Here is a 230,686-nt window from a genome sequence, read left to right as displayed (position 1 = left end):
AGCAGGGCCACGAGCGCGTTCAGATTCGAGGGCGCGTTCAGATCCAGCGGGCGATCGGTGAACAGCAGCGGGACGAAGGCCCGAGCGGCCGCGTCGCCGGATTGCGCCAGCGGCGCCAGCCAGGCGAGCGAATGCGCGACCTCGCCCAGTGCGCCGACCACCCCGATGGTCGCCACGATCGAGTTCACCGCGTCCGTGACCTGCTGTACCGCGGGCGCGGTCAGCAATTCCGCGAGATCGTCCGAGTTCTCGCCCACCGCCGCCGAGACCGCGGTGAGCCCGTCGAGGAAGACCGTCACCTGATCCAGATTGTTCGCCACGTCGACCGCGTTCGCGCCGAGCACACCCGCGATGCGGGCGGTCTCGCGCGGATCCGCGGGCAGCACCGCGTTCAGCTGGTTCACGATGTCCTGGAACCGGGTGATGGCCCCGCCCTGCACGAAGGTGGCCATCGCGGCCATGGCGTCCTCCATCTGCATCGGCGGGCGGGTCTGCCCGAGCGGGATCGTGCCGTCCGCGGGGAGCAGCTCGCCGAATCCGTCCGGGGGCGTGGTCAGCGCGAGGTGGATATCGCCGAGCAGCGTGTTCTGACGCAGTTCGGCCGTCGTCCGCGCCGGCAGGCGCACCGATTCGGCGATCTCGGCCTCCACCACCACGTAGCCGCCGCGGACCGCCGGATCTGCCGAATCCACCACCCGCACACCGGTAACCGTTCCGACCCGCGCGCCATTGGCGACGACCTGTGCCCGCGCGGGAAGATTCAGGGCATTGCCGAATTCGATGCGAACCCGATAGGTCGGTTCCGAAATCCCCGTTCCCGGCACCGGAATTCGCGCCGGATCGAAAGCACAGCCGCCGAGCGGCAGGAGAGCCGCTACGGCCAGGGCGCACAGCGAGTGCCACCGATGCGGTCTCATCGCGCACCCGCCAGCCCGAGCACCAGGGAAACCAGGGGCACACCGGTCAAGCCGTCCGGGGTCCTGCTGCACTGCCCGGGCGCGAGCGCGTCCACCGCGGCGCAGAGGCGATCCACCGCGTCTGGCGGCAATGCGACCCGCGGAGAGGCGTAGGTCAGGCCCGGTGCACCGGTATTCGGATCCAGGACACCGGTGAACGCGGAGGCGATGGCCGGGGTCATGGAAACCAGCTCGCGCAGGCTCCCGACGTTCGCGGCGGCGAAACGCGCCAGCGGCACGATCGCGTCCAGGGCGGCGAAAATCGGATCCCCGAACAGCGTGGTGATGTCGTTGAGCATCGGCAGCACTCGCTGGAAGCCGTCGATGATCTCGATGGTCGTCGAGAACAATCCGTTGTTCACCTCATCGAGCACCGAAGCCAGGCGCAGCAGCATCGATTTGATATCGCCCCAGTGCCCGGACACACCGCGCGCCAGCGAGGACAGCGCGTCGATCACACCCGCCAGATGACCGATCGCGGCATCGGGTGAGTTGAGTGCCGCGCCCAGGGTGGTGATGATCTCGTTGATCTGCGGTCCCGTGCCCGCGGTGGCGGCGTCGAGCGCCGTCAGGCCGCGTTGCAGCGCGTCGGCGTGCGCGGGATCGGGGCCCAGCGTCTCGTTTGCCAGATCCGCGAGCGCGGTGAGGGTTTCGGTCAGGCTCTTGGGCGTGAGGGTCTTGGTGACGCAGCGCGAGTGATCCCAATCGGTAGTCGCCGCGCCGCTGTCGAGCAGGGCCAGCTGCCGGTCCGCGACAATGGTGTCCGAGACCGTGGTGGCCGAAACATCTTCTGCCAGTGGATAGTCGGCATCGACGGTGAAGTCGACCCGCACCGTGCCGCCCTGCGGGGTGATCGCCGTGACGGCCCCGACCGGCATACCCCGGACGGTCACGTGATTACCGGTGTAGAGGCCCACCGTGTCCGGCATCAGCGCGCAGTAGGACTCGACCTTGCGCAGTGGATCGAAGGCGACCAGATAGGCGGCGCCGGTCAGCAGCACCAGCGCCACGGCCCCGGCGAGCGACATGAACACCCGGGCGGACAGCACACGGATCAGCATCAGCAGACCTGCCCGAACACCGGGACGCACACCGGCGCGAGCGCGGCGGGATCGAGGGGCACCGTCTGGCGCGACCCGTCCACGGCGACGCCCCCGTCGGGCGTGAGCAACGCCGTCAGCGAGCTCGCCAGGCCGTGCACCGAGTCCAGCAGCGAATCCAGCTGGGAACCCAGTGCTTCCAGCTCCGGCACCACGGCCACGAGCCGCTGCGCCATCGGCTCGAGTGTGCTCTCCCACGCCGGTTGCAGCGCGGCCAGCCGGGCGATCACCCGGTTCAGGGTGAGCAGCGCGGTCCGCGTTTCCGAGCGCTTGGCCGACAGGACCGTTTCGAGCACATTGATCTTGTCGATCAGGCGGCGCAGTTCGCCCTTGGCGGTGTCCACGCCCGAGAGGTACTCCTCGGCGATCGAGATCGCCTTCGAGACCTCGGTGCGCTGCCGCAGCAGCAGGTCGAGGAATCGATCAACCCCGTCCAGGGTGTCGCGCAGCGCCCCCGGACCGGCCTCGAGCGCATCGGCCAGACCACTCAGATTGCGCCGCACCAGATCTCCGTCCACCGCTGCCACCGGCGCGGCCGCGTCCTGGAAGGACCGGGCCAGACTGTAGGGCAGCCGCACCCGATCTGCCGGAATGACCCCGCGGCCCAGCGGCCGATCACCGGCGGGGAACACCGCGATGTAGTGACCGCCAACCACGGTCAGCATCCGCACGTCCATCGTGGTTTGGTCGCCCAGGAAGACCGAACTGTCGACGGTGAAAGTCATGGTTACTCGATCTCGTTGCAGAGTAAGCGATTTCACCGATCCCACCGGGACCCCGGCCACGCGCACATCGTCGCCGACGCGCACGGACTGCGCCTCGCTCAGGTCCGCGGTGTAGGTCGACCTGCCGAACGGCACCACGTACAACACACCGACCGCCGCCAACACCGCCACCACCAGGACCGCCCCGGCCACGCCCAGCCGCAGTTCCCGCCGGCGCAGCGAGGCGGCGTCGGGCCGAGAGCGACGCGGACGCGCGGCGAACCCTCTCATCCTTTGCATACCGTCACCTGCTGTCCGGCGACGAGAATGCGCAGCGCCGTGGGCAATTCGGCCGAGCCTCGGCTGCACGGAGCAGGCGGAGCGCTACCCGCCGCCGGCACCGCGGCTCGCAGCGCCGCCAGCAGAGCGGGAGCCTTCCCCAGCATGTCGATCACCTCTTGCGGATTCGGGAACAAGGTGCGAATGACGTTGTCCAGATCGGGATTCACGTTCTCGGACAATCCGAGCGTGGCCAGCAGGTCGTCGATCGGGTCGAGCACCGGCGGTGCGGTGAGCGCGAAGTCGATCAACCCGTCGATCCGGGTCTGCAGGGTCTGGAAGACATCGGCGAGTTTGCCCAGCAGGGTGACCAATTGCGGTGAGCGGCCTCCGATCCGATCCGAGATCTCGGCCATGTTCCGGATCAGCGCGGAGATCACCAGTTGCCGATCGCCCACGTATTCGCTGAGCCGGCCGATCGCCTCCAGCGCCGGGCCGACGCCGGCACCGTCCCCTTCGATCACCGCGATCATGCTCTCGCTGAACCTGTTGATCGCATCGGGGGACATCGTCGCCAGTACCGGTTTCAAACCGTTGAACAGGCCCGTCACATCGAACGACGGGGTGGTGCGCTCAACGCCGATGGTGGCGCCAGACGCGATACGCGCGCCCGCCACCGGATCGCGCTGGATATCCAGATACCTTTGGCCCGTGAGGTTCTGGTAGCGAATAGCCAGCCGGGTGTTGTCGTGGATCGCGGAATCGCGCTGCACGGTGAACCGCACGACCGCCCGACCCTGTTCCAGCGCAATGGATTCCACCTTGCCGACCCGAACCCCGTACAAGCGGACGTCGTCACCCGAATGCAGACCGTTGGCATCGGCGAAGATCGCGCGGTAGTCCTCGGTCGGCCCTGCGACCGGCTGCCGGATGACGACCACCACCAGCGCCAGCACCCCCAGCATCGCCACCGTGAAAGCCGTCAGACGCCAGGCCGGCGCGAGCACGCCCGTCATCGCGCACCTCCGGGCGCAACATCCGGAATACCCAGCACCGGAACGAGACTCAGGTCCACATCGACCTCGAGCACCGGCCCGTCCGGGGTATCGGGCATGGTCGAGCGCAGGTTCTCGATCAGGGTCGCCAGCTCGGCGCCGGAGCGCTCCGGGGCCGGCACGGTGCTCGCGGCGGCGGCCAGCATCGGCGCGAGCATGCCCGCGTATTCGGAGAATTCACCTCGGGCCCCGTAGAGGGTATTGCGCAGAGCCGGGAACAACCGATCCACCACCATGGCGATGGTGGCGTCGAAACGGCCGCGATCGGTGCGCAGCACGTCGATGTGATAGACCGAGTTCATCACCTCGAAGAGCGCGTCGGCGAAACGCGCGCCCCCGGTGAGCGCGGATCCGTAACCGCCCAGCAGCTCGGACGGCGCGACGGTCGTGGTGTCGGCGACCGTGCGCCCCAGCACCACCAGGGCCTGCGCCAGCGGGGTGAAAGCCCCTATATCGGAAGCCAATCGAGCCAAGGTGCTCGCCAGTTCCGGGGTGAGCACCTCGGTGGTGACCTGGGTGAGGGTGCGCATCAGATTGCTCATGGTGGCGTCCTGCACGAGGGCCGAACGCGCTCCGGTGAGATCGACCACGACGTCCGGTGACAGCGGCGAACCCCCTGCGCCCCGGCGCAATTCGAGCGCGGAGATGCCGAAGAGGTTCGAGGGCGCGTAGTCCACCTGGAAGCTGTCGTCCACTCCGCCCAGCTGCGAGCGGTCCAGGGCCAGCGAGATGCGCTGGGTGCCCCGCTCGTCCGGCGCGATGCCAACGACCTCGCCGACCGTCACGCCGTCCAGCAGCACCTCGGTGCCGAGCACCACACCGTCGCCGATGTGCTCGGTCCGCAGGGCGATACGCAGTCCGTCCGCCGCGTTCGGGTCCGGGCGCAGCGCCCAGCCTCCGGCCAGCACCGCCAGCGTCACCAGGACCGCGCCGGTTCTGCGCGCTGCCCCGCGACTCACCCGTACGCCGGGCATTCCGTATTCGGGCACGCCGCTACCCCGGGAAACTGATGGCGGAATTGAAGCCCCACAACACGATCGAGAGCACCATATCGATGGCGATGATCGCGACGAAGCTGGCGCGAACCGCACGCCCCGAGGCGATGCCGACGCCCTCGGGGCCTCCCGCGGCGAAGAATCCGTAATAGCTGTGCACGAGAATCACCACTGTCCCGAACACCGCCACCTTGATCACGGCGGCGATGACGTCGAAGCCGGAAACGAACTGAAAGAAGTAGTGGTCGTAGACGCCGCCGGACTGCCCGTGCACCAGCGTGATCAGCCCACGACAGGCCAGGTAGCTCAGGATCAGCGCGATCAGGAACGTCGGCACGATAGCCACCGCGCCCGCGATCACCCGGGTGGTCACCACGAAGGGCACCGAACGCAGACCCAGCGATTCGATCGCGTCGATCTCCTCCGAGATCCGCATGGAACCGATCTCGGCGGTCATCCGGCATCCCGCCTGCGCGGCGAAACCGATGGCCGCGGCGATGGGCGCGAGCTCGCGGGTAGTCGCGAAGGCCGAGACCAGACCGGTCACCGGACCCATACCCAGCATGTTCAAGGTGGCGAAGGCTTCCACCCCGACCGAACCGCCCATGGCCAGCCCGAGCACGATCATCATCGGCACGGTGCCGCCACCGACGATCACCGAACCCCGGCCCCAGGTCATATCGCTGACGATGCGCATGGTCTCCGCGCGGTAGTGCCGCAGCGTGAACGGGACCGCCGCCAGCACCTGCCAGACGAATGCGGCCACGAAGCCCAGCACCTCGACGGGCCGCGGCAGCTGTGCCCGGCGTAGGCGCGCCATCCAGCCGAATCCCCTGGGCGCGTATGGCGTTGCGGTCATCATGCGATCCGCATCGGCAGGAACAGCGTGGTGACCTGGGTGAGCGCGAGATTCACCACGACGATCGACACCACCGACAGCACCACCGCCGCGTTCACCGCGTCGGCGACACCGCGCGGGCCGCCCTTGGCCTCGAGGCCGCGCTGACAGGCGATCACCACCACGATGAAGCCGAAGATGACGGCCTTGAGCAGCGATACCGCCACATCGGCCACCGAGGTGAACGCGCCGAAGGTGGCCCAGTAGCTGCCCGGCGTCACACCCTGACCGCCGATGGCCACCGCGTATCCGGCCAGCACACCGACAAAGATGATCAGCACGTTCAGCAGCGGCGCGACCACCAGCATGGCGATCATGCGCGGAATCACCAGCCGGTTGATCGGCGAAATGCCCATGACGTGCAGGGCGTCGATCTCCTCGCGAATGGTCCGGGCGCCCAGATCCGCGGCGATCGCCGAGGCCGCGGCGCCGCCGAGCAGAAAGCCGGTGGCCATGGGCGCACCCTGTTTGATGACGCCCATGCCGCCGGTCGCACCGAGCAGGGAATCGGCCCCGAGGGTGTGAATGAGATTGCCGACCTGCACCGAGACGATGACGCCGAACGGCACCGCCATCAGGATGGCCGGCAGCGCGGTCACGGTGACCATGCGCCAGGCCTGGTGCACCGCCTCGCGCCATTGCAGGCGGGCGGCGATGAGATCACGGGCGGCGCCGCCTGTCGCGGCGCCCGCCATATCGACCGCGCGGCCGAAGGTGCGCAGCGCGGAGAGCACGGTGTCGGCGAAATTGCCGCGCACCGCCTGCGCGGCGGCCATCAAGCTCGAAGTTCCGGCCGTGGAGCCCCTCGGCACCGGATCGTCCTGAAAAGCCGCCGACAATGCGTTACCCCTGCCCCTGCATTCGGATTGTGACTCGGGCCATATGCCGAGCCGGTGTCCGAATCTATGGCGACCGCATACCTCATGTCACTGCACGGACGAGAAAAGTTGGTACGTCAGTTTTGTCTCGCGAAACAACTTGGCGAAGCCATCACCGCATCCGGACCTATCGCCGGGGTGCCACCGCACTACGGGAGGCGCAGCACCGGCCGCTCGCGAGCGGCGGCCAGCCGGGAGCCGCGACAGGAAACTTGCCGCAAATATTGGCGGCGGTGACAATCAGGCTATGTCCGAGCCCCTGCCCGCCCTCGCGCCCGAAGCCCCGATCCTGCGGCGGCTGATGCAGCGGCTCCCCATGGTCATCGACGAGATGTTCCACGCGTCGCTGGATATGGTGCCCGCGACCGCGACGCTGCCCACCGGGCATTTCGAAGAGATCGTGGTGCCGAATGTCTATGCCGGCGGGCTGGGCTTCCTGCGCGCGCTCGACGAACAACGCAGGTACCGGGTCGACGAGGTACGGGATTTCATCACCCCGATCGTGGAAACGCTGGCCGAGGAGCGACTGCCGCTGGAAGCGATCCTCACCGGCCTGCACGGCGCGGTCCGGCGGGTGTGGAACGAAACCCTCGCGCTCACCGAACCCGAGGATCTGGCCGATCTGGCCGCCTTCTCCAATCACCTGCTCGAACTGCTCATGAACATCACGACGCTGGTCACCTCGACCTATACCGCCATGGAGGAATCGGTCTACGGGCTCGAGCGAGATGCGAGGCGGGGACTGGCCGTCGCGCTGCTGCGGGGCGCGCCCGCGGGTGAGCTCGCGGCGCGCGCGGACCATACGCTCGCCGAGCACTACGACGTGCTCGCCGTCACCGTCGCCGGTAGCTCGGTTCCCGGCTCGGCGGCGCTGGCCGAGAACGCCGTGGCCCGCCGCCGGGCGCGGATCGTCCAGCAGGTGCTCGATGAGATCGCGGGCACGACCGCGCTCAACACCTTCGACGGAACCAGCGGTATCGCACTGCTCCCGCGGACACTGGGAACGGGACCGCGCGCCGAATACGCCCGGGCGATAGGCAAACTCAGTGGGTGCCTGGGCGCTGCGATCCACATCGGCGAGTGCTCGGCGGTCCCGCGCGCGGCGATACCCGAGAAGGCCACTCAGGCAACCGAACTCGCACAGCTGGCCGAGGGGCTCGGACGGCCGCCGGGGGTGTACCGGCTCGACGATCTACTGCTCGAGTATCAGCTGACCCGGCCCGGCGAGGCACGAGATCGGCTGGCGCAGCGCATCATTCCCATTCTGGATCAGCCGCATCTACTCGAGGCGGTGAAGGTGCACATCACGCACGGCGCGGATCGCAAGGCGGCCGCCGCCCTATTGCACGTGCATCCGAACACCCTCAGCTACCGGCTGCGCCGGGTCACCGAGATCACCGGCATCGATCCCAGCGATCCACACGGCTCGCGGCTGATAGCGGCGGCGCTGATGGTGCAGCGGCTCTATCCGGTCACCGCCGACAGCCCGGGTGACGCGCGCACCTGATCGCCACCGTTTGGCTCCGGAGACAAATCGGTTCCTGCCAATTCTCCGGTTGATGCAGTGACTTTCACCGTCTCGGACACCAATACTTGTGATCCGATCACATGTTAGGCATTCAAAGCAGCCTTCGTCCCACCCCGCGACGCAGCGGTGGGCAGCTTTGGCGTGCGCTGTGACCGGTCGCCATGGGTATTCGAGAGAGGCCGACAATGCAGTCACCAGTCAATGCCGCGAGCCATTTCGTCCGGACCGAGTTTCCGGGCGGCAGTTTCCGATCGCGGCTACTCGATCTGGCCATCCGGGGCACCGTGCGCCCCGTCATCGCGGCGTGGATCCGCTTCCCCGAACTGTCGTGGCCCTACCATGTCGTCGATCACGTCGGCCGGGTGCTGACCGTCCCGCGCGGGGTGCGCAGGCGGGCCGCGCCGCTGGAGCGGTGTGCCGCGCATCTGGTCACACCCGCCCGGGCTCGTACGGATCGGTTCATCGTCTACCTGCACGGCGGGGGTTTCCTGGTCGGCGGAAATCACCTGCACAAGCAGATGATCGGTCGCTTCGCCGACCGCCTGAGTACCACCGTTCTCGCCGTCGACTATCGCCAACTGCCCCGGCACGGCATCACCGATTCGATCGAGGACAGTGTCGACGCGTATCGGCACGCCCTCGAATCGGGGTACCGCCCGGATCAGATCGTGATCATGGGCGATTCGGCCGGCGCCTATCTGACGCTGATGGCCGGGATCGAGATCAAACGCCGGGGGCTGCCCAATCCGGCCGCACTGGTTGCGATTTCGCCGCTGACCGATTGGAATCCGGCCTCGAAGCTCGCCGCACCCACGACGGACAGCTGTGCGCTGTTCCCCCGCAGCACCCTCGAGCGACTCGGCGAGCTGGCCGCGCGGGGCACAGGGACCCCGCCCTCACCGGTCGACTTCGACCTCGCCGGCCTCCCACCCGTGCTCTTGCAGGCGAGTTCGTCCGAAAGCCTCTGTCCCGATGCCGAATTGATGGCCCAGCGGCTGGCCGCGCACGGCATTCGCTGCGAACTCCAGCTGTGGCCCGGACAGGTGCACGTGTTCCAGGCCGCAGCGAGCATCGTCCCGGAGGCGGCGGCCGCGGTCGAGGCGGCGGCCGTATTCATAGAGCGAGCCTGGCAGCAACACGCTCAACAGCGCAGTGCCTGAAGCCAATTCACATATCCCCACCTAGAGACAGAGGACCCCCCGATGACCGATGCGAAGCAACAGTTGCTCGCGGAACTGCGCGAGCCGCGCGAGGTGCTGACACGGCTCACCGACGAGCAGGCCGCCGAACTGCTGAGGCTGCTGCATCGCCGCACCGCCACCGAGCGCGCGGCCCTGGACGCCGCGATCACCGCGGCGCTCGGCGCGCTGCCCCGCCTGGTCCGCATCCCCGCCCGTGCCATCCTCTTCGGATAGGAGCCCAACCGTGACGAACCTTTTGGCCCAGAGCCAGATTCAGGCACTCGCTCGCACGATCGGGGCCGATCCGACCGAGCTGAAGGCCCTGGGGACCCTCTCCGCGGACGAGCTGCGCGCACTGTACGAGCGGGTCTCGGACTTCCTCTGCGACGACCAGGCCGACACCTTCGCGCGGGTGAGCAGACTGGCCACCCTGGTTCCGGACGCCTTGGCCGCCAAGGTGGCGCTGAACGCCATCCCCGCCGAGGTCGCCGGTCGCGCGGGCGGCCCCCTCGGCACGGATCATCCGCAGCGGGTGGCGGGTGTGCTGCGGGGACTGCCGCCGAGCTATCTGGCCGATGCCGCACCGTTTCTCGACCGGCGCACGACGGCCACGCTGACCGGGCTGCTACCGGTGTCGATCCTCGTGCCGGCCGCCCAGGAGTTGCTGCGGCGGCGCGATCACCTGACCGCAGCGCTGTTCGTCGAGCATTCCACCGATGAGCAGATCGCGGGCTACGAGGCGGGCATCGACGACGACGCCGGACTGATGCTGACCATCGCGCTGATCTGGCCGCCGGACCGGCTCGACCACACGGTCCGGCAGTTGTCGCCGGCTCGGGCGCACCGCATTGTCGGCGCCGCCGCCGACGGCGCGCCCGAGGTGGTGGCGGCCACGCTCTCGCTGCTGTCCCGGCTGGCGGAGGATCAGGCGAATCTATTGGGCAACAGCCTGTTCGGCGCGCTGACCCTCGATCAGTTCGAGCGGTTCGTCGCGGTCGTCACCGACCGCGCCGCGTGGCGCGAGCTGCTCTACGTGCTCACCGCGCTCAATGACTCGGTACTGGCACGGCTCACGACCCATCCGGTGCTGACCGCAGCGCCGGCGCTGTCCGAACTGGCCGCCGCGGCGGACTCCGCGCGCACGCGCAGCACGGTGGCGATCCTGCGCGCCGCGGCATCGGATCGCCCCGAGTCCGTGGGGCTGTCCCCGAAATCCTGACCCGCCCGAATCGACCGGCGCCCCCGGCAGTTCCGCGCACCCGGAACGTCACCGGCCGGACCACCATGATCCGACCGGCACCGGGGCCCCGGCACGAACTTGCAGAGAAGATGTCAATGAAACTGTCTCCCAAAGTCATTAGCGAACACCTGGCGCGGGCGTCCGACGAGCTGAAGTCCGTCGCCGTGATGCACCGGGCCGGTGTCATCGACCTGACCCGCCCGCACCGGATCCTGCGGGTATCCCGCGAGACACGGCGTTACGGCCCGCATTCGGCGATGATCATGCGGGCCGCCCGGGAAACCCCGCACGCCCCGGCACTGACCGACGCGCGCGGCACCCTGACCTACCAGGAACTCGACCGGCAATCGAACGCCCTGGCCAATGCGCTGCGTGCGGACGGTCTGACGCCGGGGTCGGTGGTCGGGGTACTCGCTCGTGATCACCGCGGGCTGGTGCTGGCGATCAGCGCCGCCGGCCGCGCGGGGCTGCGCCTGGCCATGATGAACACCGGATTCGCCAAGCCGCAGTTCGCCGAGGTCGCTCGGCGCGAACAGGTCCGAGCCATGTTGCACGACAGCGAATTCGGCGACCTGCTCGACGCACTGCCGCCCGCACTGCCGCGCTATCTGACCTGGGTGGAGCCCGGACATCGGGTGCCCGCAGGATCGCACGACCTCGACGCGGTCATCGCAGCGGGCGATACCCGCACCCCGCCGCCGCCCCCGCGGCCGGGCGGATTCATCATTCTGACCAGCGGCACCACCGGATTGCCCAAGGGGGCGCCGCGCACCCGGGTCAGTCCGCTGGTGAGCGCGCTGTTCCTGGACCGCATTCCGGTTCCGCACCGGCGCACGGTGGTGATCGTGTCGCCGCTGTTCCACGGCACCGGTTTCGCGCTGTGGGGTGTGGCGACCGCGCTGGCGAATCACACCGTCGTGCTGCGGCGGTTCGACGCCGAGGCGACCCTGCGCGCGCTGAGCGAACATCGCGCCGAGATGCTGGTCGCCGTGCCGACCATGCTGCACCGCCTGATCGCGCTGGGACCGGAGGTGATCGGCAAGTACGACCTGTCCGCGCTGCGGGTGATCGTGGTGGCCGGATCGGCGCTCGCGCCCGAGCTGGCCGTGCGCGCCCAGGACACCTTCGGCGATGTCCTCTACAACTTCTACGGCTCGACCGAGGTGAACATCGCCGCGGTGGCCCAACCGCACGAATTGCGCGCGGCCCCGGGCACGGTCGGCCGCGCGCCGGTGGCGACCCGGATCGCGCTGTTCGACGACGCGGACCGCCGCATCCGCGATCTCGGCGCCCGCGGTCGCGTATTCGTCCGGGGCGCGGCCCCGTTCGAGGGCTATACCGACGGCCGCGGCAAGCAGATCCTCGACGGCTACATGTCCACCGGCGACATGGGCCATTTCGATGTCACCGGACTGCTGTTCATCGATGGCCGCGATGACGACATGGTGGTCTCCGGCGGGGAGAACGTCTACCCGCTGGAGGTGGAGAACCTGCTCGCCGCCCTGCCCGGCGTGGACGAGGTCGCCGTCATCGGGGTCGACGACGAGGAGTTCGGAAAGCGCTTGCGCGCCATCGTTGTTCGCACGCCCGGAGCCGACCTCGACGCGCAGGCGGTCAAGGACCACGTGCGCGCGAACCTCGCGCGATTCAAGGTCCCGCGCGAGGTGGTCTTCACCGCGGCGCTCCCCCGCAATGCCACCGGCAAGGTGCTGCGCCGCGAGCTGCCCGGCCCGAACTGAGGACCGCACCCCGTACGCGCTCGTGCGTACACCACCGACACAGAAGGGCTCCGATCGTGTCCACCACCCCCAGACCTACCGGATCCGGTTCCGAAATGCTCATCGACCACCGGTTCGGCGCCCTCGCCGCACGGTTCTTCCGCGCCTTCCGGAACCGCCCACGCGGCGGCGGCGCACTCACCGTTCACCTGCACGGGCAACTGGTGGTCGACATCTGGACAGGCTGGGCCGATGCCGGGCGGCCCTGGGAACGCGACACCCTGGCGCTGTCGTATTCGACGGGCAAAGGCGTGGCGGCCACGGTGGCAAACCGGCTCGTGGAACGCGGGGTCCTCGACCTCGGCGAGCCGGTCGCGACGTACTGGCCGGAGTTCGCGGCCCACGGCAAGCAGGACATCACGGTGTCGGACGTGCTGCGCCACCGCGCCGGTCTGCAACGGCTACGCGGGCTGTCCGCGAATCACGATGAACTGCTCGACCACGATTACCTCGCCGCGCGGCTCGCCGACCAGGCGCCGGACCCGTGGCGGCTGCGGGCCAGCGGCTACCACGGCCTGACCTTCGGCACCCTGGTGGCCGAGCTCGCCCAGCGGGCCAGCGGCCTGCTCTTCGACGAGCTGCTCGCCGGCGAACTGCGACAGCCCCTCGGCGACAAGGACTTCTGGTTCGGGGTGCCACACTCGGAGCGGCATCGGATCGCACGCCTCGGCCAGCGCCTGGGCATCGCCCGAATTCCCTTCGACCGACTCCTGGCACCCATCGGCGCGCTGCCGAGTTCACTCCTGCGCTCGGCGACCTCCGCCGCGTATCCCGGGTGGGCCGACCTGAGTCAGGGCGAGCGCGCCTACGACGCCGTAATGCCGAGCTGGAACGGCGTTTTCACCGCCCGCGCCCTATCCCGGATGTACGGCGCGATAGCCAACGAAGGCATCGTCGAAGGCCGTCGCCTGTTCCGACCCGAAACCACCCGCGCACTAGCGCAAATGCCGTCCAACAGCGCCTTCGACTACGTCCTGGGTGTACCGGCCCACTTCGCTCGCGGCTACCATCGCACCCCGGTCGGGACAAGAATCAATCGAAATGCTTTCGGGCATTACGGTATCGGTGGTTCCGGAGGTCTAGCCGTTCCCGACCTCGGCCTATCCATCGGCTTCATCACCAATCACCTGGGAAATCAAGCCAATTCGATCGGCGACGGTCGACTCGCCCACTTCGCCCATCTGGCCTGCCGTGCAGTCCGCACCTCCGTGTATCCGGCAGCGGCCCCGATCACTCGCGCCGCCGGCTGAAACACCTCGAGCTTCGAGCATCCCGCGATGAGCCGACTTCAGCAGAACAACCGTGACTGCCGAGGAGCAAGCGTCGGACCGCGCGGGATGACCCGCCGGGCCGAACCGCTGGAACACTGTACGGCGCAGCTGGTTACCCAGCCCAACCCCCGAGACGACCGATTAATCGTGTACCTGCACGTCAGCGGCATCACGATCCCACCGGTTGGAAATGGGCTGCGCTCGATATCCCATCGACAGTGTTCGAATCAACCGTCGCCGGATGTATGCCAGCTGTACCCTCACTGTCCACCGTCTCGCCGACCCGATCGGTGCTGAAGTGCCAAGATCGAGGGTCAGTTCGGCTGGTAGACGTCGTGCGGCGGTTCAGGCAGATACATCTCCTCAATCTGCGCCGCGTACTTGTCCGCGATCACCTTGCGTTTGAGTTTCATGGTGAGGGTGATCTCCTCGCCGCCTGCCTCCCAGAAGACGGGCAGAATCCGAAAGCGCTTGATTTGCTCGACTCGGGAAAGTCGTTCGTTCCCAGCCGCAATGCCTGCCGAAATCGCTTCGATCACTTCGGGATTCGCCGCGAGGTTGGCCGCTTCGGCATCGGGCAGCCGATGCCGGGCGGCGTACATCGGAGCGCTCTCGGCATCGAGCACGATGAGCGCGGAGATGTACGGACGGGCATCTCCGATGACCGCCATGGCACCAATCAACGGGGTGGCAGCCTTGACCGCTTTCTCGATCGCGGCGGGTGCGATGTTCTTGCCCGCCGAGTTGATGATGATCTCCTTCTTGCGATCGACGATCGTCAGGAATCCCTCGGCGTCGACGGTGACGATGTCACCGGTGTGCAGCCAGCCATCGGAATCCACCGCATCCCTCGTCTTCTCGGGCTCGTTGCGATAGCCCTTCATCACCAGCGGTCCGCGCACGAGCAGCTCACCGTCCTCGGCCGAGCGCGCCTGCATCCCATCGAGAAGTTTCCCGACGGTGCCCAGCTTCGCCTCGTCAGGGTGACTGACGCTGCAGATGCACGACAGCTCCGACATTCCCCAGATCTCGGAGATCGGAACACCCAGCCCGGCAAAGAATCCCAGCGTCTGCGCGGGAATCGGGGCCGCACCGGAAAGTGCCCAGCGCAATCGGTCGAACCCGAGCCGAGCGCGCAGTTGCGACAGCACCATCACGTCGGCCCGGGCCCACTCTTCCGCCAGTTCGGCCGGTACCGGTTGCCCGGCGATTTGGTAGCTACTGCGTTCGGCGGCCACCCCCAACGCCCACAGCAGCCCTTGTCGCCTTTGCTCGTCCGGTTCATTGGCGACCGCGAATTCGACGGCGGCCTTGAGCTTCTCCCATACGCGCGGCACCGCACCCCAGACTGTGGGTCGCAGTTCCGTCAGCGCGGCGGCGATCTGCTTGGCATCGGTGACCGCAGTCACCTGAGTGCCGAAGACCTCCTGGAAGTAGAGCGAGGTCAGCCGGTCGGCGATATGCGCGGTCGGCAGATACGACGTGATGGTGTCGCCGAATCCTATGCCAAGCACATCACCGACACCGTATGCCTGGAACAGCAGGTTGGCGTGAGTGGTCTCGACTCCCTTGGATTCGCCGGTTGTGCCCGAGGTGTAGATCAGGGTCGCGACGTCCTCGGGGCGCACCGCGCGCCACGCCGCGTCGAAGTCGAAGGCGGGATCGCCACCGGCGAGCATATCCGCCACCGACAGTGTCCCCGCGACGGCGTCGAGACACACGATGTGGTCCAGCGCCAGTCCGCAGGTGCGGATCCGGTCCACGTAGGCAGGCTCGCAGATCACGACGCGGGCACCGGCATTGCCGAGTACGAACTCAATCTGTTCCGAGGCGAGGGTGTTGTAGAGCGAGAACGATGTCGCACCGAGGTGCTGGGCTCCGACATCGAGCGGGAAGAAGTCGATCCGGTTGGACATCATGAACGCGACTGTGTCGCCGCGCCCGACACCGAGAGCCGCCAAGCCGGCCGCGGCGGCACGAACCCCAGCCGAGTACTGCGCCCAGGTAAGCGTGGCGGTGTCTCCGGGCGTCCGCAGCGCGATCGCACCGGGGTCGACCGATGCCGTGTATTGGAAAGCTGCGCAGAGTGTTTCGAATCGTGGCAAAGACATTACGTGAGCCCTCATATTGTGGAAGAAATCCGATGTCGGTAGCAGGTCAGGCCGAGGTCTCGCGCACGGTCACCGCGAGAGTGGAGTCGATGAAACGAATCACCTCGCCGACTGCTCGCGCGGCCTCCGGGACGATCGACCATGCCGCCTGGAACACGTGGACCTGACCGTGCCACACCTGAAGCTGGTGGGGGACGCCGGCTTCGGCCAGCGAGTTCGCGAACATCTTCGCGTCCGCGTACAAGAGCTCGGCGGAACTGATCTGGATGAGGGTCGGAGGGAAGCCGCTGAGGTCCGCATCGATCGGTTCGCGGCGAGTCTCGGGGTCGGGGCAGTGCCGGGAGATGAACCGCTGGAACGACCGCGCGAAACGTCTCGAGAAGAGCGCGTCTGTCGCGTCCCCCAGTGCCGCGATCTTCGCCTCCCAGTCAAGCGCCACACCCGGCGCCATCGAGACGATCGCTCCCGGCATCGGCAGGCCCTGCTCCCTCGCGACGACAGCAGCCATCAACACCATGTACGCGCCGGCTGAATCGCCGACGAAGGCCACCTTCTCGGGAGCTATGCCCTGCGACAGGGCATAGCGATACGCATCGACGCAGTCGCTGACTCCGTCCCCTATCGTATGTTTGGGCAGCGTGCGGTAGTCGACCTCGAGGATCTCCGTCGACAGTGCTGAGGCGAGTTCCGCAATGAGATTTCGATGCAGGTACCGCCCCCCGACCATGAAAGCCCCGCCGGGCATGTAGACGATGTAGCGATCGCCGCGGACAGATCCCGGGCGGGCAATCTCAGCCGCGCAATTCGGCAGTGCGATCGAGCGGTGCGTCGTACCGGCCGCCACCGGCAGCAAGCGACCGACGTGGTCCACAATTCGGTACGGCCATCGGAGTTCGGGCGCTACCGCCCACAGCGAAAGCATCGGCTTGATCGCACTCCGGATCGCCGCGGCGAGAATACGCGACTGCGCACTACCCCCCTCGAACTCGATGCACTGAGCGATAGGCCGGACAGGCCCTCCACGATCCCCGAAATGGTCAAGCACGCGTTTGTCCTCACTGACCGAGCCGACCTCGTCCCGAGGCCGTGACAGCCTCGATGCTGTCGTCGGTTCCCATGCTCGTGCACTGCGGTGCCGAACGTCCATGCACGGCGGGAAGAGTTCGAAGGACGAAACTTGTTTCAGATCACAAGTCTGCCCCGACGCATCGCGCCACAACTCACACCCGCTCCCACCCGCAAGTGCACGAAACGATTCATGCCTTGGCCGTCAGCGATGTTCGATCGACCAATACCCTTGCGGGCTTTGCGGCCTGGTGTGGCATCCGCAGCCGAACCATGGGTTCATGAACGATCACGGTGCCCCGGTCCTGTATGCCCTCGTAACCGGATCGCCGGCTGTGCGCGACATCGGCAAGCTCGTCGACACCGCGCAGGCCGACGGCTGGGACGTGTGCGTCATCGCCTCACCCTCGGAAACTGGTTATCGATCCTATTGTGCGATACCAACATTCAGCGGAATCCCGCTCACCCAACGCGCTGTAACCCACCCAGGTCGCAATACTTTTCGGTCGATTCTTAAAAGAAAACAACATCAAGAAAAGATACGTTTTCGAGCACACCTCTTGCACTATTGTGGATTTCGGGCCCCCGCCCCTTTCTAACTTGATCATGTGCGCGCACACTCGAAGTGTGTTGACCATCAAAGCGGTCCACGCCGGAGATGGATTCCTGTATCTCGCCAACACCGTTGCCAACGGTGATCGCAAGCGCGAGAAGGGACAGAGCCTCACCGACTACTACACCGCCACCGGCACTCCCCCGGGCCAATGGTTCGGCCGCGGGGCGCAATTGCTGGGCGTGGACGGGGAGGTCACCGAAGCGCAGATGCGCGCGCTGTTCGGCGAGGGAATCCATCCCGAGGCCGACCGGATCATCCTCGACGCGATCAACGACGGCAAGACCGTGCCCGAGGCACTTCGGGCCGCAGCGTTGGGGACCGGGCACAATGCGATCGGGTCCGGGCCGACCGCGATCAGCGTCATCTACAACCAGGACAAAGCCACGTTCCTGGCCACGCATCAACGCTCACCGAACCGGCAGGAATGGCTCGATCTGCGCATCGGGGCGGCGCGCAAACACCTCCTGGCCGAGACCGGACAGACGCCGACACCTGACCAGATCAACGCCGCGCTGGCGGGTGAGAAACAGCGCAGCCGTTCGTGTGTCGCGTTCTACGACATGACCGCGACGTGGACCAAATCCGAGTCGATCCAGTGGGGGCTGCTCGGCGAATCCGATCGCCAGCGGATGTGGGATTGCCATCTTCGGGCCCTGCACGCCACGCTCGAAACCGCGCAGGAACGCTACGCGTTCGCGCGGCGCGGCGCTGGGGGTAAGCGGGTGATCGACGCCGAAGGATTGACCTTCGCGATCTTCCATCACTGGGACAACCGAGCCGGGGATCCGAATCCGCACAGCCACGTCATGGTCTCCTCGCGCGTGCTCGGCTCGGACGGAAAATGGTCCGCCCTCGACGCCCGCGCGCTCTACCAAGCCACCGTCTCGCTCAGCTGCGAATACAACGCCCGCAAGACCGCAGAGCTCAAGCGCGAGTTCGGATACCGGTACGAAGAGCGCTACCGGAACGGGACCGGCAAGGCCCCCGTCCTAGAGATCGCTGACGTGCCCGAGGCGATGATCCGGCGCTTCTCCCGGCGGCCAACAATTCTCGTCGAGGTCGAGAAGCTCGTCGCCGACTACCGGGCCAAGCATGGCCGCAATCCGTCGAAGAAGACGCAGATCGACCTCGCCCAGCAAGCAACCCTGGCCACCCGCCAGGGCAAACCGGTGCCGAAATCGCTCGCCGAAATGGTCGCTGAATGGGCGCGAGAGGCCGAAGAGTTCCTGGGCGACGGACGCACCGGCGAGCAGTTCGCCAACGACATAATCCGCCTCAGCAACGACCCCAACGCGCCGCGGATCTACGACCCGCACCGCACCGCGCTGGCCATCGGTGTGCGGCTCGGCGGCAGTGTTGGGCTCGCTGAACTCACGCGAAATCAGGTCCGCGCGGACATCACAGCAGCCCTGGAGAACTACCTCTTCGCGGACGAATCCGCCCGCGCTCAGGCCGCCTCCGACGTGTTCGATCTGCTCGATCCCGAGCACGAGAACAACCTCCTGGACCAAGTCGAGATGGCCGCGAATGCCGCGCGGCGCACCGCCTACGACCCCGAAACGCTGGCATCGGACGTCCTGCGAACGGTCTCCCGGCGCCGCGCGACCTGGACCGAAACACACATCCGCGCCGCGGCCGAAGACAGAGTCAGCGTCTGCGACTTCGCCACAGAACACGACCACCGCGAGGCCGTCGAACAGCTCGTCGCCGCGGTCCTGCACCGCAGCATCGCCCTCACCATCGACCCGGATCCGGTCCCCGCCGCTCTGGCGCGCCGCAACGGTGAGCACATCTTCAGCCGGTGCGCGGCAACCACCGAACGCTTCACCAGCCAAGAAATCCTCGATGCGGAGAACGCGTTGCGCGCGGCGGCGACGGACCCGACGACGCTGTTCCTCAGCACCGCTGCGATCGACACCGCGATCACACAGACCGAGGATCTCGATCACGAACTCAACGCCGGACAACGCGAAATCGTGCGGCATCTGTGCGCATCCGGCACCCGACTGGCCGTCGCGATCGGGCCCGCGGGCACCGGCAAAACGACCGCGATGAAGGCCGTCGCCCGAGCATGGAACAACGCCGGACATGACGTGATCGCGTTGGCTGCGCAGAAGTCCGCCGCCCGCGCTCTCGGTGCAGAGATGGGGACTCCGGCCCGCACCATCGCATCGCTCCTGACTCTGGCCGAACACGGCGGAGACATCAACATCGCACCTGGAACCATGCTCCTGGTCGACGAAGCCGGTATGGCTTGCACACACGATCTGGCCGCGTTGCAGACGATCGCGGCCGAGTGCGGGGCGATCGTCCGATGGATCGGCGACCCCCACCAACTCGCCGCGATCGGCGCCGGCGGCGCGCTCCGGCTACTCGCCAAGGACACCCACGCTCCGCACCTGGCGGCAGTCGTCCGGTTCACCGATTCGCGTGAAGCCGCAGCTTCTCTGGAACTACGCGACGGTGACCCCGACAAGGCCTGGGAGTTCTACAAATCCTCCGGACGAGTCGTGTCCGGCATGGCAGACGAACTACGCGCGAAGATCCTCGACGCGCACCTGAACGACCTCGAACACGGAGCCACCTCCCTCATGATGGCGGCCACCCTCACCGACGTTCACCTGCTCAACGGAGCCGCCCAAGCGGCCCGCGCGTTGAACGGGAACATCGACACAACAAGCGCTGGAACCGCACTCGCCGACGGCCACACCGCATACATCGGCGACCTGATCACCACCCGCAAGAACACCAACCGGCTACGCATCACCGGCGGCTGCCGAGCCGGGGATCCGATCGACAATGGCGAGCAATGGACAGTGCGAACCGTGCACGCCGACGGGTCTCTCACCGTGGCAGGAGTCGGCCACCGCGGCTTTGTTCGCCTGCCCGCACGGTACGTCGCGGACAACACCGAACTCGGGTACGCGTGCACCGTCCACCGAGCACAAGGAATGACCGTCCAACGGTCCTACCTGCTCATGGGAACCGCGCTGGGACGCTCGCTCGCCTACGTCGGACTGACCCGTGGCAGCGACTACAACGGCCTGTTCCTGACCACCGACACCCTGCCCGACGTCGACCTGCACCACCCACCCGACGCCGAACTCACCGACCACCAGGTGTGGCAGCGTGGAATCGCCCGTGAAGACGACAACCTCACCGCAACCGAAGTCCTGCGTACAGAATTCGCCACAATCGACGATCCGGAGCGGCTCCGCGAAATCTACGACCACGCACGCGAACTCCTGGCCCACGCACGCCTGGAAGACCTCCTCGACCGCACGTTGCCCGCTGCCCTGTTCGAGAGAATCCAGCAGTCCGAGCACTACTCAACCTTGCTCGACACACTCGACCGCGCCGACCAACACGGCCTCGACTCGGTAACCCTCGTCGGATTGATCGCCACCGATCGCTGGCGCATCGATGATGAAAGGCTTTCCGACACAGACGATCCGGCCGCAGTGTTGCGGTGGCGCGCGGACAGCCACATCGGCCGCCGACTCGGCCGCACCTACGAAGATCGATTCCTCACGGTGCGCGATCTGCCCGCCCCCGAACTAGCACCAGTTCCCGCCCGCCACCCTGGAACAGATACCGAGCTCGCCGACTACGCCGCAGATCTGCGTACGCGCCTCGCCGGCGGCGAACATGCGCCAAACGATACCGAGAACGCCCCCGCTGCTCAGAGCCTTGAACCCAGTGTGGCACTGCACGATCGAGTCAACCGCCTCCGAAGGGAATACACGCGCTCGACTCGTGTCCTCGGACGCGACTGGGCTCGCCACGAACTCGCGCACATCCTGCCGACCGGGCTGTACAACCAAATCCAGGCCGGGCGACGACATGACTATCTACGCCTTCTCGACACAGTCGCGACCGTGCGAAGCGCCGGCCTCGATACCACCGCACTCCTCCGCGAAATCACAACCACAGGTCAAACCCATTCCCCGGTCAACAGCCGCGCCGCGGCCACAGTCCTGGCTGATCTCGCAGAGGCGGTCATCGAGCGCCACCGAGCTGAAACCGGTGAACCCCTTGCCGCGGAATCCGACTCGGCGCTCGTGCCACCCCAGCACCCGGGCCACGATCGTCCGCTCACCGAGCATGCCACCGATCTCCTACGCCAGATCAGAGCCGTCGAGGACCTCCAACGGATACGAGCCCTGCCGAGCGATCCGCTGTGGGCACTCGATGGCCCTGAGCTGAACCGCGAGATCAACCGACTGCGACGCACACTCACCACCCCGAACCCAATGGCATTCCAGGCACAAACGCGTGACCTGGAACCGGACACCCGACAAGCCCTCGACCGCCACACCACACGGCTCACCGCGACCTCAGCCCGCCTGGACAGGGCACTCGCCGAGAAGGCGCGCCGACGCGGCCTCAGCCCATCAGAGTCCAGGGCCGAGCAGTCCCTGCGGGCCCAGCATCGATCAACCGAAGCCCAAACAAGCGAGTACGACGCCCCGCACGCGCAGGCGCCTCAGCAGACCGAACAGAGCCTCGACACCGGCATGGGATTGTAGCCAGGCTCCCTTGTCCAGGCATGGAAGCGCTTCCCGCACATACAAACCCACGCATTTCGGGCGCATGGGTTTCGAATGGCCAGAGAATAGTGCATAGATGCGCATATAGACCTAACAGCACCTAGGTCCGATCGCCTGTCGTTGTGCGATCCAGACTTGACGGTCTACTCTTGACGAGACTCGATAAATGGCCATCTAGCAGCGCAAACCGGCCATCTCCGAGCTTCCGGGGACTGTAGTGGCAGCCCTGTAGATGCAACTGGGACCGTGCACCACGGCTTCGTCACCGACCGCTTCCAGCACGCATTTCCTTCATCCGATCCCCGACCGTGGCCTTGGTGCGTGCCGGGATCCCCTGCCACCCAGCGAAGAGGCCCACAATGCCCGCACCCCAGAACCGCCGCACCACCAACATCGACAGCCACAGCCAGGTCCACTCCCCGCGCGAGGCCCAACCCAACGGCGAACGCTCACACTTCTACCTGTCGGTTCAGGAAGCAGCCGATCGCGCCAGCGTCAGTACCGACACTGTGCGGCGCATGATCTCGAGCGGACAACTCAAGGCGTACCGCTTCCGCGGGCAGATCCGGATCGCGATCGAGGACTTCCACGCCGCAATGAGACCGATCCGCTGAGTTCGCACCCTCGGATGCCGGGTACCGATTTGCCGGATTCGAGTTGCTGAAGCTCCCCTGCCGCCGCGCTTCGACGTCGACCACGACCTCGTCTAGCCGGCGGCACATTCACGGGAGCATCCCTCGGATGAGATCCGGCGGACACACAAGAACGCGGGTCGCTATTGCACGTATATTGCACGAAAAAGGCTGGCCATCCACGGAAACCGTGTCTGACCAGCCTTTTTATATGTGGTCCCAGCTGGGATCGAACCAGCGACCCCTCGCGTGTGAGGCGAGTGCTCTCCCGCTGAGCTATGAGACCGTGCGGGTGCCTTGCGGCGGGTGTCCGGGGCCGGTGTTTGTGCCGGTCCGAACGAGAAAGAACATTAACACGCACCCCCGGCGTCACACCAAATCGCGTGCACAACGGCGTAAAACCGACCTCCTACCGGGGAGACACCCGGGCAGGGCGGCATGTCCGGAGTGTCCGCCCCGAAGCCTCCCCTCCAGCGGGCAGCCCGACACAGGGATAGCCGGGCCCGATCCAGCCGCCCACGGCAGCAGCAAACTGTGGCGACAGAGCCGTGGCGGCGAACCGCCTCGACGGCGGCTGCGAGTTTGCCGGCGCCGGCCGTGCCGCAACCCGCGCCTACGCCCGCGCGGGCAGGACAACCCGCAGCCGCCGACCACCCCCGCAGATTCCCGGCGGCCACAACCCCACCCCCACACGTCACTAACTACACCCCTGTAGTTCACATTTACCCCCTTTCACCAGGCGATTTGTTGTCCGCAACCATCGTCGGCTAATGTTCTTTCTCGTCAGCCGGACAGCCGAGAGGCGCCGGGGACAGAATGCGGATGTAGCGCAGTGGTAGCGCATCACCTTGCCAAGGTGAGGGTCGCGGGTTCGAATCCCGTCATCCGCTCGAAGGCCAACCGGCCTGGGTTGGCGGTGTGGCCGAGTGGTGAGGCAACGGCCTGCAAAGCCGTGCACACGGGTTCGATTCCCGTCGCCGCCTCTTAGTAAGAGGCACCAAGCAAGCGCGATTAGCTCAGCGGGAGAGCGCTTCCCTGACACGGAAGAGGTCACTGGTTCAATCCCAGTATCGCGCACCAGAACAGCGAGAAGGACCCGGTTCACACCGGGTCTTTTTTGTATTCCGGGCTCGCACCAGGACAGGAACCCCCGACCGTGGCCAAGCCGAATCGCAAGCATCGGGCCGCCAAGCTGGCCGCCCGGCAGGGCGGGACGGAATTCTGGGCGATCTTGAACGGGGGCGAGGACCGGCCGCCCACCGCGCCCGAGCTCGCCAACGCGCTCGTCGAGGTCGCGTTGCAGGTGGTTCGGCTCGGGAACTCGGGGGCGGTGTTCGCGCGGACTTTCGGAGCGCAGCTGGCCGGCGAGGAGCAGCTCGCGACCGATGTGGCGCACGCGGTCGGGCTGGCGGGGCAGCGCGTCATCACCCTGGTCTTCGAGAACGGCTGGTTGCCGGCGGACGTGTGGCAGGCCGCCCGGCGGCGGGTCGACGAGTTCGCGTGCGGGCTCCTGCGGGACTTCATCGCCGTGTACAGCGAGCCGTTCGCGCGCGAGACCGTCGACGAGACCTGGCTCGCGCAGCTCGAGGAGATCGACGCGCGCATCCGGTGGTCGCGGACGGACACGCATTTCGAGCAGTGGACGGCCGAGCAGATGCTCACGCGCGAGGAGGCGCTGACCACCGTCGTCGAGGCGCTCGCGCTGCTGGTGTCGCTGCCGAGGATGGAACGTATTCGGGCACTGCCGGGTTCGGCGCGGCCGCGGACCGAGACGCCGCACCACATCGACGAGAAGGCCCTGAGCCGGGTGCGGGGGCTGCTCGCCAAGGCCGAGTCGACGTCGTTTCCCGAAGAGGCCGAAGCACTCTCGGCCAAGGCGCAGGAGCTGATGACCAAGTACGCCCTGGACCGGGTGCTGGTCGACGCCGACGCCGCGGCGCCGGATCTGCCGGGCGCGCGGCGCATCTGGCTCGATACGCCCTACGTCGACGCCAAGGCGCTGCTCATCGACGTCGTCGCCACGGCGAACCGGTGCCGTGCGATCTTCGCCTCGGACTGGGGATTCGTCACCATCGTCGGTGACGATGCCGACCTGGACGCGGTGGAACTGCTGTCCACCTCGCTGCTGGTGCAGGCCACCCGAGCCATGATCGCCAGTGGGAACACCGATTCCCGCAGCGATCAGGCGCGCAGCCGGGCCTTCCGCAAGGCGTTCCTCGTGTCGTACGCCACCCGGATCGGCGAGCGGCTCGCCGCCGCCACCGCGGCGACCATCGCGGAATCGGCCGAGTCCGAACGACTCCTGCCGGTGCTGGCCTCGCACGAGGTCGCGGTGAACGCCGCGTTCGAGGCGTTGTTCCCGCGCAGTCGCAGCCGGGGCATCGCGATTCGCAGCGCGGAGGGCTGGGACGCCGGTCGCGCGGCGGCCGACCGCGCCCGGCTCGACTCGCGGCGGCCGATAGAGGGCTAGACGGTATTTCCCCTTGACCATTCGCGCTGATCGGGATCGAGGTTCGCTGTTGTGCAGACTGCTCGGTAGGCTTGCGCACCGTCATGCCATGGTGAAGTCTGCCGGGGCGACGAGCGGTAGGAGGTTCGCGTGCCGTTGCTGCGCGGAGATGTAGTGGCCGGGTACACCGTCGAGCGCCGGCTCGGGGTGGGCGGCTCGGGGTCGGTGTATCTGGCCCGCGATGCCGGCGACCGGCTGGTGGCGCTGAAGGTGTTCGACGACGTGTGCGCGGCGCGGGTCGCGGCATCCGTTGCCGGCGCGCGTGCGTGGGCGAGCTACGCGCGGACGGCGACGCGGCTCGACCACCCGAATATCGCGCGGGTGCTCGCCACCGGAACGCCAGTCGATGAACCGCTGTGGATCGCAAGCGAACTCGTCGAGGGTGTCGGCGCCGGGCAGCTGCTCACGCGCGGGGTCGTCGATCCGGCCCGTGCGGTCGCGTTGATCGCCGCGGCGGCGCAGGCGGTGTGGTACGCCCGGTCGGCGGGTGTTCCGCACGGGGACATCCGGCCGTCGAATCTGCTTGTCGGCCGCGATGATCGGGTGACGATGACGGGGTTCGGGCTCGCCGCGGCCTTCGGCGACGCCGCCCGGGACGTCTCGGGCTCCTTCGCCTACGCGGCGCCCGAGCGGTTCTCCGGCGGTGTGCCGGACGAACGGTCCGAGGTGTACTCGCTGGCCTGCGTGCTCTACGAATTACTCACCGGCAGCACGCCGTTCCCGCGCGCCGATCCGGCCGCGGTCATGGCCGCCCACCTGGGCACGGATCCCGCTCCGCCGAGCACGCTGCGGGGCGTGCCCGCCGCGCTGGACGCGGTGATCGCGACGGCGCTGGACAAGGATCCGGGCAAGCGCTTCGCGACCTGCCGGGCATTCGCCGAGGCCGCGTCCGCGACGTTGACGCCTGCCGCGCCGATGTGGCAGCCGGCCGCGGTGGCCATCGCCGATTCCGGAGCGGCTGCGGCGGATTCCGCGATCGAGGCCCCCGCCGAACCGGTGGCCGGCAGCGACGCACCCGTCGTACCGGTTGTCTCCCCGGCAGCCGCCAACACCCCGCCGCAGCCCGCGAGGCAACCGATCCCCGCCCCGCCCAAGCGTTCCCGCACCACCCGGATCCTGACGGCCGCCGGCAGCGCGGTCCTGCTCGTCGGCACACTCGTGCTGATCGCCATCGAGATGGATCCGGGGCGGGATCAGGCCGTCGCCCAGCCCGTGAGCACGTCCGCGACTCCCACGAGCAGCTCGAGCACCGCGCCCGCGGTGGTCGAGCCGACGACCGCTCCCCCGGTGTCGGCCGCGTACGCGGCGAAGGCGGTGCCGTCGGTCGTGGAATCCGCGCTGCCGCCTGTGCCTCTCACCGAGACGACCTCGCCGCCGGTGACCGAGGTTCCGGTAAGCGCCGAGCCGGTGCCGACCGTCGCGCCCACTTCCGAGCCCACGACGCCCGCCACCACCGATGTTCCGGTCGCTCAGAACATCGATTCGATGGCTCGTGCCCAGTGCCCCGGCTATATCACCCTGGTTCGTGAGCACGGGACCGATGGGGCGCTCGCGGTCCTGGAGAGTCAGCCGGACTGGACCTTGGCGCCGGGGCAGGGCAGAGCCGTGCTGCAGGAGGCCATTCGGCTCTCCGACGCCGGGCAGTGCGGGTAGCGATCACAGATCGGGGATCGCCGCCCACGATTCGGTGAGCGCGGCGCGGAAGAGTTCGCGGCAGTTCGCGTCGCCGAGCCGCTCGAACCTGGTGAAGGGCGCCGCGCCGATCACCCGATCGACCGAGAGCGCGGCCCCGGAACGCTTCAGGTCGTACAGCTTGTCGAAGCGGCGACTGCCGAAGGTGACATCGTGACGTAGCGCCGAAAAGCGGGTGGCCACCCGGCCTTCGCGGCGATGGTCGTATTCGCCCAGCGCCAGGTAGCGGTCGTCGACGATCAACATGCCGGTCGCGCCGCGGGCGTGCTCGCCCTTGATGATGAGGTTCTCCACGCCGGCGCGGGTGAGTCGCCAGAGCATGTCCTCGTAGGGCCACAGTTCCTCGATGGCGTCCAGGACGTAGATCCGGCGCAGGTCGACCCGGGCGGCGCCACTGCGGGAGGCGATCTCGACCATGGCCGCGTGGTAGGCGTCGCCTACCTCGCCCCCGATCGACCGCAGGCCCGCCACGTGGACGGCGTGTACCGATCGGGTCGCCTGCTGGAGAATCGTGAGCCAGTCGCTGGCGGTGTTCCATTCCCAGATGGTGGCGCTGCTCGAGGGCACCTGCGCCAGCGCCTCTTCCGCGCGGTGCAGCTGCCGGACGGCGATGGCGTGCAGGGGTGCGGGGGCCTGCTCGGCCTCGATCAAACTCTGCGCGATGTCGAGTGCCCGCGTGGCGGCAGCCGGGTCTCGCCCGAGCAGCACGTTGAATCGCATTCGGAGAGCGTCCAATCCGGCGTCCACGGCGTCCGGCGGATGGCTGACGCGGCCGGTGGCGGGCAGGCTCACCCCCAGGACCAGGCTCAGCCGCTCTCGCAGGGACAATTGGGGAATCCGGGCGCCGCTCTCGATCTGCTGAATGAGACTGCGGGAGCACTGGACTCGGTCGGCCAGTGTCTGCTGCGTCAGGCCGCGCTCCCTGCGGAGTCTGCGAATCAGTTCCCCGATCGGCTCGCCGACCGAACCAGCGCGTGCCATCCCCGGCCCCTTACCGATGCCCACGGTGTGTCATTCGAGCGTAGTTCGTGGCAGGAGATGCCACCAGGGTTCGGATGATTCGGGACAGCGCCTGGCAATAGGCAGATTGCCCCGGCAATTGCCCCACGATGGCAGGCAATTCGGTGGATGCCACCGATTCGCGCTCCTAGATTTGCGGGTGTACCGAGCGAGCAACGACGAGGTGAAACACTATGGCGCTCAAGATAACCGAGTGGTTGATCACCAGTGACACCACACCCGAAACCGCGCATTACATTCCGACCGCGGCGGGCGGGAAATGGGTTTTGAGCTGGCTGCCGGATCGGGCTCTGGATCGCGAGCAGGCCATCAGCGGAATGGTGCTGGACGAATTCCTGAGCGATCCCGCTCCCGCCGGGGACGGCTTCGCTCTGGAGATGGCCCGAATCCGGGCCGCGCAGTTGGGCATCGGGCTCGAGGACGCCGTGCTGCGCCTGTGCGCGCGGATGCTCGAGCGGGCGGCGCGGTCCGAGCCGACCGAGAGGACGGACGAGAATTGCTTTCTTCGCGAACTCACCGCGCCGCACGGGGTTCGGTTCGCGGCGGTGTCGGGCGCGGCGGTACTGGCAACCACGCTCTATGCCGTCGCCACCCTGCCCTCCCTGTGCTTCGTGGGAGCGGCGCTGATCGTCTCCCGGCTCACCGACAGCGGCTCGGCCGTCGTGCTGATCATGCTCGCGGCGGTGGCGCTCGCCGGCGTCTCGGCCATCGTTCCGATCGTGTGAAACCTCGTGCGCGTACGGATCTCGAGGGCCCGGCGAGCGCCGGGCCCTGCCCTGTTCCGGCCTGGATCAGCGCGCGGAAGCGCTGGCGGACAGGCTGCCGAGCACCCCGTCCCAGTACCCGTTGCCGAAGGCACTGCCCAGCTGCGCCGCGGTGCTGCCGGTGCTCACCGAGCCCGCGCCGATCGCGTTGCCCAGATCCTCCGCCGAACCGGTGGTCACGGGCACGTCGGCGGGGGCCGCGTCGACCTCGGAGGCGGTGAGTGGAACCCCCTCCGCCCCAGCCGTGCCCGTGAGACCTCCGAAGAGGGCGCAGGCGGCTACACCGACGAGAATGGTTCGTTTCATGAAGTTGTCCTCTTAACTTTCGAGCCGAGGCTTCGCGGTGCTTTCCCCGCTCCGCCGGACAGAGCATATGAAAGAGCATCGATTCAGATCGCGTTTTCGGAAGACCCCAATTTTCGGGACGCCAGTTTGTGAGCTATCGGGTGTTTGTCGCGACACGCCAGGACGACACGAGGGCGAGCGCCGACCACCGAGCAGGAAGGCCCTAGCCGATGTCCGGGGCGCTGGGTAGGATTCCGCACCGTTACGCCTGGGGTTTGCATTTCCGCTGCCCGGGATGGTAGGAGGTGCGCGTGCCGCTGCTGCGCGGAGATGTGTTGTCCGGCTACACCATTGATCGACTGATCGGTGAGGGTGAGCTGGGGGCGGTGTACGCCGCCCGGGATTCGAACACCGGGCGGCTGCTGGCGCTGCGGGTCATCGATGACGACTTCGCAGGCCGGGACGGCGCCCGGGCGCGTTTCCGGCGCGAGGCAGCGCTGCTGGTCGGTGTCGATCACCCCAACATCGCCTCGGTCGACGACTACGGCGCGGCCGGGGAGGAACAGCTCTGGATCGCCGGGCAGTTCATCGACGGCGTCGACGGGGCGCAGTTGCTGGAGAATGGCCCGATCGCGCCCGGGCGAGCGGTCACGCTGATCGCGGCGGCCGCGCCGGGGCTCGACCACGCGCACCGCGAGGGGATTCTGCACGGGAGCATCAAGCCCGGGAATCTCATCGTGCGCCAGGACGGCGGCGAACTCCGGGTACTGGTCACCGATTTCGGCATCGCGCGGGCGCTGGACGACCTGGGCACCGCCAGTTACGCGTACACCGCCCCGGAGCGGTTCGCGCCCGATCTCCCGGTCGACCACCGGGCCGACGTGTACTCCCTCGGCTGTGTGCTCTACGAGTTCCTCACCGGGAGAACGCCTTTCCCGCGCACCGATCCGGAGGCCGTGCAGATCGCGCACCGGCGGGTGGCGCCGGTCGCGCCGAGTCTGGTGCGGCCGGATCTGACCACGGCGTTCGACGAGGTGCTCGCCACCGCGCTGGCCAAGGATCCCGAGCAGCGGTATCAGAGCTGCGGGGCGCTGGCGGACGCGGCGCTGGCCGCGTTGACCGAAGCCTCGCTCGGGGCGTCGGGGCTGAGCGGGATCACCCGGCAGCACGAACCGGTGCCGGTGGTCGCGCCCGTGCCGTCGAGACCGGCGGTCAGTGCACAGGAGCGCAACGCTTTTCGCGGGAGCGGGGTGATGCTGAGCGCGGCCGCGGCGGTGCTGGTCGTCGGCATCGTCTCGGTGATCGCGGTCGAGATGAATCGCGATACCGATCGGCCGGGAGTCGCCATTCCGGCGGCCACGTCCGTGGTCGCGTCGAGCACCGAGATCATCGCGCCGCCCGCGGTGACCGATCCGCCATCCGCCGAGCTGCCGCCCGGGGAGCTGGCGCTTCCGGCGGAGCCGCTGCCCGAGGGCGTGCTGCCGGAACCGGGGGTCGTCGCCGAGCCGCTGCCGGAAACGGTGGTCACCGAGCCACCGGTCGCGATCGAGCCGCTGCCGGACGCGGGCCTGCCCGTGCCGCCGGTCGAGCCCGCGCCGGAGACGACCGTCCCCGAGACCACGATTCCCGAGACGACCGCGGCCGAGCCGGTGCCGCAGGAGACCATCCCCGCGCCGGTGACCACCGAGCCGCTCACCGAAACCGCTCTGCCGGAACCGTTGCCGCCGAGTTCGGACATCACCGCTATCGCGCAGGCGCAGTGCCACGGGTACGTGGATCTCGTGCGCCAGCACGGCGAGGCCGGGGCGCTGGCGATCGTGGAGAACCAGGCGGCCCAGTATCTCGAGCCGGTGCAGGATCCCGCGGTGGTGCGCGAGGCCGTTCGGCTGGTCGCCGCCGGCCAGTGCGTGGGCGGGTGATCTCGGAGCCTCGAATACCCCCGTATACAGGCGATTTGCTATTTGACCCTGTTTGTCCCTAAAGTTCTGTCCCGCAAGCCGATCGGGTCACGAGCCCGGGCGAGCAAGCGGATGTAGCGCAGCTGGTAGCGCATCACCTTGCCAAGGTGAGGGTCGCGAGTTCGAATCTCGTCATCCGCTCAACGGGGGAACACGCGCGATTAGCTCAGCGGGAGAGCGCTTCCCTGACACGGAAGAGGTCACTGGTTCAATCCCAGTATCGCGCACCAGCATTGGCGGAAGGGCCCGGTTCACGCCGGGCCCTTCCGCTGTTCTCGGGAGGGGATACTCGAGGGATGAGCCGAGAGGATCTGCCCGCGCCGGATGCGCAGCCGGAGTTGGGGATACGGCCGCGGTGGTTGCGGACGGGGTCGGTGCACTTCCCGGCGGCCGCGCTGGTGGACGGGCACGAATGGGTGTTGCGGCTCAACAGTTTTCCCGATCACCCGATGTGGACGCTGTTCGTGGACGGGGTACGGCGGTTCGACGTCGAGGATGCACCGGCGTGCTGGGGGAAGCCACTCGGCCTCCGCAGCTGGGCGCGGGGTCCGGCGGCGGCGCGGCGGCTGCTCGACGCGGTGCGGGGGTTCGCGGTGTACGGCAGCGAGGTCGGGGATCCCTGCACGGATCCATTCTGCTGCGGATGGTGAGTGAGCGGTGGGCGGGGCGCGGCCGGCTGCGCCCGGCTTGCTGGTGGTCGAGGGGGTCGTGGGGCTTGCGCGGCCGCATTCGCATCACACGGTGCAGGTGATCAGCGCGGCGGAGAGAATCGAGATGGGGGATGGCGCCGGTGCATCGGATGGCAGTTCATCGCCCGGTTGTCCCTCGCCACCAGGGAGCTGCCAGCGGAGCCCCTCCCCGGCCTGATGTGCCGCCGATGACTCGGTTCCGGCCAGGATCGCCGTCAGGTTGGGCGGAACCGGCATCGGGGTCCTTGCTGTTGTTGTTGGTTCAAGCAAATGTCGGTGGGTACCGGTAGAACTGTCATCGTGTCCAGGTCTGCGGAGCACGACTTCGTTACCAGCGTCTTCATTCAGTGTGCTGCCGAACTGTCCCGTTCGGAGGTTTTCGGATACGAGGAAGCCGACCGCGGCCAGTTCGACTTCGCATGCACGCTGACCCGTGATCACTCTCGGAATCTGATCGGTCAGACACTGACCCACCATGCAGCGGGGATCGACAAGGACCTCGCCTCTCTGCTGCACGACACCGACTCCCATCTGCCGGTGTACCTCTACTCCGACGAGGCCCGCCACGTCGGCCGTATTCAGGAGTTTCTCAGCAATGCACGGCACCGGCTGGCCGATCGGGTCGAGGTGTTGCGCCTGCTCAGCTACCCGTCCTTCAACGTCGACAACGAGACCGAACGCGAAGTCGCCAGAGCGGCGATCAAGAATCAGGTCGTCGACGATCTGCTGCTGAACGTGACATTCGGCCGTCTGTCCTCGGTCGACATCGACATGCTGCTGAAAGATGTCGGCATCCCCGGGCTCCTGCTGGGATTGCTGGACCGAATTGCCACCGCCGGCTTCATGAACTACCCCGAGCTCGCACGAACGTTCGGCCACTCCTCGAACACTCTGGAGCGACGGGTGCGTACGCTCTTCGCCGCCGGAATGCTGGAGCAGGGCGTTGATTCCACCCTCGTCCGGACAACCACGCGAGCCCGGGTCCTGCTCCGCATCGCCCACCTGTTGATGCGGGAAGACAAGGCCGGGCCCGAACTCGTCTACCTCCTGAACCGGCTGGGCCTGGGCTCTCATGCGGAAATCAGCGACACGGACCCGACGAACCTGCTGAGCCTCCCCTTCGACGCCACGGCAAAACGGATACGCCTGGTTACCGAACTGCAGCAGGCACGGACCCGCTACGGCGCAGGCCTGACCGGCGGCGGCTTTCTACTGGATGTGCGACCCGGCCTGCCGGTTCCGCCCGGATTGATGTGGATCGGACGATAAGTGAGCCTTCAGGACCTATCCGAGGCCGCGGTGCTCGCGGCACTGACCGAGTTCGATGCCGTCGGCAGAGACGAGTTCCTGGCCAAGTACAAATTCGGACGGGCGCGGTCTTACTTCATCGTCTTCGAGGGCAGGCGGTACGACTCCAAGGCGATCGCCGGGGCCGCGCACGGCTACCTTCCCGGCCGCGATGCTCTCCTGCCCGCAGACTTCAGTGGCGGCGAAGCCACCGTGGCAACCACGCTTCGCGGTCTCGGTTTCGAAATGCATACCGGCAGAGTGGAACACCCCTCTGACGAAATCGGAGGTCTCCGGTCCGCCGACAGTTCCCCGGCATCCCCTCGCCTACCACCCTGGGCCTGGCACGAACTGGTGCTCGCCTGTGATCTCACCGCCAGGCACGGCTGGCACGAGCTGGATGTCAACCACAAGGAAGTCGTCGCGCTCTCGAACATCCTGCGCCGGCTCGACATCCACCCCGGAGCGGCCGACAACGCGCGGTTTCGCAGCCGCGGTTCCGTCCGGCGGAAGATGATGAACATCGCACACTGCCATCCGAATTCGACCCGTAAGGACAGCAATCACGGCGCGTTGGACCTGGAGGTTGTCAACGCCTTCATCAGCGACCCGGACCGGATGCACGCCTTCGCGCGGCAGCTACGCCACGATCTTCTTTCTGCACCGGATTCCGAACCTGATCACGACACCGATATCGGCGACAACTCAGCGCCCACCCCGGACATCGATCTCCCGCAGTTCAGGCCGAGCAGCGAAGACGTACTGATCTCCGCGATCAGAGCGCACTTCCGTGTCACTTCACGAGATCAGAGACGACTGGCGACCGACTTCGGTGCGGCCGCCACCGCCCGCCGGCTGCGCCCGGAAAAGGACTCTGCAACAGGCGATCTGGTGCTGAGCCGGGGATCACGACGGTGGATCGTGGCAACCAGGGTAGTCGCGAACGGCAATGCAACCGCCGCCGTACAAGCCGCGATCGGCTCCCTGACCTACACCCGGCACTTCCTCTATCGCGACGAAAACATAGACGTCGTAGCCCTTTTCACCGAACCGATCGGCGCGGTCTACGTCGACTTCCTCGAAACGCTCGGCATTCGGTCGATCTGGCGTGCAGGCGACGGCTGGGACGGGTCCGTGAGCGCGGTGCGGGATCAGCTGGTCGGGCCGGGAACCCACGGCTCATCTGCCTACTGACGCCAGGATCAGGGGTTCGGTTTGCGGCGGATGGGGGCGAAGGTCTCGACCGGGGGGTTGGTCAGGAAGTCGAGCAGGATCGCGTGGCAGAGGGCGGGCTTCTCGGACAGGAGGCCGTGGGAGGTGCCGGGGACCACCGCCAGTTCGGCGTCGGGGAGGCTTTCGTAGAGGGACTGGGCGTGGGACGGGAGGACCTCGTCGTCGTCGCCCAGGAGGATCAGGGTCCGGGTCGGGAGAGTTGAGAGGTCGGCGGGGGTCAGGGACGGTTCGGTCGCGTGTTCGGTGGCCAACTTGCGCAGGATCGTGTCGTAGTGGGCGCGGGGGTGGGGAGAGATTTCGGCGTAGGCGTCGCGCATGAAATCCGGTGGGGTCAGGTCGTTGTCGAGAACGCCGGGGGCCCAGCCGGTTCGGTGGTAGACCCCGGCCACCAGGATCAGGTGGGTGATCAGGTCGGGGCGGCGCAGGGCCGTCAGCAGGGCCACCGTCGCGCCGTCGCTGTAGCCGAGCAGGGCCGTGGGGGCCGCGATCACCTGTTCCAGGAAGTCGACGGTGTCGCGGGCCATCAGGTCGAAGGTCAGGGGGCCGTCGACGTCGGGGGTGTGGCCGTGGCCGCGGCGGTCGGGGGTGTACACGCGGAAGTGTTCGGACAGGGCGGGCACATTGGGGGTGAAGGCGCGGGAATCGACGGCCGCGGGGTGCAGGAGCAGCAGCGGATCACCCGCGCCGTACTCGCGGTACCACAGGGGTGTTGTGCTCGACTGCGTCATTCGCCGACCTCTCTCCGTGCCGCATGCCCGCCGGGTGCGGCGGAATCACTCCGGGAAGCGGACGCACCCGGGCCACCACAGTAGGCCGGGCCGACCGCGATTCCCGGGAGTCCCACCGGCTGTCAGCGATGCGGGATCGTTCTTCGATCACAGATGAGACGGCACGAGCGCCGGAGATTCATCGGTGATCGGGCGGCGATCGCCATTACCGGCCGCGGTGATCGCGTGGGCGTTCTCGACTCCGGGCATGAGTGGCCGGAATCGGATAGTGCCGGGCGCAGGCCGGACACCGTGTCACGTGCCGAGGTCGAACCGGATCCCCGAGCGCAGCGTCGCCGTGGCCGAGATGCCGAACATGGCGTGGAACGTCTCGCTGAAATGCGACGGGGTCGCGAAGCCCGCGTCGGTGGCGGCGCGGGTCAGATCGTGGCCGGCGCCCACGGCACGCATCGTCCGCAGGATGCGCGACCAGCGCTGGTAGCCGCGGAACGTCGTCCCGCACTGCTGGGCGAAGACCCGCAGGAAGTGCGTGGTGGACAGGCCGAGGGACGCGGCGACCGGCTCGGCGCGGTAGGTCCGGTCCGGGTTGTCGCGGATGGCGGCCGCGACCCGCTCGATGCGCGGGTCCGGGGCGGGCGTCGAGCCCGAAACAGCCCGGGCCACAATGCGATCCGGATCCGGGTCGGGTGAGCCGCACAGCTCGATCAGCTCGCGCTCGTGGCGATGCCCGAGCCCGTACGGGTCGTCGAACGCCGTCATCGCCCCCGCGATGGCCGAGGCCCGGGTGCTCGCGGGATCCACGAACAGCAGCAGGATCCAGCCGCCGGGCACGGTGACGCGATGCGGGGTGTGCGCGGGGGCGAAGCAACTGCGGGTGGTGATCGGCGCGTGGGTCGCGGTGTCCAGTTCGAACGGCGCGTCGAGTCCCACGCTGAGCACCGCGACGGCGGGGGCGTGCAGATCGACACCGAGTTCGGGGCCGATGTAGCCCGCGTGGCCCGGCCGAATCCACACCCGGGGGAATCTGGTCGAACCGCAGGTTTCCGAAAGCGCGCCGACCCTCACCCCTGCGAGCCTACCGGTGGGCCCGTCGGCAGGACGGGCCCGGCGGAGCGCGGGCTCGCAGGCGCACTCCCCCCAGGACAACTCGAATCGGCGCACACGCGGAACCCCTCCGCCGGTTCGCGAGAAGAGCGGCGGCGCGATGACCATCACCGAACAGGCCGGGCCCGGAACCCGATCCACTCCCCCCGACCAGCCCCCGCGCACTCGGGGGCTGTTCGCGCCGTATCGCGCGCGCTTCGCCGCGGTGCTGGTCCTGCAGGTGATCGGGGCGATCGCCGGTCTCGCACCGCTGCTCGCGGTCGCCGAACTCGGCCGGACGCTGCTGTCCGCCGATCCGATCGACCACGGGCACGTCCGGCTCGTCGTGCTGGCCGGCGTGGGCGGGCTGCTCGTCCGGCTGATCTTCACCGCCGCGTCCGCCGGCCTCGGGCACCTGCTGGACGCCGAGGTGCAGCTCGGTCTGCGCCGGCGGCTGGCCGCACAGCTGGGGCGGGTGCCGATCGGCTGGTTCGCACGCCGGCGCAGCGGCGAGCTGGCCACGATGGTGGGCCGCGACGTCAGCGCCACCCACCCGCTGATCGCCCACGCGCCCGGTGAACTGGTCGCCGCGTTCGTGGTCCCGCTGGTGTCGCTGATCTATCTCGCCACGATCGACTGGCGGCTCACCCTGATCACCCTGATCCCCGTCGGCCTCGCCCTGGCCCTGGTACCGCTCATGATGACGCCGAAGCGCCAGCGCCTGGAGCACGAGATGGACGCGGCCATGGGCCGAATCGCCGGGGCCGCCGTGGAATTCGTGCGGGGCATCGCCGTGGTCAAGACCTTCGGCGGCGGGTCGCGCGCGCACCGCGCGTTCCTCACCGCCGCGGACTATTTCACCGAGACGCTGCGCAGCTGGGTCTTCGGCATGTCGCTGATCGCGGCGGGTATGCAGCTGGCGCTGTCGCCGCCGTTCGTCCTGCTGGTCGTGCTCACGGGCGGTTCGGCCTTCATCACCGGCGGCTCCCTGGCCCCGGCGGACCTGCTCCCGTTCCTGCTGCTCGGCCTCGGTTTGACCGCGCCGGTGGCCGCGCTCGGGCACGGCCTCGACGATCTGCAGGCCGCGCGGCGCGCGCTCGGCAGGATCCGGAACGTGCTGGCGGTGCCGGCGCTGTCCGAACCCACGCGACCCGCTGTGCCGCGGGGACATCGGGTGGAGCTGCGGGACGTGCGCTTCGGCTACACCGACGGCGAGGAGGTCCTGCGCGGCATCGACCTCACGCTCGAGCCGGGCACGACCACCGCGCTCGTCGGGCCGTCGGGCAGCGGAAAGTCCACGCTGGTACAGCTTTTGCCGCGTTTCTTCGATCCCACGCACGGCGCGGTCCTGCTCGGCGGGGTCGATCTGCGCGAGCTGAGCGCGCGGGACCTGTATCGCCGGGTGTCGTTCGTCTTCCAGGACGTGCGACTGCTGCGCGCCTCGGTCGCGGACAACATCGCGCTGGCGGCGCCGCACGCCGGCCTCGACGACGTGGTGCGGGTGGCCCGGATGGCCGGCATCCACGATCGGATCCTCGAACTCCCGCACGGCTACGAAACAATCCTGGGCGCGGACGCGGAACTGTCCGGGGGTGAGGCACAACGGATTTCGCTGGCGCGAGCGCTGCTGGCCGACACCCCCGTGCTGGTACTGGACGAGGCAACCTCGTTCGCCGACCCGCTGACCGAGCGCGCGATCCGGCGAGCTCTGGCCGGGCTGACCGATCGGACGATCCTGGTGATCGCGCACCGGCTCGAGACCATCGCGAGCGCGGACACCGTGGTGATGCTCGCGAACGGCCGCATCACCGAACAGGGCACCCCCGCCGAATTGCTCTCCCGCCACGGCGATTTCGCCGAACTCCACCGTGCACACACGACCGCCGCAGCGGAATCGCTCGGCGACCTCCAGGAAGGCGAAGCCCGATGATCCGCATGCTCCTGCACCTGCTCGGCCATCGGTACGCCGGACCGCTGCGGCGCACCCTGGTGCTGATGACCGCGACGGCGGTCGCCGAGGGCCTCTCGTACGCGTTCCTGGTTCCCCTGCTGCGCGCGCTGTTCGGCGACAGTCCCGAGGACGGCCGCCCGTGGCTGGCGGCTTTTGCCGCCGCGGTCGCGGTGTACGCGATCCTGCGCTACCGCAGCGACCTGTCGGGCTTCCGGGTCGGGACGGCGCTGCTGCACGGGGTGTACCACCGGCTCGGAGATCACCTGGCGCGCCTGCCCGTCGGCTGGTTCACCGCGCGCCGGGTGGGTGAGGTGTCCGAGCTGGCCAGTGCCGGTGTGCTGCAGTCGATGGGCGTCATCGCCCACATCCTGGGGCCGTTCCTGTCGGCCTGCGTGACGCCCCTGACCATCGTGCTCGTCATGCTCGCCTACCAGTGGCAGCTGGGTCTGGCCGCGTTGCTCGCCGCGCCGGTCGTGGTGCTGATCCAGATCCGCACCGGCCGGGCGATGGCCGCCACCGACGCCGCGCGCGACGAGCGCGATCAGGAGGCGACCGCGCGGGTCATCGAATACCTTCGGGCACAACCGGTTCTGCGCGCGGGCGGTCGCACGGCCGAACGGTTCGAACTGCTCGACGACGCCCTGACCGATGTGGAGCGCGCGAGCCGGAGTTCGATCCGGTCGGCGGTCCCCGGCCTGCTCGGCTTGGCTCTCACGGTGCAGGCGGTCTTCACCGTGCTGCTGGCCCTGGGCGCGTATCTGGCGGTCGGCGGAAACGTCGGCGCGGCAGAGGTATTGGCGATCCTGGTGCTGGCGGCCCGCAGCGCGGACCCGCTGCTCTCGCTCTCCGACATCGGCAGTCAGCTCCGCTCGGGCCGTGCGGTCCTGGCGAAACTCGACACGGTCCTGCGCACCGAACCGCTGCCGGAGCCGCACACCCCGATCCGGCCGCGCACGCACGAGGTGGAGTTCGACGGGGTGCGATTCCGGCGCGGCGGCCGCACGGTGGTCGAGAACCTGTCGCTCACCGTCCCGGCGGGCACCCGGCTCGCGATCGTCGGGCCGTCCGGCGCGGGCAAGAGCACGCTGCTGCAACTGATCGCGCGGTTCTACGACGTGGACGCGGGCGCGGTGCGGATCGGCGGGGTCGACGTCCGCTCGATGAGCGCCGACGACCTGATGGCGCGGATCGCGATCGTGTTCCAGGACGTGTACCTGTTCGACGGAACGATCGCGGAGAATATCCGGCTCGGCCGGCCCGAGGCGACGGACGCGCAGGTGCGAGCGGCCGCGAGCGCGGCGGGGCTCGACGAGGTGATCGCGCGGCTCGGCGACGGCTGGGACACGGCGGTGGGCGAAGGCGGGGCGCTGCTGTCCGGGGGTGAGCGCCAACGGGTTTCGATCGCGCGGGCGCTGTTGAAGGACGCGCCGATCGTGCTGCTGGACGAGGTGACGTCGGCGTTGGACCCGGTCAGCGAGGCGGCGGTGCACGCGGGGGTCGATCGACTGATGGCGGGGCGGACCGTGGTGGTCGTGGCGCACCGGCTGCGGACGGTGCGGGAGGCCGATCGGATCGTGTTCCTCGACGGTGGGGTGATCGTGGAGGCGGGGAGCCATGACGAGCTGGTTCGGGCGGGTGGGAGGTACGCGGAGTTCTGGCGGCTGGTGGTTGCGCCGGAGCTGGATGTGGCGGGCGGGTAGAGGCGTTTTAACAGCCTCTAGCTGGCCTTTTCCTCGACGTTGTTGACATATGCAGGTAAATACCTGCATTATTTCCGGGTGCAACCCGAACCCGACATGGACACGGTTTTCAAGGCGTTGGCGGACTCCACCCGGCGGCTGGTACTCGACCGGCTGCGGGAGCAGAACGGGCAGACGCTGCGCGAGCTCTGCGAGCGCGTGGACATGGCGCGGCAGTCACTGACCCAGCACGTCGACATTCTGGTGGCCGCCGGGCTCGTCACCGTGCTGCGGCGCGGGCGGGAGCGGGTGCACTACATCAATCCGGCACCGATCCACGACATCGAGATGCGGTGGATATCCGTCTTCGATCAGCCCCGGCTGGACGCGATCCGCGGCATCAAGAATCAGGCAGAGGAGTACGCCATGACCACCGCAGTAGCCAACTACGTCTATGTCACCTACATTCGCGCGAGCGCCGAACAGGTCTGGAAGGCCCTGACCGACGCCGACCTCACCGCCCAGTACTGGGGACACGCGAATGTGTCCGACTGGCAACAGGGTTCGACCTGGGAGCACCGCCGCGTCGACGGCACCGACAAGGTCGACGTCATCGGCAAGGTCCTGGAGACCGATCCCCCGAAGCGCCTGGTGATCACCTTCGAGGACTCTTTGGACGAGGATCGCGACCCGTCGGTCGTGACGTTCCTGATCGAGCCGCACCAGGACATCGTCCGGCTGACGGTGACGCACGAGAATCTGCCGAACGAGGAAATGCGGCAGGGGATTTCGTCCGGCTGGCCCGCCGTGCTCGCCAATCTCAAGTCGCTGCTCGAGACCGGCGCGGTGCTGCCTCAGGCGCCCTGGGATATGTAGCGGTCTCGCGGCCGTCCTGGGACCGGGGCCGATCAGACGTTGTGCCGTGCCAGGCGGGCGGTGGCCGCCCGCCTGGTTTCCGGTCCTTCCGAGGCGTCGGCGGCGATATTTGTGACGCGTTCTCGGACTGCGGGATTCGAGAGGTCGGCGTGTGCGATGCCGATCTCTCGGGTACCGGATTCGCAGTCGTCCAGACATTCGACGGCACGCAGTCGCGGAAAGTCCGGGGCCAGGGCGCTCAACGCCCCCGCGCAACGCTCGCGCAGATACGAATAGGGCGTACTGTCGAACACTTCCTCGATCGGCATACGGGCGGCGGCGAACCTGAGCCGCCCGAGCGCGGGGACGATGTCGCACAGGTCGCCGATACCGAAATCACCTTCGGTAGCAGCAGCTTTCAGACGTTCGAGCAGTAGTGGCGCGTCGGATTCTTCGCCGAGCGCGGCCAGCATGTCCAGCGCGAGGATGTTGTGATCACGGTCCGTGAACACGGTCGCGCGGGCCCACGCAAGCGCATCCGGCGTTCGAAGCGTCCGGAATTGCCTACGCAGCCAATGCCGAACGTCGGGCGGCAGGTCGGTGTCGGCGAGCCGGACCGACGCGAAATCCAGCAGTAATCGGGTCCACAGGTCCTCGGTGACCGACTCCGCGTCGGCGGTGGTGAGGAATCCGGCGTCGATCGCGAACCGCACCGCTCGATCACGCATCATCGCCTGCCGAGTCGCGCGGGGCGGAAGTTCCCGCCGATGTTGCGCCCGAGCACGTTCCGCCGCCTCGGCCGCCCGGTCCATGCGGGGATCGGCGCGCCGCCAGCTCGACCACGGGTGTGCGGACAGATCGGGGAATTGCCAGGACGACAGCAGGATCGACGTCAGTGTTTCGTCGTCGGCGACGTCCAGCAGGTCGCCGAGGAGTCCCTCGGCTTCCGGATGATCGGTGAAGGGAATCAGGGAGTTCAGGGCCAACTCCGGGTCGCGGCCCGTGGCCAGGTAGCGGCGTAGTTCGGAGACGGCTCCGGGGATGCCGCGCTGCGCCAGACACTCCATAACGCCGACGAGGAGCCAGGCATCGGAATCGCCGGAGGGGTCGACGGGAGTCGCGTACGCGGCGCGGAGGTCCGGGAGGGCGATGCCCAGGTCGGTTACGAGGGTCGCGTACAGCCAAGAGCGCGACTCGATCTGGTGATCCCAGCGGGGGTCGTGGATCACGCAGTCGATGACGTAGCCGGCGGCGGAGCGGGGGTTGGCCGAGGCGTTGGCGCGGGCGGCTCCGTGACCGCGCTGGATCATTCCCTGGAGGGTGCCGGGGGCAGCACGGAACGGCTCTGCGGGAGTGGGGATCGTGGAGTTATCGCACTCGGGTAATGGCACGTCGCGACCCTAAGGTTTTTGGCGGATTTGGGCGAGATGTTATCGGCGGGCGACGAGAAGATTATCGAGGTAGTCAGGGCGTGCCCGAATCATCATGTTGGTCCGAATAATGTTGCATCCCAACAGAATTGGGCTATTCATATCTGCTATTGAGGCGTAGAATAGAGGCATGGATTCGAGAGAGGTACCCACCATCGCGACCAGTGCCAAAGCACTTGGCGCCACGGTGGAAAACCTGCTCGAATTACCGATGTACTCAATGACCGATGGCGAGGTCATCGACGTCATGCAGGAACTCGAGACCAGCTTCCGCAAACTCGAAGCGGTGAAGCAGCGGTTCGCTCTCGAGTGTGGAGCGCGAGGCTTGGGCCCTCGGGCGGGCGTGAAGAGCTTGATCCTGTTCCTGCAACAGGCACTGCGACTGTCCTACGCCGAGGCCGCCGCCCGCGTTCGCAACGCCGATCTGCTGTCGACGGTGTCGGCAGGTTCGAGCACCCGCCCGCCGAAACTGCCACACGTGGCTCGAGCGCAACGGGCCGGAGAGATCTCCGCCGACCACGTGAAGGCAATCAATGATGCGCTGACGCGGATCCCCGACGCCGCTGGTGTGGAGGTCAAAGACCATGCCGAACAACACCTCACCTCATACGCCCGCGAAGGCGACCCGAAGGGTGTGACCAAGCTCGGGGTTCACATTCTGGCCCATGTCGATCCCGATGGGCGTTTGACCGAGGACCGGGACCGTCAGCGAGTCCGGGGCATCAAGATCGGGCATCAGGGCATCGATGGCATGTACCCGATCTCAGGTTTCCTGACTCCGCAGTTGGGTGCGGTCATGATCCCGATGTTCGAGAAATTCGGACGCCCCGGCATGTGCAACCCCTACGACCCCGAAAGCCCCTGGACCACCGCTGAACTGGGTCTCGATACCGAACTCGACGATGGCGACGACACCGGTGATGATGACGCCAAGGCCGACGACCCCACACTGACCCCGGCCCAGCGTGCCCGTGCCGCCCTTCGAGCGAAACTGCGCGCCGCCGCCAAACGCGACCACCGCAACGCCGAACAGCGCAACCACGACGCCCTGATGGTGTTCTTCCGCCCCGACATGGGCCCCACGAAGCTGGGATCACATCGCGGACTTCCGGTCTCGACCATCATCACCATGAGCATCGAGGACCTCGAGCGCCGCACAGGCGTGGCAACGACCGCGACCGGTGGCACGATGTCCATCACCCAAGCACTCCAGGTAGCCAAGAACTCCACCCCGTACCTGGTGGTGCTCGACCGCAACGGCCGACCGCTGCACCTGTCGCGAGGTCAGCGTCTCGCCAACCCGGCACAACGGTTGGCGCTCACCGCGACCGAGCGGGGTTGCACGCGCCCGGGATGCGACGCGCCAGCGAGCCGCTCGGCCGTCCACCACATCCGGGAATGGGCTGATGGTGGTGAAACGGACATCGAGAACCTGACTTTCGCGTGCGATGCCTGCCACGCCCAGATCAACACCGGCCCGAACGGCTGGGAAACCGTTGTGATGGGTGAGGATTCGGAGAATCCGGGAAAGACCGGCTGGATTCCGCCGCCACATATCGATCCGAAACGCCGACCTCGCGTGAATTTCCGTCATCATCCCCAGTTTCCGGGTATCCCCGCGCGATGGCGCTGTTAGCCACCCGGCCCCTGGTCTCGAGCCTCACCGCCGCTTTCGTCTCTGCCTCTTCGGCTTTCGACGCCGAAGAGGCTTTCGTGCGCCGACACACCCCACCCCCTTGGCGTCGAACCCACCCGAACTCCACCGCCAGCACCAGGCATTCCCACACGGCGACTCTGCCAGCGACCGCACCCCGGCCTGATATCCGTCCTGCTGCTCTACGCACTTTCGTTCGCGCCCTGATGGCCTTCGACGCCGAACGAACTCCCGCACACCTTGTCCCCCGGCCCGGCCATCTCACCCACACCGCCGGTGCGACCACACCCACCGGTGTTCACACCCGTGGCCGACGTAGCCCGAACCCGCACCCACCCTCTGGCTTCCAGCGGGTTTCGGGAGAGCAGGCAATACAGATGCGACAGTGCTGGTCACTTCGCCTGCCGTACCCGGCCTATGGCTCCCCAGCCAGGAGCGCCTTCGCCCTTCCAGCAGAGCTGGCCAGCCGTGGGAACCTTCTAGAGACCTACAGACAAAGACTCGTCATCAACACAACAGGATGATGTCTCTGGCGGTGATTGCCGCGCCCGGCCCAGGGTTGGAAACTCGGCCACGCATCCAGGGGCTTCGATCCCGTATATCGGCCCGGGAGGGCCGGAACCGCAGCCGAGGCACCCAACCCGCCCCCGCTCGTACTCCGTTATCCAGGCGTCCTTTCCCCGGTAGGGCACCCAACCGCAGCCGAGTCTCCCGACGTGCCCCCGCTGGTACTCCGTTGTCCGGGCTTCTTTCCGGCGGTAGGGCTCCCAACCGCCGCCGAGGCACCCACGTCATCCCGCTGGTACTCCGTTATCCAGGCTTCTCTCCCTCGGTAGGGCACCCAACCGGGGTCGGGCTACCCAAGTCTCTCCGCTGGTACCCCTAGTCCAGGCATCTCCCCCTCGGCAGCTCCGCCGCCAGGGCGACCAACAGGCCCGCTGGTCCTCCGCTATCGAGCCTCTGTGGCTGAGCACCCAACCCCCACCGCACGCACCCGCCGGCGCGTTGTTCTCCGAGCGACCACCCCACGCGCGCTGAAACCCAGCTGCCGATTACGAGAACTCCCCCGAATCCCTCACCCCACAACGGGAAGCGTCACAACCCCCTCCGGAATCACCGGAATCGAGTGCACAGTCGGAATCTTCGCCACCGGATCCGGCAGCAGCAAGCGCCAATCCTCCGACACCCAGAGCACCGTCTGCTCGGCCGACGTGATGGAGGCGTCGGGGTAAGTGGAGTAGACGGTCAGATCTGTTCGCTCCGGCGAATAGTTGTTGATTTTGTAGGCCGTGATCCGGGGAGCGAGGGCGGGATTCGCGGCGGATGTGATGGAGATTTGCGAGCGGGACAGTACCCAATTGTCCTTGGCCGGACCGGGGATCAGGGACTGGGACGCTATCTGGGGCCAGGTGGTGTCGGGAGCCAGGGACAGGCGGACATTGTGATTGATGGCGGCCAGCGCCGCGCCCTGGGGTGAATGGGTGTAGCCGGTGGCCACCGTGCCCACATTCTTCGGGCCGTCGGCGCCGATGGGGAGTTGGATGCCCTGGTAGGACTCCCAGTGAATGTTCGCGGGCGGGCGGGACGGATCCGGGGGCTCCGTCGTGGGAGTCGTCGAGGACGAGTCGGCGCCGCAGGCGGCGAGGAGCAGGAGTGCCGCCAGGATGGGCAGGATCGTCAGGCGGCGGGCGCGGGGAGCGGCCAGCCCGGCGGGCGATTGCCGAGAGTGTGCTGACTTGGCGCACATGCGAATTCCTTCCGAGAACCGGTGGCCTGTCGAGACATGGTGGGGCGCACGGTTCTTGCGGGGGTCGACGGGGATCATACGGCCGCCGGCTCGAGAAGTGGCAAGAATTGGTTCCGACTGTCCCGTATCCGGTTGTGGGAAGCGTGGTTACGAGTAGGATCGAGCCCGGAACATGATCATCGCACGACGGTGGGGTTTCGGCATGGGTCACCACGACACGGGTCGGAGACTCATCTGCGATGTGGTCGGTCGCGGGCACACAGCCTGGCCGTCAGGGGGATTCGGGCCGGGGAGTCCACAGATGACCGTATGGGGAATGGGGTAGAGATGAGCGCTACACGTACCTCGCTCGCATGGTCGGTGTTACCGATGCTGCTGGTAGCGAGCCAGGGAATCGCCGCGGCGGCTCCCGGACAACCGGGGCTCGCGGTGCCCGGCGAAGGACAGCCGGGGTTGAGTACCGTCCCCGAGCCGCCCGCGGTGAATACCGCGCCCAGCCCGGCGGATTGGATTCCCGATCCGCCCGTGGCGCCGCCGAATCGGCCCCGGCCGCAGCAGCAGACCCGGCCGAATATCGATACCCTCGTGCAGCCGGAGAATCAGATCGAGTCGGCGCCGGAGGAAGAGACCGTCGCGCCGAATGATCAGGCCGCGGTTATGCCTTCGGACCCGCATCAATTGCGGGTCGGCAGGAATACCGTGCAGTTGCCGGACTTCATCGACTTGAAGTCGCGAAACAAGGCCCAGGCATATCTCGACATGGCGGAATGGCAGATTGCCGCCGCCTACGACCGCATGGGCTTCTCCCGCGAAGACTCCGATCGCATGGCCGCATCCAGCACTGTGGGAGCGCTCGTCGGCGTCGGAGCTGCGGCGGTGGCCCCCCTGGCTCTGGTTCCAGCGGGTTGTGCCGTAGGAGCTGTCGTAGGCGGCATTGCAGGTGGTGCGATCGGCGGGTTGCCAACTGCCGGAATCGGAGCCCCCGCGGGTGCGATCATCGGAGGCGCAGGAGGGTGCGTCATCGGAGGCTCGCTCGGAGGGCTCGTCAGCGGGCCGATTGTCATTGGCGGCGCGACATTGGCTGCCTTCGCAGGCAATTGGCTGAGCGGAGGAGACGCCAACCAGCCGGCTCCGCCCGATCCGAACCTGGTCGAAGTCGCAGCCCCAGTAGAGCCTGCCGTTCAACCCGTTTCGGCTCCCGTCCTCGCCGCCCCCGTGATCCCCGATTACGTCCCGCCCGCCGTCGCCGAACCGGTGGCCCAGGCCGTCGCCCCGGTGGTCCAGCAGGTGAATACCGTCGTGGACCAGGTCGCCGACCAAGTGAATCAGGCAGTCGATCAAACCGTCGCCACCGTCGATTCGCTGCGCTCGGCCGTAGCCCAGATGCCCGTCCTGACACCGGAGGCCTTCCTGGCTTCCATCCAGCAGCCTGCCCCGGGTGTCTGACACGAACGAAAAGGGTGACGCCGTGATCGAAGAGAAAGATGTCACGGCGGCGAGACCACCGATGCCGGCTCTGCCGCCGAATCCCGAAGGTCCACGGGCGGATTCCGACGCGAATTCCACCGGGGAACCCGCCGCCGGCTGGGCGCAATGGCTCGACGCGGATCACGCGCCGGACGCACACGGACAGTCGCGGGCGCGCGCGTCCGCCGAACGGTATCTGGCCGCCGAGGATCCGATGGCGCCGCTGGTCAGCGCTGCTCGCGAACGCGCGGCGATCACGCGCAGGCGCAAGGTGATTCGGGATCGGATCGCGCTGAGCGGCGCCGCCGCCGTCGCCTTCGTGCTGCTGGCGGCGGCCCTGTGGTTCCAGTTCACGCCCGAGGACACCGCGGCCGAATCCACTCCCGTTCCGACGACCGAATCGGTGACGCCCGTGGCGGATCGGCCGGGATCGCAGGCGTGGTGCCGGGAGGTCGATTCGCAGGAACAGGTGAGCGGTTCGGGCGCGGGCGATCTCACCACCGGGCCCGGCGTGATTCTGCGCCTGGAACATTCCTGGTATGTCGCGCGCGACGCCCAGGCCGTGCGCGCACTGCTCACCGCCGACGCCAAGGCCGCGCCGGAGCAGGATACGCGCGCCGCCATCGCCGCGGTTCCCCCCGGCACGCAGCACTGTGTGAGCATCGCCAGGATGAATGTCGCCGATCGCTGGAGCGTCACCGTGGACGAGCGCCGCCCCGATGGCTCCCAGACCTCGTGGCAGCAGATCTTCACGACCGTGCAGCAGGATGGTCAGGTTCGCATCAGTTCCATTGTGGCGAGCGGACAGTGACCCATGACCGATGTCCACGATCTCATCCGCCAGTTGAGCGAACCCCCGGTCAGTAATCTCATGCAGCCGGGTCCGGCCGGCTCGCCCACCGATTCGGTGCCGCTGCGCGGTGGCCAGGGACGGCTGGTGCGCCCCGTGCTGCCCTCGGTGCTGGTGCTGGGCGGGTCCGGTTCCTCCGGCGCCTCGACCACCGCGCTCGGATTGGCCGCTGCCGCCGCCGTGGACGGCGAGGGCGAGATCTGGCCGGTGGCGGTGGATTCCACGCTCGGCGGCGGGGATCTGGCGCTGCGCGGCTGCGATACCTCGGCGCCGGTGAGCACCGTGCAGAGTTGGCTCGGCACCGATCATCCCGAATTCCCGTCCAATGTGGAGGCGTGCGCGGGCCGCACGTCCACCGGTGTGCGGGTGCTGACGCGCAGTCCGGAGGCGTTCCCGCGCCGCGAGACCCTCGTGTCGGTGGCTCGCCATCTCGAAACCGCCGGATTGCTGGCTGTTTTCGATGCCGGCGCGCCCGTGACCAGTCGCCTGGCCGCTCCCCTGCTGTCGGATCCCCGGGTCGGGCTGGTGATCACCGTGGCCGCGCGCCCGGATGCGATCAATCGCCTGCAGCCCGCACTGACCTGGCTGGATGACAATTTCAGCGAGTTCGTCGTGGGCGATGCGGTGATCGTGCTGACCGAACAGGTGCCCGGTTCGGCGGCCACCGTGGTCGATCACGTGCGCGCGCACCTGGGTTCCTGGGTGCGCGAGGTCGTGAAGATTCCCTTCGATCTGCACCTGGCCACCGGCGGCAAGATCACCTGGCATCGTCTGACCGCGGAAACGCGCGATGCCTATCTAGCGCTACTCGGGGCGCTGCGATGACGGGCGGTGCGGCGCCGGTTCCCATGTGGCACCGCGCCGTTCCCAATCGACCGCCCCGTCCGCCGCTGGTCTGGCTCATCGGCATGCACGGCGGCGCCGGGGTGAGCAGCCTCGCCGCCAGCATGAGCTGGGCCGGGGATGCCGGGCAGCGCTGGCCCGCGCGCATCGGGCTCGGCGCGGATATGGATTCGCCCCTGGTGGTCCTGGTGGCGCGCACCCATATGCGCGGGCTCGCCACCCTGCATCGGGCGCTGATCGCCCACCGGGCGCAGGCCACGCCGGCCGGGAGCGAGATCGTCGGCGTCATCACCGTCGCCGATTCCGCACGGCCGCTGCCTGTTCCGGCCGAGGAACGCCGCCGCGAGGTGGAATCGCTCGCCTTCGATCTCGGCGCGAAATCCTGGCGGCTGGGCTGGCTGGAACAGTGGCGCGCGCTCGAACCCCATGAACTCGCGGCCTGGGAACCCGGCTCCGGCAATACCCCGCTGGATGACGGCGATCCCACTCGCACACCGCCGCAATCGGTTCGGCTGCTGGCCGAACTGATTCTCACCACCGCCCGAGCGGCGGGGGCGAGGATCACCGCCCGCGCGCAACCCGTCGCGCAGAACGCGAGTACTTGACCCGAACGAGGTGCGTGGTGAATCGACAATCGCTGTCCCTGACCGGCATTCGGCGCTCCGCGCTGGTCGTCGCCGCGGTCTGCGCGCTCACGGCGGCGTCCGTCGGCGCGGCGGCCGCCGATACCCCCGAGACCCAGATCCCCATCGATACCTGCCCGGCGCTGTACGCGCTCGGCATCCAGGGCACCGGTGAGTCCTCGCCGGATGCCGCGGTCACCACCGATACCGGCATGCTGTCGGCGGTCTTCCGGCCGATGATGTCCGGTGCGGGCGAACACGGACTGGTGGATCGCGCGTACGTGCCCTACGAGGCGTCCTTCGGCGGGGCGGTGCTGACCGGCACCGGGGTCACGCCGTACATGCAGTCGATCACCGGTGGCCTGGATCGACTGAAGTCCATGGCGAAGCAGGTGGTCGAGCGGTGCTCGAATACCCGGATCGCGCTGGCCGGGTATTCCCAAGGCGCGCACGTGGCGTCGCTGTTCGCCCAGGAGGTGGGCGCGGGCAAGGGGGTCGTCTCCGCCGACAAGATCGCCGCGGTGGCGCTGTTCGGCGATCCGACGCGCAATGCCGGTGCGGCGCTGTTCCCCGGCAAGCCCGGGCAGACCGTGCCCGATGCCGCGCCCGGCACCGATGGCACCGAGGTGAAGGCGCTGTCGTCCCCGCCGCAGTCCAGCGAACCCGCGGTCGGCTCGGGCATCGGTTCGGCGGGCGCACCGCAGGCCGGATTCGGCACGCTCGCGGGGCGGGTCGCCAATTTCTGCAGCACCGGCGATCTGGCCTGCGACGCGCCCAATGCCGCGCCGCTGGTCCGGGTGGTGGCCAATATCGCCTCGCAGGTGGAACTCTCGGGCGGGGATCCCATCAATTCGCTGCGCTCGGTCGCCGAGGCGGTGGCCTTCACCTCGATCAAGACCTTCACCGAGGTGGTGAACAACGATATCTCCGGCACCTCGCTGACCGATCTGTCGATCACCCCGCAGAAGTCGATCTCTCAGCGGGTGGCCGAGGCCTCGGATCCGCGCAATACCTCGGTGGACATCCCCGGCGCCATCCAGGCGCTGGTGAAGATCGGCACCATCGCCTTCAATTCCGTTGTCTCCGTTGTCCGCACGGTGCTGACCGCGACCAATATCGCCGAGATCGCCACCGCGGGGCTCGCCAATCCGCTGGCCGGGCTGATGGTGCTGGGCACCAAGGTGCTCGGCGCGGTCACGAATCTGGTGCCGCCCACCACCATCAGCAAACTGACCGGGCAGGCATTCACCGCGCTGGTGCAGAACGTCACCGACAACAAGGATCTGCTCGATGTCACCACGTGGGTGAAGTACTGGAACACCGCGCGCAAACACGATTACGCCAATGCCGAGGGTTCGGGGTTCGGCGAGAGCCCGGCCGCCTACGTCGGGCACTGGTTCGCCGCAACCGCGGTGGATCTGTCCAAGACCGCCCCGGCCGGGAGCGTGCCCTCCGGCGGTAGCGACAAGCCCGCGCTCGGCCTGAACTTCTCCCCCGGCACCACCGTCACCACGACCGCGCCCGGCGGCGGCCAGTTCCCGCTCGGCGGGGACGCCCCGAGCACCGGCCCCGCGCCGACCACCAGCGGTTCGGGCGCGCCGACCACCGGCTATCCCCTGTTCTCCGCACCCGAACCGCAGGTCACCCGATGAGCACCCCGGATTCCGGCGCTGCGCCACCGCCCCGGGACCGGCGGACCGCGCGCGCCGACGACGACGATGACGAGTACACCGGCGATTGGGCCGATTGGATCGCGCCCGAACCCGCACCGGCGCCCGCGAGCCCCCGGGCAGCGCAGGACTACGACGACTACGCGGACGACTACGACGAGGATGACGACTACTACGACGATCCCCCACCGCCGCGCACGCGGCTCGGGAATCCGTATCGGCGATCGTCCCTGACGTCGGGGCGCGGGCCGTCGTCGCGACAGCAGTGGATGGTTCCGCTGCTCGGGGTGCTGGCGGTGCTGGCCCTGACCGCCGCCGTCGCGGTGCAGTTCGCCAAGGCGACCGGGCCCGAACCCGATCGCACGGTGGCCACCCCGGAGGCCGCGCCCGTCACCGTCACCTCGATGCAACCGGCCGCGAGCGGCGCGCCGGATCTGTGTCCCAACGAGGCGGTCGGCACGCACGTGCGCGGGAACGGTCCCGGATCGACCCATTCGGGGCCGGATGTCATTCTCGCGCTACAGAACCGCTACTACACCGAGCGCAACGGTCAGCGCGTGCGGGAGATGTTCGTGCCGGACTCGCCCACCACGCCCACGGCCGAGGCGATCCAGGCCGGGATCGACAGCATTCCGCCGGGCACCACGTACTGCGTGCAGATCATGCCGGGGCCGTTCGCGAGCCAGCACGTGATGGTGGTGACCGAAACGCACCCGGACAAGAGCCGCAAGGTCTGGCCGGCGCAGCTGGTGCTCACCACCGCGATCGGGGATCGCACGCTGGTCTCGGCCGTCGTGCCCTACACCGAGGGGGACACCGTGCCCCGCTAGATCCGCCACGCGCGCACCGGCTTCCGGGCGCGCCGCGACGAGGCCGACGGGTCCGGATTCCGGGCGTTTTGGAGGTTCGGCAGATCATCGGCTAATGTTTTCCCCGCACGACGGAGAGGCTCCACGGCCCCGAAGACGCGTAAGCGGATGTAGCGCAGCTGGTAGCGCATCACCTTGCCAAGGTGAGGGTCGCGAGTTCGAATCTCGTCATCCGCTCTCAATCTGAAGTTCGCCTCACGAAGGACGAATGTTCCTCTCGCGCAATAGATCTCGCGCACATTCCCGGGCATGTCCACCGCCTTTCGCGGTACCGTTCTCTGGTGACCCCCACGCTCAGCGCCTTCTACGACACTGTGCTCGCCCAGATCAGCAATCCCACCCCGGAGACACCCCCGGTGGCCGACAAGCTCATGAAGCTCGTCCGGTACTTCACGTGGTTCATCCTGCTGTCCGGCGTTATGGCCATCACCTACGCGGGCGGTCGCTTCGCCTGGGAGAAGTGGTCCGGCGGCGGCCTGGCCTCGCCCAAGATGGTCGCGGGCGCGATGATCGGCGGGGTGATCGCCACCAGCGCCGGAACGATCATGAACGCGGCCATCGGATAACCGGCTCACCTCCCGCGCTCTGTCGGCCCCCGCGGTTACGCTCTGTTCAGGCTCGGTCGAACAGACTGGCGAACAACGGTAGGGGCCGCGGTGGGCAGTAGTGAACGGGACAGCACGTCCTTCGGACTCGAGGACGTCAACGAGGCCCTGTCCGCGCTGACCGTCGAAGCCGCCACCGAACGACCGCGCGATGGCGCGGTCATCACCTGCCGCCTGGGCCTGGACGGCGAGAACCCCGAAACCCTCACCCTGCTGGGCGCCCGCTTCGGCGTGTCCCGAGACCGCGCCCGGCAGCTCTACACCCGCGCCATCGGCCAGATGATCCGCCAGCACCGCGCCACCGGCGCGACCGATCTCGGCGTGTTCGCCGAGCGCTATCCCGTCGGCTGGGGCGATGAGCGCCTGGTGCGCACGCTGCTGGCCGAAACCTACGCCACCGACACCGATATCGTCGCCCAGGACTGGGCGTATCTGAAGCTGCGCCTGGCCGGGCACGAGCTCCAGGACGCGAAACGCGTGGCGGGCTTCGTGTTCCAGCGGATCGCGGGCTGGCAGCAGAAGGGCAGATGGCACCTGCTGCCGCCGCAGCAGCGCGAGGAGATACCCGCCGACATCTGGAATCCGTGGCTGCGCCGCGTGGAATGGGCGGACGGCTCCCCCGCCGAGCTACCCGACACCGTCGCGCGCACGCTGGATCTGGCCGATGACGGACGCGGGCACATGTACTCCGAAAAGCTCGGGCGGGAAACGACTTTCGACACCGGTCTGCAGGCGCGGCTGTTCCGGCAGCTGGACGGCAGCGAACGGGTCGAGACGTTCCGGGAGTACCCCGCCGAGCTGGTCTACGACATCGACGGCAGCGAGCGGCTCCACCATCCGGCCGCGGTGGCCCGGTTCACCGACGGCCGCGTGGTTCTGATCGACGTGATACCGCTGGGGCACACCGCGTTCCACGCCAGCCGAGCCAAGGCCGCCGCCGGACGGGCCTACGCGCACGCGCACAACTGGGGGTGGGTCGTGTGGACCGGCGGCGACCAGGGCGTGGCCGAGCTGGCCGAGCGCGAGGTCGCCGCCCGCCACGAGAACCTGCTGCGCAATCGCCTGGCCGAGGGGCCGCTGTCGTGGGCGGAGTTGCGCGGCTATCGCGCCGACACCGGGATGGAACTGCTGGACCTCGCCGCGCTCACCCTGCGCCACGGCTGGCGCTGGGATCGCGGGCCGTTCCGGCTGTCGCGCGGCTGAGACCGGGACGGGCCCGTCAGGCGGGTTCGGGCTGCCCGGCGGTGCTGTCGAGGTCGTCGGCGCTGAGCCACAGGTACCCGTCCGCGTCGAGGTAGCCGGCGGCTGCGGTGTCGTAGTAGCCGGGGAAGCGTTTGAGGTAGGTGGCGACGAAGCGGTCGTCGTCGCGCCAGAGGGTGCGCGGCGCGCCCGGGGGTAGGGGTAGTTTCAGCACCACATGTCCCGGAATGCCGTGCGGGACTTGGCGTCCGGCGGCGTCCAGGATCTCGACGCGGCAGCCGGGCAGCGGGCGGGCGACCGAGCCCGGCTTAGCGGGCAGCAGGCCCGCGCCGAGGGTGTTGGCGGCCGGTGTCCAGCCTGCCTCGGGCGGGAACCAGGTATCGATGACCGGGCAGCCGAAGACCCGCTCCGCCCAGTCCAGCAGGTCGGGCTCGGCGCGTTCACCGGTCAGGAAGACGCCCCGCAGTCCACCGTGAGGATTCGCCGATTCGGGATGAACCGCGCGGCGGATGCGGCGCAAGGTCTGCGGTGTGGTGGACAGGACACCGACTCCGTGGTCGGCGATGACCCGGGCGAAGGCGCCGGCATCGGGGGTGTCGGTCGCCGAGCCCTCGTACAACAGGGTCGTGCAGCCGCTGACGAGTGCGCCGTAGACGGTGAGGGAATGTCCTGTGACCGCACCCGGGTGCGCGTCGGCCCAGAACACGTCGCCGGGGCCGGCGCCGAACACGTCGCGCACCGCCCAGCGCAGACCCGCGAGGTAGCCGCCCGTATCCCGCACCACCGCTTCGGGTTTGCCGGCGACGCCGGAAGTGTGGAGCAGGTAGAGCGGATGGCCGGACTCGACCGGGATCGGGGCGCGCGCGGTGGCCACGGCCATGAGCTGGGCCCAGTCCAGGTCACGCGGGGTCAACGCGATCGGCGCCTCGGGGCGCTGCAGGACCACGCAGTGCCGGGGCCGATGGGCCGAATCCGCCAGGGCCGCGTCGACCACCGCTTTGTAGGGGGTCGGCTCGCGGGTCTCGAAACCCGCGGAGGCCGTGAGGATCACGCCGGGGGCCGTGTGCTCGATGCGCTCGCGCAGCACCTCCCGCGGCACGCTGGGGACCACGACGTGGGTGATGCCGCGCCGCGCGCAGGCCAGCATGGCGACGACGGTCTGCGGCACCGCGGGCATGTGGATCAGGACCGTGTCGCCGGCGCGGACCCGCAGATCGTCCAGGACGCCGGCGAATCGGGCCACCTCGTGCAGCAGCCGCCGGTAGGTGATGGTCTGCGCGGCGCCCGTGACCGGACTGTCGAAGACGATCGCCGGGGTCTCGCCGCGGCCCTCGAGGACGTGGCGGTCCACGCAGTTCTCCGCCGCGTTGAGGCAGCCGCCAGGAAACCACTGCTGCAGGGGCGCGTTGTCGCTGTCCAGCACGGTATTCCAGCGGCGAGTCCACACGAGCTCGGCGGCCCGGTCCGCCCAGAAACGCTCCGGATTCTCCGCCCACGACTGATACACGGTGTCGAACATGATGAAACATTACTGTTTCATAAGCGTTGCCGAGGGGCATATCTCACAGGATGAGAGCCAATGGCGTTCGACCCCTGCGCTTTCCGCCGCCATGATATCGAAACTCGCTGCCGGACAAGCGGATCTACAGGGGACGACCGATCAGACGATCACCAATCCGGCCGCGATGAAGGTGACGATGATCAGCAGCGCGAACCAGCTGATCAACTGCCAGTGCTGGATCGCCGCCTTCTGACCCGCCACCGTGATGCGCAGGGTCGCGTCCACCCGGTTGTGATCAGCCAGCTTGCGGCGCGCCTGGGCGAGATCGTCGGCCTGCTGCTGCGCCGCGAGCTCCGCCCGCTCGAGCCGATGGGTCAGTCGCACCAGCTGCTTCGCCTTGTCGCGCGTGGCCTTTCGAGCCACCGCCAGGGCCGTGCGCTGATTCGTGAGCTCCTGGCGCTGGCGTGCGATGACCGTCGCCTGTGTCCGCGTGTGCCGTTCCCAGTCGGTCACCGTCGCCCACCCTCCCGTGTGTTCGTCACGGAAGCCGTAGGCGAGCTCTTCCGCGACCCAGTCGCTGATGAAATCTCGCAGCTCACTGCAGGATTGGTCGGGCGAGACCACACCGCCCGGTCCGGCCGCCAGCAAGCCGCCCACCGTACGGTAGTCGCATGCCTCGGCGGCGAAGTCGTCCAGGGCCAGCGCGGGCAGCTGGGAGATCCACCAGCCGGGCGGGCAGATCCACAGCACCTCGGTGCAGCCGCTGGTGCGCAGCGCGGCGGTGGTCGCGCGCGCCCCCGCCAGCTCGGGAGCGGACGTGGACACCTCGATGGCGCAGATGCGATCGCCCTTGCGCCACAGCACATCCGGGGTCGAGGTACCGATGGCCACGTCGACCTGCGCGTCGACCCCGGCCGTCGCCAGCCGGCTGCGCAGCCAGTACTTGAAGCGCTGCGCGTCCCAGCGACAGGCCACGCAGCCGGGCTCGCGACAGCGGTCACCCGGTGTGTGACCGCGCGAATCCGCCCCGGGGGACGTCGGATTCGGGTCCGGATCAGCGAGAGCCACCGATCGACCAGGTGGAACTTCCACTCGCCTCGTACTCACACGATCACCGCCCCAGCCACTTCATCATGAACCGCTTCCGTAGAGCCCGGAAACCACCGGTCCACGCCTTACAACAAGAGTGCCGCAGCACCGGTGCACTCAGTCGGGAAAGCGACCATATTCGTTACCCAACCGCGAGCGCGGCGTGATCAAGGGCCGGGCGGAATGTTATCGCGACACGAGATGCCGGTACTCGTTGCCATCGCTACTCTTTCCGGATGATTCACCCGCCGACCCCCGTCCCGCAACCGCGGGCCGCGCGCGCCGCGAACTCGGCGGCCTTCGCGCTGCAGGGGTTCTTCCTGGCCGTCGTGCTCACCGAACTGCCGCAGCAGCGCGATCTGTTCGGACTCACCGACGAGCACATCGTAGCCGCGGTCGCCCTGATCTCCCTGTTGGCCGGCGGCGGCAGCATCGCCGCGGAGCGGCTGGCACTGCGCCGGTCGAGCCGGACCGCGCTGCGGCTGGGCCTGCTGCTGATCGCGGCCTCGGGTGTGGGCGTGGCCTGCGCGCCCAACCGGCTCGTGCTGTTCGCCGTGCTGGGCGTGTACGGCGTGGCGGTCGGCATGGTCGACGCCGGAACCAATATGCAGGCGGTGTTCATCCAGCACGGCTACGGCCGGTTCATTCTGTCCTCGTTCTACGCGGCGTGGAGCGCGGGGGCGATCACCGGCGCGCTGTGCGTCTCGGCCTTCGAAGAGTTCGGCCTCTCCCTGCGGGTATCGGTGCTGATCGCGGCCACGATCGTGCTGGCCGTCACGCTCGCGGCCGGGCCGAAGTTGCTGTCGGCGGCGGACGCCGAGGCCGGGCCCGCCGAATCGGCGCCCGGCGGAACCGATTCCGGCGCAGCGGTTCCCACCCGGCTGTTCCTGGCCGTGGGCATCGTGCTGGCGCTGGCCTTCGCCATCGACTTCGCCGTCGGCAACTGGTCGGCGCTGTACCTGACCGATGTGCTGGCGGCCTCCACGTCCACGGCCCCACTCGCGCTGGCGGCCTACCAGGGCGCGTCGCTGCTCGGCCGGCTCACCGGGGACCTGTGGGTCCGGCGGTTCGGGCCGCGCGCGGTGGTGCGCGTGGCCTCGATCATCGGCTCGGCCGGACTGGCGATCGTGGTGGCCGCACCCGATCCGACCGTGGCCATCGCCGGATTCCTCATCGCCGGAATCGGATTGCCGCTCATCGCGCCGCTGTGCTTCAGCGAGGCCGGCCAGCCCACCAGCGGCCGCGGCCTGGACTCGGTGATCGCGCGGCTCAACCTGTTCAACTACGCGGGCACGCTCGTGGGCGGGGTCGTGGTGGGCGCGCTGGCCGCGGTCACCGATCTGCGCGGCGGCCTGGCGGTGCCGCTGCTGTTCGCGCTGGCGCTCATCGGCGGCGCGCAGGTCTTCCACGCGAGCGCGGGCGTGCGGGCCGCGCCCGCGCCACCGACGGCGGGGCATGTTTCACTGGACAAGTGAGCAACTTTCCAGTGACCGTCGAACGGGCCGACATCCCGGATGCCGCCGAGCTGGGCGAGGTCGCCGCCGCCACCTTTCCCCTGGCCTGCCCGCCGGAATCCACGCCCGCCGACATCGCCGCCTTTATCGACCAGTGGCTCTCGGCCGAACGATTCCGCGAGTACCTGAAGGACCCCGCGCGGATCGCGCTCAAGGCCCTGTCCGAGGGACGGATCGTCGGCTACGCACTGCTCAACGCCGCAGAGCCCGCCGATCCGGACGTGGCCGCCGTGATCGAACAGCGCCCGGTGACCGAGCTCAGCAAGATCTACGTGCTGCCCGATCACCACGGCGGCGGCGTCGCGGCCGCCCTCATGACGGCCGCGCTGGCCGCCGCTCGCGCGGACGGCAGCGCCGGGGTGTGGCTGGGGGTGAACCAGCAGAACACGCGCGCCCAGCGCTTCTACGGCAAACAGGGATTCGAGATAGCGGGCACCAAAACCTTTCTGGTCGGCTCGCAGCGGCATCACGACTACGTCATGCGGCTGACGTTCTGAGCTGTCCCGCACCCAATTCCAGGTGCCTGCCCCGGAATCGCGCGCGCATCCGCCGATCGTGCGTGACCAGGACGACCGCGCCCGCGAAACCCTCCAGCGCCCGTTCCAGGTCTTCGACCAGGGCCGGGGACAGGTGGTTGGTCGGCTCGTCCAGCAGCAGCAGATCGGCGGGATCGCTGACCAGGCGCGCCAATTCGACGCGCCTGCGCTGGCCGTAGGACAGTTCCTCGAGCCGCAGGCCCAGCTCCGCGGGGCGGAACAGGCCGAGGGACAACAGCTCCCCGGTGTACTCCTCCGGGTAGCCGACCCGGCCGGCGGCGTACGCCTCGAGCACCGTGTGCCGGGGCGGCCACGGTGATTCCTCCTGGCGCAGATGACCGACCCGGCCGTGCCGGACCACCACGCCGCTGTCCGGGGTGAGCTCCCCGGCCAGCAGCCGCAGCAGCGTCGTCTTGCCCGCGCCGTTGGGACCGGTCACCAGCAGCCGATCGGCCGCGTCGAGCCGCAGGTCCTCCAGCACCAGGCGGCCGTCGACACGGATACCCGTGAGTTCGGCCACCGGCGCGCCCGCCAGGTCACCGGCCACCACCGGCGCCGCGCCGAAGCGCAGTGGATCCGGCGGCGGCGCAACGGGATTCGAGCTCAGCCTGGCCACGCGCTCCTTCGCGTTGCGCACCCGGGACATGGCGCCGTGCGCGCGCCCGCGCGCCCGGAACGGGCCCGCCGCGAAGTTGGCGAGCGGCAGTTTGCGGGGAATCGCCTCCAGCCGAGCCACATTCGACTCCGCCAGGCGGCGATTGCGCGCCATCTCGGCCCGCCACTCGTCGTGCTCGAACTGTTGCCTGCGACGTTCGGCGGCCTTGGCGGTCAGGTAGCCCGCGTAGCCGTTGCCGTGCCGGGACGCCCGGCCGGCCTCGACCTCGAACACCACCGAGGTGATGCGTTCGAGGAAGACTCGATCGTGGGTGACCGCGACGACGGTGCCGCGGTGGGCCCGCAGCGCGCGCTCGAGCCACTCCACGGCCTCGAGATCGAGGTCGTTGGTCGGCTCGTCGAGCAGCAGCAGTTCCGGCGCGGAGGCGAGGGTTCCCGCCAGTGCCAGCCGTCGGCGTTCACCGCCGGAGAGCGTGCCCAGCAGGCGGTTTCGGTCCAGGCCCGGCAGGCCCAAGCCGGTCAGCGCCGTTTCGACGCGTAGTTCGGCCCGATAGCCGCCGCGCGCCTCGAAGCGGGCCGCCAGTTCTTCGTAACGCTCGAGGCGCTTACCGAGCGATCCCGGTGCGACCAGGGCCGCTTCGGCGGCGCGCAGACGTTGTTCGAGTTCACGCAGCTCCGCGAGGGACAGATCGATGGCGTCGGCGACGGTGGCGGTCGGCGGCAGGTCCAGGGTTTGCGCCAGATAGCCTGTCCCGCCGGGTGATTGCACGATCACGTCCCCGTTGTCGGGGAGTTCGCGACCGGCGATCAGCCGCAGCAGGGTCGACTTGCCGGACCCGTTGTCGCCGACCACGCCGACCTTGTCGCCGGGCCGGATGGACAGCGAGATCGCGTCGAGCACGACGCGATCGTCGTAGCGCTTGGTGACGTCGGAGAGGGTGAGTTGCGCGGTGCGCATGGCAGGCTCCTGTTCTCGGCGCGGACGCGCCGGATCACTGTGGGACGCCGCGCGAGAAGAGAACGCCGAGTGGCGAATTCGCGGGGCGGGGAGACGTCGCGGAGCAAGCTCGACGCGGCGTGGCGACTACAGCGAAATGAAGAACACATGCATGAGGTGTCTGAAGTTAGCCAAGTCCCCCGGGAGCCGTCAACCCCTTTTTTCGCCGGGGTCCGGTACGCCGAAGTTGACATGTTTTCCACGTTCAGTCGAGACTGAACAGATCGCACTCGCCCGGACCCCCTCCGAAAGGACGACTCGACCCATGACCGGCGCCGCATCGGATCCGCACGAAGGCCCCGCCCCCACCGCGGCGCAACTGGCCTTCGTCGAGGATTTCGCGCTGGTCCTCGAACGCATGGGGCTGGTGCGGATGGCCGGGCGCGCGGCCGGGTGGCTCCTGGTCTGCACCCCGCCCGAGCAGACCTTCAACCAGATCACCGACGCGCTGCAGGCGTCCAAGGGCTCGATCTCGAGCGCGCTCAAGACGCTGACCACGATGGGCTGGGTCGACAAGACCACCAAGCCGGGCAATCGGCGCGACTACTACACCATCCGGCCGGGCATCCTGCCCGAGCTCACCCGCCAGCAGACCGCGATGTACGCCGGACTCACGGCCATGACCCAGCGCGGACTGCGACTGTTCGACGATCCGGACGGCGAGCAGGCCGCCCGGGTGCGCGACATGCACGAGTTCTTCGTGTGGATGGCCCGGGAGATGCCCGCCATGCTCGACCGCTGGGACGACGAGCAGCGCGGTTAGAACGGGCCGGCCGCGGGCGGCCCGGCGCCGCCGAGCAGATGCACGATGGAACTCACGTACGCCTCGAGGCGCTCGCGAGGATAGCGCTGCGGATCGCTCACCGCCAGGCCGCCCAGCATCTCCGCCACCGCGAGCAGCGAGTTCGTCAGCAGGGCGGAATCCATTGCGGCCCAGCGCTGGTCGAGCGCCGCGCCCATGCGGATGAGAGCTTCGGCCTGATCGAAGATTCCGGTGCGCGAACTGCGCAGGGCCGCGCGGTACTCCTGCGGCGCGGTGCCGGGACTGGCCAGGATCAGCCGCCAGCGCGTCGGATTCTCCAGCACGACACCGACGAACGCGGCGACCGTGCGTGAGGCCACCTCCACCGGATCGGCGCCGAGCAGGTCCGAGGGCAGGGTCTCCACGACCTGTTCCAGGCCGCGTTCGAGTTCGCGTTCGAGCAGCGCCTCGACCAGCTCGGCCCGGGTCTTGAACACGGTGTACAGCACCGGCTTTCCGACGCCGGCCTCCTGCGCGACGGCCTCCATGCTCAGTTCGTGCAGCTCGGCCCGGCCCAGGACCGCGAAGGCGGCGTCCAGCAACTGGGCGCGGCGCTGCTCGGGAGGCAGGCGCGGCGCGTAACGACGCCGCGGCCGTTCGGTCGCCGTTCGTGAATCCATCGGTTCGATCCTGCCTTCGACTGGTCGATTGGCGGTAATCCTACGCGACCGTTGTATTCCACCCCCGCAATTGCTACGGTGGCGTTGTATTCGTTCGGAACGAGCAGCCCCTTCCGGCGAGCAGCCCCACAAGGAGTCAACGATGAGCTTCGACCCGACCACCCTTCGCCGGGACGACTACGGATTCTTCGGACCCGGTTCGCCCAGCTGGAAGGTCTGGACCGCGCCGACCGCGGTCATCGGCTTCCAGCGCGCGGTCGTCCTCGAGCACTTCGACCCGTTCCTGACCGCCTCGGTCGCGGACTCGCGCGGGATCTACAGCGATCCGCGCGGCCGCCTGGACCGGACCTTCTCCTACTTCCTGCTGGTGGCCATCGCCGACGGCCGCACCGCCATCCAGGCCTCGGAACACCTCATGCAGGTGCACGCGCCGATGACCGGCATCGAGCCCATCACCGGCAAGCGCTACGCCGCCAACAGCCCGGAAACCCAGCTGTGGATCCATCTCACCGGCTGGCACTCGGTGCTCAAGGCGTACGAGGTCTACGGGCCCGGCAAGCTCAGCGCCGCGGACGAGGCCCGGTACTGGGAGGAGTGCGCCATCGCCGCCGAACTCCAGACCTGCAGGCGCGAGGACGTTCCGCTCACCCGCGAGGGCATCCGCGCCTACTTCGAACAGGTCCGCCCGCGGCTGTGCACCTCCGTGCGGGCCGAGGAGGGCATGCATCACCTGCTGCGCACCTCCACCCGCAACGGCTCGGGGCTCGGGTACTACCTCGGCAGCCGGCTGCTGTCGCTGCCCACCGCGGCGCTGACCCCGATGTGGATGCGAAAGCTGGGGCGCTACAACGTGCCTCGCATCGTCGATCCGCTGATCAAGCTGCCGGTCAAGCTCATCGTGTGGCTCTTCACGCTGTTCGGCTCGTTCGGGTTGATCAAGGCCGCGCCGTTCGTGGCGCCCATGGCGGGACAGATCCTGAAGCAGCACCTGTCCAAGGATCTGCCCACCGCGCTCGAGACGATCACCCCCGAGCGCGCCCGAGAGCTGTACAGCCTGCGCGGATCCCGCACCCCGATCGCCGAGGCGAGTTAGCACAACCGCCGCGGGACAACCGCGAGAACGGCTGTCAGGACAGCAGTTTCGCCTTCAGGGCGGCGACATCGTCGGCGCTCAGGCCGAGACCGTCGCGCACGTAGTTGTCGAAGCTGCCGTAGCTCAGGTTCGCCTGATCGAAGGCCGCGTCCAGCGCGCCCTGCACGACACCGTTCATCGGATCGTCGGCCTGGGCGTTGCGGAAGTAGTTCGACAGCAGGTAGTCGTAGTTCACCGTGGCGCGGTCCACGCCCAGGATCGTCAGCAGGACCGCGGACGTCCAGCCGGTGCGGTCCTTGCCGGCGGTGCAGTGGAACAGCACGGCACCCTCGTTGTGCGCGATGTCGCGCAGCACGTCCGCGAACGCCTGATTCGCGCCCGGGGCGGTGATGAAGGCGCGATACAGATCGGTGCCCGCGGTCAGGGTGGAGGCCATGACCTCCGGCGGCGCCTGGCCGATCACGTCGTTGTGGTACGCGGTGGCCCCGGCCGGAATCCGGTCCACGCCCATCAGCTGCTGCTCGAAGCCCGTGCGCAGATCGTGCACCGACTTCACGGCGCGCCCGGACAGATCCGCGAGATCGACATCGGTGGCCTTGCTCAACTCACCGGTGCGGTAGACCAGTCCCGTTCGCACGGTGCGGCCGGCGGCGGTGCGATAGCCGCCCGCGTCCCGCGCGTTCACCACACCCTGCAGATTCAGCGAGCGCTCGGAGATGTCGAGCACCACATTGCCGGTCGAGGCGGGCGGGTCGACCTTCACCGCCGCGGGCGGATCCGCCAGTGCCACGGTCGGCAACGCGCCCAGCGACAGCGCGGAGGCCAGCACCAGGGAGGCGCCGAGCTTGCGGGTTCGGATCATTCAACTTCCCTTTCTCGATCTCCCGGCTCGTGGCCGGGCGGGGTCAGGACGCCGCCGCCTGCACCTCGAACCGGGACAGCGCCAGCAGGCGCGAGATGGCACGCAGGTACTTCTTGCGGTAGCCGCCGTCGAGCATCTCGGCGGAGAAGATCTGGTCCAGCTTGGCGCCGGACACGGTGACGGGGGTGCCCGCGTCGTACAGGCGGTCCGCCAGCACCACCACGCGCAGCGCCACGGCCTGATCGGTGACCGTGTGCACGCCGTCGATGTACACCGCGGACACGTCGTGGATCAGGGCGTTGTACCGCGAGGGATGCAGGGTCGCCAGATGCTTCAGCAGCGCGTCGAAATCGTCGAGCGTGGAACCCGGTGTGGCGGCGGCCTTCTCGGCCAGCACCGCGGAGGCGGTCGGCTCGGGGGCGGGCGGCAGATCGCGGTGCCGGTAGTCCGGGCCGTCGACGCGGATGGGCTCGAACAGCGAACCCAGCTTCTTGATCTCGCGCATGAAGTCCGAGGCGGCGAACCGGCCCTCGCCCAGCTGACCCGGCAGGGTGTTGGAGGTGGCCACGATCGACACCCCGCGCGCGGTCAGCTCCGAGAGCAGCCGCGAGACCAGCATCGTGTCGCCCGGATCGTCGAGCTCGAACTCGTCGATGCACAGCACGCTGTTGCCGGCCAGTCGCTCGACGGTGTTGTTGAAGCCCAGGGCGCCGACCAGATTGGTCACCTCGCCGAAGGTGCCGAAGCTCTTGGGACCCGGCACGCTGTGGAAGATCGAGGCCAGCAGGTGGGTCTTACCCACGCCGAAGCCGCCGTCCAGGTACAGGCCGATGCCCGAGACCTGCTTCTTCTTGCCGAAGAGCGGCTTCTTGGCCGCGGCCTTGTGCAGCTTGGTGACCGCGCCGGCGAATTCCTCCGCCTTTTTCACGGCCGCGGCCTGCGAGGGCTCCTTCGGATCCGGGATGTACGAGGCGAAACTGACCTCATCGAACGTGGGCGGGGGAACCATCTGGGCCACCAGCTGGTCAGCCGGAACCTCCGGGTGGCGATCGACGAGGCGTTGTTGCACCGGACAAGCGTACGGACGTGGTGGAATCGGTCCTCATGCAGCGTATGCCCAATGCGATCCAGCTCACAGATCTCACGCACGACGACCTGGTGCGCCTGTACACCTACCCGGTCGGACCGCAGGCGCCGTACGTGCGGATCAACTTCGTCACCAGCATCGACGGCGCGGCGTCGCTGGAGGGCCGCTCGGGCGGCCTGGGCACCCCCGCGGACAAGCGGGTGTTCGGCATACTGCGCGATCTGGCCGACGTCGTCGTGGTCGGGGCCGGTACCGCGCGCGCGGAGAATTACGGGGCGGCGCATACGGATTCGCACCTGCGGACCCGGCTGTACCACCACGGCACGGGCGGTGATCCCGACGGCGCGCCGCCGCGCATCGCGGTGGTGACCGCCGGTGCCGCGCTCGATCCGCGCAGCAGACTCTTCACCGACGCCGGGGCCCGGCCTTTGATCATCACCACCGCCGCCGCGCCCGCCGCGCGGCTGCGCGAACTCGCCGACGCGGGCGGGGAAATCGTGCAGGCGGGCGAGACGAGCGTGAGCCCGGCCGGACTGCTCGCGGCGCTCGAGACCCTGCGACTACGGCGCGTGCTGTGTGAGGGCGGGCCCGCGCTGTTCGGCGATCTGATCACCGCGCAGGCCGTCGACGAGCTGTGCCTGACCATCTCTCCCCTGCTGGTCGGCGGGAACGAGCGGCGAATCGCCGTGTCCCCCAATGCCATGCCCACCCCCATGGCATGCCGGCAGCTGATCTTCGCCGAGGACGGCACGATTCTCACCCGGTGGACGCGCGCGCACACCCTGTAGCTGAAACCGGGCGCCGGACCTGGCAGGCTGTAGCGCATGCGCTGGACTCGGGCCGCTCTGGTGGCGTCCACACTCTCCCTGCTGGTGACCACCGCGTGTGGCGCCGGTCCGTCGAATCGGCCGGACGTCGCCGTGGAACGGCCACATCAGGCCGGGGTCGCGGAAACCACCGCGCCCGGCGAACCCGCGCCGCCGGCCCCCGAGGTGCCCAAATCCGAACTGTCCTGGCACGACTGCACGGTGCCGAGCTTCAATCTGCTGTCCCTGGGCACGCCGCCCGCCGGGCTCGTGCTCGAATGCGCCGAGTACACCACCCAGGTCGACGCCGCGGGATCGGTGTCGGGCAACTTCCGCACCGCGGCCATGCGCGCTCGCTATGACCGCACCCCCAAGGACGCGGCGCCGCTGGTGCTGACCTCGGGCTCGGACCGCGCCTCCACTGCGACCCTGGCCGCGCTCGCCGCCGGGCCCGCCGGACCGCTGCTGGCCACCCGGCCCATCGTCGCGGTCGACCGGCGCGGCATCGGCAGCTCGCAGCCGGTCAACTGCCTCACCCCGGAGCTGCGCAGGGAGATCGCCGAACAGGCCCAATTCACGCGCGGTGCAACCGATCCGGTGGACGCGGTCGCCGAGGCCAGCCAGGACGCCACCATCGAGTGCCTGGACTTCCTGTCCCCCGCCCAGGGCACCTTCGACGCCGGGCACGCCGCCGACGACATCGATCAGCTGCGCCGCACCTGGCAGGTCGATCAGATCGCGCTGCTGGGCACCGGGCAGGGCGCGGCCGTGGCGCTGAGCTACGCCCGCAAGTACGGCGAACACCTGGGGAGGCTGGTGCTGGACTCCCCGCAGGCGGTCGGGCTGGACGCGGTGGGCAGCGCCGAACAGCGGGTCAAGGGCGCCGAGGCAGCGCTGACCGCGTACGCCCAGCGCTGCGCGGCACTGAACTGCGCGCTCGGAGCCGATCCCCGCGCGGCCGTGGCCGACCTGGTGAACCGGGCCGGGAACGGGGCGTTCGGCGATCTGGCCGCGTCCAGTCTGGTCACCACGCTCAACGGTTTCCTGGGCGACCCGCGCACCCAGCAGAACGCGCAGATCACCGAATTCGCCGACGCCCTGGCCGCTCTCGGGCGCGGCGACCGCGGGCCCATCACCCCGTTCGTGCAGCGCGAGACCGCAGCCATCGCCAACGACGGTCAATACGTGAACCGGTGCAGCGACAACTCCCAGCCCGCGACCCCCGGGCGCGCCAAGGAACTGCTCGGCACCTGGGGCGCGAGCTACCCGGTGTTCGGCCGGAACGCGGCGATCGATCTGATGTCCTGCTCGGCGTGGCCCGCGGCCGCGCCCATGGGACTGCCCGAGAAGTTCGAGCGGCCGACGCTCGTACTCGGCGGCATCGCCGACCCGGTGGCCGGAACCGACGGCCGCCCCTCGGTCACCGGCGTGCTCGGCGCGGCGGGCGCGCGCACCGCAACCGTGGTGTGGCAGGGCTGGGGTCACCCGACCTTCGCGCACTCGGGCTGCGCACAGCAGGCGGTGGCCGACTATCTGAAGGACGCGACGCTGCCCGCCGACGGGACCGCCTGCCCGGCGTGATGTGGGTCGCAGTGGCACAACCGGGCTACGACCGGGCGGTCCGGTGTGCGCCACGGCATGATTTCGGCGGGTCCGCGCACCCGTGACCGTGCCTTTCGGTGTACCGTGCCCGAGTGTTCCTTCGCCAGCTCGAGCCCCGAACCGCGCGCACCACCGCCGAGGTATTGAACTTCGCCCTGTGGCCGTTAGCAGTCCTGACCGTGCTGAACCGCGTCTTCATCAAGGCCGTCAACGGGTACATCACCGATGACTACCGGCCGGTCTATCAGGCATCGCTGGCATTTCTGAACCATCGGCCCATCTACAACGCCAATTTCGACTCGGTCGACCCGCACTACCTGTACCCACCGAGCGGGACGCTGATCATCGCGCCGCTGGCCCTGATCGATCCGGAGAAGTCGCGCTGGGCCTTCATCGGGCTCAACGCGATCGCGATCATTCTCGCCGGGTATCTGCTGCTGCGGCTGTTCGACTTCACGCTGAGCTCGGTGGCCGCGCCCGCGCTGCTGCTGGCCATGTTCGCCTCCGAGACGGTCACCAACACGCTGATCTTCACCAATATCAACGGCTGCCTGCTGCTGGCGATGATGGTGTTCCTGCGATTCATGCTGGCGCGCAAGGATCTCTGGGCCGGTGTGATCATGGGCTTGGCGATATCGGTGAAGGGGCCGCTGCTGGCCCCGCTGCTGTTGATCGCGGCGGCGCGCGGGCAGTGGAAGATCTTCATCACCGCACTGGGCGTCCCGGTCGTCCTGAACCTGGCGGCCTGGCCGTTCATCGTGGACTACGCCGAGTTCTGGAAGCACACGCTGCCCTACCTCACCGAATCGCGCGACTACTTCAACAGCGCGATCGTCGGCAATGCCGGGTACTTCGGCGTCGCGGACTGGCTGACCTGGGTCATCCGCATCACCCTCGGTGTGCTGGTGCTGATTTCGCTGTGGCTGCTGTACCGGTACTACCGGCAGGACGAGGTCTTCTTCGTCTGCACCACCTCGGGACTGCTGATCGCGGGCACGATGCTGCTGGGCTCGCTCGGGCAGATGTACTACTCGATGTTCCTGTTCCCCATGATCATGACCGTGGTGCTGAAGAACTCGGTGCTGCGCAACTGGCCCGCGTGGGTGGCGATCTTCGGGTTCCTGTCCTACGACAAGTGGCTCTCGGACCGCTGGCAGAGCACCGGGCGCACCCTCGAATACCTGCGCACCACCTTCGGCTGGGGGCTGCTGCTCATCGTCACCTTCTGTGTGCTGGGCGAGCGGTACCTGTCCGCGCGCCGCGAGGGCCGCCTGCGCGACGGGCAGACCCTGGACCCGGCGTGGATGCACCCCGAGCCGGAGCCCGAGCCCGAGCCCGCGGCGGAGCCGGTGATCGACAGCAAGCCCCGCCCGGCCGTCCCCGAGCCCGTGACCACCTGATTCGGGCACGCACTTGCGCGAAGTATTAGCGTGTAACCATGAGTTCCGACGCTGATACTTCGCTACCGGCACCGCGCATCCAGCTGACCCCGCAGGAATGGCGGGCCAAGCTGAGCCCGGACGAGTACCGCGTACTGCGGGAAGCGGGCACCGAACGCCCATTCGTCGGTGAGTACACCGATACCGAGACCGAGGGCGTCTACGCCTGCCGGGCGTGCGGGGCCGAATTGTTCCGCAGCAGCGAGAAGTTCCATTCGCACTGCGGCTGGCCGTCGTTCTTCGATCCGGCGAAGTCCGACGCGGTCATCCTCAAGGCCGACGACTCGCTCGGCATGCGCCGGGTCGAGGTGCTGTGCGCCAACTGCCACAGCCACCTCGGCCACGTCTTCGAGGGCGAGGGCTACGACACCCCCACCGACAAGCGGTACTGCATCAACTCGATCTCGCTGACGCTGCAGCCGGCGGCGGGCGCCGCCGGCTGAGATCGGTCAGCGGCTCAGGGCCTGGAACCTTCGCTCGCTGATCGATCGCGGGCTCGGGGGTCGGTTCGGCGCGGTGAGGAGCGCGGATACGCCGCCGGATATATTCGATCGAGTATCCAATCGATCGGGGGGTCATGAACGAGCCTGACGAACACGATCCGCTGTCCGCGACGAGCCGGCGGGAAACGTCGATGGATCGTTCGGAGAGTAGTGCGGGGTCGCCGCAGGAATCCACCGTGATGGCTCAGCATGCTCATTCCCCGCGGTGGGCGCTGGCAATGGCGGCAGTGGTGGCGATCTCGGCGATTGTGGCGATTCTGTTCAGACTCATCGGCATTGGAGGCGAAGGGAAGAACTTCGCGGCGGGAGAAGCGAGTTCGGCCCGCGATACCGTCGACTCCACGACGGAAACCGTTGCCCCCGAGACAATCACGGTGGGAGGCGGGGACCGCTCCGAAGGCATGGTCTTCGCGGATCGAACAGCACCGCTGCTGTATGTGGTGAACGCTGCCGGATACACGGCGAACGGGGGCCCTGAGACGGCGGCATTGTCGATCGTGGATCTGACCACCCGCTCGGTGACCGCGAGACTGCCGCTGCCCTCGTATCCGCGAGATGTCGCGGTCGACTCGGTCACGCACACCGTCTATGTCGTGACAGGTACGTTCGAGCCCACCACCGGGGGTGTCGTCACCGTCATCGACGCCATGGCCGGGGCCATCACCGCCGAAATCCCCACCGGCAAGAACTCGTGGGATGTCGAAGTCGACGAAAACACCCATACCGCTTACGTTCTCAACTGCGGACGATTCTGTACCACTGCGAGTGCGGCGGATGAGATCAGCACATTGTCCGTGATCCCGTGGGGCGCCGCCGAGGCGGACCCGGCGGTTCCGTTCGGCAGCGACGTGAGGTATTTCGCGCTCGACGCGGCGATGAATCGTGCCTATACCGCGAGCGGCGCGGACAGTCTCGACGTCATCGATCTGGCGACCAACACCGTCGTTTCCTCGATCACGCTGCCCCATGGTGCGTCGCACATCCACTTCGATCAAAACACCCGGCAGGCAGTTACGACGCAGCAGCGTTGGGAGGAAATACTGGCGGTGGATATCGACAAGGCCACCAGCACGGTGATCGACAGCGGCAGGGACGGAAATCAGGGCTGCTTCAAGTATCAACCCCCGTATGGACGAGCATTCGACGGTACTGGACACACGCTCTACAGTTCCTGCCCCGACAAAGGCGGGGTCATCGCCTACGACACGGTGACCGGCGCACTGACCGACACGATCCAGGTCGCCGACGCATCAGGAATCGCCTTCGATCCGACGACCAACACCCTGTTCGTTTACGGAGGCAAAGAGAGCGTGGTCACCATCATCGCTCGCCCGCCGGTGAAGTGACCGGCGATGCTCGTGCCGTGCTCGACGCGTGACCGGGTCGGCTGCCGCATGGCACATAGTCTCAGCGGGACGAGGTTTCGGTCACCCGCATACGATCTGGGTCGAAGACGGTCGTCTGGGTGGGCTTATCTCGGGGTGCGAGGCTGACGGTGGTGTTGTCAGGGAAGGAAGCTTCAGGGCAGCCGGCTTGGGCCCGCCACTGGGAGTGCGGGTCGGTGGTGGTGTTCGGGGTGGTTCTTCTCGGATCATGGGGGGACACGATTCGTGGTGCGGCGGTGTCGGACTCGAGGTTCGGTGCGGGTCGCGGTGAATCCCGGACGGAATGGGGACCGTGGTGGACGACCTACGTGGGCGGGTGGCGGAGCTGTTGTGTGTCGCGGCGCAGTTGCACGGGTATGCGGCTCGGGTGGATGGGGAGGGGGATGTGCGGGTGATGACCGGGGCAGCCGAGGCCCTGGTCTTCTATCCGGACAATCTGATGCGCACCGTTGCGGCTGCGCCGCAACAGGATTGGGCTGCGCTGGTCGCGGACCATCTGGCCACCCTGTTGAGCAACTACAGCGCCGATCGGATCACACCGCCGAAGGAAGAGAGGTTCTCCGAGATACAGGGGTTGATTCGTACCCGGCTCTACCCGGAGTCCTCCGATGAGGCGCGGATCTGTGTGTGCAGGCCGGTGGCGGACGGACTGACGCAGCGGATTGTGCTCGACAGCGTGAACACGATCGCGCAGGTCACTCCCGACCTGCCGGGGCGCTGGAATGTCGGCGAGGACGAGCTTTTCGCTGTCGCCGAGCGCAATACCCGTGCCGACGCACCGCTGTCGGTCCTGCCGGCGGGGTTCCCCGAAGGCGTTCCGCCGTGGTTCCAGCTCGCCGGCGCGGACTACACCAGCGCCGAGGCGTTGTGGCTCGGGGACTACGCCGATGTCATCGGCCGGGCCGGTGCTCTGTTCGCGATCGCCTCGGAGGGCACGATCCGGGCGGCTCCGATCAACGGCGTGGATGTGCTCGAGGCCGCACACGTGCTGGGCTCGCTGACCGCGCATCATTTCGTGAACGATCCACGGCCGATAAGCCCGCACGTCTACCGATGGCACGACGGGCACATCGAGTTGGCCATCCACATCCGATCCACGCCCGACAGCCTCGAGCTGTATCCCACCGACGAATTCTGGATGGTGCTGAACCGGCTCGGATGAATCCTCCGATGCGCTCGTCTGCTCGGATCCCGGGACCGGCGGCGGTCACCGGCCGACCCGGTCGAGTGACGCGACCACGGCCAGGTGACGCGAATCGGGCAGCACCCATTGGATGCGGCCCGATTCGAATTGGGAATGGCTGTCACGCAGCGTGTTTCACACAGTCACGGCCGTGCCGGTCATCTACTCAAGCTCTGGAACCGGCGGACGGCGAGCGGCAGGAAGATCGCGGTCAGGATCGCGGGCCACACCACGGCCATCAGTAGCGCGTGCTGCTCGATCCAGGAATCACCGCTGCCGACCGGCGAGCCGAACAGCTCGCGGGTCGCGGCGGAGGTCGAGGAGATCGGGTTCCAGGCCGCGATCGCGCCCAGCCAGCTCGGCATCAGTTGCGGGGCAACGAAAATGCTGGAGATCATGGTCAGCGGGAAGGCCACCGCGAAGAGGTTGCCCGCGGCTTCCGGGTTCGGCACCATGAGGCCGAGCCAGACGCCGAGCCAGATCAGCGCGAACCGCAACCACAGCAGCAGCGCGAAAGCGACCAGGCCGCCGAGGAATCCGCCCTCGGGCCGCCAGCCGATGACCACCGCGGTGAGCATCAGGATGATCAGTTCGGCGCAGGCCAGGATCAGGTCCGTGATACCGCGGCCGGCCACCACGGCCGAGGACGCCATGGGCATGGACCGGAAGCGATCGATGACGCCGTTCGAGGCGTCGTGGACCACGATGGTCGCGGTGTTGATGAAGCCGAAGGCCATGGTCATCACGAACATGCCGGGCATGAGGAAGCTGCGGTAGTCCCCGCCGCCCGGCACGCTCATGGCGCTGCCGAATACGTAGCCGTACAGCAGCACCGACAGAATCGGGAAGCCGAGCTGCCAGGCGATGTTCACCGGCTGGCGCTGGTAGTGGGTCAGCCCGCGCCGCACCACGTTCCAGCTGTCGGCCACCGCCCAGTAGACCCGGGAACGGTCCTGGATCGAATCGGGTGTGCTCATCGGGTGGCCTCCGCGTCGGCTGTGGTGCGATGTCCGGTCAGGTGCAGGAACACGTCGTCCAGGCTGGGGCGGCGCACACCGATGTCGTCGACGGGGATGCCCTCGTCGGCGAGCGTGCGGGCCGCCGCGGTGAGCGCGCCGACCCTATCGGTGACGCGGGCCCGCACCACGTGCTCGGCCTCGTCGATCTCGGGCTCGCCCGCGCTCACCCGGTCCAGCACCTTGGCGACCAGGCGCAGATCGGCGGTGTACGAGACCACCTCGAGCAGATCGCTGCCGACGCTGCTCTTGAGCCTGTCCGCGGTGTCGTCGGCGATGGCCCGGCCCTGATCGATGACGGTGATGTGCGAGGCCAGCCTGTCCGCCTCCTCGAGGTACTGCGTGGTGAGCAGGACGGTCGTGCCGTCGGCGACCAAGGCGCGCACCGATTCCCACACTTCGCCGCGGCTGCGCGGATCGAGGCCGGTGGTCGGCTCGTCGAGGAAGAGCACCTCCGGCGACAGGATCATGGACGCGGCCAGATCGAGCCGGCGGCGCATGCCGCCGCTGTAGCCGCCCACGCCCTTGTCCGCGGCGGCGGTGAGGTCGAAGCGTTCGAGCAGTTCGACCGCCCGGGTCTTGGCGCGGGCGCCGCCGAGATGGAAGAGCCTGCCGAACATCTCGAGGTTCTGCCTGCCGGTCAGCACCTCGTCCACGGCCGCGTACTGACCCGTGAGGCCGATGCGGGCCCGGAGTTCGCGCGGCTGGCCGGCGACGTCCAGACCCGCCACGGTGGCGCGGCCGCCGTCGAGCCGCACGAGGGTGGACAGAATCCGCACGGCGGTGGTCTTGCCCGCGCCGTTCGGGCCGAGCAGACCGTGCACCGTGCCGCGGCGCACGGTCAGGTCGAATCCGTCGAGGGCGCGTTTGTCCCCGTATCGCTTCTCGAGCCCCTCGGCTCGAATGGCGTAGTCGTTCACTCTTCTCCCCTTGGACCAGCGTGTCCGTTAACTGGGTACGTTGTACCCGATTTAGAGTACAACGTACCCAGTTCTCTGCCAACCGATTAAGCTGAAGCCCATGACGACCGAGGCCAGCGGTAGCGGCGACCTGAGCCGCACCCTCGATTTGCTCTGGGATTCCGGGCCGCGACCCAGTCGCGGGCCCAAACCCGGCCTGACCCTGGACCGCATCGTCGAGGCCGCGATAGACGTCGCCGATGCCGAAGGGCTGGAAGCGGTCACGATGCGACGGGTGGCGACCGAACTCGGGAAGGGCGCGATGTCGCTCTACCGCTACGTGCCGGGCAAGGCCGAACTGCTGGACCTCATGCTGGATCGCGTCCAGCGCCCCTACGATCCCGAATTCCTCGGCGAGGGCTGGCGGGACGCGCTCGAGGCGCTGGCGCACGGGACGCTCGCGCTCTATCGCGAGCACCCGTGGCTCATCCAGGTCAACCAGACGCGACCGGTCCTGGGCCCCAGCGCGATCGAGAGCCTCGAACGCGTCGTGTCCCGGCTGACGCCGATGGGCCTGCCCGACCCCGAACTGATCGCGGCGATCACCATGATCGACAACTACGTGGTCGGCGCGGCCCGCAGCCAGATGTATCAGCGCGACGCCGAACGCAAATCCGGCATGACCGACGACGAGTTCTGGACCGCGCAGGTCCCCTACATCGAACGGGCCATGGCGACCGGGAACTATCCGACGATGGCGGGGCTGTCCGAGGACGCCTTCGGGTCCTTCGACCATTTCACCTTCGGCCTGCGGCGCATCCTGGACGGATTGCAGGCGTACGTGGACGGTCACCCCCGGTAGCGCCGCACCCCGGGTGGCGGCCGCCGGCGCACCGATTACCCTGGGGCCGTGCGCAGCAGCCGAGGTCGCGGGACGAGCGCGCGAGCCGGGCTCGCGCGCGTGCTCGCCGTCCTGGCCGCGCTGATCGGGCTGGCGCTGCTGCAGAGTTCGCCCTGCCTGGATCAGGCGGGGACCGCGGCGGCGCACGCGCTCGCACACGGGACCGCCGACCCGGGTTCCGGTCCCGGCGCCGCGCCGGCTCCGAGCGGTGCCGATCTTTTCGAGGCCGCCGTCGGCGCGCTCGACATCGAGTCGCCCGCACCGGATTTCGACGTGCCGGTCGAGCTCGCCGCCTGGTGCGTGGCCGTGCTGATCGCCGCGCTGGCGCTGCTGGCCCGCAGGACCGGTCACACCTGGGCGCTGTCCGCTCCGGTGCGCGCGGGACCGGATATCCGGGCCGTCCATCACCCACGCCGGGCGTACAGCCTGGCCATGCTCTGCGTGCTGCGCACGTAGAGAGCACGGCACTCCCCCACATTCCCCGAGGGTGAGCCACCTGCTCGGCTCCGCGAATTCGGCGTGCCCGCACGCGAATCCGTCGCGCCGCGATCGCGGTGTGCCGTACCGCCGCCGCGGTGATCCGTCCGCAGCGGTGATCCGTACCGATTCGTGCGTGCCCGGATACCGGCGCCACCCTCACCCCTTTCCGCATCTCGGAATTCAGCCGTGAGGAAGACCCGTGTCAGACAAACCAACCCGCTCGCCCCAGCGCGAAAACACTTCTCCCCAAACGCAAGCCGGCGCCCGGCGCACCCGGAACCCGATGATCGCGGCGGTCATCGTCGCCGTCCTCTGCGTGGCGACCGTGATCATCGTCTCGGTCCGGTACGAGAAGAAGCCGGCGGACCTGCCCGCCGTCGAGGCCGTCGCGGCCGGTCCGCTGGTGCGCGAGAACAGCCATCGGCTCGGGGCCGCCGTGCCGGGCGCGGTGACGCTGGTGGAGTTCCTCGACTTCGAATGCGAGGCCTGCGCGGCCGCCTTCCCGCTCGTGGAGGATCTGCGCACCAAGTACGCGGGGCGGGTGAACTTCGTCGTGCGCTACTTCCCGATCCCCTCGCACTTCAACGCCGAGCGCGCGGCCCGCGCCGTGGAGGCCGCGGCCGCGCAGGGCGCGTTCGAGGGCATGTACAAGGCCATGTACCGGAACCAGGCGCGGTGGGGCGAGCAGCGCGTGGCCAAGGACGACGAATTCCGGCTCTTCGCACAGGAACTCGGCCTGGACATCGCGCGCTGGGAGGCCGACTACAACGCGCCCGCCACCCTGGAACGCGTGCGGCAGGACTTCGAGGACGGCCGCGCCCTCGGGGTGCGCGGCACCCCGACGTTCTTCCTGGACGGGGTCCAGTTGCGCCCGCGTACCGCCGCGGACTTCACCGGCGCCATCGATGCCGCACTCGCCGAGTAGCGCCCGGGCCTTCGCCGGATTCGACGTGCCCTCGGCGCCACCGTCGTTCGGAACGATGCTGGCGTGGGATCCGCAGCCGCTGCCGGTGTTGCCGATCCTCGCGTTCGTGGCGGCGGCGGTCTACCTGCTCGGGGTGGCGCGGTTGCGCCGGGTGGTGCGGCGGCCGTGGGCGTGGTGGCGGACGGCGTGTTTCCTGACCGGGTGTGCCGTGCTGGCCCTGGTCACCGGGCTCGGGATCGAGGGCTACGGGTACAAGGTGTTCAGCGCCTTCATGTTCCAGCATCTGACGCTGTCCATGGTGGTGCCGCCGTTGCTGGTCTGGGGCTCCCCGGGGGTGCTGCTGCTGCGGGCCACCCCGCGGCGGAGCGTGGGGCGGACGGTCCTCGCGCTGGCGCTGGGCGGGCTGCGCACCCGGGCCGCCCGGGTGCTGCTGCACCCGGCGGTGACGATCCCGGTGTTCCTCATCAGCTACTACGGGGTCTATCTGACCGGCGTGCTGGACGTGCTGGGCACCTCGTTCGCCGGGCACCTGCTGCTGCAGGTGTTCTTCCTGGCGAGCGGGATCCTGTTCGTGGTGCCGGTGCTGTCCACCGGTCCGCTGCCGGTGCGCCAGACCAACCTGGGGCGGTTCTTCGATCTGTTCGTGGAGATGCCGCTGCACGTGTTCATCGGCGTCATCCTCATGATGGCCCCGGCGCCGATGATCGGGCTGTTCACCGATCCGCCCGCGGCCTGGAACCTGGACGTGCTCGCCGATCAGAAGTTCGCGGGCGGGCTCGCCTGGTCGTACGGCGAACCCGTCGCGCTGATCGTGGTGATCGTGTTCGCCGCGCGCTGGCGGCGGGACGAGGTGCGGGAGAACACGATCGCCGAGAAGTACGCCGACGACGAGTTGCGCGCGTACAACGCCTATCTCGACGGATTGCGGCGCGGGGCGGGTCGCGCGATCTAGCCGATGCCGGCGAACGCCGCGGCCGCCACCGCGGCGTCGCCGCGCGGGGACGGGTGGAACGGCAGGCCGACCATGTTCACCTTCGGGTCGAGCACGCCCAGCAGCCAGGGGTCGGCCGAGCACAGGCCGTGGCCGGCGGTCGCCGCGCGGGCGTCGACGAAGTCGATCGAGAGCAGCCGCGCCGCTTCGCGTTCGGCGGCGTCGAGCCGGTTCCAGAACTCGTCGATGGCGCCTGCGCGCGGCTGCACGTACCGGGCGACGCCTGCCACGTCCAGGCACCAGGTGGTCGAATCGGCCGGGGCCAGTTCGGGATAGCCGACGAGCTGGATCTTGGCGTTGGGCGCGAAGTACTTCACGTAGTCCACGACCTTGCGGACGCGTTCGGCGTAGGCCTGCCCGGTGATCGCGTCCAGCCGGGGCCAGCGCTCCTGGGCGGCGGCGGTATCGACGTCGCAGCCCTGCTCCATGTTGAACGCGCACATCAGCTGGGTCGGCGCGTCGGCGGCGGTGGCCGAGTCGCGCGGCCACGCGTCGTTGGCGCCGAGTTGCAGGGCTACCAGGCGGGTGCGCGGGCCGAACGCGCCGTTCGCGGCGGCCTTGATCGCCAACTGCGACAGCGTGTATCCGTCGCGGCCCGGCAGCTCCTCGCCGGTGGAGGTCACCGGTCCGGTGTCGATGGAGGCGTTGGTGCAGGTGGCGTTCTCGAAATCCGGGGTTCCGGCGACGCCCATGAGCGCGCTCAGCTGCACCGGCCACGAGGTGTCGCGGTGCGAGCAGCCGTACGCGGAGGCGTTCTTGTCGCCTTCGCATTTCACCAGCACCCCGTCGCAGGCCGGGTTGGCGGCGAACGAATCACCGAGCACCACCAGCGCGCGGCCCTCCTCGGCGGCGGGGTCGGCGTGCGCGGCGCCCGTCGAGCCCATCGAGACCGTCGCGGCGAGCAGCGCGACGGCGACGGCCGGTCCGAACCGGCGCGACCGCACGCCCCGCGTCCTGAAAGTGATCAATGCAAGTCCTCGATTACCAGGCCCACCCGCGTACACCCCCCGGGGCGTGGCGAAGAGGCGACAGCGATGAATGTCGCACCGGCACCGGTGTTTACGGTGTCGGTGGAGCAACCATATAGGTCAGCTCGGGCCAGGCCTCGGACATGGGTACCCGCGGGCCGCGGCAGATCCAGATCGCCATGCCGAAATTCTGCCCGCCGATGCCCAGGGGATCGTGCACCCGGCGCGCGAGCGTGGTGTCGGTGAAGGCGGCCAGGAACTCGCGCTGCTCGCGCCCGGTCTCGTGCCCGACGTAGACGAAGGTGCGGGTCGATTCCGGTGGCGGGCCGAATCCGGCGAAGCCGCGGTGCGGGCTGTACACCGGTGGGAGACGGCCGGATTGCCCGTAATGATCGAGGGCGCCGGCCTGCCCGTAGGACGAGGCGACGAGCACGGTGCCGTCGGCGGGCAGGGTCGCGGTCACCTCCGATACCGCGTCGGCCAGGTCGGACCAGTAGTCGTTGCCGTAGTGCTGCAGCGCGCCCAGCGGCGGGGTGGGCGGTTCGACGATCCAGCTGCGCGGGAAGGGCAGCAGCGCCACGAACGCGGTCAGGGCCGCGGCGAGCACGGTCAGGGTGGTGAAGGTCCGCCGCCAGATCGCCCGCGCGCCCGCGGTTCCGAGCAGACCGGACAGCGTCGCCGCGCCGGCCCCGAACAGCGCGGGCAGCAGCCCGGCCACGTAATACGACCGGCCGTGCGCGGCGACCACCAGCACGAGCATGAGCGCGATGGCGACGAGCAGGAAGCGGTACGGCCGCAGGTCCGGAACCCGGGCGAGGCCGTAGAGACCGAGCAGGCCCAGCCCGCCGCCGAGGAATCCGGTGGTCACCATGATCGCGACCACCGTCGCCACCGTCGCGCTGTTCTCCTGTGCGATGGCTTCATTGGTGGCCAGCTGCGGCCAGTCGTGGGTGGCCTGCCACACCAGCGCGGGTGTCATGGACGCGGCGCCGATGAGCAGCCCGAGCCACAGGGCGGGACGGGCGAGGATCTCGCGCGGCCCGGCGGCCAGGACCCCGGCGCCGACGCAGGCGGCCAGCAGCAACACGAGCCACTTGTCCTGGACGTCGATCGCCGCGGCCACCCCGGCGGCGAGCAGCAGCCGATCCCGGCGCACCCGCACCCAGCGGATCACCAGCCACAGGATCAGGGCCTGCAGGGCGATATCGAACGAGACGCTGGTCAGCACGGTGAAGGCGAAGACCATCGGGGAGGCGCCGAAGCCCGCCGCGGCGAGCAACTGCAGGCGGGGCCGGGCACCGAGTTCATAGGCCACCGCGCCCGCCAGGGTCGAGGCGACCACGAGCATGGCCAGACCCGGTATCCGCAGCACGAATTCCGAACCGGGCGCGATGAGATCGCACAGGCGCGCGATCAGCGGAACCAGCGGGCCGTTGTCGGCGTAGCTCACCGCGAGCCGCCGTCCGCAGGCCAGGTAGTACAGCTCGTCGCCCGCGTACTGGAAGCGGGCCGCGGAGACCGACCAGATCAGCGTCAGCACACCGGATACCAGCAGGACCCCGCGCCAGGCGAAACGTGGCGGCGCGACGGCCGATGCCGGTGTTGCGGTGTGGGTTAGCGTCATCGAATCTCCGGGAGAGCGCACGGCGGTATGCACCGCCGTGCGGGTGCGGACCGTCAGCGGGTCCGGGTGATCTGGTCGTGCACCGCCGTGGCCACGGCGGCGTCGCCGGGCGGGGTGGGATGGAAGGGCAACCCGGACAGGGTGCTTCGCGGATCGAGGTAGTTGGTGTACCACGGGTCCGCCGAGCACAGGCCGTGGCCCGCGGTCGCCTGGAGCACGTCCACGAAGCCGATGCCGAGCAGGGCGGCGGCGTCGCGCTGGGCCGACTGCAGCCGGTTCCAGAACTCGACCATCGCGCGGGCCTGGGGCTGGACCCAGCGCACGGCGCCGAAGGCGTCGAAGCACCAGGCAGTGTCGCTCTCGGCCAGCACCTCGGGGTAGCCGACCAGCAGCACCTGGGCGTTGGGCGCGTAGTACTTCACGAAGTCGACGACCTTGCGGATCCGGTCGGCGTAGGCGGCGCCGTTGACCGCGTCCGGGTCGGGCCAGCGGCCCTCGGCGACCGCGTTCTCGTCGCAGCCCTGGACGACGTTGAAGACGCAGGTGAACACCATGTTCGCGGCGGGGGCGAGGGTGGCGTCACGCGGCCAGGAGTCGTTGAACCCCATCTGGATGGCGACCACCGCGGTCCGCGACCCGAACGATCCGCTCTGCGCGGCGTTCAGGGTCTGCTGGGCCAGGGTGTAGCCGTCGCGGCCGCGGACCTCTTCCCCGGTCGAGGTGGTCGGGCCGGTGTCGATCGACGATCCCGAGCACGAGTTGTTCGTGAAGTCCTCGGCGCCGAGCCGCAGCCGGGCGGCGAGTTCGACCGGCCAGGAGGTGGGGCCGCGCAGGCACGAGGCCAGCCCGGTCTTCTCCGGATCGACGCACTTGACCAGTACCGCGTCGCACGCGGGGTTGGCGGCGTACGAGTCGCCGAGCACCACGAGCGTCTTTCCCTCGGGGGCCGGATCCGCCCGTCCCACACCCGCATTCGGCACCGTGACCGCGAGCAGAGCAACGGCGGCGCACAACCACCGTTTACCGATGCCGAACATCAGACTTACCTCTCACCAACGCAACTTGCCGCACGCACCCTAGCGCGTCACGGCACACCACCTCGAATCTTTGAAAATAATGCACTTCACCCAGGAAATGGGGGCTACCTCGTCCCGGTGCCCCGATCCGTTCGACCGGACGCGGATCGCCCCGGCGGCGATCGCGTTTCCCGGGCACCATGAGGGACGTGACCATGTTCCGGTTGGCCGAACCACCCCTGTTCACCCGCCTGCGCGACGCGTCGACGATCCTGATCGCCGGCGCGGGCGGCGGGTTCGACGTCTACGGCGGATTACCGCTGGCGATCGCGCTGAGCGCACAGGGCAGGCGGGTGCACCTGGCGAATCTGTCCTTCAGCGATCTGCGCCGCACGCGGCTCGAGGACTGGCTCGCGCCCGGGGTCGCCGCCATCACACCCGACGCTGTCGGCAACGACGACTACTTCCCCGAACGCACCCTCGCCCGCTGGCTGGCGAGCACCGGCCGCGACGCCGTGGTCCACGCGTTCCCCAAATCCGGAGTGCGCCCGCTGCGTTCGGCCTACGCCGCCCTGATCGAGCAACTCGGCATCGACGCCGTCGTGCTGATCGACGGCGGCACCGACATCCTGCTGCGCGGCGACGAGGCCGGGCTCGGCACCCCGCACGAGGACATGACCAGCCTCGCGGCGGTGGCGGGGCTGGACGGGGTGAACCGGCTCGTGGTGTCGATCGGCTTCGGCATCGACTCGTATCACGGTGTGTGCCATGCCCACGTGCTCGAGAATCTCGCGGCGCTGCAGCGGCGCAACGCCTTCCTCGGCGCGCTCTCGGTATCGCCGGACAGCGTCGAGGGCGCGGCGTACTGCGACGCGGTCGAACACGCGCTGGCGGCGACACCGCTGCGGCCGAGCATCGTGCACTCGCAGATCGCGGCGGCCATCCGCGGGGAATTCGGGGACGTGCACGCCACCGGGCGCACCGGCGGATCCGAACTGTTCGTGAATCCGCTGATGGCGCTGTATCTGGCGGTCGACCTGCCCGCGCTCGCCGAGACGGTCGAGTATCTGCCGATGTTGGAGGGCACCGAGAAGATGCACGAGGTGGTGCGCATCATCGAAGCGCATCTGAGCGGGCGGCCCGCGCCGCGGCCGGCGGGGCCCATCCCGCACTGACGGGCGTATCCGGCCACCGCTCGATCTCCCCGCGGCGGCACCCCTCGGTAACCGGCCCTGCCACGGCCGATGCCGCCGCGGGGAGATCGAGTCCGGCAGCAGACTATGGGGTGCGAGGCCGGGGGCGCATGCCCCGAATTCCTCGGGCAGCGGCGGGCTACCGGGCGAGTGCCCGGAAAAGGGGGCGGCCCGGCCTATTTCGATGGCCGGGCCGCGAAAGGGGTGGGAGCGCGGGCTACTTCACGGCAGCGCGGCGACGAGCTGCTCGATCTCCACGCGCGGGCCGGTGAAGAAGGGAATCTCCTCGCGGACGTGCAGGCGGGCCTCGGTGGCGCGCAGATCGCGCATCAGATCCACGATGCGATGCAGCTCGGGCGCCTCGAAGGCCAGCAGCCACTCGTAATCGCCGAGGGCGAACGAGGCCACGGTGTTGGCGCGGACATCGGGGTAACCGCGCGCGGCCTTGCCGTGATCGGCGAGCATCTTGCGCCGCTCCTCATCGGGCAGCAGGTACCACTCGTAGGAACGCACGAACGGGTAGACGCAGATGTAATTGCCCGGCTCCTCGCCGGCCAGGAACGCGGGCACATGACTCTTGTTGAATTCGGCGGGGCGATGCAGCGCGGCATTGCTCCACACCGGATTGCTGGCCCGGCCCAATTCGGTCACCCGGCGGAAGTCGGCGTAGGCGGCCTGAATCTCCTCGATCTTCTCCGCGTGCCACCAGATCATGAAATCGGCATCGGCACGCATGCCCGCGACGTCGTAGAGACCGCGCACCACCACACCGCGCTCATCGAGGGAATCGAAGAACTCGCGCGCCTCCTTGATGGCGGCCGTCCGATCATCACCCAGCACACCGGGCTCCACCTGGAACACCGAGAACATGAGGTAGCGGATGGTGTCGTTGAGGGCTTTGTAGTCGAGTCGCGCCATACCCCCATCGTGCCATCGCGGTTCAGCGCCGTCGGCGGCGGTCCCATACCAGACAGAGCGCCGCCAGGATCAGCATCGGCACCACCGCGACCAGCGCGAGCAGAAACGGCGGCGCGGTCGTCGGCGGGGCGAAGGCCAGAATCCCGCCACCGGCCATGAGCAGGCCGATCACCAGCAGGTGCCCGAGCCAGCCGACGAGCAGACCGAAGCCGAGCTGCCGGGGCAGACCTCGGAAAGCCATGAGCACGAGGGGAATTCCGATCTGGCCCAGGAGCCAGACCGGATCCACGCTGAAGGGCACGCCCAGGTGCTCGGCATTGCGCCAGTAGAGCTCGAAGGCGACGATCGCGCTGAGGAAACCGGCGGGACCGAACCAGGACGGAGAGGTCGGCGCGGTCATTCGAACAGCACCCACTGCGCGAGGATGAGCACGTCCACGGCGAGTGCCACGGCCAGCCCGCGAACGGCGGAACCACCGAACCGATACAGCAGGCCGGCCAGCACAGCGGCGCCCAGTAGCAGCCCGGGCCGGACCGCCCCGGCCGCGCTCACACCGGAGCGTTCCGCGATCAACTCGCAGGTCACCAGCACGACCGTCAGCGCGGCGAAAACCAGCGGAAAGCTCATCGTCGCCACCGTCCACACCGTGCGATCGCGCAGCACCTCCCAGCGCGGCGAGCGTTCGAGCGCCTCGGACACCATTCGTCTCTCCTCCCCCGCGGTCGTCATCGCCCGCGATACTGCCTGATATCGCGCACCGGCACACCGGCGTTCACGCCGTGTCACCGGCCTGGGCCGCCCAGGAATCGATGAGCCGGCGCAGACCGTCGCGAAACACGCTCGCATCGGTGATCGCCGCCATCACCCCGTCCAGATTGCCCGAGAGCAGCGGAAACTCCTCGGGATCCAGCGCCGCCAGCGCCGAACGAGTGCGCAGGCGAACGGCTTTCGCATCGTGCAACTCCACCAGGGCCGCACAGCCGAGGGTGTACAGGTACAGCTGGCGATAGGCGCGCAGGGCAGCGGGCATGGGCAGGCCGATCGAGAGATTATCGGCCAGTTGCGGTTCGGACAGGCGGGCGAGCAGGCGCGGGCCCAGCAGCGGCCGGGTTCCGCGCAGCAGCACCAGCCCGGGGCGCGCGGCGAGCAGATCGTGCCAGGCCGTGAATCGCGCTTCGGTGCGCTCGGACCAGGTGCCTATCTGGGGATCGAGCTCCGGCAGACCCTCGGCCAGATGATCGGCGAGCAGATCCAGCAGCCCCGAGAAATCACCGCCGCCCCGCCGCACCACCGTGGTGTGCGACACGTGCAGATACGCCGCGATGGACCGGAAACTGAGCTGCGCGGCCCCGCGCGCCTCGATGATCGCCAGCCCGGCGCGGGCGATGGCTTCCGGCGTTGCCTCTTCGAGCGACTTCGAGGTCCTGGGCATGCAACCAGCGTAAGTTACAGTGTAACTATTCAGTGCATCGGTCCGGGGCCAGTCGTGTGTCCGCACAACGGAACCGCTCAGCCCCCGGAGCGCTTATCCCGACCGACCCGTGAAGGACACGCAGTGCAACCGACCTACGCCGACGTGAAAGCGGCCGCCGATCGCATCTCCGGCCACATCCGCCCGGTACTGCTCGCACCCATGGATTCGGGCGGTGACATCGGCCAGATCTGGCTCGCACTGGAACAGTTGCAGCACGGGGGCAGCTTCAAAGCCCGGGGTGCGCTGAACTTCACACTGGCACACCGGGAATCGGGCGCACTGCCCCGCACGGGTGTGACCATCGCCTCCGGCGGCAATGCCGGGGTGGCGTGCGCGTGGGCCGCGCGCAAGGTGGATTCCGCCGCCACCGTCTTCCTGCCCGCCACCGCACCGGCGGTGAAGGTGGCGCGCCTGCGCGAACTCGGAGCACAGGTCCTCACCGGCGGCGATTCCTACGCCGACGCGGCAGCGGAATGCGAACGGTACGCGGCGGTATCCGGCGCACTGCGCTCGCACGCGTACGACGACCCGTACATCGCGGCGGGAGCGGGCACACTGCTGGACGAAATCATCGACCAGATACCGGATCTCGACACCATCGTCATCGCGGTCGGCGGCGGCGGACTGCTCGCCGGCGTAGCCACTGCCGCCGCGCACCACGGCATTCGCGTCATCGCCGCCGAGCCGGAGAATTGCCGGGCCTTCAATGCCGCACTGGCGGTGGGCCATCCGGTCGACGTGACCGTGGATTCGATAGCGGCCGACTCCCTCGGCGCACGCCGCACCTCCGAACTCGCCCTCGCGGCCGCGCGCGCGGCGGACGTCCGATCGGTGCTGGTGAGTGACGAGCAGATCATCGCCGCGCGCCGAACCCTGTGGAGCACATACCGGCTCGCGGTCGAGCACGCGGCGGGCACGGCACTGGCGGCGGTGCTGTCGGGGGCGTATGTGCCCGCGGCGAACGAGCGGATCGCCATCGTGCTGTGTGGTGGCAACACCGATACCGGCGATCTGTCGTAGAGGTCGCGAACGAGGCCCGGGCGCAGTGCGCGAATGTGGTTGTGCCGCTGAACTACAGCCGGCCGGGCACGCTGGCGGTTCGGCGCGGTCCCGCGTATACGACGCGGGATTCGAACCGCCGGATGACCTCAGCTCAGATGGGCGGCGATGCGATCGGCGGCGGCAGCGCCGGAGGCCGCGCACGCGGGCACACCCACCCCGTCCAGATACGAGCCGGCCAGGGCCAGACCACCCAATCCGGCAGTGGCGGTGCGTAAATCGGCGATCCGCCGCGTGTGACCGGGAGCGTACTGGGGCAGACCGCCGGGCCAGCGCTGCACCACCGCGCTCAGGGGCGCGATGGCCGCGCCGGTCACGGTGGTGAGATCGGCCACGGCGGCGGCGATCAGCTCGGCATCCGAGCGGGACAGCGTCACATCCTCGCCGAAGCGGCCGAACGACGCCCGCACCAGGGCGACATCGCGCTGCGCCAAATGCGGCCATTTGCGACTGGAGAGGGTGAAAGCCTTGGCGCTCAACGATTCATCGGTGGCCACCAGAATTCCGGAATTCTCGGGCAGCTCGGTATCGCGCGGCAGCGCCAGGGCGACAACGGCCGACGACGACAGCTCGATGCCGCTCGCGAGATCAGCGGCCTCGGGAGCGACCGCGCGCAGCAGAGCCGCGGTGACGGGAGCGGGAGTGGCGAGGATCACCGCATCCACCGCGCCCACCGGATCCAGCTGCCAGCCCGTGGCCGTGCGAGTGAGACCGATTGCCTCGGTGTGGATTTCGACCTTCGCATCCGCGGCCGCGCGCAGGGCCTCCAGGAGTACGCGGTAGCCATCGCGGATACCGCCGAAAACCGGAGTGGTGGAGGGCGGGGGAAGCGCATCGGACACCGCCCGCGTGAGACTGCTCGCGCCGGCATCCAGCGCGGCGGCCAGCGTCGGGAGCGCGGCGCGTACGCCGATCGAATCGGCGGTACCCGCGTAGACGCCGCCGAGCAGCGGATCGACACTGCGGCGCACCACCTGTTCGCCGAATCGATCGGCCACCAGGGCGCCGACGGAGATATCCGCGCCCGGCTGCCACTCGAGGGGCCTGTCCGATTCGGCGGCGATCCGCGCCACGGTCTCGGCGTCGACCAGGCCCGCCACCGCCTCCGCGGTCGCGGGAATGCCCATCAGCGTGGCCGCGGGCAGCTGATGAGCCCGCCCGCCTGACCAGACCAGAGGACGGCGGCCGGCGGGGTAGACGAGCTGGTCCTCGATTCCCAGCTCGCGCATGAGGGTGGGAATCTCCGGGCGGCGGCCGACGAACGCCTCGGCTCCCAGGTCCACGGGATCGCCCTCGATGTCGGCGGTGTGCAGGATGCCGCCTATGCGATCGCGGCGCTCGATCAGGAGTAATTCGGGGGCGGGGCCGAGGATGGTGCGCAGGCGGTAGGCGGCGGTGAGGCCGGTGATTCCGGTGCCTACTATCGCGATGCGCATCGGGGGGCTCCTCGGGATGGGGGTGGGTTCGAAACTACTCCGGGAGGGTGGGGGTGAATTCGGGGGTGGGTGGGAACGGAGTTCCGGCGGAGGCGGGTTTAGAGCCTCGGCTGCGGTTGGGGTGCTTGGTTGGGGAAGGGCGCCTGGATAACGGAGAACCAGCGTCGGCGCGTTGGGTACCTCGACTGCGGTTGGGTGCCCTGCCGCTGGAAAGACGACTAGAAAACGGAGTATCAGCGGGGGCACGTTGGGAGACTCGGCGGTGGTTGGGTGACCTACCGGGCGAAAGGACGCCTGGATAGCGGAGTACCAGCCGGGGCGGGTTGGGTGCCTCGACTGCGGATCCAGCCCTACCGGGCCGATCGACGGGATCGAAGCCCTTGGATGCGTGGCCGAGTTCCGAAAGCCTGTACCGGACACGGCAATCAACGCCTGGGACATAACCCACATTCGATGATGACGAGTCTTTGTCGGTAAGGCTCGAGAAGGTTCCCACGGCCAGCCGGCCAGGCTGGGAGGGTGAAGGCGCTCCCAGCTGGGGAGCGACGGCCGGGTACGGCAGGCGAAGTGACCAGCACTGCCGCACTATCTTTGTCCCGCTCTCCCGAACCCCGCTGGAAATGGCGGGGCGAGTGCGGGATTGGGCTACGAAGGCCACGGGCGTGAACACGATTCGCGTATTCATCGGTCTGCCGCTGCGTTAACAGCGCCACCGGGCAGGGATACCCGGTATCCGAGGATGATGACGGAAATTCACACGCGGTCTCCGGGCCGGGTCGATGTGTGGTGGAGGAATCCATCCGGTCTTGCCCGGATTCTCCGAATCCTCTTCCATAACAACGGTTCCCCACCCGTTCGGGCCGGTATTCACCTGGGCGTGGCAGGCATCGCAGGCGAAAGTCAGATTCTCGATGTCCGTTTCGCCGCCATCGGCCCATTCTCGGATGTGGTGCACGGCCGAGCGGCTCGCTGGCGCGTCGCATCCGGGGCGCGTGCATCCCCGCTCGGTGGCGGTGAGCGCCAGGCGCTGGGCGGGGTTGGCGAGGCGTTGTCCCCGGGACAGATGGAGTGGTCGGCCGCTGCGGTCGACCACCAGCAGGTACGGGGTGCAATTCTTGGACACCTCGAGCGCCTGGGTGATCGACATCGTCCCACCGGTAGCAGTGGTCGCGACCCCGGTGCGACGCTCGAGGTCCTCGAGGCTCATGGTGATGATGGTCGAGACCGGAAGGCCGCGATGCGATCCCAGCTTCGTGGGGCCCATGTCCGGGCGCATGAACACCAGCAGAGCATCGTGATTACGCTGATCGGCGGTCCGGTGATCGCGCTTGGCGGCCGCGCGCAGCTTCGCCCGCGCTGCGGCGCGGGCACGCTCGGCCGGGGTCAGCGAAGCGTCGTCGGCCTTGGCGTCATCATCACCGGTGTCGTCGCCGTCGTCGAGTTCGGTATCAAGACCGAGTTCAGCAGTGGTCCAAGGGCTTTCGGGATCCTCCGGGTTGCACATGCCGGGCCGTCCGAACTTCTCGAACATCGGGATCATCACCGCACCCAACTGCGGGGTCAGGAAACCCGAGATCGGATACATGCCGTCGATCCGCTGATGCCCGATTTTGATGCCCCGGACTCGCTGCCGGTCCCTGTCCTCGATCAGGCGACCATCTGGGTCGATGTGCGCCAGGAGCCGGACACCGAGCTTGGTCACGCCCTTCGGGTCGCCTTGGCGAGCATAAGAGGACAGGTGCTGTTCGGCGTAGTCCTTGACTTCCGGACCGGCGGCGTCGGGGATCTGCTTCATCGCATCGTTGATGGCCTTGATGTGATCGGCGGAGACCTCCCCGGCCCGTTGCGCCGCGGCTACGAGCGGCAGGACCGGCAGGACCGGCGGCCGGGTGCTAGATCCCACCGACACCGTCGACAGCAGATCAGCGTTACGAACACGGGCGGCGGCCTCGGCGTACGACAGTCGCAAAGTTTGTTGCAGGAACAGGATCGGGCTCTTCACTCCGGCCTTGGACGGCAGGTTACGTGCCCCGGCTTCGAGTGCGCACCGCTGCTTCACGGCTTCGAGTTTGCGGAAGCTGGTTTCGAGCTTCTGCATGAACTCGGTGAACTCGCCATCACCCAGTGAGTACATCGGCAATTCGAGCAGGTTCTCCACCGCGGCGGCGAGTGCATCGGTACTCTGCGCGATTGTGGGTACCTCTCCCGAATCCATGCCTCTATTCTACGCCTTCATAGCAAGCATGAATAGCCCAATTCCATTGGGATACAGGACTATTCAGACAATCGAACTGCTCTTATCTGAACGACTCGCGCAGGAATAACAATCGTTCATCACGACAGCCCCGCGAAATTCGTCCAGCCCCAGCAGAACTCTGACAGTCGCGCTCCCGAAAGCCTTACTCGCAACTCTCGGCAGCTCGGCAGGAAAATTCGAACGGTGCACTACGACAACCCCGTTGGTCGAGACATAACTCTTGTCACAGACCGTCGCGGCGCAATTTCCGCCCGCTTTCCCGGCAAGATCGACGACGACCGTTCCCGGATGCACGCGGGCGAGAGCCTCGTCGCCCACCAGCAGCGGCGCCAGTGTGCCGCGTCCGGCGGCCGTGACGATCAGGTCCGGAGAAACACGGGCCAGCAGATCGGCGACCGCCTCCTGATCTGCCGCCAGCTGAAATCCGCCCGCACCGCGCTCGAGCGCGTGAGGTCCCTGCACCAGCCGGGAGCCAGCCGCCACCGTCCTGTCACCGTGCCGAGCGGACTCGGCGACGGCGGCGAGTCCGGCCTGCCCGCAGCCGACCACCACGGTGGTGAACGGACCGTCGCCTTGATCCCGAGCCAGGGCACGGCCTTCGCGGTAGGCCACCGCGCCCGCGATCCTGCTCATGGCCGACAGCGGATCCCGGCCCAGCGGGTCGGAGATGAGCTCGAAGGCAAGCGATTCCACTCCCCCGGCCCACAACCGTTCGATGTGATCGCGGCGGCGCACCGGATCCTGGAAGCCCACGACCAGGTGGCCCGGGCGCAGTGGCATCGAATGCAGGTCGTACACGGGTGGTTTCACCCAGGCGATCACGTCACTGCGGTCGAAGACCCGCGCGGGATCCGGGGCCGCAATCCCACCGGCGGCGAGGTACTCCGCATCGGCGAACCCGGCGGACTCCCCAGCACCGCTTTCCACCACAACGCTCACTCCCCCGGCTGTCAGCGCGTACACGTCCGGCGGAGTGAGGGCGACCCGCGACTCGCGTGCCGCTGTCTCCCGAAGAACCCCGACGATCATGCGGGAACGGGTATCCGGCGCTCCGGCACCGCGTGTGCGCGGCCGGTCGTCACCCGCTGGAGCAGCCCTTCGAGGCGATCGAAGAGCTCGCCGACCAGGTCCGGCGACTCCAGTCCGGGACCCGGGCGCGGCGCGACCACGTTGAAGCGGACGCCGAGGCGGGAGGAACCGGTGCGGTCCAGGGCCACGCACTCGATCCCGGCCTCGGTGAGCAGCAGCCGTTCCAGCTCCGCGCTCGTGCGCACCCGGGCCGAATCCAGCGGCCCGGGTGCGAATTCCACCGTCAGGAACATGCCGTCGGCACAGCCGAGCGGGCGGAGCAGGGGGCTGCCGGCGCGGGCGTTGATGCCGGCCACCAGGTCGCGGGCGTGTTCGACGCGGCGGCGCAACAGGTCTCGGTTCGCCGCGAGGTACTCGGGGGTGGTGTGTTCGAGCACCGCGCGGACCAGGTGGGTGCTCTCGCGCTGGAACGACACCCGCAGCCGCGCCTCGATCCGGGCCAGCCACGCGCTGTCGCCGGTGCAGGCCGCACCGAGTTTGCAGGGGCCGAAGGCGTTGAACGCCTTCGAGTTTCCGGTGATGGTCAGGACCCTGTCGTACAGGCGGACGGGACCGCCGGGGGTCGGGACCGTCAGCGCCGCTATCGGCACGTGGGTGGCGCTCAGCAGATCGAAGGACATGTCGCAGATCACCGGAACCCGGGCCGCCGCCAGTACCCGCCCGATCGCGATCAGCTCGTCGGGCGTGTACTCGGTCAGGACCGGATTGCCGGGCAGGGTGAGCAGGACCCCGCACAGATTCCCCTGGCGCGCATGCAGATCCAGGCAGCGCTCCAGCGCCACGGGATCGATGGCGAATCTGTCGTCCGCGGTCGCGGGGCTCGACACCATGCGCATGCCGAACTTGGCGACATGGGACTCCGCGTTCTTGTAGTAGCCCTCGGGACACACCAGCACACCGCCGGGGCGGGCCAGGGTCGCCAGCGCCTCCTCCAGCAGCACCGTGCTCGAGTACGGGGAGACGATCACCTCACCGGGGTCGACCCGCACCTCGGGCAGGCCCCGGCCGGGGGCGCTCAGACGCTGGAAGAGCCGCTCGGCGGCCAGGTTTCGCAGGATCAGCGGCTGATGCTTGTCGTACAGATCGCGGTCGCGGTACTCGGGGCCGTGGTCACCGGTCATGATCTCGTGCCACGCGGTGTCCAGCGCCCGCGCGGCGGACGGATCCAGGCGCAGGCCGGTCTCACCGTGGTAGGCGTCGATGACTCCGCGATAGGTGTGCGGCAGGCCGGAGATCCGGGATCGCGCGCCGAGGAACTCGAGCGCGCGGGCGTCCAGGGCGGACGCCGCGGCGATGGGTTCGATCACCGGCCGGCACCGCCGTGGTCGGAATCCGAACCCGCCTGCTCCCAGGCCCGGCGCAGCGCCGCACGGAACAGGCCCTGCCCCTTCTCGTCCAGCTGCTGATACCCGGCCAGCTCCGGCAGGCGCACGATGTCGTTGATATCGACCAGCTTGCCGGACGCCCGGAAGCCGGCCAGCTTGTCGAATCCCCGTATCGCGAACTGGATGTCGTGCTTGAGCGCGGAGAAGCGGGTCGCGCTGCGTTCGCGGCGGGAGAAGTCGTAGTCGCCTCGGACCACGTACCCGTCGTCGACGACCAGCATGCTCGGCGCGTTCGGCGCGAAGCGGCGATCGACCAGGCTCGCGTCGACGCCGGCCCGCGCCTGGCGCCACAGTCCGATGCCGTAGGCGAACACGTCCTCGATGGCGTCGACCACGTAGAGCCGCCGCACCGAGACCCCGGCCTGCGCCAGGCGCACGATCTCCTGCAGGTACTCGTCGCCGACATCGCCGGTGATGGTCCCGAGGTCGGCGGTCTGGATGGCGCGTACCGACGTGCGCGCGCGGCGCAGCACGGTGAGCCAGTCGTGCACCGTATTCCACTCGCGCACCTGCGCATTGCCCGAGGGCACCTGCTGCAGCACCTCCTCGGCCTGTTCCAGCTGACGCTCGGCGATCTCGCGCAGCGGAACGTACGGCTCGGGAATCGCGGCGGCGTCGATGAGGTTCTGCGCGATCGCCATGGCGCGCGCGACCGCGACGGGGTCCTTACCGAGCAGCACGTTGAACTGCATGCGCAGCTCGTTGGACGCCCGATCGGTGTCCTGTGCCCCGGGGGCCGAGAGCGCCTCGCCCAGTAGCGAACTCAGATGCTCGCGCACGTCCTGCGGGGGGATGCGGGTGCCGTTCTCGATCTGCTGGATGAGACTGCGTGAACGGCCGACCCCGGCCGCGAGGTCGGCCTGGGTCAGCCCGCGCTCCTTGCGTAGCCGGCGGATGACCTGGCCGATCTGCTCCTCACCCGCGGGCGAGTCGGACATAGCGCTTCTCCCATTCGTGTCGTGTGCATGATGCGACCAGTGCCACGCTGGGACAGAGTCTAAGCATTTGAATATCATCCGCACGTCGAAACTCGCCGATAACTCGTGAGCTGCGGAGATGTAGCTACCCGGGGACACGATCCCTGCCCACCGAACGCAACGGTTCCGGCGGACGAGTGCCGTTACCGCACAACCTCGTTCATCTCAAGGGTTCGGACAAGAATGTTTGGGTATGCATCAACCCGGGAACTTTGTGCTTAGTTTCTATCACCAAGTGGCAGCGCAACGCATGATGGTATCAGGGCCGCGCAGCGAGGCCCGGGGCACGCAAGGAGGCGCTTCGCATGGCACTCACATTCTCACCGGGGCTGGTCACCAGCGACATCACGCCCGAAATCGCCTGGCAGATTTCGGCATCCGACCACGTGTGGATGCTGAGCTGGCTGCCCGAACGCCGGCTGACCCGGCACGCCGCGATCAGCGGGATGGTCCTGGACGAGGTGCTCAGCGACCCCGCGCTCGCCGACCCCGACTTCGCCCTGGCGCTGGCCGAGGCCCGCGCCGGAGAACTGGGCATGACGCTGCGGGAGGTCGTCGAACGCCTGGCGCTGCGCGTCCTGCAGCGCGACGCGCAGCGCGGGCCGCGCGGCCTCCGCGTCGGCCACACGCACCGGCACGGCGCGGCCGCCCCGGCGGCCTGGTGACCGCCCGGGCGCACCGCGCCGCGAAAACCGTTGTCAGAGGGGCGACGGCAGGCTGTGGATCAGCTTCACCGTCGCGGTGATGACCTCCGGATCGGTGTTCGGGAGCACACCGTGGCCGAGGTTGAAGATGTGGCCCTTCGCGCCGAGCGCGATCGCCTCGTCGGCCTCGTGCACGATCCGGCGCACCTCGGACTCGATGGCGGACGAACCGGCGAACAGCACCGCGGGATCGAGGTTGCCCTGCAAGGCTTTTCCGGGGCCGACGCGACGGACCGCCTCGGTCAGGGGGACGCGCCAGTCCACGCCGACCACGTCGGCGCCCGCCTCGCCCATCGCGCCCAGCAGCTCACCGGTGCCCACGCCGAAGTGGATGCGCGGGATGCCCGCCGACGCGACCTCGGCGAACACGCGCTCCGAATGCGGCATCACGTACTCGCGGTACTGGGCCAGGGTCAGCGCGCCCGCCCAGGAGTCGAACAGCTGCACCGCGTCCACGCCGGCCGCGATCTGCGCCTGCAGGAACTCGATGGTGATATCGGTCAGCACGCCGAGCAGCTGATGCCAGGTCTCGGGATCGCCGAGCATCATCGCCTTGGTGCGCTCGTGATTCTTGCTCGGGCCGCCCTCGACCAGGTACGAGGCCAGGGTGAAGGGGGCACCGGCGAAACCGATCAGCGGGGTCCGGTCCAGCGCGTCCAGCAGCAGGCCGATACCGGCGGTCACCGCGCCGACCTCCTCCGCGCGCAGACGCGGCAGCGCGCGCACATCGGAGACGGTCCGCACCGGATTCGCCACCACCGGGCCGACGCCGGCCACGATGTCGAGATCGATCCCGGCGGCCTTGAGCGGAACCACGATGTCGGAGAACAGGATTGCCGCGTCCACGTCGTGGCGGCGGATCGGCTGCATGGTGATCTCGCACACCAGCTCCGGATCGAAGCAGGACTCGAGCATGCCCACGCCCTTGCGCAGCTCGCGGTACTCCGGGAGCGACCGTCCGGCCTGGCGCATGAACCACACCGGACGCCGATGCGGAACGCCACCGGACGCGGCGACGAGAAGGGGGGCATCGGGCAACTGGCGGCGGCTGTGAGTGCTCATCGCAGCCCATCGTAAAGGCCCCGAGCGGCGCGCCTCTCACTACACCGCACCCGAGAGGTCTACCGTCCTCATACGTGACACCGCTCGACTTCCGCGACGGCGCCGCACCGACCCCGGAGCCAGAAGAACCCACAGGGTTCCGCGCCGCGGTCGATGCGATGGGAACCGCAACCGTTCACCCCAGGATCGAGCTGGCACCGATCCGGCCGCCGCAGCGCCTGGCCCCCTACTCGTACGCCCTGGGCGCCGAGGTGACCCGCCCGGACACCAACGTGGTGCCGGTCGACTCCGACGGTGACGCCTTCGGCCGGCTGATCCTGCTGCACGACCCGAACGGGCAGGAAGCCTGGCACGGGGTGTACCGGCTGGTCGCCTACATCCAGGCCGACATCGACTCCGCGCTCGCCGCCGACCCGCTGCTACCCGAGGTGGCGTGGAGCTGGCTGGTGGACGCGCTCGAGTCGCGCACCCCGTTCACCGCGCTCGGCGGCACGGTCACCGCGACCAGCTCGGTGCGCTACGGCGACATCGCCGGACCGCCGCGCGCGCATCAGCTCGAGGTCCGCGCGTCCTGGACGGTCGGCGACTCGCTGATGCGACCGCACGTGGAAGCCTTCGGCGAGGTGCTCGCCTACGCCGCCGGGCTGCCGCCCGCGGGCGTCACCCGGCTCGACGTCGGGCACGGCGACGACACGGACTGAGCGCACTCGCGCCCGGTCCCGGCGTGGCGCGTCCGGGAGCAGCTGTACCGCAACCAAATCGGCGCCGGGCAACTACTATTCCGAGCAGCCCGGCGCCGTGTCGCGGTCCGACGTTTACTCGACGTGACGCAGGCCGCCCCTGTCCTACACGTAGAGTTCAAGACCATGTCCGTACCAGAAGAGCCCGAAGCCACCGCAGCGGTCCCCTTGCTCGCGCCCGCGGACGGTGTACCACCGGTACTGGACACTGCCTCCGCCATCGCCGCGGCCGCCGCCCGGATCGCCGCGGGCACCGGTCCGCTGGCCGTCGACGCCGAGCGCGCGTCCGGCTTCCGCTACTCCAACCGCGCCTATCTGATCCAGCTGCGACGCGCCGGAGCGGGCTCCTTCCTCATCGACCCGATTCCGGTCGACGGCGACCTGACACCGCTGGCCGAGGCCATCAACGGGCTCGAATGGGTGCTGCACTCGGCCGACCAGGACCTGCCCGGGCTCGCCGAACTCGGGCTGTACCCGGCGCGGCTGTTCGACACCGAACTCGGCGGCCGGCTCGCCGGCTACGAACGCGTCGGGCTCGCGGCCATGGTGGAGCGCCTGCTGGGACGAGAACTGCGCAAGGGCCACGGCGCCGCCGACTGGTCGACGCGCCCGCTCCCCGACGAATGGCTCAACTACGCCGCCCTGGACGTCGAGCTGCTGCTCGAGCTACGCGACGCGGTCGCCGCCGAACTGGAAGAACAGGGCAAAACCGACTGGGCCGCACAGGAATTCGAACACGTCCGGCTCGCCGAGCCGTCCGCGCCGAAATCGGATCGCTGGCGGCGCACCTCGGGCATCCACACCCTGCGCCGCACCCGGCAACTGGCCATCGTGCGCGAACTGTGGACCACCCGCGATCGGCTCGCCCGCTCCCGCGACGTCGCCCCCGCGCGCATCCTGCCCGATTCGGCCATCGTCGCCGCGGCCACCAGCGAGCCCAAGTCGATCGCGCAACTGCGCACGCTGCCGGTGTACGGCGGGCCGCGCCAGCGCCGCTACTCGCGCGAATGGCTCGGCGCGGTCGAGCGCGCCCGGGCCCTGCCCGACAACGAGCTGCCGCCGCTGACCCAGCCGTTCGACGGGCCGCCGCCGGTCAATCGCTGGGAACGCCGCGACCCGGCCGCCGCCGCCCGCCTGCAGCGCGCCCGCGCGGCCATGACCGAACTGTCCACCGAGGTGTCCGTGCCGGTCGAGAACCTGCTGACCCCGGACCTGCTGCGCCGCATGTGCTGGGACGGGCTACCGCGCACCGCCACCAACGGCGACGCGCCGGTGCTCATCGACGACTTCCTGCTGGCGGGCGGCGCGCGGGACTGGCAGCGCGAGCTATCGGTCCCGAGATTGGCCGGGGCGCTCTACCCCGCGAAAGATCAGGCTTCCTAGCCCGGACCAGGATCGCCCGGTCGGCTGAACCGTATCCCGGCGTGTTCCACGCCGAAATCCATACCGGACGGTAGAGATCCAGACGTCGCACACCGGGACGACCCGAACGGGCCTGATTCAGTCCTCGAAGATCGGTGGGCGGCGGTCACGGCGAGCGCGAATGGCCTCGTCGAAATTCTCCGTGGTCAGGTGGACGTACAGCTGCGCGGTGCCCTCGTGCTGCATATGCGATTCGAAGCTGCTCGCCTCCAGCCCACTCCACAGCATGCGCTTGGTCAGCTCGGTGCCGACCCGGCTCCAGCGAATCATCTGCTCCGCGGTGTCGTAGCAGCTCTCCAGCAGTTTGTCCGCGGGCACGACCCGCGACACCAGCCCGATGCGCTCGGCCTCGGCGGCGTCCACGTCCCGCCCGGTGAGCATGATCTCGAAGGCCCGCGTGGTGCCGACCACGCGCGGCAGCAGATAGCTGATGCCCAGTTCGGCCGAGGTCAGGCCGTTGTTGATGCCCGCCGCGCGGAAGTACGCGTCGTCCGCGGCGATCCGTACGTCGGTGCCGACCGCCAGGCAGAACCCGCCGCCGATGGCCGCGCCGTTGATGGCGCTGATGACCGGCTGATGCATCCGCCGGATGGTGAGCATGACGTTGTTGAGCAGATCCATCGAGCGGCGCGCGATCGAGGTTCTGGTCAGTCCCTCCACGCCCGGGACGCGGCCCGCGTGCTGCAGATCCGCGCCCGAGCAGAAGCCGGCCCCGGCGCCGGTGAGCACCACGACCCGCACCTCGTTGTCCGCGGCCACCGCCTCGAGCGTCTCGCGCAGCGGCACCATGACGTCGAAGGCCATGGCGTTCATGCGGTCGGGACGGTTGAGGGTGACCAGGGCGATGCCCGGTCGCGGCTTCTCGACGAGCACGAACGGTGACTCGACTTCCGACATACGCAACTCCTGAACCAGAAAACTGAAACCTGTTCCAGAATCTACGCGATCGCGATCACCGCGTCCGGGAAAGCCGCCGGTGCGATACCGGCGGCCGATACTCGAAAAGCCGCCGGTGCCGGCCTATTCCGCGAGCGCCCGCTCGGGCTCGATGACCAGCACCGGATCGGCGCCGACCTGATCGAGCTCGACCGTGGCGTTGCCGCCGAGCCAGCCGCTGATCCGCTGGGTCACGTCGTCCGGGGTCAGGCCCAGATCCTGATGCACCCGCGCACGCGAAGCGTGATCCAGGAACTGCTGCGGCACACCGATATCGCGGGCCGGGATGTCCACGCCCGCCGCGCGCAGCGCCGCCGACACGGTACAGCCGATGCCACCGTGCAGGCCGCTGTCCTCCAGCGTCACCACCAGGCGGTAGTTCTCGGCCATCTTCACCAGGGCGTCGTTGACCGGCAGCACCCAGCGCGGATCCACGACGGTGACCGAAACACCGTCGGCCTCCAGCTGATCGGCGACCTGCAGGCCCAGACCCGCGAACGCGCCGACCGCCACGATCAGTACATCGCCGCGCACCGACTGCGCCGAATCGCCGTCCAGCAGCTCGGGCATGCGCAGCACGTCCAGCCCGTCCAGGCGCTCCACCGCGGCGATGTCCTCCACGACACTGCCCTTGGGGAAGCGGATCGCGGTGGGGCCGTCGCCGATATGCAGCGCCTCGCCCAGTTCCTCGCGCAGGGTCGCGCCGTCGCGCGGGGCGGCCACCCGGATGTTCGGGATGATGCCCAGCACGGACAGATCCCACATGCCGTTGTGGCTGGCGCCGTCGTCACCGGTGATGCCCGCGCGGTCCAGGACCAGGGTCACCGGCAGGTTCAGCAGCGAGACATCCATGAGCAGCTGATCGAAGGCGCGATTCAGGAACGTGGAGTAGATCGCGACCACCGGGTGCAGACCGCCCAGGGCCATGCCGGCGGCGGAGGTCATCGCGTGCTGTTCGGCGATGCCGACGTCGAACATGCGCTCCGGGAAGCGCTTTCCGAAAGCCGACAATCCGGTCGGGCCGGGCATCGCGGCGGTGATGGCGACGATGTCGTCGCGCTGCTCGGCCTGCGCGATCAGCTCCTTGGAGAAGATCGAGGTCCAGCTCGGCGCGGACGAACCACCCACCGGCTCACCGGTCTCGGGATCGATGCGGCTGATCGCGTGCATCTGATCGGCGACGTGATCCTCGGCGGGCTTGTAGCCGCGGCCCTTCTGGGTCACCACGTGCACGACCACCGGGCCGCCGAAATCCTTGGCGCGCCGCAACGCCGCCTCGAGCGCCACCGTGTCGTGGCCGTCGACCGGGCCCACGTACTTCAGGCCGATATCACCGAACAGCTCCTGCGGGGCGACCGCGTCCTTGATGCCGGTCTTGAGCGCGTGCAGCATCGAATAGGCCGAATCGCCCACACCGGGAATCGACTGCACGATGCGCTTGGTCGCGTCCAGGGCCTGCTCGTAGGCCGGCTGCATGCGCAGGGCACTGAGCCGGTCGGCCAGGCCGCCGATGGTCGGGGCATAGGAGCGGCCGTTGTCGTTGACCACGATCACCACCGAGCGGTCCTGCCCGGCGGCGATGTTGTTCAGCGCCTCCCAGCACATGCCGCCGGTGAGCGCGCCGTCACCGACGACCGCGACCACACTGCGCTTCTGCCGGGTCAGCGCGAACGCCTTGGCCAGGCCGTCCGCGTAGGACAGCGACGCCGAGGCGTGCGAGGACTCCACCCAGTCGTGCGCGCTCTCGGCCCGGCACGGGTAGCCGGACAGGCCGCCCTCTTTACGCAGGGTGTCGAACCCGTCCTTGCGACCGGTCAGGATCTTGTGGACGTACGACTGATGACCGGTGTCGAAGATGATGGGGTCGGCAGGCGAGTCGAAGATCCGGTGCAGCGCGATGGTCAGCTCTACGACGCCGAGGTTCGGACCCAGGTGCCCGCCGGTGACGGCGACCTTCCGCACCAGGAACTCACGAATCTCCTCGGCCAACTCACGCAGCTCTGATACCGACAGCCGGCGCAGGTCCTCGGGCATGTCGACCCGGGAAAGCACTCCCACGGCTATTGCTCCCTCCGGATGTCTCCTGTGTTTGCAACAGTCTACGGAGCCGCGACCGGCCCGCTAAGTCAGGAACTGAACGCCACCTGCGACATCCACTTCGAATGTGAGGCTCCACACACATTACCCGGATACAGTGGCCGCGTGGTCCACTCCGATTCGACCGCAGGAAATCCGGTTTCGGCCGCCCCCGGTGTGGTTGCCCGGCTCATCGACGAGGTATACGAACTCTGCCGGACCGACACCTCCGGAGAACTCGCCGACTACATCCCGGAACTCGCGGCGGTGCAACCCGATTCGTTCGGCATCTGCCTGGCAACCGCCGACGGTCAGGTCTACGGGAGCGGGGATGTGCACACCCCGTTCACCATTCAATCGATCTCGAAACCGTTCACCTACGCACTGGCCCTCGCGGACCGCGGACCAGCGGCGGTGGCCCAGCGTATCGACGTGGAACCCACCGGAGAACCGTTCAACGAAATCAGTCTGGACCCCAGGACACAGCGCCCGCGCAACCCGATGATCAACGCGGGCGCGATCACCGCGGCGTCGCTCGTGGAGGGTCGTGACCCGGCCGACCGGTTCGCTCGGATACAACGCAGCTACGGCCGATTCGCGGGCCGCGAACTGAAACTCAACGAGGCCGTGTACGCCTCGGAAGCGCGCACCGGATTTCGAAATCGGGCCATCGGATATCTGTTGCGCGGAGTCGGCATTGTGGACGGCGATCCGGACGAAGCGGTCGATCGATACTTCCGGCAGTGTTCACTTGACGTCACCTGCCGTGATCTCGCACTCATGGCCGCGACACTGGCCAACAACGGCGTGCATCCGCTGACCCACGAACGCGCGCTGGTCGCCCCGCTCGTCGAGCAAGTTCTCAGCGTCATGACCACCTGCGGCATGTACGACGCCGCCGGGGACTGGGTCACCACGGTTGGGCTGCCCGCGAAAAGTGGCGTGGGCGGCGGGATTCTGGCCGTGCTGCCGGGGCAGCTCGGTATCGCGGTGTACTCGCCGCGACTGGACGAGCACGGCAGCAGCGTGCGCGGGGTCAAGGCGTGCCGCGAACTGTCGCATCGGCTCGGCCTGCACTTCCTGCACGTCACCCGCGGCGCGCACACCGCGATTCGAGCCTCCTATTCGGTCGCCGAGGCGCCCTCGCGGCTGCGGCGCGATCCCGAGGAGCTCGAACTGCTGCGCGCCCACGGCGACCGGGTGCGCATCGTCGAACTGGCCGGCGACCTGCTGTTCGCGGGCGCGGAATCCACCGTGCGCGCGGTGGAACAGCTGCCCGGGGACCTGGAGGCGCTGGTGCTGGATCTGCGCGAGGTCGGCGACGTCAGCGATATCGCCGCGCGCATGCTCGCCGACGTGCAGGCCGAGCTGGCCGCGGCGGGATGCCGTGTGGCGCTGGTGGATCCGGACGCCAAGCTCGGGCACATGTCCTCGAGCCTGGATCCGGCCGATCCGGTGGGGCGGGTGTTCGTGGACCGGGACAGCGCCACCGAATGGTGCGAGCAGCTCGTGCTCGACAGGCACCGGCCGCCCGGATACACCGCGCCCGCCGCGCTGCGGGTCGAGGAGCATCCGGCGATGGCCGAGCTGCCGGACGACGAATGTGTACGCCTGGCAAGGGAATTCGAGATCCGCACGATCGCGCGCGGCGAGCTGGTGATCGCTCGCGACAGTCCGCGCGCGGGTCTGTTCCTCATCCTGGACGGGCGGGTGCGGATCACGTTCGAGGACAACGCCGGTCGCCGGCACCGCCTGATCACCCTCTCCCCCGGCATGTCGTTCGGCGAGATATCCCTGCTGACCGGTGTGCACTTCAGCAACGACATCTACGCCGAGACCACGGTCCGCCTGGCCGTGCTGTCCCCGGAGAAGTTCGATCGGCTCACCAGCCAGGCCCCCGAGGTGAAACTGGCGCTGCTGGAACGCCTGGCGACGGCGGCGTATTCACAGACGGACGCGGCGGTGCGGGCGCTGGCGGCGCACGGCGGGGCCTGACCGGGCGGCTGACCCGACCCGCCAATTTCGCCCGGACGGGACGAACGGCCTGGTCTCGGACGGGAATTCGCCGATACGCTCGGACCGGGCCGCCGACCCGCAGGTGCTGTGCGGCGGCCCGGGCAGTGATCAGTAGCGCTTCTTGCGGGCGGCCAGGTCTTCGGTCTTGATCCGGATGTCGTCGGTCCTGGCGCGCAGGTCGTCGGTCTTGGCACGGATCGCGCCGAAGACGATGTCGCGGCTCTCCGAGAGCAGGTCCTGAACCTCTAGGACCGTGCGCTGGGTCGCGTCGACGCGGACGCGAGACAGCCGGCGGCCGCTGCGGCGGCCCGCCCGCGCGAGTTCCTGGACGAGTTCGCCGAAGGCGCTCATCGGACCGCCCCCCGAACCGCCGATTCGACGTACGCTTGTTCACCGAAAAAATGAGATCTCATACCCTGGAACCCCTTTGTATCCACTGTAAACGCACCTACCGCGATAGGTGGAGAGTACGCTTGTTCACTCGCTGGTGCCACTTGCGGACGTGGACGGCGGGGGGCGGAGAGCCGGGCCGGATCGGGCTCGCGACGCGCGGCGGGCCGGGTGAATCGGCGGGCGTCGGTAGCATCGGTGTGCCCCCGGAACCGATCTAGGAGGACGTCGTGACCAGCAGTGCGAGCGAGACCGGCACCATCACCACGTTCGGCGCCGGAAGTGCGAGCGCCACACCGGATCTCATGCGGGTGAGCATCTCGGTGGAGAAGAAGGCCGACACCGTGGCCGCCGCCTACGCCGGCGCCGGGGCGCGCGCCGACGCGCTGATTCGGTCGCTGCGCGGCGACGGCGTGCCCGCGCGCGACGTCTCGACCAGCGGTTTGTCGGTGCGCACCGAGACCGTATGGACCGAGGCCAATCGCGAGCAGGTCGTGGGATACGTCGCGAGCACCTCGCTGACCGTCGTGCTGCGCGACATCGAGGCGGAGGAGAAACCCGCGCAACCCGGGCCCGAGGCGATCATCGCGCACGCCGTCGACGCGGGCGGGGACGAGGTGCGGCTGGGCGGGCTCACGCTCGGCGTCGCCGACGAGGAGAGCCTGCTGACCCGGGCTCGCGACGCGGCCTGGGAGCACGCCCGCGCGAAGGCCGAACAGTACGCCGCACGGGCGGGGCGCACCCTCGGCCCGGTGCTCGAGATCACCGAGAACACCTCGGGCGCATCACTTCCCGCGCCGCGCATCGCCTTCGCCGCAAAGTCCGCCCCGATGGATGTCGGCGCGATCCCGGTCGAGCTCGGTGAGAGCGAGCTGTCGGCCTCGGTCCGGGTGACCTGGCAGCTCGGCTGACGCGTTCGGCTCGAGCCCGCCGTGGAGAGCGATGGGGGCGATGCCGCACCGCCCGATGCGACGGGATGCGGAGCACGCCCGACCTCGCCCACCTGCGGTAACGAGCGCACATCCGTTGCCGGCGAGACCATACGGCTCGCGCGAACGGTTCTCCGCGCAGGCGGCACCGCCCGCCGAGCGCGCCTGGCCGATCGAGATGCGAAGGCGGCGGCTCGGCCTCAGCGTTCCAGTAGCGCGATGCACTCCACGTGGTGGGTGCCGGGGAAGGCGTCGAAGACGCGCAGGGCGGCGGGCTGGTAGCCGGCGTTGCGGTATAGCCCCAGATCGCGGGCGAACGAGGCGGGGTCGCAACCGATGTGGATGATGCGGCGGGGGGTGCGCTCGGTGAGGGCGGTGATGACCTCCTTGCCCGCGCCCGCGCGGGGCGGGTCCAGGACGACCACGTCGGGGGCGGTCGGCGGCTGCTCGACTATCCACTGCTCCACGCGTTCGGCGCGCAGGTCCACCCAGGGCAGGTCGCGTAGAGCGGACTTGCCCTCGGTGACGGCGGTGCGGGCGAACTCGACGCCGTGCACGCCGCCCTCGGGACCGACCTGACCGGCCAGGCGAGCCGCGAAAACGCCCACGCCGCAGTACAGATCCCAGGTCAGGGCGCCGGGCGCGGCATCGGACCACTCCGCCACCACATCCGAATAGCATTGCGCGGCGCCAACATGCGGCTGCCAGAAGCCGGTGGCCGACAGTTCCCAGCGGCGGCCCGCCACGTACTGAACGGCCTGGCCGGTGCCGTCGAACACCTTCTCCACGCGCGGGCTGTGCGCGGCCGCCCGGCGCGCGACCGTGCTGTTGCGGTCGCTGCCGCGCCGGAAACCGTTGCCGCCGCGCCTGCTCCGGCCCGACTGCACCACCGGGGACAGCTCGAGCAGGTGCCGCACGCCGTCACCGTCGACGGCGACCACGAGGTCCGCGCCCGGCTTCCACGTGCGTTCGGCGATGCCCTCCATCGCACCGGCCATGGGCTGGGGGCAGCGCAGATCGGGGATCACGTCGGTACTGCGGTACCGGTGCACGCCCGCCCGGCCCTGGGCATCGACCACGAGCCGCACCCGAGAGCGCCAGCCACCGGCCGAGGTCGGGGCCACACCGGCGGGCGCGCCACTGGCTGTCTGCCCGGAACCCGCGGACGCACCGAGCGCCACCGGCCGCGCACCCCCTGATTCCCCGCCCGCGGCGGGCGCGACAGCGGCCGGCAAAGTCCCGTCCGCACCGCGTCCCAGCGGCGCCGACACCCCGCGCACCGGCGCGGGAATCACCTCGACCTCGAACTCCGGCTCCCAGGCCGCGAGCCGCAACAGCTGTTCGGCGACCACGCTGTGCTTGAGCCCGCGCTGGGCGGCGGGGGTGGCGTGGGTGAAATCGCAGCAGCCCGCACCGCCCGGACCGGAGACCGGGCAGGTGGGATCGACCCGATCGGCCGAGGCCTCCAAGATTTCGATCGCGTCGGCCCGGCAGAACGACCCGCCGCGATCCTCGGTGACGACCGCGCGCACCAACTCACCGGGCAGGCCGTGCCGCACGAACAGCACCCGGCCCTCGTGCCGCGCCACGCAGAAACCACCGTGCCCCGGCGCGCCGAGCCGGACCTCGACCGTCGTTCCGCGCCAATCGGTTCCCGAACTCACGACTCGTCCCCGAAACCACGCCGCACCGAACCGGGCGCGTTGACGACGTGCGTGCGCCGCCCGGCGTTCGCCGAGGAACTGAGCTGCCACGGCACGCTCGTCACCATCACACCCGGCTCGAACAGCAATCGGCCTTTGAGCCGCAACGCGCTCTGATTGTGCAACAGCTGCTCCCACCAGTGACCGACCACGTATTCGGGGATGAACACGGTCACCACATCACGCGGGGCGTCCTTGCGCACCCGTTTGACGTAATCGACCACCGGCTTGGTGATTTCGCGATACGGGGACTCGATCACCTTGAGCGGCACCGAGATATCACTGCGCTCCCAATCCCGCACGAGGGTGCGGGTGTCGGGCTCGTCGACGTTGACGGTGATCGCCTCGAGCGTGTCGGGCCGCCCGGCCCGGGCGTACGCCAGCGCCCGCCGGGTGGGCATGTGCAGCTTGGACACCAGCACGATGGAATGCGTCCGGCTCGGCAGCACCCCGTCCCATTCCGACTCCGAGGCCTCCAGCTCGAGCGAGACCGTGTCGTAGTGCCGGCGAATGAGTTTCATGATGCCGAAGATGGCCGCCATGGTCACGATGGCGATCCACGCGCCCGCCAGGAACTTGGTGATCAGCACGATGACCAGCACGGTCGCGGTCATGGTCAGGCCGATCGCGTTGATCACCCGCGAGCGCTTCATCCGCGCGCGCTGCGCCGGATCGGTCTCGGTGCGCAGCAGCCGCGTCCAGTGCCGCAGCATGCCGGTCTGGCTCAGCACGAACGAGACGAACACGCCCACGATGTAGAGCTGGATCAGCTTGGTGACCTCGGCCCCGAACATGACCACGAACGCCACCGCGGCGCCGGCCAGGAAGATGATGCCGTTGCTGAACGCCAGGCGATCACCGCGGGTGTGCAGCTGGCGGGGCAGGAAACGATCCTGCGCCAGGATCGACCCCAGCACCGGGAAGCCGTTGAACGCGGTGTTGGCCGCGAGCACGAGGATCAGTGCGGTGACGATGGTCATGAAGTAGAACCCGGCCGGGAAACCGCTGAACACCGCACCGGCCAGCTGCGCGACCAACGTCTTCTGCTCGTAGCCCTCGGGCGCGCCGCCCAGCTGGCTGGTGTCGTGCGCGTAGACGATGCCGACCTCCTGGGCCAGCACGATCATGGCCATCAGCAGCGTGATGGAGATCGTGCCCAGCAGCAGCAGCGTGGTCGCGGCATTGCGGGACTTGGGCTTGCGGAACGCGGGAACGCCGTTGCTGATGGCCTCCACACCCGTCAGCGCCGCACACCCCGAGGAGAACGCGCGCGCGATCAGGAACACCAGCGCGATACCGAACAATTGGTCGTGCTCGGCCTTCAGCTCGAATCCGTACGACTCCGCGTGCACCTCCTGCCCGAGACCGATCCGGGTGAAACCCCAGATGAGCATGACGAACATGCCGATCATGAAGGCGTAGGTGGGAATCGCGAACGCGGTGCCCGATTCCCGGACGCCGCGCAGATTCAACGCGGTCAGAATCGCGATCGCCGCGACCGCGAACAACACCTTGTGCGTGGAGACGAACGGCACCGCCGAACCGATATTCGACGCCGCCGAGGAAATGGACACCGCGACGGTGAGCACGTAATCGACCAGCAACGCGCTGCCGACCGTCAAACCCGCCGTCGGACCCAGATTCTTGGTGGCGACCTCGTAATCGCCGCCGCCGGAGGGATAGGCGTGCACATTCTGCCGATAGCTGGCGACCACGACGGCCATCACCAGCACCACCGCCACACCCACCCACGGCGCGTACACGTAGGCGGACAGTCCGCCCACCGACAGCATCAGGAAGATCTCCTCCGGCGCGTAGGCCACCGAGGACAGCGCGTCGGAGGCGAACACGGGCAGCGCGATTCGCTTGGGGAGCAGGGTGTGACCCAGCGAATCACTACGGAAGGGGCGGCCAACCAGCATGCGTTTGGCGGCCGTCGTCAACTTCGACACTTTTGCGAGCATAGGGGAGCGCGAGCGCGGTCGCGTCCACGGCGCGACGGGTTCACCTCGCGGCCGTACGCTTGCTACCGGATACAAGCGCCGGCGTGGCTGCGACAGCGGGGGCAGACGCTGTGAGCTTTTCCCGGCTCCGGTTTGAATACCGATCGGAGGGGGAAAAAGCCTCAGGAAAACTAGAGCGGTACGGTTGCGACCCGGACAAGCAACCAAACCGCACACCACGGTTTCGGAAATGGGGACAGCACGGTGTACGTAGTGATCATGGGGTGTGGACGGGTGGGCTCCTCGCTCGCACGCGCCCTGGTCCGCATCGGCCACGAAGTCGCGGTGATCGATCAGAACTCCAGTGCCTTCCTGCGCCTGGGCCGCGATTTCCCGGGACTGTGCATCACCGGCGTCGGCTTCGATCGGGATGTGCTGACCCGGGCCGGAATCGAACGCGCCGGAGCCTTCGCCGCGGTGTCCTCCGGCGACAACTCCAACATCATCTCCGCCCGCGTGGCCCGCGAGACCTTCGGCGTCGAACGCGTCGTGGCCCGCATCTACGACGCCAAGCGCGCCGCCGTCTACGAGCGCCTCGGCATTCCGACCATCGCCACCGTGCCGTGGACCACGGACCGCTTCCTGCGCAACCTGGTGGCCGATCAGTCCACCACCACCTGGCGCGATCCCACCGGCACCGTCGCTGTCACCGAACTCACCCTGCACGAGGAGTGGTACGGGCGCACGGTCCATTCGCTGGAGAACACCATCGGCGCGCGTGTGGCGTTCCTGATCCGCTTCGGACAGGGCATGCTGCCCAACGCCAAGACCATGCTGCAGGCCGATGACACCGTCTACATCGCCGCCACCTCGGGGACCGTCGGCGAGGCCGTGGCCCTGGCCGGAAATCCCCCCGCGAGCGAGGACTGAGCAATGAAGGTAGCCATTGCGGGCGCCGGCGCCGTCGGCCGATCCATCGCCCAGGAGCTGTTGCGCGGCGGCCACCAGGTCATGCTGCTGGAGCGCCGCCTCGATCACATCGATCCCACCAGCGCGCCCGCCGCGGTCTGGACGCACGCCGACGCCTGTGAGCTCGAGACGCTCGAAGAGGCCGGCCTGGAAACCTACGACGTGGTCATCGCCGCCACCGGCGACGACAAGGTGAATCTGGTCTTCAGCCTGCTGGCCAAGACCGAGTTCGGCGTGGGCCGGGTGGTGGCGCGGGTCAACGATCCGCGCAACGAATGGCTCTTCGACACCTCGTGGGGCGTGGACGTGGCCGTGTCCACCCCGCGCCTGCTCGCCTCACTGGTCGAGGAGGCGGTGTCGGTCGGTGATCTGGTGCGGCTCATGACCCTGCGCCAGGGTCAGGCCAATCTGGTGGAGATCACCCTCCCCACCGACACGCCCTTGGCGGGCAAGGCCGTTCGCATGCTGAAGCTGCCGCGCGATGCCGCGCTGGTCACCATTCTGCGTGGCGGCCGGGTCATCGTCCCGCAGGCCGACGACTCGCTCGAGGGCGAGGACGAACTGCTGTTCGTCACGTCCGTGGAGGCCGAGGACGAGCTACGCAAAGCCCTCGGCGTCAACGGGTTCGACAACAATCTCGGCGTGGCCTGAGAACGGCCGCGGCACTAGGCGACCTTCAGTTCGGCGCGCAGCTTGTTCAGCGCGCGGTGCTGCATGACCCGCACCACGCCCGGGCTGGTGCCGATCGCCTCGGCCGTCTCGGCCGCGGTCCAGCCCAGCACGATACGCATGACCAGCACCTCGCGGTGGGTCGGCGCGAGCACCTTCATGAGTTCGCGTGTGGCGGCGCGGGTTTCGGACTGCAGCGCGCGCTCCTCCGGGCCGGCCTCGTGGCCCGGCTCGTCCGGGAACTCCGCCACCGGGTAGGCCGGGTGCACCTGCGCCCGCCGGAACGCGTCGGCGACCTTGTTGGCCGAGATCCCGTACACGAAGGCCAGGAACGACTTGCCCTGGTCCCGGTAGCGCGGGATGGCCTGCACGGTCGCCATGCAGATCTCCTGGGCCACATCGTCGGCCGTCACGTGCAGGTGACCGCCGCCGCCCATGCGGGCCGCGCAGTAGCGGCGCACCAGCGGGTACACGATCTTGAGGATGTCGGAGACCGCGTGCTTGTCACCGCTCGCGGCGGGACCGATCAGCTTCTCCAATTCCGCTGCCGCGCGCCGCGATTCCGACGTCGCCGCACTGTTGTTCTTGCCGGTGCCCCGCCCCGCCGAATGCCGGCGCGAGGCTGTCGCCTGCACCGCCGCACCGCGCCCCTCGCTACGGTCCTGCGCTGCCACTGCCTTGCCGTCGGTAATCACTCCGCGATCCTTTCGCCGTTCGTCTCACAACGATCCTGCGATGATCGGCGCCGCCGAAATAGGTACCCCAGGGGTGGGGTGGGCACCCCCTCCCCACCCCTAACCGTTACCGAAGGTGTTGCGCGGTGGGCACATAGCGCGATAAGGGCCGTTCGAGCTCGATACTCGAACGGCCCCTGCGAGGTCGTGAACAGCGGATAGGTGGTGCGCGGGCGACCGTGCCCGGGAATCAGTCGCGGGTGGACGCCTTGGCGGAGGCGACCGGCAGATGACCCGCCTTGCGCACCGCCCACACCGTGACCACCAGCGCGACCGCGGTCAGCGGCCAGCCCATGGCCAGGCGCGCCACGGCCAGCAGACCGGTGCTGTCGGAGGCGTAGAGGTGGTTCTGCACCAGGTACCGGGCGCCGAACACCACCGCCCAGACCGCGGTGGCCAGGTCGTACAGGCGCATCGCGCGGCGGTCGGAACGCCAGTCGCTGCCGTGCCCGTTCAGCACACCCCAGATGACACCCGCCAGCGGCCAGCGCACCACCAGGGACAGCAGGAACGCGCCCCCGTACACCAGGCTGGCGTAGATGCCGAACAGGAAGAAGCCCTTGGCCTCACCCATGCGCCAGGCGATGAACGCGCACACGCCGACGCCCAGGAAACCGGAGATCGCCGGCTGGATCGGGTCCTTGCGCACCAGACGCCAGATCAGAATCGCGATGGCCACACCCATCGCGGCCCACAGCGCGGGTCCCAGCCCGCGCAGGGAGTTCACCGGCACGAACACCAGCACCGGCAGCGAGGAGTAGATCAGGCCGCTGAAACCGCCGAGCTGCTCGAGCAGCGTCTGCTGGGTCTCGGCCTCGCGTTCCTCCTCGGCCTCCACCGCGGCGCGGTCGGCTTCGAGAAGCTCGGCGCCCGGCTCGGAGTACGCGCCGCGATCCTCCAGCGGCCTCCGGGTCTCGGTGGGCCTGCGGCCCTCGTCGTTGCTGCTGGTCGGTATCGACATGCGTCAGGAATTCCCACGGAGTTCGTAGTAGGGGTTGTAGATGACCTTGCCGCCGTCGCGTCGTTCACCGACGCGGCCGCGGACCAGAATACGTCGCCCCGGCTCGAGACCGGGGATGCGACGCCGGCCGATGAAGACCAGCGACACACTGTCGGTGCCGTCGAAGAACTCGGCCGAGAATTCCGCGCCCGCGGACTTCGGACAGGCCTCGACGCTGCGCAGCCGCCCGAGCATGGTGACCTCTTCGCCGCGTCTGCACTGCGATGCCTGACACGCGCCGGACGCTTCGGACGTCTCGGCGAGCTCTTCGGCATCCAAATGATCCAGGTCCGCCGTCAGTCTCCGGCTCAGTCGCCGGAAATAGCCTGACGGGGTGTCCTTCCCACCCGTGGATGGCATCTCGCACGCTCTCCTGTAGAGCAACACGGCGTGGGTCGCACGTCGTTCGTTCTTGCCACACACCCGATGGGCCGCTGCTGCCGCCAACTGCTTGTGGCCGACGACGTTCCCGCAGCACCGCCCACACAACCGGCTGTGGCCGTACACCGCCACTGTAGAGGTGAGAGCCTCCCCTCGCCACGCGCGCCCGTCGCAGTACGCTCGCCCGGTGCCCGATCTCTCCATTCCGGCGGTCGCCGTCGCCCTGCCCGGAACCGGCTCCGACGCCCACTTCGCCCGTCGTGCCTTCGAATCCGCCTGCACCGCAGCCGGTGTGCCCTGCGTCGCGGTGGATCCCGACCCGCTGCGCGTGATCGAGAGCTATCACGCGGCCCTGGACGCGGCCGCGCGCTCGGGCCCGGTGCTGATCGCGGGCATCTCCCTGGGCGCGGCGGTCGCGGTCGACTGGGCCGCCCGGCACCCCGAATCCACGTACGGCGTGGTCGCGGCCCTGCCCGCCTGGACCGGCGCGGACACCACCGGCTGCCCCGCGGCCCTGAGCGCCGCGGCCACCGCGGCCCAGCTCCGCGCCGACGGCCTCGACGCGATGATCGAGCGCATGCGCGCCTCGAGCCCCGCCTGGCTGGCCGAGGCCCTGACCCGCTCCTGGCGCTCCCAGTGGCCGGATCTGCCCGCGGCCCTGGAGGAAGCGGCTTCGTACGCCTGGCCCGAACCCGGCCTGCTCGCCGCGATCACCGCGCCGGTGCACATCGTGGGCGCGGTCGACGATCCCGTGCACCCGATCACCGTGGCCGAACGCTGGGCCGCCCTGATCCCCGACGCCCACCTGCACCGGATCACCCTGGACGAATTGGGCGCGGATCCCGCGATCCTCGGCGCCCGCGGCGTCGGTGGGCTGCTCCCCCGCGTCGCGTCCCGCTGACCACCCCGAGCCCGCAACGAATTCCGCGCGACCCTGCACCCCTCGGTGACCGGCGACCGTCTTGCCGCCTCGGCAGGTCCGGCCGCACCAGTTCGGGTGCACTTGCCGGTTGTGCCCGGGTGACTTGCCGGTCGTGCCCGGGTCTTCGGGTGCACCTGTCGGTCGTGCCCGGGCGGTTCGAATGCCCTTGCCGGTTGAGCCCGAGCGGTGCGTTCCCATCGCGCCGCGACCCACAGCCGCCGCGGTGTGGCGAACCGATGTCGCGCCACGCCCGGCGCTCGGTGTGCCGAATCTCATGACAGGCGAACGGTCTTCGCATCCGTTGGATGCGAAGACCGTTCGTGAACCCGCCGTGTTCCGGGTAGTCGCCTAGTTCAGGCCGAGCTGCTGCATCGCCGAACCCTCGGCGCCGCGGCGCGGCTCCTGGGGGGCCGCGGTCGGGATCGGCTGCGGGCCGCCGTTCATGGCGGCCAGCTGGGCCGCCATCGCCTGCTGCTGGGCGGCCAGCTGCTGCTGATGGGCCGCGGCGAGCTGATCGGCGAGCTCCTGGGGTAGGACCACCGGCAGCGGCTCGCGCACCGGCAGCGGTTCGTCCCCGCGTCTGACCACGGTCTCGCTCATGATCGCGCGGGCCGCGGTGACCAGCGGCGCGCCGTCGACCGCGGCGCCGGACGGGCCGGCCGCGACCAGGCGGACCATCCAGCGGTAGCCGTCCACGCCGATGAAGCGCAGGTCCGCGCCCTCGGTGACCGCGTGCAGCTCCCGGCCCCACGGGCCGTTCTGCACCGACACCTGGGCGCCGTCCTTGCGCAGGGTCTCGGCGAGATCGGCTGCCACCGAACGCCATTGACCGGCCGACTTGGGTGCGGCGTAGGCGGCGACCGTGATCCGGCCGTGCTCGGTGGCCAGGTGCACCGCCTGCGGGGTGCCGTCCGGGGTCATCTCGACCTGCAGCTGCCCGCCCGGCGGCACCGGCACGATGACCGATCCCAGGTCCAGGCGCTGCTCGGCCACGGTCGCGAGGCGATCGACGACATCGTCGTAGTTGTAGGGGCCGGTGCGGTCATCACGCTCCGGTTCCTCGTACGCGGGTTCGGGCTCGGGCTCGGCGTAGCCCTGCGTCTCGAACTCGTCGGTGTCATCGGAGTATTCGGCGTCGTCGTACTCGTCGTAGTACTCGTCGTCGTAGTGACCGGAATCCTCCGGCTCACCGCTGCGCTTCTTCTTCCCGAACATCGTCATGCCTCCTTACCGGCCACCTGGCCCACCCCACCGGATTCCGCGGTCAGGCTCGCGTGCCCACCGCTCGATCCGTATCCTCCTGCGCCGCGCTCGGTGTCGTCGAGCGAGTCCACCTCCATGAATTCCACCAGTTCCACCCGCTGCACCAGCAACTGCGCGATGCGGTCACCCCGCCGGAGCTCGATGGGTGTGCGCGGATCGTGATTGATCAGACACACCTTGATCTCGCCCCGGTACCCGGCGTCGACCGTGCCGGGGGTGTTGACGACGGACAGACCCGCCTTGGCCGCCAGCCCCGAACGGGGATGGATCAGCCCGACGGTGCCCATCGGGAGCGCCACCGCGAGCCCGGTGCCGACGAGCACCCGTTCTCCCGGTTCGATGATGACGTCCTCGGTGGTGCACAGGTCCACGCCCGCGTCGCCCTCGTGGGCGCGCGTCGGTACGGGCATGCTGGGATCGAGCCGCAGCAGGGGAACAGTCGGAATACCGGTCACGTGGGCCGAGCCTACGCGTTCGGCGTCCAACTCATTGACCTAGTCTGATGTCGTGTCCGACCAGTCCCCTCAGGTGAGTACCGAAACCGAGCAGCGGAGCGTTCCGCTCTACTCCGAGCGCCTCTGGGTGCCCCTGTGGTGGTGGCCCGTCGGGTTGGCGATCACCGGCCTGCTGGCCGCCGAAATCCACATGGGCGCACCGGGAATCCGGGCCTGGCTGCCGTACGTGCTGCTGTTCCCGATTCCGGTGTGGGTGCTGTTGTGGCTGTCCCGGCATCGGGTGGAGGTGGTTCGCGACGCCGCCGGTACGCCGGAACTGCGTGTCGATCGCGCGCATCTGCCCGCCACCTTCGTCGCGCGCGGCGCGAGCGTGCCCGGCAGCGCGAAGAGCGCGGCGCTGGGCCGTCAGCTCGATCCGGCCGCCTACGTGCAGCATCGCGCGTGGATCGGGTCGCTGGTGCTGCTGGTGCTCGACGATCCGGACGACCCGACGCCGTACTGGCTGGTGAGCACGCGCCGTCCGGAGCGGGTGCTGGCCGCGCTCGGTATCGAGAACGCGAGCTGAGTCGGCGGTACCCCGCACAGCGCCGAGATGTACCCCCGCACAACGCCAAAAAACGCTGCCTGACGGGGCAGCGTTTCATCGACCCGAAGTGAATCCGGATGTGTGCGTTGTGTCGAGCGCCGGCCAGTACCGGCCAGCGCTCGTTGTTACCCGGGCTGAAACTGGCCGCGCTCGGTGGACCGAGCGCGGGCAGACGGAACTTCCTGCTCAGGGCTGTTCGGCAGAAGTACTCAGGCCGCGCAGTCCATGCAAATCAGCTGCCCGCTCGCCTCGCTGGCGAGACGGCTGCGGTGGTGCACCAGGAAGCAGCTCGAGCAGGTGAACTCGTCGGCCTGCTTCGGGATGACCCGGACCGAGAGCACCTCCTCGGACAGATCCGCGCCGGGAAGCTCGAACGACTCCGCGGTATCGGATTCGTCGATATCCACGACGGCGGATGCCGCCTCGTTGCGACGAGCCTTCAGCTCCTCGAGCGAGTCCTCCGACACTTCGTCGGTTTCACTACGCCGTGGTGCGTCATAGTCGGTTGCCATGTCGTCTTCCCCTCGTCCTTACTCCGTAGATCCCGGACCGGCTCCCACCGTCCCGGCTCCCGAGGGAACCGAACCGGCCTTCGCCGCCCCGCCCGTGGTGTACGCCACACGTACACCGGTCACCGATCGGGCCGGATGCTCCTGATCCGCACCGGATCGCGCTCGGTCAACGCAGGACATGCCCTTGTTGTTCCCGAAATCGAACCCCCGATTCAACCCGGGCGATACGATCTGGGCCGCCAGACAATAGCGGACCCCGGCCCAAAAGTCGCAATCAAAACACGCGTGATTCGAAACTGAGGGGTAATCGTCATCACCGGGGGAACGGTCCGAGACCTGGCTCACCGCTGCCGTGATCTTCTCGCGCCCGGATCACGATCCGGCCGACTTGCCGAGAAGTAGGGCGGCTTACCGGTGCCTTGCGCGCACCGGACCCTTCGTGTTCGTAGAGTGATGTCCGTGGTTTCACTGATCACCCAAGGCAACTCGACCGACCCCAAGGGGCGGCAATTCATCCGGCGACGCTGGGAGCCGTGGGCAGCCATGGTGGGTGTCATCGCTCTGATCTCCGTCGTGGTGTGGTTTCGCGCGCTGACGACGACCGAATCGGATCAGGCTGCGATGTCGTGCAATTCACCCAGCCCGGCGTCCAGTACCAGTGCTCCGGCCCCGGTTCCGATGGGCACGCGCCAGGGACAGGGGTTCCTGCGCGATGTGGAGCCGGTGCCGCTGTCGCAGTCCAAGGTGCGCGTGTTCAACGCGAACGGGCAGCGCGGGCAGGCGGCGCACGTCGCGGCCGGCCTCGGCGATCTGGGTTTCGCCAGCGCGCCGGACGTGCAGGTGGGCAACGACCCGGTCTACGTCAACGGAGATCTGGAGTGCACCGGCCAGATTCGCTTCGGCGTGAGCGGCCGCCCAGCTGCCGCGGCGGTGCAGTTGGTCGCGCCGTGCGCGGAACTCATCGAGGACTCCCGCGCGGACGACACGGTGGATTTCGTCCTCGGATCGCTCTTCCGTGATCTGCGGCCGAGCACCGATGCCGAGGAGGTGCTGCGGGCCCTGAAGAACGCGCCGGCGGGGACCGCGCCGGCGATCGACTCGAAACTGCTGTCGGCGGCCCGGCACGCCAAGTGCTGACGCACGGCCGCTGACCTGCCCGGTCGAACGCCACACACCGATCGCCGCGCCCATGGTGGGCGCGGCGATTCGCGTTCTGTCAACCGGGCTGTCCTACTGCGGGATAGGGGCCGTGACACCGAGCTTGTCGAGCAGACCGCTCAGTTCGTCGGCGATGCCCGGCGCGGCCGCGACCACCAGTTCACCCGCCGCTCCCCCGGTGCCCGGCGCGGGCACGATGAGCGTGGCGCCGGCCTCGGCGGCGATGAGCGCGCCCGCGGCCCAGTCCCACAGGTTCAGGCCGTGCTCGTAGTGCGCGTCCACGCGGCCCTCGGCGACCATGCACAGGTCCAGGGCGGCCGAACCCACCCGGCGGATGTCCCGGATGTGCGGGAGCAACTGGGCCAGCAGTTCGCCCTGCCGGGCGCGGCGCGCGGTGCCGTACCCGAATCCGGTCGCCACCAGGGCCAGGGAGACCTCCGCAATCCGATTGCAGTGCAAGGGAATCTGCGAGGCGTCCGGGCCGGTGCGATGCGCGCCTTGCCCGAGCCCGGCGCTGTAGGTGACCCCGGCCGCCACGTCCGCCACCGCGCCCGCCACCGACCGGCCGCCGCGCACCGCGGCCACCGAGACCGAGTAGGCGGGGATGCCGTAGACGAAGTTGACGGTGCCGTCGATGGGATCGACCACCCACTGCACGGCGTCGGGATCGGCCAGCAGGGTGCCGCCGTCCTCCTCGCCGACCACGTGGTCGCCGGGGCGCAGTTCGGCGACCAGCCGGCGCACCAGGTGCTCGGTCTCGGTGTCGACGACGGTGACCGGGTCGGTGGGTGTGCTCTTGGATTGCACGGCGTCTCCGGCGACCGCTCCCGATTCGAAGACCTGGGGGCGGCGCGTGCGCACGTGCGCGGCGGCGGTTTGCGCGAGATGTACCGCTACGCGGCGTAGTTCGGCGATGTCGGCCACGGCGGCGGTCGAGGTGGTGTTCGATGCGGTGGAGGTGATATCGGATTCCGGCACGATTCCCATCGCAGCACAGATCCGGCACACCGCGCATTAGGCTTGTCGTGCACGCCACAGCTCATCCAGCCGGGAGAACGGGGAGTTCGTCATGTCCAAGCGGGGCCACGCGTTCGGGATCGACATCGGTGGCAGCGGTGTCAAAGGCGCGGCGGTGGACCTGGCTACCGGGGAACTGGTCCAGGAACGAATCAAGGTCGCGACCCCGCAGCCCGCCACGCCCGCGGCGGTGGCCGAGACGGTGGCCAAGGTCGTCGCGCAGGCCGGCTGGGACGGCCCGGTCGGTATCACCATGCCGAGCGTGGTGATCGGCGGGCTCGTGCGCAGCGCCGCCAATATCGACAAGACCTGGATCGGGGTCGACGCGCGGGCGCTGTTCAGCACGGCGCTGGGCGGGCGGGAGGTCACCGTCCTCAACGACGCCGACGCGGCCGGGCTCGCCGAGGACACCTACGGCGCGGCCAAGGATCTGCACGGGCTGGTCGTGTTGCTGACCTTCGGGACCGGCATCGGGTCCGCGATCATGTACAACGGGGTGCTCGTGCCCAACAGCGAACTCGGCCACATCGAGGTCGACGGGCGCGAGGCCGAGCACCGGGCGGCGGCCTCGATCAAGGATCGCCAGGGGCTGAGCTACCCGGAATGGGCCGCCGAAGTCAGTAAGGTGCTGGTGACGCTGGAAAACCTCTTCTGGCCGAACGTGTTCGTGGCCGGTGGCGGCATCAGTCGTGACCACCACGAATGGATTCCCTTGCTCACCAACAGAACTCCCGTTGTGGCGGCGGATCTGAAGAACACCGCGGGCATTGTCGGAGCCGCGATGGCTGTGTCTAGCGGTATCGCACCGTAAGCAGCCTGGTTCGATCGTTACAATGGAACAAGACCGGCGGCAAGCCGGTAAAACCAACCCGGCACTCGCGCCGGTATCCCCCGACAGACCGCTCCGCCGGATCACCACTCTGGCGTGACGCCGCACGAGACCGTCACGAAAGGGCGTACGTGGTAGCCACGAATACCCGAGAGACCGCCGAATCGGCTGACGAAGCCGACTCCGCAGATTCCACCGCAGCACGGCCGGTCAAGAAGGCTGCCGCCAAGAAAGCTCCGGCCAAGAAGGTGGCGGCCAAGAAGGCCGCCACCAAGAAGGTCGCTGCCAAGAAGGCTCCCGCCAAGGCCGCCAAGGCTGCTCCGAAGAAGGCCGGCGCCAAGAAGGCCGAGGTCGGGCCCGACGGCGAACCGATCGAGATCTCCGACGACGAGTCGGTCGAGCTCGATGATCTCGGCGACCTGGAGGTCGACGAGACCGATCTGGTCGACGAGGTCGTCGAGGACGAGGCCGAGGAGGCAGAGGAGGGCGACAGCCCCGAGGCCGAAGAGGCCGAGGAGCCCTCCGAGAAGGACAAGGCCTCCGGCGACTTCGTCTGGGACGAGGAGGAATCCGAGGCCCTGCGCCAGGCCCGCAAGGATGCCGAGCTGACGGCCTCGGCCGACTCGGTCCGCGCGTACCTGAAGCAGATCGGCAAGGTCGCGCTGCTCAATGCCGAGGAGGAGGTCGAGCTCGCCAAGCGCATCGAGGCCGGGCTCTACGCCACCGAGAAGCTGCGCGAGTTCGCCGAGAAGGGTGAGAAGCTCACCGTTCAGCTGCGGCGCGATCTGCAGTGGATCATGCGTGACGGCAACCGCGCCAAGAACCACCTGCTCGAGGCGAACCTCCGGCTCGTGGTGTCGCTGGCCAAGCGCTACACCGGCCGCGGCATGGCGTTCCTGGATCTGATCCAGGAAGGCAACCTCGGTCTGATCCGCGCGGTCGAGAAGTTCGACTACACCAAGGGCTACAAGTTCTCGACCTACGCGACGTGGTGGATCCGCCAGGCCATCACCCGCGCGATGGCCGACCAGGCCCGCACCATCCGTATTCCGGTGCACATGGTCGAGGTCATCAACAAGCTCGGCCGTATCCAGCGTGAGCTGCTGCAGGATCTGGGCCGCGAGCCCACGCCCGAAGAGCTCGCCAAGGAAATGGACATCACGCCGGAGAAGGTGCTGGAGATCCAGCAGTACGCGCGTGAGCCCATCTCCCTGGATCAGACCATCGGTGACGAGGGTGACTCGCAGCTCGGTGACTTCATCGAGGATTCCGAGGCGGTTGTCGCGGTCGACGCGGTGAGCTTCACCCTGCTGCAGGATCAGCTGCAGTCGGTCCTGGAGACCCTCTCCGAGCGCGAGGCCGGCGTGGTCCGCCTACGCTTCGGCCTGACCGACGGCCAGCCCCGCACCCTGGACGAGATCGGCCAGGTCTACGGCGTGACTCGCGAGCGGATCCGCCAGATCGAGTCGAAGACGATGAGCAAGCTCCGCCACCCGAGCCGCTCCCAGGTTTTGCGGGATTACCTGGATTAAATTCTCGATCCCACGGAATGGGCCGCCGGGCTGTAGCTCGGCGGCCCATTCCGATTTCGGGGATGGCTGTTCCGCAGTTGGTACGGTCGCGAACCGGGTGGCGAACTTGCGTCTGCGCGAATGGTCGCGCTCGGAAATGGAGGGCTGGAACGGAATTCGGGCATCCGAAGCCGGGGCGGATACCACACTGCGGTCCAATTCCATGTCATACCAAAGGGTTACATCGGACGAGAAATCCGTCGTTAGCGTCGGGTCATGACGACATCTGCGTTGGGGTCCCAGTCATCTCCGCGGTCGCCGCGACGGGGCGCGGAGGGCGACTACGCCCGGCTGTTGCGGCGGATTTCCGACGCGGGGCTCATGGAGCGGCGGCCGGTGTACTACGGGGTTCGGTTGGGGCTCGTCGGGGCGGCGTTCGTCGGTGGGTGGGCGGGGTTCGTGCTCGTCGGCGACTCGTGGTGGACGATCGGGATCGCGGGGTTCATGGCGGTGACGTTCGCGCAGGTCGCGCTCGTCATGCACGACGTGGCGCACCGGCAGGTCTTTCGGCTGCGGCGGCCCACGGAGCTGATGGGGCGGATCGTCGGGAACGCCGGCATCGGGCTGGGGTACGGGTGGTGGCAGGACAAGCACACGCGGCACCACGCCAACCCCAACCACGAGGAGCTGGATCCCGATGTCGCGCCGGACATTCTGGTGTGGTCGCAGCGGCAGGCCCGGTCCAGTCGCGGGGTCGCGCGGATCATCGGGCGGGCGCAGGCGTTCCTGTTCTTCCCCCTGCTGTTGCTGGAGGGGCTGAACCTGCACGTGGCGGGCGTTCGCGCGCTCCGTAATCAATCCGTCAAACACCGGGGGCTCGAGGGCGCACTGCTGTTCGGCCACTTCGCGATCTACCTCGCCGCGCTGTTCGCGGTGCTGCCCGCCGACAAGGCGCTGGTGTTCTTCGCCGTGCACCAGGGCCTGTTCGGCCTGTACATGGGCTGCATCTTCGCCCCGAACCACAAGGGCATGCCGACCCTGACCGGTGACGATCGTCCCGACTACTTCCGCCGCCAAGTCCTGACCTCACGAAATGTCAAGGGCGGCGCACTGACCGATTTCGCGCTGGGCGGGCTCAACTATCAGATCGAACACCACCTGTTCCCGAGCATGCCGACCCCGAACCTGCGCCACGCCCGGCCGATCGTGCGCGACTACTGCGCCGAGGTCGGCGTGCCGTACCACGAGACGGGCTTGATCTCCTCGTACCGTGAGGCGCTGCGCCACCTCCACCATGTCGGCGCTCCCCTGCGCGAGCCGGATTCGGGCTCGAATACCGCAGTGCCGCAACACGATAGCTGAGTACGAAAGGACGGCGCCTCGCCGCGGCAGCTCGATCACCGCATCGCGCTCACGGCGGGCCCGAACCGCCGGTGACCCGAGGCGGCACGGTGCGGAGCGTCCAGGTGAGCGGGGGCAGCGGAGTCACATTGAACGTCGGCGGGTTCCAGGTGATCGTTCTGGGCGTGGAACTGCTCCGGGTCGGGGTCGTCGACTCCTCCGGATCCTGAAGCAGCAACATCGCGCCGAGCAGAACGAGCATCACGCAGGACGTGGCCGCGACGAACGCCGCCGCACCGCGATTGGTACCGGTCCGCCAATCACCCTGCCCGCTCGGCGGACCGGCCACCAGCCAGTTTCCGGCGCCGGCCGTGCGTCGCGACGACGCGCGTCCCGCGGCCACCGGCCGGCTTCCGCGCGGATGCCGCCGCGCGCGTTGCGCCGTCCCCGACTCGCCGAGGACCGTCGCGAGCGTGTGGTCGATGCCGCTCAGCGTCGTTCCCAGCACGTCGGACTGCACGAGTTCCAGCAACTGCGGTCGGCTCATCCCGTCTCGCAACGCCCGCGCGGCGGCAGCGGAGTCGTCGGCGACGAGCCCGAGCACGACCAGCCCGGCGGGAACGGGCCACAGCCCGTAGCGATGCGCGAGCCGCCACGCGATGTCCAGGGCCATCGCGCACCGATCGGTGAGCTGGATGTTCTCCCAGTGCCAGACGCCGACGGTGACCGGGTCGATGACGAGCTTGTCCGCGATCGCCTCGATGTCCCCGGCGTGCAGGCAGATTCGCGACCAGTCACCCGTCATGTCCGCGCGCATGATCTCTACCAGCAGCGTGTGCGTGTCGACCGGATCGGGCACCCGTGTGGCGGCGGCGCCGCGCAGCGCGGCGACCACGGTCGAATGCAAAGGAACACCGGCGAGTACACCGACCATGACTGGCCTCCGTCCGCTGTCCCCACCCCAGAAACAGCAACACCCCGATCATCACAGATCGGGGCCCGGCCGGCCACTCGTTTTACGCCTATTCGCGAATCACTCGGCCCACCTGTCGATACACAATTCGATTTTCTGAATTGCTTTCCACATCAAGCGATCTCGTCGATCGAGATCATCCCCGACCGAAGGGGTTCGGCCCGGCCCCGCCGACCCGAACCCCCGAGGTTCACAGGCCGGAGCCGGAACCCCCCGAGCCGGTGTTGGCCAGAATGGTCAGGATGATCGTCTGCAAAACTCCGGCGACAGACCCTACGTATTCCACGGTGTTCCTCCGAGCTAATCAGCGCCGATTGTCCGGCGTGCCCGGAAACCTAACCCAGCAAACATCTGGAATGTATCTGTTTCACCAAAGTCACAGGTAAACAGCTATTCGGCAGCCACTGTCCGGGACTCGGTGTCCGCTGAGCGGGACTCGGGCGCGGCGGCACACGTCTCCGGTCGCCGACGAGCCCGGCACCGGGCGTGATTCCGGATCACGCAGCGCCCGAATCTGTTTCGTTGCGCCAGGTGGTTGGATGACCCTTGACGAGATTTCGGAGGGAGGGCCATGGGACCGCAGGTGAGCTGGAATCACCCCGCGATGGCGGTGGAAATCGCGATCCCCTGGTTCGAGGTCCCGACCGGCGACCACGTGGACACGGCGATCGTCCACGATCTCGAGGTAGCGCCTCACACCGGCATCCTCGCCGCGACCACCCGGGGCCTCCATCGGATCGACCCACCGGCGCCGGCCGGGGTCGCACCGTAGGCGGGCGGTTCGGCGACGTGGGGCTGGTGACCGAGAGCGCGCGGCCGGCGCGGGACTGCGGGCGATGCGGGGTCGAGGGTGTCGTGGTGATCCGTGAAGTGTTGGACGGGGACGCGCGGTGGTGGAGTCTCGAGGGCGAGTGCCTCGACTGTGGGAACGAGTCGCAGGAATCGGAATTCGGGCGGCCGCCCGCGGGGCTTCGGGAAGCGCTGCTCGCGGGGAACGGGGCCACCCGGCTGCGGATCGCGGCGGGGAGCATCTCGGTGGCGGGTGTCATGCGGGTGTTGCGCCGGGGTGAGGCGCTGTCGGTGGCTGAGGCACGGGTCCGAGCCGGAGAGGTGATGACGGCAGGGATCGGGGGGACGCGGGTCGAGGTGGAGATCCTCGCGCGGATGCTGCGGGCGGACGGGGCGCGGATCGAGATCGAGGCAGGGCGTGAGAGCGGTTCGGGGGCAGAGCATTCGGAGCTGGTCGGCGGCCGGACCGTCGCTGCCCCGCATCGCGTCGGTGAGCAGGCCGAAGCGTTCGAGGGTGTGCCGGGAACACTGTCGGCCGACGACGCCGGACGACTGCTGAGATATCTGCGAGCGGGGGTGGTGATCGTGGTGGCGGCGAGCAGGCGGCCGGACCCGTTCGCGCTCGGCCGGCCGGGCGCGCGGGTGGGGATCGGGGTCGTGACCGACGGCGAGTGGGTGTGGGGGCTGGAGTGGGAGGACTTCGTCGGGGCGCACCTGGTCGCTCCCCCGGCGGAATTCGTGGCCCACGCGGCGGCTCGCGGGTGGATCGCGGCGGAGCTGCCCGAGGAACGCGTGCTCGAGATAGCCCGGGGGTTCGGGATGCCCGACCGCGACGAGTAGCGGGCCCGCCCGGGGCGTCTTCGACAACACCGTGGGCGGGCCATCGGCGCGCCGCTGATCGGAATACCTCAGGCCGCGCCGCCTGGATCCGGCGAAACCCGCTCCGCGAGAAGGACGTAGCGCACGTACCAGACCAGCATCAGGGCCGAGCTGAGCGTGTGGAACAGATGCAGGGCCCAGATCGGTCCCGGCGGAAGGTCCAGGACGTACACCATGTAGATCAGGTTCCCCAGGTTGGCCAGGGTGATGTTGGCGGGGCTGTAGGAGCGTACGTCCTTGGTGCGGAGAGCTTTTGCCAGCATGGGTAGGGTGCTGGCGGCGAAGACCGCGCTCGCCATCGCGCCCGCGATCACGGGGACCTGCACTGGGACAACCTCTTTCGGATGGTCGGGTCGGCGATCAGGGGGTGGCGGTGTGCGGGCCGAACTCGCCGGACACCTCGACGACGAGGTTCGCGGGGAAGCCGCCGCGGCGGGCGTGTTCGCGCACCGCGCCCATGTCCTCGGCCTCGTGCAGGCAGTACAGCTTGTCGCCCGCGACGTAGCTGGTGATCCAGCGGTAGGGCACCCCGAGCGAGGTCACGGCGGCATTCGACTTCGTCGCGATGTCCGAGAGCTCGGCCGGGGTGAGGTCGGCGGCGCCGGGGATCTCGCGTTCGATGAGGTAGCGCTTCATGATTCGGACTCCTGTGGCGGTGGGGACACCGATGCGGTCGCGATCGGTGACACCAACACTCGGCCATCGGCGGGGCGAAATCATGGGGGTCGATTCCCTATTTTCCGGGTTGTCCACCCGGGTCCCGTACCCCGGTAACGAGGCTGTTCGAGGTCCCCGACCGGCGGTAATATCCCGGAGGTGAGACTCACCGAGCGCGAGTACGAGCTCGGCGAGCTCGAGTCCCGGGCCGCCGCGGCCCGCGCCGGCCGAGGCGGCGCGGTCCTGGTCCGCGGTGAGTCCGGCGCGGGCAAGACCACCTTCGTCGAAGCCTTCCTCGACCGGCTGACCGGCGGCGAACAGGTGCTGTGGGGCGCGTGCGACCCGCTGTCCACGCCCCGCCCGCTCGGTCCCCTGCACGACCTCGCGGACCGCTTCGACGACGCCACCCGCACCCTGCTGCGCGGCGGCGAACAGTCCTACGACATCTTCGCGGCGGCCTTCGACACCCTGCGCGCGCGACCGTCGATCCTGGTCGTGGACGACCTGCACTGGGCCGATCAGGGCACCATCGACCTGTTCCGCTTCCTGCTGCGCCGCCTCGCGCGCACACCGCTGCTGCTGATCGGCATCGCCCGCGACGACGAGGTCGGCGTCGCCCATCCGCTGCGCGCCCTGCTCGGCGATATCGCACGGTCACCGCACGCACACACCCTCACGGTGCCGCCGCTGAGTCTGGACGCGGTTACCGCCCTGGTCGCCGACCGGCCCGTCGACCCGCGCCGGCTGCACGATATGACCGGCGGCAACGCCTTCTTCGTGTGCGAGATGCTTGACCATCGCACCGGCGACCTGCCCGCCACCGTGCGCGACGCGATCCTGGCCCGCACGGCCGGATTGGACACCGCCGCATGGGATCTGCTGCATCTGCTGAGCTGCGCACCCGGCGCCATCGCCGATCATCTGCTCGTCGATCTCGGCGTCACCCTGCCCGCGCTGCGCGCCCTGGACGACGCCGGGCTGATCCGGCGCAACGATCGCGGCGTGGCGTTCCGGCACGACCTGTGCCGGCTGGCGGTCACCAGCGTCATCCCGCCCGGCGCCGAACCGAGCCTGCACCGCCGGTTCATCCGCGCCCACCACGCCGCCGCCGACCCGGATCCCGCGATCATTACCCATCACGCGGTGGGCGCGGGCGACCGCGACCTGATCACCGAGGCCGCCGCGGCGGCCGGGCGCGCCGCCGCCCGCTCGGGCGCGCACACCCAGGCGACCGAGTTCTTCCGCCTCGCCCTCGATCAGCGTCAACTGCCGCCGGAGACCGAGGCGGAACTGCTCGAACTGCTCGCGGCGGAGTACTACCTCACCGATCGCCTCGACGACGCGATCGTCGCCTGCCGCACCGCGATGCACCTGCGCGAGGCCATGAACGCCCGGGTCGCCGTGAGCGCCGACCATCACGCCCTCGCGGTGTACCGGTGGTACAACTCCCAGCGCGCCCTGGCCGACGACCATGTGAGCGCCGCGATCGCGGCCCTGGACGGCGGGGCCGGCGCCGACCCGGCCACCCTCACCCAGGTCGGGCACGCGTTCGCACTGCAGGCGTACCTCGCGATCCAATCGACCCGGCTCGACGCCGCTGCCGGCCTGCTGGCCCGTGCCCGCGAGATCGCCGGCGCCGCAGCCGATCCGCTGCTGCTGGCGCGGGTCGGCATCGTGGCGAACATTCACGCGGTCGTGTCCGGGCGGATCGAGGCGCGCACCGAACTGCTGCACACCCTGGCGACCGGCCCGAAGCACATCGACGAGATCTACTCCAGCGGCTACACGAACCTGTCCTACTTCGACGTGGAGCAGCGCAGGCTCGGCCCGGCCCGGCCGCCGAACTGCTCGAGGTGTGCCTGCCGCTGATGATCGAGCACGATCTGCCGGTCTGCCATGTGGTGCAACTGGGTTCGCGAGGAAGGCTCAAACTGCTCACCGGCGACTGGCAGGGCGCGCTGGCCGACGCGGACGCGGTGCTGGACACCGCCGGTGCGCCGCTGGCGCGCGGATGGCCGCTGCTGATCCGGGCGGTGGTCGCGCTGCGCCGGGACGGCGACGACGGCGGCGGGATCGATCGCGCCTGGCAGCTCGCGTGCGGGTACGGCGAGCCGGTGCGGATGCTGCCGGTCGCGGCCGCGATCGTCGAGCGCGTCTGGCTGACCGGGGTCCCGGACGAACGGCTGCCGCTGTGCCGGGAGCTGCTGGACACCGCGCCCGCGCTCGGATTGGAATGGGCGCGTGGCGAACTGGCGATGTGGCTGCGCCGCGTCGGCGAGCAGGTGACCGCCGACGCCGTGGCCGAGCCCTACCGGCTGCTCGCCGCCGGGCACCACGAGCGGGCCGCCGCGGCCTTCACCGAGCTGGGCACACCGTACGACGCCGCGCTGGCGCTGGCCGGGTCCGGCGAAACCGCTTCGGTACGCGCGGGTTTGGACATTCTCGACGGACTCGGCGCGACCGCGGTGGCCGCCAAGGTCCGCTACGACCTGCGTGCGAACGGCGCGCGCGGGGTGCCCGCGCCGCGGCGCGCGACGACGCGAGCCAATCCGGCGGGGCTGACGACACGGCAGATCGAGGTCCTCGGCTTACTGGCCGACGGTGTCACCAATGCCGGAGTGGCCGAACGATTGTTCCTGTCGGTGAAGACCGTCGACCATCACGTCTCGGCGATACTCACCAAGCTCCAGGTCACCAATCGCCGGGACGCGGTCCGGTCCGCCCGCGACGCGGGCATCCTGGGCTGATCCCCCGGGCGCGCCCACGCCGACCGTCCCCGGAATCGTAAATCTGAAATGAAACCGTGTCTGAAAACCGGTGCGCGTGAGCCGCCGAGTCGCGAGAATGAGGCTCGGCAGTGCGGTGGAGCCCAACCTCCACCGCACTGCCTCGAAACACTATCGGCAACAGAGGAATTGAACAATGAGCAGCCTGGCGACCTCTTGCGCGGCGACCTTCGTCGCCGCGGCCGTCATGATCGGGACCGCGGTGACCGGCGACGCGCGCGCGGAGCCGCCCCGGGGCGCACACCCCTGCACCCCGTACACCGCGATCTTCGCGCCGGGCACCTGGGAGACGAGCTTCGACGCCGATCCCACGGTCCCGGTCGGCATGCTCAGACCAATCGGGGACGGACTGCAGCGCCAGTTCGGCCGCGACATCACCGTGCTCTACACCCCCTATGCCGCAAGCGCTTTCGACCAGGGACTGAGCTACTCCGAATCGCTGAGCACGCTGCGGTCCGGACTGCACGACACGCTCGGGAGCCTGTGCGCCTCGACCAAGGTGCTGCTCGCCGGATACAGCCAGGGCGCGGACGGCATCGGCGACGTCGCGACCGAGATCGGCAACGACGCGGGCCCGATCGACCCGGGCCGGGTGCTGGGCGTCGGCCTGCTGTCCGATCCCCACCGGGACCCGAACACCACACTCTCCCTGGGCAATCCGCAGCCGGGTCACGGCATCGCGGGCACCCGGGGCCAGGATTTCGGCGCGCTGACCGACCGGGTGCGCACCGTCTGCGCCGACGGCGACCTGTACTGCTCGCTCAACGCGACCGCCTCCCCCTTCCTGGCCGCGCTGGGTCAGGTGCTCAGCGGCGATCCCGCACCGATCGCCGATCTCATCCCGAACACCTCGGATCCGAACCAGCTTGTCGCGCAGGCGGTTCAGGTGGGCGCGGGCTGGGCGGCGACCGCGCAGAATCTGCCGAGCGTGCTCGACGGCCTCACCAGCCTGCCGAGCCTGATCGAGTCGGGCGACATCAGGGGTGCGCACCAGATCGCGAGCGAGGTGAACGTCGCGCTGCGCCCGATCGTGGAGGCCGCGGCCGGGGTCGATCTGCCCCTGGTCGCCTCGGTCATCCGCGCCGCCGCCACCGTGGACCCCTCCGGCTGGACCGCCTCGGCCAGCGTCATCGCCGACGTGCTCACCGAGATCGACATCCTGCACATCGCGGGCAACGTCGGCCAGCTCCAGGAGATCCTGTGGCGCGCGGTCGAATCCCTGTCCCGCCAGGACCCCTTCGCCGCGGCGGCGGAGATGACCTCCCTGATCCCCACCGGTCTCGACCTGGCGGGCTCGGTGCTCGGCCCGTTCGCCACGGCCGTGCGCGGCGATCTCGGCGTGGCCACCCGGACCCTGCTCAACCTCAGCGAGCCCGACAGCGTCAACGACCTGCTCGAGCTGAGCCGCCAGGGCATGGACATGGCCAACTTCTATTCCTCGGGCGCGCATGTCGACTACCTCGAGGACACCCAGACGATGCTGGACTTCCTCGGCTCCCAGGTCGCCCCCTAGGCCCACCCGGAGGTTCACTGCGAATCGCAGTAATTCGACCGCACCGCTGAATGCCGGCGGCCATTTCCCGCGCGGGCGCGCGTAATCGTTTCCACGGTGAGTTTCGTTGCGTTACACGGTCTCCGCATAATTCGCATCACACCCCGGACCTGCGAAATCTCCAGGTGGAAGCAACCCCCCGAAAATAGCGTCTTTCAATTTCCCAACCGGTCAACCGACCTGTAGTGTGCGCTCGTCGCGACCGAATACGAGTCGCGGAAAGACCGTTCTGGCAATGGAGTTCGAAGTGCTGGAGATTCATCACTTCAGTTACGGGTGGGTCACCCCCGTACTGGCCTACATCATGTCCGTCGTCGGATCCCTTCTCGGATTGCGCTGTACCGCCCGCGCCCGCACCGGCGAGGGCAGGCGCGGCTGGCTGATCGCCGCCGCGGTCGCGATCGGCGGAACCGGTATCTGGGTCATGCATTTCATCGCCATGCTCGGCTTCTCGGTCCACGGCGCCACGATCCGCTACAACGTGCCCATCACCCTGCTCAGCGCCGCTATCGCCATGCTCGTGGTGTGGCTCGGGCTCTCGGTCGTGGCCAGTGTGCGCTGGGGCGGCTGGGAATTGCCGGCCGGTGGCACACTCACCGGACTCGGCGTCGGCGCCATGCATTACGCGGGCATGTACGCCATGCAGTCCGACGCCGAGTTCAATTACGACCCCTGGCTGGTCACCCTTTCCATGGTGATCGCGGTGGTCGCCGCAACGGTTGCGTTGTGGTTCACGTTGAACATCAATGGGATTCTCGCCACGACTCTCGCCGCGCTGATCATGGGTGTCGCGGTGTGCGGCATGCATTACACCGGTATGGCGTCGATGAGCGCGCACCACGTCGCGAATGCGGGCGATCCTTCCGGCGCGGGCGCCATGCAACTCCTGGCCCCGCTCATGGTCACGGTCAGCATGGTGACAATGGTGCTGCTGATTCACGTCGGACTGACCGAGGTGGACGAGGCGAGCCGCCGAATCACCGCCCCGGTCCGCCCGGTGCCACCGGAACCGGAGTCCCGCGAATCCTGGTCCCTGCGTTCGAATTCCGCCGCGGCGCCGCGCCGGCCCGGGTCCCCGCAGGACTACACCCCGGGCTTCCCGCCGCAGCCGGGCATCCCCCAGGGCACGCAGCCCGGCAACCTGCGCGGGCAGTATCCCGAATCCAGCGCATCCTGAGAGATCCGCAGAAGAACCTGAGATTCCGCAGGACTCGCTGAGAACATCGTGCGGGCGTTCGACTTTCCAGCGCATCGGCAGCAAACTGACTGGCGTGGCAGGCCACCAGTTGGAATTGATCTTCGTCGTCCTGTTCGCGACGATTCTGGCCCAACCGCTCGGTAAGCGGCTGGGCCAGGCTCCCGCGGTGCTCATGACCGCCTTCGGCGTCGTGCTGGCCCTCATCCCGCAGGTGCCGGAAATCCACATCGACCCGAAGATGATCCTGCCGCTGGTGCTGCCGCCGCTGCTGTACGCCGCGGCCCGCCGCACCTCGTGGCGGACCTTCGCCGACAACTGGGGCGCGATCAGCCTGCGCGCGGTGGTGCTGGTCATCGTGACCACAGTGGTCGTGGCCGCGGCCTTCCACGCCTGGTATCCCTCCATCCCGATCGGCGCCGCCATCGTGCTGGGCGCGGTGGTCGCCCCGCCCGATCCGGTCGCGGTCTCGGCGCTGGCCGGGCGGCTGGGCCTGCCCCGCCGCCTGGTCGCGGTGCTCGAGGGCGAGGGCCTGTTCAACGACGTGACCGCGATCGTCATCTATTCGGTGGCGTTGCAGGCCGTGGTCACCGGCACGTTCTCGGCCTGGCACGCGGCCCGCGACTTCGCCGTCTCGGCACTGGTCGGGGTCGGGGTCGGCCTGTTGCTCGGCTGGCTGGGCAGCAAGATCATGCAGTGGCTGGACGAAGCGCCCTGGCGCGTGGCGCTGGGACTCATGCTGCCGTTCGCCGCCTACGGCTTCTCCGAACTGGGCGGCGGCTCGGCCGTGCTGGCCGTGCTGGTGTGCTCGCTGTATCTGACCGACGCCGCCACCGACTTCAGCGACAGCGACTACCGATTGGTCGGCGATTCCTTCTGGGAGATCACCGAGATGCTGGTCACCGGTTTCGCCTTCGGCCTCATCGGTCTCGAACTCAGCACCGTGCTGCGCGACGCGGGACCGGACTGGCCGCGCTTCCTCGGCGGGGCGGCCGTGGTGATCGGCGTGGTGGTCGGACTGCGCCTGGTGTGGCTCATGTGCACCACCCTGGCGTTCCAGCGCTGGTGGCGTCAGCGCGACGCCGACGAGCCGTACACCTGGCGCGAGACCCTGGTCACCTGGTGGGCCGGCATGCGCGGGGTGGCGACCGTGGCGCTGGCGCTGGCCATTCCGTTCACCACCGCGACCGGCGAGCCCTTCCCCGGGCGCACCGAGATCCTGTTCACCGCGTTCGCGGTCGTGCTGTTCACCCTGCTGCTGCAGGGCCCGACCCTGCCCGCGGTGGTCCGCGCCACCGGCGTGCACGCCGACACCGGCCGCGAGCGGGAGATGGAACGCGCGCTGTGGACCCGGGTGCTCGACACGGAACTGGCCAGGCTCAAGGAGATCGCGGCCCGTCAGGACATGCCCGAGGAGGTGTACGAACGCCTGCGCGACGGCTTCGAACGCCGTCTGGCCCAGGCGGATCCGGAGGCGGCCGACACCAACGCCAAGCTGTCGACCGATCGCGCCGTCGCGTTCAGCAAACAGATGCGCTCGGTCACCAACGAGGTGCTCGAGGCCGGGCGCGCCGAGGCCCTGTCCGCGCGCCGCGAACCCGGCATCGCCCCCGATGTCGTGGACCGCGTCATGCGCCGCCTGGACCTGCGCACCAAAGCGGGCTGAGCCACCGGACACCCGCGCCCCACGGCGCGATACGCACCCGGCGTGCCGGGCGCGAGTAGCGTTCGAAGCAGGTTCGGTGCGACAGGGCGGTCGGCCGATCCGGTATCGACTCACCCACCGGTCGAGGGCCGGCCTCGCGGCCGGCTCGGCGGCCACCAGCGTCGGCGCACGGGAGAACGGACCCCCTTCATGGCTCTGCCCGCCTATGACCCGCCGTGGCTTCGCACCGTCGAGGTCGGGTCCGCGGTGCACGGGATCCGGGCCTGGTGGCGGGCGCCGCACCGGTTCCTGCGCGCCGTGCGGGCCTACCGCGATCTGCTGGCGGTGGCCCCGGCCTGTATCGCCTACTCCTTCACCCTCTTCGTGACCTGGTGGACCCTGCACGGCACGAACGAGAAGGTCGGGCACCGGCTGATCCTGTCCGCCTCCACGAATCTGCGCAATCTGCAGGACGATCCGATCCAGGTGCTGGTGGCCTCGGCGTTCTGGACCGACGGCGGCTTTCCCTGGGGTGAGATCCTGATCCTGCTCACCGTGATGGCGGCGGCCGAGCGCTGGCTCGGCTCGCTGCGCTGGATCCTGGTGGTGGCGATCGGGCACATCGGGGCGACTCTCATAGTGGCCCTGGGCATTTCCCGGGCCGTGGAACGCGACCTCATTCCGCTGCGGGTCACCGTGGCCACCGATGTCGGCCCCAGCTACGGGATTTCGGCCATGCTGGGCGCGTTCGCGTTCCGGCTGCGCGGCAGGGCTCGGGTGGCATGGATTGCCGGACTGCTGATCTGGTACGGCATCGCCCTGGTGGACGATCGCACCTTCACCGACTACGGGCACCTGTTCGCCCTGCTACTCGGCCTGCTGACCGGGGCCGCCGGACTGCTGGTGGCGCGCAGGCTCTCGGGCGCCCTGCGCCGCCGGGCCGCCCGGGCCGGGAACCCGGCCTCAGGGCGCGACGGCGTCGGCGACGTTCCGGTCGCGCTGCACGAATCGCACGGCGGGCTCCACCAGGCGGGCGGCGATGGGGCCGAGCACGGCCATCAATAGCACGTAGGCCGAGGCGAGCGCGGCGAAGTCGGAGTCGACCCCGCCCATCGAGACCGCAAGCCCGGCAATGACAATGGAGAACTCGCCGCGTGCCACCAGCGCGGCGCCCGCGCGGGCCCGGCCCATGCGGCGAATGCCCTGCCTGCCCGCCGCCCACCAGCCGGTGCCGACCTTGGTCAGCGCGGTCACGATCGCCAGCAGCACCGCCCAGCCCAGGACCGGCGGAATCGCCTGCGGGTCGGTGTTGAGCCCGAACGCCACGAAGAAGATCGCCGCGAACAGATCCCGCAGCGGCTCCAGCAGTTTGACCGCCTCCTGCGCGGTGGATCCGGAGATGGCGATGCCGAGCAGGAACGCGCCCACCGCCGCCGACACGTTCAGCGCCGAGGCCACCCCCGCCACGAGCAGCGCCGCGCCCAGCAGTTTGAGCAGGAACTGTTCCCGGTCGTTGCTGTCCACCACCGCGGAGACGTAGCGGCCGTAGCGCAGCGCCACCACCAGCACCACGGTGATCGCGAGCAGCGCGATGGCCAGGGACTTGAGGCCGGCGGCGAAACTCAGGCCCGCCAGCATCATCGTCAGGATCGGCAGATAGACCGCCATGGCCAGGTCCTCGAAGACCAGGATCGACAGGATCACCGGGGTCTCGCGGTTACCCAGCCTGCCCAGGTCGTTGAGCACCTTGGCCACGATCCCGGACGAGGAGATGTAGGTGACGCCGCCCATCGTCACCGCGCCGATCGGGCCGAAGCCCAGCAGCAGCGCCACCAGCACGCCGGGTGTGGCGTTGGCGAGGATGTCGACGATGCCCGCCAGCCACGACTGCCGTAGCCCGGTCACCAATTCCGCTGCGGTGTACTCCAATCCGAGCAGGAGCAGCAGCAGCACCACGCCGATCTCCCCGGCGAGGTGCCCGAACTCCGAGGCGGCCCGGAGGTGGACGATCCCGCCCTCCCCGAAGGCGAGGCCGCCCAGCAGGTAGAGCGGAATCGGGGACATGCCGAAGCGAGCGGCGAACCGCCCCATCATGCCGAGCGCGAAGAGGATCGCGCCGAGTTCGACCATGGCTAAGGCGGTCGTGTCCACCGGCTCAGCCGTCGGCCAGAATGCGCGCGGCGGCGTCCAGTCCGTGCGGGGTGCCGACGACGACGAGCAGGTCGCCGGAGTCGAGAACGAAATCGGGGCCGGGCGAGGGGTGCAGCTGTCCCGCCCGCATGACCGCCACGATGGATGCCTTGGTGCGGGTACGCATTCCGGTCTCACCGAGCATGCGGCCGCGGTAGGGGGAGGTGGTGGCGATCGGCAGCTGCCGGGTGGTGATCCCGGGCAGATCCCGGTGATCCTCCTTGAGCTTCTCCACCAGCTGCGGCGCGCCCAGCAGATTGGCCAGCACCGCGGCCTCATCGGTGGTCAGGGGCACCTGGGCCAGACAGGCGTCAGGGTCCTCGCGCTGGGAGACGATCAGGTCGATCGCCCCGTCCCGGTGCGCGACCACCCCGATCCGGCGGCCGGAGCGCACCTCGAAATCCTTACGCACACCGATCCCGGGCAGCGCTGTCACATCGACGTTCACCCGTTCAGACTAGGACAGGGTGTGCGGTTCTCGGTGGACCGTCCGTCAGAGCGATTGCTCGTCCGTGAGCGGAGCGAAGTATCCGTCGGATTCGGGCAGGTAGGGCGACACGTCGAGCACCGCGGCGACCGGCAGCGGACCGTAAAGGTGCGGGAAGCGCATGGACTCGGGATCGGTCGCCACACCCGGTTCCCAGCGCACCGGCGCGGGCAGCCGGTCCGCGTCCAGTCGCAGCAGCACCATGTCCAGCCGCCCGGCGAACAGCCGGTTCGCGGGCAGGTGCACCTGGTACGGCGCGGAGAGGTGGATGAAGCCCTCGGTGGTCAGGGACGGCGAGCGGTACTCCCCCACCACCCGGGCCGCCTCCCAGTCCGCCCCGGTGCAGATGTGCAGCAGCGTCGTCGACGTCGTGTCCGCGTGAATTCCCACGGCCCCAACCTACTCGGGCCCGCGCGGCGGTACGGCATGTCGAGCCGGCCCCCCGCGCGGGCGGCTCAGTGGAACGCGGGACGCGCGAGGTGGACGGCGATGTCGTTCACCCCGACGCGCGAGGGGGCGAAGCGGCCGATCGCCCGGGCGCCGACGGCGACGTCGGCGGTCCACACACTCACCGCGGGTGCGGTGGATGTCCGCAGGGTCAGCTCGAACGCCTCGGCGGCGTCGGCCACCCGCACCACCGGCAGCACCGGCCCGAGGGTCTGGTGGGTGAGCACGGCCATGGTCGGGTCGACGTCGCCGAGCACGGTGGGTTCGAAGACGTGGCCGATTCCGCTGCCGCCGCAGACCAGCGTGGCGCCCTTGAGCAGCGCGTCGCGCACCTGCTCGCGCACGGTGCCCAGATGGCTCGGCGAAGTCATGACGCCCAGGCCCGGCTCGTCGCCGATCATCGGACCGAAGGCGGCGGCCTCCTGCGCGAGTTTGCCCAGGAACTCGTCGTACACAGCGGCTTCCACGTAGACGCGCTCGACGCTGCCGGTGCTTTGCCCGCTGTTCGCCAGCCCGCCGAGGGCGATGCAGGCGGCCGCCCTGTCCAGGTCGGCGTCGGCCAGGACGAGGGCGGCGGATTTACCGCCCAGATCGAGGCAGCAGGGGATGAGCCGGGCGGCGGCGCGCAGCGCCACGACCTTGCCCGTCTCGACGCTGCCGGTGAAGCGCACGTAGTCGACGCTGTCGAGCAGCGCCGGGCCGGCCTCGTGCCCGGCGACGGTCTCGAACACCGCGGGCGCGCCGAGGCTCGCCCAGCCGTTGACCAGGGCGCGCACCGACAGCGGCGTCCGCGAAGAGGGCTTGACGAGCACCGCCGACCCGGCCACCAGCGCGGGCACGGCGTCGAACACCGCCAGCGCCAGCGGATAGGTCCAGGACCCGATGACCCCGGTCACCGCGCAGGACTGGTGCGCGAGCGCGGATTGTGTGCCCGCCCCGGGCCGCGCGGCGTGCTGCGGATGCCCGCCGCGCAGGAATTCCGCAGCGTGCGAGCGATGGTGGTCGAGGGCCTGCAGGGCCAGACTCACCTCGGCCCCGGCTTCGGCGGCGGTCTTCCCGGTTTCCAGTGCGAGCAGAGTGGTGAGCCCATCCCTGTTGTCCCGCATCCAATTTCGGAACGCTCCGAGCCAATTGACACGACCGACCACACCGAGTGATCGCCATAGCACGCTGCGGTCGCGGAGCCGTTCGACGGTGTCACGCACCTGATCCGGGGATTCGGTGGCGATGATGTCCACGACCCGGCCGTCGGCGGGGGCGATGACGGTGAGCATGGGCGGGAGGACCTTTCCGGCGTCCTGAACCTTGCTGTGTGTGCGTTGCGCTGTGCGCATGAATCTCACCGTATGACTGAGGGTTTCGGCCAACCAGCTTGCAATCGGCCACGAATCGGCGAATATGGGCCGCAACCGGGCAACCTACCGGCCGGTAACGGCCCGGGGACGCCGAAAGTTTGCGAGTATGCCTGAGTGACGGAAGAGTTGGCGCAGCTACGTTCCATCACCAGCACCGCGCTGCTGGCCGATTTCGCGCTGGGTCGCGGGTTGACGCTGCCGGCGGTGCTGGCGGGTAGCGGGATCAAGGAACCGGATCTGCGCGATCCGTCCACCGAAATCACTCTGGAACAAGAGTTCTCGGTCACCCGCAACGTGGTCGCCGGCATCAACGACGAGCCCGGGCTGGGTTTGCTGGCCGGGTTGCTGTGCCATCCGCCGTCCATGGGCGTGCTCGGTTTCGCCCTGATGAGCAGCGCCACGCTGCGCCAGGCCATGGACATCGCGCTGCGCTACGCCGACCTGTCCTTCACCGCGGCGCAGCACCGGCTCGAGAACCGCGGCGCCCAGGTGTGGGTGGTGCGCGACGACAGCGAATTGCCTTCGGAGATAAGACGGTTCACCCTCGAGCGCGATCTGGCCGCCATCGCCACCATTCAGCAGGACCTGCTGCCCATGCGGATTCCGGCCGTCCGGGTCGAGCTGCGGGTGGAGGCGCACCCGATCTACGAGATGTTCGGCGCGGTCTTCGGCGTCGAAGAGGTCACGTTCGATATGCCCCAGTCCCGCATCTGTTTTCAAGCGAGCACGCTGGAGACTCCCTTGCCGCAAGCGAACATATCGACCGCCCGGTTCTACGAGCAGCAGTGCAACGACCTCATGGAGAGCAGGCACAGCCGCAGCGGCCTCAGCGGCCGCGTCAGACAGCTGCTCATCCGGCACGCCGGTTCGGCCGACCAATCCCGGATCGCCGCCGACCTCGACGTCAGCGTCCGCACCCTGCGCCGGCGCCTCGCCGAGGAGGGCACCACCTTCCGCGAACTCAGCACCGAGACCGTCGGCCTGCTGGCCGAGGAACTGCTCATCGCCGGGCTCACCGTGGAACAGGCCGCCGAGCGCCTCGGCTACTCCAGCGTGTCGGCCTTCGCCTCGGCGTTCCGCACCTGGAAGGGACAGTCACCCGGGCACTTCGGCCGGCTGCATCGCGGGCGCGCCACCGTGCGTTCCTGAGCGCGTCCGCGCGGCGGCGCTCCTGCCCGTCCGCGACACGGCGCACAGCCGCGTCACCGGGCGTTCTCGGCGGCGGCCGGGGTGCGGTCCCGTCCGTGTTCCCGCACACGTGGTAGACCGTCGGGTACGACGTACCCGACCTGCCCGATCTGCGAGGAACCATGAGCCCGTCCCTGATCATGTCCGCCCGCGATATCGAGTTCCTGCTCTACGACTGGCTCGACGTGGAGTCCCTGACCGATCGCGAGCGCTTCACCGACCATTCCCGCGACACCTTCGATCAGGTGCTGCGCCTGTGCCAGGACCTCGCCACCGCCTACTTCGCGCCGCACAATCGCGAGAACGATCTGCACGAGCCGGAGTTCGACGGCGAGCGGGTGCGCATCATCCCGGCGGTGGCCAAGGCGGTACGCGCCTTCGCGGACGCCGGAATGGTCGGCGCGGCAATGGATTACGAGATCGGCGGCATGCAGCTCCCGCACGTGGTCTACACCGCGTGCATGTCCTGGTTCCACGCCGCCAACGTGGGCACCACCGCCTACGCCCTGCTCACCACGGGCAACGCCAATCTGCTTGCCGTGCACGGCAGCCCGGAGCAGCTCGAGAGATTCGTGCGCCCCATGGTGGACGGGCGCGCGATGGGCACGATGGCGCTGTCCGAGCCGCAGGCCGGATCGAGCCTGGCCGACATCACCACCCGGGCGGTCCCCCAGGACGACGGCACCTACCGGGTCTTCGGCCGCAAGATGTGGATTTCCGGTGGCGACCACGACCTTTCGGAGAACATCGTCCACCTGGTGCTGGCCCGCGTGCCCGGCGCGCCCGAGGGCACCCGCGGCATCTCGCTGTTCATCGTCCCCAAGTTCCTGCCCGGCGCGGACGGGGCCCCGGGTGAACGCAACGACGTGGTGCTCGCGGGCATCAACCACAAGATGGGCTGGCGCGGCACGGTCAACACCGCCCCCGTCTTCGGCGACGGCAACTTCACCCCCGGCGGGCAGCCGGGCGCGGTGGGCTACCTGGTCGGCACGCTCAATCACGGTCTCGCGCAGATGTTCACCATGATGAACGAGGCCCGCATCGGCGTCGGGCTGGCCGCCACCGCGCTCGGCTACACCGGCTACCTCAAGTCCCTCGACTACGCGCGCGGCCGGCCGCAGGGCCGGGCGATGGGCGTGCGCGGCGGCCCGCAGACCCCGATCGTCGAACACCCCGACGTGCGCCGCATGCTGCTGGCCCAGAAGTCCTATGCCGAAGGCGCACTCGCGCTGCAGCTCTACTGCGGCAGGCTGGTCGATCTCGAGCGCACCGCGCGCGACGAGGCCGAGCGGACGCGGGCGAGCACGCTGCTGCGCGTGCTCACGCCCATCGCCAAGAGCTGGCCGAGCCAGTGGTGCCTGGCCGCCAACGACCTCGCCATCCAGGTGCACGGCGGCGCGGGCTACACCCGCGACTACGACGTGGAGCAGCACTACCGCGACAACCGGCTCAATCCCATTCACGAGGGCACGCACGGCATCCAGAGCATGGACCTGCTGGGCAGGCAGGTGACCCTGGACAACGGTGTCGCCCTCGTCACCCTGCTCGAGGTGTTCGCGGCCACGGTCACCGCGGCCCGCGCGAGCGGTGACGAGGAACTCGCGGGTTTCGCGACCGCGCTCGAGGCCGCCGCCGGTCGGCTCGCCGCCACGACGGCGGGTCTGTGGCGCGACGGCGATCCGGTGTCGGCGCTGGCCAATTCCGCGGCCTACCTCGAGGCGTTCGGGCATATCGTGCTGGCCTGGATCTGGCTCGAGCAGGCGCTGGCCGCGACCCCGCGCGCCGAACGCGGCGAGGCGTTCGGGCTCGGCAAGCGCGCGGCCGCCCGCTACTTCTTCCACTGGGAATTGCCGCGCACCGGTCCGCAGTTCGATCTCCTGGACTCCGGGGACCGCACGACCCTCGCACTCGACCCTTCTTGGCTGTGAGCTTGCTACCTGTGTCCCGAGGGTTATCGAATAGGAGTGTGGGTGTCGGTGCTCGCGGGTAGTCTCCCGGTAGACAACTCGATAAGCGGCTCGCAAGGGGGTCCCCAAGGGCCCCGGGGAGTACCGGCAGCGGCCGGTCCGCCTCCAGCCTGGGCCTGTTCGCTCTTAGCGAAACCCCAGGTCGTGTTAGGCAAAACACACGGGAAACTCCACGGGAACAAAGACCTCCGCTCGAACGTCTGACAGAGTAGTCATCAACCACTGCTGGGAAGTAGCGGTAGCGAGCCCACAGAGTGGACTGTGGGCCCCACACCAGGCGAACGGTGCGCGAGCCCCGGGAGCCAGGACGGAGGAGTCATGCCAGGAACCCTGACAAGCACCCCACTGACCGCGGTCGACCGTTGTGACCGCTGCGGGGCGGCTGCGCGCGTGCGCGCAACCCTTCCCGCCGGTGGCGAGTTGCTCTTCTGCCAGCATCACGCCAATGAGCACATGGATCGTCTCCGTGAGCTCGAAGCCGTGATCGACACGGAGTCGGCACCGGCGCTCTAATCAGCTCCTCCACCTCGGGGCAGTGTTCCGGCCCTCGGGGGGTCCGCTCGAAAATTGAATCTTCCCAACAGAATTACCGGCAACGGGCGACCCCAAGGGTCGCCCGTTGTCCAGTTTTCCCGGCCGGACTTGCGCGAAACGGATTCGTCGTATCTCCGGCCGGAATCCGATTCCGAAGGAGAGCGCTCTGTCCACCGCGCACGCCACCTATCTGACCGACCGGCACATGTTCGCCCTGTGGACCTGGACCGGGTCCGGGCCGGGTCCCGCGCCCGCCACCGCGGGCGAGACCGAGACCATCGCGCTGGCCGTTCCCGACGGGGACGCCATCGCGGTGACCGAGGTGCCCTGCGCGCTCGTCGAGCCCGAGGAGTTCCTGGCCGGCGCGCCCGCCGCGGCGCGGGTGTGGCGGGCGGTGCTGGACGGGGAGTCCGACGCGCTGCCCGTGGCCGCGCACGCGGTGCCCAATGCCACCGGGACGGCCATCGTGTCCGCCGAGCGGGCCGTGCGGACGCTGCGGGACACGGTCGCGCTCGCGGGTGAGCTGCGGACGAGCCTGAAGGCCGAGCTGCGGCCGTATCAGGCGCGCGGCATCGCGTGGCTGCACGAGACCACCGCGGTGCACGGCGGGGCGGTCCTGGCCGACGAGATGGGCCTGGGCAAGACCGTGCAGGCCATCGGGTATCTGCTGGGGCGCGCCGGCGTGGGCGCGAGCCTGGTGGTGTGCCCGACCTCGCTGGTGGGCAACTGGGTGGCCGAGATCGAACGGTTCGCGCCGGGGCTGCGCGCGATCGGGTGGCGCGGGGGCGAACTGCCCGCGGCCGGGCCGGGCACGGTGGTCGTCACCGGGTATCCGACGCTGCGCGGGCACGGGTCGGCGCTGGCCGGGACACAGTGGGCCGCCGCGGTATTCGACGAGGCGCAGGTGCTCAAGAATCCGCGCACGCAGGTGTCCAAGGCGGCGCGGACCGTGCGCGCCGACGCCCGGGTCGCGCTGACCGGTACGCCGGTGGAGAACCACCTCGAGGAGCTGTGGGCGCTGCTGAATCTGGTGGCGCCGCAGGAGTTCACGCACAAGGCGCAGTTCCGGCGGCGGTTCGTGCGGCCCATCAACGAGGGATCGGCCCCGGCGGTGCTGCGGTTGCGTGACGCGATCGAGCCGCTCGCGCTGGCGCGCCGCAAGACCGAGGTGGCGGCCTCGCTCCCGCCAAAGATCCACTGCGACGTGGTGTGCGATCTGACCGCGGAGCAGGAGCGGCTGTACGACAGTCTGCTCGAGCGCGCCGAATCCGAGGGCTTCGGTTCCGGCGGGCAGCGCCACACCCGGCTGCTCGCGGTGCTCACCGAGCTCAAGCAGGTCTGCAACCATCCCGGGCTGATCACCGGCGACCTGGGCGAATTGGCCGGGCGCTCCGGGAAATTCGACGTGTGCGCCGACATCCTGGCCAACAACGTGGAGGCCGGGGCGCCGACCCTGGTGTTCACCCAGTACCGCAGGACCGGTGAGCTGCTGGTGCGGCACTGCGCGCAGGAGTTCTGGATCACCGCGCCGTTCTTCCACGGCGGGCTCGATCAGGCCGAGCGCACCGAGATCGTCACCGGCTTCCAATCCCCCGACGGGCCACCGATTCTCATCCTGAGCCTGCGCGCGGCGGGCACCGGGCTCACCCTGACCCGCGCGGCCGACGTCATCCATTTCGACCGCTGGTGGAACCCCGCGGTCGAGGCGCAGGCCTCCGATCGCGCGCATCGCATCGGCCAGACCCGCACGGTCACCGTCACGACGCTGACCTCGGGCACCACCATCGAGGAGCACATCGCGGGCATGCACGACCGCAAGTCCGCCCTCACCGATCTGTCCGACACCGCGGGCATCGCGGCTCTCGCCCGCCTCGACGACGACCGGCTGTTCGAGATCCTGCGCCGAAAGCGAGCCAACTGACATGCCCGACAACGAATTCGGCTACACCGGCTGGGGCATGGACTGGGTGCGGGTGGCCGAGCCCCTGAACCAGACCAAACCCGAGCCCCTGCTCCCCCGCGCCCGCAGCATCGCCCGCAACAACGGCGTGCGGACCCTGATCGAGGGCAATCACCTCCAGGCGAACATCCACCGCGGTTCCGAAGCCTCGGTGACCTACCTGGAGGTGACCCCGCTGGACGGCCCGACGATCCGGGCACTGGAGCAGGTGATCCCGCCGACGGCCCTGACTCTGACCGACGAGCACCGCGCCGCCGTTGCGGCCCTCGGCATCCCCCTGACCCCCCACCTGGCCCGGATCGATTGCTCCTGCCGTGCCCGCAACGATCGCTGCCTCCACTTCTTCGCCACCTGCTACGCCCTGGCCCGCCAGGTGGACGAAACCCCCTGGCTGGCCCTGGACCTCCTGGGCTACCGCAACGCCACCCCCGGACCCGAGACCGACGAGACCCAACCCCCCGCCCGCTGGACCCCGATCAACACCCTCGACCCGAAAACATTCTTCGAGTCGGTATCGAGGTAGTCATGGCCCTATCCCGCTTTGCTGAACTCCGCACCAGCGGAGTGCTTTTCGCGGCAAACTGAGCCCCCGCGATCGCGGCGGACGGAGGTGGAATCCGCACCGCCGCGACACGTCCATCACTTTCACCCGGGGAATCACAGGACACTGCGACATCGCACGCTGATGGCCGGCACGCCCGGAAGCGGAACCCCCTGCGCCGGACCGGACCTCGACGACTCCGACACCGACCCGCTCGCCGCGAAACCGGCCGGACAGTCAGGGGCGGCGGGCTCGGAAGCGGAACATCGTCGGGTTGGAGCGGACCTCTATGTCGGTGAAGCCCGCGGACTTCAGGCGGGCGGGGAGGGTCGTGGGCGGGACTGGGACGCAGACATCGTTCACGTGCATCAGGCGGAAGGGGAGGGTGTCGCGGCCGTCTATGCCGGCGAACACGCCGCCGGGGCGCAGGACGCGGAACGCCTCGGCGAAGAGGGCGTCCTGGCGGGCGGGAGTGGGGACGTGGTGGAACATCGTGAAGGCGACCACGGCGCTGAAGTCGTTGTCCGGCAGGGGCATCGCGGTGCCGTCGCCGTGTACGACGTCGAGGCGGGGGTGGCGGGCGCGGAGGCGGGCGGCCAGGGCGGCGTCGATCTCCAGGCCGGACAGGGCCGCGGTGCGGGTGCGCAGGGCCGCGACGTTCGCGCCGTAGCCGGGGCCGATCTCGAGGGTCCGGTCGCCCAGGTCCAGGCCGGACAGGGCCCACGGAACCAGGGTGGTGGTGCTGGCGCGCTCCCAGAGGGTGGAGCGGCAGCCCAGTTGATGGAAGTAGTTCATGCCCATGGCTCGACGGTAGGCACGCGACGCCGGGGGCACGAGCGGCTACGGTGACAGACTGTGTCGCCAAACGGTCAAGCGCCGGTCGTCGCCGCACCGGGGGGACCCACCGCCATGGTTTTCGGGGCGGGACGGCTGCCGCCCGGGCACTGGTTCGACGAGCACGAGCATCCGCAGCATCAGATCGCCTGGGCCGCACGGGGAGTCATCACCGTCGAGGTGGGCGCGGGCCGCTGGGTGCTGCCGCCGACGCGGGCGCTGTGGATTCCCGGCGGTGTCGGTCACCGCACCGGCACGTACGCGGGCGCCCTGATTCGCGGGATCTACCTCGAACCGGACCGCACCCCCGTGCGCTTCCCCGAACCAACGCTGTTGCGGGTCTCGCGATTACTGCGTGAACTGTTCGACCATCTGACCTCCGGCACCACCACCGCGGCCGAACGCGAACGCGCCGAGACCGTCATCTTCGACCAGCTCGAGCCCGTGCGGGTCAGCCCCCTGGGCGCACACCTGCCCGAGGATCCGCGCGCCCGGGCAGTCGCCGAGATCCTGCTCGCCGATCCCGCCGACCCCCGCACCCTGGCCGAACTCGCCGCCACGGTGCCGGTGGCGCCCCGCACGCTGGCCCGCGCGTTCCTCGCCGATACCGGAACGACGTTCGGCCACTGGCGAACCCGGATCCGCCTGTCCGCCTCCCTCCCCCTGCTGGCCGCCGATCTCCCCCTGGCCCGCATAGCGACCCGGGTCGGCTACGCCACCCCGAGCGCCTACGCCGCCGCCTTCCGCCGCGAGGTCGGACTGACCCCGCGCGAGTACTTCGCGCGCTGAACGCCCCCGCTCGGAACCCGAGTCGTTCGATGTCGCGGTGACTACCACCGAAGGTGTCGGTGGCCGGCGCTACGGTCGAGCCATGGCGAACGCGCGGTACGGCTTCGACGGGGAGCTGTGGGAGTGGGAGGGCAAGGCCTCGTGGCATTTCGTGAGCGTGCCGGAGGAGCTCGCCGATGAGATCGAGGCGCTGCACGGGCACAACGCCAACGGGTTCGGGTCGGTGAAGGTGCACGCGACCGTCGGGAAGACCACCTGGACCACGTCCATGTTCCCGGACAAGAAGCGGGCCACGTACATCCTGCCGGTGAAGAAGCCGGTCCGCGTCGCCGAGGATCTGGCCGCCGGCGAGGCGCTACACGTGGACATCGAGATCGCCGCGAGCTGAGCCCGCACCGAGCCGGCGAGGGCGGGCGGCAGCGCGAAACCGGGCTCTGTACCAGGCGTCCGGCCGGGTCAGGACACGAGGATCCCGGCGGCCGAGTGCGCAGCGGGTCCGCGGCGAGCGGACCGGTATGCGCCTGCCGCGAACCGGGTCGCGGCTACGAACGTCTCAGCGCCGCGATGCGCTCGACCAACTGGTCGGCGGTCGCCAGCGCGGTCGGCGGCCCGCCGCACTCGCGGCGCAGGTCGCCGTGAATCACCCCGTGCGGCTTGCCGGTCCGGTGATGATGCATCGCCACCAGGCTGTTCAGCTCGCGCCGCAGCTCGCCCAGTTTGTCGGCCGTGGCGGCCCGCTCGGCCGCAGCCACCCCGCCCGCACCGCCCGGCCGCCCGGAATCGGCTGCCGCACTGCGCTCCTGGAGCTGACGGCTCTGCCGGTCCTGCAGAAGGGTGCGCATCTGGTCGGCGTCGAGCAGCCCCGGAATCCCGAGGTAGTCGGCTTCCTCGTCACTGCCGGAGAAGGTCGCGGTGCCGAACGAATCGCCGTCGTAGATGACCTGATCGAGCTCGGCGTCCGCGGCCAGCGCGACGAACTTCTTCTCCTCCTCGCCGGGTTCGTCCTTCTGCTTGTTGGCGTCGATGAGGAGCTCGTCCTCGAGCGAGTTGGCCTCGCGATGCGGCTTGCCGATCACGTGGTCGCGCTGCACCTCGAGCTGCGCGGCGAGGTCGAGCAGCACCGGCACCGAGGGCAGGAAGACGCTCGCGGTCTCCCCCGTTCTGCGCGCACGCACGAACCGGCCGATGGCCTGCGCGAAATACAGCGGCGTCGACGCGCTGGTGGCGTACACGCCGACCGCCAGGCGCGGCACGTCCACGCCCTCGGACACCATGCGCACCGCAACCATCCACGGGTCGGTGCTGTTACTGAATTCGCCGATCCGATCCGAGGAGCCGGGATCGTCCGAGAGCACCACGGTCGGCTTGGTGCCCGAAATATGTTCGAGCAGTTCGGCGTAATCGCGCGCCTTGTCCTGGTCGGTGGCGATGACCAGGCCACCCGCGTCCGGCATGCCGGTGGCGCGCAGCTGGCGCAGCCGGGTGTCGGCGGCCTGCAGCACCTTGGACATCCAGTCCCCGGCCGGGTCCAGGGCGGTGCGCCACGCGCGCGCGGTGTGCTCGGGGCTCAACGGCTCGCCCAGACGCGCGGAGTACTCGTCGCCGGCGCTGTCGCGCCAGTGCGCCTCACCGGAGTAGGCGAGGAAGACCACGGGCCGCACGACGCCGTCGGCCAGCGCCTCGGAATAGCCGTAGGTGTGGTCCGCGCGCGACTTCTCGAAACCAGACTCGTCGGCCTCGTAGGTGATGAACGGGATCTTGGAGTCGTCGCTGCGGAACGGGGTGCCGGTGAGCGAGAGCCGCCGGGTGGCGTCGCCGAACGCCTCCTCGACCGCGTCACCCCAGCTCTTGGCGTCACCGGCGTGGTGCACCTCGTCCATGATCACCAGCGTGCGCCGGTTCTCGGTGCGCACCCGGTGCTTGAAGGGGTGCGAGGCGACCTGGGCGTAGGTGACCACGACACCGTGGTAGTCCGCCGAGGTGGACCCGGTGGTGTTGGAGAAGTTCGAGTCCAGCTGCAGGCCGATGCGTGCCGCCGAGGCCGCCCACTGGTGTTTGAGGTGCTCGGTCGGCGCGATCACCGTCACCTGATCGACCGTGCGGTCGGTGAGCAGCTCCGAGGCCACGCGCAGCGCGAAGGTCGTCTTGCCGGCGCCGGGCGTGGCGACGGCGAGGAAATCGCGGGGCTTGCTCGTCAAATATTTGGTGAGAGCCCTGCGCTGCCATGCACGTAACGAACCGCCACCACCCGAAGTCACTCGGTAGAGAGTAGCGATCGGAACCGACACTCCACCAATCCGACACAGCACCGAGTAGTGCCGCACGACACATCATGGGTCCGCGCACATTCGAAACCCTGGTGGGAGATGCTGTAGCAACGATGAACGAGCACGAGAATCCCCAGCAACACGCCGACGCCCCCGCGCCGGACGGGACGAGCGTGCGCGCCGCCACGCGCTGGGGACGCATTCGTCAGCTCATCGCCCATGTCGCGGTGAAGGCGTGGAACGACTCGATCTTCGCGAAGTCGGCGGCGGCGGCGTTCTGGCAGACGTTGTCGCTGGCCCCGCTGCTGCTGGGCCTGCTGGGCAGTCTCGGCTACGTCGGGCACTGGTTCGGGCCCAACACGGTCGGCATCGTGGAATCGAAGATCATCACCTTCAGCCGCGAGCTGTTCAGCCCGAGCGTGGTCGACGATCTCATCGCACCCACCGTCACCGACGTGCTCAAACGCGGGCACAGCGGAGTGGTCTCGGTCGGTTTCGTGCTGTCGCTGTGGGCCGGCTCCTCGGCCATGGCGACCTTCGTGGACGCCATCACCGCCGCGCACGGGCAGGCCAACGCCCGGCACCCGGTCTGGCAGCGCATCTTCGCGCTGTGGCTGTACGTGCTGTTCCTGGTGGCGTCGGTGCTGATTCTGCCGCTGGTGGCGCTGGGACCCTCGCTCATCGGGCGCGTGCTGCCCTCGGGCTGGCGCGAACCCGGCCTGCGGCTCATCGACTCGTTCTACTACCCGGGTGTGGGCCTGCTGCTCATCGCGGGTCTGGCCACGCTGTACAAACTCGCCCTGCACCGCACGCTGCCGTTCCATCGCCTGTTCGGCGGTGCGCTGGTGGCGGGTGTGTTCTTCATGACGGCCAGCGAGGGGCTGCGCAGATACCTGTCCTGGATCACCAGAACCGGGATCAGCTACGGCGCGCTCGCCACGCCCATCGCGTTCCTGCTGTTCACGTTCTTCCTCGGTTTCGCGGTCATCCTGGGCGCGGAGTTCAACGCCAGCGTGCAGGAGTTCTGGCCGGCTCGCGACACCCGCATGGCCCAGATCCGGCGGTGGTGGGAGGCGCGCAACCGAAGACGCGAGGCCGAAGCGACCACCGCCGATCCGGAGATCGGCCCCGCTCGCCCGCCGGTGCGGATCAGCAAGGACGCGCGGCCCGGACCGCCCAGTCCGCACGATCACGCCGGGACCGGACGCGACGGCGACGGCAGATTGTTCCCGTCCGGCAGTCGATAACCGCACGAAAAAGGGCGGCGGAGCATGTGCCCCACCACCCTGCGCAGATCTGGAAGTCTCGCGCGAACCTAGCGCTGCTGATGAGCGCGCTGGCGCTGCTCGTCGAGTTCGGCCCGGGCCCGTTCCTTCTCGGCCTCGGCTTCCTTCTTCGCCGCGTCGCGCTGCGACTGCGCCTTGTCCTGCTGGCTACGGCCTTCTTCCCGCAGTCCCTCGTTGCCGAAAACGGTGCCGGCGGCCTCCTTGGCCTTGCCCTTCGCACCCTCGACGACGCCTTCGAAGCCTTCGCGCGGGCCACTCTTGTCATGTTCGGACATGGGATGTTCCTCCCGATCGATTAACAGTGACATTCCGGGCCTACCCGCGAGTTCGGAGCCGAAACAGATTCTGGGACACAGAGATTCGAGTCACTTCGGCTCGCGGCAGCGCGCCGGGCGTCCGCGCGCGATACGCGCTAAGTAGGCTGAACGCGCCGGTTCGGCCGCCACGTTCACGCGAGCTGGGGAGAATCCGCGTGCCACCTACCGCACAGACGACGAACAACACCTTCGACTCGCTCATCGCGCGGGCCGACGATTCGATGTGGATCGTCACCACGGTCGCGGACGGCGAGCGCGCGGGCTGCCTGATGGGTTTCGGCACCCAGGTCAGCATCGAACCGCGCCGTTTCCTGGCCTGTCTCTCCAAACGCAATCACACCTACCGTGTCGCGGCCCGCGCCGACCACATCGCGGTGCATCTGCTCCCCGCCGAGGGTCTGGCGCTCGCGCAGCTCTTCGGCGCCGAAACCGGCACCGAGATGGACAAGTTCGAGCACAGCGATTGGCGGGCGGGCCCGCATACGCTGCCGATCCTCACGGCGGTGTCGGGCTGGTTCACCGCCGAGATCGTGGGAACGACGGACCTGGGCGACCATGTCGGCTTCCTGCTCGCGCCCACGGCGGCCGAGGTGCCGACGACGGAGTCCGAGCTGCCGTTGCGATTCGCCGCGGTGGCGGACCTGCGCCCGGGTCACCGCGCCTGACACCCGATCCGCCTCCGTACCACCCGCTCGCCTCGCCATCGAGGCGACCGTCGCCGGTGACGGTGCGCGGTCCGGAAGCCGCGCCGTCGTCGCGGAGCGGTGGGCTCGTTTTTCGGACATTGTTCGCGTACCCCGCGAGCCCGGGATCAATCCACACGTGTCCCGATGAACCGGCGAATCCGGCGGTCCGTGCGCGATCAGTCGCGAGCGAACAGCGCGTCGGCGTAGTCCGCGTCGGCGGGTCGGCCGCGGCCCGAACGGCTTCCGTTGTAGGCCCATTCGCGGACGACCGCGAGCGCCTTGGGCAGCATGTCGACGTCGGCGGGGCGGTTCCGGATCGGGTCGAAGTAGGTGGGCGCGGCGCCGACCTCCAGCTCGCTCACCATCAGGTGGGCCAGGGTTCGAGCCGGACCGGTGCGCGGGGTGGCGGTCAGTTCGAATCCGGTGCCGCCGTCGCTCACACCGGCGGACAGGTCGGTGAGGTCGGCGGTGCCGGGCTGCGGGGCCGCCGGACGCGCTCCGAGCCACAGCGCGGGCCCGTCCTCGAACCGGTAGGGCATGAGGCTGCCGTAGCGGGCGGATTCCCAGCCGCGCACGGGCAGCGGAAGCAGGCGGGTGGCCGTTCCGGTGCCGGTGGTGGCCAGGGCCAGATCCCACGGGCGCTCGTCCCGGTCCAGCACGCGCAACGCCAGCCCGAGCACGTCGGGGATACCGCCCGGCAGCCCGGTGCCCTTCGAAATCCGTACCGCCGCCGGGCGTTCCGCGGTTCCCAGCAGCTTCTCGAACTGCGGATCCACCACGTGCAGCATGCCCGCGAAAGGCACGCCGCTCGGATGGAACACTCGCCCCCGTCGCACCTTCGCCACCGCGGCGAATACCCCGGAAACGGTGTTGTCGATCACGCCCACGTTGTCCTCCTGGCGGGTTCCTGCTACTTCGGCGAGTAATACCCGGGCAGGTCACACTGAATCGACCGGGCTCGAACCCGGTGTTCACCGGCTTTCCGGCGCCTGACCGGGCGTGTGTACAAAGCGGCGAATCGGGCACACCAGAGGGGGCAGGTTCCGCTCCGCGATCGATTACCGAAGGAGTCGTCATGGTCGACGAAGGTGTGTACCGCGTCCGGTTCGCCCCGCAGTGCCCGGCCGAGGGCGAGGCCTTCGGTGAGCGCCTGCGCGAACTCGGCGGCATGCTCGTGTACGGCGCCTACCCGGGGCCGGTGGTGGTCTGGCTGACCGCGCCCGCGGCCCTGGAACTGGCGGACCTGGCGCTGGTGGACAGCGTGGACAGCGTCACCGGGGACTACGCCCTGTCCTGATCCGGCTCAGGTGCTCGGCGGGATCCGTTCGTGCAGGGTGAGCAGCAGGTGGTCGAAGGCGGCCACGGTCACCGGGGACTCGGCCGGCACCGCCGGGAGTTCGAGGATCAACTGCTCGGCCAGCAACCGCAGTTTCACGTTGGCTTCCTGAGACCGCCACGCGAGCACGCTGAACGCCTGCTCCGCGCTGATGCGGTACATGCGCATCAGCACGCCCTTGGCCTGTTCGATCACCGCGCGCGCCTGCACCAGTTCGGGCAGGCGCTCGTCGACCGCGACCTGTTCGGCGAAAGCGAGGGTCTCGCTGAGGTCGATGTAGAAACCGCTGGTGCCCACCGAGATTCCGTCGTCGCCGAGGATGCGGTCCGCGACCACCATGACCGTGTGTTCCTGCCCGGCGGTGTCCAGGAACCGATGCCTGCTGGAGAACGGCAGGCCCTGTTCGACGGAACGCCCGATCGACGCCGCCACCAGGTCGCGATCGTCCGGATGTTTGTGTGCCAGTAGCAGTTCGGTGGTCGGCTCGATCTGACCGGGCGCGTACCCGTGCATGCGGTACAGCTCGGGTGACCATTCCCAGCGCTGGGAGGCGAACCAGAACCGGAAGCTGCCCGTCATCGGCCCGGTGCGCGGGGGCGATGCCTGCGCCCCGGCGAGGTCCGTCCGTGGCTCGGGTGCGCGCCCACGATGCGAGGTGGGCAGGTGCGGGCGATGCTCGCGCGTCATCGGATGACCCTCCTGTTCGGATGACGTCGTTTATGGTTCGCCTTGCATAGAATATCTATGGCAACAGGTACAGATTTCTTTTAGCATTCATGCGATAAAGTCGCAATACCTACCCAGAGAGTTTCTCGCGCACGCCGAGGAGGACTGCCCGTGCCCGATCCCGGGGCGCCCCTACCCGACCCCCATCTGCCCGATGCCGCGCGCGGCGTCTACGGCATCTCGGTGGCCGCCGAGCTGGCCGGCATCAGTGTGCAGACCCTGCGCCTGTACGAGCAGCACGGCCTGCTCACCCCCGCGCGCAGCGCGGGCGGCACCCGCCGATTCAGCGGCGACGACCTGGCCCGCCTGCGCCGCATCACCGATCTGACCGACCAGGGCGTGAACCTGGCCGCCATCGCCCGGATTCTCGATCTCGAGGATTCGAACGCCGACCTCACCGCCGACAACCGGCGCCTGGCCGACGACAACCAGCGCCTGCGCGACCAGTCCTGATCCGGCCGGCGGCGTCCGGTCACCGCACGCGCCCGCCGATCACCGCTCCGCGTTGCGGGCGAGCATGTCCCAGGCCAGGGACCGGTAGGTCTCGTCGACCCAGGGGCAGGCCAGGACGAGATGGCAGAACGAGTCCAGGATCGACACCGCGCGGGAGCTCGCGGCGTGACACAGATCGACGAAGCGGAAGCAGATCGCGAAGCCGATGTCCTCCCGGGTGTCCGGGTCGGTCCAGGCGACCGTGACCAGGGCCATCGCGGCGGCCTCGCAGACCCAGTCCTCCGGACCGTGGAGCAGATCGAAAAGCGCTGTGCGCCGAATCGATTCGAGCCACGGCTGCTCCACGCCATGATGGGCCACACCCAGGCACGCGAACACCTGCACGGCGCGGATCCACAGATCGGGATTGCGGACCAGGTAGGGATGCCCGGCCTCGTCGTCGCGTGGCGCGGGCGGACGCGCCAGGGCGCCGAGGAGACCGGGCAGGGAGATGCCGGACAGCGCGACGGCGTGGTCGTAGGCGGCGATCGGATGCGGCCAGCTCAACTGCGCTGTGCGCCTGATCTTCTCGGCCGACTCGGGCATCGGGCGCGGGAACACCGGCTCGGCGATCCGGGCATCGTCCCGGTAGCGCCAGACCTCGATACCGGACCGGTCCCAGTCGGCGGTGCCGGTCCGGGGGTCCGGGAATCCGACGTCCGTGACGGTGATCTCGGCGCGCGGGATCACCCGGCGCACGGTCATCAGCGCGCTCGGCGGTTCGATCGCCGACACCGCGCACTCGATCTCGATCGATTCCGGGTCCGCCACCTGATCGAGCACCTGGCGCAGCGCGTTCATGATCGATTCGGTCGACGCGTGGACGCCGCCGAGCCAGGGCAGGTCTGCGCAGAATCGCACGAGGAGGTCGGCGGCGTAGCGGTGCTCGGGGTACTCGCGCAGATGGTCGGCCAGCGCGACCAGATGCGTTGTGTCCCGGTCGATTCGATAGCGCAGCCCGAGCAGCGCCGGCGCGGCCTTCTCGTGATCGGGCGTGGTCTCGACCACCCGCAGCAGCCACGGCAGCCCGAGCTCGGGGTGACCGGTGTCGGCGTGCAGTTCGGCGAGGTCGACGTGCAGGTAGTCGTCGGAGGGATCGCGGCGCAGCTGTTCGGTCCACACCGCGATCGCCTCGGGCGCGCGGTCCATCGCGCGGTACACGTTCCCGAGCATGATGCTCGACATCCGCCCCGGGTCCAGGCGATACGCCCGCTCCGCGAAGGACTCCGCGCGCCCGAACGCGGTCATGCGCCGCGCCAGCCCGGAACCGATCGCCAGCAGGCCGGCGTCGTGCGCGTGCAGTTCGACCGCGGCGCACAGCACCCGGTACAGCGGCGCCATCGCCGTGCGATCGGGCTCGGGCACCGGTTCGGGCAGCTCCCGATTGAGCGCGAGCAGCGCGTTCAGAATAGTGTCCGCGCCCAATTCGCCCGCCAGTCCGGGCCGTTCGAGCCACGGCACCCGCGACCACGGCAGGCTCGGGTCGTAGGCGACGACCTGGGCGAGCAGGGACACCGCGGCGTCCAACTGCCCGGCCGCCGCCAGCAGGTGGGTCCGCGCGGCCATCGCGCCGATGTAGGGCCGGTCCGGCGGGTACAGCGCCAGCGCGGCCTCGGGTCCCCCGGCCGCCGCCCCCAGCCTCGCCAGTACCTCGTGCGCCTCCGGCAGCCCGGGGTCCAGGTGCAGTGCCGCGGCGACATGGTCCGCCGCGTGCGCGAGGTCCCCGCCGTCGAGCGCGAGCACCGCCACCGCGACCTCGCCCTGCGCCTCGACCCGGGCGTCGCCGAGCCCGTCGTTCGTATCCGATACCGCTGCCATCGCTCCCCATCGTTCGCCAGGTCCGGACCATGATGTCGGACCGCGCCGCCATCTCGCCAGCCGCGAATATCACTGGCGCGGTGGGTATCCCGTCCCGCGGCGGCCACCCGTACCGCGCGTGCGTGCCGTGGCGGACCTCACAATCGGTGCCCGATGGGAAGTGGGGGCGGACGCGTCGACGAAGATGGTCGTGCGAAATTTTCGAGCGCAAGGAGAAATAGTGGAACGCATCGGCGTGATCGGCGGCGGCACCATGGGTGCCGGTATCGCCGAGGTGGCTGCCCGCAACGGCAGCTCGGTCCTGGTTCTCGAACGCGACACCGAGGCGGCCGACGCGGCCGTGGGCCGCATCGAGAAGTCCCTGGCGCGGGCGGTGAAGTCCGGCCGCCTCGAGCAGGCCGACGCCGATGCCGCCCGGGCGCGCATCACCCTCACCACCGCCATCGACGACTTCGCGGACCGCGAGCTGGTCATCGAGGCCGCGCCGGAGATCGAGTCGCTCAAGGCCGACTTCTTCACCAAGCTCGACGGCATCGTCTCCCCCGAGACCATCCTGGCCACCAACACCTCCTCGATCCCGGTGATCCGGCTGGCCAACGCCACCGCGAACCCGGCCCGCGTGGTGGGCGTGCACTTCTTCAACCCGGTGCCGGTGCTGCCGCTGGTGGAGATCGTGGTGACCCTCAAGACCGATCGCGCGGTCGTGGACAAGGTGACCGCCTACGCGCGCGACGTGCTGGGCAAGCGCACCATCGAGTCCAAGGATCAGGCGGGCTTCATCGTCAACGCCCTGCTGATTCCGTACCTGTGCAGCGCGATTCGCATGTTCGAGACCGGCTTCGCCTCGGCCGAGGACATCGACGAGGGCATGGTCAGCGGCTGCGCCCACCCGATGGGCCCGCTGCGCCTGTGCGACACCGTCGGCCTGGACGTGACCCTGGCCGTAGCCGAGTCCCTCTACGCCGAGTTCGGCGAGCCCCAGTACGCGCCGCCGGTGCTGCTGCGCCGCATGGTGGACGCGGGTTACCTCGGCCGCAAGACCGGCCGGGGTTTCTACACCTACTGAGTTCGGCAGACCGAGTTCGCCACGAGGCGCCCGAAGCGATTCGGGCGCCTCGTGCGTTTGCGGGCCCCGGCCGCTCGGCGTGGCCATGGATTTCATCACGATCGACGGCGCGTCCCGCGCCGTGGCCCCCGCCACCACCCGACCCCCGCTGAAACCGACGCCAAGGAACTGCTGAACCTCTGGGCGCACACAGCCCGGTTCAGCAGTTCACCGCTCGATCAGCTAGTCCTTCTTCATCATTTCGTAGACCTTCTTGCAGTCCGGGCAGACCGGGGAACCGGGCTTGGCCGAACGCGTGACCGGGAAGACCTCGCCGCAGAGGGCGACGACGTGGGTGCCCATGACCGCACTCTCAGCGATCTTGTTCTTCTTCACGTAGTGGAAGACCTTGGGCGCGTCGTTGTCGGTCGTCTCGTCGGTGGTCGTATCCGGGCGGACCAGGGTGTCTGTGCTCACCCCGTCCATGATGCCAGCCCGCGGCCGGCGCATCACCGTTACCACCGCCATGTGCATTCGGCGAGCCGGAGTGCAAGACTCGGGTAATGCAGCGTGACGGCGATTCTCAGGCCGAGGTCAGCGGCGGCGGCGATCGCCCCGAGGCGGAAATCCTTCCACCCGGCTCGATGCCGATGCCCGAGCGCAAGTCACAGGGCTTCTTCGTCGGTGAGAAGGAGCACCCGGCCCTGATCACCGAGGCCGCGACCTCGCTGGATCAGCAGCATCGCAACCGCGTCCGGCGCTACGTCATGATCATGGCTTTCCGGATCCCCTGCCTGGTCGGCGCCGCGATCGCCTACACCCTGTGGGAGAACTGGGTGATCTCGCTGCTCATCATCGGCGTGTCGATTCCGCTGCCGTGGATCGCGGTGCTGATCGCCAACGACCGGCCGCCGCGCACCAAGGAGGAGCCCAGCCGCTGGGACGGGCGGCGCGAGGAGCAGGCGGCGCTCGAAGCCCGCTCACATCGCACCATCGAATCCTGACGCCCGTTCGTTGTGACGCCCGTCAATTCACCGCCGCGGGCAACCGCCGGATGCTCAGCGACATGAGCGCCGCCAGCGCGCACAATCCGCCGGCGATGTACCAGGCCAGGGTGTAGCTGCCCTGCAGATCGCGGATCAGGCCCGCACCGAAGGCCGCGATCGCCGCCCCCACCTGGTGCGAGGCGAAGATCCAGCCGAAGGCCACCGGCCCGTCGTCCCCGAAGTGCGCCCGGCACAGCGCCACCGTCGGCGGCACGGTCGCGATCCAGTCCAGCCCGTAGAAGATGACGAACGCCCACATGCTCGGCTCGACGTCCGGTGCGAAGAGCGCGGGCAGAATCAGCAGCGACAGCCCGCGCAGCGAGTAGTACACGACCAGCAGGTAGCGCGAGTCGACGCGATCGGTGAACCAGCCCGAGGCGATGGTGCCCGCCACGTCGAACACCCCGATGAGCGCCAGCAGCCCGGCCGCCGTGGTGGCGGGCATGCCGTGATCGTGGGCCGCGCTCACGAAATGGGTGCCGATGAGCCCGTTGGTGGACATGCCGCAGATGGCGAATCCGCCTGCGAGCAACCAGAACACGGGCTTGCGCACGATGGTCCCGAGGACGGTGAGCGCGCGCAGCGCCCCGCCGGGCGCGGGATTGCGCACCCCGACCGTGCTGCCGGGCTCGGCCCCGTACGCGGTGACGCCGATATCGCTGGGATAGTCGCGAATGAAGAGCCACACCAGCGGCACGACCCCCAGCGCCAGGCCCGCCACCACCAGTGACGGTGCGCGCCAACCGTGGTCGTTGGCCAGCGCCGCGACAAGTGGCAGGAACACCAGCTGCCCGGCCGCCCCCGCCGCGGTGAGCACGCCGGTGACGAGCCCCCGCTGTGCGACGAACCACCGCCCGGTGATCGTCGCCACGAACGGCATGGACATCGACCCGACGCCGACCCCGACCAGCAGTCCCCAGGTCACCATGAGCTGCCACGGCTGGGTCATGAACACGGTCAGCCCCGCGCCCGCCGCCACCAGCACCAGCGCGCAGGCCACCACCCGGCGGATGCCGAACCGGTCCATGAGCGCCGCCGCGAACGGCGAAATCAGCCCGTACAGCAGCACGTTCACCGAGACGGCCGCCCCGATGGTGCCGTGCGACCAGCCGAACTCGTCGTGCAGCGGCGCCATGAGCACCCCGGGCACCGACCGGAAGGCTGCCGCGCCCACCAGCGCGACGAAGCCGACGGCCGCCACGATCCACGCCGGATGCAGCCGGGCGGGCCGGCCGTCCCCGGCGACCGCGACCCGATCCGTCCCCGGAGCGGCGTCGGCCCGGTCCCGCGACGCGTCGCCGGCGCCATCCGACGCCGCGGACTCCCGCGCCGCGACGCCTGGCGCGCCGTCGAGTGTCGGTGCCCCGGGTGCTGATTCGAGGGCCGGGTCGTCTCGGAGTTCGCTCACCGGTCGAGCCTGACCGACGCGCGCCTCGCGCACGAGTGGCCTGAATGACACAATGCATCGATATCCGGCCAAAGATGCGTCGCCGGCCGAGGATTCGAAGGGATGCCGCGATGCCCGAACCACACCTGGTGGCCGTGCTGGCGCTGGAACCGATCGTCGGCTTCGACATGACCATCCCGCCGCTGGTGCTCGGCGCCGCGCGGGACGAGGCGGGCAATCCGCTCTACGACGTGCGCGTGTGCGGACTCGGCACCGGGCCGGTGGCCTCCACGAACGGCTACGCCATCGTCCCCGAGTGCGGCCCGGAGCTGCTGGCCCGCGCGGGCACCGTCATCGTGCCCGGCACCCGCGTCGCCGGACCCCGGACCCGGGGCCTGCTCGACCCCGACCTCGCCGCCGCCCTGGCTACGATCGCGCCCGGAACCCGCATCGTGTCCATCTGCACCGGCGCGTTCGTGCTCGGCGCGGCGGGCCTGCTGGACGGCAGGCGCGCGACCACGCACTGGAAGTTCGCGGAGATGTTCCGCTCGCTCTACCCGCGCGTCCACCTGGATGAGAACCTGTTGTTCGTGCAGGACGAGAATGTCTGGACCGCAGCGGGTTTGGCGGCGGGCATCGACCTGTGCCTGCATCTGATCCGCACCGATCACGGCAGCGCCGCGGCCAACCACGCGGCCCGCTACTGCGTGGTGCCGCCGTGGCGCGAGGGCGGTCAGTCCCAGTTCATCGAACGGCACGTGCCCGAGCCCGGCGTCGACGGCACCGCCCCGACCCGCCTGTGGGCGCTGCATCACCTCGACCACGAGCTGGATCTGGCCGCGCTGGCCGCGCACGCGCACATGAGCGTGCGCACCTTCACCCGCCGCTTCAAGGCCGAGACCGGAATGGCGCCCGGGGCATGGGTGTTGCAGCAGCGCCTGCGGCACGCCCGCCATCTGCTGGAGACCACCGACCTGACCATCGACGACGTGGCGCGCCGCGCGGGCATGGGCGCCGCCGCCGCGCTGCGCCATCACATGCGCGCCGAACTCGGCGTGCCACCGCTGGCCTACCGCAAGACCTTTCGCGAACACTGGGAGACGGCATGACAATTCGCTGGACCTGGGCCTTCCTCGACCGTCCCGCAGCGCATTTCGACGGATGCGCCGAGTTCTGGACCACGGTCACCGGAACCCGCCTGTCACCCCGGCGCGGCGCGGAGGGCCAATTCGTCACGCTGCTACCGGATTCCGGCACACCCGCGGTGAAGATGCAGGTGCTGGAGGGCGCACCGCGCGTGCACCTGGATCTCGACGTCGACGATGTCCGGGCCGCGGCCGAGCGCGCCGTCCGCCTGGGCGCGACGCCGGTCCTGGAGCAGCCCAGCTACACCGTGCTGCGCTCCCCGCACGGTATGACCTTCTGCTTCACCACCGCCGAGGACGGCGTCGGCGAGCGGTCCCCCGCGTTCACCGCGCCCGGCGGCGAGCAGACCCGCCTGGACCAGATCTGCCTCGACATCGGCCCGTCCGATCATGCCGAGGAGGCGCGGTTCTGGACCGAATTGACCGGCTGGACACAGCATTCGAGCACCCTGCCGGAATACTCGCGCTTGAAACCCGACCCCGCGCTGCCGCTGGGCCTGCTGCTGCAGAAGCTCGGCACGGATCGCCCCACCTCGGCCCATATCGACCTGGCCTGCACCGACATCGAAGCCAGTGCGGCCTGGCACGCCGGCCTCGGCGCGAAACGGATCGAGACCGGACGCAGCTGGATCGTCATGGCGGATCCGGCCGGTCAGCCGTACTGCCTGACGAGCAGGCCGCCGGCCTGACATCGCGCGGCTCAGCCGAAGCCGGGTAGCGGCCGCCGGTGCGCCGAATTCGCCAGTGCCTCCAGGCCGTCGAGGAATCGTTCGACGCTCTCGGACCTGGGACGCCGGTCGTCGGCGGGCTCGCGCGCGCCTTCCCCGGCGAGGTCGACCAGGGCCGCCGACAGGTCGGTCTCCAGATCGCGCACGCGCTGTTCGCTCGAGTACAGGATCAACTCGCCCCGCCGCCGTATCCGGTCGACCTCCTCCGCCGCGGCCTGGCGCATCTGCTCGAGGATGCTCTCGGCGTCGGCCCGAGCGTCCGCGCGCATACCGTCGAGTTCGGCCCGGGCTTCGGCGAGTGCGCTGTCGTAGGCGGCTTTGACGTCGACCAGCTGATCGGTCGGCGCTTCGGCGTCCGCGAGCCGACGCCGAATGGCGCCCCGGGCCGATTCCACGACCTTGCGCACCGGCGGCACAACGCTTTTGATCGACGCGCCCAGCACCACCGCGACAATGATGTAGCCGCCCAGGGACAGTCGGCCCATCACACCCGTGGCCGACATTACAAGTACGCCGAACGCGGCCGTGACAACGGCCACCCGGCAGATCCGCGACACTTTGACGACCACGAGAACACCGCCTTGCCGACGATCCCAGCAACCATGGGATCCACCATGATCGAACGATACACCCGCGAACCAGGTTGGGTTACAACAATTCTGGGCTCACCTGCGCGTCCGCGCGTGTCCCCGCAGAATTCTTTTGCGATGTTTGGTAAGCACTTTTCCAGCGATTGGGCGCTGCTTTTACCCGGCTTGGCCGGACCCCGCGAACCCCACCCACCGGCCGACCCCCGACGAGCGCGATGGCAGAGTTCGATGCCATGCCGACGAATCAGACGACCACCTCGTCCCCGCTCGCCGACCTGGCCCCGGACCTGCGCACGGCTTTCGTCCGCGTCGGCTACGACGCCGTGACGCTCCTCGAGGCTCTCGGCCCGGCCACCCACGCCGCGCTGAGCCGCCAGGAACCGGTGCCGGTGCGGCGGGCCGCCCGCGCGCTGGGCGAACTCGGCACTCTCATCCGCCTGCTGCTGCTCGGCGATCCCATGCCCGAGCGCGAGGTCGCGGCCGCGCTGGCCCCGGCCGATATCGCGCACGCGGTCGCGGCCGGACTGCTCGAACGCGACGGCTCGCAGGTGCGCGCGGCCCTGGATCTGCGCCCGATGGATCTGGGCGCGGGCACCCAGTGGATGTTCTCGGACCTGGACGACTCGATGCGCAGGCGCACCCTGGACACCGATCACGTCCTCGGCGTCGGGCAGGCCTCGCTGTCGCTGCTGCAGGCCACCCCGACCCGCCCGGTCGGCAGCGTGCTGGACCTGGGCACCGGCTGCGGCGTCCAGGCCATGCACGCCACGACCTACGCGGGCACCGTCACCGGCACCGATGTGAACCGGCGGGCGCTGTGGCTGGCCGAGGCCACCGCGCGGCTCAACGACGTGGATGTCGAACTGCTGGAGGGCTCCTGGTTCGAGCCGGTGGCCGGGCGTCGTTTCGACCAGGTGGTGGCCAATCCCCCGTTCGTGGTCGGCCCGGCCCGCGTCGAGCACACCTACCGCGATTCCGGCCTGGCCCTGGACGGGGCGAGCGAGCTGGTGATCTCCTCGGCGCCCGACCTGCTCGCGCCCGGCGGCACCGCGGCGATGCTGTCCGCGTGGGTGCATGTGACGGGTCAGGATTGGCGCACCCGGGTGTCGAGCTGGCTGCCCGATCACGGCGTCGAGGCGTGGGTGGTGCAGCGCGACATCGCCGATCCGGCCCTGTATGTGGGCACCTGGCTGCGCGACGCCGGCCTCGACCCGCGCGACCCGCGGGCGCAGGAGCGCGCCGAGACCTGGCTCGAGGCCCTCGCCGCCAATGACGTGGACGGCATCGGATTCGGATTCGTCTATCTCCGCGCGATCGACGGGCCCACCGAACTGCTGGCCGAGGACCTCACCCACCTGTTCGACGACCCGCTCGGTCCCGAGGCGCTGCGCTACTTCGAGCGCTCGGCCTGGCTGCGCGCGGTGGACAACGACCCCGAGCGCATCCTGGCCTCCCGGTTCGAGGTCGATCCGGCGACCGCCCTGGAACGGGTCTACCTGCCCGGCGCCGAGGGCTGGGAGCAGCAGGTCGCGCGCCTGCATCGCGGTGACGGGCCGCGCTGGCAGCACGAGGCCGATGACGCGACGGCCGCGCTGCTGGCCGGTATGCGCCCGGACGGGCTGCCGCTGAGCGATCTCATCGATCTGCTCGCGTTCGGTGAGACCGGGACGATGGCGACGCCGGACTTCGTCGCCGCGGCGCTGGGCATCGTGGTGAGTCTGGTCCGGCACGGGCTCATACATCCGCGCTGACCCTTCCGGCGTGTCCGCTCCGCTTGTACTCCTCTCCCGTCTCGGCCACCGGCGCCCGCGCCCGGTGGCCGAGTCGTTTCCGTCCCGTGACCAGGCGTTTATCGTCGATCGGTGAGACGTATCACAATTTGGGGTTCAAGTCCGGGAACCTCGGGAATGCCTGTCTCGACCACTCCGTTGCACCAACTCCCCGTACGACGGCGGTAGGACAGTGCCCGTGATCACGTATTCGATTGTCGCGCTCCACAGTTCGGCATCGACGGCGGCAACCGCACGGACACCGGCCGCGACCGCCGGAGCGCCCATGTTCCCCGCAGTGCGCGCTTCTCAGGAACTTCTCAGCCGTGCGCCGTGAAAACCGCAGCTCAGATGCGGTTTATGAACGGCCCGGCGGGGAACTTTCTGGGTGTCGGGCCCGTTGAACGGAGCGAGACACCACCGACAGGAGGCAAGTCATGACAAGCCCCGCCACTACCTATGTGCGCCCCAGCGAACAGGACCTCGACGCCCAGAGCCCCGCTGCCGACCTGGTACGCGTGTACCTGAACGGAATCGGCAAGACGGCGCTGCTCACGGCCGCCGACGAGGTCGAGCTGGCCAAGCGCATCGAGGCGGGCCTCTACGCTCAGCACCTGCTGGAGACGAGCAAGCGGCTGTCCGCGGTCAAGAAGAAGGACCTCGCGATTCTCGTACGTGAGGGCCGTGCGGCGCGTCAGCATCTGCTCGAAGCCAACTTGCGCCTCGTGGTCTCTCTGGCCAAGCGGTACACCGGCCGCGGCATGCCGCTGCTGGACCTCATTCAAGAGGGCAATCTGGGTCTGATCAGGGCCATGGAGAAGTTCGACTACACCAAGGGCTTCAAGTTCTCGACGTACGCCACCTGGTGGATTCGTCAGGCGATCACCCGCGGTATGGCCGATCAGAGCCGCACCATCCGGCTCCCCGTCCACCTCGTGGAACAGGTCAACAAGCTGGCGCGCATCAAGCGCGAGCTGCATCAGCAGCTCGGGCGTGAGGCCACCGACGCGGAACTGGCGAACGAGTCCGGCATTCCGGTCGAGAAGATCGCCGACCTGCTGGATCACAGCCGCGATCCGGTGAGCCTGGACATGCCGGTCGGCAACGACGAAGAGGCCCCGCTCGGTGACTTCATCGAGGATTCCGAGGCCACCTCGGCCGAGAGCGCCGTCATCGCCGGCCTGCTGCACCGCGACGTGCGCGTGGTGCTGGCCACCCTCGACGAGCGCGAGCAGCAGGTCATCCGCCTGCGCTACGGCCTGGACGACGGCCAGCCGCGCACCCTCGATCAGATCGGCAAGCTCTTCGGGCTCTCCCGCGAGCGCGTACGCCAGATCGAGCGCGAGGTCATGACCAAGCTCCGCAAGGGCGAGCGCGCCGATCGCCTGCGCGCCTACGCGAGCTGACGCAGCGACGGGCTCGGCCGGACACCGCGGCCGGGCCCGCGACGCACTTCGGACCGTCTACGAGGCGCCGGTCCGATACGCGCCGGGCGGTTCCCGCTATCCGTACGTCCCCCTCCGGATAGCGCCGAGCCGTCCGGCGTTCGCCGTGTCCGGGCGGGTTCGATCCGCCGTGCCCGGTGTGCCTTGCCGCGGAAGCCTGGAGCTGGACGGCGTTCGCGCGTTCGACCGAGTCCGCGGGCGAATTCGACGGTCCGGCCGAACCGGCGGCGGGTCTGGGACACGTCCGGTACGGCCCGGAGGCCATTGTGCGCCAAGGTTGTTCGTCGCGGGTGCGGCGACTCGGTGCGGGCCGGTACGGTCGGACGCAGGGCCGGCCGTGCGACCGGGCGGGGACGGTGGCGCACGCGGCGGCGACGAACGACGCGGGGAGGGCGGCCGATGGCCGGGAACAGGCGGGAACCACCGGAATTGCTCGGCGGCGAGCAGTGGGTCGACGGTGTGCGATGTTCGGTGTTCGACAGCGGGCCGCGGGATCGCGCGGAGGCCGTGGTGTTCGTGCACGGCAATCCGGGGCCGATGGCGGACTGGAGCGAGATCGTCCCGGAGATAACCGGTTTCGCGCGGGTGATCGCGATGGACATGCCGGGATTCGGGCGGGCGCAGCGGCCGAAGTCGTTCGATCACAGCGTGATCGGGCACGCGCGGTTCCTGGGGCGGCTGCTCGATCAGCTCGGGGTCGAGCGGGTTCACCTGGTGCTGCACGATTTCGGCGGGGCGTGGGGCCTGCGCTGGGCGCTGGATCACCGGGCGCGGCTGCGCAGTCTCACGCTGATCGATTGCGGTGTGCTGGAGGGATATCGGTGGCACCGGTACGCGCGGATCTGGCAGGTGCCCGGGCTGGGTGAGCTCTTCCAGCTGCTGAGTTCGCCGCGTCTGATGCACATGGCGCTGAATCGGGACAATCCCCGGCCACTACCGCGCAGCTACATCGAACGGGTCGGCAGACACGCCGATTGGGGGCACAAGCGCGCGGTGCTGCGGTTGTATCGCTCGTCCCGGGATCCGGCCGGGGCGTTTCCGGAGCGCAATCTCGGCATCGAGGTGAACGGGCTGCCGACCTGCGTGCTCTGGGGGTCCGAGGATCCCTACATTCCGGTGCGATTCGCCGAGCAGCAGCGGCGGTATTTCCCCGAGGCGCAGGTGCACGTGCTTGACGGGCTGGGGCATTGGCCGTTCATCGACGACGCGGAGGCGGTGGCGACTCCCCTGACCGCGTTCCTGCGCGCCCACGTGGGATCGTGAGGCGTCTCGAATCCCGTTCAGCGCGTGGCGGATCCGAGGGCCCGGCAGCCCGTCGGGCCGGGAAGCTCACCCCGGAGGAACCGGCCGGGGGCAACGCCCATCCCCTGACCGCGTTCCTGCGCGCACATGAGATCGTGAGGCGGCCTCGAATCTCGTTCAGCGCGTAGTGGATCCGAGGGCACGGCAGCCCGTCGAGCCGGGAAGCCCACCTTGGAGGAACCGGCCGGGGGCAACGCCCATCCCGCGCGCACGTGAGATCGTGAAGTGCCTCGAATCTCGTTCAGCACGTGGCGGTTCCGAGGGCACGGCAGTCTGTCGGGCCGGGTAGCTCACCCTGGAGGAATCGGCCGGGGGCAACGCCTATCCCCTGACCGCGTTCCCGCGCGCACACGTCGGATCCTGAAGTGTCTCGATCTCGTTCAGCGCGTAGTGGATCCAAGTGCTCGGCAGTCCGTCGGGCCCGGTAGCTCGCCCCGGAGGAATCGGCCGGGGGTGACGCCCATGAGCGTGCGGAACTCCGCGGTCATGTGGGACTGGTCGTAGAAGCCCGCCGCCGCGGCCCGTTCCGACCAGGTAGTCTCACGCGTCTCCGCGAGTAGCCGGCGCAGTCGGGTGATGCGCGCGAAATGCTTGGGTGAGAGGCCGATTCCGGCGGTGAATAGGGTGCGGAGCTGGCGTTCGCTGACCGCGAGGCCCACGGCGAGAGCCGGGACCGATTCGGTCCCGGCGGCCATGGCGTCCAGCGCGCCGGCGAGCAGGCGGCGATGGTGACGTTGCGTCCGATTCTCGGTGAGTCGTTGCGGCAGTTGCGTTTCCAGCAGGGTGAGGGCTTCGTCGGCGTCGAGATCGGTGAGCCGGTCCGCGAAGTCGGCCGCGACGCCGGGCACCGCGCGGAGGGGGTACATCCGGTCGGTGAGGTCGTTGGCGGACAGGCCGAGCAGCGGCCGGGTCGCGCCCGGGGTCAGGCGCAGGCGTGTACAGCCCGCCGGGCGCTCGGGGGCGGTATAGGCGGCGCGGGTCTGCGGGCCGACGACGAAAGCGTCACGGCGGCCGGAGGGTTCGGTGCGCAGCACGATGGTGGTGGCGGTGTCCGGCACCCGGGTGAAGGCCGGTGGCAGGTCGTAGAGGGTGGGAATGTGCCCGATGCCGGTGATCCAGGGGCGCAGGGCGTCCGGCGGCGCGAGGGGTCGCTCGTAGCGTTCGTCGGTGATGAACGCGGCCGGGGCCTCGATGGTGGTCACCCCGCCACTGTAGGACCTTCGTGGCGCGGCCGTTCGTGCCGGACTTTCCTATAACCGGGCCCGGGTGCGGCGGCATCGTGGTTTCCATGATCGTGATTACCGGTGCCACGGGCACCATCGGCGGCGAAAGAGTCCGGCAGCTGGCGGCGCGGGGTGAACGGGTGCGGGCCGTGACCCGGGAACCGGAACGGGCCGCGCTGCCCGCCGGCGTGGAGGTGGTGCGCGGCGACTACACCGATTCCGCGTCCATGGCAGCGGCTTTCGCGGGTGCGGAGGCGGCATTCCTGGTGGGCGTGCTCGGGCCCGAGTACGTGGAACTCGATCGGGCGCTGGCCGCGGCCGCGGTGGCGGCGGGCGTGCGGCGGCTGGTGAAACTCTCGGCCATCGGGACCGGCGACACGGAGTTGGGCCGGGTCGGCACGTGGCATCTGCCGGGCGAGCGCGCGGTGCGCGAGAGCGGGGTGGCGTGGACGATCCTGCGGCCCAGCTCTTTCGCCACCAATTCCTACAGCTGGGCGGACCCGATTCGCGCCGGGCAGCCGGTCCCGAATCTGACGGGCACGGGCGCGCAGGGTGTGGTCGATCCGCGCGATGTCGCGGCGGTGGCCGTGGCAGCGCTGCTGTCCGACGCGCATTCGGGGCGCGTCTACACCCTCACCGGACCCGAGGCGCTGACCGCGCACGATCAGGCGGCGACGCTGTCCGCCGTGCTGGGCACGCCGATCGAGGTGGTGGACGTGCCGCACGAGATCGCCCGCGAGCACATGCTCGCCGCGGGGATGTCGGCCGAGTTCGCGGCGGGCGCGCTGGCCGGACAGGAGTACGTGCGCGCGGGCCGCAACGCCGTGGTCACCGCGGACGTGGAGCAGGTCCTGGGCCGCCCACCCCGCTCGTACGCGGAGTGGGCCCGAGATCACGCCCCGGGTTTCGCCGCGCCCGCTCCGGTGAACTGACGCGGCCGGCAGCTAGGACGAGCCCGCGCTCCCGGTGTCGACGCTGCCCTCACCGGCCGCGCAGCCGGGGGTGGCGGGCTGCGGGACGGGCTTGCTCCCGGCGGGCGCGTCGACCACGGTGATGGTGACCCAGTCCTTGTCCACGCCCTGCTTGGCGAAGATGGAGGCCCGCCCGGCCTTGGTCGGCACCCACGCCAGCCGCGCCTGCTGATCCGGCGACGAGAGCGTCACGGTGCCCAGGCACTTGGACCCGTTCAGGAACGTGACCTCCGGCTTGTTCCCCAGCCCGTCCTCGGCGTCGATGGTCGCGGTGAGGTAGTACAGCTGCCCGACGACGGCGTCCCCGTCCCCGAGCCCCTCCACGTCGACCGAGGTGATGTCGGCCGACGCGTTCGGCGCCATCACGAAGCTGACGGCCGCGACCGCCGCCGCCACCTGGACACCCCAGCCGATCCCGCGGCCGAGCCTGGCACTGGTGTTCATCGCACACTCCTGTTCATCTCCCCCCAGACTCGAGGGGTCGATGAACGCTAGCGTTTCACAAACTATGAAACATAGTGCTTTCACCAAATCCGCACCCCCGAATTCCCGGGGCCACGGCGTTAGCCGGAATTGCGCAGGGCGGTGGCCAGGCCGTTCATGGTCAGTAGGATCCCGCGTTCCACCAACTCGGAGGTGTCGCCGGCGCGGCGGCGGCGTAGGAGATCTATCTGGAGCTGATTGAGGGGTTCCAGGTAGGGGAAGCGGTTGTGGATCGACTCGGCCAGGGCGGGGTTGTCGGTCAGGAGGTCGTCGGCGCCGGTTATCGCGGCGTGCATCGCGGTCGTGCGGGCGAACTCGTCGCGGATCATGCCGAACACCGTCGCGCGCAGGGTCTCATCGGGGACCAGGTCGGCGTACGCGGCGGCGATGTCCATATCGGCCTTGGCCATGACCTGGGCCAGGTTCGACATCACGGTCCGGAAGAAGGGCCAGCGGCGGTGCAGGTCGGTCAGGGTCGCCAGGCGGGCCGGGTCGTCGCCGATCCACTGCTCCAGGGCCGTGCCGGTGCCGTACCAGCCGGGCAGCATGACCCGCGACTGGCTCCAGGCCATCACCCACGGGATGGCGCGCAGGTCCGAGACCGAGTTGGTGGGCTTGCGCGAGGCCGGGCGACTGCCGAGGTTGAGGTCGGCGACCTCGGCGATCGGGGTCGAGGCCCGGAAGTACTCGACGAAACCGGGGGTGTCGTGGACCAGGCCGGCGTAGGCCCTGCGCGCCAGTTCGGCCAGCTCGTCCAGGACTTCGTAGGCGGGTTCGGCATCCTCGCCGAGCCCTTCCACATCGAGCAGGGTGGATTCGAGGGTGCCCGCGACCAGGGCCTCCAGATTGCGGTACGCCGCACCGGAATCGGCGTACTTGGTGGAGATGACCTCACCCTGCTCGGTGAGCCGCAGCGAACCGCGCACGGCGCCGGCGGGCTGGGCGAGGATGGCGTCGTAGCTGCGACCGCCGCCGCGGCCCACGGTGCCGCCGCGACCGTGGAACAGCCGCAACCGGATTCCGGTCTTGCGCGCGGCCTCGACGAGATCGAGTTCGGCGCGGTAGAGCGCCCAGTTCGCGGCCAGGTAGCCGCCGTCCTTGTTCGAGTCGGAGTAGCCGAGCATGACCTCCTGCTGGCGGCCGCGCGCCGCCACCAGTCGCTGATACGCGGGCACTTCCATTGCGGCGGAAAGGATTTCCGCGCCATGGCGCAGATCGTCGATGGTCTCGAACAGCGGCACCACCCCGACCGGGCTGGACGGCGGGGTCTGCGCGTCGCCCGGATCGAGAATGCCGGCTTCCTTGAGCAGCAGCGCCGCCTCGAGCATGTCGCTGACCGAGGTGCACATGCTGATGATGTAGTTGGGCACCGTATCCGGGCCCAGATCCGCGATGGCGGAGCGCGCCGCGCGCACCACGGCGAGCTCCTTGGCGGCGAGCTCGCTGAGTTCGGCGGTGGGCCCGATGAGCGGGCGGCGCGTGGTCAACTCCGCCGCCAGCAGCTCCACCCGCTGCGCCTCGCCCAGGCTCGCGTAGTCGGAATGCACTCCGGCCCAGGCGAAGAGCTCGGCCACCACCTGCTCGTGCATTTCCGAGTTCTGCCGCAGATCCAGCCCCTGCAGATGGAATCCGAAGGTCTCCACCGCGCCGCGCAGGGCCGCGAGCTGATCGTCGGCGAGCAGGCCGTCTCCCGAGGCCCGCATGGACGCGTCGACGATGTTCAGCTCGGCGAGCAACTCCTCCGGCCCGCCGTAGGGTTCGGCGCCGACATCGATTCCCTCCGTGGGAATCTCGTCGAGCGCGGCGCGCGCGGTGGCGGTGAGCCGTGCCCGGATCCCGCGAATGGCGCGCCGGTAGGGCTCGTCGGCCCGCTGCGGCGAATCGTCGAATCCGGCGTCGGCGAGCGCCGCCAGCTCCGGCGTCACCGGCACCAGCCGCGCGGACTGCGAGAGCGTCTTCTCCAGCTCCACCAGCGACGTCGAGTACCGCTCGAAGGCGACCGAGCCGGCCCGGTGGGTGGCCCGGTGCACCACGTCGGCGGTGACGAACGGGTTGCCGTCGCGGTCACCGCCGATCCAGGAGCCGGGTCGCAGGATCGGGCGCGCGAGCAGCTCATGCTCGGGCCAGCGGGCGCGCAGGGCCGCGCGCACCTGATCGTTGATCCGCGGGATCACGTCGAAGAGCGTGAGGTCGTAGTACCGCAGACCCACCTCGATCTCGTCCTGAATCCGCAAGCGCGCCAGTCGAATCAACGCCGCGCGCCACAGCTGCAGCACCTGCCGGCGCAGATCGATCTCGATCTCGGCGAACTCCGGCTCGTGCTCGTCGTAGCGCTGGCGCCGCCGCATCAGCTCGGTGATCTTCGACTGCACGTCGAAGATGGTGCGGCGCCGGGTCTCGGTGGGATGGGCGGTGATGACCGGCGAGACCAGCGCGTCGGTGAGCAGCTCCGCCACCAGATCACCGTCGGGCCCGGCGGCGTCGAGTTTGCGGTAGGTCGCGGCGAGGCTGGAATCCTGCGGGGCCTCCCCCGCCGCCACGTGCACCGCGCGCCGCCGATCGCGCTGCAGATCCTCGGCCAGGTTCGCCAGCAGCAGGAAGTGGCTGAAGGCGCGGATCACCGGAATGGCCGTCCCGATGTCGGCGTCGCGCAGCATGTCCGCGACCGCGCTGCGATCGACCTCCGAACGCCGCACCTTGAACGCCTCGACGCGCACCCGTTCGATGAGATCGAACACCTCCGCGCCCTCGTGGTCGCGAATGGTGTCCCCGAGTATGCCGCCCAGGTACCGAATGTCGTCGCGCAGTGGCGCGGTGGCTGTGGCTGTCTCGATCTGGTTGTCTCGCACTACTGATCACCTCTCCGAGCCGACGATTATTCGAATATGGCCGTTCGCGCCCTCCGGCGGTGTTCTTCGTGACTCAGCCCATACGCCGCGGGCCGATATCGAACCGATTGGGTTCGGGCCCGATCCGCACCCGCGCGTAGAGCACGGCCGCACCGTCCGGCGAGGCCATGATGGGTTCGCACTGCAGCTCGCGCACCTCGGGCAGGTCGTCGCAGAGCGCCGAAATGCGCTGTGCCAGTTCGGCGAGCGCCGCCTTGTCGACGGGTTTGCCGATATCGCGCCCGCGCACGGTGCCCGATAGCAGCGGGGCGGCGCGGGGCGCGTCGATGAGTTCGGCCGATTCGGCCTCGGTCAGCGGCAGCGCCCGGTACACCCGGTCCCCGAGCAGGTCGATGATCGTGCCCGAGAGCCCGAAGCTGATGACCGAGCCGAAGGACGGGTCGTCCTGCACCCGGAACCCGCAGCCCAGGCCCTTGGTGGCCATGCGCTGGATGTGCACGGGATTGCCGGAGATCTCGGCCAGTTCGGTGTGTGCGCGCCGCACCTCGTCGGGCCGCCACAGATCCAGCCGCACCCCGGTCAGATCGGGCCGGTTGCGCCAGATCTCCCCGGTCGCCTTGGCGGCCACCGGGAATCCGAGTTCCTCGGCGGCGGCCACGGCGTCGTCGGCGTCGCGCGCCTCCCGGAACTCGACGACCCGAATGCCGTAGCAGCCCAGCAGTTCCGCGGCCTCCAGGTCCGAAAGCCAGTGCGCGTCTTCGGCATGCCAGCGGGTGACGAGGTCGCGGGCCCGCGCGGTGTCGACCCCGCCGGGCCGGGCGATGGGCGAGACCGGGCGCGTGCGCCAGTCGGCGTAGCGCCGCACCCGCGCCAGCGCCCGGGCCGCGCGTTCGGGATCGCCGTAGGAGGGAATGGATCCGCGTTCGAGCATGCCGCCCTCGCCGCGGGTGGCCAGCAGGTTCGGCATCCCCTGATCGGCGACGAAGGTGGTCAGCACCGGGGTGTCCGGTCCGGTGAGTGCGCCCGCGCGGATGGCCTCGGCGAAGGCCGCGACCGCGGTCGGCACCGGCGGGGAGTAGATGACGATGACCGCGTCGACCGCGCTGTCGGTGACCGCCGCGGCCACGGCGGTCAAATAGTCGCCCGGCCCGGCCTGCGGGCCCAGGTGTGTGGGTTCGCCCACCGCGAGGCCCTCGTTGCGCCCGGCGTCGACCGCCAGCCAGTTCAGCGCGGCGCTGTTGCCGATCACCGCGAGCCGCGGTCCGGCCGGCAGCGGCTGGTAGGCCAGCAGCATGGCGCAGTCGAAGAGTTCGGTGATGGAATCGACCTGGATGATGCCCGCCTGCGCGAACAGATTGCGCACCAGCGACCGATCCAGATCGTGCTCGGCGTCCACGCGCACGACGTTGCGGCCGCTGTTCACCGCCACGATGGGTTTGGTGCGCGCCACCCGCCTCGCGATGCGGGAGAACTTGCGCGGATTGCCGAAGGTCTCCAGGTACAGCAGCACCACGTCGGTGCCGGGATCGCTGTCCCAGTACTGCAGCAGGTCGTTGCCCGAGACGTCGGCGCGATTGCCCGCCGAGACGAAGGTGGACAGCCCCAGCTGCCTGGCCGCGGCCTCGCCGAGGATGGCCGCGCCCAAAGGTCCGGACTGACAGAAGAATCCGATGCGGCCGCGCCCGGGCAGGACCGGCGCGAGGGTGGCGTTGAGCGCGACCTCGGGATCGGTGTTGGCGATGCCGAGCGCGCTCGGCCCGACCACGCGCATGCCGTGCGCGCGGACCGCTTCGACCAGTTCGCGTTCGGCGGCATGACCGTGCGGGCCGGTTTCGGAGAATCCGGCGGTCAGCACCACCAGGCCCTTGACGCCCTTGGCCATGCAATCGTCGAGCACCGAACCGATTTCGGCGGCGGGCACCGCGATGACCGCCAGGTCGACCTCGTCCGGGACATCGCGCACCGTCGCGTAGGCGCGCACACCGCGCACCGCCTGCCGGGTGCGGCTCACCGGGAAGATCGGGCCCTGGTACGCCCCGGAGAGCAGGTTGGCCAGCACCGCGCCGCCCACCCGCGAGGTCGAGGGCGTCGCGCCGATGACCGCGACCGACTTGGGCGCGAGCAGGTTTCCGACGCTGCGCGCCTCCGAGGCCCGCTCGCGCGAATCCCGCACCGACTGCAGCGCTTCGGAGGGATCGATGGCGAATTCCAGGTGCAGCACCGACCCGTCGCGGCTGCGCTCGACCTGATATCCGGCATCGCGGAACACCTGCACCATGGCGTTGTTCTCGGCCAGCACCTCGGCGACGAAGGATTCGATGTCGTGCTCGGCCGCCGCACCGGCGAGATGCTCGAGCAGGATCGAACCCAGTCCCCGGCCCTGATGTTCGTCGGCGACCACGAACGCCACCTCGGCGGCGCGCGGGCCCGTCCGCTCGGCGAGATACTCGTAGCGGCCGACCGCGATGATGTCCTCGCCGAGCTCGATGACCAGGCCGACGCGATCGTGGTAATCGACGTGGGTGGTGCGCCACAGGTCTTTCGGCGTCATGCGCGGGTAGGGGCCGAAGTAGCGCAGATAGCGCGTGCGATCGGACAGCCGGGAGTGGAAGCGCTCGAGCGCCGGGGCGTCCTCGGGGGTGATGGGCCCGAGCCGTACCACTCCGCCGTCGGAGGCCAGGACGTCGGCGAACCAGTGCTGCGGGGGCGGCGGCGGATTCACCGGTGTCCCCGGCGAATCCGGCACCGGCGGCGGTGCGGACGCGGAGCCGTCCGGTAGTGCGGGATCGGCGGGGTCAGTCACGGGGATCCTCCGGATCCAGGCCGAGGAGACCGAAAGTCGCTCGGCGAGTGGCCAATACGGATACGTCGAGGGCGCGGCGGGCCCGATCGGCGCGTTCGTCGCCGGTTTCCCGGCCGCCGCCGGGGCCCTCCCAGCGTTCGAAATCGGTGTCGGCGCCGTCGCCCATGGACTCGGGTGCGGCGATCGTGGGTGCATAGGCCCCTACCAATTCCCGCCATTGCTCGGGAATAGCGGTGCCGGGGTCGATCGTGCGATCCAGCGCGGTGGCGAGCAGGTGCGTCCAGGCGCGCGGCACCACCCGGATCAAGCCGTATCCGCCGCCGCCGACCGCGAGCCAGCGGCCCTCGGCGTAGCGGTCGGCCAGCTCGCGCATGGCGATGAACGCCGCGCGCTGCCCGTCCACGCTCAATTCCAGATCCGCGAGAGGGTCCTCACGGTGGGTGTCGACACCGCACTGACTGATGACGATCTGCGGCCGGAACGCGGCCAGCGCGCCCGGCGCGACGGCGTGGAACCCGCGCAGCCACAGCTGATCCCGGGTGCCGGGCATGATGGGCAGATTGATCGCGGTGCCCTCGGCCTTGCCCGCGCCGGTCTCCTCCGGCCAGCCGGTGTTGGGCCAGAGCGTGGCGGGATGCTGATGGACGGACAGCGTCAGCACGCGTGGATCGCCGTAGAACATCCGCTGCACGCCGTCCCCGTGGTGCACGTCGACGTCGAGGTAGGCGATGCGGTCGAAGCCGTTGTCCAGCAGCCACGAAATCGCCACCGCCACATCGTTGTACACGCAGAAGCCGGCAGCGGCGTCCGGCATGGCGTGGTGCATGCCGCCGCCGATGCTCACCGCGCGTTTCGTGCGCCCGGCCGCGATCTCCTGCGCGGCGGCGAGGGTGCCGCCGACGATCACCGAGGCCGCCTCGTGCATGCGCGGGAAGACCGGATTGTCCGCCGAGCCCAGGCCGTACGGCGGCGCGGCAGGCGCCGGACCGGGCGGCTGCTGCGCGTGTTTGACCGCTTCCACGTAATCGTGGGTGTGCACCCGCAGCAGTTCGGCGTCCCCGACGGCCGCGGGGTTCAGCGTCTCCACCCCGTCGAGCAGTCCGAGATTCTCCGCCAGCGCCATCGTGAACCGCAGCCGGACCGGTCGCATCGGATGCTCGGGCGTCCAGGTGTAATCCAGGAACCGATCCGTCCAGACAACGGTTCCGTCTCCACGCGCGCGGCCAGGCATACCTGCCACGCTAGTGCGTCGGAGGGATTCGTAGGCTGTGGGACACCGCTGCTCGGGCAAAGCGACCCTCATACCGGAGCCGCGCGGCTGTGACGCGGGAAACCCGTAGGGAACACGCAGGCCGTCCTCGATGTTCTCCCGGCATTCGCGAAATAAGCTGGCGCCCGGTTGAGCCGCCGTGCATGGGTAGAATTCGTGCCGACGAAGGGGTTAACAGGTGAAGGATCTGGTCGACACCACGGAGATGTACCTCCGTACCATCTACGACCTCGAGGAGGAGGGCGTCACGCCCTTGCGCGCGCGCATCGCCGAGCGCCTCGAGCAGAGCGGTCCCACGGTGAGCCAGACGGTAGCGCGCATGGAGCGTGACGGTCTGCTGACCGTCGCCGGTGATCGTCATCTCGAGCTGACCGACAAGGGCCGGGCCATGGCCGTGTCCGTCATGCGCAAGCACCGCCTCGCGGAGCGCCTGCTCGTCGACATCATCGGCCTGGACTGGGAGAACGTGCACGCCGAGGCGTGCCGCTGGGAACATGTCATGAGCGATGAGGTCGAGCGCCGGCTGATCGAGGTGCTCAACCACCCCACCACCTCGCCGTACGGCAACCCGATCCCGGGGCTGGACGAGCTGGGTGTGGCGCCGGCCTCGGATACGCCGGAGAAGCTGGTCCGGCTCTCGGACCTGCCGACCGGTCAGACGGCCGCGGTGGTGGTTCGCCGTCTGTCGGAGCACATTCAGACCGACCCCGAGATCATCGGCCAGCTGCGTGAGGCCGGTGTGGTGCCGGACGCGCGCGTGACCGTGGAGACCAAGCCGGGTTCGGTGGTCATCCTGGTGCCCGGGCACGACGGGTACGAACTCTCCGAAGAGATGGCGCACGCCGTCCAGGTGAAGTTGGTCTGACCCGTGAAACTGCTGGTTACCGGAGGCGCGGGCTACGTCGGTGGCGTGTGCGCGCAGGTTCTGCTCGAAGACGGTCACGAGGTCGTGGTCGTCGATGATCTCTCGACCGGCAATGCCGACGGCGTTCCCGACGGCGCCAAGTTCGTCGAGGGCGATATCGCCACCGCCGGCGTGGAGCTGATCGGGTCCGAATCCTTCGACGGCGTGCTGCATTTCGCGGCGCAGTCGCTGGTGGGCGAGTCCGTGGTGCAGCCGGAGAAGTACTGGCACGGGAACGTGGTCAAGACCCTCGCGCTGCTCGAGGCCATGCGGGCCGCGGGGACTCCGCGACTGGTGTTCTCGTCCACGGCGGCGGTCTACGGCGAGCCCGACCAGGTGCCGATCGTCGAGGAGGCGCCCAAGGCGCCGACCAATCCGTATGGGGCCTCGAAGCTTTCGATCGACTACGCGATCACCTCGTACGCGGCCGCGCACGGGCTGGCCGCGACCAGCCTGCGGTATTTCAACGTGGCCGGCGCCTACGCCGGGCTCGGCGAGAACCGTTCGGTGGAAACCCATCTCATCCCCCTGGTGTTGCAGACGGCACTGGGCCATCGGGCATCGATCTCGGTGTTCGGTGACGACTATCCGACCGGTGACGGCACCGCGGTGCGCGATTACATCCACATTCGCGATCTCGCGCAGGCGCATCTGCTGGCGCTGGCGCAGTCGCAGCCGGGCAAGCACCGCATCTTCAATCTCGGCAGCGGTACCGGTTTTTCGGTGCGCGAGGTCATTTCGGCGTGCGAGCGGGTCACCGGGCTGCCGATCGCGGCGGTCGACGCCCCGCGGCGGGCCGGCGATCCGGCGGTGCTCATCGCGTCGAGCGAGAAGGCGGTCGCCGAACTCGGCTGGCGGCCCGAGCACACCGATCTCGACGAGATCGTCTCCGACGCGTGGGATTTCCTGCGTGGTCTGGGCGACCGGGCGCACAGCGCCCGTTGAGGCCCCCGGGCCGTCACGGCTGCTCCGCATCCAGGGCGATGCCGAGATCCGCGGCGGCCTCCCGGCCGGCGGCGGCCAGTTTGTTCAGCCGGTGCGGGTGCATGCCGGTCTGCAGGCCGATATCCAGGAGCGCGGCCAGGCGGTGGCCGGGGTCCACGGCCAGGGCGGTATCGAACGCGACCCCGGCGAGCGGGCCGTCGCCGCGCACGTAGGCGGCGTAGCCCAGCAACATGGCCGCCTCGGCCCGGTCCGGGTCCGGGAGCGTGCGGGTCAGGCGCAGCCACAGCGCCTCGGCGGCGTCGGCGTGCCTGCCGGGGATGAGCCCGAACAGGATGTCGCGCACCGCGGTCACCCGCAGGGCGACGGCCAGTTCGGCGAGTGCGCCGTCGTCGGGCGGGACGCCGGCCTCGATGTTCTCCAGCTGTCGCAGGATCTTCCGGAGTTCGTCGCGGGTGTGGGAGTCCGGCTCGCACCGGCGCACCGCGGCCGCGAGGCGCTGCGCGGCGGCCGCCGCCGCGGCGGGGAGCCGCTCGCGCACCCGGGCCCGCGCGACCCGGTCCACCGCGACCGATTCGCTCAGTTCGGCGCGTGAGGCGCGCAGGGGCCGCCCGTGCAGCACGTGCCGCAGCGTGACCAGTGAGGTCGCCGGGTCGGGTTGCCTGCCCCGCCGCACCGGCCCGCACACGCTCCACCACGGCAGCCGCGCGCCGATGGCGCTGACGGCCCAGGCTCCCGCGAGCGGCAGCGCCCCCGCGTCGAGCCGATGCTCGAGCGCCCCCGCGAGATCACGGTGCCGCCGGGCCCGCAGCCCCCGGTGCCGGTCCCCCGGCGGCGTCGCCCGGTCGTCGACGATGAGCGCCAGCACCGCACTCGCGCTGTCGCGCAAGCAGATTCCCGCCACCCGCTCGACAATCTCCCCGGTCTCCGAACGCCCCGGTTCGTCCAGGTCGATCCGCGCTACCACGTCGACCGTGGCCGTTCCCGGCTGCTCCGCCGTGGCCCGCAACACCGCGACAACGAGCGACCGCTCCGGCATGAACCCCAGGATCGCCGGCACCGCCGCGATGAAGTCCCCGGGGTCCCGCAGATGCGGCTCCGCCCCGAGCGAGACCGCCCCCACGCTGACCGCGTCGATGGCAGCCGTCCCTCCGGCCCCCTCGCCCGAGATCCCGCTCGCTACCCGATCCATTTGAGCGGGTCTGTCAACCGCGCCCGGCGGCTCGATACCGCCGGGCCGACCGGCACACCCCGCGGATTCACCTTCGGGGAGGTCGGACCGCTCACCGCCTCGGTTGTCGGCGTCGTCACGGGCCCCGGTTCCCCCGGCCTCTCCCCCGCATCCCGCGAGATCCCGTGCCGGGTGGTCTGCGCCGGCGCCGCCGTCGCTCTCCTCCGCGTCCTCGCCACCCGCGCCGGCACCGGCCCGTCGCGCGAGTTCGCGCGGCGACCGGCCGACCCACGCGGCGACATCATTTCCGCCGAGGCCCTGTATCCCGGGCCTCGGGCAGGACCCCGCCGCGTGATCGAGACAACTGCCGGCACAGTCCGATTCGTCACCGGACCCAACGGCGATCGGCGCTACCTCTGCTTGCACGGTCCTGCCCACACGGTCGTCCCTGTCCGGCGAATCGGAGCGCACAGGCGGAACAGCCGTCGGCCCGGGGCGGCCGATATCTGCGAGTGCACCGTTCGATCGGCCGACGATGCCTGCGGGGTCCGCCCCGGATCCCCGAATGCCGCCGGGCAAGTCGCCGAGGACCGGATCCGAGTAATTGGCGGACACCGCCGGGGTGTGCGGCGGCAGCGGAGGTTCGGGCGCGCGCCCGGCGGACAGGTTCGCCGAGCCGAGGGCTGCCACCGACGGAGGTGGGCCGAGGCGGGTGGTGGCGGGACGGGACGGGGTGGGTTCGATGGGCGTTGTCATGGCATCGAGGGTGCGCGGGTGGGGTGTCGGGCCTTCCGCGGCGACCTGGGGTTTTTCAGGGGGCTGTGGAGAACTGTGGCGGGTGTGGGGTACTCGGCGTGGGACAAGATCGAGGTCTTCGGACCTGTCGGTGGGCGCTGTTACCGTGCGCGGGCTCGAGGGGATTCCGGGCTCGCCGACGAGGGCTCCGGACGGGCCCGGGACCGCGCGGGCCCGGGATCAGCGGTTGTCCCACGGCCGCGGCACGCCGGCCATAACCGCCTCGTCGTCGGCCATCTGCGGCACCGCCTTCGGATTCACGAAGCTCACGGCCGGCCCCGCGACGGAGCCTGTATGGGCCTCGACGACCGGTCTACCGGCACCTCGCCGGGCTGGCTTCAGCCAGAAAAGAACCCCTTCATTGATGCTTCATAAGCATTACCATGCAACGTTTTTCGAGCCGTTCCGGATGGAACCGCTTGTGCGCGGCAGTTTTCCGAGGACAACGACCGGCTACCGCCGAGCGTGCCGATCCCGGTGCGGCGCACCGGAATCGGCGTACGGGCCTACGCCCCGGCGGGCGCCGCGGAACGATCTCGGGCGAGGATCTCCAGGTAGTGGGGGTTGGTCATGATCCCGAGGACGTTGCCGAAGGGGTCCACCACCGCGGCGGTCACGAAGCCGGTGCCCGCGCCGCGTTCGGTGATCGGGTCGTACTCGGTCGCGCCCAGCGCCAGGAGACGGTCGAAGGCGGCGTGGACGTCGTCCACGTGCCAGTTCAGGATCTGGCCGCCGGGGCGATCGGGGCGAGCCGGGGCGTACCGGCCGTCGATGATGCCGAGTTCGGCCTGGTAGTCGCCGATACGGAACTCGTAGTAACCGCCGGGCACGGCGAAGTACGGCGCCACGCCAAGCAGCTCGGTGTACCAGTCCTTCGCGGCCTCGAGGTCGTCGGCGTAGTAGTTCACGGTGGCCATTCCACGCAGCATGTCCGTACTCCTTCACAGGGTTTCGTTGGTGATGAATCCAGCATCGCCCCCAAAGTGCTCACCGAATGAGCACTTTCTCGGGCAGTATGAAATTCATGCGAGCGGACCGTTTGGTGGCCACCCTGTTGTTCATGCAGACCCGCGGCCGGGTGACCGCCGCCGAGGTCGCCGCCGAACTCGAGGTGTCGGTGGCGACCGCGCGCCGCGACCTGGAGGCCCTGTCCACCGCGGGCATCCCCGTCTATCCGCAGCCGGGACGCGGCGGCGGCTGGGCCCTGGTCGGCGGGGCGCGCACCGACCTGAGCGGTCTCACCGCGACCGAGGCGCAGTCCCTGTTCCTGCTGCTCGGCCCGATGACCACCGCGACACCGGCGAGCAAGACCGCCCTGCGCAAACTGCTGCGCGCCCTGCCGCAGACCTTCCGCACCGAGGCCGAGGCGGCGGCGAGCGCGGTGATCGTCGACGCGGCGGGCTGGGGCGAACTCGACGACCGGACCCCGCCGGAGGTCGAACTCCTGCAGGAGGCGGTGGTGCGCCGCCGCCGGGCCGAGTTCACCTACCCGCGCGCGGGCGCCACGACCGAACGCACCGTCGATCCGTGGGGCCTGGTCGACAAGGACGGCATCTGGTACCTGATCGCCGGCACCGAACGCGGGCAGCGCACCTTCCGCGTCGACCGCATGACACAGGTACGGATCACCGCCGAAAAGTCGGACCGGCCGGCCGATTTCGACCTCTCCGCGGCCTGGTCGGAAGTGGTCGAGCAAATGGAAAGCAATCGTTCCACATTGGCCGCGGCCGTGCTCGTGCCCGCGCGACTGCTCCCGGTTCTACAGGACCGGCAGGGTAGGCACTGCGTCGTCGAGGGCCCGGTTCCCGACGGCCGGATCCGGGTGCGAATCTCGGCCCCGACACCCCTGATGATCGCCCAGCAACTGGCGGGCTGGGGCACCACCTTGGAGGTACTCGAACCCGAGTCCGTACGCGCTGAGCTGGGACGATTGGGCGCCGAACTGGTCGCCGCGTACACCGCCCGATGACCCCGCGCTAGCCGCGAACCCTCCCCGGCAAAAGCCCCCAAAACGCGCTGCACAGTCATGCGGATTCCGAATCACCATGCAGCACTTTTGATTTCACCTAACGACCAGTTCCCCCGCTGTTACAGTCCGCCCGGCACCACCGACGGTGCCGGAAGGAAGTACGCAATGAGCAGAACACGCTCCAAGGCACTCGGATTGCTCGGTGTCACCGCGGCGGCAACCCTCACCGCGCTGGCCGGTCCGGCCGCGGCGGGCATCAACGGCGTCACCGTGGTCGGGCTCACCCCCGGCCAGCAGTGTGGCGTGAGCGCCGGCTGCACCATCCAGGTCGAGACCGACGGCTTCGGCAAGCTCTCGGAGGTGGAGGTGTCGGTCAACGGCGTCTTCGTCGGCAAGGCGCTGCCCAACTGGAACGGCGTCGCCTCCATCGAGTGGCATCCGACCACCACCGGCATGCACACCATCAGCGCGCGCCACAGCGGTTCGCTGTCGAGCATCACCTACTCGGTGGGCAACGGCGGCGTCTCGCTGTGCGGCCTGCTGCCCAGCGGTTCGGGCGATTCCGGTTCGGGCGGAACCGGTTCCAACGGCAGCGGCTCGGCGCTCAGCGGTTCCGGCGACAGCGGTTCGACCACCGGCTCGGTGGGCTCGGGCTCGGGCGTTTCCGGCTCCGGCTGCTGATTTCCCCACCGGGAGCCGGGTCTGGCAGGGGCCGGCTCTTCCGGGGGATCAGCCCCGAGCCGCCGGGCATCAGCCCTTGCGGACCTTGCTCACCGCGGCGGTGAACAGTGAATCCAGCGCCTCGGCATCGGCTTCGGCGTCGCCGTAGGACATATGGGTGACGTTGATCCGCACATCCCCCACCTGCCCCAGCAACGTCTGCATATTGCGCGTCAGTCCCGAACTCCCGTTCTCGGAGCGAACGGTACGGCGCAGGGCGAGTGTGTCATCCGCGTCCAGCGGCGGCGGCGGATCGAGTTCGGTGGTGACGGCGGCGGTGGTTCCGGCGTGCTCCACGGTCACGGTGCCGCAGCGCCGCAACTGATCTCGCAGGGTCTCCAGCGGCTGATCGACGCGCACCAGTTCCACGGTCAGCGTCGCGCGGGTGGCGTCATCTGTACCGACGCTCACCGCCGGACCGGCCACGGGCACGGGCGGTACGCACGAGCCCGGATCGACGTTCGCTCCGGGCAGAATTCCATCCAGATCATGGGCCGCCTGATCGGCCGCACCGGGCGGTAGCTCCACGACTTCGTAGCGGCGCGGGAACGACGTGGGGTCGGGAAGCAGTCGCGCGAGGCCGCTATCGGCCCGTACCGCGGTCGCGGGGCCCTCGGCGGCGATAGGCTGACCCGAGACGGTGGTTCCGCAGGCCACGACGAGCAATCCCAGTACCGCGACTCCCCCGGCGCGTACTGATGCAGTCACGGTCACTCCGTCCACTATGCCGAAATTCGGCTGTTCACACCGAATGCCACGCCGCGTGAGCAACCTTCGGGAATGCGTGTCGCGGTCTGGCGTGTTGCAGCCGGAGTGCGGGCAGTGCACGGGCCCATGGCGCATGTGGGACCGCGTATGAGAGACAATGGGACTTGGTCGCGAAGGTGGGCCACGCAGGAAGGAGTACGCGATGGACTACGAGTCGCGAATGTACGAGCTGGAGTTCCCCGCTCCGCAGCTGTCATCCGCCGACGGCTCCGGTCCCGTGCTGGTGCACGGACTGGAGGGCTTCACCGACGCCGGTCACGCGGTGCGCTTGGCCACCACCCATCTGCGGGAGAGCCTCGAGAGCGAACTGGTCGCCTCGTTCGACATGGACGAGTTGCTGGACTACCGCTCGCGCCGGCCCCTGATGATGTTCAAGACCGACCACTTCTCGGACTACACCGAGCCCGAGCTCAACCTCTGGGCGCTCAAGGACACCGCCGGGACCCCGTTCCTGCTGCTGTCCGGGCTGGAACCGGATCTGCGCTGGGAGAAGTTCGTCACCGCCGTGCGGATGCTGTCCGAGCAGCTCGGCGTGCGCCGCACCATCGGCCTGAGCGCGATTCCCATGGCGATTCCGCACACCCGCCCGCTGGGTGTGACCGCGCACGCCAGCAACAGCGAGCTCATCGGCGATCATCAGCGCTGGCCGGGTGAGCTGCAGGTGCCCGGCAGCGCGTCCTCGCTGCTCGAGTACCGCATGGCCCAGCACGGTCAGGAGTCGGTGGGCTTCTCGGTGCACGTGCCGCACTATCTGACCCAGACCGCCTATCCCGAGGCCGCGCAGACCCTGCTGGAGAACGTGGCCGAGAACGCCGGGCTCGAACTGCCGCTCGCGGCGCTGAGCGAATCGGCCGCGCGGGTGCGCGAGCAGGTCAACGAGCACATCGCGGGCAACTCCGAGGTGGAGACGGTCGTGCACGCGCTCGAGCGCCAGTACGACAGTTTCGTCACCGCCCAGGAGCGGCAGTCGAGCCTGCTGGCCCCGGACGCCGAGCTGCCCACCCCCGACGAGCTGGGCGCGGAGTTCGAGCGCTTCCTGGCCGAGCAGGGCGGGTTCGGCGAGAGCGGCGGACCCGAGGGCGGCGAACTGCGGTAGCCGGTCGCTGGACTCGGGGCGGGTGCGCACCCACTAACGTAGGGGCGTGCAGCTATCCGAACTCGTCCCCGATCAAGCCGTCCCCGATGTGGAAGCGGATTGGCTGTACGAGACCTTCTCCGAATGGACCGAGAGCCAGGGCCTGACCCTGTATCCGGCGCAGGAGGAGGCGCTGCTCGAATTGTTCACCGGCGCCAACGTCATCCTGGCGACGCCGACCGGATCGGGTAAGTCCCTCGTGGCCCTGGGCGCGCACTACGCCGCGCTCAATCGCGGGCAGCGCAGCTACTACACCGCGCCGATCAAAGCTCTGGTCAGCGAGAAGTTCTTCGCGCTGTGCGAGGTGTTCGGCGCGGATCGCGTCGGGATGGTGACCGGTGACGCCGCGGTGAACCCGGAGGCGCCGATCATCTGCGCCACGGCGGAGATCGTCGCCAATCTCGCACTGCGCGAGGGCCCGAGCGCGAACGTGGGCCAGGTCATCATGGACGAGTTCCACTACTACGCCGATCCGGATCGCGGCTGGGCGTGGCAGGTGCCGCTCATCGAACTGCCGGGGGCCCAATTCCTGCTCATGTCGGCCACTCTCGGCGAGGTCGACTTCTTCGCCGCCGATCTCGAACGCCGCACCGGACGCGACACCGCCATCGTCTCGGGCGCGGAACGCCCGGTGCCGCTGAGCTTTTCGTACGTGAAGACCCCGATCACCGAGACCCTCGAGGATCTGGTCACCACCAGCCTCGCTCCGGTCTACGTCGTGCACTTCACCCAGGCCGCGGCCATCGAGCGCGCCCAGGCGCTGACGAGCGTGAACTTCGCCTCCAAGGCCGAGAAGGACGCGATCGCCGAGGCGCTGGGCGAGTTCCGCTTCGCCACCGGCTTCGGCAAGACGCTCTCGCGGTTCATCCGGCACGGTATCGGCGTGCACCACGCGGGCATGCTGCCCAAGTACCGGCGCCTGGTGGAGAAACTGGCGCAGGACGGTCTGCTGAAGGTGGTGTGCGGCACCGACACCCTGGGCGTCGGTATCAACGTGCCGATCCGCACCGTGCTGCTGACCGGCCTGACCAAGTACGACGGCGTACGCACGCGCCGGCTCAATGCCCGTGAGTTCCATCAGATCTCGGGCCGCGCGGGGCGCGCCGGCTTCGACACCATGGGCAGCGTCTGGGTGCAGGCGCCGGACCACGAGGTGGAGAACGCCCGGCTCATCGCCCGCGCCGGGGACGATCCCAAGAAGCTCAAGAAGGTCCAGAAGCGCAAGCCCCCGGAGGGTTTCGTGTCCTGGTCCGAGGAGACGTTCGACCGCCTGGTCGCGGCCTCGCCCGAGCCGATGGTCTCGCGGTTCAACGTCACCAACGCCATGCTGCTCAATGTGATTGCGCGCAAGGGCAATTGCTTCTACGCCATGCGGCATCTGCTGGAGGACAACCACGAACCGCGCGCGGCGCAGCGTAAACACATTCTCAAGGCGATCAAGCTCTATCGCGCGCTGCGGGACGCGGGGGTGGTGCAGCAGCTCGACGAGCCCGACGAGTTCGGCAGGCACGCGCGGCTCATGGTGGATCTGCAGCGTGATTTCGCTCTCGATCAGCCGCTGTCCCCGTTCGCGCTGGCCGCGTTCGAGCTCCTGGACAAGGAGTCGCCCACCTACACACTCGACGTCATCACCCTGATCGAGGCGACGCTGGAGAACCCGCGGCAGCTGCTCATGGGGCAGCAGCACAAGGCGCGCGGCGCGGCGGTCGCGGAGATGAAGGCCGACGGCATCGAATACGAGGAGCGCATGGAGCTCCTCGAGGACGTGACCTGGCCCAAGCCGCTGGCCGAGGAGCTGATCTATCCGGCGTACGAGACGTACAAGGCCGGCCATCCCTGGGTGTCGGAGTTCGAGCCCCAGCCCAAGTCCGTGGTCCGGGAGATGGTCGAACGGTCGATGACCTTCGCCGAGCTGGTGTCACAGTACGAGCTGGCGCGCTCGGAGGGCGTGGTGCTGCGCTATCTGGCCGACGCCTATCGGGCGCTGCGGCGGACGGTGCCCGAGCAGGCGCGCACCGAGGAGCTCGACGACATCACCGAGTGGCTGGGCGAGCTCATTCGCCAGGTCGACTCGAGCCTGCTCGACGAATGGGAGCAGCTCACCAATCCGGGCGCGGAGACCGACACCGAGCAGGTCGCCTTCGGCGCCGAGGGCGTGCGGCCCATCTCCGCGAACGAGCGGTCCTTCCGGGTGCTGGTGCGCAACGCGCTCTTCCGGCGCGTGGAACTGCTCGCGCTCCAGCGCTGGACGGCCCTGGAGGACTTCGGCGACGAGGTCGACTGGGAGGGCGAACTCGAGCCCTACTTCGCCGAGTACGAGGAAATTCGGACGGGTCCCAACGCGCGCGGGCCGAAACTTTTCCAGGTCGAGCAGCGCGAGGGTTTCTGGCATGTGCGCCAGGTGCTGGACGATCCGGCGGGCGATCATGGATGGTCCGTCGACGCCATTGTTGACCTGGCCGAATCCGATGCGGCGGGGGAAGTGGTCTTCGACGAGCTGACGGTCACCGCGGGCTGAACTTCGCGTGAACTTCCTCCGGACCGGCGATCCAGCCTAGGGGTTATCGCCGGTTTTGTGGCGGTTTCCGGCCGCGGGGTGACGAAGTCGATGGTTCTTCGGTTCGTTTTCCGACGCCAACCGCTGCTATTGTCGCGGACTGTTGCCCGAGGCCGTTTCGGCGGCCCGAACAGTGGGGAGTTCCCTTAGATTGTCCGTCTCAAACCCGCCCGAGTCGCCCTGTCTGGTCATCGACCTGAACCGGGTCCGCGCGAACTACCGCGCGCTGCACGCCGCACTACCTTCGGCCCGAATCCGATTCGCCGTCAAGGCGAGTCCCGTGCCGGAGATCATCCGGCTACTGAACGACGAGGGCGCGGAGTTCGATGTCGCCAGCGTCGGGGAGATCGAGCTCTGCCTCGCGCAGGGGGTTGATCCGGCAGTCCTGTGCTACGGCAATCCGATCAAGAAGGCCGCCCACATCGCCGCCGCCCACGCGGCCGGGGTGCGCCGCTTCGCCTCCGATACCGAGGACGATCTGGTCCGTATCGCCGAGCACGCGCCGGGCGCGGAGATCGAACTCCGGTTCCTGGCCTCGGCTCCGCAGTCGCAGACGCCCTTCGGCGTCAAGTTCGGCTGCGCCCCGGGCGAAGCCGTGCAGCTGCTGGTGCGCGCGCACGATCTGGGATTGAAGATCGCCGGTCCGTACTTCCACGTGGGGTCGCAGCAACTCGATCCCATCGCGTGGCAGATCGGCATCGAGCAGGCGGGTTCCATCGCGGAAGCGCTGGCGGCCAAGGACATTCCCATGACGGCGGTGAATATCGGTGGGGGACTTCCGATTTCGTACGCCGACGCGGCTCCCGGCGTGGACGAGCTGGGCGCGGTCATCGCCGCTGCCGCCGCCCGCCATCTCCCGGAACACACCGCTCTCATCGTGGAACCCGGTCGCGCCCTGGTGGGTAACACCGGTGTGATTCACGGCGAGGTGGTCAATGTTCGACAGGCGCCGGACGGGCGGCGCTGGGTATACCTCGATATCGGCCGCTACAACGGCATGGCCGAGACCGAGAACGAGTACATCGCCTACCGCTTCCAGACCGATCGCGACGGCGACCCGGTGGACGAGGTGGTGGTCGCCGGTCCGACCTGCGACGGCGACGATGTACTGTATCAGCGCACGCGTGTCCTCCTACCGACCACGTTGCGAGCCGGTGATCCCATTCGGATCCTTGAGACCGGCGCATATACGGCGAGCTATTCGTCGGTGTCCTTCAACGGTTTTCCGCCTTTGACTGTTCATGTCATCGGCGCTGAGCGAGAGTGAGTTTAGCCATGACGGCAGAATTCACCGGCTGGCACGTGCTGGCCGAGTTCGGTGGTGTCGACGCGGCCCTCTGCGACGACCTCGAACGACTCGAAGCCGCACTTCGAAAATCGTTGGTCGCCGCGGGGGTGACCATCTGTGATGTCGTGCGCAAGCAGTTCGAGCCGCAGGGTGTCACCATCCTGGCGCTACTGGCCGAGTCCCACGCCTCGATCCACACCTACCCCGAATCCGGCGATATCTTCGTCGACGTCTTCACCTGCGGCAGCATCGGCGCGGGCGCGACCAAGGCCGTGGAGCTGCTCCAGGCCGAGCTCGCCCCGAAGTCGGTCAACATGGAGGTCATCCAGCGCGGGCACGCCGCGCGCCGGATCCATGAGCCGGTCGGCGAGGGCCTGACCCGAGTGTGGAACATGTCCGAGGTCATCGTGGACACCAACACCCCGTTCCAGCACATGGTCATCGCCGAGACCGAGCAGGGCCGGTCCCTGTTCTCCGACGACGATCGCCAGTCCACCGAGTTCTCCCAGCTCACCTACCACGAGGCCATGCTGGTTCCGGGGTACGCGCTGGCCGAGAAGCTGGACAAGGTGCTGATCATCGGTTCCGGTGAGGGCGTCGCCTCGCAGATGTCGGCCGCGGCGGGCGCCACGCTCGTCGATCACGTGGACATCGACCAGCTCGAGGTCGAGCTGTGCGCCGAGCACCTGCCCTACGGCTACTCGCAGGCGGATCTGGCCGAGGCGGTCGCGCAGACCGGCCCGATCAAGATGCACTACGCCGACGGCTGGGACTTCCTGGCCAAGGCCGAGGCCGCGGGCACCCGCTACGACCTCATCTGCATCGACCTGCCGGACGAGCGCGTCGAGGATGCCCAGCACAACCGCCTGTACGAGGACGACTTCCTGAACCGCTGTAAGGCGATCCTGTCGGAGGGCGGCGTGCTCGCTGCCCAGGCCGGCTGTCAGACCATGTGGCGCAACGAAACTCTCAAGCGCTCGTGGACTCGCTTCCACAACTTGTTCGAGACCGTGGTTCCCTACGTCTCGGACGAGCACGAGTGGACCTTCATCTTCGGTACCCCCAAGGCCATCGAGGATCCGGTCGCGAAGATGACCGCCACCCTGTCGACCCTGCCGTACAAGGCGGAGACGATCGACGAGCGGGCCCTGGTCCGCGGCGCCATCGAGCCCCACGCCCTGCGCGTGGGCGCCACGGTCGGCTAGTTCGGCCCGCTTCCCGAAGCACCCGATGCCCGTGCGGATTTCGATCCGCACGGGCATCGCCGTGTTCGGGCCCCGTACCGGTGACCCGGCGGCTGTCGGAGCGACTCGCTACAGTCGCTGCGTCAACGCTCCACTGATTCGGGGGAACATGCTCGACTCCGCCAGCACCGTCGCCGACGGTGCCGAAATCTCCGCTCTCGATACCGCTGCCCGCGAGGACATCTGGCAGGTTCCGCAGGAGTGGTGGGCCGCGGCCGCGCCCATCCGCGGGCTGGGTCCGGCCCCCACGGTCGAGCCCTATCCCCCGGCGGTATTCGATTTCGCGAATGCCGTTGCCTCCCAGCGCAAAGAGCTGCTCGCCTGTCTCGACCGTTCGGCGGCGCGCTACGGCGACGAACTGGCCGTGGCCGGCCGCGAGGCGCTGCGGGACGCGGCGACCTGCACACCGCTCGGCGCGGCGGCGCTCACCCTGCTGCTGCATCGACTGGTCCGCGGCGTGCACTACGCCGCCGACGCCTGGATTCTCGGGCGCGGGCCCGCCTTCGCCGCCGAAGCCGCGGTGTGCCAGGCCGAACTGACCCTGGACTGGGACTACGACACCGGCACCCGCAGCTGGAACTACCTGGTGCGCCGGCTGGATCCGGCCGAGCCGGGTCGCGGTTCCGCGCCGGACGAATTGGCCGCCGTGCGACGGTATCTGGCCGCCGCCACCGAGCCGGACTATCGCGCGGCCGTCGATCGGCTGGCGGAGCTGCGCGCCGGGGGCTGCGGACTCGCCGCGCGCCTCGCCGCCTCCTATCTCGCGCCGACCGAAACCCAGTGGGTCGCGGCGGATCTCGACGCTTTCGTGCCCGCGCTGGTCGACTACGACAGCCGATTCATCCTGCTGACGGCGAGCGTGAGCGAGACCGCGCAGCTGGACAAGCTGGTCGGCAAGTTCGAGGCCACGCAGTTCACCTACATCCACGGCCGGAGCTCGCTCTTCGCCGCGCTCGTGCGGCTGGGGCCCGACGCGGCGCCCGCCATCGAACGTCTGCTGCGCGCACGGGAACTCGACGGGGACACCGTGCGCGAGCTGGCCCGTATCCTGGCCGGCTTCCCCACCGACACGGCCTTCGCCGGGCTGGCCGCGCGGGCCGAACAGCGCTTCGTTCCGCCGGTCCTGGTCGAGGCCGCGCACCGGTATCCGCGCCGGGCCCTGCGCATGCTCGGACCGGCCGCCGCGCGATCCGGTATGGCCCGGCACGTGCTGCGCTCGATCGCGCGGGCCCACCCCGACCTGGTCGCCGAATTGCCGGACACCGCCGCCTATCTCGATGACGATCGGCCCCGGGCCACGCCCGCGGAACTGCCCGAGGTCCTGCGGGTGACACCGTGGACGCGGGCGCGGGCCAAGACCAAGCAGGTCACCCTCGCGAACCTCGCCGAGCCGACGCCCGATGGATTGGCCTGGCTGCCCGGCGAACGCGCGGAGTGGGAGCAGGCGGCGGTGTGGGTCACCGACGCCGAGCGCATGAACTACGCGGCCGAGATCGAGCGGGCGGTCGCGAGCGATTCCGGATCGTTCTGGAGTGTGGTGCGCTTGTTCGCGAGTGCGCCGGACGAGCTGGTGCGCCCCCATCTGGCGACCGCCTCGATCGGGCGGATGTGGAACTCCGAGCCCGGTCTGCGCCGCATTCTGGCTCGATTCGAGGACGACGCGATCTCCTTCGTCACCCGTGCGGTGCAATCGAATCCGACGAACCTGGCGCACCTGCTCGCCCCGGTGACCGGCGCGCACGTGACCACGCTCATGACCCGCTGGCTCGATGGCAAGCGCACCCGGCCGTTCGCGATCGAGTGGTTCGACCGTAACCGCGCCGCGGCCCTGCCCGCTCTCATCGCGGCGAGTGTGGGCAAGGCGGGCAAGGATCGCCGGGGCGCGGAGAGCACGCTGTGCTGGCTGGCCGAACGCGGTCACCGCGCGGAGATCGAGGCCGCGGCGGCGCTGCTCGATCCCCGCGCCGGGGCCGCCGTGACAGCCCTGCTCGACACCGATCCCCTGCACCGGCTGCCGGCCAAGATCCCGGCCGTCCCGGCCTGGCTCGCGCCGGAGTTGCTGCCCGGTCTGGCGCTGCGCGGCAACGGCGCGGTGCTGCCGCAGGATGCGGCGCGCGACGTGTGCCAGGTGCTGGCGCTGTGCGGCCCGAACGGCGATTACGCCGGCGTCGACCAGATTCGCGCGGCCGCCGACCCCGAGTCGCTCGCCGAATTCGCCTGGAGTGTCTTCGAGCTCTGGAAGCTCGCGGACTACCCGTCCAAGGACGGCTGGGTGCTGCACGCGCTCGGCCTCGTCGGCGACGACGAGACCGCGCGCCGGCTGGGCGCGCTGATTCGCGTGTGGCCCGGTGAGGCCGGGCACGCCCGCGCCGTCTCCGGGCTCGATGTCCTCACCGCGCTCGGCACCGACGTGGCGCTCATGCAGCTCAACGGCATCGCCGAGAAGGTGAAGTTCAAGGGGCTCAAGACCAAGGCGCAGGAGAAGGTCGCCGAGGTCGCCGAAAGCCTGGGTCTGACGGCGGAACAGCTCGCCGATCGCCTGGTTCCGGAGTTCGGGCTCAACGCCGACGGCAGGCTCGTGCTCGATTTCGGTCCGCGCGGGTTCGTCGTGGGCTTCGACGAGCAGTTGAAGCCCACGGTGTCGGACGCGGTGCGCGGCGACGACGGCGCGTGGCAGGCCGCCGGACTGCGCAAGGCCCTGCCGAAGCCGGGCCCGAAGGACGATCCCGAGCTGGCCCCCGCCGCCGCGAAACTCTTCGCCGCGCTGAAGAAGGACGTGCGCACCGCGGCGGCCGATCAGATTCGGCGTTTCGAGCGCGCGATGGTGCTCGGACGCCGCTGGACCGCCGCCGAGCATCGGCGACTGTTCGTGGAACATCCACTGCTGTGGCATCTTTCGCGGCGCCTGGTGTGGGTGACCCTCGACGCCGAGGGCGCGGTCACAGGATCGTTCCGGGTCGCCGAGGATCGCAGCTACGCGGACGCCGCGGACGAGCCCATCGATGTCGCGCCCGACACCCTCGTCGCCCTGGCGCATCCCCTGCACCTGGGATCGGCCCTGAGCGAATGGGCCGAGGTGTTCGCCGATTACGAGATCCTGCAACCGTTCCCGCAGCTCCAGCGCGAGACCTACGCCTTCGAGGAGTCGGAGTTGGGCACCGACGTCCTCGACCGCCTCACCGGACTCTCGCTGCCCACCGGCACCCTGCTGGGCCTGGGCCGATTCGGCTGGGAACGTGGCGAACCCATGGACGGCGGTGTCTCCTGCGAGATGTTCCGCGCTCTGGGTGACGGTAACTCCGCGGTCATCGACATGGATCCGGGCATCATCGCCGGGGACGCCCTGGAGTTCGACACCCAGAAGATCACCGTTCACCTGACCCGCACCGGCGACGAGGGGTACTGGAGCCGCAGCGGCAACCGACCCACCTTCGCCGCGCTGGACGCGGTGACGGGTTCGGAACTGCTGCGCGAGTTGGAGATTCTGCAGATCCGCGACAACGGGTGACCGGTAGCGCTGACCGGCGGCGGACATGACATGCGGTGGCTCGGGCACTCCCGAGCCACCGCGATCGAACGAGGAGACCGCGATCGAGCCCGCGTGCCGGGGCCGGCGCGGCAGCGGCGTGCCCGGAACGGGGAGCCGCGCCGACGATGGAGGAAACATGGGCGGGGACACGGTGATCGAGCTCGGGCCCACCGACGAGGATTCCTGGGTCGTGCCCGCGGAGTGGGCGGACAAGGCCGCCCCGTTCCGCGGGCGCGGGCCGGTGCAGATGCCGGTGGTCGATACCAAGGCGGTCGGGCGGTATCGGAAGTGGCTGGCGGACGACCTCATGGCGTTGTCGGTGGAGGCCACGGCGGAGCTGCATCCCGAGCTGGCGGAGGCCGCCCGGGCTGTCATGGCCGATCCGGGGCAGGCGAATCCGCTCGGGCTCGCGGTGACCGGGGTGCTGGCCACAGCCTTGGATGGGCAGAACACGCCGGGGACGTCGCTGACCGCCGGCCGGTTGATCGATGCGTGGATCGCGGGATTCGGTGCGGCCGTGGCGGCCGAGGCCGCGGTGCTGTGGGCGGAGTTGAGTGTTTCACACCGTATCCGGGAGAGCGGGTCATCGCTGCACTATGCGGCGCATCGAGTCTCGGCTCCCTGTGCGGACGGGCTGCCCCTGCGCGCGATGACGAAACTGCGGGCGCAGCTGGCGCTGCTGAGCGAACCGGAGTACCGCGCTGTCGTACAGCGGCTCGGCGACTACCGCACCGAACATCCCGGGTTGCCGGTGCGCATGGCGACGTCGTATCTGCTTCCCACCGAACAGAACTGGCTCGATGAGGATCTCCGAGCCGGGCGGCGCGGCAAGAACGCGAGCTACTTCGGTGAAGCCTGGGCCCCGCTCGTCTGTTCTGCGACGACCGCCGCCCAGCTGGCGATGGTGCCCGAGCACAGGTACGGCATGGCGACGCCGACGCAGACCGAATTGTTCAGCGCCCTGGTGCACGTCGGTCCCGAGGCGGCCGAGTATCTGATCGTCGCCCTGGACACCCCGGGGCTCGCCGCCGAGCAACAGCGGGTCATCGCGCGCTTGCTGGCGCGGCTGCCCACCGATACGGCGTTTCGACTTCTGGCGGAACGGGCGGAGCGGCCGGCGATTCGAGGTGCGCTCATGGAGTCGATGCTCCGTTTCCCCCTGCGGGCCCGGCGGATACTCGCGACGGAGGTAGAGCGCACCCCGCTGCACGACGAGTTGATCCGCTGGCAGGCACGCGTGGTTTTCGCACCCGAGTTCGCGGCGGAACCCGGCGCGAGCCGTGTCCCGGAGGCGGCGGCGCACGAATTGCCACGGTTGCTCGTCGAGCCGCCCTGGCAGCGTGAGCGGCAGCCGCGCGCCGAGGTCGTCATCGCGAACCTCGGAACAACGCGCGCGCCCGCGACGGCGTGGCTCCCCGGAGAACAGGATGCCTGGGCCGACAACGGTTTCCGCGCCCGCGAACCGCGCGAGGGCTGGCAGGCTCGGCTCGAGAGCCTGCTGCGCGACGACCACCCGTCCGGATACAGCCTGGCCGAGATCTTCGCCGCTGGACCGCGAGAGCTGGTCGAGCCGCACCTGGCGCTACTGCACCCACTGCATTTCTGGGACTGGACCGAGATCATGCAGCGGATCCTGGGCCGTTTCGGGGATGATGCCGCCGGATTGATGGTGCGGGTGGTGGAGGCCGCGCCGGCGACCCGCGCCGAAGTCCTCGCACCTGTGACGGGGACCGCCGTCACCACCCTCATGACCCGGCTGTTGCGCTCGCGCAGCCGGGCCAGGGCCCTGGCGCTCGCCTGGTTCGAACGCCACCTCGACAGTGCCGCACCCGATCTCGTCGCGGCCGCGCTCGGCCGACCGGGCAAGGCGCGCACACTCGCCCGGCAGGCGCTGTGGACGCTGTGCGGACGGGGACATCGGGCGGCGTTGTGCGCGGGCGCGGCCACGCTCGGGCCCGAGGCCGCCGCCGCGATCGAGGCGGAGCTGTCGGGCGATCCGCTCGAGCGACTGCCGGAGGTCGTGCCCGAGCCCCCGGCGTGGGCGGATCCGCGCGCGCTGCCGCCGATTCTGCTGCGCGCCAACGGCCGTGCGCTGCCGTCCACCGCGGTGACGGCCGTGTGCACCGTGCTGGCCCTGTGCGGTCCGGACGAGGATTATCCCGGGATCGAGGTGGTCCGTGAGGTCGCCGAACCTCGGTCGCTGGCCGCCTTCGGCTGGGCGCTGTTCGATACCTGGAGACTGGCGGGGTATCCGCCCGACCACGCCTGGACCCTGCACGTGCTCGGTCTGCTCGGCGACGACGAGATCGCCCGCGACCTCGCGCCGCTGATCCGCGCGTGGCCCGGCGAGAACGCCCACGCCCGTGCGGTGTCCGGGCTCGACGTGCTCGTCGCGATCGGCACGGACGCGGCGCTCACGCAGCTGAGCAGCATTGCCGAGAAGGTCAAGTTCAAGGGCATCAGAACCAAGGCGCAGGAGAAGATCCGGGAGCTGGCCGACGAGGCCGGGCTGACCGCCGAGGAACTCGCCGATCGGCTGGTCCCGACCCTCGGGCTCGATGCCCTGGGCGTCCACGTGATCGACTACGGGACCCGGAAGTTCCACGTGCGCTTGGACGAACAGCTCCGCCCGGTCGTGTTCGACGCCGACGGCACGCGTCGCAAGAGCCTGCCCAAGCCGGGAACGAAGGACGATCCCGAGCTGGCTCCGGCCGCGTACAAGGCGTTCACCGCGTTCAAGAAGGACGCCAAAGCGGTTGCCGAAGAACAGCTTCGGCGCCTCGAGCGCGCGATGACGGCAGGCCGCCGCTGGACGCCGGACACGCATCACGCCCTGTTCGTCGAGCATCCCCTGATGGCGTCGCTCGCCCGCAGGCTGGTGTGGGTCACGGTCGATGAGAACGACGCGGTCACCGGGTCGTTCCGGGTCGCGGAGGATCTGAGTTTCGCCGATGTGCACGACGACCCGGTGACCCTGACACCGAGCGCCCGCGTCGGTATCGCGCATCCGCTGGATCTCGGTGGCACCGTCACCGGCTGGTCTGAGGTGTTCGCCGATTACGAACTGCTGCAGCCGTTTCCGCAGTTGCAGCGGGAGAGCTACACCCTCGCTCCGGAAGAGCGCACGGCGCTGACGCTGACGCGATTCGAGGGCCGTCCCGTCCCCACCGTGAAACTGCTCGGACTGGAGCGATCCGGCTGGATCAGCGGCGGCGCGGAGTACGGCGACATGGCCGTGGTCGTCCACCGGCCGCTGCCCGGTCGGCGCTCGGCGGTCATCGGCCTGGACCCGGGCATATCGGTCGCAGAGGCTCTGCGCTGGAGCGAGCAGAAGATCACGGTCTTCATCACCGATTCCGGACAGGAGCGCGAGTGGAGCTCGTTCCGCACCGACCATCCCTTCGGTGAGCTGGACGCGCTCACCGCCTCCGAACTCCTGCGCGAGCTGACCCAGCTCGTCGACCGGTGATGGGCCCCGACATGACAATCGCACCACAGCACGAGATCGTGCACCCGCCGAGCAAGGTCACCACCGCGGCGCTCGCCGAACTGCCCGAGTTTCTGAGTACACCGCCGTGGGAGCGGGGCGCGGCGGTGCCCCGGCCCGCCCTGGTCCGGAACGTGGCCGAGCCACAGCCGCTCGCGCTGCGATGGCTACCCGGTGAGCAGGCACGGTGGGCGAACGTGCCCGCGAGTACCTGGCCCCCGGTGAAGGACTGGGCGGTGGAGGTCGAGCGGCACCTCACGCTGGAGTACCTGCGCCACGGCACCGCGAAGGTCTTCGCGCTGGCACCGGTGGAGCTGGTCGCACCGCACCTGGAGGTACTGCGCGCGAACTTCCGCACCAGTCGGCAAGACGTGCTGTGCCGGTTGTTCGGCCGGTTCGGCGACGAGGTCCTTGACGCCGCGGTGGCCGCGGCCGTCGAATTCCCGCGCTCCAACGCGGGGGCGCTGCTACCGGTGACCGGGACGACGGTCACGACCTTCATGACGAAGGAGTACCACACCGCACGCGGCCGGGCGGTGGCCGTTTCGTGGTTCGATCGACATCTCGCGGCCGCGGCCCCCGACCTCATCGCGACGGCGGTGGGCAAGCCCGGGCGCGACCGGGTCCGGGCCTGGACCATCCTGCGCGCGTACGCCGCGCAGGGGCGGTCCGACGAACTCCACACCGCAGCAGAGGGTTTGGGAGCGAAGGCGGCGGCGGCTTTCGCGAACGAACTCGCCGCGGATCCCCTGTTCCACCTGCCCGGCGAGATTCCCGCGCCGCCGTCCTGGCTCACCGTTGCCACGCTGCCGCCGATCGTGTTGTCCGAGCGCCGATCCGCCCTGCCGCCCGAGGCGCTCGCGACCGTGTGCGCCATGCTCGCGCTGTGCACGCCGGACACCGAGTACGCGGGCATCACCCGCCTCACCGGCATCGCGGAACCCGAGAGCCTGACCGCCTTCGCCTGGGCGCTGTTCGAGCAGTGGGAACGGGCCGGCTGCCCGGTTCAGCAGAACTGGGTCTTCCACGCCCTGGGACGGTGGGGCGACGACGAGGTCGCGCGCCGTCTCGCCCCGCGCATCCGCGCCTGGCCCGGCGAGAGCGCGCACGCCCGTGCCGCGACCGCCCTGAGCGTGCTGCCGGCGATCGGCTCCGGGGTGGCGCTGCGCGAACTCGACGCGATCGCCACCGACGTGAAGTTCAAGGCCCTGCGCGCCAAGGCACGAGACACTCTCACGCGTCTGGTCGACGAGGAGGGCGTGGACGCCGACGAACTGGCCGACCGCCTCGTCCCCCACTTCGGCTTCGCCGCGGACGGCACGCTGCACCTGGACTACGGCCCCCGCGCCTTCCACGTCACCCTGGACGAACAGCTGCGCCCCGTCGTCCGCACCGCCGGTGGCTCCCCGCGCCGCACCCTGCCCACCCCCGACGCCCACGACGACCCCGTACTGGCCCCCGCGTCGCTCAAGCGCTTCACCGCCCTGCGAAAGGCGCTGAAAACCACCGGCCCCGAGACTCTTTCCCGCCTGGAGCGCGCGATGACCGACGGCAGGCGCTGGACACAGGACCTGCACCACGAGCTGTTCGTCGACCACCCCGTGCTCGCCCACGTCGCCCGCCACCTGGTCTGGGCGACCTACGACACGAGAAACACTGTCCTCGAGTCGTTCCGGATCACCGAGGACGGCACCCTGACCGATCTCGACGACGCGCCCCTGGTTCCGACCCCGGGCGCGCTCGTCGGCGTCGCCCACCCGACCCACCTCGCGGAGTCCCTGCCCGCCTGGCGAAAGCTCTTCTCCCACCACGCGCTCGAACAACCGTTTCCCCAGCTGCACCGTCCACCCGAGCTGTCCGCGGACGCGGGGTATTGAGCGCCAGATGAGCACTGGCGTTCGCGCGGCGGCAGCGCCGCGAGCAGCGGGCGCACCGACATGGCGTCCTCGAGCAGTCGGTAGCTGAGCTCCTCCGCCCCGAAGGTCTCCACGACCGCGACGGACGCGACTCCCGCCGAAGGCGTTGCGGCCCTTGACTGCTGTCGGGAATGCTTCCGTCGGTCGCGTTGCGCGCGAGCGCCGAATCGGACGCGCCGTCCAGGGCGGCGAGCGCCGCGGCGGCGATGTCGTATGACCGGCCACCGCGGTCGCGGCGAACCGCCCTCGCGCGAGATTTCCGCCGAGTTCGGTGATCCCGAGTGCGGTGATCAGGTCCTGACCCGCGTGCTGCTGACCGCGAACGGTGGCGAGGACCTGTTCCGGCCGGAGCCCATCGCATTCGGCGTCCTCGGCCCGATCGCGGCGTCGGAGGCGCTGCGCGACCTCGCCCACCTGGCCGGGTGAGGCCACCGCACCGGTGTCGGTGCGGTTGTTTACAGTCGGGGCCGAATTACGAACGTGGAAAACGGGGTTTCATGGGTGCACAATCGCGACGCCGGACCGTCGGGGAGGTCAGTGCGGCGTCCGAGGACATTTTCGACCCGACGGCGGTGCAGCGGCGGGGGTTGCTGTACCGGGCGGGATCGGTGCTCGAGTTCCCGGGTCCGGGGATATCGGCGGACGAGGCCGCTGCGCGCGCGGAGTCGTGTGCGGCGTATTACGCGCCCGCGGTGGAGTGGATCGAGGCGAAGATCCCCGTGAGCGGGGGGCGCGGACTCCCGACGGAACCGGGGCCGCTCGGCGCGGTGCCCGTCGACGTCGCGGCCGGCATGCTCTCCCGGATCACGCAGCTCGGATGGCGCGCCACGAGCAAGCAGCGGGCGCAGGCCGACGCGGAGACCTTGGGGTTGCTCGAGCACTGGTATCACGAGCGAGGCATCGAGTTCATCGTGGAGGCGGTGCTGCTCGCCGGCTCGCATCCGCTGTGGTGGAAGGAAATCGGCTGGCACCGCGATGACGCGGCGGATGATCTGCGGCGAATTCTCGGACCCGTTCGCAATCGGCTCGCGGAGTTCGAGCCCGGCGACCCCGCGCTGAACCCCGTCATCGAGGTGATGGAGCGGTACCGGGCAGACGATCTCCTGGGGCGCCGCGCCGTCATCGCCGCCGTACTGCTGCCGTGGCGGCTGGACTGGGTGTCCGCCGCCGTCGCTCGCGCAGCGGATTCCCGCGACCACGGGCATTCGAGCGTATTGGTCGACGCCGCCGCCGAGCCGGACCAGCTGATCGCGCTCGGCCGGGTGCACAGCGGCATCAGTCCCGAACCCGGGGTCGCGCTGGATACCGCGAAACAGGCGATCACACTGGTCAACTCGTTCGGATTCGACATCGCGCCGCTGCTGGCCACCTGGATCGACCACTACACGGTCAAGGAACGCAAGATGCAGGCCCCGATCGCCGACGTGCTGGCGGTCATCCCGACGGACGCCGCGTTCCAGGAACTGATCGCGCGCACCGGAATACCGGTGGTGCTCACCGCGCTGCGGCAGGCCACCGAACGCTTCCCGCGCCGGGCGCTGCGGCTGCTCGACCCCGAACGCGACGCCGACACTCTCCGGGAACTGGTGCACGATCGGCCCGAACTGGCCCGCGAACACCTCCCGTACCTGTCCCCCGCCACCGCCGACCTGGTGCGCGCCGCACTGGAACCGGCCGCGCCCGTCGACGACGACGCGCTCCCGGAGATCCTGCGGACGCCGCCGTGGCTGCGCAAGCGCCCCAAACAGGCGACACTCGCCCTGTCCGGTCCGGCCGAGGTCCGGTGTGCCTGGCTGCCGGAGGAACGCGCGCGGTGGCTGGCGGGTGTCGACCTGTCGAACCACAAGCCCCGTCCCGATCTCCGGGCGCACATGGGCACCCGCGCGCTCACCCCCACCGACCTCGTCGAAATGCTGCACGCCGGACCGGAATTCACCCGTCCGCTGCTGCCGGGAGCGACGATGCAGTACGTGTGGGACCGCGCCGATCCGCTGCGCGCGATCATCGCCACCTACGAGACCGAGGCGTACCCGCTGGCGCTGTCCGCCGCCCGCGCGTTCAGTCGCGAGGTCCCCGACATCATCATGGCCTTCGAAAGCCCCGAGGTGGTGGCCCTGGTGGCACAGTGGCTCCAGCGGCGCACGCTGCGCGCGACGGGTGTGCGATACCTGCGACGGCACGCCGGCTACGCCGCGCGCGTACTGATTCCGGGAGCGGTCGGCAAGGGCGTCAAGGAACGCCGGGTGCACGGCCGCACCCTGCGCACACTGGCCGAACTCGGCCATCTGACCGAAATCAGAACGGCCGCGGCGGAATACGGCCCACCCGCGGTCGCCGCGGTCGAGTCGGTACTGGCCCTGGATCCCGCCGCGGATCTGCCCGCCCGGCTGCCCGTGATCCCGCCGTGGGTGAATCCCGCCGCGCTGCCGCCGATCACGCTGCGCGCCAACGGCCTGCCGCTGCCGCCGGTGGCCGCCGAGCACGTCATCACCATGCTGCAGCTCGCGCTGCCCGGCGAACCCTACGTGGGCTTGGACACGATCCGGCAGCACTGCGACACCCGGTCACTGGCCGACTTCGGCTGGGAGCTGTACCAGCAGTGGTGGCGGGCGGGCGGTCCCACCAAGTTCACCTGGATCTACGAGGCGCTCGGCGCGCTCGGGGACGACGACACCGTCGCCCTGCTGCTCGCCGACATCCGGGAGCGGCGCTCGGACGCGCGCTCGGTGAGCGCGCTGGACGCCTTCGTCACCCTCGGCAGTGACGCCGCGCTGCTGGCGTTGAAGACCATCGGCGACAAGGTCAAGACGCATCGGGTGCGCGAGGGCGCGCAGGCGCGGATCACCGACATCGCCGACCGGCGCGGACTCACCCCCGATCAGCTCGCCGATCGCCTCGTGCCGGACCTCGGACTCGACGAGAACGGCACGCTGACACTCGATTTCGGCCCCCGGCAGTTCCTCGTCGGCTTCGACGAACGGCTGCAGCCCACCGTGGCGAACCTCGACGGCACCACCGTCAAGGCCCTGCCCAAGCCGGGGGCGAAGGACGATCCCGTCTTGGGCGCGCAGGCGCACAGCACCTTTCGCGCCATGAAGCTCACCGTGCGCACGATGGCCGCCGATCAGATCAAACGGCTCGAGCGCGCCATGGTCGAGCAGCGGCGCTTCACCGTCGAGGAATTCCGCACCGGCTTCATCGCGCACCCGTGGCGCCGGCACATCACCCGGCGGCTGGTGTGGGGCGTGTACGAGGGCGAGAAACTGGTGTCCACCTTCCGTGTCGCCGAGGACCGCACCTGTGCGGACCAGGACGATCGGACGCTACCGCTGGCCGAGGACGCCGAACTCGGCATCGCGCACCCGCTGCAGTTCGCCGACGCGGTCCCGCTGTGGAGCGAACTGTTCGCCGATTACGAACTGCTGCAACCGTTCGAGCAACTCGGCCGCGCCGTGTACCCGGTTCCGCCCGAACTGCTCGGCGACCACCGCATCCCCGACGACGGCACGGCGGTGGACAGCACCCGGCTGCTGGGCCTCACCGCGCGCGGGTGGCTGCCGCCCAAGAACACCGACGGCGCGCACATGCTCGAGTTCGAGAAGTCGCTGCCCGGTGGCCGTTTCCTGTCGGTGTCGGCCAGTCCGGGTCTCATGGCGTGGGATCCGCGCGCGAACCCCACCCAGCACCTCACCGCCCGGCTGTGCCGTTCGCACCGCCACCGCGGTGACATCACCTTCGCCGACCTCGACGAGGTCACCGCCTCGGAAGTACTGCGCGACATCGCGTGGCTGAAAGCAGGAGCCCAGTGACGACGACCGAACACCTCCAGCGCCCGCCCGCCGAAATGCGCTGGGCCGCAGACCTGGCGCGGCTGCGCGAGACCGATACCGCGCCCCGCCCGCCCGGCTGGGCGCTGAGCGTGGACGCCGCCAAACGCTTCATCGTCGGCGACCCGGCGCTGGGTATCGCCAACAAGTTCGTCGGGGACGCCTCCCTGGTCGACCGCGCGCTGGTGAGCCTGGCCACCACGCGCGGACTGCTGCTGACCGGCGAGCCCGGAACCGCCAAATCGCTACTGTCCGAGCTGCTTTCCTGCGCCATCTCCGGCGACTCCACGCTCACGATCCAGGGCGGCGCGGCCACCACCGAGGACCAGATCCGCTACGGCTGGAACTACGCGCTGCTGGTGTCGGAGGGCCCGTCGGAGCGATCCATCGTGCCCGCGCCCATGATGCGCGGCATGCGGGACGGCAAGATCGTGCGGTTCGAGGAGATCACCCGCTGCCCGCTCGAAGTGCAGGACTCAATTCTCTCGCTGCTGTCCGACCGGGTGCTGGCGGTGCCCGAACTCGGCGAGATGGTCTACGCCACCGAGGGTTTCAATGTCATCGCCACCGCGAACACCCGCGACCGCGGCGTCAACGACATGAGCGCCGCGCTCAAGCGCCGGTTCAACTTCGAAACCGTGTTCCCCATCGGCGATTTCGGCGCGGAACTGGCACTGGTGGAGGCCGAGGCCGCCGCGTTGCTGCGCCGTTCGGGCGTTCCGCAGGCCCCGCCCCGGGACGTGCTCGAGGTACTGGTCACGGCGTTCCGCGAATTACGCACCGGGGCCACCGATTCCGGCACCCCGCTGGATCGCATGTCCTCGGTCATGAGCACCGCCGAAGCGGTCTCGGTCGCGCACGCGGTCGGCCTGCGCGGCTGGTATCTGCGGGGCGAGGCCGGCGACGGCGCGGACATCGTGCACTGCCTCGCGGGCACCGCCGCCAAGGACGACCCTGACGATCTGGCCCGGCTGCGCCGCTACCTGGAGCAGCAGGCCCCGCGCAAATCGGGGCGCGCCTGGAAAGCCCTGCACGACGCCCGCTTCCAGCTGCCGGGCTGACAACCGTGCACGCTGAAGCGATAGCACTGGGCGCGGTGCGGGTGACCCTGATCGGTGTGCGCCACCACAGTCCGGCCTGCGCGCGGCTGGTGCGCGACACCATCGAGGAACTGCGGCCCGCGCACGTGCTCATCGAGGGACCGGCCGACATGAACGACCGGCTCGAGGAGCTGCTGCTCGGGCACGACCTGCCGATCGCGGTGTTCACCAGCTACCGCGACGACGAGCACCGGCACATGTCGTGGGCGCCGCTGTGCGACTACTCCCCCGAATGGGTGGGACTGCGCGCGGGCCGCGACGCAGGCGCGCAGGTCCGCTTCATCGACCTGCCCGCCTGGCATCGCGCCTTCGCGGGCACCGAGAACCGGTACGCCGACGCCGAACGCCGCTACGAACGCGCCGTCGAGCGGCTGTGCCGGGAGTTCGCGGTCGACAACATCGACGCGCTCTGGGACCACCTGTTCGAGCTGGGCGACCCGGACACCCTGCCCGATCGCCTCGCTGCCTACTTCGAACTGGTCCGCGGCGACGATGACGCCTCGGACGGCGACCTCGCCCGCGAGCGGTACATGGCGGGCTGGCTGGACGCCGCCATCGCGGATCTCGAGAATCGCGAAAAGGCTTCCGGCCCCGCGCATATCGTCGTGATCACCGGCGGCTTCCACCGGCCCGCTCTGGTGCGCCATCTGGGCCGCCGATCGGCAACCGGCGGCCCGGCCGACATCGGGCGAGGCGACGACGGCGAGTACTCCGGCGCGGCCCCCGGTTCCGAGCCGAGCCCGGCCCCCGTTCCGGTCCGATCGAAGGCGGATCACGATGCATCGCATCCGGGCAGTGAACCCGAGTCCGCTACGGAACCAACGACATTCGAGCCGGATGGGAATGATCCAGCCGGGATGATCCGCACCGACGCCGCCGCGGGTGCTCCGGCGCTCGATCCGGCAGGGTGGCCGATCGTGCCCGCGCCTCCCGCCACCGGAACCGGCGGCAGCTACCTGGTGCCGTTCAGCTTCCGGCGACTGGACGCCTTCACCGGGTACCAGTCCGGGATGCCCTCGCCCGCCTACTACCAGCAGCTGTGGGAGGTCGGGCCCGACGCGGCCGCCGAGGGGATCACCCGGTCGGTCGTCCGGCGGCTGCGTGAACGCGGGCAGGCCGTGTCCACCGCGTCGCTGATCGGCGCGCGCACGCTCACCGTGGGGTTGAGCAGGCTGCGCGGGCACGAATCACCCTCGCGCACCGATGTTCTCGACGGGCTCGCCGGCGCGCTCATCACCGAGGCGCTGGAACGACCCCTGCCCTGGACCGGGCGCGGGCACCTGCCCGCCGGCACCGAACCGGTCGTGCTGGAGATGGTCGCCGCGCTCTCGGGTGACACCGTCGGCCGCCTGCATTCGGGCACCCCGCATCCCCCGCTGGTGCACGACGTGGCGCGGGAACTGCGGCGCCACGGCATCCCCGAGGAGGGCCGTCACACCCTCGACCTCGCCACCGGTCCCGGCGGGGAAGCCAGCCGCCTGCTGCATCGGCTGCGGGTGCTCGGGATTCCCGGGTTCACGCGCCGCGGCGGGCCGGCGCTCGGGCGCGCGCCCGAGCTCACCGAAACGTGGTTGCTGACCAAGCAGGATCTGCGGCTGCCCGCCCTCATCGAAGCCGGATCGCTCGGTGCGACCTGCGCCGAGGCCGCGGCGGCCCGGCTCGGCGAACGCTTCGCCGCGGCCGGATCCGATACCGGCGAACTCGCCGAGGTGCTGTTCGACGCCACCCTGAGCGGGCTCTCGGAGCTGTCCGGGCGCATCGTCACCCAGGTGCGCGCGCTCGTCGACGCCGCCGCCGCGCCCACCGGCCTGGGCAAGCTGCTGGCCGTGGCCCTCGGATTGTGGCGCTACGACCGGATATTCGGGGCCGCGCAGTCGCCGACCCTGGCCGTGCTCATCGACGCGGCGGTACTGCGCCTGCTGTGGCTGCTCGAGGGCGTCCGGGGCGGTCCCGCCCCCGCCGACCGCGAACTGCTGAACGCCGTCGCCGCCGTCCGGGACGCGGCACTGCACGCCGCGCCGGTGCTCGGTATCGAGCGCGCCGACCTGGCGGGGGTGTTCCAGCGCTGCACCGCCGCGGACCGGCCGCCCGCGCTGCGCGGTGCGGCCGTGGGCGCGGTCGCGGTCCTCGACCCCGCGGCGGGGGTGAACCTCGCGCACTCGGTGCGGCTGGCGGGCACGCCCGAGATGCTCGGCGACTTCCTCGCGGGTCTGTTCGCGCTGGCCCGCGAGCAGCTGCTGGAAGAAGCGGCACAGGATGATTCGGCCGGCGCGGGCGAACCGCTGCTCGCCGTCCTCGACGAACTGGTCGCGGGCTTCGGCGATGAGGAATTCCTGGCCGCGCTGCCCGCGCTGCGCCTCGCGTTCGCCTGGTTCCCGCCCCGGGAACGGGCCCGGATCGGCGAACGCCTGCTCGCCATGCGCGGGCTGACCACCGATGTGTCCGCGCTGCTGCGCCTGGCGGCCGACGCCGAAACCCTGGCTCACGCCCGCGCGGTCGAACTGCGGGTCGATCACCTGCTCGCCGAGCACGACCTGCTGCCTCCACCGCGCGAATCCCGTTCCCCCAGCACAGAACTCGAGCCCCACGCATGACCGAACTCGACCCGGCCCTGGAACGCTGGCGGCTCGTTCTCGGAGCGCCCGGCGCCGCGATCACCTGCGGCGTCGCCATGAGCTCCGGCGGCGCCGAGCGCGACACCGCCCTGGACTGGCTCTACGAACGCGACGAGGACCTGGACCGGCGCGACATCCGCCGGACCGGCGGCGACGGGCCCTCCATCGTGCACGCGGTGGACTGGCTCGACGACATCCATCGGCTCTTCCCCAAGAGCACCATCGAGCGGCTCGAGCGGGACGCCGTGCAGCGCTTCGGATTACACGAGGTGCTGACCGACCCTGGCGTCCTCGAGCGCCTCGAACCCAACGCCGAACTGCTCGGGGCGGTGCTGCGCACCAAACACCTGATGAACCCCGAGGTGCTGCGCATGGCCCGGCGCATCGTCGAGCAGGTGGTGCGCGAGCTCATGGAGCGGATGGCCACCGAGATCCGGGTGTGCTTCACCGGCACCCGGTCGCGGCGACCCAGCCGCATCCCCCGCGCGGCCGACTTCGATTTCCCGAAGACGGTGCGCGCCAACCTCGCCCACTACCGGCCCGAGGAGAACCGGCTCTATGTCGAAACCGCGCACTTCCGGGCGCGGACCCGGCGGAACATGGACACCTGGCAGGTGATCCTGCTGGTGGATCAGTCCGGCTCCATGGTGAATTCGGTGATCCACTCCGCGGTGACGGCGGCGTGCCTGTGGAACCTGCCCGGCATCAAGACCCACCTGATCGCCTTCGACACCGACGTCGTCGATCTCACCCGCGACGTGGAGGACCCCGTCGAACTGCTCATGCGCGTGCAACTGGGCGGTGGCACGAACATCGGACGCGCCCTCGCCTACGGCGCGCAGTTGATCGAACAGCCCCGGCGCACGATCGTCGCGCTCATCAGCGATTTCTACGAGGGCGGGGACGCGACCTACCTCGTGCGCACCGCCGCGGACATGGTCGCCGAAGGGGTGCACGTGCTCGGGCTGGCCGCGCTGAACGAGGACGCGGACCCGGAGTACGACCGGCACACCGGGCAGCGGCTGGCCGACGTCGGGGTGCACATGGGCGCTATGACGCCCGGCGAACTGGCGAACTTCATCGCCGAGAAGATCGGATGACCCGGATGCGCGCCGACCTGCTCGCCCTGACCGACGACTCGCTGATCTCACTCGCCAACCGCGGCATCTTCAAACGCGCGCTGAAGGAGAACGGCTCCGCGCCACCGGCACTCACCGAGGACGCGGACGGCACGGTCCGGGTCCGGTTCGCCGACGGGACCGAGACCACGCTGCCGCCGGGGGCGACCCTGGAAGCCGCACCGTGCAGCTGCGGCGCGACCTCGGTGTGCCGTCATCGCGTCATGGCGGTGCTGGCCTACCGTGACAGCGCTCCGTCCGCGGCGACGGGGGACGACCCCGGAACCGACTCGGAACCGGCAACGACGACCGATCCGGAACCCGCTGCGGCACAGCCGCCCTGGTCACCCGGTGAGTTCACCGACGACCAGCTGAAGGACCTGCTCGGCACCCGCGCTTTCACCGCCGCGCGCCGCGCGCATCGGGCCGGGTACCGGGCGACCGTGTGCCGGGCCACCGCCTCCGACCCGGTCGCCTCCGTCGAATTGTCCGCGGTGACAGTGCGTTTCCTGGTTCCCGGCGATCTCGGGTACGCCCGGGCCGACGCCGCCCGCGGGGCGCGCACCGACGCCATCGCACTGGCGGTCTGGGCCTTCCGGGCCGCGGACGCGGCGGATCCGGGGCAGGCCCGGCTGGAGGTGTCGGTCGGTGCGGCCGCCGACGGCTCCGCGGCCCGCACTGCCGCGGCGAGCGTGCTGGATCCGCTGACCGATCTGCTCAATGACGGTGTGACCCATGCGGGTCCGGCGCTGCCCGGGGTGTTCGGCGCGGCGCAGCGCACCCTGGATCAGGCCGGCGCCCGCTGGCCGCACGACGCGCTCACCGATCTGCTGGATCAGCTGACCGCCTACCGCGAACGCAGCGCCCGCCACGATCCGCTGCACACCGCCGCCCTGATGACCGAACTCGTCGCGCGGCACCGCGCCGCGTCCCGCTCGGCGGTCACCGCCCTGGGCACCGAGGAGGCCGCGCAGACCCCGCTGCGGCACCTGCGCCTCACCGGCCTGGGCGCGCGCATCACCGGCGACGACGAATCCCGCGGCGTGGAGGTCTATCTCGCGCATCACGACGCCCGGCTGGTCCTGGCGCTGCGGCACGACACCACGATCGCCGAGGGCGCGGAGCCGCCGAGCGCCGCGAGCCTGGGCAACCGCCGCACCGGCGCGGCCCGCCTCCGCGACCTCGCCGCGGGCAACGTGGTCACCGAATCCGCGGTGCGCTCGGCCAATCGCAGTGTGCGCCTGGCGAACAGCCGAGTGGCCCGCACCTCGGTGCTGCCCTCCGCCGGCGACTGGTCCACCCTGCCCCCCGAGCTCCTGCTCACCGACCTGGACGCCGAGTCGGCCCGCCTGGCAGCCCTGCCCCCCGCCCTCATCCGCCCCCGGGTGCGCGGCGAATCCGTTCGCGCCGTGGTCGTCACAGACGTCACCGCCGTGCACTATCTCCCCGGCGACCAGCGCCTCGAGGCCACCCTCCACGCCCCCACCGGGACGGTGACCCTCTCCCACACCCACTCCGGCTTCGCCCCCGGCGAGGTGGATAGCCTGGCCCACCTGCTGTCGGGCGAATCCGGCCCGGTCCGCTACGTCGCGGGCGCCCTGCACCGCGCCCACGGCCGCCTGGTCCTGGATCCGACCGCGGTGGTCGCCGGCGACACCGTGCACGTCCCCTGCTTCGCGACGGCCGACACAACTCTCCCCCCGACTACTCACCAAGGTGATCACTCACCTCTCACCGCCGCCGTGACAGCCGCCCTCGCCCTGACGGCGGAGGTCCCCCACCGCGGCACACGCCACCTTCCCCCCAGCTGGTTCACCCGCGCCGCCGAGTCCGCCGCGACCCTGCGCCGCCTGGGCCTCTCCACTGCTGCCGCGACCCTGACCACCCTCCACGAATCCCTGTCCGCCCCAGTCCCTCCCGCTCCCCTCGACACCTGGTCGACCACCCACCTCCGCCTCCTGCTCACCGCCGACCAACTCTGACGCCCACGTACAGCGAGCTAGCCGTCCTTCGGCGACAGGGTCGAGGGGCGGAACCCGCTCCGCCGCGGGCATGGGCGCTTCGTCGCGGGTTACCGGCGGAGTCGTGGTCCCCGGTGAACACGGCACCCGAGGACCATCGGCCCCGGTCGAACGCGGGCGCCTGCGGCAGCGGGCCCACAGCCGCACGTAGGAACCCGGAGCGTCGATCACGGCGAACCATCGGTTTCGTTACCGAGATCCGTCAGCGGTCAGGCGGTTTCGGTCAGCAGGACCAGGTCGCGGCGCCAGGAGGCGCACATCTCGACGTACGAAGGCAGCCGGTCGATTCTGAACTCGGTTGCGGACCAGTCTTTTTCGGCGACGGCGGCGGTCCATACGTAGGTCCAGGCGTAGGTCTCGCGGTCGCCCGCGTGCACCGGGATCGGGCACAGGTCGTACTCGTCGTCCTCGAAAGCGTCCAGTACCCGCCATTCGGGTGGGGTCAGGCCGTGCAGCAGGAAGCCGGCGGCGACGGCGCCGGGGGCGGGCACCAGGCCCGGGTACACCCGCTCCGGCAGCGCCGCCACCCGGCGGCCGGACGCGGTCGCGGCCTCCAACCCCGGTGTGCGGCCGAGCAATTCGTGCAGCACCGCCGGAAACTGCAGCGTCCCGTAGACGAACAGCGGTTCGCCTGCGGCGGGCTGCCGACGGCGCGCCCAGCGCCCGGCCGAACTCATCGCCCGGCCAGCCGCGCGAAGATCGCCGGATCGTGCGAGTTGATCACGGTCAACTGGTGGCCCTGTGCACGCCGCAGCTCGCGCAGGCGCTGCTGGTTCTCCCGATAGGCCCCGCGCACCAGCGACCCGGTCTCGTACAGCTTGACCTGCCACGGCGTGTGCGGCTGCTCCGGATCGATCGAGCTCTCCACCATGAACGAATCACCGGCGTGCAGCAGCCAGCCCCGGCCGGAGTCGATGGCGTAGCCGACGTGCCCGCGGGTGTGCCCGATCAGCGGAACGGCCAGAATCTCCGGCGGCAGTCCGGGCAGGTCGCGCACGGTGCCGAAACCGAACCAGTCCTCGCCGCCCTCGACCTCGTTCACCATCCACTTGGGTCCGTGCGCCCACTGCGGTGCGCGATAGCGCAGGCGCTCGGAAATGGTGGGCAGCGCCATGGCGGCGCGAAACTCGGGGCCGTGCACGTGCACCGTGGCCTCGGGGAAGTCGGCGAGCCCGCCGGAGTGATCGAGATCCAGGTGTGTGAGCAGAATGTGCCGCACGTCGCGCGGGTCGTAACCGAGTCGCTGAATCTGGCGCACCGCGGTCTCGGCCTCGGCGAGTTTGGCGCCCAACGCGAATCGCGACAGGCCCACCATGCGCCCCGGATCCCGCACGCAATCGAGACCGTAACCGGTGTCGACCAGGACGAGTTCGTTCCGGGTCTCGATCAGCAAACAGTGATCGACGAGCCCGAACCCCATGGTGCCGCAGTTCAGATGGTGGATCCGCATGGGCTCGAGCGAACCAGAAGGCACCGAACCGGTCAATTGGAACCCCGCACGGCCCGTATACGCGCACCCCGGAGCGCCCCGCGCGGGGTGCGCGCGATCACACGCGCGGCGCTCAGTGCGGCCGATGGCTGCGAATGATCTCCGCGAGTCGTTCGTAATCCTCACCGCGCGCGGTGGACGAGCGATACGCCAGCCCCAGCGTGCGTCCGGGCGCGGGCGCGGCGAAATGCGCGATATCCAAAGTGCCACGCGAGGTTTCGGCCCGGACCGCCATCTCCGGAATGAGCGAGACGCCGAGATCGCCCGCGACGCACTGCACCACGGTCGCCAGCGACGCCGCCCGGGTGTCGCCCACCGCGCCCGGATGCGCGTCGGCGGACCGGCACAGGTCCAGGGTCTGGTCGCGCAGGCAGTGCCCCTCGTCGAGCAGCAGCAGCGGCTGCGCGTCCAGGTCGGCGGGCCGCAGATCCTCGCGCCCGGCGAATTCGTGCCCGCGCGGCACCACGAGGACGAATTCCTCCGCGTAGAGCGGAATCTCGACCAGGCCGGACGCGTCGGTCGGCAGCGCGAGCAGCGCGACATCCAGCACACCCGAGCGCAGCCCGTCCAGCAGCCGCCCGGTCTGGTCCTCGATGACATGCGGCACGAGCGTGGGCAGCTGCCTGCGCAGCTCGGGCAGCAGCGTCGGCAGCACATACGGGGCAACCGTGGGAATGATGCCCAAACGCAGTGTGCCGCCGAGCCCGGACCCCGCGGCCGAGGCCACGAACCGATCCGCCGCCTCGAGCGTCGCCATGGCCTGTGACAGCAGCCGTTTGCCCGCCGGGGTGACCAGTACGCGACGCGTACTGCGTTCGATCAGTTGCAATCCCAGTCCGTTTTCGAGCGATGCCAGGGCCTGGGATAACGTGGGCTGGCTCACCCCCAGCCGGGCCGCGGCGGTACCGAAGTGGCGATACTCGGCGATCGCTACGAACGCACGCAGCTGCGACAGGGTCGGCTGATAAGTTTGATCAGTCACGCCTATCAGTATAGTGCGACCGATCACCTTTACCTTTTACCGAGGTCGAGGCAAGATCGTTCGCAACAGTCACGACACGATCGCATCGACTACATAGAGGAGCAAGCATGGCCCTGCTGACCATCGGCGACCAGTTCCCCGCCTACAACCTCAAGGCTGTCATCGGCGGTGACCTGACGAAGGTGAACGCTCAGCAGCCCGACGACTACTTCACCCAGATCTCGAGCGACGACTACGCCGGCAAGTGGCGCATCGTCTTCTTCTGGCCGAAGGACTTCACCTTCGTGTGCCCGACCGAGATCGCCGCCTTCGGCAAGCTGAACGAGGAGTTCGCCGATCGCGACGCGCAGGTGCTGGGCGCCTCGGTCGACAACGAGTTCGTCCACTTCCAGTGGCGTGCGCAGCACGAGGACCTCAAGACCCTCCCCTTCCCCATGCTGAGCGACCTCAAGCGTGAACTGGCCGCCGCCACCGGCGTTCTCAACGCCGACGGCGTCGCCGATCGCGCCACCTTCATCATCGATCCGAACAACGAGATCCAGTTCGTGTCCGTGACCGCGGGTTCGGTCGGCCGCAACGTCGACGAGGTGCTGCGCGTGCTCGACGCCCTGCAGTCCGACGAGCTCTGCGCCTGCAACTGGAAGAAGGGCGACCCGACCATCAAGGCCGGCGAGCTCATGACCGCTTCGGTCTGATCACCCCGCACGTTCGATCGACACCGCGGCACTGATCGCCAAGTAGTCTACGACCCAAAGGATTTCGCGCTATGACCATCGAGAACCTGAAGAACTCCCTCCCCGAGTACGCCAAGGACCTCAAGCTCAACCTCTCCTCGATCGCCCGCACGACCGTGCTGAACGAGCAGCAGCTGTGGGGCACCCTGCTCGCGTCGGCGGCTGCCACCCGTTCGGCCACCACGCTGCGGGAGATCGCCGAGGAAGCCGCCGACACGCTGTCGGCCGAGGCGTACAACGCCGCATTGGGCGCCGCCTCGATCATGGGCATGAACAATGTGTTCTACCGAGGTAGGGCGTTCCTGGACGGCAAGTACGACGATCTGCGCGCGGGCCTGCGCATGCAGATCATCGGCTCGCCGGGGGTCGACAAGGCCGATTTCGAACTGTGGTCGTTCGCGGTGTCCTCGATCAACGGCTGCGCGCACTGCCTCGAGGCGCACGAGCACACCCTGCGCGAGGAGGGCGTGTCCCGCGAGGTGATCTTCGAATCGCTGCGCGCCGCCGCGATCGTGGCCGGTGTCGGCCAGGCCGTCGCCACCACCGAGGCCCTGGCCTCGGCCGCGGTCTGATTCGCGATCCCGCGAGTCCGGCTCGAATCGTTCGATCCAGCGTTCCCGAATGGGGCCGCACACCGTCCGGTGTGCGGCCCTATTTGTTTGTCACAAGTTGTTTGCCATGAGTTTGCCGAATTGCGATCACCGATCGGCAACGTTGACCGTTTAACCCGAAATATCCCCTTAGACTCCCCCGCATGCCCACGCGCTCCCGGACCAGCGCCCGGCGCCGCTGGCGCACATTCTTCGCCACGTCCGTCATTGTCGCCACGGTCGCCGTCGCCGGAACCGCGCTGTGGCTCAACAGACAGGAACCCGAGCGGGAAACCCCCGCCGCGGCCGATCCCACCGGCACCCCGCTGCCCGACGCACAGCGGGCACGCGCCGATCTGGACGGGCTCAGCGTCGCCTGGAATCGCAATTGGGAATCCTACGAACGCAATGCGTTCGGCCCCGGCTGGTCGGGCCACGGCGGCGAGGAGCCACTGGCGAGCGGCTGCACCGCACGGGACGTGGTGTTCAAACGCGATCTCACCGATGTGCGCCTGGCGGAAAGCAATTCGTGCATGGTGCTGACCGGCACGCTGCTCGATCCGTACACCGGCGAACGCCTGCCCTACGACCGTTTCAAGGCATCGAGCATCGAAATCGATCACGTCGTCGCACTCGGTGACGCCTGGCGTTCGGGCGCCTCGCACTGGGATCAGCGACAGCGGCAGAATTTCGCCAACGACGTCGGCAATCTGCTGGCCGTCCAGAAACAAGCCAATCAGGACAAAGGCTCGAAGACCCCGGATCAATGGAAACCGCGGCACGATTACTGGTGCGAATACGCCCGCCGCTGGGTGGCGGTGAAATCGCGCTGGAATCTGAGCGTGCAGCCCACCGAGAAGAGCGCCCTGTTCGAGATGCTGGGCACATGCTCACCTCCCACTAATCGGTAACCATCGGTAAGCTGAGCTGCCATGGGCACTCCAGAGAGCGATGGCACCCAGATCGAGGTCGTGCGCGTGTTCACCGATGCGGCGGGCCGGTTCGGCAATCCGCTCGGCATCGCGCGCGCTGGCGACGTGACCGGGGCCGATCATCAGGCGCTGGCGGCGCGGGCGGGCTACAGCGAGACCGTGGTGGTCGAGGAACCGGTCGACCACCGGGCCAGATTGCGCATCTACACCCCCGCCGTCGAACTGCCCTTCGCCGGGCATCCGACCGTCGGCACCGCGTGGTGGCTGGCCATGCTCGGCCATCCGGTGGATGTGATCGACGTCCCCGCCGGGCCGGTGGACGTGGTGGCCAACGACGGGCTCACCTGGATCCGGGCCCGCTCGGAGTGGACGCCCAAGTTCACCTTCCACGAGTTCGACGACGCCGCCCTGCTCGAAACCTTGGACCCCGCGGACTTCACCGAAGGCGCGCACTACGCGTGGATGTGGGACGACGAGACGCACAGCCGGGTGCGGGCGCGCATGTTCGCCCCCGCCCTCGGCGTCCCCGAGGACGAGGCCACGGGCGCGGCGGCCATCGCGCTGACCGCGAAACTGCAACGCGGACTGCGCATCACCCAGGGGCAGGGCTCACACCTGTTCACCGAGTGGGACTCCGACGGCTGGGCGCGGCTCGGCGGGCGCGTCGTCGCGGACCACCCAGTACTCATCTGATCCGGTCGCACCGGTACACCCTTCCCGCGGAAAATCGGTTGCCGAATACGTCGGCGCCCGATGAGATGGTGGATCGCACACTCTCGCGATCCCCCGCACTCCGCATCGGAAGGACTTCGCCGTGTCCACCCTCGCCGCCCCCACGGGCACGCCGGTCCCCCGCCGCGCGGGAACCCGCGAATGGATCGGCCTGAGCGTCCTCACCCTGGCGTGCCTCGTGTACGCCATGGACATGACCGTGCTGCACCTGGCGGTGCCGCAACTCAGCGCCGAACTCCGGCCCACCGGTCAGCAGCTGCTGTGGATCATCGACGTCTACGGGTTCATGGTGGCCGGTCTGCTCATCACCATGGGCACGCTCGGCGATCGGATCGGCCGGCGGCGACTACTGCTCATCGGCGCCGCGACCTTCGGCGCGGTCTCGGTCCTGGCGGCCTTCGCGCCGACCGCGGAGACCCTGATCCTGTGCCGGGCGCTGCTCGGCATCGCCGGCGCCACCCTCGCGCCGTCCACACTCTCGTTGATATTCAGCATGTTTCCCGATCCGCGCCAGCGCTCCCTCGCGGTCGGCACCTGGGTCAGCGCCTTCTCCGCGGGCGGTATCGCGGGTCCGATGCTCGGCGGACTGCTGCTCGAACACTATTGGTGGGGCTCGGTCTTCCTGCTCGCGGTACCGGTCATGGTGCTGGTACTGGTGCTCGGACCCCGGGTGCTGCCCGAGTTCCGCGACCCGGAGCCCGGCAGGCTCGACCCGGTGAGCGCGGCCCTGAGCGTGCTGACCATGATCGCGCTGGTCTTCGCCATGAAGAAGTTCGCGCAGGACGGCCCGGGCGCGCTGCCGCTGCTGGCCCTGGCGATCGGCGTACCGGCGGGGGTGCTGTTCGTGCGGCGGCAGTTGTCGCGGCCGGATCCCATGCTCGATCTCCGGTTGTTCGGCGGCGCGCTGTTCCGTACGGCGCTGGCCATCAACGTGATCGGGGTCTTCGTCGCCTTCGGGTACTTCCTGTTCGTGGCGCAGTATTTCCAGCTGGTGCTGGGTTTGTCGCCGCTGCACGCGGGCCTGGCGATGGCGCCCTCGAGCGTCGGGTTCCTCGTCGGCTCCCAGGCCGCGCCGCGCCTGGTGCGAGTGGTGCGCCCGGCCTACCTGATCGGCGGCGGCATGAGTCTGGCGGCGGTCGGCCTCGCGCTGATGACGCTGCTGAGCGTGTCCGGCAGCCCGGTTCCGGCCGTGCTGGCCTCGGTGCTCATCGCGCTCGGCCTGGCCCCGGTCTTCGGCATCACCACCGAGCTGATCGTCGGATCCGCGCCGCCGGAGAAGGCGGGCGCGGCATCCGGGGTGTCGGAGACCGGCGCGGAACTCGGCGGGGCACTGGGCATCTCGATCCTGGGCAGCCTCAGCATCGCGATCTACCGCCGCGATCTGGCCGACACCCTGCCGCCGGGGGTGCCCGACGCCGACCTGGTGCGCGACACCCTGGGTTCGGCGGTGGAGGTGGCGGCGACGCTGCCCGGACCGCTGGGCGAGGCGGTCCTGGCCGCGGCGCGGGACGCCTTCATGGACGGGGTGCACCTGATCACCGGGGTCACCGCGGTGCTCTCGCTCGCGCTGGCCGCGATGGCGCTGGTGCGACTACGGCAGGTGCCCGCCGGGGAGCTGTCCTCCGCGCACGGGGAGTGACGGCTCCCCGGTCTCGACGCGAAACCGGCTCGCGCGCAATCGAACAGGCCCCGTGCACTCGGGTGCACGGGGCCTGTCCTGTCGATACTCCCGGCCTGTCTCAGCCCAGGGCGGCGGCGAAGCCCGCTGCCAGCTCGGCGACCTGTTCCTCGGTGATGACGAACGACGGCGAGATCTGCAGCGCGCCCTGACCGGCCGCGCGGCCCGAGATACCGTGCGCGCGCAGGGTTTTCACGAACGGCATCGCCTCGGCCGGATCGGCCAGCTGCACCGCGGCGACCGCGCCGAGCCCGCTGCGGACCTCGGCGACGCGGGGGTGCGCGGCCAGCGGCGAGAAATGCTCGTGCAGCAGCGATTCCAGGTTCTTGCTGGCGTCGAGGAGGTTCTCGCGCTCCATGATGTCGAGGTTGGCCATGGCCGCGGCGGCCGCGGCGGCGTGCCCGCCGTAGGTGTAGCCGTGCCGGAACCAGGTGCCGCCGGCGAAGAACGGCTCGGCCACGCGCGGGGCGATGAAGACCGCGCCCATCGGGATGTAGCCGGAGGTCAGACCCTTGGCGGTGGTCATGAGGTCGGGCTGCAGGTCGAATCGCGACGAGGCGAACCAGGACCCGCCGATGCGGCCGAAGCCGGTGACGACCTCGTCGGCGACGAAGAGGATGTCGTTCTCCCGGCAGATGCGGCGCACCTCGGTGAGGTAGTGGTCCGGCGGCAGGTACACCCCGCCCGCGCCGATGATCGGCTCGGCGAAGAAGGCCGCGATGCGGTCCGCGCCGACCTCGTCGATGAGCGCGAGCAGCGCCTTGGGATCGTCCCAGGAGATCGTGCGGGCGTCGGGCATGAACTCGCCGTAGCCCTCGTGGTTGACCGGGATGCCCGCCAGCGAGGTGCCCGCCACGTGCATACCGTGGTACGCCTTCTCGCGGCCGACGATCAGCGTCTTACCCGGCTGTCCCATGACGTTCCAGTAGCGCCGCGCCAGCTTGGCGGCGGTGTCGATGCCGTCCGAGCCGCCGGAGGTGAAGAAGATCTTGCTGCCCGGGACCGGGGCGATGGCGGCCAGGCGCTCGGCCAGGTCACGCAGCACCGGGGAGGCCAGGTCGCCGAAGTTCGAGTAGTGCGCGATGTCGCCCAGCTGCGCCGCGACCGCGTCGGCGATCTCGCGGCGGCCGTGCCCGACATTGGTGAACCACAGCCCGGCCGTGGCGTCGAGGTACCGATTGCCGGCCTCGTCCCAGATCTGGGCGCCCTCGCCGCGCGCCACCACGAACGCCCCACCACTTTCGACCGCGCCCATATCGGCGAAGCCATGCCACAGTGAACCCATCCCGCACCTCCGTACACCGACACCGGCCGCCCCTCGCCGGACGCGCCGAACCACCCCACCATCACACCATTGCGACCGTGAGCAGCCTGAACTACCCCCGTACATACTGGTCGGCCGGTCTTGGATCAGGCGGAGGCGGCGGCCACCAACATGAACGCGGTACCCAGATCCATCACCACGTGCGGCAGCACGACGGTCGGCCCGGCCGCGCCCACCGGATGCGGAAACATATGCCGCAGTACACCTCTGGCGGCGGGCACCGACATGATCACCGCGTCGGCGACGAACAGCCCCGCCAGCGCGAGCATGGGCGCGGGAGCCGGCCCGCCCCCGGAGTGATGGCCGCCGGTGTGCCCGCTCATGGCGTAGAGCATGGCCGCGGCCGCCACCACGTGATAGGCGAAGGCGGTGACGCCGGCGCCGGACAGCACCTCGCTCCCGGCCGGCTCCCCCGCCCGCCACCGGGCGACGCGCGCGAGCAGCAGGCAGGCGTAGACCACCGTCATCGCGGTGAGCACCCCGTTCAGCGCGCGCGGGTCCGCCGCCGGGAAGACCAGCATGGCCAGCATCACCAGGCACATGAGCAGGTGCGCGGCATCGGATTCGCGGTCGGCCGCCCCACCGCGGCCGGACCCCTGCGCGGCGCGGCCGGCGAGTTCGGCGGCGACCGGCCGCACCGCCGACAACCGCGCCAGCACGATCAGCGCGGCGACGGCGAACGCGAGCACCGCCGCCCACCGCAGCGCACCGTACTGCTGCACGAATTCCGCCACAGCCCACCACCTCCCACCGCAGCGAACAGGCCGCTTCCATGCTCGCACCGCGAGCGGTCCCGGATCCCCGTTTCGCGGCAATCGCGCGGGAGCCGCGGCGAAAACGCTTCCGGCGCCGCCCGATACCGAGGGCCCGCTCGCCGAACAACCGTGCGCCGATGATCACTTCCCCCTCCGGAACTCCGGAGATGCGCTAAGCTTCAGCCTGACTGAAGGATGCGAACTCGCTTCGAATCCACTTGGAGCGCAACACGAAAGGCTCACCATGAGCGACCGAGGGGTCACGTTCATCAACGCGATCGAACTGCCCGCCGATCAGGTGGACGCGTTCATCGAGCAGTGGCGCGAACGCGCCGCGCTGATGCGCACCGCACCCGGTTTCCGCGACGTCCGCCTGCACCGATCGCTCCTGCCGGACACTCGATTCCAGCTCGTCAACGTCGCGCACTGGGACAGCGCCGAGGCCTGCGAGGCCGCGGGCATGAATCCCGCGGTGGTGTCGTCCGTCGACCGGGCCCGCCAGGTCGCGACCGCCAACCCGGGCCTGTACGAGGTGGTCGCCGCGTTCGAATAGAACAATTACTCGAACAAACGTTCTACTCGAGGTATCGTTCCGGGCCATGCCGGAACTCTCACGCCGCGACTGGGCGACCATGAACCTGGAGCAGGTTCGCAGGCAGCTGCTGGACGCGGCGGCCTTCGGCAAATGGCTGACACCCGAGCAGCTCGAGAACGCCGCGGGCAAGATCGGCGAGGGGCTGAAGATCTTCCTCGCCGAGACCCAGAACCGCGGATAGCGCTGCGGCTCAGCGCATCCGGAACACCGGGCCGCGCGGCCGGAAGGGCAGCGATGCTCCCGCCGGCATCAGGAAGGCGTGCTCGGAGCGGATCCGCAGCACGTCGCAGTAGCCGTCGGTGATGATCAGGACGGGCCCGTCCGCCGGGAAGTCCGCCGCCCGCTCGAGCAGCCGGATGCCGGGCTGCAGGACCGTGCCGCCCCGGCCGCGCACCCGCACCCTGGACGCGATCTCGTCCACCGGCAGATAGCCCGCGTCGTGCGCGGCGGCATCGCAGAACACGACGCGGGCGTACGGAACGTCCCGGGCACGGGCGTAGGCGGCGATCGCGCCCAGGCCCTTGCCCATGAGTTCGGTGGACATGGAACCGCTGGTGTCCAGCACCACCCCGAACGTGGGTAGTCGAACCGATTCTTCGGGCCGCGCCCAGGCCGGGCGCGGAATGTCCGGGGTGGCCGACTGGCGGCGAGACGCGCGCGCATAGGTCCTTCGCTTCTCGACCGCGGGCACGTGTTCGTCGAACCACCGGGCCAGTTGCGCGTCCCACGGCAGGGGCGGCTGATCGAGCGCGCGGATCTCCTGTTCGAGTCCGGCCGGCAGCAGACCGCGGCCACTCGCCAGATGAAAGGCGAGACCGTTGGACAGCGCGCTGCGGTAGTACTCGTCGAGATCGATGTAGCGCCCGGGCTTTCCACCGTGCGGTAGCGGTTGATCGAGGATGTCCCCTTGCCCGCGCCCGCGCAGGGTCGCGAGCCTGCGCATGCGGCGCAGGTCGGTGGCGATGAGGTCGTAGACCGCCTCCGCGGACATGCCTTTCAGCTCCGGGTCGTACAGCAGGCCGTCGGGCAGCTCGCCCACGCCCATCTCCACCAGCCAGCCGTTGACAACGTAGTCGCACGCCACGTTGAACAGGTAGTGATCGCGCCAGCCCGCGCGTTCACCGTGCCGTAGCGCGGCGTGCAGCATTTCGTGCGCGAGCACGAACCGCCATTCCTCGTCGGTCAGCACCGCGAACGGATTGATGTAGATCTCCGCGGCCTCGGCGTTGACCGCGGCTATCGAGATGTTCCACCCGCGCGCCACCTCCGCGTCCGCGACGATCCGCATCCCGGACGCCAGCGAACCCAGCAGCGGATACGAGGACACGAACCACGCGAGCGCGCGGTCCCAGATCCGCAGGGTCTGCGCCCGCGCCGGCCCGACATCGCGGCCGGCCGCAGCCAGGGCCGCGCGGGCGGCCTCACCGATGCCCACGGCGAAATGCGTTGGGTGATCGCACTTCCGGGCGGTCTCGGCATCGCCGACGAGGAAATCCGGGAAGCCCGGGCGACGGTGGGCCTCGGGGACGCCGCCGTGCTCCCAGCGTTCGGCCAGCGCCCGTTCCTCGGATCCACCGGGAGCCGCGGGCAGATCCAGGGGCGGGCGGCCGATCTTGAGCGTCAGCAGGTACTGATCCACCAGCGCGCAGCACGCGGCCCGATACGCCGGGCTCGGCTCGCGGCGCCGCGCACGACCCTGCCGCGCACCCTCGGTCTCGATCAGAAAGCGCGCGGGCACTGCACGCGGATCCAGGTGCCCGAACCCGGCGTGCAGGCTCAGATGCGCGAACACCCAGGCCCATTCCTCAGGTGTCGCGCGCACCCCCGACTGATGGCGAATCGCTCCCGAGGGATCGATGTACGCCCACACCTGAGCGGGCGGCTGAGCATCGGCCGGGTAGAGATACGCCCCGACCATCCGCCGGAAGATCGGATGACTCGACACCGTCTCCCAGCCCGCGAGCATGTTCTCGTGCCACGGGTCCACCGCCGTGCGGCGTTTGCGGGAGCCGCCGCGGGCCACCGCGCTACCGCCGCGCCGCGAGCCGCGGCAGATCGCGGGTGACCTCGACCAGGAACCAGGTGGGCAGCACCGGCAGTCCGTCGTCGTCGGCGGCGATGACCAGCTGCGCGCATTCCACCGAGATCTCCGCGAGTTCGGTGAGCATGGTCTTGGCGCGCAACACGAATCGCTTCAACCCCGGCGAGGCGTGCTCGCGCGAGGCGGGCAGCTCCTTGATCAGGCGCGCGCGGAAGGTCTCGGACAGGAAGTAGAGCAGGTCGCGATCGGCCGGATCGCGCGGCCAGGACGCGTCGCCCTTGATCACCGCCTCCAGGTCGAAGGCGTGCCGCACCACCTTCACGAAGGCCCGGAAGCCCGCGGCGTGCGCGGTGGTGAGCGTGCCCGAGGCCAGTACCCACAGGGTCTCGTCGCCGATCTCGCTGCCGTAGGAGTGCAGCGCGTCCGAGAGCATGTGCCACCCGCGCGGGGTCGAGAACGGCTGCTCGGTCTTGGGCGGCGCCGACCAGAGATGATCGGGCCGCTGCACGATGTACTCCACCACCCAGGGGTGAATATCGTTGTGCGCGGCCCACTTCAGCCAATCGTCCACGTCGGCGCGCAGGTGGACGTGCACCATGCGGTTCACCAGCGCCGAGGCCATCGGCCGGGCCAGCGCGTTGTCGGTGGCGCGGTTACCCGCACCGATCACCACCGAACCGGCGGGCAGCTCGTACGTGCCGATCCGGCGATCGAGGATGAGCGAGTAGAAGGACTTCTGCACCTCGGCGGGCGCGGCGTTCAGCTCGTCCAGGAACAGGCAGTACGGTTCCGGGCGCGCGATCATCTCCGGCGGCGCGAACCGGCTGCGGTCGTCCACGATCTGCGGCACCCCGATGAGGTCCTCCGGCGCGAGCTGGGTGCCCAGCAGCGTCACACAATCCAGCCCGAGCGAGTCCGCGAACGCGCGCACCAGCGAACTCTTGCCGATTCCGGGAGCGCCCCACAGGAACACCGGGCGCACCACCGCGACGTGCAGCAGCAACTCCGGCAACTGCTCCGGGGTCACCGCGACCGTCGCTTCCATGGAGTCCTTCCGCCCGATTCGAGAGCCCTCAGGGTAGGAGTGCGCGCGCGGACGAGGCCACTGAATTTCCGTGCGGTGCGGGCGAAGTCGCCGCCGCGCACCCGGCGATCTCGCATCCGCGCGCCGCGGTGCGAGCGCAACGACGGCCGCGAGCCTCCCGATGCGCGGTGGCGGGCGGCGGCGCGGCACCCCGGATCCGGCCCCGAGCAGACCAGGCGGTATCGATAGCCTGGGCGCATGCGCATTGTGGTGGACGACCTGTCCGATCCCGAGGTGATCGGGCTGCTCGCGGAGCACGTCGCCGAGATGGCGGCGCACTCGCCCGAGGACAGCATGCACGCGCTGGACGTGGACGCGCTGCGGAAGCCGGACATCACCGTCTGGTCGGTGTGGGAGGGGGACGAACTCGCCGGCTGCGGGGCGCTCAAGGAGCTCGACGCCGAACACGGGGAGATCAAATCCATGCGGCTGCGGTCCGCGTGGCAGGGGCGGGGCGTGGCCTCACGGCTGCTGGTGCACATCCTCGACCAGGCCCGGGAGCGGGGCTATCGGCGGCTCAGCTTGGAAACCGGGGCGAGCGAGTTCTACGCGCCCGCGGTGCGGCTGTACGCACGGCACGGGTTCGTCCCGTGCGGGCCTTTCGCGGACTACGAGCTCGATCCGCACAGCGTCTTCATGACGCGCGCGCCTCTCTGAAGAACTTGCCCACGAAGCCGTTCGCCACCGCGACCCCCAGCGCGAGGATCACGAAGAACACCACCATGAGCGCGAGGCCGCCGGACATCGCGAGGTAGCCGCGCTCCCGGGGATCGATGAACGGGTAGGGGTACCAGTCCACGATGGGACCGCGGATCAGGGTGTACACCCCGTAGACGATCGGGAACACCAGCCAGTTGCCGATCAGTCGCACACTCAGCGTGACGGCCGCCGGCACCAGCAGCCAGTCGACCAGCAGGACCAGGGGCATGACGCGGTGCAGGTAGGTGTTGAGCCACTGCTCCTGCAGCTGGACATCTATGTCGGCCAGCAGCAGCGCGTAGACGATGCCGGTGATGACCAGGTACAGCGTGGCCGCGCCGCGCACGACCTGCCAGCGCCGGTCGCCCGGATCGCGCAGCGCGCCGACCAGCAGCACGACCACGCCGATCACGTTGGACAGGATCGTGAAGTAGCTGAAGTAGTTCGCGACCGAATAGGCCGGATCGTCCAGGCCCTTGATCGGACCGTACGCCAGCGCGAAGACGCCGAACGCACCGAAACCGAGGCGCAGTAGTCGGATCCACAGCGGTGTGCCGGCCGCGTTGCTCATCGCCCGATCGTCGCACGACACGGGGGCGAAACGCGGACGATACGCCGATACAGCACACATCGGGCAACACCGGTCGGCCCGAAACGCCCCACCGCGCCGACCGGCCCGGGACGGACTTCGCTAGGCTTGACGACGCAATGACCAGGACCGCCGCCACCGTTCGCGAGCTTCGATCCCGCCTGGCCGACCTCTCGATCCGCGACGAGCATCGTTTGCGCCGTCGCCTCGACAAGGCCCGCGGCGGCGACCTCACCGAACTCGAAACCGAGATATCCGCCGCCGCCGCGCGCGTCGACAATCGTCGCGCCGCCGTACCCGAGATCCGGTACCCCGAACAGCTACCCGTCTCCGCACGCCGCGACGACATCGCCGCCGCCATCGCCGCCAACCAGGTCGTCATCGTGGCCGGTGAGACCGGTTCCGGCAAGACCACCCAGCTACCCAAGATCTGCCTGGAACTCGGGCGCGGGGTGCGCGGCACCATCGGGCACACCCAGCCGCGGCGACTGGCCGCGCGCACGGTGGCCGAGCGGATCGCCGAGGAACTGAACACCGAGCTGGGCGACGTCGTCGGCTACACCGTCCGCTTCACCGATCAGGCCTCGGACCGGACGCTGGTCAAACTCATGACCGACGGCATCCTGCTCGCCGAGATCCAGCGCGACCGGCTGCTGCGCCGCTACGACACGATCATCATCGACGAGGCGCACGAGCGCAGCCTCAACATCGACTTCCTGATGGGCTACCTCAAGCAGCTGCTCCCCCAGCGGCCCGACCTCAAGCTCGTCATCACCTCCGCCACCATCGACCCGGAGCTGTTCGCCCGCCACTTCAGCGATCGGAACGGCACGCCCGCACCGATCGTCGAGGTCTCGGGGCGCTCGTATCCGGTGGAGATCCGGTATCAGCCGCTTTCGCTGGAGGTTCCGCTCACCTCCGACGATCCCGACGACGACAACACCGAGGTGGTCGACCGCGACCCGACCGACGCCATCGGCGACGCGGTGCGCGAACTGCTCGCCGAGGGCGACGGCGACATCCTGGTCTTTCTGTCCGGTGAGCGCGAGATTCGCGACACCGCGGACACCCTGCGCGACATGCGCCTGCCGCGCACCGAGATCCTGCCGCTGTACGCGCGACTCTCGGCCGCCGAACAGCACCGGGTCTTCAGCGCGCACACCGGCCGCCGTGTTGTGCTGGCCACCAACGTCGCCGAGACCTCGCTGACCGTGCCCGGCATCCGATACGTCATCGATCCCGGCACCGCGCGAATCTCCCGCTACTCCCTGCGGACCAAGGTGCAGCGCCTGCCCATCGAGCCGATCTCGCAGGCCTCCGCGCGCCAGCGTTCGGGCCGCTGCGGTCGCGTGGCGGACGGCATCGCGATTCGCCTGTATTCCGAGGACGACTTCGAATCCCGGCCGCAGTTCACCGAACCCGAGATTCTGCGCACGAATCTGGCGGCGGTCATCCTGCAGATGACGGCCCTGGGCCTCGGCGACATCGAGAGCTTCCCGTTCGTGGAGGCGCCGGACAGCCGGGCCATTCGCGACGGCATCGCGCTGCTCGAGGAACTCGGCGCGCTGGCCCGCCGGTCCGAGAAGGCCACCGCCCCCGAGGTTCCCGACACCGGCCTGAGCCTGACCGCCATCGGCCGGGAGATGGCGCAGCTCCCCGTGGACCCGCGCATGGCCCGCATGCTCGTGGAGGCGCACAACACCGGGTGCCTGCCCGAGGTGCTGAAAATCGTGGCGGCGCTGTCGATTCAGGACGTGCGCGAGCGGCCGGTCGAGTTCCAGCAGGCCGCCGACACCAAGCACGCCCGCTTCCACGTCGAGGGCTCGGACTTCCTGTCCTACCTGATGCTCTGGGACTACCTGTCCGAGCAGCGTAAATCGCTGTCCTCCAATCAGTTCCGCCGCATGTGCCGGGACGAGTTCCTGCACTATCTGCGCATCCGCGAATGGCAGGATCTGCACGGCCAGCTGCGGACCATCACGCGCGGGCTGGGCTGGTCCACCGAATCCGACCGCCCCGGAGGGGATTCGCACGAGGACCGCGGCGGCGAGAACGCCGGTGGCGCGGCGCGATCGGACGCGGGTCGCCGAGGCGCGGCCGACGGGACGCGTTCCGGCGGGCGCGGCAGACGCGGGCGCGGGACGGCCGCGGCGGCCGGTGACGGCTCGGCGCGCGGCTCCGGCGACGGCGCCAAGAACGCACGGGGCCAACGCGGTTCGGCGACCGCCGGCGCGGCGGGCAACGAATCGGATCGGTCCGGCCGCGACGCCGCGCAGGCCGCGGCCGCCGACGCCGCACTCCCGTGGGACACGACCTCGATTCACCAGGCGCTGCTGTCCGGGATGCTCTCCCACATCGGCGTGCGCGAGGCCGAGAGCCGGGAGTTCCTGGGCGCGCGCAATGCCAAGTTCATGATCTTCCCGGGCTCGTCGCTGGCCAAGAAGGCCCCGCGCTGGGTGATGGCGGCCGAGCTCGTGGAAACCTCACGCCTGTGGGGCCGCACCGCCGCGCGCATCGAACCCGAATGGGCCGAGCGCCTGGCCGGGGATCTGGTGAAACGCACCTACTCCGAACCACACTGGTCGTCCAAGCGCGGCGCGGTGCTGGCCTACGAGCGGGTCACGCTGTACGGCATTCCGCTGGTGACCCAGCGCCGGGTGGACTTCGGGCGCATCGACGCCGAACTCGCCCGCGAACTGTTCATCCGGCACGCACTGGTGCAGGGCGAATGGCAGACCCGGCACGAGTTCTTCGAGCGCAATCGCGAATTGCTGGAGGACGTGGCCGATCTCGAACATCGCGCCCGCCGCCGCGACATCCTCGTCGACGACCAGGTGCTGTTCGACTTCTACGACGGGCGCGTCCCCGCGGGCGTGGTGTCGGTCCGGCACTTCGACGCCTGGTGGAAGCAGGCCAAGCGCGCCGATCCCGCACTGCTGGACTTCACCGCCTCCACCGTGGTGAACGAGGACGCGGCGCTGCTGGATCCGACCGCCTTCCCCGACAGCTGGCGACAGGGCGAGCTGATCCTGCCGCTCACCTATCAGTTCGAGCCCGGCAACGCCGATGACGGTGTGACCGTGCACATTCCCATCGCGCAGCTGGCACACGTGCGCGCGGTCGGCTTCGACTGGCTGGTGCCCGGAATGCGCGAGGAACTGGCCACCGCGCTCATCAAGACCCTGCCCAAGCAGCTGCGCCGCACGGTCGTGCCCGCGCCCGACTACGCGAAAGCCGCACTGGCACAGCTCACCCCGCGCGCCGAACCGCTGCGCACCGGCATGGCCCGGGAACTGTCGCGGCTCGGCGCGATGACCGTCGCGCCCGCCCAGCTCGACCCGAGCGCACTGCCCGATCATCTGCGCATGACGTTCGCCGCGACCGATGCCGCGGGCACCCTGGTCGACCGCGACAAGGATCTGGCCGCGCTCAAATCCCGTCTGGCGAACCAGGTCTCGAAGTCGGTGGCCCGCGCCACCGCGGCCGCGGAACGCGCGCCGGCGGCGGTGTGGACCTCCGAGTCGCTCGGCACCCTGGAGCCGACGGTGCGCCGTCAGGTCGGCGGCCAGACCATCACCGGTTATCCCGCACTGGTTCCCGAGGGCGAAGGCGTCGCGGTCCGCGTGCTGAGCTCACCCGGTGAACAGGCCGCGGCCATGCGCACCGGCACCCGGACGCTGCTGCTCAACGCACTGCCCACCTCGGCGCGCTCGGTGACCGCGGCGCTGCCGCCCACCGATCGCCTTGCGCTGAGCCAGAATCCGTACGGATCGCTGGACGGCCTGATCGAGGACTGCCGGGCCTGCGCGGCGGACGAGCTGATCGCCCGGGCCGGTGGTCCCGTGCGCAGCCCCGATCAATTCAGGGCGCTCGTGGAGCAGGTGCGGCCGAATTTCACCACGGCCGTGGCACAAACCGTGCGCCTGGTGGTGCCCGTGCTGGCCGAGGCGCACCGGGTGCGCGCGGCGCTCGCGGACAATCGCGATCGCGACGCGGGCGACGACGTCCGCCATCAGCTCGACGATCTGGTGTTCCCCGGCTTCGTGTCCGAGTGGGGCAGTGCGCGATTGCGTGAGTTGCCGCGCTACCTCGAGGGTGCGCGGCTGCGGCTCGAGGCGCTGCCCGCCGCGGCCAATCGCGACCGCCAGGGCATGGCCGAGCTCGATCGCGTGCACGCCGCCTACGACCGGCTGCTGGAACTGCTGCCCGAGGGGCGACGCGGCGGACGCGATGTCACCGAGATCTGGTGGATGATCGAGGAATTGCGGGTGAGCCTGTTCGCCCAGCAGCTCGGCACACCGTACGCGGTGTCGGTCAAGCGCATCGAGAAGGCGATCGACGCCGCGCGAAAGCCCCCGGCCAAGCGCTGATCTCGTGCTCGGACGGGGGCTCGCGGGTGTTCGATGGCGGGCCCGATGGGCGGGCTCGCCGACGGGTCAGTCCGCCGCCGCGCCCACCGCGTGTTCGGCGCGGTGCTTGCGGAGTTCGGCGATCTCGTGCTCGAAATCCTCGGCGGAACTGAAGGATCGGTACACCGAGGCGAACCGCAGGTACGCGACCTCGTCGAGATCGCGCAGCGGGCCGAGAATGGCGAGACCGACCTCGTGGCTGGGCACCTCGGGGGAGCCCTTGGCGCGTACCGCGTCCTCCACCTGCTGCGCGAGCAGGTTGAGGGCATCGTCATCGACCTCGCGGCCCTGACAGGCGCGGCGCACACCGCGTATGACCTTCTCGCGGCTGAACGACTCACTCACACCGCTGCGCTTGACGACCGACAGGATCGCGGTCTCCACGGTGCTGAACCGGCGCCCACACTCCGGGCAGGCACGTCGCCTCCTGATGGCGCTGCCTTCTTCGGCCTCACGTGAATCGACAACCCTGGAATCGGGGTGGCGACAGTACGGGCAATGCATCCGTGATCCTTCGTCGGGGCCTGGGCTCCTCAGCAACCCCGAGGATACCCGGACGAGCGCCATCGGCGTGCGTCCGCCCGGGTGCCGAGCGTCGATCAGAGGGTCAGCCGCCATTCCGCGGTCATGTCGCCGAGGAGATCCGGGAGCCGGCGCAGCAGCCGACCCGCCGCCAATTTGTCCGAGAAGGGTTCGGCGAGAACGGGTCTCGCGACGGCCTGGTTCACCGACAGTTCGAGATAGCGCGGCAGGAGGTCGTTGGTGATGTAGTGCCACCGCGTGTCGCGGTCGGCCCAGTTGAAGTTGGGCAGCGGCGTGCGCAACGACATGGTGCCCGCGGTGATCGTGGTGGGCGCGAACACACCGGGGGCGCGCACGCCGGGCACCGCCGCCTTGCCGGCAACCGTGCTGACGTAGGTCAGCACCCGGCCCATGGCCCCGCGACCGGCGGCCGTGGCGTCCCATTGATCGGCGATGATCTGGTTCTGCTCCCGGTCGGTCATGCGCAGAGCCGCGTCGGCCAGCCCCGCCGGGGTGCCGGAGTCGATGCCGCGCCACGCCAGGACGGCGTTCTCGTCCAGGACCCCGGCGCGGTACATCTCCTCGATGGCGGGCTGCCCCTCGGCGGCGTACGCCTCGTGCATCGGCACCTGGTCGAGGAAGATGTGCTTCTGCATGATCATCAGCCGGGTCTGGTACCAGGCCAGGTCGGCGGCGGTGAGGCGCTCGCCCTCGGTGCCGAGCAGGCGGAGGTCGGACGGCAGCAGATCCAGCAGTTCGGCCGGGGTGCCGCGCAGCAGATCCGCGACGGTGTTGCCCACCTGGTGCACACCCGGCACGCTCACGACGGCGGCGACGTCGCCCATGTCGAAGAAGCCCGAGGCGAAGGACCCGCCGGCCAGCCCGGCCAGTCCCACCCAGTAGAAGTCCGGATGCGCGTTGCTCAGGCGCAGGTAGTTCACGTAGACCTGGATGAAGGTCCGCGAGTTGGCCGCCACGCCGCGGTCCGGGTCCCAGGCGGCGAGATCGATGTCGGCGTTGCGGGTGGCCGTGGTCAGCCAGTACTGGTGCAGGAGCGTGGCATAGCGGCGCGGGGCGATCTGCGCGGCGCGGGCCGCGTCGACGGCGACGCGCAGCTCGTCGGGATCCAACGGCAGGGCGGGATGCAGGCCACCGCCGCCGGCGCCGTCACCGTTGACCGACGGCAGATCCAGATAGGCGGCGTAGGCGGGTTCGGCCTGCACCGCGGGTGCGGAGACGAGTCCGGCCAGCAGGCAGGTCAACAGCACCGTCACGCGCAGCGCGCCGCGCACGCGGCGTCGGCCGCCCGGTGCGGTTCCCGACGAAAACGGGTGGTGCCCCGTACCTATGGTGCCGTGCGCCATTGCGCCCCCTTGTTGCGGTCGATGCGAGATGTGTGACCGCACACCGGGCAGGCTGTCCCGGCGCGGGTGTATCCGCGGTCACATCCGAGGGCAACTTAGCAACGCGTTTCATTTTTCAATCTATATTTCCGGCCACCACGCGGGTGTCCGGAAAACGTGGCGCGAGCGGGCAATCGGCGAGCGATCCTCGGCCGGCGACGCTTCCCCGACGCCACCGGACTCCAATCGGCCCGCCGCCCGCCTATCTGGCGGGCTGGGGCGCGGGCACGATGTCCACGACCGGGATGGTCTCGGCGCCGAATTCGCCCGCGCGCAACTGGGCCAGACCGACCAGGCCGGCCACGGCCACCGCGGTGAGCAGGGCCGAGACCGCGAGGGCCGCGAAGCCGATCTGCGCGCGCTGCACACGATTCAGCGCGTGTGCGCCGCGGGCGTGCCCGGCGACGCGGTGGGTCGCGCTCACGCGCGGGCGCGCGAGCGCGCGCCGATCGAAGGTGAGCACGCGGGCGGTGCCCGCGGCCTGGCTCGGGACGCCGTCGGCGCGCAGCTCCCAGGGGAGGCTGTCGAAGCCGAGATCGCCGCCGAGAGTGTCGAATTCGCTGATCAGAGTGCCCATCGAACGAACCTCCATGGGATACGGGCCGGTGGGCCCTGGACGATTGACTCGCTCATGTGTTCGAAGAACTGATGTTCGAATTTCTACCACGCCCCGCCGACAAAGTCGCGCATTTGCCCGACATGCGTCGAACAGATGTTTGATCAGTCGGCCGTCGCGGTCTACAGTCGAGGCACAAGATCCCCGGAGCCGTGGCAGGAGTCGCCGCGGGGTTGCGAATTCCGGTGAGACACAGCGGTGAACGGAGGACTGCGGCGGTGAGCGAACAGGGCGGTGTGGAGAGTGAGAGCGGCCCGGCGGACCACGTCGGCGACCGCGGCACTGAAACATCCGGCGCGGCGGCGGATCTCACCGTGCGTCAGCGCAAGGTGCTGGAGGTCATCCGCACCTCGGTGAGCGACCGTGGCTATCCGCCCAGCATCCGGGAGATCGGCGACGCCGTCGGGCTCACCTCCACCTCCTCGGTGGCACACCAGCTGCGCGCTCTCGAGCGCAAGGGCTTCCTGCGCCGCGATCCCAACCGCCCGCGCGCGGTCGACGTCCGAGGGCTGGACGAGACCGCCGTGCGCGCGACTTCCGGTGTGGCGCAACTGCGTCCGGTCACGGCCGAGGCCGAGTCGGGCGATCATCCGGCGCCCACCTACGTACCGGTCCTGGGTCGCATCGCGGCCGGTGGCCCGATACTGGCCGAGCAGGCGGTGGAGGATGTCTTCCCGCTGCCGCGCGAGCTGGTCGGCGAGGGTTCGCTGTTCCTGCTGAAGGTCGTCGGCCAGTCCATGATCGAGGCCGCCATCTGCGACGGCGACTGGGTCGTGGTCCGCCAGCAGAACGTCGCCGACAACGGCGACATCGTGGCCGCGATGATCGACGGCGAGGCCACCGTGAAGACGTTCAAGCGCACCGGTTCCCAGGTGCTGCTGATGCCGCACAACCCGCTGTTCGAGCCGATTCCGGGCAACGACGCCCAGATTCTCGGCAAAGTCGTCACGGTCATCCGCAAGATCTGACCGTGCACGGACTGCCGTGACCCGGCGGCCGCCCCGCAGACCGGGCGCCGGGTCACGACAGTCGTGGTTGCGAGCTTGCGGGCCCCCTCGCGGGACTCAGGTGACGACGCCGGTCCAGACCGCGCGCGACCCCGAATCGCCCACCCGATAGATCTGCACCGTCGCCGCCGTTCCGGCCGCGATCGCGAGCACCGCCACCAGCGCGAGCGCCGCGCGGCCCACCGGCCGATCGCGGCCCGCCCGCAGGTGCACCACGGCCACCGATACGGCCGCGAGCAGCAGCGGAACGACGTAGAAGAGGGTGTCGTCACCCAGGTTCGCGTGCTCCTCGATGGCCGGGCCACCGCCGCCCAGTCGATCCTGGAGCCATTCCCCCGCCGCCGTGGTCAGCGGCGTCAGGACGGTGACCACCGCCGCGAGTGCGACGGTCAGCCAGACGAACCGGTGCCGCGCCGCGGGCCACAGGGCGCAGAGCACGAGCAGCACCGCGGTCAGCGGCACGAGCACGACGAGGCCGTGCACCAGCAGGACATGGGCGGGGAGCCCGCGAATTGTGGACATGTCGACGCCCTCTGTTCAGCACCTCGGCCAACTCCGGTACCAAGAACAACGTAGGCGGGACCGCGCCGGTTCGACACGGAAAAGGGAGAACGCGCGGACGCGTTCTCCCTGTCGGCTGTTGCGCGACCCGGTCAACGAACTTTCCGGTGACGGGGGCCTGCTGGGAGCGTGACCCCCTCCTGTCGCCCGCGTGGATCTCCGTGATCGGCCCGGGTGATCAGTGCGAGTCCGGCTGCGCCGCTTGGGTTCCGGGGCTTCCCTGTTCCGGGGCGGGGACCTGGTCGCGGGTGATGCGGCGGGTCACCGCGTCCGGGCGCTCGATCCGGGTCGTGGTCTGTTCGTCGTCCGAACGGTCGGGGATCGCGGACAGCAGCACCGTCTTCTCCGAGTCGCCGGGGCGCGAGGTCTTGGCCGGGCCGGTCATGGCGGGCGACGCGCCGCTCGGCGGCTCGATCAGCGTCGAGCCGACCAACGACCGATCGCCCGTGCTCGACACCGAACGCACCGGCGGCTCGCTGAGCGAGGAGCCCGTCAGGGGCTGATCATGCGGTGACGCGGCCGGCCTGTCCTGGCCCGGACCGGTCAGCCGGACGGAACCCGGCTGCGAGTGATCGGGATTCAGGCCGACGAGCGGCTGGTCGTGGTTCGCGCCGAGCAGGGACGGATCGTGGGTGGCCGCGACCCGGTCGACCGGTTCCGGGCGCGCGGGCGACGCGGAGCTCGGGGAGCCGAACGCGGGGGCCGGGTTCGGGGCCGCGGGTGCGGTCAAGGTCACGGGCGGCAACTGCACCGAGGCCGCGGGCGCCGGCGCATCGGCCGAGAGCGCGGCCAGGGTATAGGGCGCGGGGGTGGCAGGCTGCGGCGCGGCGGGCCCGGCCGGCTGCGCGGCGGCCGGCGAGTTGGCCAGGGCGGCGGCATCGCGGGCGAAGCCGAGGACCTCGTACTGCGCGCCGATGGTCATGGCCGCACCGTTCTTGCCGTGCGCGACGAACGCCTGGTTCGGGCCCATGACGCGGCGCAGCGATTCCAGCCAGCGATGATCCAGAACACGACAATCCGCCCACGGGAAGTACTCGAGGCCGGTGCGCAGATAGAAGCGCTCGCCGATTCCCGCCTGCCGCAACAGGTCCAGCAACCAGGCATCGATCCGGTTGGGCTGCGCGTTGCGGTAGATGCGCGCCTGCGGCGCCACGGACCCGCTCGCGAACAGACCGAACGAGTTCAGCAACTCCCCCGAAAACTCATCGACCCTGACGAAACCGACAACATCGAGACCATGCAGTTGCTCCGGAAGTTGCGCCGCTAATCTGCGCTCGTCATGCAGTTTGAACTTCCTATTGATGTTCTCTGTGCGCATTTGTCTCCGGTTCCCAAGAACAACCCCCCGGAACCCTAACATGAACCCAACCGTTTCAAACCGAGTCGGTCGACCGGCCGGTAACCACCGTTTTCGACTGTCCGCAATAATTCCGCTACTTATAGGACAGTTGTTGGCGAGTGCGGTTCGGGTCACCTTCGACTAGCGGTTATAGGTGTTTGTGATGATCTCGCCCTGGGTCGTCAGACCCGGATTCCCGACGGCCCAGTAGTTGCTGTGCGCGCGTACGTCCCAGCCGAGGACGCGCGGGTGTTCCGGGCCGGCATTCGGGTCGGCGGACTCGAAGACGGTGGCGCCGAAATCCGGATGGACCGGGCTCACGCCGTGGGAGAGCGGGCCGAAGGCCGCGACGGGGTCGGCGGGGTCCGCGGTCGCGAAGACGTGCTCTCGATTGTGCTCGGGTGCGATGCCGTCGAGTCGGAGGTCCGCGGCGGAACTCACTTCGACACCGGGGCTGCCCGCGAACACGAGCGCATCGGCGGCCAGGGCGCCGGGGTCCGCGGCGGCCACGCCGATGAGGGTGCTGCCGTAGCTGTGCCCGATGACGGTGTTGCGCGAGGGCAGGGCGGCGTGGGTGGCGCGCAGGCCGTCCTGGAAACGATCGAGCGCCGGAGCGCCCGCGTCGGCGTAGCTGTCGAGCAGGGCGCGCCCGAGCCAGGGCGGGGACGGATAGCCGTACCAGGCGATGACCGAGGTGTGCGTGTGCCTGTCGGCGGCGAGCGCGGATTCGTACAGCGCCCGGGCCCGGGCCACTCCCCCGCCGATGCCGGTGAGCGGCGAGGCGGTGCCGGGGACGAGGGTCGCGACGTTGCGGGCGGCGTCCGGATTCTGGATGGCGATGGCCGCACGGCCGTTGTCGTCGAGGGCGAGCAGATAGCGCCGGGGGCCGTCCGCGGGCGGGTCGGCGCCCGCGGGCACCGTGCCGATGACCGCCTCGACGGCGTCGTACTCGGCGAGTCGCTGCCGCGACAGCTGGATCTCGTCCCGCAGGTCGTGCCATCGGTTCCAGTCGCGCAGCGAGTCGGGCCGGTGACCCTCCGCCCACCGGGCCTGCCGCGTTTCGAGGATGGCGAGATCGGCTCGCGCGTCGGCACGGAGCAGGTCCAGGGCCGCGCGGTTGTAGAAGTCGCGGGCGATCGCCGGGATGCCGTCGCGATTGCCGATCGACGGGTCGTAGGCGAACAGCGCGTCCTTGTCGGCCGGCGCCAGTGATTCCCACAGTGCGCGTAGGGCGTTCGGGTCCTCGGGCAGGAAGGCCCGGCCGGCCAGGACATCGGCCACGCGGTGGTCGAGCGGCCCGCCGCCGGGTGCGTGCCGCAACGCGGCGAGGGCGGTGACGGCCGCGGCGAGGCGAGCGGCCACCTCCCGGTCGGTCTCACCGGCGGTGTCGAGCAGCGGAACGAGCCGGGCCTGGAGCGTGCGGGCCTGCGCGTCGAAGCAGACCTGCAGCGCCACATCCAGTGCCGCGTTGCCGGATTCGGCGCGCGGCGGCCGCACGGTCCCGTCCTCGCCGATCTCACAGCCGTTCGCCCGGGCCTCACCGTCGATCTCGGCGATGATCGCGCACACCCCCGCGAGTGCCGCGACGTCGGCGAGCGCGTCGGCGATGTCGGCCAGCGCCGCGTCGATATGGTTCGCTGCCCACTGCGCTTCCAGCGCCCGCAGCGCGTGCGCGGTGGCTGCGGACCCCTCCCATCGGCTCACCGCGACGTCGACCGCATTCCCCACCGCCCCCATGGCCGCGACGAACTCCCGGTTGGCCGCCACCACCCCGTCCGCCGCGGCCACCGCGGCGTCGGGCCGCCACCCCAACACCTGACTCACCGTCGGCCGCATCCCCGCCCCTCCTCCACTGTTCGTGCGGTATACGGCGAACACATTGTCGCGCTCCGGCAGGATCGACAGCGGCCAAGTCGGCCACTCCCTCCGAGGTCGGCCGACAATCGCTGTCGCCGTGCATGATTCGCCCGGCTTCGGTTCCGGTCGGTTTCCGAGGAGAACGGCTACGGCAGTCCGCGCAGGTACTTCTCCATCTCGCCCGCCAACGCCGCGTCGGCTTCCTCGTAGGTCCACATCCCCCGCTCGGCCGCATCCGACATGTGCCGTAGTCGATCCGCCAACTGCCGCAAGGTGTCAACCAGCGGCTCCCCGACTCCCGCCGCCGCGACCCCGATGGCCGAGTCCGGCATGGCCCGCCCCGCTTCGGCGATCAGATCGACCGGGTCGATCCCCCCGATGACGTCGGCCTGCACCCGCACCCCCGCCGCCATCACCCGCAAAGCCTCCACGTCGACCCGCAACATCTCCCCCATGAGCGCCCCCTTCCGCTATCGACCCTATCCACCTGCCACCCGCCCGCAACGGCGAAAACCCAGTCTGTGGACAGCTTCTCGCCCATCCACAGCCTCGGTCGCCCCACCGGGACGCGTGACTCGCACACGCGTGACCGATCCGGCCGCGCACCGGTTGCAAATTGTCTCAGACACTTATAGTCTGGGTCCGTCGTTGCGGACCCGGTGAGTACCCCGCCGGATCCACGACACCGCGAGGCGGCCCGCATACCCAATGTCGTCCGGCGACAGTGCCCACTTACGCCGGACCGCGGGCCGCCTCGGCTCCTCGCCGCCGACGTCGCGGCGACAACCGACAGACCGAAGACGAACGGCCCGAGATCATCTCGGGCCGTTCGTCGTCGGTATATTAGCCGCC

General features: G+C 69.5%; 197 protein-coding genes and 7 tRNA genes (1 of these 204 cut by a window edge). 116 read left to right on the top strand and 88 right to left on the bottom strand.

The annotated features are described in order from the left end of the window. The 7 genes in view from ACWIGI_RS10190 to ACWIGI_RS10160 are tightly spaced (at most 4 nt apart) and all read right to left on the bottom strand, a layout consistent with a single transcriptional unit that may run on beyond the window. Positions 1-917, bottom strand: the 5' portion of a protein-coding gene (locus ACWIGI_RS10190; RefSeq protein ID WP_454202024.1) for an MlaD family protein. It extends 136 nt beyond the left edge of the window; 917 of the gene's 1,053 nt are visible here — the first part of the coding sequence; the start codon lies at positions 915-917; its stop codon lies off the left edge, out of view. After that, positions 914-2,017, bottom strand: a complete 1,104-nt coding sequence (locus tag ACWIGI_RS10185) for an MlaD family protein (RefSeq protein WP_454202023.1) — start codon at positions 2,015-2,017, stop codon at positions 914-916. The genes ACWIGI_RS10190 and ACWIGI_RS10185 overlap by 4 nt, the downstream gene beginning before the upstream one ends. Next, positions 2,017-3,060: an MlaD family protein gene (locus tag ACWIGI_RS10180; protein WP_454202022.1), complete on the bottom strand. Its 1,044-nt coding sequence runs from the start codon at positions 3,058-3,060 to the stop codon at positions 2,017-2,019. Before ACWIGI_RS10180 ends, ACWIGI_RS10185 begins: the two co-directional genes overlap by 1 nt. Beyond that, positions 3,048-4,055 (bottom strand): MCE family protein, encoded by a 1,008-nt coding sequence (locus tag ACWIGI_RS10175; protein ID WP_454202021.1) that lies wholly within the window; start codon positions 4,053-4,055, stop codon positions 3,048-3,050. The genes ACWIGI_RS10180 and ACWIGI_RS10175 overlap by 13 nt, the downstream gene beginning before the upstream one ends. After that, positions 4,052-5,083, bottom strand: a complete 1,032-nt coding sequence (locus tag ACWIGI_RS10170) for an MlaD family protein (RefSeq protein ID WP_454202020.1) — start codon at positions 5,081-5,083, stop codon at positions 4,052-4,054. Before ACWIGI_RS10170 ends, ACWIGI_RS10175 begins: the two co-directional genes overlap by 4 nt. Positions 5,084-5,087: 4 nt before the next feature. Further along, positions 5,088-5,948: an ABC transporter permease gene (locus ACWIGI_RS10165; RefSeq protein WP_454202019.1), complete on the bottom strand. Its 861-nt coding sequence runs from the start codon at positions 5,946-5,948 to the stop codon at positions 5,088-5,090. Next, a complete protein-coding gene (locus ACWIGI_RS10160) occupies positions 5,948-6,763 on the bottom strand; it encodes an ABC transporter permease (RefSeq protein ID WP_454202018.1) in 816 nt (271 codons plus the stop codon). The genes ACWIGI_RS10165 and ACWIGI_RS10160 overlap by 1 nt, the downstream gene beginning before the upstream one ends. A gap of 349 nt (positions 6,764-7,112) precedes the next feature. Here ACWIGI_RS10160 and ACWIGI_RS10155 point away from each other — a divergent pair, with 349 nt between their 5' ends. The 6 genes from ACWIGI_RS10155 to ACWIGI_RS10130 all read left to right on the top strand — a co-directional run bounded on the left by ACWIGI_RS10155 (position 7,113) and on the right by ACWIGI_RS10130 (position 13,842). Then, positions 7,113-8,372 carry a PucR family transcriptional regulator gene (locus tag ACWIGI_RS10155; protein WP_454202017.1) on the top strand — a complete coding sequence of 420 codons (1,260 nt, stop codon included), beginning with the start codon at positions 7,113-7,115 and terminating at the stop codon, positions 8,370-8,372. Between the two features lie 206 nt (positions 8,373-8,578). Continuing rightward, positions 8,579-9,553, top strand: a complete 975-nt coding sequence (locus tag ACWIGI_RS10150; RefSeq protein WP_454202016.1) for an alpha/beta hydrolase — start codon at positions 8,579-8,581, stop codon at positions 9,551-9,553. Between the two features lie 42 nt (positions 9,554-9,595). After that, a complete protein-coding gene (locus tag ACWIGI_RS10145; protein WP_454202015.1) occupies positions 9,596-9,808 on the top strand; it encodes a hypothetical protein in 213 nt (70 codons plus the stop codon). A 10-nt stretch (positions 9,809-9,818) separates the two neighbouring features. Beyond that, the gene (locus ACWIGI_RS10140; RefSeq protein WP_454202014.1) at positions 9,819-10,793 is read left to right on the top strand and encodes a hypothetical protein; all 975 of its coding nucleotides are present in this window, start codon (positions 9,819-9,821) and stop codon (positions 10,791-10,793) included. A gap of 116 nt (positions 10,794-10,909) precedes the next feature. Continuing rightward, a complete protein-coding gene (locus tag ACWIGI_RS10135; protein ID WP_454202013.1) occupies positions 10,910-12,553 on the top strand; it encodes an acyl-CoA synthetase in 1,644 nt (547 codons plus the stop codon). A 56-nt stretch (positions 12,554-12,609) separates the two neighbouring features. Further along, positions 12,610-13,842 carry a serine hydrolase domain-containing protein gene (locus ACWIGI_RS10130; protein ID WP_454202012.1) on the top strand — a complete coding sequence of 411 codons (1,233 nt, stop codon included), beginning with the start codon at positions 12,610-12,612 and terminating at the stop codon, positions 13,840-13,842. Between the two features lie 335 nt (positions 13,843-14,177). Here ACWIGI_RS10130 and fadD11 read toward each other — a convergent pair whose 3' ends face one another. Then, the gene (gene fadD11 / locus ACWIGI_RS10125) at positions 14,178-15,974 is read right to left on the bottom strand and encodes a fatty acid--CoA ligase FadD11 (protein WP_454202011.1); all 1,797 of its coding nucleotides are present in this window, start codon (positions 15,972-15,974) and stop codon (positions 14,178-14,180) included. 46 nt (positions 15,975-16,020) lie between these two features. After that, on the bottom strand, positions 16,021-17,019 hold the full coding sequence (locus tag ACWIGI_RS10120) for an alpha/beta hydrolase (RefSeq protein ID WP_454202010.1): 999 nt from the start codon (positions 17,017-17,019) through the stop codon (positions 16,021-16,023). Between the two features lie 650 nt (positions 17,020-17,669). On the opposite strand from ACWIGI_RS10120, the gene mobF reads away from it, so the two are divergent. Together mobF and ACWIGI_RS10110 are read left to right on the top strand one after the other, a co-directional pair. Continuing rightward, positions 17,670-22,184 (top strand): MobF family relaxase, encoded by a 4,515-nt coding sequence (mobF, locus tag ACWIGI_RS10115; protein ID WP_454202009.1) that lies wholly within the window; start codon positions 17,670-17,672, stop codon positions 22,182-22,184. A 380-nt stretch (positions 22,185-22,564) separates the two neighbouring features. Continuing rightward, complete coding sequence (locus ACWIGI_RS10110) at positions 22,565-22,819, top strand: excisionase family DNA-binding protein (protein ID WP_454202008.1); 255 nt, start codon at positions 22,565-22,567, stop codon at positions 22,817-22,819. A gap of 232 nt (positions 22,820-23,051) precedes the next feature. On the opposite strand, the gene ACWIGI_RS10105 is transcribed toward ACWIGI_RS10110, so the two are convergent. After that, positions 23,052-23,123: transfer RNA gene (locus ACWIGI_RS10105), tRNA-Val, on the bottom strand. Between the two features lie 532 nt (positions 23,124-23,655). On the opposite strand from ACWIGI_RS10105, the gene ACWIGI_RS10100 reads away from it, so the two are divergent. From ACWIGI_RS10100 to ACWIGI_RS10080, 5 genes are all read left to right on the top strand, one after another. Then, positions 23,656-23,727 (top strand) — tRNA-Gly (locus ACWIGI_RS10100). Positions 23,728-23,749: 22 nt separating this feature from the next. Further along, positions 23,750-23,820: transfer RNA gene (locus ACWIGI_RS10095), tRNA-Cys, on the top strand. 22 nt (positions 23,821-23,842) lie between these two features. Beyond that, positions 23,843-23,917 (top strand) — tRNA-Val (locus tag ACWIGI_RS10090). A gap of 76 nt (positions 23,918-23,993) precedes the next feature. After that, positions 23,994-25,307, top strand: a complete 1,314-nt coding sequence (locus ACWIGI_RS10085) for a DUF2786 domain-containing protein (RefSeq protein WP_454202007.1) — start codon at positions 23,994-23,996, stop codon at positions 25,305-25,307. Between the two features lie 129 nt (positions 25,308-25,436). Continuing rightward, entirely contained in the window at positions 25,437-26,999 is a 1,563-nt protein-coding gene (locus ACWIGI_RS10080) for a protein kinase domain-containing protein (RefSeq protein WP_454202006.1), read from the top strand. A 3-nt stretch (positions 27,000-27,002) separates the two neighbouring features. Here the strand turns inward: ACWIGI_RS10080 and ACWIGI_RS10075 are convergent, their stop codons facing one another. Then, complete coding sequence (locus ACWIGI_RS10075; RefSeq protein ID WP_454202005.1) at positions 27,003-28,019, bottom strand: helix-turn-helix domain-containing protein; 1,017 nt, start codon at positions 28,017-28,019, stop codon at positions 27,003-27,005. Positions 28,020-28,231: 212 nt separating this feature from the next. Between ACWIGI_RS10075 and ACWIGI_RS10070 the strand changes: the two genes are divergently transcribed. After that, positions 28,232-28,783 (top strand): hypothetical protein, encoded by a 552-nt coding sequence (locus tag ACWIGI_RS10070; RefSeq protein WP_454202004.1) that lies wholly within the window; start codon positions 28,232-28,234, stop codon positions 28,781-28,783. A 66-nt stretch (positions 28,784-28,849) separates the two neighbouring features. Here ACWIGI_RS10070 and ACWIGI_RS10065 read toward each other — a convergent pair whose 3' ends face one another. Then, on the bottom strand, positions 28,850-29,128 hold the full coding sequence (locus ACWIGI_RS10065) for a hypothetical protein (RefSeq protein ID WP_454202003.1): 279 nt from the start codon (positions 29,126-29,128) through the stop codon (positions 28,850-28,852). A 290-nt stretch (positions 29,129-29,418) separates the two neighbouring features. Between ACWIGI_RS10065 and ACWIGI_RS10060 the strand changes: the two genes are divergently transcribed. From ACWIGI_RS10060 to ACWIGI_RS10035, 6 genes are all read left to right on the top strand, one after another. Further along, positions 29,419-31,026, top strand: a complete 1,608-nt coding sequence (locus ACWIGI_RS10060; protein ID WP_454202002.1) for a protein kinase domain-containing protein — start codon at positions 29,419-29,421, stop codon at positions 31,024-31,026. Between the two features lie 107 nt (positions 31,027-31,133). Beyond that, positions 31,134-31,206 (top strand) — tRNA-Gly (locus ACWIGI_RS10055). A 14-nt stretch (positions 31,207-31,220) separates the two neighbouring features. Then, a tRNA-Val gene (locus ACWIGI_RS10050) sits at positions 31,221-31,295 on the top strand. Positions 31,296-31,361: 66 nt separating this feature from the next. After that, positions 31,362-31,715 carry a hypothetical protein gene (locus ACWIGI_RS10045; RefSeq protein WP_454202001.1) on the top strand — a complete coding sequence of 118 codons (354 nt, stop codon included), beginning with the start codon at positions 31,362-31,364 and terminating at the stop codon, positions 31,713-31,715. A 339-nt stretch (positions 31,716-32,054) separates the two neighbouring features. Then, entirely contained in the window at positions 32,055-33,023 is a 969-nt protein-coding gene (locus ACWIGI_RS10040; protein WP_454202000.1) for a hypothetical protein, read from the top strand. Continuing rightward, on the top strand, positions 33,024-34,235 hold the full coding sequence (locus tag ACWIGI_RS10035; RefSeq protein WP_454201999.1) for a hypothetical protein: 1,212 nt from the start codon (positions 33,024-33,026) through the stop codon (positions 34,233-34,235). It abuts the gene before it with no gap. A gap of 8 nt (positions 34,236-34,243) precedes the next feature. Here the strand turns inward: ACWIGI_RS10035 and ACWIGI_RS10030 are convergent, their stop codons facing one another. After that, the gene (locus ACWIGI_RS10030; RefSeq protein ID WP_454201998.1) at positions 34,244-35,002 is read right to left on the bottom strand and encodes an alpha/beta fold hydrolase; all 759 of its coding nucleotides are present in this window, start codon (positions 35,000-35,002) and stop codon (positions 34,244-34,246) included. Between the two features lie 294 nt (positions 35,003-35,296). Beyond that, on the bottom strand, positions 35,297-36,016 hold the full coding sequence (locus tag ACWIGI_RS10025; RefSeq protein WP_454201997.1) for a helix-turn-helix domain-containing protein: 720 nt from the start codon (positions 36,014-36,016) through the stop codon (positions 35,297-35,299). 190 nt (positions 36,017-36,206) lie between these two features. On the opposite strand from ACWIGI_RS10025, the gene ACWIGI_RS10020 reads away from it, so the two are divergent. From ACWIGI_RS10020 to ACWIGI_RS10010, 3 genes are all read left to right on the top strand, one after another. Continuing rightward, positions 36,207-38,015: an ABC transporter ATP-binding protein gene (locus ACWIGI_RS10020; RefSeq protein ID WP_454201996.1), complete on the top strand. Its 1,809-nt coding sequence runs from the start codon at positions 36,207-36,209 to the stop codon at positions 38,013-38,015. Then, the gene (locus ACWIGI_RS10015; RefSeq protein ID WP_454201995.1) at positions 38,012-39,736 is read left to right on the top strand and encodes an ABC transporter ATP-binding protein; all 1,725 of its coding nucleotides are present in this window, start codon (positions 38,012-38,014) and stop codon (positions 39,734-39,736) included. The genes ACWIGI_RS10020 and ACWIGI_RS10015 overlap by 4 nt, the downstream gene beginning before the upstream one ends. Before the next feature lie 96 nt (positions 39,737-39,832). After that, entirely contained in the window at positions 39,833-40,591 is a 759-nt protein-coding gene (locus tag ACWIGI_RS10010) for an ArsR/SmtB family transcription factor (protein WP_454202268.1), read from the top strand. A gap of 32 nt (positions 40,592-40,623) precedes the next feature. On the opposite strand, the gene ACWIGI_RS10005 is transcribed toward ACWIGI_RS10010, so the two are convergent. Then, entirely contained in the window at positions 40,624-41,880 is a 1,257-nt protein-coding gene (locus tag ACWIGI_RS10005; protein ID WP_454201994.1) for a hypothetical protein, read from the bottom strand. Between the two features lie 250 nt (positions 41,881-42,130). On the opposite strand from ACWIGI_RS10005, the gene ACWIGI_RS10000 reads away from it, so the two are divergent. Then, on the top strand, positions 42,131-43,636 hold the full coding sequence (locus ACWIGI_RS10000; protein WP_454201993.1) for a DUF222 domain-containing protein: 1,506 nt from the start codon (positions 42,131-42,133) through the stop codon (positions 43,634-43,636). A 1,093-nt stretch (positions 43,637-44,729) separates the two neighbouring features. Here the strand turns inward: ACWIGI_RS10000 and ACWIGI_RS09995 are convergent. Next, positions 44,730-45,401 (bottom strand): hypothetical protein, encoded by a 672-nt coding sequence (locus tag ACWIGI_RS09995; protein WP_454201992.1) that lies wholly within the window; start codon positions 45,399-45,401, stop codon positions 44,730-44,732. A 369-nt stretch (positions 45,402-45,770) separates the two neighbouring features. On the opposite strand from ACWIGI_RS09995, the gene ACWIGI_RS09990 reads away from it, so the two are divergent. The 9 genes from ACWIGI_RS09990 (at position 45,771) to ACWIGI_RS09950 (ending at position 53,531) form a co-directional block, all read left to right on the top strand. Then, positions 45,771-46,847 carry a hypothetical protein gene (locus ACWIGI_RS09990; protein WP_454201991.1) on the top strand — a complete coding sequence of 359 codons (1,077 nt, stop codon included), beginning with the start codon at positions 45,771-45,773 and terminating at the stop codon, positions 46,845-46,847. A 22-nt stretch (positions 46,848-46,869) separates the two neighbouring features. Next, the gene (locus ACWIGI_RS09985) at positions 46,870-47,679 is read left to right on the top strand and encodes a hypothetical protein (protein WP_454201990.1); all 810 of its coding nucleotides are present in this window, start codon (positions 46,870-46,872) and stop codon (positions 47,677-47,679) included. A gap of 3 nt (positions 47,680-47,682) precedes the next feature. Next, on the top strand, positions 47,683-48,543 hold the full coding sequence (locus ACWIGI_RS09980; protein ID WP_454201989.1) for a MinD/ParA family ATP-binding protein: 861 nt from the start codon (positions 47,683-47,685) through the stop codon (positions 48,541-48,543). Next, positions 48,540-49,166 (top strand): hypothetical protein, encoded by a 627-nt coding sequence (locus tag ACWIGI_RS09975; protein WP_454201988.1) that lies wholly within the window; start codon positions 48,540-48,542, stop codon positions 49,164-49,166. The genes ACWIGI_RS09980 and ACWIGI_RS09975 overlap by 4 nt, the downstream gene beginning before the upstream one ends. Positions 49,167-49,183: 17 nt before the next feature. Further along, a complete protein-coding gene (locus ACWIGI_RS09970) occupies positions 49,184-50,836 on the top strand; it encodes a cutinase family protein (RefSeq protein ID WP_454201987.1) in 1,653 nt (550 codons plus the stop codon). After that, entirely contained in the window at positions 50,833-51,684 is an 852-nt protein-coding gene (locus ACWIGI_RS09965) for a hypothetical protein (protein WP_454201986.1), read from the top strand. The genes ACWIGI_RS09970 and ACWIGI_RS09965 overlap by 4 nt, the downstream gene beginning before the upstream one ends. 143 nt (positions 51,685-51,827) lie before the next feature. Then, positions 51,828-51,900 (top strand) — tRNA-Gly (locus ACWIGI_RS09960). A gap of 104 nt (positions 51,901-52,004) precedes the next feature. Beyond that, entirely contained in the window at positions 52,005-52,289 is a 285-nt protein-coding gene (locus tag ACWIGI_RS09955) for a hypothetical protein (RefSeq protein WP_354984179.1), read from the top strand. Between the two features lie 90 nt (positions 52,290-52,379). Continuing rightward, entirely contained in the window at positions 52,380-53,531 is a 1,152-nt protein-coding gene (locus ACWIGI_RS09950) for a hypothetical protein (RefSeq protein WP_454201985.1), read from the top strand. 16 nt (positions 53,532-53,547) lie between these two features. Here ACWIGI_RS09950 and ACWIGI_RS09945 read toward each other — a convergent pair whose 3' ends face one another. Then, on the bottom strand, positions 53,548-55,047 hold the full coding sequence (locus ACWIGI_RS09945) for an AMP-binding protein (protein WP_454201984.1): 1,500 nt from the start codon (positions 55,045-55,047) through the stop codon (positions 53,548-53,550). A gap of 141 nt (positions 55,048-55,188) precedes the next feature. Then, complete coding sequence (locus ACWIGI_RS09940) at positions 55,189-56,004, bottom strand: hypothetical protein (RefSeq protein WP_454201983.1); 816 nt, start codon at positions 56,002-56,004, stop codon at positions 55,189-55,191. Between the two features lie 350 nt (positions 56,005-56,354). Here ACWIGI_RS09940 and ACWIGI_RS09935 point away from each other — a divergent pair, with 350 nt between their 5' ends. Both ACWIGI_RS09935 and ACWIGI_RS09930 read left to right on the top strand, forming a co-directional pair. Continuing rightward, a complete protein-coding gene (locus ACWIGI_RS09935) occupies positions 56,355-57,593 on the top strand; it encodes an MFS transporter (RefSeq protein WP_454201982.1) in 1,239 nt (412 codons plus the stop codon). Continuing rightward, positions 57,590-58,129 carry a GNAT family N-acetyltransferase gene (locus tag ACWIGI_RS09930; RefSeq protein ID WP_454201981.1) on the top strand — a complete coding sequence of 180 codons (540 nt, stop codon included), beginning with the start codon at positions 57,590-57,592 and terminating at the stop codon, positions 58,127-58,129. Before ACWIGI_RS09935 ends, ACWIGI_RS09930 begins: the two co-directional genes overlap by 4 nt. Here ACWIGI_RS09930 and ACWIGI_RS09925 read toward each other — a convergent pair. Beyond that, positions 58,110-59,741, bottom strand: coding sequence for a TlrC/CarA/OleB/SrmB family ABC-F type ribosomal protection protein (locus ACWIGI_RS09925; RefSeq protein ID WP_454201980.1), 1,632 nt, complete (start codon positions 59,739-59,741; stop codon positions 58,110-58,112). The two genes, ACWIGI_RS09930 and ACWIGI_RS09925, sit on opposite strands and share 20 nt — an antisense overlap. 304 nt (positions 59,742-60,045) lie before the next feature. Between ACWIGI_RS09925 and ACWIGI_RS09920 the strand changes: the two genes are divergently transcribed. Beyond that, on the top strand, positions 60,046-60,543 hold the full coding sequence (locus ACWIGI_RS09920; RefSeq protein ID WP_454201979.1) for a GbsR/MarR family transcriptional regulator: 498 nt from the start codon (positions 60,046-60,048) through the stop codon (positions 60,541-60,543). Here ACWIGI_RS09920 and ACWIGI_RS09915 read toward each other — a convergent pair. Then, positions 60,540-61,202 (bottom strand): TetR/AcrR family transcriptional regulator, encoded by a 663-nt coding sequence (locus ACWIGI_RS09915; protein WP_454201978.1) that lies wholly within the window; start codon positions 61,200-61,202, stop codon positions 60,540-60,542. The two genes, ACWIGI_RS09920 and ACWIGI_RS09915, sit on opposite strands and share 4 nt — an antisense overlap. 142 nt (positions 61,203-61,344) lie before the next feature. Between ACWIGI_RS09915 and ACWIGI_RS09910 the strand changes: the two genes are divergently transcribed. Then, the gene (locus tag ACWIGI_RS09910; protein WP_454201977.1) at positions 61,345-62,295 is read left to right on the top strand and encodes an oxygenase MpaB family protein; all 951 of its coding nucleotides are present in this window, start codon (positions 61,345-61,347) and stop codon (positions 62,293-62,295) included. A gap of 34 nt (positions 62,296-62,329) precedes the next feature. On the opposite strand, the gene ACWIGI_RS09905 is transcribed toward ACWIGI_RS09910, so the two are convergent. Both ACWIGI_RS09905 and zapE read right to left on the bottom strand, forming a co-directional pair. Next, on the bottom strand, positions 62,330-63,157 hold the full coding sequence (locus tag ACWIGI_RS09905) for a tyrosine-protein phosphatase (RefSeq protein WP_454201976.1): 828 nt from the start codon (positions 63,155-63,157) through the stop codon (positions 62,330-62,332). Between the two features lie 43 nt (positions 63,158-63,200). Further along, a complete protein-coding gene (zapE, locus tag ACWIGI_RS09900; RefSeq protein ID WP_454201975.1) occupies positions 63,201-64,226 on the bottom strand; it encodes a cell division protein ZapE in 1,026 nt (341 codons plus the stop codon). Between the two features lie 17 nt (positions 64,227-64,243). Between zapE and ACWIGI_RS09895 the strand changes: the two genes are divergently transcribed. The 6 genes from ACWIGI_RS09895 (at position 64,244) to ACWIGI_RS09870 (ending at position 71,141) form a co-directional block, all read left to right on the top strand. Continuing rightward, positions 64,244-65,032, top strand: a complete 789-nt coding sequence (locus ACWIGI_RS09895) for a pyrimidine reductase family protein (RefSeq protein ID WP_454201974.1) — start codon at positions 64,244-64,246, stop codon at positions 65,030-65,032. Positions 65,033-65,068: 36 nt separating this feature from the next. Continuing rightward, positions 65,069-66,631, top strand: coding sequence for an alpha/beta fold hydrolase (locus ACWIGI_RS09890; RefSeq protein ID WP_454201973.1), 1,563 nt, complete (start codon positions 65,069-65,071; stop codon positions 66,629-66,631). A 113-nt stretch (positions 66,632-66,744) separates the two neighbouring features. Then, positions 66,745-68,052, top strand: coding sequence for a glycosyltransferase family 87 protein (locus ACWIGI_RS09885; protein WP_454201972.1), 1,308 nt, complete (start codon positions 66,745-66,747; stop codon positions 68,050-68,052). 38 nt (positions 68,053-68,090) lie between these two features. Then, positions 68,091-68,534 (top strand): peptide-methionine (R)-S-oxide reductase MsrB, encoded by a 444-nt coding sequence (gene msrB / locus ACWIGI_RS09880; RefSeq protein WP_454201971.1) that lies wholly within the window; start codon positions 68,091-68,093, stop codon positions 68,532-68,534. 134 nt (positions 68,535-68,668) lie between these two features. Continuing rightward, positions 68,669-69,940 carry a YncE family protein gene (locus ACWIGI_RS09875; protein ID WP_454201970.1) on the top strand — a complete coding sequence of 424 codons (1,272 nt, stop codon included), beginning with the start codon at positions 68,669-68,671 and terminating at the stop codon, positions 69,938-69,940. Positions 69,941-70,373: 433 nt separating this feature from the next. Next, complete coding sequence (locus ACWIGI_RS09870) at positions 70,374-71,141, top strand: hypothetical protein (protein ID WP_454201969.1); 768 nt, start codon at positions 70,374-70,376, stop codon at positions 71,139-71,141. Positions 71,142-71,320: 179 nt separating this feature from the next. Here ACWIGI_RS09870 and ACWIGI_RS09865 read toward each other — a convergent pair whose 3' ends face one another. Together ACWIGI_RS09865 and ACWIGI_RS09860 are read right to left on the bottom strand one after the other, a co-directional pair. Then, positions 71,321-72,139, bottom strand: coding sequence for an ABC transporter permease (locus tag ACWIGI_RS09865; protein ID WP_454201968.1), 819 nt, complete (start codon positions 72,137-72,139; stop codon positions 71,321-71,323). Next, positions 72,136-73,098, bottom strand: a complete 963-nt coding sequence (locus ACWIGI_RS09860; RefSeq protein WP_454201967.1) for an ATP-binding cassette domain-containing protein — start codon at positions 73,096-73,098, stop codon at positions 72,136-72,138. Before ACWIGI_RS09860 ends, ACWIGI_RS09865 begins: the two co-directional genes overlap by 4 nt. 100 nt (positions 73,099-73,198) lie before the next feature. Here ACWIGI_RS09860 and ACWIGI_RS09855 point away from each other — a divergent pair, with 100 nt between their 5' ends. The 4 genes from ACWIGI_RS09855 to ACWIGI_RS09840 all read left to right on the top strand — a co-directional run bounded on the left by ACWIGI_RS09855 (position 73,199) and on the right by ACWIGI_RS09840 (position 76,335). Next, on the top strand, positions 73,199-73,939 hold the full coding sequence (locus ACWIGI_RS09855) for a TetR/AcrR family transcriptional regulator (RefSeq protein ID WP_454201966.1): 741 nt from the start codon (positions 73,199-73,201) through the stop codon (positions 73,937-73,939). A gap of 48 nt (positions 73,940-73,987) precedes the next feature. Beyond that, on the top strand, positions 73,988-74,434 hold the full coding sequence (locus ACWIGI_RS09850; RefSeq protein ID WP_454201965.1) for a hypothetical protein: 447 nt from the start codon (positions 73,988-73,990) through the stop codon (positions 74,432-74,434). A 307-nt stretch (positions 74,435-74,741) separates the two neighbouring features. Continuing rightward, positions 74,742-75,383 carry a DsbA family protein gene (locus ACWIGI_RS09845; RefSeq protein WP_454202267.1) on the top strand — a complete coding sequence of 214 codons (642 nt, stop codon included), beginning with the start codon at positions 74,742-74,744 and terminating at the stop codon, positions 75,381-75,383. Next, positions 75,364-76,335: a cytochrome c oxidase assembly protein gene (locus tag ACWIGI_RS09840; protein WP_454201964.1), complete on the top strand. Its 972-nt coding sequence runs from the start codon at positions 75,364-75,366 to the stop codon at positions 76,333-76,335. Before ACWIGI_RS09845 ends, ACWIGI_RS09840 begins: the two co-directional genes overlap by 20 nt. Here ACWIGI_RS09840 and ACWIGI_RS09835 read toward each other — a convergent pair. The 3 genes from ACWIGI_RS09835 to ACWIGI_RS09825 form a co-directional block, all read right to left on the bottom strand. Further along, positions 76,332-77,342 (bottom strand): SGNH/GDSL hydrolase family protein, encoded by a 1,011-nt coding sequence (locus ACWIGI_RS09835; RefSeq protein WP_454201963.1) that lies wholly within the window; start codon positions 77,340-77,342, stop codon positions 76,332-76,334. The genes ACWIGI_RS09840 and ACWIGI_RS09835 overlap by 4 nt on opposite strands. Positions 77,343-77,433: 91 nt before the next feature. After that, positions 77,434-78,966, bottom strand: coding sequence for an ArnT family glycosyltransferase (locus ACWIGI_RS09830; protein ID WP_454201962.1), 1,533 nt, complete (start codon positions 78,964-78,966; stop codon positions 77,434-77,436). A gap of 53 nt (positions 78,967-79,019) precedes the next feature. After that, positions 79,020-80,003, bottom strand: a complete 984-nt coding sequence (locus tag ACWIGI_RS09825; protein ID WP_454201961.1) for an SGNH/GDSL hydrolase family protein — start codon at positions 80,001-80,003, stop codon at positions 79,020-79,022. 194 nt (positions 80,004-80,197) lie between these two features. Between ACWIGI_RS09825 and ACWIGI_RS09820 the strand changes: the two genes are divergently transcribed. Next, complete coding sequence (locus ACWIGI_RS09820) at positions 80,198-81,157, top strand: DUF1152 domain-containing protein (RefSeq protein ID WP_454202266.1); 960 nt, start codon at positions 80,198-80,200, stop codon at positions 81,155-81,157. Between the two features lie 240 nt (positions 81,158-81,397). Here ACWIGI_RS09820 and hemQ read toward each other — a convergent pair whose 3' ends face one another. The 4 genes from hemQ to ACWIGI_RS09800 all read right to left on the bottom strand — a co-directional run bounded on the left by hemQ (position 81,398) and on the right by ACWIGI_RS09800 (position 83,525). Then, the gene (gene hemQ, locus ACWIGI_RS09815; RefSeq protein ID WP_454201960.1) at positions 81,398-82,093 is read right to left on the bottom strand and encodes a hydrogen peroxide-dependent heme synthase; all 696 of its coding nucleotides are present in this window, start codon (positions 82,091-82,093) and stop codon (positions 81,398-81,400) included. A gap of 22 nt (positions 82,094-82,115) precedes the next feature. Then, the gene (locus tag ACWIGI_RS09810) at positions 82,116-82,508 is read right to left on the bottom strand and encodes a hypothetical protein (RefSeq protein WP_454201959.1); all 393 of its coding nucleotides are present in this window, start codon (positions 82,506-82,508) and stop codon (positions 82,116-82,118) included. Then, entirely contained in the window at positions 82,490-82,795 is a 306-nt protein-coding gene (locus ACWIGI_RS09805; RefSeq protein WP_454201958.1) for a hypothetical protein, read from the bottom strand. The genes ACWIGI_RS09810 and ACWIGI_RS09805 overlap by 19 nt, the downstream gene beginning before the upstream one ends. 70 nt (positions 82,796-82,865) lie before the next feature. Next, positions 82,866-83,525, bottom strand: coding sequence for a TetR/AcrR family transcriptional regulator C-terminal domain-containing protein (locus tag ACWIGI_RS09800; protein ID WP_454201957.1), 660 nt, complete (start codon positions 83,523-83,525; stop codon positions 82,866-82,868). Between the two features lie 123 nt (positions 83,526-83,648). Between ACWIGI_RS09800 and ACWIGI_RS09795 the strand changes: the two genes are divergently transcribed. After that, positions 83,649-84,587: a threonine/serine dehydratase gene (locus ACWIGI_RS09795; RefSeq protein WP_454201956.1), complete on the top strand. Its 939-nt coding sequence runs from the start codon at positions 83,649-83,651 to the stop codon at positions 84,585-84,587. Positions 84,588-84,715: 128 nt separating this feature from the next. Here ACWIGI_RS09795 and ACWIGI_RS09790 read toward each other — a convergent pair whose 3' ends face one another. The 5 genes from ACWIGI_RS09790 to ACWIGI_RS09770 form a co-directional block, all read right to left on the bottom strand. Then, positions 84,716-86,062 (bottom strand): protoporphyrinogen oxidase, encoded by a 1,347-nt coding sequence (locus tag ACWIGI_RS09790; protein ID WP_454201955.1) that lies wholly within the window; start codon positions 86,060-86,062, stop codon positions 84,716-84,718. Between the two features lie 700 nt (positions 86,063-86,762). Next, positions 86,763-88,277: a DUF222 domain-containing protein gene (locus ACWIGI_RS09785; protein WP_454201954.1), complete on the bottom strand. Its 1,515-nt coding sequence runs from the start codon at positions 88,275-88,277 to the stop codon at positions 86,763-86,765. Positions 88,278-88,340: 63 nt separating this feature from the next. Further along, positions 88,341-89,348: a hypothetical protein gene (locus ACWIGI_RS09780; protein WP_454201953.1), complete on the bottom strand. Its 1,008-nt coding sequence runs from the start codon at positions 89,346-89,348 to the stop codon at positions 88,341-88,343. Beyond that, positions 89,345-90,715 carry an aminotransferase class I/II-fold pyridoxal phosphate-dependent enzyme gene (locus ACWIGI_RS09775; protein ID WP_454201952.1) on the bottom strand — a complete coding sequence of 457 codons (1,371 nt, stop codon included), beginning with the start codon at positions 90,713-90,715 and terminating at the stop codon, positions 89,345-89,347. Before ACWIGI_RS09775 ends, ACWIGI_RS09780 begins: the two co-directional genes overlap by 4 nt. After that, entirely contained in the window at positions 90,712-91,731 is a 1,020-nt protein-coding gene (locus tag ACWIGI_RS09770; RefSeq protein WP_454201951.1) for a helix-turn-helix domain-containing protein, read from the bottom strand. The genes ACWIGI_RS09775 and ACWIGI_RS09770 overlap by 4 nt, the downstream gene beginning before the upstream one ends. A 344-nt stretch (positions 91,732-92,075) precedes the next feature. On the opposite strand from ACWIGI_RS09770, the gene ACWIGI_RS09765 reads away from it, so the two are divergent. Continuing rightward, entirely contained in the window at positions 92,076-92,435 is a 360-nt protein-coding gene (locus ACWIGI_RS09765; protein WP_454201950.1) for a hypothetical protein, read from the top strand. 33 nt (positions 92,436-92,468) lie between these two features. On the opposite strand, the gene hemE is transcribed toward ACWIGI_RS09765, so the two are convergent. Further along, positions 92,469-93,536 (bottom strand): uroporphyrinogen decarboxylase, encoded by a 1,068-nt coding sequence (hemE, locus tag ACWIGI_RS09760; protein ID WP_454201949.1) that lies wholly within the window; start codon positions 93,534-93,536, stop codon positions 92,469-92,471. Positions 93,537-93,610: 74 nt separating this feature from the next. On the opposite strand from hemE, the gene ACWIGI_RS09755 reads away from it, so the two are divergent. Beyond that, positions 93,611-94,237, top strand: a complete 627-nt coding sequence (locus tag ACWIGI_RS09755) for a DUF3000 domain-containing protein (protein ID WP_454201948.1) — start codon at positions 93,611-93,613, stop codon at positions 94,235-94,237. 165 nt (positions 94,238-94,402) lie between these two features. Continuing rightward, positions 94,403-95,659, top strand: coding sequence for an HRDC domain-containing protein (locus ACWIGI_RS09750; RefSeq protein ID WP_454201947.1), 1,257 nt, complete (start codon positions 94,403-94,405; stop codon positions 95,657-95,659). Between the two features lie 117 nt (positions 95,660-95,776). Here the strand turns inward: ACWIGI_RS09750 and ACWIGI_RS09745 are convergent, their stop codons facing one another. Continuing rightward, positions 95,777-96,595: an enoyl-CoA hydratase gene (locus ACWIGI_RS09745; protein ID WP_454201946.1), complete on the bottom strand. Its 819-nt coding sequence runs from the start codon at positions 96,593-96,595 to the stop codon at positions 95,777-95,779. A gap of 123 nt (positions 96,596-96,718) precedes the next feature. Beyond that, the gene (gene dxs, locus ACWIGI_RS09740; RefSeq protein ID WP_454201945.1) at positions 96,719-98,692 is read right to left on the bottom strand and encodes a 1-deoxy-D-xylulose-5-phosphate synthase; all 1,974 of its coding nucleotides are present in this window, start codon (positions 98,690-98,692) and stop codon (positions 96,719-96,721) included. 144 nt (positions 98,693-98,836) lie between these two features. On the opposite strand from dxs, the gene glsA reads away from it, so the two are divergent. Continuing rightward, entirely contained in the window at positions 98,837-100,705 is a 1,869-nt protein-coding gene (gene glsA, locus ACWIGI_RS09735) for a glutaminase A (protein WP_454201944.1), read from the top strand. Between the two features lie 129 nt (positions 100,706-100,834). Here the strand turns inward: glsA and ACWIGI_RS09730 are convergent, their stop codons facing one another. Next, positions 100,835-101,077 carry a hypothetical protein gene (locus tag ACWIGI_RS09730; protein ID WP_454201943.1) on the bottom strand — a complete coding sequence of 81 codons (243 nt, stop codon included), beginning with the start codon at positions 101,075-101,077 and terminating at the stop codon, positions 100,835-100,837. Positions 101,078-101,346: 269 nt separating this feature from the next. On the opposite strand from ACWIGI_RS09730, the gene ACWIGI_RS09725 reads away from it, so the two are divergent. After that, a complete protein-coding gene (locus tag ACWIGI_RS09725) occupies positions 101,347-102,027 on the top strand; it encodes an SIMPL domain-containing protein (RefSeq protein ID WP_454201942.1) in 681 nt (226 codons plus the stop codon). A gap of 218 nt (positions 102,028-102,245) precedes the next feature. Here the strand turns inward: ACWIGI_RS09725 and ACWIGI_RS09720 are convergent, their stop codons facing one another. Together ACWIGI_RS09720 and ACWIGI_RS09715 are read right to left on the bottom strand one after the other, a co-directional pair. Continuing rightward, positions 102,246-103,709, bottom strand: coding sequence for a class I SAM-dependent RNA methyltransferase (locus ACWIGI_RS09720; protein ID WP_454201941.1), 1,464 nt, complete (start codon positions 103,707-103,709; stop codon positions 102,246-102,248). Next, positions 103,706-105,700: an APC family permease gene (locus ACWIGI_RS09715; protein WP_454201940.1), complete on the bottom strand. Its 1,995-nt coding sequence runs from the start codon at positions 105,698-105,700 to the stop codon at positions 103,706-103,708. Before ACWIGI_RS09715 ends, ACWIGI_RS09720 begins: the two co-directional genes overlap by 4 nt. 255 nt (positions 105,701-105,955) lie before the next feature. On the opposite strand from ACWIGI_RS09715, the gene ACWIGI_RS09710 reads away from it, so the two are divergent. Continuing rightward, positions 105,956-106,621, top strand: a complete 666-nt coding sequence (locus tag ACWIGI_RS09710) for a potassium channel family protein (RefSeq protein ID WP_379000461.1) — start codon at positions 105,956-105,958, stop codon at positions 106,619-106,621. Between the two features lie 3 nt (positions 106,622-106,624). Further along, positions 106,625-107,311, top strand: coding sequence for a potassium channel family protein (locus tag ACWIGI_RS09705; RefSeq protein ID WP_454201939.1), 687 nt, complete (start codon positions 106,625-106,627; stop codon positions 107,309-107,311). Positions 107,312-107,325: 14 nt separating this feature from the next. Here the strand turns inward: ACWIGI_RS09705 and ACWIGI_RS09700 are convergent, their stop codons facing one another. From ACWIGI_RS09700 to ACWIGI_RS09690, 3 genes are all read right to left on the bottom strand, one after another. After that, complete coding sequence (locus tag ACWIGI_RS09700; RefSeq protein WP_454201938.1) at positions 107,326-108,024, bottom strand: sigma-70 family RNA polymerase sigma factor; 699 nt, start codon at positions 108,022-108,024, stop codon at positions 107,326-107,328. Between the two features lie 229 nt (positions 108,025-108,253). Further along, positions 108,254-109,018, bottom strand: coding sequence for a DUF3159 domain-containing protein (locus tag ACWIGI_RS09695; protein ID WP_454202265.1), 765 nt, complete (start codon positions 109,016-109,018; stop codon positions 108,254-108,256). A gap of 9 nt (positions 109,019-109,027) precedes the next feature. After that, the gene (locus ACWIGI_RS09690) at positions 109,028-109,423 is read right to left on the bottom strand and encodes an OB-fold nucleic acid binding domain-containing protein (RefSeq protein WP_454201937.1); all 396 of its coding nucleotides are present in this window, start codon (positions 109,421-109,423) and stop codon (positions 109,028-109,030) included. Positions 109,424-109,631: 208 nt separating this feature from the next. Here ACWIGI_RS09690 and ACWIGI_RS09685 point away from each other — a divergent pair, with 208 nt between their 5' ends. Then, a complete protein-coding gene (locus ACWIGI_RS09685; protein WP_454201936.1) occupies positions 109,632-110,345 on the top strand; it encodes an alpha/beta fold hydrolase in 714 nt (237 codons plus the stop codon). Between the two features lie 369 nt (positions 110,346-110,714). On the opposite strand, the gene ACWIGI_RS09680 is transcribed toward ACWIGI_RS09685, so the two are convergent. Both ACWIGI_RS09680 and dut read right to left on the bottom strand, forming a co-directional pair. Beyond that, on the bottom strand, positions 110,715-111,581 hold the full coding sequence (locus tag ACWIGI_RS09680; RefSeq protein WP_454202264.1) for a DUF3710 domain-containing protein: 867 nt from the start codon (positions 111,579-111,581) through the stop codon (positions 110,715-110,717). 2 nt (positions 111,582-111,583) lie between these two features. Next, complete coding sequence (gene dut / locus ACWIGI_RS09675; RefSeq protein WP_454201935.1) at positions 111,584-112,084, bottom strand: dUTP diphosphatase; 501 nt, start codon at positions 112,082-112,084, stop codon at positions 111,584-111,586. A 52-nt stretch (positions 112,085-112,136) separates the two neighbouring features. Here dut and ACWIGI_RS09670 point away from each other — a divergent pair, with 52 nt between their 5' ends. Further along, the gene (locus tag ACWIGI_RS09670) at positions 112,137-112,649 is read left to right on the top strand and encodes a DUF3093 domain-containing protein (RefSeq protein WP_454201934.1); all 513 of its coding nucleotides are present in this window, start codon (positions 112,137-112,139) and stop codon (positions 112,647-112,649) included. A gap of 230 nt (positions 112,650-112,879) precedes the next feature. Here ACWIGI_RS09670 and ACWIGI_RS09665 read toward each other — a convergent pair whose 3' ends face one another. Further along, on the bottom strand, positions 112,880-113,182 hold the full coding sequence (locus ACWIGI_RS09665) for a DUF4193 domain-containing protein (RefSeq protein ID WP_327145210.1): 303 nt from the start codon (positions 113,180-113,182) through the stop codon (positions 112,880-112,882). Between the two features lie 459 nt (positions 113,183-113,641). Between ACWIGI_RS09665 and cei the strand changes: the two genes are divergently transcribed. Continuing rightward, entirely contained in the window at positions 113,642-114,319 is a 678-nt protein-coding gene (gene cei, locus ACWIGI_RS09660) for an envelope integrity protein Cei (protein ID WP_454201933.1), read from the top strand. 93 nt (positions 114,320-114,412) lie between these two features. Here the strand turns inward: cei and ACWIGI_RS09655 are convergent, their stop codons facing one another. Beyond that, entirely contained in the window at positions 114,413-115,327 is a 915-nt protein-coding gene (locus ACWIGI_RS09655; protein ID WP_454201932.1) for an inositol monophosphatase family protein, read from the bottom strand. An 82-nt stretch (positions 115,328-115,409) separates the two neighbouring features. Here ACWIGI_RS09655 and ppgK point away from each other — a divergent pair, with 82 nt between their 5' ends. The 3 genes from ppgK to ACWIGI_RS09640 all read left to right on the top strand — a co-directional run bounded on the left by ppgK (position 115,410) and on the right by ACWIGI_RS09640 (position 119,059). Continuing rightward, the gene (gene ppgK, locus ACWIGI_RS09650) at positions 115,410-116,168 is read left to right on the top strand and encodes a polyphosphate--glucose phosphotransferase (RefSeq protein ID WP_454201931.1); all 759 of its coding nucleotides are present in this window, start codon (positions 115,410-115,412) and stop codon (positions 116,166-116,168) included. Between the two features lie 149 nt (positions 116,169-116,317). Then, entirely contained in the window at positions 116,318-117,718 is a 1,401-nt protein-coding gene (locus ACWIGI_RS09645) for an RNA polymerase sigma factor (protein ID WP_454201930.1), read from the top strand. 255 nt (positions 117,719-117,973) lie between these two features. After that, entirely contained in the window at positions 117,974-119,059 is a 1,086-nt protein-coding gene (locus tag ACWIGI_RS09640) for a fatty acid desaturase family protein (protein ID WP_454201929.1), read from the top strand. Between the two features lie 49 nt (positions 119,060-119,108). On the opposite strand, the gene ACWIGI_RS09635 is transcribed toward ACWIGI_RS09640, so the two are convergent. Then, a complete protein-coding gene (locus ACWIGI_RS09635) occupies positions 119,109-119,972 on the bottom strand; it encodes a hypothetical protein (protein WP_454201928.1) in 864 nt (287 codons plus the stop codon). 610 nt (positions 119,973-120,582) lie between these two features. Here ACWIGI_RS09635 and ACWIGI_RS09630 point away from each other — a divergent pair. Together ACWIGI_RS09630 and ACWIGI_RS09625 are read left to right on the top strand one after the other, a co-directional pair. Then, the gene (locus ACWIGI_RS09630) at positions 120,583-120,783 is read left to right on the top strand and encodes a hypothetical protein (protein ID WP_454201927.1); all 201 of its coding nucleotides are present in this window, start codon (positions 120,583-120,585) and stop codon (positions 120,781-120,783) included. Between the two features lie 86 nt (positions 120,784-120,869). Beyond that, positions 120,870-121,640 carry a hypothetical protein gene (locus tag ACWIGI_RS09625; protein ID WP_454201926.1) on the top strand — a complete coding sequence of 257 codons (771 nt, stop codon included), beginning with the start codon at positions 120,870-120,872 and terminating at the stop codon, positions 121,638-121,640. A 68-nt stretch (positions 121,641-121,708) separates the two neighbouring features. On the opposite strand, the gene ACWIGI_RS09620 is transcribed toward ACWIGI_RS09625, so the two are convergent. Together ACWIGI_RS09620 and ACWIGI_RS09615 are read right to left on the bottom strand one after the other, a co-directional pair. Further along, positions 121,709-122,005, bottom strand: coding sequence for a hypothetical protein (locus ACWIGI_RS09620; protein WP_454201925.1), 297 nt, complete (start codon positions 122,003-122,005; stop codon positions 121,709-121,711). A 34-nt stretch (positions 122,006-122,039) separates the two neighbouring features. Then, a complete protein-coding gene (locus ACWIGI_RS09615) occupies positions 122,040-122,315 on the bottom strand; it encodes a DUF4242 domain-containing protein (RefSeq protein WP_454201924.1) in 276 nt (91 codons plus the stop codon). Positions 122,316-122,495: 180 nt separating this feature from the next. On the opposite strand from ACWIGI_RS09615, the gene ACWIGI_RS09610 reads away from it, so the two are divergent. From ACWIGI_RS09610 to ACWIGI_RS09585, 6 genes are all read left to right on the top strand, one after another. Beyond that, positions 122,496-124,205, top strand: a complete 1,710-nt coding sequence (locus tag ACWIGI_RS09610) for an AAA family ATPase (RefSeq protein ID WP_454201923.1) — start codon at positions 122,496-122,498, stop codon at positions 124,203-124,205. Further along, on the top strand, positions 124,205-125,083 hold the full coding sequence (locus ACWIGI_RS09605; protein ID WP_454201922.1) for a helix-turn-helix domain-containing protein: 879 nt from the start codon (positions 124,205-124,207) through the stop codon (positions 125,081-125,083). The genes ACWIGI_RS09610 and ACWIGI_RS09605 overlap by 1 nt, the downstream gene beginning before the upstream one ends. 175 nt (positions 125,084-125,258) lie before the next feature. Further along, positions 125,259-126,635 carry a cutinase family protein gene (locus tag ACWIGI_RS09600; protein ID WP_454201921.1) on the top strand — a complete coding sequence of 459 codons (1,377 nt, stop codon included), beginning with the start codon at positions 125,259-125,261 and terminating at the stop codon, positions 126,633-126,635. Positions 126,636-126,909: 274 nt separating this feature from the next. After that, positions 126,910-127,851 (top strand): MHYT domain-containing protein, encoded by a 942-nt coding sequence (locus tag ACWIGI_RS09595; protein ID WP_454201920.1) that lies wholly within the window; start codon positions 126,910-126,912, stop codon positions 127,849-127,851. A gap of 94 nt (positions 127,852-127,945) precedes the next feature. Further along, positions 127,946-129,535, top strand: a complete 1,590-nt coding sequence (locus ACWIGI_RS09590) for a Na+/H+ antiporter (RefSeq protein WP_454201919.1) — start codon at positions 127,946-127,948, stop codon at positions 129,533-129,535. 189 nt (positions 129,536-129,724) lie between these two features. Next, a complete protein-coding gene (locus tag ACWIGI_RS09585) occupies positions 129,725-130,579 on the top strand; it encodes a rhomboid family intramembrane serine protease (protein ID WP_454201918.1) in 855 nt (284 codons plus the stop codon). Here the strand turns inward: ACWIGI_RS09585 and ACWIGI_RS09580 are convergent. From ACWIGI_RS09580 to ACWIGI_RS09565, 4 genes are all read right to left on the bottom strand, one after another. Further along, positions 130,478-131,665, bottom strand: coding sequence for a cation:proton antiporter (locus ACWIGI_RS09580; protein WP_454201917.1), 1,188 nt, complete (start codon positions 131,663-131,665; stop codon positions 130,478-130,480). The two genes, ACWIGI_RS09585 and ACWIGI_RS09580, sit on opposite strands and share 102 nt — an antisense overlap. Positions 131,666-131,669: 4 nt before the next feature. Beyond that, entirely contained in the window at positions 131,670-132,152 is a 483-nt protein-coding gene (locus ACWIGI_RS09575; RefSeq protein WP_454201916.1) for a cation:proton antiporter regulatory subunit, read from the bottom strand. Positions 132,153-132,197: 45 nt separating this feature from the next. Then, a complete protein-coding gene (locus tag ACWIGI_RS09570) occupies positions 132,198-132,575 on the bottom strand; it encodes a DUF952 domain-containing protein (RefSeq protein WP_454202263.1) in 378 nt (125 codons plus the stop codon). Between the two features lie 71 nt (positions 132,576-132,646). Continuing rightward, positions 132,647-133,972, bottom strand: coding sequence for an aldehyde dehydrogenase family protein (locus ACWIGI_RS09565; protein WP_454201915.1), 1,326 nt, complete (start codon positions 133,970-133,972; stop codon positions 132,647-132,649). A 135-nt stretch (positions 133,973-134,107) separates the two neighbouring features. On the opposite strand from ACWIGI_RS09565, the gene ACWIGI_RS09560 reads away from it, so the two are divergent. The 5 genes from ACWIGI_RS09560 to ACWIGI_RS09540 all read left to right on the top strand — a co-directional run bounded on the left by ACWIGI_RS09560 (position 134,108) and on the right by ACWIGI_RS09540 (position 140,165). After that, positions 134,108-135,142, top strand: coding sequence for an AraC family transcriptional regulator (locus tag ACWIGI_RS09560; protein WP_454201914.1), 1,035 nt, complete (start codon positions 134,108-134,110; stop codon positions 135,140-135,142). 161 nt (positions 135,143-135,303) lie between these two features. Beyond that, the gene (locus ACWIGI_RS09555; protein WP_454201913.1) at positions 135,304-137,109 is read left to right on the top strand and encodes an acyl-CoA dehydrogenase; all 1,806 of its coding nucleotides are present in this window, start codon (positions 135,304-135,306) and stop codon (positions 137,107-137,109) included. Positions 137,110-137,466: 357 nt separating this feature from the next. Beyond that, positions 137,467-137,661: a DUF7455 domain-containing protein gene (locus tag ACWIGI_RS09550; protein ID WP_033087939.1), complete on the top strand. Its 195-nt coding sequence runs from the start codon at positions 137,467-137,469 to the stop codon at positions 137,659-137,661. 226 nt (positions 137,662-137,887) lie between these two features. Continuing rightward, the gene (locus tag ACWIGI_RS09545) at positions 137,888-139,603 is read left to right on the top strand and encodes a DEAD/DEAH box helicase (protein ID WP_454202262.1); all 1,716 of its coding nucleotides are present in this window, start codon (positions 137,888-137,890) and stop codon (positions 139,601-139,603) included. A gap of 1 nt (position 139,604) precedes the next feature. Then, the gene (locus tag ACWIGI_RS09540) at positions 139,605-140,165 is read left to right on the top strand and encodes a hypothetical protein (RefSeq protein WP_454201912.1); all 561 of its coding nucleotides are present in this window, start codon (positions 139,605-139,607) and stop codon (positions 140,163-140,165) included. Between the two features lie 255 nt (positions 140,166-140,420). On the opposite strand, the gene ACWIGI_RS09535 is transcribed toward ACWIGI_RS09540, so the two are convergent. After that, a complete protein-coding gene (locus tag ACWIGI_RS09535) occupies positions 140,421-140,984 on the bottom strand; it encodes a class I SAM-dependent methyltransferase (protein WP_454201911.1) in 564 nt (187 codons plus the stop codon). Between the two features lie 54 nt (positions 140,985-141,038). On the opposite strand from ACWIGI_RS09535, the gene ACWIGI_RS09530 reads away from it, so the two are divergent. Beyond that, on the top strand, positions 141,039-141,806 hold the full coding sequence (locus ACWIGI_RS09530; protein ID WP_454201910.1) for a helix-turn-helix domain-containing protein: 768 nt from the start codon (positions 141,039-141,041) through the stop codon (positions 141,804-141,806). Positions 141,807-141,888: 82 nt separating this feature from the next. Beyond that, positions 141,889-142,194 carry a DUF1905 domain-containing protein gene (locus ACWIGI_RS09525; protein ID WP_454201909.1) on the top strand — a complete coding sequence of 102 codons (306 nt, stop codon included), beginning with the start codon at positions 141,889-141,891 and terminating at the stop codon, positions 142,192-142,194. 154 nt (positions 142,195-142,348) lie between these two features. On the opposite strand, the gene ACWIGI_RS09520 is transcribed toward ACWIGI_RS09525, so the two are convergent. Further along, positions 142,349-144,082: a DEAD/DEAH box helicase gene (locus ACWIGI_RS09520; protein WP_454202261.1), complete on the bottom strand. Its 1,734-nt coding sequence runs from the start codon at positions 144,080-144,082 to the stop codon at positions 142,349-142,351. Positions 144,083-144,186: 104 nt separating this feature from the next. Between ACWIGI_RS09520 and ACWIGI_RS09515 the strand changes: the two genes are divergently transcribed. Next, on the top strand, positions 144,187-145,320 hold the full coding sequence (locus tag ACWIGI_RS09515; protein WP_454201908.1) for a YihY/virulence factor BrkB family protein: 1,134 nt from the start codon (positions 144,187-144,189) through the stop codon (positions 145,318-145,320). Positions 145,321-145,388: 68 nt separating this feature from the next. On the opposite strand, the gene mbp1 is transcribed toward ACWIGI_RS09515, so the two are convergent. Next, positions 145,389-145,634, bottom strand: coding sequence for a microaggregate-binding protein 1 (gene mbp1, locus ACWIGI_RS09510; RefSeq protein WP_454201907.1), 246 nt, complete (start codon positions 145,632-145,634; stop codon positions 145,389-145,391). Positions 145,635-145,831: 197 nt separating this feature from the next. On the opposite strand from mbp1, the gene ACWIGI_RS09505 reads away from it, so the two are divergent. Beyond that, positions 145,832-146,341, top strand: coding sequence for a flavin reductase family protein (locus ACWIGI_RS09505; protein ID WP_454201906.1), 510 nt, complete (start codon positions 145,832-145,834; stop codon positions 146,339-146,341). Positions 146,342-146,538: 197 nt separating this feature from the next. Here ACWIGI_RS09505 and ACWIGI_RS09500 read toward each other — a convergent pair whose 3' ends face one another. Then, positions 146,539-147,249 (bottom strand): phosphodiesterase, encoded by a 711-nt coding sequence (locus ACWIGI_RS09500; RefSeq protein WP_454201905.1) that lies wholly within the window; start codon positions 147,247-147,249, stop codon positions 146,539-146,541. A 188-nt stretch (positions 147,250-147,437) separates the two neighbouring features. On the opposite strand from ACWIGI_RS09500, the gene ACWIGI_RS09495 reads away from it, so the two are divergent. Beyond that, the gene (locus tag ACWIGI_RS09495; RefSeq protein WP_454201904.1) at positions 147,438-147,659 is read left to right on the top strand and encodes a hypothetical protein; all 222 of its coding nucleotides are present in this window, start codon (positions 147,438-147,440) and stop codon (positions 147,657-147,659) included. A gap of 6 nt (positions 147,660-147,665) precedes the next feature. Here the strand turns inward: ACWIGI_RS09495 and ACWIGI_RS09490 are convergent, their stop codons facing one another. Then, positions 147,666-148,385, bottom strand: a complete 720-nt coding sequence (locus ACWIGI_RS09490) for a PAS and ANTAR domain-containing protein (RefSeq protein WP_454201903.1) — start codon at positions 148,383-148,385, stop codon at positions 147,666-147,668. 150 nt (positions 148,386-148,535) lie between these two features. On the opposite strand from ACWIGI_RS09490, the gene ACWIGI_RS09485 reads away from it, so the two are divergent. Beyond that, positions 148,536-148,877 carry a MerR family transcriptional regulator gene (locus tag ACWIGI_RS09485; RefSeq protein WP_454201902.1) on the top strand — a complete coding sequence of 114 codons (342 nt, stop codon included), beginning with the start codon at positions 148,536-148,538 and terminating at the stop codon, positions 148,875-148,877. A gap of 39 nt (positions 148,878-148,916) precedes the next feature. Here the strand turns inward: ACWIGI_RS09485 and ACWIGI_RS09480 are convergent, their stop codons facing one another. Further along, on the bottom strand, positions 148,917-150,734 hold the full coding sequence (locus tag ACWIGI_RS09480; RefSeq protein WP_454201901.1) for a hypothetical protein: 1,818 nt from the start codon (positions 150,732-150,734) through the stop codon (positions 148,917-148,919). Between the two features lie 220 nt (positions 150,735-150,954). Between ACWIGI_RS09480 and ACWIGI_RS09475 the strand changes: the two genes are divergently transcribed. Beyond that, positions 150,955-151,800 carry a 3-hydroxybutyryl-CoA dehydrogenase gene (locus ACWIGI_RS09475; protein ID WP_454201900.1) on the top strand — a complete coding sequence of 282 codons (846 nt, stop codon included), beginning with the start codon at positions 150,955-150,957 and terminating at the stop codon, positions 151,798-151,800. A 222-nt stretch (positions 151,801-152,022) separates the two neighbouring features. Here ACWIGI_RS09475 and ACWIGI_RS09470 read toward each other — a convergent pair whose 3' ends face one another. Further along, complete coding sequence (locus ACWIGI_RS09470; RefSeq protein ID WP_454201899.1) at positions 152,023-152,256, bottom strand: DUF3039 domain-containing protein; 234 nt, start codon at positions 152,254-152,256, stop codon at positions 152,023-152,025. A 167-nt stretch (positions 152,257-152,423) separates the two neighbouring features. Between ACWIGI_RS09470 and ACWIGI_RS09465 the strand changes: the two genes are divergently transcribed. Further along, the gene (locus ACWIGI_RS09465) at positions 152,424-152,783 is read left to right on the top strand and encodes a DUF3099 domain-containing protein (protein WP_454202260.1); all 360 of its coding nucleotides are present in this window, start codon (positions 152,424-152,426) and stop codon (positions 152,781-152,783) included. A 22-nt stretch (positions 152,784-152,805) separates the two neighbouring features. Here ACWIGI_RS09465 and ACWIGI_RS09460 read toward each other — a convergent pair whose 3' ends face one another. Then, the gene (locus tag ACWIGI_RS09460) at positions 152,806-154,044 is read right to left on the bottom strand and encodes an MFS transporter (RefSeq protein ID WP_454202259.1); all 1,239 of its coding nucleotides are present in this window, start codon (positions 154,042-154,044) and stop codon (positions 152,806-152,808) included. A 299-nt stretch (positions 154,045-154,343) separates the two neighbouring features. Here ACWIGI_RS09460 and ACWIGI_RS09455 point away from each other — a divergent pair, with 299 nt between their 5' ends. Together ACWIGI_RS09455 and ACWIGI_RS09450 are read left to right on the top strand one after the other, a co-directional pair. Further along, positions 154,344-155,321, top strand: coding sequence for a GlxA family transcriptional regulator (locus tag ACWIGI_RS09455; protein ID WP_454201898.1), 978 nt, complete (start codon positions 154,344-154,346; stop codon positions 155,319-155,321). Continuing rightward, on the top strand, positions 155,318-156,046 hold the full coding sequence (locus ACWIGI_RS09450) for a VOC family protein (protein WP_454201897.1): 729 nt from the start codon (positions 155,318-155,320) through the stop codon (positions 156,044-156,046). Before ACWIGI_RS09455 ends, ACWIGI_RS09450 begins: the two co-directional genes overlap by 4 nt. Before the next feature lie 11 nt (positions 156,047-156,057). On the opposite strand, the gene ACWIGI_RS09445 is transcribed toward ACWIGI_RS09450, so the two are convergent. Then, positions 156,058-156,654, bottom strand: coding sequence for a F0F1 ATP synthase subunit B family protein (locus ACWIGI_RS09445; RefSeq protein WP_454201896.1), 597 nt, complete (start codon positions 156,652-156,654; stop codon positions 156,058-156,060). A 254-nt stretch (positions 156,655-156,908) separates the two neighbouring features. Between ACWIGI_RS09445 and ACWIGI_RS09440 the strand changes: the two genes are divergently transcribed. The 3 genes from ACWIGI_RS09440 (at position 156,909) to ACWIGI_RS09430 (ending at position 161,152) form a co-directional block, all read left to right on the top strand. Continuing rightward, positions 156,909-158,426, top strand: a complete 1,518-nt coding sequence (locus tag ACWIGI_RS09440; protein WP_454202258.1) for a DUF7782 domain-containing protein — start codon at positions 156,909-156,911, stop codon at positions 158,424-158,426. 455 nt (positions 158,427-158,881) lie between these two features. Next, positions 158,882-159,850 carry a sigma-70 family RNA polymerase sigma factor gene (locus ACWIGI_RS09435; protein WP_354987040.1) on the top strand — a complete coding sequence of 323 codons (969 nt, stop codon included), beginning with the start codon at positions 158,882-158,884 and terminating at the stop codon, positions 159,848-159,850. A gap of 438 nt (positions 159,851-160,288) precedes the next feature. Then, a complete protein-coding gene (locus ACWIGI_RS09430) occupies positions 160,289-161,152 on the top strand; it encodes an alpha/beta fold hydrolase (protein WP_454201895.1) in 864 nt (287 codons plus the stop codon). A 419-nt stretch (positions 161,153-161,571) separates the two neighbouring features. Here ACWIGI_RS09430 and ACWIGI_RS09425 read toward each other — a convergent pair whose 3' ends face one another. Then, positions 161,572-162,393, bottom strand: coding sequence for a helix-turn-helix domain-containing protein (locus ACWIGI_RS09425; protein ID WP_454201894.1), 822 nt, complete (start codon positions 162,391-162,393; stop codon positions 161,572-161,574). 86 nt (positions 162,394-162,479) lie between these two features. Here ACWIGI_RS09425 and ACWIGI_RS09420 point away from each other — a divergent pair, with 86 nt between their 5' ends. Next, positions 162,480-163,346, top strand: coding sequence for an NAD(P)H-binding protein (locus tag ACWIGI_RS09420; protein WP_454201893.1), 867 nt, complete (start codon positions 162,480-162,482; stop codon positions 163,344-163,346). Between the two features lie 12 nt (positions 163,347-163,358). Here ACWIGI_RS09420 and ACWIGI_RS09415 read toward each other — a convergent pair whose 3' ends face one another. From ACWIGI_RS09415 to ACWIGI_RS09400, 4 genes are all read right to left on the bottom strand, one after another. After that, positions 163,359-163,829, bottom strand: coding sequence for a hypothetical protein (locus ACWIGI_RS09415; RefSeq protein ID WP_454201892.1), 471 nt, complete (start codon positions 163,827-163,829; stop codon positions 163,359-163,361). A 119-nt stretch (positions 163,830-163,948) separates the two neighbouring features. Continuing rightward, positions 163,949-166,717 (bottom strand): phosphoenolpyruvate carboxylase, encoded by a 2,769-nt coding sequence (ppc, locus tag ACWIGI_RS09410; protein WP_454201891.1) that lies wholly within the window; start codon positions 166,715-166,717, stop codon positions 163,949-163,951. 73 nt (positions 166,718-166,790) lie between these two features. Next, entirely contained in the window at positions 166,791-169,520 is a 2,730-nt protein-coding gene (locus ACWIGI_RS09405; RefSeq protein ID WP_454201890.1) for a bifunctional acetate--CoA ligase family protein/GNAT family N-acetyltransferase, read from the bottom strand. Then, a complete protein-coding gene (locus ACWIGI_RS09400) occupies positions 169,513-170,751 on the bottom strand; it encodes an acetoin utilization protein AcuC (protein WP_454201889.1) in 1,239 nt (412 codons plus the stop codon). The genes ACWIGI_RS09405 and ACWIGI_RS09400 overlap by 8 nt, the downstream gene beginning before the upstream one ends. 217 nt (positions 170,752-170,968) lie before the next feature. On the opposite strand from ACWIGI_RS09400, the gene ACWIGI_RS09395 reads away from it, so the two are divergent. Both ACWIGI_RS09395 and galE read left to right on the top strand, forming a co-directional pair. Continuing rightward, positions 170,969-171,655: an iron dependent repressor, metal binding and dimerization domain protein gene (locus tag ACWIGI_RS09395; protein WP_454201888.1), complete on the top strand. Its 687-nt coding sequence runs from the start codon at positions 170,969-170,971 to the stop codon at positions 171,653-171,655. A 3-nt stretch (positions 171,656-171,658) separates the two neighbouring features. Continuing rightward, a complete protein-coding gene (gene galE, locus ACWIGI_RS09390) occupies positions 171,659-172,639 on the top strand; it encodes a UDP-glucose 4-epimerase GalE (protein WP_454201887.1) in 981 nt (326 codons plus the stop codon). A gap of 13 nt (positions 172,640-172,652) precedes the next feature. Here the strand turns inward: galE and ACWIGI_RS09385 are convergent, their stop codons facing one another. Both ACWIGI_RS09385 and ACWIGI_RS09380 read right to left on the bottom strand, forming a co-directional pair. After that, positions 172,653-173,828: a DUF4192 domain-containing protein gene (locus ACWIGI_RS09385; protein ID WP_454201886.1), complete on the bottom strand. Its 1,176-nt coding sequence runs from the start codon at positions 173,826-173,828 to the stop codon at positions 172,653-172,655. A gap of 1,280 nt (positions 173,829-175,108) precedes the next feature. Further along, positions 175,109-175,531: a VOC family protein gene (locus ACWIGI_RS09380; protein ID WP_454201885.1), complete on the bottom strand. Its 423-nt coding sequence runs from the start codon at positions 175,529-175,531 to the stop codon at positions 175,109-175,111. A 95-nt stretch (positions 175,532-175,626) separates the two neighbouring features. Here ACWIGI_RS09380 and ACWIGI_RS09375 point away from each other — a divergent pair, with 95 nt between their 5' ends. Together ACWIGI_RS09375 and ACWIGI_RS09370 are read left to right on the top strand one after the other, a co-directional pair. Next, a complete protein-coding gene (locus ACWIGI_RS09375; protein ID WP_454201884.1) occupies positions 175,627-176,571 on the top strand; it encodes a helix-turn-helix transcriptional regulator in 945 nt (314 codons plus the stop codon). 165 nt (positions 176,572-176,736) lie between these two features. Further along, positions 176,737-177,252 (top strand): hypothetical protein, encoded by a 516-nt coding sequence (locus ACWIGI_RS09370; protein WP_454201883.1) that lies wholly within the window; start codon positions 176,737-176,739, stop codon positions 177,250-177,252. A gap of 69 nt (positions 177,253-177,321) precedes the next feature. On the opposite strand, the gene ACWIGI_RS09365 is transcribed toward ACWIGI_RS09370, so the two are convergent. Continuing rightward, on the bottom strand, positions 177,322-177,999 hold the full coding sequence (locus ACWIGI_RS09365; RefSeq protein ID WP_454201882.1) for a sensor domain-containing protein: 678 nt from the start codon (positions 177,997-177,999) through the stop codon (positions 177,322-177,324). A gap of 202 nt (positions 178,000-178,201) precedes the next feature. On the opposite strand from ACWIGI_RS09365, the gene ACWIGI_RS09360 reads away from it, so the two are divergent. The 13 genes from ACWIGI_RS09360 (at position 178,202) to ACWIGI_RS09300 (ending at position 203,857) form a co-directional block, all read left to right on the top strand. Then, a complete protein-coding gene (locus tag ACWIGI_RS09360; protein WP_454201881.1) occupies positions 178,202-179,155 on the top strand; it encodes a PAC2 family protein in 954 nt (317 codons plus the stop codon). Positions 179,156-179,201: 46 nt separating this feature from the next. Next, on the top strand, positions 179,202-181,712 hold the full coding sequence (locus ACWIGI_RS09355; protein WP_454201880.1) for a DEAD/DEAH box helicase: 2,511 nt from the start codon (positions 179,202-179,204) through the stop codon (positions 181,710-181,712). Between the two features lie 190 nt (positions 181,713-181,902). Beyond that, positions 181,903-183,018, top strand: a complete 1,116-nt coding sequence (locus ACWIGI_RS09350; protein ID WP_454201879.1) for a type III PLP-dependent enzyme — start codon at positions 181,903-181,905, stop codon at positions 183,016-183,018. A gap of 8 nt (positions 183,019-183,026) precedes the next feature. Next, on the top strand, positions 183,027-184,244 hold the full coding sequence (gene speD / locus ACWIGI_RS09345; protein WP_454201878.1) for an adenosylmethionine decarboxylase: 1,218 nt from the start codon (positions 183,027-183,029) through the stop codon (positions 184,242-184,244). A 148-nt stretch (positions 184,245-184,392) separates the two neighbouring features. Further along, positions 184,393-187,791 carry a DUF4132 domain-containing protein gene (locus tag ACWIGI_RS09340; RefSeq protein WP_454201877.1) on the top strand — a complete coding sequence of 1,133 codons (3,399 nt, stop codon included), beginning with the start codon at positions 184,393-184,395 and terminating at the stop codon, positions 187,789-187,791. A 157-nt stretch (positions 187,792-187,948) separates the two neighbouring features. Then, a complete protein-coding gene (locus ACWIGI_RS09335; RefSeq protein ID WP_454201876.1) occupies positions 187,949-191,281 on the top strand; it encodes a DUF4132 domain-containing protein in 3,333 nt (1,110 codons plus the stop codon). Positions 191,282-191,292: 11 nt separating this feature from the next. Then, positions 191,293-193,176 (top strand): DUF4132 domain-containing protein, encoded by a 1,884-nt coding sequence (locus tag ACWIGI_RS09330; protein ID WP_454201875.1) that lies wholly within the window; start codon positions 191,293-191,295, stop codon positions 193,174-193,176. 252 nt (positions 193,177-193,428) lie between these two features. Then, positions 193,429-193,641: a hypothetical protein gene (locus ACWIGI_RS09325; protein ID WP_454201874.1), complete on the top strand. Its 213-nt coding sequence runs from the start codon at positions 193,429-193,431 to the stop codon at positions 193,639-193,641. A gap of 71 nt (positions 193,642-193,712) precedes the next feature. Further along, complete coding sequence (locus ACWIGI_RS09320; RefSeq protein WP_454201873.1) at positions 193,713-197,024, top strand: DUF4132 domain-containing protein; 3,312 nt, start codon at positions 193,713-193,715, stop codon at positions 197,022-197,024. Between the two features lie 35 nt (positions 197,025-197,059). Further along, positions 197,060-198,103 (top strand): ATP-binding protein, encoded by a 1,044-nt coding sequence (locus tag ACWIGI_RS09315; protein ID WP_454202257.1) that lies wholly within the window; start codon positions 197,060-197,062, stop codon positions 198,101-198,103. A gap of 5 nt (positions 198,104-198,108) precedes the next feature. Next, positions 198,109-200,736, top strand: a complete 2,628-nt coding sequence (locus ACWIGI_RS09310) for a DUF5682 family protein (protein WP_454201872.1) — start codon at positions 198,109-198,111, stop codon at positions 200,734-200,736. Continuing rightward, a complete protein-coding gene (locus tag ACWIGI_RS09305; RefSeq protein ID WP_454201871.1) occupies positions 200,733-201,857 on the top strand; it encodes a VWA domain-containing protein in 1,125 nt (374 codons plus the stop codon). The genes ACWIGI_RS09310 and ACWIGI_RS09305 overlap by 4 nt, the downstream gene beginning before the upstream one ends. Continuing rightward, the gene (locus tag ACWIGI_RS09300) at positions 201,854-203,857 is read left to right on the top strand and encodes a hypothetical protein (RefSeq protein WP_454201870.1); all 2,004 of its coding nucleotides are present in this window, start codon (positions 201,854-201,856) and stop codon (positions 203,855-203,857) included. The genes ACWIGI_RS09305 and ACWIGI_RS09300 overlap by 4 nt, the downstream gene beginning before the upstream one ends. 248 nt (positions 203,858-204,105) lie before the next feature. Here the strand turns inward: ACWIGI_RS09300 and ACWIGI_RS09295 are convergent, their stop codons facing one another. The 3 genes from ACWIGI_RS09295 to ACWIGI_RS09285 all read right to left on the bottom strand — a co-directional run bounded on the left by ACWIGI_RS09295 (position 204,106) and on the right by ACWIGI_RS09285 (position 206,367). Next, entirely contained in the window at positions 204,106-204,573 is a 468-nt protein-coding gene (locus ACWIGI_RS09295; RefSeq protein ID WP_454201869.1) for a gamma-glutamylcyclotransferase family protein, read from the bottom strand. Then, positions 204,570-205,346, bottom strand: a complete 777-nt coding sequence (locus ACWIGI_RS09290; protein ID WP_454201868.1) for an MBL fold metallo-hydrolase — start codon at positions 205,344-205,346, stop codon at positions 204,570-204,572. The genes ACWIGI_RS09295 and ACWIGI_RS09290 overlap by 4 nt, the downstream gene beginning before the upstream one ends. A 112-nt stretch (positions 205,347-205,458) precedes the next feature. Continuing rightward, positions 205,459-206,367 (bottom strand): hydrogen peroxide-inducible genes activator, encoded by a 909-nt coding sequence (locus ACWIGI_RS09285; protein ID WP_454201867.1) that lies wholly within the window; start codon positions 206,365-206,367, stop codon positions 205,459-205,461. A gap of 107 nt (positions 206,368-206,474) precedes the next feature. Between ACWIGI_RS09285 and ACWIGI_RS09280 the strand changes: the two genes are divergently transcribed. The 5 genes from ACWIGI_RS09280 (at position 206,475) to ACWIGI_RS09260 (ending at position 210,994) form a co-directional block, all read left to right on the top strand. Further along, on the top strand, positions 206,475-207,062 hold the full coding sequence (locus ACWIGI_RS09280) for a peroxiredoxin (RefSeq protein WP_454201866.1): 588 nt from the start codon (positions 206,475-206,477) through the stop codon (positions 207,060-207,062). Between the two features lie 71 nt (positions 207,063-207,133). Beyond that, on the top strand, positions 207,134-207,673 hold the full coding sequence (locus ACWIGI_RS09275; RefSeq protein ID WP_454201865.1) for a carboxymuconolactone decarboxylase family protein: 540 nt from the start codon (positions 207,134-207,136) through the stop codon (positions 207,671-207,673). Positions 207,674-207,855: 182 nt separating this feature from the next. Next, a complete protein-coding gene (locus ACWIGI_RS09270; RefSeq protein WP_454201864.1) occupies positions 207,856-208,602 on the top strand; it encodes an HNH endonuclease family protein in 747 nt (248 codons plus the stop codon). A 21-nt stretch (positions 208,603-208,623) separates the two neighbouring features. Continuing rightward, positions 208,624-209,316, top strand: coding sequence for a PhzF family phenazine biosynthesis protein (locus tag ACWIGI_RS09265; protein WP_454201863.1), 693 nt, complete (start codon positions 208,624-208,626; stop codon positions 209,314-209,316). Positions 209,317-209,437: 121 nt separating this feature from the next. Next, on the top strand, positions 209,438-210,994 hold the full coding sequence (locus tag ACWIGI_RS09260; protein ID WP_454201862.1) for an MFS transporter: 1,557 nt from the start codon (positions 209,438-209,440) through the stop codon (positions 210,992-210,994). Between the two features lie 100 nt (positions 210,995-211,094). Here the strand turns inward: ACWIGI_RS09260 and ACWIGI_RS09255 are convergent, their stop codons facing one another. Both ACWIGI_RS09255 and ACWIGI_RS09250 read right to left on the bottom strand, forming a co-directional pair. Further along, complete coding sequence (locus ACWIGI_RS09255) at positions 211,095-212,318, bottom strand: aminotransferase family protein (protein WP_454201861.1); 1,224 nt, start codon at positions 212,316-212,318, stop codon at positions 211,095-211,097. A gap of 125 nt (positions 212,319-212,443) precedes the next feature. Then, positions 212,444-213,091, bottom strand: a complete 648-nt coding sequence (locus ACWIGI_RS09250) for a DUF5134 domain-containing protein (protein ID WP_454201860.1) — start codon at positions 213,089-213,091, stop codon at positions 212,444-212,446. Positions 213,092-213,356: 265 nt separating this feature from the next. Between ACWIGI_RS09250 and ACWIGI_RS09245 the strand changes: the two genes are divergently transcribed. Then, complete coding sequence (locus ACWIGI_RS09245; RefSeq protein ID WP_454201859.1) at positions 213,357-213,665, top strand: antibiotic biosynthesis monooxygenase family protein; 309 nt, start codon at positions 213,357-213,359, stop codon at positions 213,663-213,665. Positions 213,666-213,711: 46 nt separating this feature from the next. After that, complete coding sequence (locus ACWIGI_RS09240) at positions 213,712-213,888, top strand: DUF6374 family protein (RefSeq protein ID WP_454201858.1); 177 nt, start codon at positions 213,712-213,714, stop codon at positions 213,886-213,888. A gap of 9 nt (positions 213,889-213,897) precedes the next feature. On the opposite strand, the gene ACWIGI_RS09235 is transcribed toward ACWIGI_RS09240, so the two are convergent. Beyond that, on the bottom strand, positions 213,898-215,730 hold the full coding sequence (locus ACWIGI_RS09235; RefSeq protein WP_454201857.1) for a vWA domain-containing protein: 1,833 nt from the start codon (positions 215,728-215,730) through the stop codon (positions 213,898-213,900). Between the two features lie 4 nt (positions 215,731-215,734). Beyond that, positions 215,735-216,793 carry an AAA family ATPase gene (locus ACWIGI_RS09230; protein ID WP_454201856.1) on the bottom strand — a complete coding sequence of 353 codons (1,059 nt, stop codon included), beginning with the start codon at positions 216,791-216,793 and terminating at the stop codon, positions 215,735-215,737. Between the two features lie 237 nt (positions 216,794-217,030). Between ACWIGI_RS09230 and ACWIGI_RS09225 the strand changes: the two genes are divergently transcribed. Beyond that, positions 217,031-217,489 (top strand): GNAT family N-acetyltransferase, encoded by a 459-nt coding sequence (locus tag ACWIGI_RS09225; RefSeq protein WP_454201855.1) that lies wholly within the window; start codon positions 217,031-217,033, stop codon positions 217,487-217,489. On the opposite strand, the gene ACWIGI_RS09220 is transcribed toward ACWIGI_RS09225, so the two are convergent. After that, on the bottom strand, positions 217,467-218,102 hold the full coding sequence (locus ACWIGI_RS09220) for a Pr6Pr family membrane protein (protein ID WP_454201854.1): 636 nt from the start codon (positions 218,100-218,102) through the stop codon (positions 217,467-217,469). The two genes, ACWIGI_RS09225 and ACWIGI_RS09220, sit on opposite strands and share 23 nt — an antisense overlap. A 137-nt stretch (positions 218,103-218,239) precedes the next feature. Between ACWIGI_RS09220 and hrpA the strand changes: the two genes are divergently transcribed. Then, positions 218,240-222,490 carry an ATP-dependent RNA helicase HrpA gene (gene hrpA / locus ACWIGI_RS09215; protein WP_454201853.1) on the top strand — a complete coding sequence of 1,417 codons (4,251 nt, stop codon included), beginning with the start codon at positions 218,240-218,242 and terminating at the stop codon, positions 222,488-222,490. Positions 222,491-222,556: 66 nt separating this feature from the next. On the opposite strand, the gene nrdR is transcribed toward hrpA, so the two are convergent. The 3 genes from nrdR to ACWIGI_RS09200 all read right to left on the bottom strand — a co-directional run bounded on the left by nrdR (position 222,557) and on the right by ACWIGI_RS09200 (position 225,031). After that, positions 222,557-223,033: a transcriptional regulator NrdR gene (gene nrdR, locus ACWIGI_RS09210; RefSeq protein ID WP_354991087.1), complete on the bottom strand. Its 477-nt coding sequence runs from the start codon at positions 223,031-223,033 to the stop codon at positions 222,557-222,559. 95 nt (positions 223,034-223,128) lie between these two features. After that, positions 223,129-224,415 (bottom strand): hypothetical protein, encoded by a 1,287-nt coding sequence (locus ACWIGI_RS09205; RefSeq protein ID WP_454201852.1) that lies wholly within the window; start codon positions 224,413-224,415, stop codon positions 223,129-223,131. A 241-nt stretch (positions 224,416-224,656) separates the two neighbouring features. Next, positions 224,657-225,031 carry a hypothetical protein gene (locus tag ACWIGI_RS09200; RefSeq protein ID WP_454201851.1) on the bottom strand — a complete coding sequence of 125 codons (375 nt, stop codon included), beginning with the start codon at positions 225,029-225,031 and terminating at the stop codon, positions 224,657-224,659. A gap of 275 nt (positions 225,032-225,306) precedes the next feature. On the opposite strand from ACWIGI_RS09200, the gene lexA reads away from it, so the two are divergent. Next, entirely contained in the window at positions 225,307-226,038 is a 732-nt protein-coding gene (gene lexA / locus ACWIGI_RS09195; RefSeq protein ID WP_454202256.1) for a transcriptional repressor LexA, read from the top strand. A gap of 96 nt (positions 226,039-226,134) precedes the next feature. On the opposite strand, the gene ACWIGI_RS09190 is transcribed toward lexA, so the two are convergent. From ACWIGI_RS09190 to ACWIGI_RS09175, 4 genes are all read right to left on the bottom strand, one after another. After that, positions 226,135-226,599 carry a DUF2231 domain-containing protein gene (locus ACWIGI_RS09190; protein ID WP_454201850.1) on the bottom strand — a complete coding sequence of 155 codons (465 nt, stop codon included), beginning with the start codon at positions 226,597-226,599 and terminating at the stop codon, positions 226,135-226,137. Between the two features lie 217 nt (positions 226,600-226,816). Then, positions 226,817-227,956: a hypothetical protein gene (locus tag ACWIGI_RS09185; protein WP_454201849.1), complete on the bottom strand. Its 1,140-nt coding sequence runs from the start codon at positions 227,954-227,956 to the stop codon at positions 226,817-226,819. Between the two features lie 162 nt (positions 227,957-228,118). Further along, positions 228,119-229,813, bottom strand: coding sequence for an alpha/beta hydrolase (locus ACWIGI_RS09180; protein ID WP_454201848.1), 1,695 nt, complete (start codon positions 229,811-229,813; stop codon positions 228,119-228,121). A 167-nt stretch (positions 229,814-229,980) separates the two neighbouring features. Next, a complete protein-coding gene (locus ACWIGI_RS09175; RefSeq protein ID WP_454201847.1) occupies positions 229,981-230,289 on the bottom strand; it encodes a UDP-glucose 4-epimerase in 309 nt (102 codons plus the stop codon). Between the last annotated feature and the right edge of the window lie 397 nt (positions 230,290-230,686).

Source organism: Nocardia sp. NPDC055321, assembly GCF_053645575.1.
Note: the sequence above shows the minus strand (reverse complement) of the source record. Positions and strands in the feature narration are given on the sequence as shown.

Excerpts from the sequence above, each read along its gene's own strand:
- ACWIGI_RS09855 (WP_454201966.1), top strand. The coding sequence starts at position 73,199 with ATGACGACCGAGGCCAGCGGTAGCGGCGACCTGAGCCGCACCCTCGAT.
- ACWIGI_RS09845 (WP_454202267.1), top strand. The coding sequence starts at position 74,742 with ATGATCGCGGCGGTCATCGTCGCCGTCCTCTGCGTGGCGACCGTGATC.
- ACWIGI_RS09375 (WP_454201884.1), top strand. The coding sequence starts at position 175,627 with ATGCGAGCGGACCGTTTGGTGGCCACCCTGTTGTTCATGCAGACCCGC.
- ACWIGI_RS09995 (WP_454201992.1), bottom strand. The coding sequence starts at position 45,401 with ATGTGCGCCAAGTCAGCACACTCTCGGCAATCGCCCGCCGGGCTGGCC.
- ACWIGI_RS10020 (WP_454201996.1), top strand. The coding sequence starts at position 36,207 with ATGACCATCACCGAACAGGCCGGGCCCGGAACCCGATCCACTCCCCCC.
- ACWIGI_RS09705 (WP_454201939.1), top strand. The coding sequence starts at position 106,625 with ATGAAGGTAGCCATTGCGGGCGCCGGCGCCGTCGGCCGATCCATCGCC.
- ACWIGI_RS09525 (WP_454201909.1), top strand. The coding sequence starts at position 141,889 with ATGGCGAACGCGCGGTACGGCTTCGACGGGGAGCTGTGGGAGTGGGAG.
- ACWIGI_RS09225 (WP_454201855.1), top strand. The coding sequence starts at position 217,031 with ATGCGCATTGTGGTGGACGACCTGTCCGATCCCGAGGTGATCGGGCTG.
- ACWIGI_RS09910 (WP_454201977.1), top strand. The coding sequence starts at position 61,345 with ATGAGCTTCGACCCGACCACCCTTCGCCGGGACGACTACGGATTCTTC.
- ACWIGI_RS09635 (WP_454201928.1), bottom strand. The coding sequence starts at position 119,972 with ATGGTCGGTGTACTCGCCGGTGTTCCTTTGCATTCGACCGTGGTCGCC.
- ACWIGI_RS09870 (WP_454201969.1), top strand. The coding sequence starts at position 70,374 with ATGACCGGGGCAGCCGAGGCCCTGGTCTTCTATCCGGACAATCTGATG.
- ACWIGI_RS09305 (WP_454201871.1), top strand. The coding sequence starts at position 200,733 with ATGACCGAACTCGACCCGGCCCTGGAACGCTGGCGGCTCGTTCTCGGA.
- ACWIGI_RS09730 (WP_454201943.1), bottom strand. The coding sequence starts at position 101,077 with ATGAGCGCCTTCGGCGAACTCGTCCAGGAACTCGCGCGGGCGGGCCGC.
- ACWIGI_RS09905 (WP_454201976.1), bottom strand. The coding sequence starts at position 63,157 with ATGATCCGAACCCGCAAGCTCGGCGCCTCCCTGGTGCTGGCCTCCGCG.
- ACWIGI_RS09830 (WP_454201962.1), bottom strand. The coding sequence starts at position 78,966 with ATGACGCTAACCCACACCGCAACACCGGCATCGGCCGTCGCGCCGCCA.
- ACWIGI_RS09595 (WP_454201920.1), top strand. The coding sequence starts at position 126,910 with ATGGAGTTCGAAGTGCTGGAGATTCATCACTTCAGTTACGGGTGGGTC.
- ACWIGI_RS09550 (WP_033087939.1), top strand. The coding sequence starts at position 137,467 with ATGCCAGGAACCCTGACAAGCACCCCACTGACCGCGGTCGACCGTTGT.
- ACWIGI_RS10160 (WP_454202018.1), bottom strand. The coding sequence starts at position 6,763 with ATGGCCGCCGCGCAGGCGGTGCGCGGCAATTTCGCCGACACCGTGCTC.
- ACWIGI_RS09630 (WP_454201927.1), top strand. The coding sequence starts at position 120,583 with ATGGGACCGCAGGTGAGCTGGAATCACCCCGCGATGGCGGTGGAAATC.
- ACWIGI_RS09765 (WP_454201950.1), top strand. The coding sequence starts at position 92,076 with ATGGCACTCACATTCTCACCGGGGCTGGTCACCAGCGACATCACGCCC.
- fadD11 (WP_454202011.1), bottom strand. The coding sequence starts at position 15,974 with ATGTCTTTGCCACGATTCGAAACACTCTGCGCAGCTTTCCAATACACG.
- ACWIGI_RS09465 (WP_454202260.1), top strand. The coding sequence starts at position 152,424 with ATGCCGATGCCCGAGCGCAAGTCACAGGGCTTCTTCGTCGGTGAGAAG.
- ACWIGI_RS09420 (WP_454201893.1), top strand. The coding sequence starts at position 162,480 with ATGATCGTGATTACCGGTGCCACGGGCACCATCGGCGGCGAAAGAGTC.
- ACWIGI_RS09290 (WP_454201868.1), bottom strand. The coding sequence starts at position 205,346 with ATGCGGATCCACCATCTGAACTGCGGCACCATGGGGTTCGGGCTCGTC.
- ACWIGI_RS09535 (WP_454201911.1), bottom strand. The coding sequence starts at position 140,984 with ATGGGCATGAACTACTTCCATCAACTGGGCTGCCGCTCCACCCTCTGG.
- ACWIGI_RS09300 (WP_454201870.1), top strand. The coding sequence starts at position 201,854 with ATGACCCGGATGCGCGCCGACCTGCTCGCCCTGACCGACGACTCGCTG.
- ACWIGI_RS09975 (WP_454201988.1), top strand. The coding sequence starts at position 48,540 with ATGACGGGCGGTGCGGCGCCGGTTCCCATGTGGCACCGCGCCGTTCCC.
- ACWIGI_RS09785 (WP_454201954.1), bottom strand. The coding sequence starts at position 88,277 with ATGGATTCGGGAGAGGTACCCACAATCGCGCAGAGTACCGATGCACTC.
- ACWIGI_RS09295 (WP_454201869.1), bottom strand. The coding sequence starts at position 204,573 with ATGAGTTCGGCCGGGCGCTGGGCGCGCCGTCGGCAGCCCGCCGCAGGC.
- ACWIGI_RS09320 (WP_454201873.1), top strand. The coding sequence starts at position 193,713 with ATGGGTGCACAATCGCGACGCCGGACCGTCGGGGAGGTCAGTGCGGCG.
- ACWIGI_RS09800 (WP_454201957.1), bottom strand. The coding sequence starts at position 83,525 with ATGCCCAGGACCTCGAAGTCGCTCGAAGAGGCAACGCCGGAAGCCATC.
- ACWIGI_RS09920 (WP_454201979.1), top strand. The coding sequence starts at position 60,046 with ATGACCGGCGCCGCATCGGATCCGCACGAAGGCCCCGCCCCCACCGCG.
- ACWIGI_RS09280 (WP_454201866.1), top strand. The coding sequence starts at position 206,475 with ATGGCCCTGCTGACCATCGGCGACCAGTTCCCCGCCTACAACCTCAAG.
- ACWIGI_RS09440 (WP_454202258.1), top strand. The coding sequence starts at position 156,909 with ATGCCGACGAATCAGACGACCACCTCGTCCCCGCTCGCCGACCTGGCC.
- ACWIGI_RS10030 (WP_454201998.1), bottom strand. The coding sequence starts at position 35,002 with ATGACGCAGTCGAGCACAACACCCCTGTGGTACCGCGAGTACGGCGCG.
- ACWIGI_RS09680 (WP_454202264.1), bottom strand. The coding sequence starts at position 111,581 with ATGTTCGGGAAGAAGAAGCGCAGCGGTGAGCCGGAGGATTCCGGTCAC.
- ACWIGI_RS09935 (WP_454201982.1), top strand. The coding sequence starts at position 56,355 with ATGATTCACCCGCCGACCCCCGTCCCGCAACCGCGGGCCGCGCGCGCC.
- ACWIGI_RS09415 (WP_454201892.1), bottom strand. The coding sequence starts at position 163,829 with ATGAACACCAGTGCCAGGCTCGGCCGCGGGATCGGCTGGGGTGTCCAG.
- ACWIGI_RS09555 (WP_454201913.1), top strand. The coding sequence starts at position 135,304 with ATGAGCCCGTCCCTGATCATGTCCGCCCGCGATATCGAGTTCCTGCTC.
- ACWIGI_RS09615 (WP_454201924.1), bottom strand. The coding sequence starts at position 122,315 with ATGAAGCGCTACCTCATCGAACGCGAGATCCCCGGCGCCGCCGACCTC.
- ACWIGI_RS09175 (WP_454201847.1), bottom strand. The coding sequence starts at position 230,289 with ATGGGGGAGATGTTGCGGGTCGACGTGGAGGCTTTGCGGGTGATGGCG.
- ACWIGI_RS10110 (WP_454202008.1), top strand. The coding sequence starts at position 22,565 with ATGCCCGCACCCCAGAACCGCCGCACCACCAACATCGACAGCCACAGC.
- ACWIGI_RS09585 (WP_454201918.1), top strand. The coding sequence starts at position 129,725 with ATGGCTCTGCCCGCCTATGACCCGCCGTGGCTTCGCACCGTCGAGGTC.
- ACWIGI_RS09665 (WP_327145210.1), bottom strand. The coding sequence starts at position 113,182 with ATGGCAACCGACTATGACGCACCACGGCGTAGTGAAACCGACGAAGTG.
- ACWIGI_RS09565 (WP_454201915.1), bottom strand. The coding sequence starts at position 133,972 with ATGCGCACAGCGCAACGCACACACAGCAAGGTTCAGGACGCCGGAAAG.
- ACWIGI_RS09915 (WP_454201978.1), bottom strand. The coding sequence starts at position 61,202 with ATGGATTCACGAACGGCGACCGAACGGCCGCGGCGTCGTTACGCGCCG.
- ACWIGI_RS09820 (WP_454202266.1), top strand. The coding sequence starts at position 80,198 with ATGTTCCGGTTGGCCGAACCACCCCTGTTCACCCGCCTGCGCGACGCG.
- ACWIGI_RS09890 (WP_454201973.1), top strand. The coding sequence starts at position 65,069 with ATGCGCTGGACTCGGGCCGCTCTGGTGGCGTCCACACTCTCCCTGCTG.
- ACWIGI_RS09690 (WP_454201937.1), bottom strand. The coding sequence starts at position 109,423 with ATGCCATCCACGGGTGGGAAGGACACCCCGTCAGGCTATTTCCGGCGA.
- ACWIGI_RS10010 (WP_454202268.1), top strand. The coding sequence starts at position 39,833 with ATGGACACGGTTTTCAAGGCGTTGGCGGACTCCACCCGGCGGCTGGTA.
- ACWIGI_RS09455 (WP_454201898.1), top strand. The coding sequence starts at position 154,344 with ATGCCCGAACCACACCTGGTGGCCGTGCTGGCGCTGGAACCGATCGTC.
- hemE (WP_454201949.1), bottom strand. The coding sequence starts at position 93,536 with ATGAGCACTCACAGCCGCCGCCAGTTGCCCGATGCCCCCCTTCTCGTC.
- ACWIGI_RS09965 (WP_454201986.1), top strand. The coding sequence starts at position 50,833 with ATGAGCACCCCGGATTCCGGCGCTGCGCCACCGCCCCGGGACCGGCGG.
- ACWIGI_RS09655 (WP_454201932.1), bottom strand. The coding sequence starts at position 115,327 with ATGGGAATCGTGCCGGAATCCGATATCACCTCCACCGCATCGAACACC.
- ACWIGI_RS09640 (WP_454201929.1), top strand. The coding sequence starts at position 117,974 with ATGACGACATCTGCGTTGGGGTCCCAGTCATCTCCGCGGTCGCCGCGA.
- ACWIGI_RS09745 (WP_454201946.1), bottom strand. The coding sequence starts at position 96,595 with ATGTCGGAAGTCGAGTCACCGTTCGTGCTCGTCGAGAAGCCGCGACCG.
- ACWIGI_RS09265 (WP_454201863.1), top strand. The coding sequence starts at position 208,624 with ATGGGCACTCCAGAGAGCGATGGCACCCAGATCGAGGTCGTGCGCGTG.
- ACWIGI_RS09340 (WP_454201877.1), top strand. The coding sequence starts at position 184,393 with ATGCTCGACTCCGCCAGCACCGTCGCCGACGGTGCCGAAATCTCCGCT.
- ACWIGI_RS10145 (WP_454202015.1), top strand. The coding sequence starts at position 9,596 with ATGACCGATGCGAAGCAACAGTTGCTCGCGGAACTGCGCGAGCCGCGC.
- ACWIGI_RS09750 (WP_454201947.1), top strand. The coding sequence starts at position 94,403 with ATGTCCGTACCAGAAGAGCCCGAAGCCACCGCAGCGGTCCCCTTGCTC.
- mbp1 (WP_454201907.1), bottom strand. The coding sequence starts at position 145,634 with ATGTCCGAACATGACAAGAGTGGCCCGCGCGAAGGCTTCGAAGGCGTC.
- ACWIGI_RS09325 (WP_454201874.1), top strand. The coding sequence starts at position 193,429 with ATGACCGGCCACCGCGGTCGCGGCGAACCGCCCTCGCGCGAGATTTCC.
- ACWIGI_RS09275 (WP_454201865.1), top strand. The coding sequence starts at position 207,134 with ATGACCATCGAGAACCTGAAGAACTCCCTCCCCGAGTACGCCAAGGAC.
- ACWIGI_RS09840 (WP_454201964.1), top strand. The coding sequence starts at position 75,364 with ATGCCGCACTCGCCGAGTAGCGCCCGGGCCTTCGCCGGATTCGACGTG.
- ACWIGI_RS09825 (WP_454201961.1), bottom strand. The coding sequence starts at position 80,003 with ATGTTCGGCATCGGTAAACGGTGGTTGTGCGCCGCCGTTGCTCTGCTC.
- ACWIGI_RS10015 (WP_454201995.1), top strand. The coding sequence starts at position 38,012 with ATGATCCGCATGCTCCTGCACCTGCTCGGCCATCGGTACGCCGGACCG.
- ACWIGI_RS09185 (WP_454201849.1), bottom strand. The coding sequence starts at position 227,956 with ATGCGCACAGAGAACATCAATAGGAAGTTCAAACTGCATGACGAGCGC.
- ACWIGI_RS09770 (WP_454201951.1), bottom strand. The coding sequence starts at position 91,731 with ATGTCCGACTCGCCCGCGGGTGAGGAGCAGATCGGCCAGGTCATCCGC.
- hemQ (WP_454201960.1), bottom strand. The coding sequence starts at position 82,093 with ATGGCGCGACTCGACTACAAAGCCCTCAACGACACCATCCGCTACCTC.
- ACWIGI_RS09490 (WP_454201903.1), bottom strand. The coding sequence starts at position 148,385 with ATGACGCGCGAGCATCGCCCGCACCTGCCCACCTCGCATCGTGGGCGC.
- ACWIGI_RS09495 (WP_454201904.1), top strand. The coding sequence starts at position 147,438 with ATGGTCGACGAAGGTGTGTACCGCGTCCGGTTCGCCCCGCAGTGCCCG.
- ACWIGI_RS09240 (WP_454201858.1), top strand. The coding sequence starts at position 213,712 with ATGCCGGAACTCTCACGCCGCGACTGGGCGACCATGAACCTGGAGCAG.
- ACWIGI_RS09330 (WP_454201875.1), top strand. The coding sequence starts at position 191,293 with ATGACAATCGCACCACAGCACGAGATCGTGCACCCGCCGAGCAAGGTC.
- ppgK (WP_454201931.1), top strand. The coding sequence starts at position 115,410 with ATGTCCAAGCGGGGCCACGCGTTCGGGATCGACATCGGTGGCAGCGGT.
- ACWIGI_RS09370 (WP_454201883.1), top strand. The coding sequence starts at position 176,737 with ATGAGCAGAACACGCTCCAAGGCACTCGGATTGCTCGGTGTCACCGCG.
- ACWIGI_RS10165 (WP_454202019.1), bottom strand. The coding sequence starts at position 5,948 with ATGACCGCAACGCCATACGCGCCCAGGGGATTCGGCTGGATGGCGCGC.
- ACWIGI_RS09925 (WP_454201980.1), bottom strand. The coding sequence starts at position 59,741 with ATGCGCACCGCGCAACTCACCCTCTCCGACGTCACCAAGCGCTACGAC.
- ACWIGI_RS10185 (WP_454202023.1), bottom strand. The coding sequence starts at position 2,017 with ATGCTGATCCGTGTGCTGTCCGCCCGGGTGTTCATGTCGCTCGCCGGG.
- hrpA (WP_454201853.1), top strand. The coding sequence starts at position 218,240 with ATGACCAGGACCGCCGCCACCGTTCGCGAGCTTCGATCCCGCCTGGCC.
- ACWIGI_RS09450 (WP_454201897.1), top strand. The coding sequence starts at position 155,318 with ATGACAATTCGCTGGACCTGGGCCTTCCTCGACCGTCCCGCAGCGCAT.
- ACWIGI_RS10065 (WP_454202003.1), bottom strand. The coding sequence starts at position 29,128 with ATGAAACGAACCATTCTCGTCGGTGTAGCCGCCTGCGCCCTCTTCGGA.
- ACWIGI_RS09945 (WP_454201984.1), bottom strand. The coding sequence starts at position 55,047 with ATGTTCGACACCGTGTATCAGTCGTGGGCGGAGAATCCGGAGCGTTTC.
- nrdR (WP_354991087.1), bottom strand. The coding sequence starts at position 223,033 with ATGCATTGCCCGTACTGTCGCCACCCCGATTCCAGGGTTGTCGATTCA.
- ACWIGI_RS09780 (WP_454201953.1), bottom strand. The coding sequence starts at position 89,348 with ATGATCGTCGGGGTTCTTCGGGAGACAGCGGCACGCGAGTCGCGGGTC.
- msrB (WP_454201971.1), top strand. The coding sequence starts at position 68,091 with ATGAGTTCCGACGCTGATACTTCGCTACCGGCACCGCGCATCCAGCTG.
- ACWIGI_RS09600 (WP_454201921.1), top strand. The coding sequence starts at position 125,259 with ATGAGCAGCCTGGCGACCTCTTGCGCGGCGACCTTCGTCGCCGCGGCC.
- ACWIGI_RS09480 (WP_454201901.1), bottom strand. The coding sequence starts at position 150,734 with ATGGCAGCGGTATCGGATACGAACGACGGGCTCGGCGACGCCCGGGTC.
- ACWIGI_RS09515 (WP_454201908.1), top strand. The coding sequence starts at position 144,187 with ATGAACGAGCACGAGAATCCCCAGCAACACGCCGACGCCCCCGCGCCG.
- ACWIGI_RS10180 (WP_454202022.1), bottom strand. The coding sequence starts at position 3,060 with ATGCAAAGGATGAGAGGGTTCGCCGCGCGTCCGCGTCGCTCTCGGCCC.
- ACWIGI_RS09980 (WP_454201989.1), top strand. The coding sequence starts at position 47,683 with ATGACCGATGTCCACGATCTCATCCGCCAGTTGAGCGAACCCCCGGTC.
- ACWIGI_RS10045 (WP_454202001.1), top strand. The coding sequence starts at position 31,362 with ATGAGCCGAGAGGATCTGCCCGCGCCGGATGCGCAGCCGGAGTTGGGG.
- ACWIGI_RS09865 (WP_454201968.1), bottom strand. The coding sequence starts at position 72,139 with ATGAGCACACCCGATTCGATCCAGGACCGTTCCCGGGTCTACTGGGCG.
- ACWIGI_RS09990 (WP_454201991.1), top strand. The coding sequence starts at position 45,771 with ATGCTGCTGGTAGCGAGCCAGGGAATCGCCGCGGCGGCTCCCGGACAA.
- ACWIGI_RS09385 (WP_454201886.1), bottom strand. The coding sequence starts at position 173,828 with ATGGATCGGGTAGCGAGCGGGATCTCGGGCGAGGGGGCCGGAGGGACG.
- ACWIGI_RS09380 (WP_454201885.1), bottom strand. The coding sequence starts at position 175,531 with ATGCTGCGTGGAATGGCCACCGTGAACTACTACGCCGACGACCTCGAG.
- ACWIGI_RS10150 (WP_454202016.1), top strand. The coding sequence starts at position 8,579 with ATGCAGTCACCAGTCAATGCCGCGAGCCATTTCGTCCGGACCGAGTTT.
- ACWIGI_RS09245 (WP_454201859.1), top strand. The coding sequence starts at position 213,357 with ATGAGCGACCGAGGGGTCACGTTCATCAACGCGATCGAACTGCCCGCC.
- speD (WP_454201878.1), top strand. The coding sequence starts at position 183,027 with ATGACGGCAGAATTCACCGGCTGGCACGTGCTGGCCGAGTTCGGTGGT.
- ACWIGI_RS10135 (WP_454202013.1), top strand. The coding sequence starts at position 10,910 with ATGAAACTGTCTCCCAAAGTCATTAGCGAACACCTGGCGCGGGCGTCC.
- ACWIGI_RS10000 (WP_454201993.1), top strand. The coding sequence starts at position 42,131 with ATGGATTCGAGAGAGGTACCCACCATCGCGACCAGTGCCAAAGCACTT.
- ACWIGI_RS09540 (WP_454201912.1), top strand. The coding sequence starts at position 139,605 with ATGCCCGACAACGAATTCGGCTACACCGGCTGGGGCATGGACTGGGTG.
- ACWIGI_RS09230 (WP_454201856.1), bottom strand. The coding sequence starts at position 216,793 with ATGGAAGCGACGGTCGCGGTGACCCCGGAGCAGTTGCCGGAGTTGCTG.
- ACWIGI_RS09545 (WP_454202262.1), top strand. The coding sequence starts at position 137,888 with ATGTTCGCCCTGTGGACCTGGACCGGGTCCGGGCCGGGTCCCGCGCCC.
- ACWIGI_RS09430 (WP_454201895.1), top strand. The coding sequence starts at position 160,289 with ATGGCCGGGAACAGGCGGGAACCACCGGAATTGCTCGGCGGCGAGCAG.
- ACWIGI_RS09875 (WP_454201970.1), top strand. The coding sequence starts at position 68,669 with ATGAACGAGCCTGACGAACACGATCCGCTGTCCGCGACGAGCCGGCGG.
- ACWIGI_RS10075 (WP_454202005.1), bottom strand. The coding sequence starts at position 28,019 with ATGGCACGCGCTGGTTCGGTCGGCGAGCCGATCGGGGAACTGATTCGC.
- ACWIGI_RS10005 (WP_454201994.1), bottom strand. The coding sequence starts at position 41,880 with ATGATCCAGCGCGGTCACGGAGCCGCCCGCGCCAACGCCTCGGCCAAC.
- ACWIGI_RS09335 (WP_454201876.1), top strand. The coding sequence starts at position 187,949 with ATGGGCGGGGACACGGTGATCGAGCTCGGGCCCACCGACGAGGATTCC.
- ACWIGI_RS09605 (WP_454201922.1), top strand. The coding sequence starts at position 124,205 with ATGATCGAGCACGATCTGCCGGTCTGCCATGTGGTGCAACTGGGTTCG.
- ACWIGI_RS09360 (WP_454201881.1), top strand. The coding sequence starts at position 178,202 with ATGGACTACGAGTCGCGAATGTACGAGCTGGAGTTCCCCGCTCCGCAG.
- ACWIGI_RS09220 (WP_454201854.1), bottom strand. The coding sequence starts at position 218,102 with ATGAGCAACGCGGCCGGCACACCGCTGTGGATCCGACTACTGCGCCTC.
- ACWIGI_RS09200 (WP_454201851.1), bottom strand. The coding sequence starts at position 225,031 with ATGGGCACTCTGATCAGCGAATTCGACACTCTCGGCGGCGATCTCGGC.
- ACWIGI_RS09315 (WP_454202257.1), top strand. The coding sequence starts at position 197,060 with ATGCGCTGGGCCGCAGACCTGGCGCGGCTGCGCGAGACCGATACCGCG.
- ACWIGI_RS09435 (WP_354987040.1), top strand. The coding sequence starts at position 158,882 with ATGACAAGCCCCGCCACTACCTATGTGCGCCCCAGCGAACAGGACCTC.
- ACWIGI_RS09255 (WP_454201861.1), bottom strand. The coding sequence starts at position 212,318 with ATGGGTTCACTGTGGCATGGCTTCGCCGATATGGGCGCGGTCGAAAGT.
- ACWIGI_RS09180 (WP_454201848.1), bottom strand. The coding sequence starts at position 229,813 with ATGCGGCCGACGGTGAGTCAGGTGTTGGGGTGGCGGCCCGACGCCGCG.
- ACWIGI_RS09790 (WP_454201955.1), bottom strand. The coding sequence starts at position 86,062 with ATGCGCATCGCGATAGTAGGCACCGGAATCACCGGCCTCACCGCCGCC.
- ACWIGI_RS09805 (WP_454201958.1), bottom strand. The coding sequence starts at position 82,795 with ATGGTGTCCGAGGCGCTCGAACGCTCGCCGCGCTGGGAGGTGCTGCGC.
- ACWIGI_RS09400 (WP_454201889.1), bottom strand. The coding sequence starts at position 170,751 with ATGCCTGGCCGCGCGCGTGGAGACGGAACCGTTGTCTGGACGGATCGG.
- ACWIGI_RS10070 (WP_454202004.1), top strand. The coding sequence starts at position 28,232 with ATGGCGCTCAAGATAACCGAGTGGTTGATCACCAGTGACACCACACCC.
- ACWIGI_RS10175 (WP_454202021.1), bottom strand. The coding sequence starts at position 4,055 with ATGACGGGCGTGCTCGCGCCGGCCTGGCGTCTGACGGCTTTCACGGTG.
- ACWIGI_RS10155 (WP_454202017.1), top strand. The coding sequence starts at position 7,113 with ATGTCCGAGCCCCTGCCCGCCCTCGCGCCCGAAGCCCCGATCCTGCGG.
- ACWIGI_RS09190 (WP_454201850.1), bottom strand. The coding sequence starts at position 226,599 with ATGTCCACAATTCGCGGGCTCCCCGCCCATGTCCTGCTGGTGCACGGC.
- ACWIGI_RS09205 (WP_454201852.1), bottom strand. The coding sequence starts at position 224,415 with ATGGCGCACGGCACCATAGGTACGGGGCACCACCCGTTTTCGTCGGGA.
- ACWIGI_RS09270 (WP_454201864.1), top strand. The coding sequence starts at position 207,856 with ATGCCCACGCGCTCCCGGACCAGCGCCCGGCGCCGCTGGCGCACATTC.